Annotated in this window: 210 protein-coding genes, 7 pseudogenes, 4 CRISPR repeat arrays and 1 other annotated feature (2 of these 222 cut by a window edge); of the genes and pseudogenes, 181 read left to right on the forward strand and 36 right to left on the reverse strand. The window is 45.4% G+C overall.

The genetic code is table 11. The features are described 5' to 3' along the window. The 28 genes from ACYCS5_RS24915 to ACYCS5_RS25050 all read left to right on the forward strand — a co-directional run. Window positions 1-149 carry the final stretch of a ClpP family protease gene (locus ACYCS5_RS24915; RefSeq protein ID WP_029517034.1) on the forward strand. It extends 700 nt beyond the left edge of the window, so the window shows 149 of its 849 coding nt (coding positions 701-849); its start codon lies off the left edge, out of view; it ends in the stop codon at window positions 147-149. Further along, window positions 146-358: a YlzJ-like family protein gene (locus ACYCS5_RS24920; protein WP_023988229.1), complete on the forward strand. Its 213-nt coding sequence runs from the start codon at window positions 146-148 to the stop codon at window positions 356-358. The genes ACYCS5_RS24915 and ACYCS5_RS24920 overlap by 4 nt, the downstream gene beginning before the upstream one ends. Window positions 359-461: 103 nt before the next feature. Further along, window positions 462-3,134 carry an FtsK/SpoIIIE family DNA translocase gene (locus ACYCS5_RS24925; protein ID WP_459760262.1) on the forward strand — a complete coding sequence of 891 codons (2,673 nt, stop codon included), beginning with the start codon at window positions 462-464 and terminating at the stop codon, window positions 3,132-3,134. Between the two features lie 225 nt (window positions 3,135-3,359). Further along, complete coding sequence (gene sleB, locus ACYCS5_RS24930) at window positions 3,360-4,211, forward strand: spore cortex-lytic enzyme (protein WP_340955231.1); 852 nt, start codon at window positions 3,360-3,362, stop codon at window positions 4,209-4,211. A gap of 160 nt (window positions 4,212-4,371) precedes the next feature. Beyond that, entirely contained in the window at window positions 4,372-5,652 is a 1,281-nt protein-coding gene (gene yfmF, locus ACYCS5_RS24935) for an EF-P 5-aminopentanol modification-associated protein YfmF (protein WP_029517037.1), read from the forward strand. Between the two features lie 2 nt (window positions 5,653-5,654). Continuing rightward, window positions 5,655-6,935 carry an EF-P 5-aminopentanol modification-associated protein YfmH gene (gene yfmH / locus ACYCS5_RS24940; protein ID WP_039273585.1) on the forward strand — a complete coding sequence of 427 codons (1,281 nt, stop codon included), beginning with the start codon at window positions 5,655-5,657 and terminating at the stop codon, window positions 6,933-6,935. A 20-nt stretch (window positions 6,936-6,955) separates the two neighbouring features. Next, a complete protein-coding gene (gene ymfI / locus ACYCS5_RS24945; RefSeq protein WP_069011413.1) occupies window positions 6,956-7,723 on the forward strand; it encodes an elongation factor P 5-aminopentanone reductase in 768 nt (255 codons plus the stop codon). Window positions 7,724-7,825: 102 nt separating this feature from the next. Next, complete coding sequence (locus ACYCS5_RS24950; RefSeq protein ID WP_013309950.1) at window positions 7,826-8,080, forward strand: DUF3243 domain-containing protein; 255 nt, start codon at window positions 7,826-7,828, stop codon at window positions 8,078-8,080. A gap of 227 nt (window positions 8,081-8,307) precedes the next feature. Next, the gene (locus tag ACYCS5_RS24955) at window positions 8,308-9,081 is read left to right on the forward strand and encodes a DUF3388 domain-containing protein (RefSeq protein WP_013370747.1); all 774 of its coding nucleotides are present in this window, start codon (window positions 8,308-8,310) and stop codon (window positions 9,079-9,081) included. 30 nt (window positions 9,082-9,111) lie between these two features. Continuing rightward, window positions 9,112-10,200, forward strand: a complete 1,089-nt coding sequence (locus ACYCS5_RS24960; protein WP_459760263.1) for a RodZ domain-containing protein — start codon at window positions 9,112-9,114, stop codon at window positions 10,198-10,200. An 84-nt stretch (window positions 10,201-10,284) separates the two neighbouring features. Then, window positions 10,285-10,449, forward strand: coding sequence for a hypothetical protein (locus ACYCS5_RS24965; RefSeq protein ID WP_023988236.1), 165 nt, complete (start codon window positions 10,285-10,287; stop codon window positions 10,447-10,449). 144 nt (window positions 10,450-10,593) lie between these two features. After that, window positions 10,594-11,085 carry a YajQ family cyclic di-GMP-binding protein gene (locus ACYCS5_RS24970; protein ID WP_013309953.1) on the forward strand — a complete coding sequence of 164 codons (492 nt, stop codon included), beginning with the start codon at window positions 10,594-10,596 and terminating at the stop codon, window positions 11,083-11,085. Between the two features lie 209 nt (window positions 11,086-11,294). Further along, a complete protein-coding gene (gene pgsA / locus ACYCS5_RS24975; RefSeq protein ID WP_013309954.1) occupies window positions 11,295-11,882 on the forward strand; it encodes a CDP-diacylglycerol--glycerol-3-phosphate 3-phosphatidyltransferase in 588 nt (195 codons plus the stop codon). A 95-nt stretch (window positions 11,883-11,977) separates the two neighbouring features. Further along, window positions 11,978-13,246 carry a competence/damage-inducible protein A gene (locus ACYCS5_RS24980; protein ID WP_039273576.1) on the forward strand — a complete coding sequence of 423 codons (1,269 nt, stop codon included), beginning with the start codon at window positions 11,978-11,980 and terminating at the stop codon, window positions 13,244-13,246. Between the two features lie 241 nt (window positions 13,247-13,487). Continuing rightward, on the forward strand, window positions 13,488-14,549 hold the full coding sequence (gene recA / locus ACYCS5_RS24985; protein ID WP_023988239.1) for a recombinase RecA: 1,062 nt from the start codon (window positions 13,488-13,490) through the stop codon (window positions 14,547-14,549). 195 nt (window positions 14,550-14,744) lie between these two features. After that, window positions 14,745-15,494 carry a regulatory protein RecX gene (locus ACYCS5_RS24990; RefSeq protein ID WP_459760264.1) on the forward strand — a complete coding sequence of 250 codons (750 nt, stop codon included), beginning with the start codon at window positions 14,745-14,747 and terminating at the stop codon, window positions 15,492-15,494. 374 nt (window positions 15,495-15,868) lie between these two features. Further along, window positions 15,869-17,413 carry a ribonuclease Y gene (gene rny, locus ACYCS5_RS24995; RefSeq protein WP_013309958.1) on the forward strand — a complete coding sequence of 515 codons (1,545 nt, stop codon included), beginning with the start codon at window positions 15,869-15,871 and terminating at the stop codon, window positions 17,411-17,413. A gap of 77 nt (window positions 17,414-17,490) precedes the next feature. After that, the gene (locus ACYCS5_RS25000; RefSeq protein WP_013309959.1) at window positions 17,491-18,285 is read left to right on the forward strand and encodes a TIGR00282 family metallophosphoesterase; all 795 of its coding nucleotides are present in this window, start codon (window positions 17,491-17,493) and stop codon (window positions 18,283-18,285) included. Between the two features lie 129 nt (window positions 18,286-18,414). After that, window positions 18,415-18,675: a stage V sporulation protein S gene (locus tag ACYCS5_RS25005; protein ID WP_007430104.1), complete on the forward strand. Its 261-nt coding sequence runs from the start codon at window positions 18,415-18,417 to the stop codon at window positions 18,673-18,675. A gap of 122 nt (window positions 18,676-18,797) precedes the next feature. Beyond that, window positions 18,798-19,889 carry a dipeptidase gene (locus ACYCS5_RS25010; protein WP_459760265.1) on the forward strand — a complete coding sequence of 364 codons (1,092 nt, stop codon included), beginning with the start codon at window positions 18,798-18,800 and terminating at the stop codon, window positions 19,887-19,889. Window positions 19,890-20,066: 177 nt separating this feature from the next. Further along, window positions 20,067-21,155: a low temperature requirement protein A gene (locus ACYCS5_RS25015; protein WP_459760266.1), complete on the forward strand. Its 1,089-nt coding sequence runs from the start codon at window positions 20,067-20,069 to the stop codon at window positions 21,153-21,155. Between the two features lie 142 nt (window positions 21,156-21,297). After that, complete coding sequence (gene pduL / locus ACYCS5_RS25020) at window positions 21,298-21,870, forward strand: phosphate propanoyltransferase (RefSeq protein ID WP_013309962.1); 573 nt, start codon at window positions 21,298-21,300, stop codon at window positions 21,868-21,870. A 300-nt stretch (window positions 21,871-22,170) separates the two neighbouring features. Next, window positions 22,171-23,724, forward strand: coding sequence for a tRNA (N6-isopentenyl adenosine(37)-C2)-methylthiotransferase MiaB (gene miaB / locus ACYCS5_RS25025; protein ID WP_029517045.1), 1,554 nt, complete (start codon window positions 22,171-22,173; stop codon window positions 23,722-23,724). 80 nt (window positions 23,725-23,804) lie between these two features. After that, complete coding sequence (locus ACYCS5_RS25030) at window positions 23,805-24,257, forward strand: YlbF/YmcA family competence regulator (protein WP_023988245.1); 453 nt, start codon at window positions 23,805-23,807, stop codon at window positions 24,255-24,257. Window positions 24,258-24,379: 122 nt separating this feature from the next. After that, complete coding sequence (locus tag ACYCS5_RS25035; protein WP_029517046.1) at window positions 24,380-24,802, forward strand: PaaI family thioesterase; 423 nt, start codon at window positions 24,380-24,382, stop codon at window positions 24,800-24,802. A gap of 65 nt (window positions 24,803-24,867) precedes the next feature. After that, window positions 24,868-25,656, forward strand: a complete 789-nt coding sequence (locus ACYCS5_RS25040; protein WP_023988247.1) for an NUDIX domain-containing protein — start codon at window positions 24,868-24,870, stop codon at window positions 25,654-25,656. A gap of 66 nt (window positions 25,657-25,722) precedes the next feature. Beyond that, complete coding sequence (locus tag ACYCS5_RS25045; protein ID WP_029517047.1) at window positions 25,723-26,289, forward strand: cysteine hydrolase family protein; 567 nt, start codon at window positions 25,723-25,725, stop codon at window positions 26,287-26,289. Window positions 26,290-26,407: 118 nt separating this feature from the next. Further along, complete coding sequence (locus ACYCS5_RS25050; RefSeq protein ID WP_459760267.1) at window positions 26,408-27,871, forward strand: nicotinate phosphoribosyltransferase; 1,464 nt, start codon at window positions 26,408-26,410, stop codon at window positions 27,869-27,871. A gap of 66 nt (window positions 27,872-27,937) precedes the next feature. Here the strand turns inward: ACYCS5_RS25050 and ACYCS5_RS25055 are convergent, their stop codons facing one another. Further along, complete coding sequence (locus ACYCS5_RS25055) at window positions 27,938-28,453, reverse strand: MogA/MoaB family molybdenum cofactor biosynthesis protein (protein ID WP_029517048.1); 516 nt, start codon at window positions 28,451-28,453, stop codon at window positions 27,938-27,940. Window positions 28,454-28,714: 261 nt separating this feature from the next. Here ACYCS5_RS25055 and ACYCS5_RS25060 point away from each other — a divergent pair, with 261 nt between their 5' ends. The 3 genes from ACYCS5_RS25060 to ACYCS5_RS25070 all read left to right on the forward strand — a co-directional run bounded on the left by ACYCS5_RS25060 (window position 28,715) and on the right by ACYCS5_RS25070 (window position 32,402). Beyond that, complete coding sequence (locus tag ACYCS5_RS25060; RefSeq protein ID WP_165147526.1) at window positions 28,715-29,044, forward strand: four-helix bundle copper-binding protein; 330 nt, start codon at window positions 28,715-28,717, stop codon at window positions 29,042-29,044. Between the two features lie 77 nt (window positions 29,045-29,121). After that, window positions 29,122-29,378: a binding site (T-box leader), on the forward strand. A 62-nt stretch (window positions 29,379-29,440) separates the two neighbouring features. Continuing rightward, on the forward strand, window positions 29,441-31,171 hold the full coding sequence (argS, locus tag ACYCS5_RS25065) for an arginine--tRNA ligase (protein ID WP_165147523.1): 1,731 nt from the start codon (window positions 29,441-29,443) through the stop codon (window positions 31,169-31,171). Window positions 31,172-31,433: 262 nt separating this feature from the next. Continuing rightward, window positions 31,434-32,402, forward strand: coding sequence for an S-layer homology domain-containing protein (locus tag ACYCS5_RS25070; protein WP_459760268.1), 969 nt, complete (start codon window positions 31,434-31,436; stop codon window positions 32,400-32,402). 123 nt (window positions 32,403-32,525) lie between these two features. On the opposite strand, the gene ACYCS5_RS25075 is transcribed toward ACYCS5_RS25070, so the two are convergent. Both ACYCS5_RS25075 and ACYCS5_RS25080 read right to left on the reverse strand, forming a co-directional pair. Continuing rightward, on the reverse strand, window positions 32,526-34,613 hold the full coding sequence (locus ACYCS5_RS25075) for an ABC transporter ATP-binding protein (RefSeq protein WP_459760269.1): 2,088 nt from the start codon (window positions 34,611-34,613) through the stop codon (window positions 32,526-32,528). Next, entirely contained in the window at window positions 34,613-36,370 is a 1,758-nt protein-coding gene (locus tag ACYCS5_RS25080) for an ABC transporter ATP-binding protein (protein ID WP_165147491.1), read from the reverse strand. Before ACYCS5_RS25080 ends, ACYCS5_RS25075 begins: the two co-directional genes overlap by 1 nt. A 583-nt stretch (window positions 36,371-36,953) precedes the next feature. On the opposite strand from ACYCS5_RS25080, the gene ACYCS5_RS25085 reads away from it, so the two are divergent. Beyond that, window positions 36,954-37,256 carry a HesB/YadR/YfhF family protein gene (locus ACYCS5_RS25085; RefSeq protein WP_039273555.1) on the forward strand — a complete coding sequence of 101 codons (303 nt, stop codon included), beginning with the start codon at window positions 36,954-36,956 and terminating at the stop codon, window positions 37,254-37,256. A gap of 133 nt (window positions 37,257-37,389) precedes the next feature. Here ACYCS5_RS25085 and ACYCS5_RS25090 read toward each other — a convergent pair whose 3' ends face one another. The 3 genes from ACYCS5_RS25090 to ACYCS5_RS25100 form a co-directional block, all read right to left on the reverse strand. Beyond that, a complete protein-coding gene (locus tag ACYCS5_RS25090) occupies window positions 37,390-37,902 on the reverse strand; it encodes an ADP-heptose synthase (RefSeq protein ID WP_165147488.1) in 513 nt (170 codons plus the stop codon). 115 nt (window positions 37,903-38,017) lie between these two features. Continuing rightward, window positions 38,018-38,461: a DUF441 domain-containing protein gene (locus ACYCS5_RS25095; protein WP_029517055.1), complete on the reverse strand. Its 444-nt coding sequence runs from the start codon at window positions 38,459-38,461 to the stop codon at window positions 38,018-38,020. Window positions 38,462-38,483: 22 nt separating this feature from the next. Beyond that, a complete protein-coding gene (locus tag ACYCS5_RS25100) occupies window positions 38,484-39,455 on the reverse strand; it encodes a YpdA family putative bacillithiol disulfide reductase (protein ID WP_165147485.1) in 972 nt (323 codons plus the stop codon). A gap of 295 nt (window positions 39,456-39,750) precedes the next feature. Between ACYCS5_RS25100 and ACYCS5_RS25105 the strand changes: the two genes are divergently transcribed. From ACYCS5_RS25105 to ACYCS5_RS25115, 3 genes are all read left to right on the forward strand, one after another. Next, entirely contained in the window at window positions 39,751-40,347 is a 597-nt protein-coding gene (locus ACYCS5_RS25105; protein WP_165147482.1) for a DUF2087 domain-containing protein, read from the forward strand. Between the two features lie 479 nt (window positions 40,348-40,826). Then, the gene (gene rsgA / locus ACYCS5_RS25110) at window positions 40,827-41,924 is read left to right on the forward strand and encodes a ribosome small subunit-dependent GTPase A (RefSeq protein ID WP_029517058.1); all 1,098 of its coding nucleotides are present in this window, start codon (window positions 40,827-40,829) and stop codon (window positions 41,922-41,924) included. 82 nt (window positions 41,925-42,006) lie between these two features. Then, window positions 42,007-42,345 carry a L,D-transpeptidase gene (locus tag ACYCS5_RS25115; RefSeq protein WP_029517059.1) on the forward strand — a complete coding sequence of 113 codons (339 nt, stop codon included), beginning with the start codon at window positions 42,007-42,009 and terminating at the stop codon, window positions 42,343-42,345. A 118-nt stretch (window positions 42,346-42,463) separates the two neighbouring features. Here ACYCS5_RS25115 and ACYCS5_RS25120 read toward each other — a convergent pair whose 3' ends face one another. Then, window positions 42,464-43,483, reverse strand: coding sequence for a hypothetical protein (locus ACYCS5_RS25120; protein WP_029517060.1), 1,020 nt, complete (start codon window positions 43,481-43,483; stop codon window positions 42,464-42,466). A 216-nt stretch (window positions 43,484-43,699) separates the two neighbouring features. Here ACYCS5_RS25120 and ACYCS5_RS25125 point away from each other — a divergent pair, with 216 nt between their 5' ends. Further along, window positions 43,700-43,849: a hypothetical protein gene (locus tag ACYCS5_RS25125; RefSeq protein WP_023988262.1), complete on the forward strand. Its 150-nt coding sequence runs from the start codon at window positions 43,700-43,702 to the stop codon at window positions 43,847-43,849. Window positions 43,850-43,977: 128 nt separating this feature from the next. Here ACYCS5_RS25125 and ACYCS5_RS25130 read toward each other — a convergent pair whose 3' ends face one another. Next, the gene (locus ACYCS5_RS25130; protein ID WP_013370782.1) at window positions 43,978-44,217 is read right to left on the reverse strand and encodes a hypothetical protein; all 240 of its coding nucleotides are present in this window, start codon (window positions 44,215-44,217) and stop codon (window positions 43,978-43,980) included. Window positions 44,218-44,606: 389 nt separating this feature from the next. Between ACYCS5_RS25130 and ACYCS5_RS25135 the strand changes: the two genes are divergently transcribed. The 19 genes and pseudogenes from ACYCS5_RS25135 (at window position 44,607) to cas2 (ending at window position 67,625) form a co-directional block, all read left to right on the forward strand. Further along, the gene (locus tag ACYCS5_RS25135) at window positions 44,607-44,927 is read left to right on the forward strand and encodes a hypothetical protein (protein WP_029517061.1); all 321 of its coding nucleotides are present in this window, start codon (window positions 44,607-44,609) and stop codon (window positions 44,925-44,927) included. A 67-nt stretch (window positions 44,928-44,994) separates the two neighbouring features. Then, a complete protein-coding gene (essC, locus tag ACYCS5_RS25140; protein WP_165147479.1) occupies window positions 44,995-48,990 on the forward strand; it encodes a type VII secretion protein EssC in 3,996 nt (1,331 codons plus the stop codon). Between the two features lie 16 nt (window positions 48,991-49,006). After that, window positions 49,007-49,849, forward strand: coding sequence for a hypothetical protein (locus ACYCS5_RS25145; RefSeq protein WP_029517063.1), 843 nt, complete (start codon window positions 49,007-49,009; stop codon window positions 49,847-49,849). Between the two features lie 5 nt (window positions 49,850-49,854). Beyond that, the gene (locus ACYCS5_RS25150; RefSeq protein WP_029517064.1) at window positions 49,855-50,391 is read left to right on the forward strand and encodes a WXG100 family type VII secretion target; all 537 of its coding nucleotides are present in this window, start codon (window positions 49,855-49,857) and stop codon (window positions 50,389-50,391) included. 247 nt (window positions 50,392-50,638) lie between these two features. Further along, entirely contained in the window at window positions 50,639-50,914 is a 276-nt protein-coding gene (locus ACYCS5_RS25155; RefSeq protein ID WP_013309990.1) for a WXG100 family type VII secretion target, read from the forward strand. Between the two features lie 201 nt (window positions 50,915-51,115). Further along, entirely contained in the window at window positions 51,116-53,161 is a 2,046-nt protein-coding gene (locus tag ACYCS5_RS25160; protein WP_165147476.1) for a serine/threonine-protein kinase, read from the forward strand. Window positions 53,162-53,245: 84 nt separating this feature from the next. Beyond that, complete coding sequence (locus ACYCS5_RS25165; protein ID WP_013309992.1) at window positions 53,246-53,998, forward strand: vWA domain-containing protein; 753 nt, start codon at window positions 53,246-53,248, stop codon at window positions 53,996-53,998. Window positions 53,999-54,010: 12 nt separating this feature from the next. Then, window positions 54,011-54,847 (forward strand): hypothetical protein, encoded by an 837-nt coding sequence (locus ACYCS5_RS25170; protein ID WP_165147473.1) that lies wholly within the window; start codon window positions 54,011-54,013, stop codon window positions 54,845-54,847. Between the two features lie 265 nt (window positions 54,848-55,112). Continuing rightward, complete coding sequence (locus tag ACYCS5_RS25175) at window positions 55,113-55,922, forward strand: SDR family oxidoreductase (protein WP_459760270.1); 810 nt, start codon at window positions 55,113-55,115, stop codon at window positions 55,920-55,922. Window positions 55,923-56,167: 245 nt separating this feature from the next. Continuing rightward, window positions 56,168-57,082: direct repeats of the CRISPR family, unit length 32 nt. 18 nt (window positions 57,083-57,100) lie between these two features. Beyond that, on the forward strand, window positions 57,101-57,232 hold the full coding sequence (locus ACYCS5_RS25180) for a hypothetical protein (protein ID WP_425312600.1): 132 nt from the start codon (window positions 57,101-57,103) through the stop codon (window positions 57,230-57,232). Next, a pseudogene (gene cas1, locus ACYCS5_RS25185) lies at window positions 57,233-57,700 on the forward strand (CRISPR-associated endonuclease Cas1); the annotation flags it as partial. Window positions 57,701-57,916: 216 nt separating this feature from the next. Beyond that, window positions 57,917-58,620: a CRISPR direct-repeat array (repeat unit 32 nt; unit sequence GTCGCACTCCATGTGAGTGCGTGGATTGAAAT). A 532-nt stretch (window positions 58,621-59,152) separates the two neighbouring features. After that, entirely contained in the window at window positions 59,153-59,467 is a 315-nt protein-coding gene (locus ACYCS5_RS25190; RefSeq protein ID WP_165147470.1) for a hypothetical protein, read from the forward strand. 3 nt (window positions 59,468-59,470) lie between these two features. After that, window positions 59,471-61,954, forward strand: coding sequence for a CRISPR-associated helicase Cas3' (cas3, locus tag ACYCS5_RS25195; RefSeq protein WP_459760271.1), 2,484 nt, complete (start codon window positions 59,471-59,473; stop codon window positions 61,952-61,954). A 113-nt stretch (window positions 61,955-62,067) separates the two neighbouring features. Beyond that, entirely contained in the window at window positions 62,068-62,784 is a 717-nt protein-coding gene (gene cas5c / locus ACYCS5_RS25200) for a type I-C CRISPR-associated protein Cas5c (RefSeq protein WP_459760272.1), read from the forward strand. Beyond that, on the forward strand, window positions 62,785-64,731 hold the full coding sequence (cas8c, locus tag ACYCS5_RS25205) for a type I-C CRISPR-associated protein Cas8c/Csd1 (RefSeq protein ID WP_459760273.1): 1,947 nt from the start codon (window positions 62,785-62,787) through the stop codon (window positions 64,729-64,731). It abuts the gene before it with no gap. A gap of 43 nt (window positions 64,732-64,774) precedes the next feature. Then, on the forward strand, window positions 64,775-65,650 hold the full coding sequence (cas7c, locus tag ACYCS5_RS25210; RefSeq protein WP_165147458.1) for a type I-C CRISPR-associated protein Cas7/Csd2: 876 nt from the start codon (window positions 64,775-64,777) through the stop codon (window positions 65,648-65,650). After that, window positions 65,637-66,296 (forward strand): CRISPR-associated protein Cas4, encoded by a 660-nt coding sequence (cas4, locus tag ACYCS5_RS25215; RefSeq protein ID WP_076264226.1) that lies wholly within the window; start codon window positions 65,637-65,639, stop codon window positions 66,294-66,296. The genes cas7c and cas4 overlap by 14 nt, the downstream gene beginning before the upstream one ends. Continuing rightward, window positions 66,293-67,324 (forward strand): type I-C CRISPR-associated endonuclease Cas1c, encoded by a 1,032-nt coding sequence (gene cas1c, locus ACYCS5_RS25220; RefSeq protein WP_165147455.1) that lies wholly within the window; start codon window positions 66,293-66,295, stop codon window positions 67,322-67,324. The genes cas4 and cas1c overlap by 4 nt, the downstream gene beginning before the upstream one ends. 10 nt (window positions 67,325-67,334) lie before the next feature. Then, on the forward strand, window positions 67,335-67,625 hold the full coding sequence (cas2, locus tag ACYCS5_RS25225; RefSeq protein WP_023988276.1) for a CRISPR-associated endonuclease Cas2: 291 nt from the start codon (window positions 67,335-67,337) through the stop codon (window positions 67,623-67,625). Between the two features lie 180 nt (window positions 67,626-67,805). Next, window positions 67,806-68,305: direct repeats of the CRISPR family, unit length 32 nt; unit sequence GTCGCACTCCATGTGAGTGCGTGGATTGAAAT. A 239-nt stretch (window positions 68,306-68,544) separates the two neighbouring features. On the opposite strand, the gene ACYCS5_RS25230 is transcribed toward cas2, so the two are convergent. Then, the gene (locus tag ACYCS5_RS25230; RefSeq protein ID WP_165147452.1) at window positions 68,545-68,796 is read right to left on the reverse strand and encodes a hypothetical protein; all 252 of its coding nucleotides are present in this window, start codon (window positions 68,794-68,796) and stop codon (window positions 68,545-68,547) included. Window positions 68,797-69,016: 220 nt separating this feature from the next. Here ACYCS5_RS25230 and ACYCS5_RS25235 point away from each other — a divergent pair, with 220 nt between their 5' ends. Together ACYCS5_RS25235 and ACYCS5_RS25240 are read left to right on the forward strand one after the other, a co-directional pair. Beyond that, complete coding sequence (locus ACYCS5_RS25235; protein ID WP_165147449.1) at window positions 69,017-69,625, forward strand: hypothetical protein; 609 nt, start codon at window positions 69,017-69,019, stop codon at window positions 69,623-69,625. Window positions 69,626-69,656: 31 nt separating this feature from the next. Further along, window positions 69,657-70,508: a ubiquitin family protein gene (locus ACYCS5_RS25240; protein ID WP_340885128.1), complete on the forward strand. Its 852-nt coding sequence runs from the start codon at window positions 69,657-69,659 to the stop codon at window positions 70,506-70,508. A gap of 318 nt (window positions 70,509-70,826) precedes the next feature. Here the strand turns inward: ACYCS5_RS25240 and ACYCS5_RS25245 are convergent, their stop codons facing one another. Together ACYCS5_RS25245 and ACYCS5_RS25250 are read right to left on the reverse strand one after the other, a co-directional pair. Further along, on the reverse strand, window positions 70,827-71,033 hold the full coding sequence (locus ACYCS5_RS25245; protein ID WP_459760274.1) for an ArpU family phage packaging/lysis transcriptional regulator: 207 nt from the start codon (window positions 71,031-71,033) through the stop codon (window positions 70,827-70,829). Window positions 71,034-71,155: 122 nt separating this feature from the next. Further along, window positions 71,156-71,308 carry a hypothetical protein gene (locus ACYCS5_RS25250; protein WP_459760275.1) on the reverse strand — a complete coding sequence of 51 codons (153 nt, stop codon included), beginning with the start codon at window positions 71,306-71,308 and terminating at the stop codon, window positions 71,156-71,158. Window positions 71,309-71,520: 212 nt separating this feature from the next. On the opposite strand from ACYCS5_RS25250, the gene ACYCS5_RS25255 reads away from it, so the two are divergent. The 3 genes from ACYCS5_RS25255 (at window position 71,521) to ACYCS5_RS25265 (ending at window position 75,230) form a co-directional block, all read left to right on the forward strand. Beyond that, window positions 71,521-73,005: an aminotransferase-like domain-containing protein gene (locus ACYCS5_RS25255; RefSeq protein ID WP_459760276.1), complete on the forward strand. Its 1,485-nt coding sequence runs from the start codon at window positions 71,521-71,523 to the stop codon at window positions 73,003-73,005. 109 nt (window positions 73,006-73,114) lie between these two features. Continuing rightward, window positions 73,115-74,044, forward strand: coding sequence for a D-alanine--D-alanine ligase (locus ACYCS5_RS25260; protein ID WP_340887084.1), 930 nt, complete (start codon window positions 73,115-73,117; stop codon window positions 74,042-74,044). A 1-nt stretch (window position 74,045) separates the two neighbouring features. Then, window positions 74,046-75,230 (forward strand): aminotransferase class I/II-fold pyridoxal phosphate-dependent enzyme, encoded by a 1,185-nt coding sequence (locus ACYCS5_RS25265; RefSeq protein ID WP_459760277.1) that lies wholly within the window; start codon window positions 74,046-74,048, stop codon window positions 75,228-75,230. 484 nt (window positions 75,231-75,714) lie between these two features. Then, window positions 75,715-76,079: direct repeats of the CRISPR family, unit length 32 nt; unit sequence GTCGCACTCTATATGAGTGCGTGGATTGAAAT. Between the two features lie 359 nt (window positions 76,080-76,438). On the opposite strand, the gene ACYCS5_RS25270 is transcribed toward ACYCS5_RS25265, so the two are convergent. After that, a complete protein-coding gene (locus ACYCS5_RS25270) occupies window positions 76,439-77,275 on the reverse strand; it encodes a copper amine oxidase N-terminal domain-containing protein (RefSeq protein ID WP_459760278.1) in 837 nt (278 codons plus the stop codon). A 656-nt stretch (window positions 77,276-77,931) separates the two neighbouring features. Here ACYCS5_RS25270 and ACYCS5_RS25275 point away from each other — a divergent pair. After that, complete coding sequence (locus ACYCS5_RS25275) at window positions 77,932-78,117, forward strand: hypothetical protein (RefSeq protein ID WP_069011426.1); 186 nt, start codon at window positions 77,932-77,934, stop codon at window positions 78,115-78,117. A 452-nt stretch (window positions 78,118-78,569) separates the two neighbouring features. Here the strand turns inward: ACYCS5_RS25275 and ACYCS5_RS25280 are convergent, their stop codons facing one another. Next, entirely contained in the window at window positions 78,570-79,544 is a 975-nt protein-coding gene (locus ACYCS5_RS25280; RefSeq protein ID WP_459760279.1) for a stalk domain-containing protein, read from the reverse strand. A gap of 249 nt (window positions 79,545-79,793) precedes the next feature. Between ACYCS5_RS25280 and ACYCS5_RS25285 the strand changes: the two are divergent. From ACYCS5_RS25285 to ACYCS5_RS25305, 5 genes and pseudogenes are all read left to right on the forward strand, one after another. Beyond that, window positions 79,794-80,235: pseudogene (locus tag ACYCS5_RS25285) on the forward strand (IS110 family transposase); the annotation flags it as partial. Window positions 80,236-80,940: 705 nt separating this feature from the next. Further along, a complete protein-coding gene (locus ACYCS5_RS25290) occupies window positions 80,941-81,762 on the forward strand; it encodes a DUF2785 domain-containing protein (RefSeq protein WP_459760280.1) in 822 nt (273 codons plus the stop codon). A 415-nt stretch (window positions 81,763-82,177) separates the two neighbouring features. Further along, window positions 82,178-82,447, forward strand: a complete 270-nt coding sequence (locus ACYCS5_RS25295; protein WP_459760281.1) for a hypothetical protein — start codon at window positions 82,178-82,180, stop codon at window positions 82,445-82,447. Between the two features lie 166 nt (window positions 82,448-82,613). Then, entirely contained in the window at window positions 82,614-82,808 is a 195-nt protein-coding gene (locus tag ACYCS5_RS25300; RefSeq protein ID WP_307350001.1) for a hypothetical protein, read from the forward strand. Between the two features lie 162 nt (window positions 82,809-82,970). Next, entirely contained in the window at window positions 82,971-83,234 is a 264-nt protein-coding gene (locus tag ACYCS5_RS25305; protein ID WP_459760282.1) for a CPCC family cysteine-rich protein, read from the forward strand. A 342-nt stretch (window positions 83,235-83,576) separates the two neighbouring features. On the opposite strand, the gene ACYCS5_RS25310 is transcribed toward ACYCS5_RS25305, so the two are convergent. Beyond that, window positions 83,577-83,927 carry a DUF4181 domain-containing protein gene (locus ACYCS5_RS25310; RefSeq protein WP_459760283.1) on the reverse strand — a complete coding sequence of 117 codons (351 nt, stop codon included), beginning with the start codon at window positions 83,925-83,927 and terminating at the stop codon, window positions 83,577-83,579. Between the two features lie 406 nt (window positions 83,928-84,333). Here ACYCS5_RS25310 and ACYCS5_RS25315 point away from each other — a divergent pair, with 406 nt between their 5' ends. From ACYCS5_RS25315 to ACYCS5_RS25360, 10 genes are all read left to right on the forward strand, one after another. Further along, the gene (locus ACYCS5_RS25315; protein WP_459760284.1) at window positions 84,334-84,621 is read left to right on the forward strand and encodes a hypothetical protein; all 288 of its coding nucleotides are present in this window, start codon (window positions 84,334-84,336) and stop codon (window positions 84,619-84,621) included. Between the two features lie 793 nt (window positions 84,622-85,414). After that, window positions 85,415-85,729, forward strand: a complete 315-nt coding sequence (locus ACYCS5_RS25320) for a hypothetical protein (RefSeq protein ID WP_340955261.1) — start codon at window positions 85,415-85,417, stop codon at window positions 85,727-85,729. A gap of 319 nt (window positions 85,730-86,048) precedes the next feature. Continuing rightward, a complete protein-coding gene (locus ACYCS5_RS25325; protein WP_029517074.1) occupies window positions 86,049-86,333 on the forward strand; it encodes a hypothetical protein in 285 nt (94 codons plus the stop codon). Window positions 86,334-86,803: 470 nt separating this feature from the next. Next, complete coding sequence (locus ACYCS5_RS25330) at window positions 86,804-87,688, forward strand: copper amine oxidase N-terminal domain-containing protein (RefSeq protein WP_459760285.1); 885 nt, start codon at window positions 86,804-86,806, stop codon at window positions 87,686-87,688. An 86-nt stretch (window positions 87,689-87,774) separates the two neighbouring features. Beyond that, window positions 87,775-88,680, forward strand: coding sequence for a copper amine oxidase N-terminal domain-containing protein (locus ACYCS5_RS25335; RefSeq protein ID WP_459760286.1), 906 nt, complete (start codon window positions 87,775-87,777; stop codon window positions 88,678-88,680). 37 nt (window positions 88,681-88,717) lie between these two features. Next, complete coding sequence (locus tag ACYCS5_RS25340; RefSeq protein ID WP_459760287.1) at window positions 88,718-89,647, forward strand: protein tolB; 930 nt, start codon at window positions 88,718-88,720, stop codon at window positions 89,645-89,647. A gap of 824 nt (window positions 89,648-90,471) precedes the next feature. Then, window positions 90,472-91,884 (forward strand): helix-turn-helix domain-containing protein, encoded by a 1,413-nt coding sequence (locus ACYCS5_RS25345; protein ID WP_459760288.1) that lies wholly within the window; start codon window positions 90,472-90,474, stop codon window positions 91,882-91,884. Between the two features lie 293 nt (window positions 91,885-92,177). After that, the gene (locus ACYCS5_RS25350; protein ID WP_071558834.1) at window positions 92,178-92,345 is read left to right on the forward strand and encodes an aspartyl-phosphate phosphatase Spo0E family protein; all 168 of its coding nucleotides are present in this window, start codon (window positions 92,178-92,180) and stop codon (window positions 92,343-92,345) included. A gap of 109 nt (window positions 92,346-92,454) precedes the next feature. Beyond that, window positions 92,455-92,649: a Rha family transcriptional regulator gene (locus tag ACYCS5_RS25355; RefSeq protein WP_029517081.1), complete on the forward strand. Its 195-nt coding sequence runs from the start codon at window positions 92,455-92,457 to the stop codon at window positions 92,647-92,649. A 124-nt stretch (window positions 92,650-92,773) separates the two neighbouring features. Next, window positions 92,774-93,148, forward strand: coding sequence for a DnaJ family domain-containing protein (locus ACYCS5_RS25360; protein WP_069010246.1), 375 nt, complete (start codon window positions 92,774-92,776; stop codon window positions 93,146-93,148). Window positions 93,149-93,212: 64 nt separating this feature from the next. On the opposite strand, the gene gluQRS is transcribed toward ACYCS5_RS25360, so the two are convergent. Continuing rightward, window positions 93,213-94,208 (reverse strand): tRNA glutamyl-Q(34) synthetase GluQRS, encoded by a 996-nt coding sequence (gene gluQRS, locus ACYCS5_RS25365; RefSeq protein ID WP_459760289.1) that lies wholly within the window; start codon window positions 94,206-94,208, stop codon window positions 93,213-93,215. A 314-nt stretch (window positions 94,209-94,522) separates the two neighbouring features. Here gluQRS and hrpB point away from each other — a divergent pair, with 314 nt between their 5' ends. The 5 genes from hrpB (at window position 94,523) to ACYCS5_RS25390 (ending at window position 100,902) form a co-directional block, all read left to right on the forward strand. Beyond that, window positions 94,523-97,051 (forward strand): ATP-dependent helicase HrpB, encoded by a 2,529-nt coding sequence (gene hrpB, locus ACYCS5_RS25370; protein WP_459760290.1) that lies wholly within the window; start codon window positions 94,523-94,525, stop codon window positions 97,049-97,051. Between the two features lie 118 nt (window positions 97,052-97,169). After that, window positions 97,170-97,757, forward strand: a complete 588-nt coding sequence (locus tag ACYCS5_RS25375; RefSeq protein WP_459760291.1) for a general stress protein — start codon at window positions 97,170-97,172, stop codon at window positions 97,755-97,757. A gap of 270 nt (window positions 97,758-98,027) precedes the next feature. Next, on the forward strand, window positions 98,028-99,200 hold the full coding sequence (locus ACYCS5_RS25380; RefSeq protein WP_459760292.1) for an acyltransferase: 1,173 nt from the start codon (window positions 98,028-98,030) through the stop codon (window positions 99,198-99,200). A gap of 315 nt (window positions 99,201-99,515) precedes the next feature. Then, window positions 99,516-99,878: a helix-turn-helix transcriptional regulator gene (locus tag ACYCS5_RS25385; RefSeq protein WP_013310011.1), complete on the forward strand. Its 363-nt coding sequence runs from the start codon at window positions 99,516-99,518 to the stop codon at window positions 99,876-99,878. 19 nt (window positions 99,879-99,897) lie between these two features. Beyond that, on the forward strand, window positions 99,898-100,902 hold the full coding sequence (locus tag ACYCS5_RS25390; protein WP_459760293.1) for a Gfo/Idh/MocA family protein: 1,005 nt from the start codon (window positions 99,898-99,900) through the stop codon (window positions 100,900-100,902). Between the two features lie 114 nt (window positions 100,903-101,016). On the opposite strand, the gene ACYCS5_RS25395 is transcribed toward ACYCS5_RS25390, so the two are convergent. After that, window positions 101,017-101,586: a TraR/DksA C4-type zinc finger protein gene (locus ACYCS5_RS25395; protein ID WP_459760294.1), complete on the reverse strand. Its 570-nt coding sequence runs from the start codon at window positions 101,584-101,586 to the stop codon at window positions 101,017-101,019. A gap of 144 nt (window positions 101,587-101,730) precedes the next feature. On the opposite strand from ACYCS5_RS25395, the gene ACYCS5_RS25400 reads away from it, so the two are divergent. The 7 genes from ACYCS5_RS25400 to ACYCS5_RS25430 all read left to right on the forward strand — a co-directional run bounded on the left by ACYCS5_RS25400 (window position 101,731) and on the right by ACYCS5_RS25430 (window position 105,804). Beyond that, a complete protein-coding gene (locus ACYCS5_RS25400; protein ID WP_023988297.1) occupies window positions 101,731-102,108 on the forward strand; it encodes a DivIVA domain-containing protein in 378 nt (125 codons plus the stop codon). Window positions 102,109-102,205: 97 nt separating this feature from the next. Further along, window positions 102,206-102,640 (forward strand): Rrf2 family transcriptional regulator, encoded by a 435-nt coding sequence (locus tag ACYCS5_RS25405; RefSeq protein ID WP_013310015.1) that lies wholly within the window; start codon window positions 102,206-102,208, stop codon window positions 102,638-102,640. Window positions 102,641-102,664: 24 nt separating this feature from the next. Next, window positions 102,665-103,165: a metallophosphoesterase family protein gene (locus ACYCS5_RS25410; RefSeq protein ID WP_103047811.1), complete on the forward strand. Its 501-nt coding sequence runs from the start codon at window positions 102,665-102,667 to the stop codon at window positions 103,163-103,165. Window positions 103,166-103,200: 35 nt separating this feature from the next. Next, the gene (locus ACYCS5_RS25415) at window positions 103,201-103,527 is read left to right on the forward strand and encodes a (2Fe-2S) ferredoxin domain-containing protein (protein ID WP_061830316.1); all 327 of its coding nucleotides are present in this window, start codon (window positions 103,201-103,203) and stop codon (window positions 103,525-103,527) included. A gap of 130 nt (window positions 103,528-103,657) precedes the next feature. Then, complete coding sequence (locus tag ACYCS5_RS25420) at window positions 103,658-103,936, forward strand: hypothetical protein (RefSeq protein ID WP_459760295.1); 279 nt, start codon at window positions 103,658-103,660, stop codon at window positions 103,934-103,936. Between the two features lie 106 nt (window positions 103,937-104,042). Continuing rightward, window positions 104,043-104,645 (forward strand): nitroreductase family protein, encoded by a 603-nt coding sequence (locus ACYCS5_RS25425; RefSeq protein WP_459760296.1) that lies wholly within the window; start codon window positions 104,043-104,045, stop codon window positions 104,643-104,645. A gap of 235 nt (window positions 104,646-104,880) precedes the next feature. Next, window positions 104,881-105,804: an NAD(P)/FAD-dependent oxidoreductase gene (locus ACYCS5_RS25430; protein WP_459760297.1), complete on the forward strand. Its 924-nt coding sequence runs from the start codon at window positions 104,881-104,883 to the stop codon at window positions 105,802-105,804. Window positions 105,805-105,814: 10 nt separating this feature from the next. Here the strand turns inward: ACYCS5_RS25430 and ACYCS5_RS25435 are convergent, their stop codons facing one another. After that, window positions 105,815-106,144, reverse strand: a complete 330-nt coding sequence (locus ACYCS5_RS25435; protein WP_069010239.1) for a hypothetical protein — start codon at window positions 106,142-106,144, stop codon at window positions 105,815-105,817. 142 nt (window positions 106,145-106,286) lie between these two features. After that, entirely contained in the window at window positions 106,287-106,607 is a 321-nt protein-coding gene (locus tag ACYCS5_RS25440) for a winged helix-turn-helix transcriptional regulator (RefSeq protein ID WP_007430161.1), read from the reverse strand. A gap of 290 nt (window positions 106,608-106,897) precedes the next feature. Here ACYCS5_RS25440 and zwf point away from each other — a divergent pair, with 290 nt between their 5' ends. The 8 genes from zwf to ACYCS5_RS25480 all read left to right on the forward strand — a co-directional run bounded on the left by zwf (window position 106,898) and on the right by ACYCS5_RS25480 (window position 114,824). Further along, window positions 106,898-108,400 (forward strand): glucose-6-phosphate dehydrogenase, encoded by a 1,503-nt coding sequence (zwf, locus tag ACYCS5_RS25445; RefSeq protein WP_069010238.1) that lies wholly within the window; start codon window positions 106,898-106,900, stop codon window positions 108,398-108,400. A 53-nt stretch (window positions 108,401-108,453) separates the two neighbouring features. Further along, complete coding sequence (gnd, locus tag ACYCS5_RS25450) at window positions 108,454-109,347, forward strand: phosphogluconate dehydrogenase (NAD(+)-dependent, decarboxylating) (protein ID WP_029519049.1); 894 nt, start codon at window positions 108,454-108,456, stop codon at window positions 109,345-109,347. 156 nt (window positions 109,348-109,503) lie between these two features. Further along, a complete protein-coding gene (locus ACYCS5_RS25455; RefSeq protein ID WP_459760298.1) occupies window positions 109,504-110,178 on the forward strand; it encodes an SOS response-associated peptidase in 675 nt (224 codons plus the stop codon). 379 nt (window positions 110,179-110,557) lie between these two features. Beyond that, window positions 110,558-111,766, forward strand: a complete 1,209-nt coding sequence (locus ACYCS5_RS25460; RefSeq protein WP_165147410.1) for an MFS transporter — start codon at window positions 110,558-110,560, stop codon at window positions 111,764-111,766. A gap of 55 nt (window positions 111,767-111,821) precedes the next feature. After that, window positions 111,822-112,268 (forward strand): OsmC family protein, encoded by a 447-nt coding sequence (locus tag ACYCS5_RS25465; protein ID WP_028542408.1) that lies wholly within the window; start codon window positions 111,822-111,824, stop codon window positions 112,266-112,268. A gap of 69 nt (window positions 112,269-112,337) precedes the next feature. Continuing rightward, window positions 112,338-113,423, forward strand: coding sequence for a lactonase family protein (locus ACYCS5_RS25470; RefSeq protein ID WP_459760299.1), 1,086 nt, complete (start codon window positions 112,338-112,340; stop codon window positions 113,421-113,423). Window positions 113,424-113,985: 562 nt separating this feature from the next. Continuing rightward, entirely contained in the window at window positions 113,986-114,141 is a 156-nt protein-coding gene (locus ACYCS5_RS25475; RefSeq protein ID WP_023988309.1) for a hypothetical protein, read from the forward strand. Window positions 114,142-114,314: 173 nt separating this feature from the next. After that, entirely contained in the window at window positions 114,315-114,824 is a 510-nt protein-coding gene (locus ACYCS5_RS25480; RefSeq protein WP_459760300.1) for a hypothetical protein, read from the forward strand. Window positions 114,825-114,964: 140 nt separating this feature from the next. Here ACYCS5_RS25480 and ACYCS5_RS25485 read toward each other — a convergent pair whose 3' ends face one another. Next, window positions 114,965-115,591 (reverse strand): FMN-dependent NADH-azoreductase, encoded by a 627-nt coding sequence (locus ACYCS5_RS25485; protein WP_039273464.1) that lies wholly within the window; start codon window positions 115,589-115,591, stop codon window positions 114,965-114,967. A gap of 291 nt (window positions 115,592-115,882) precedes the next feature. Between ACYCS5_RS25485 and murI the strand changes: the two genes are divergently transcribed. Further along, window positions 115,883-116,686 carry a glutamate racemase gene (gene murI / locus ACYCS5_RS25490; RefSeq protein ID WP_209948066.1) on the forward strand — a complete coding sequence of 268 codons (804 nt, stop codon included), beginning with the start codon at window positions 115,883-115,885 and terminating at the stop codon, window positions 116,684-116,686. A gap of 98 nt (window positions 116,687-116,784) precedes the next feature. Then, the gene (locus tag ACYCS5_RS25495) at window positions 116,785-117,648 is read left to right on the forward strand and encodes an aminoglycoside phosphotransferase family protein (RefSeq protein WP_459760301.1); all 864 of its coding nucleotides are present in this window, start codon (window positions 116,785-116,787) and stop codon (window positions 117,646-117,648) included. 37 nt (window positions 117,649-117,685) lie between these two features. On the opposite strand, the pseudogene ACYCS5_RS25500 reads toward ACYCS5_RS25495, so the two are convergent. Next, a pseudogene (locus tag ACYCS5_RS25500) lies at window positions 117,686-117,963 on the reverse strand (MFS transporter); the annotation flags it as partial. Window positions 117,964-118,075: 112 nt separating this feature from the next. After that, window positions 118,076-119,059: a LacI family DNA-binding transcriptional regulator gene (locus ACYCS5_RS25505; RefSeq protein ID WP_459761341.1), complete on the reverse strand. Its 984-nt coding sequence runs from the start codon at window positions 119,057-119,059 to the stop codon at window positions 118,076-118,078. Between the two features lie 336 nt (window positions 119,060-119,395). On the opposite strand from ACYCS5_RS25505, the gene ACYCS5_RS25510 reads away from it, so the two are divergent. The 5 genes and pseudogenes from ACYCS5_RS25510 to ACYCS5_RS25530 all read left to right on the forward strand — a co-directional run bounded on the left by ACYCS5_RS25510 (window position 119,396) and on the right by ACYCS5_RS25530 (window position 124,508). Then, window positions 119,396-120,784: an MFS transporter gene (locus ACYCS5_RS25510; RefSeq protein ID WP_039273459.1), complete on the forward strand. Its 1,389-nt coding sequence runs from the start codon at window positions 119,396-119,398 to the stop codon at window positions 120,782-120,784. A 433-nt stretch (window positions 120,785-121,217) separates the two neighbouring features. Next, window positions 121,218-121,376: pseudogene (locus ACYCS5_RS25515) on the forward strand (VOC family protein); the annotation flags it as partial. A gap of 77 nt (window positions 121,377-121,453) precedes the next feature. Continuing rightward, complete coding sequence (locus tag ACYCS5_RS25520) at window positions 121,454-122,848, forward strand: MATE family efflux transporter (protein ID WP_340885154.1); 1,395 nt, start codon at window positions 121,454-121,456, stop codon at window positions 122,846-122,848. A gap of 201 nt (window positions 122,849-123,049) precedes the next feature. Then, complete coding sequence (locus tag ACYCS5_RS25525) at window positions 123,050-124,030, forward strand: S8 family peptidase (RefSeq protein WP_459760302.1); 981 nt, start codon at window positions 123,050-123,052, stop codon at window positions 124,028-124,030. 286 nt (window positions 124,031-124,316) lie between these two features. Further along, on the forward strand, window positions 124,317-124,508 hold the full coding sequence (locus tag ACYCS5_RS25530; protein WP_459760303.1) for a hypothetical protein: 192 nt from the start codon (window positions 124,317-124,319) through the stop codon (window positions 124,506-124,508). A gap of 156 nt (window positions 124,509-124,664) precedes the next feature. Here the strand turns inward: ACYCS5_RS25530 and budA are convergent, their stop codons facing one another. Beyond that, entirely contained in the window at window positions 124,665-125,411 is a 747-nt protein-coding gene (gene budA, locus ACYCS5_RS25535; RefSeq protein ID WP_029519072.1) for an acetolactate decarboxylase, read from the reverse strand. A gap of 163 nt (window positions 125,412-125,574) precedes the next feature. Beyond that, the gene (alsS, locus tag ACYCS5_RS25540; protein ID WP_459760304.1) at window positions 125,575-127,284 is read right to left on the reverse strand and encodes an acetolactate synthase AlsS; all 1,710 of its coding nucleotides are present in this window, start codon (window positions 127,282-127,284) and stop codon (window positions 125,575-125,577) included. Between the two features lie 516 nt (window positions 127,285-127,800). Between alsS and uxaC the strand changes: the two genes are divergently transcribed. The 3 genes from uxaC (at window position 127,801) to ACYCS5_RS25555 (ending at window position 131,893) form a co-directional block, all read left to right on the forward strand. Further along, on the forward strand, window positions 127,801-129,225 hold the full coding sequence (gene uxaC, locus ACYCS5_RS25545) for a glucuronate isomerase (protein WP_459760305.1): 1,425 nt from the start codon (window positions 127,801-127,803) through the stop codon (window positions 129,223-129,225). Between the two features lie 175 nt (window positions 129,226-129,400). Beyond that, on the forward strand, window positions 129,401-130,801 hold the full coding sequence (locus ACYCS5_RS25550) for an MFS transporter (protein WP_029519077.1): 1,401 nt from the start codon (window positions 129,401-129,403) through the stop codon (window positions 130,799-130,801). An 87-nt stretch (window positions 130,802-130,888) separates the two neighbouring features. Beyond that, on the forward strand, window positions 130,889-131,893 hold the full coding sequence (locus ACYCS5_RS25555; protein WP_029519078.1) for a LacI family DNA-binding transcriptional regulator: 1,005 nt from the start codon (window positions 130,889-130,891) through the stop codon (window positions 131,891-131,893). Window positions 131,894-131,992: 99 nt separating this feature from the next. On the opposite strand, the gene poxB is transcribed toward ACYCS5_RS25555, so the two are convergent. Further along, window positions 131,993-133,717 (reverse strand): ubiquinone-dependent pyruvate dehydrogenase, encoded by a 1,725-nt coding sequence (gene poxB / locus ACYCS5_RS25560; protein WP_029519080.1) that lies wholly within the window; start codon window positions 133,715-133,717, stop codon window positions 131,993-131,995. 314 nt (window positions 133,718-134,031) lie between these two features. On the opposite strand from poxB, the gene ACYCS5_RS25565 reads away from it, so the two are divergent. The 4 genes from ACYCS5_RS25565 to ACYCS5_RS25580 all read left to right on the forward strand — a co-directional run bounded on the left by ACYCS5_RS25565 (window position 134,032) and on the right by ACYCS5_RS25580 (window position 138,653). Then, window positions 134,032-135,525 carry a tagaturonate reductase gene (locus tag ACYCS5_RS25565; RefSeq protein ID WP_029519081.1) on the forward strand — a complete coding sequence of 498 codons (1,494 nt, stop codon included), beginning with the start codon at window positions 134,032-134,034 and terminating at the stop codon, window positions 135,523-135,525. A 17-nt stretch (window positions 135,526-135,542) separates the two neighbouring features. Next, window positions 135,543-137,042: a UxaA family hydrolase gene (locus tag ACYCS5_RS25570; RefSeq protein ID WP_069010226.1), complete on the forward strand. Its 1,500-nt coding sequence runs from the start codon at window positions 135,543-135,545 to the stop codon at window positions 137,040-137,042. 125 nt (window positions 137,043-137,167) lie between these two features. Next, window positions 137,168-137,614 carry an acetyltransferase gene (locus ACYCS5_RS25575; RefSeq protein ID WP_029519084.1) on the forward strand — a complete coding sequence of 149 codons (447 nt, stop codon included), beginning with the start codon at window positions 137,168-137,170 and terminating at the stop codon, window positions 137,612-137,614. A gap of 181 nt (window positions 137,615-137,795) precedes the next feature. After that, window positions 137,796-138,653 carry a DNA-binding protein gene (locus ACYCS5_RS25580; RefSeq protein WP_165147354.1) on the forward strand — a complete coding sequence of 286 codons (858 nt, stop codon included), beginning with the start codon at window positions 137,796-137,798 and terminating at the stop codon, window positions 138,651-138,653. A 245-nt stretch (window positions 138,654-138,898) separates the two neighbouring features. On the opposite strand, the gene ACYCS5_RS25585 is transcribed toward ACYCS5_RS25580, so the two are convergent. Next, a complete protein-coding gene (locus tag ACYCS5_RS25585; RefSeq protein WP_029519087.1) occupies window positions 138,899-139,789 on the reverse strand; it encodes a hypothetical protein in 891 nt (296 codons plus the stop codon). Window positions 139,790-140,042: 253 nt separating this feature from the next. On the opposite strand from ACYCS5_RS25585, the gene ACYCS5_RS25590 reads away from it, so the two are divergent. The 6 genes from ACYCS5_RS25590 (at window position 140,043) to ACYCS5_RS25615 (ending at window position 147,292) form a co-directional block, all read left to right on the forward strand. Continuing rightward, window positions 140,043-141,005: an ABC transporter permease gene (locus ACYCS5_RS25590; RefSeq protein WP_029519088.1), complete on the forward strand. Its 963-nt coding sequence runs from the start codon at window positions 140,043-140,045 to the stop codon at window positions 141,003-141,005. Window positions 141,006-141,019: 14 nt separating this feature from the next. Next, on the forward strand, window positions 141,020-141,907 hold the full coding sequence (locus ACYCS5_RS25595) for a carbohydrate ABC transporter permease (RefSeq protein ID WP_029519089.1): 888 nt from the start codon (window positions 141,020-141,022) through the stop codon (window positions 141,905-141,907). A 26-nt stretch (window positions 141,908-141,933) separates the two neighbouring features. Continuing rightward, window positions 141,934-143,580: an extracellular solute-binding protein gene (locus tag ACYCS5_RS25600; RefSeq protein WP_340885160.1), complete on the forward strand. Its 1,647-nt coding sequence runs from the start codon at window positions 141,934-141,936 to the stop codon at window positions 143,578-143,580. 46 nt (window positions 143,581-143,626) lie between these two features. Continuing rightward, window positions 143,627-145,588 (forward strand): sensor histidine kinase, encoded by a 1,962-nt coding sequence (locus tag ACYCS5_RS25605; RefSeq protein WP_340885162.1) that lies wholly within the window; start codon window positions 143,627-143,629, stop codon window positions 145,586-145,588. Continuing rightward, window positions 145,560-146,348 (forward strand): response regulator transcription factor, encoded by a 789-nt coding sequence (locus ACYCS5_RS25610; RefSeq protein ID WP_459760306.1) that lies wholly within the window; start codon window positions 145,560-145,562, stop codon window positions 146,346-146,348. Before ACYCS5_RS25605 ends, ACYCS5_RS25610 begins: the two co-directional genes overlap by 29 nt. A 131-nt stretch (window positions 146,349-146,479) precedes the next feature. Continuing rightward, on the forward strand, window positions 146,480-147,292 hold the full coding sequence (locus ACYCS5_RS25615) for a DUF3891 family protein (protein ID WP_029519094.1): 813 nt from the start codon (window positions 146,480-146,482) through the stop codon (window positions 147,290-147,292). A gap of 104 nt (window positions 147,293-147,396) precedes the next feature. Here ACYCS5_RS25615 and ACYCS5_RS25620 read toward each other — a convergent pair whose 3' ends face one another. Next, window positions 147,397-147,534, reverse strand: coding sequence for a hypothetical protein (locus tag ACYCS5_RS25620; protein WP_023988334.1), 138 nt, complete (start codon window positions 147,532-147,534; stop codon window positions 147,397-147,399). Between the two features lie 255 nt (window positions 147,535-147,789). Between ACYCS5_RS25620 and ACYCS5_RS25625 the strand changes: the two genes are divergently transcribed. The 6 genes from ACYCS5_RS25625 (at window position 147,790) to ACYCS5_RS25650 (ending at window position 157,571) form a co-directional block, all read left to right on the forward strand. Beyond that, window positions 147,790-148,935 carry a glucose-1-phosphate adenylyltransferase gene (locus tag ACYCS5_RS25625; protein ID WP_029519096.1) on the forward strand — a complete coding sequence of 382 codons (1,146 nt, stop codon included), beginning with the start codon at window positions 147,790-147,792 and terminating at the stop codon, window positions 148,933-148,935. Window positions 148,936-148,958: 23 nt separating this feature from the next. Further along, entirely contained in the window at window positions 148,959-150,062 is a 1,104-nt protein-coding gene (gene glgD / locus ACYCS5_RS25630; protein WP_029519097.1) for a glucose-1-phosphate adenylyltransferase subunit GlgD, read from the forward strand. A gap of 45 nt (window positions 150,063-150,107) precedes the next feature. Continuing rightward, window positions 150,108-152,561, forward strand: a complete 2,454-nt coding sequence (locus ACYCS5_RS25635; RefSeq protein WP_459760307.1) for a glycogen/starch/alpha-glucan phosphorylase — start codon at window positions 150,108-150,110, stop codon at window positions 152,559-152,561. 190 nt (window positions 152,562-152,751) lie between these two features. Next, on the forward strand, window positions 152,752-153,303 hold the full coding sequence (locus ACYCS5_RS25640; RefSeq protein WP_049817076.1) for a DUF2062 domain-containing protein: 552 nt from the start codon (window positions 152,752-152,754) through the stop codon (window positions 153,301-153,303). Window positions 153,304-153,513: 210 nt separating this feature from the next. Further along, entirely contained in the window at window positions 153,514-156,189 is a 2,676-nt protein-coding gene (locus ACYCS5_RS25645; protein ID WP_459760308.1) for a YhgE/Pip domain-containing protein, read from the forward strand. Window positions 156,190-156,596: 407 nt separating this feature from the next. Continuing rightward, window positions 156,597-157,571 carry an aldo/keto reductase gene (locus ACYCS5_RS25650; RefSeq protein WP_340885174.1) on the forward strand — a complete coding sequence of 325 codons (975 nt, stop codon included), beginning with the start codon at window positions 156,597-156,599 and terminating at the stop codon, window positions 157,569-157,571. Window positions 157,572-157,750: 179 nt separating this feature from the next. On the opposite strand, the gene ACYCS5_RS25655 is transcribed toward ACYCS5_RS25650, so the two are convergent. Beyond that, complete coding sequence (locus ACYCS5_RS25655; protein WP_165147336.1) at window positions 157,751-157,978, reverse strand: hypothetical protein; 228 nt, start codon at window positions 157,976-157,978, stop codon at window positions 157,751-157,753. Window positions 157,979-158,167: 189 nt separating this feature from the next. On the opposite strand from ACYCS5_RS25655, the gene ACYCS5_RS25660 reads away from it, so the two are divergent. The 8 genes from ACYCS5_RS25660 (at window position 158,168) to ACYCS5_RS25695 (ending at window position 165,006) form a co-directional block, all read left to right on the forward strand. Further along, window positions 158,168-158,809, forward strand: coding sequence for a universal stress protein (locus ACYCS5_RS25660; RefSeq protein WP_165147333.1), 642 nt, complete (start codon window positions 158,168-158,170; stop codon window positions 158,807-158,809). Window positions 158,810-158,856: 47 nt separating this feature from the next. Then, window positions 158,857-161,715: a Na+/H+ antiporter subunit A gene (locus ACYCS5_RS25665; RefSeq protein WP_165147330.1), complete on the forward strand. Its 2,859-nt coding sequence runs from the start codon at window positions 158,857-158,859 to the stop codon at window positions 161,713-161,715. Window position 161,716: 1 nt separating this feature from the next. Continuing rightward, the gene (locus ACYCS5_RS25670; protein WP_134902158.1) at window positions 161,717-162,052 is read left to right on the forward strand and encodes a Na(+)/H(+) antiporter subunit C; all 336 of its coding nucleotides are present in this window, start codon (window positions 161,717-161,719) and stop codon (window positions 162,050-162,052) included. Then, window positions 162,049-163,524 carry a Na+/H+ antiporter subunit D gene (locus tag ACYCS5_RS25675; RefSeq protein ID WP_459760309.1) on the forward strand — a complete coding sequence of 492 codons (1,476 nt, stop codon included), beginning with the start codon at window positions 162,049-162,051 and terminating at the stop codon, window positions 163,522-163,524. The genes ACYCS5_RS25670 and ACYCS5_RS25675 overlap by 4 nt, the downstream gene beginning before the upstream one ends. 6 nt (window positions 163,525-163,530) lie before the next feature. After that, the gene (locus ACYCS5_RS25680; RefSeq protein WP_165147321.1) at window positions 163,531-164,007 is read left to right on the forward strand and encodes a Na+/H+ antiporter subunit E; all 477 of its coding nucleotides are present in this window, start codon (window positions 163,531-163,533) and stop codon (window positions 164,005-164,007) included. Next, on the forward strand, window positions 164,007-164,300 hold the full coding sequence (locus ACYCS5_RS25685; protein WP_340887085.1) for a Na(+)/H(+) antiporter subunit F1: 294 nt from the start codon (window positions 164,007-164,009) through the stop codon (window positions 164,298-164,300). The genes ACYCS5_RS25680 and ACYCS5_RS25685 overlap by 1 nt, the downstream gene beginning before the upstream one ends. Further along, the gene (gene mnhG / locus ACYCS5_RS25690; protein ID WP_459760310.1) at window positions 164,284-164,652 is read left to right on the forward strand and encodes a monovalent cation/H(+) antiporter subunit G; all 369 of its coding nucleotides are present in this window, start codon (window positions 164,284-164,286) and stop codon (window positions 164,650-164,652) included. The genes ACYCS5_RS25685 and mnhG overlap by 17 nt, the downstream gene beginning before the upstream one ends. Window positions 164,653-164,718: 66 nt before the next feature. Continuing rightward, on the forward strand, window positions 164,719-165,006 hold the full coding sequence (locus ACYCS5_RS25695) for a hypothetical protein (RefSeq protein WP_238437775.1): 288 nt from the start codon (window positions 164,719-164,721) through the stop codon (window positions 165,004-165,006). 66 nt (window positions 165,007-165,072) lie between these two features. Here ACYCS5_RS25695 and ACYCS5_RS25700 read toward each other — a convergent pair. Beyond that, window positions 165,073-165,514, reverse strand: a pseudogene (locus ACYCS5_RS25700) (multidrug resistance efflux transporter family protein); the annotation flags it as partial. Window positions 165,515-165,654: 140 nt separating this feature from the next. Here ACYCS5_RS25700 and ACYCS5_RS25705 point away from each other — a divergent pair. After that, window positions 165,655-166,842: a GTP-binding protein gene (locus ACYCS5_RS25705; protein WP_459760311.1), complete on the forward strand. Its 1,188-nt coding sequence runs from the start codon at window positions 165,655-165,657 to the stop codon at window positions 166,840-166,842. A 5-nt stretch (window positions 166,843-166,847) separates the two neighbouring features. Here the strand turns inward: ACYCS5_RS25705 and ACYCS5_RS25710 are convergent, their stop codons facing one another. Further along, window positions 166,848-167,753, reverse strand: coding sequence for a LysR family transcriptional regulator (locus ACYCS5_RS25710; RefSeq protein WP_430024091.1), 906 nt, complete (start codon window positions 167,751-167,753; stop codon window positions 166,848-166,850). Window positions 167,754-167,840: 87 nt separating this feature from the next. Between ACYCS5_RS25710 and ACYCS5_RS25715 the strand changes: the two genes are divergently transcribed. The 5 genes from ACYCS5_RS25715 (at window position 167,841) to ACYCS5_RS25735 (ending at window position 171,938) form a co-directional block, all read left to right on the forward strand. Beyond that, window positions 167,841-168,170 carry an antibiotic biosynthesis monooxygenase family protein gene (locus ACYCS5_RS25715; RefSeq protein ID WP_013310063.1) on the forward strand — a complete coding sequence of 110 codons (330 nt, stop codon included), beginning with the start codon at window positions 167,841-167,843 and terminating at the stop codon, window positions 168,168-168,170. Window positions 168,171-168,248: 78 nt separating this feature from the next. Continuing rightward, the gene (locus tag ACYCS5_RS25720; protein WP_430024092.1) at window positions 168,249-169,268 is read left to right on the forward strand and encodes an ATP-binding cassette domain-containing protein; all 1,020 of its coding nucleotides are present in this window, start codon (window positions 168,249-168,251) and stop codon (window positions 169,266-169,268) included. Beyond that, window positions 169,265-170,080 (forward strand): ABC transporter permease, encoded by an 816-nt coding sequence (locus ACYCS5_RS25725; protein ID WP_459760312.1) that lies wholly within the window; start codon window positions 169,265-169,267, stop codon window positions 170,078-170,080. Before ACYCS5_RS25720 ends, ACYCS5_RS25725 begins: the two co-directional genes overlap by 4 nt. 62 nt (window positions 170,081-170,142) lie before the next feature. Continuing rightward, the gene (locus ACYCS5_RS25730) at window positions 170,143-170,817 is read left to right on the forward strand and encodes a response regulator transcription factor (RefSeq protein ID WP_430024094.1); all 675 of its coding nucleotides are present in this window, start codon (window positions 170,143-170,145) and stop codon (window positions 170,815-170,817) included. Next, the gene (locus tag ACYCS5_RS25735) at window positions 170,814-171,938 is read left to right on the forward strand and encodes a sensor histidine kinase (protein ID WP_459760313.1); all 1,125 of its coding nucleotides are present in this window, start codon (window positions 170,814-170,816) and stop codon (window positions 171,936-171,938) included. Before ACYCS5_RS25730 ends, ACYCS5_RS25735 begins: the two co-directional genes overlap by 4 nt. A gap of 87 nt (window positions 171,939-172,025) precedes the next feature. On the opposite strand, the gene ACYCS5_RS25740 is transcribed toward ACYCS5_RS25735, so the two are convergent. Beyond that, the gene (locus ACYCS5_RS25740) at window positions 172,026-172,895 is read right to left on the reverse strand and encodes a DUF421 domain-containing protein (RefSeq protein ID WP_459760314.1); all 870 of its coding nucleotides are present in this window, start codon (window positions 172,893-172,895) and stop codon (window positions 172,026-172,028) included. Between the two features lie 272 nt (window positions 172,896-173,167). Between ACYCS5_RS25740 and ACYCS5_RS25745 the strand changes: the two genes are divergently transcribed. The 27 genes and pseudogenes from ACYCS5_RS25745 (at window position 173,168) to ACYCS5_RS25875 (ending at window position 200,878) form a co-directional block, all read left to right on the forward strand. Then, window positions 173,168-173,437: a glutaredoxin family protein gene (locus ACYCS5_RS25745; protein ID WP_029519113.1), complete on the forward strand. Its 270-nt coding sequence runs from the start codon at window positions 173,168-173,170 to the stop codon at window positions 173,435-173,437. A gap of 29 nt (window positions 173,438-173,466) precedes the next feature. Then, window positions 173,467-174,807 carry an LLM class flavin-dependent oxidoreductase gene (locus ACYCS5_RS25750; protein WP_340885187.1) on the forward strand — a complete coding sequence of 447 codons (1,341 nt, stop codon included), beginning with the start codon at window positions 173,467-173,469 and terminating at the stop codon, window positions 174,805-174,807. Between the two features lie 17 nt (window positions 174,808-174,824). Continuing rightward, window positions 174,825-175,355, forward strand: a complete 531-nt coding sequence (ssuE, locus tag ACYCS5_RS25755) for an NADPH-dependent FMN reductase (RefSeq protein ID WP_340885189.1) — start codon at window positions 174,825-174,827, stop codon at window positions 175,353-175,355. Between the two features lie 111 nt (window positions 175,356-175,466). After that, window positions 175,467-176,357, forward strand: coding sequence for a LysR family transcriptional regulator (locus tag ACYCS5_RS25760; RefSeq protein ID WP_340885192.1), 891 nt, complete (start codon window positions 175,467-175,469; stop codon window positions 176,355-176,357). A gap of 160 nt (window positions 176,358-176,517) precedes the next feature. Continuing rightward, window positions 176,518-177,369 carry a transporter substrate-binding domain-containing protein gene (locus ACYCS5_RS25765; protein WP_029519118.1) on the forward strand — a complete coding sequence of 284 codons (852 nt, stop codon included), beginning with the start codon at window positions 176,518-176,520 and terminating at the stop codon, window positions 177,367-177,369. 76 nt (window positions 177,370-177,445) lie between these two features. Continuing rightward, window positions 177,446-178,225 carry an amino acid ABC transporter permease gene (locus tag ACYCS5_RS25770; RefSeq protein WP_029519119.1) on the forward strand — a complete coding sequence of 260 codons (780 nt, stop codon included), beginning with the start codon at window positions 177,446-177,448 and terminating at the stop codon, window positions 178,223-178,225. Beyond that, on the forward strand, window positions 178,222-178,932 hold the full coding sequence (locus ACYCS5_RS25775) for an amino acid ABC transporter permease (RefSeq protein ID WP_029519120.1): 711 nt from the start codon (window positions 178,222-178,224) through the stop codon (window positions 178,930-178,932). The genes ACYCS5_RS25770 and ACYCS5_RS25775 overlap by 4 nt, the downstream gene beginning before the upstream one ends. Then, complete coding sequence (locus tag ACYCS5_RS25780) at window positions 178,929-179,681, forward strand: amino acid ABC transporter ATP-binding protein (protein ID WP_029519121.1); 753 nt, start codon at window positions 178,929-178,931, stop codon at window positions 179,679-179,681. The genes ACYCS5_RS25775 and ACYCS5_RS25780 overlap by 4 nt, the downstream gene beginning before the upstream one ends. Window positions 179,682-179,696: 15 nt before the next feature. Next, on the forward strand, window positions 179,697-180,713 hold the full coding sequence (locus ACYCS5_RS25785; RefSeq protein ID WP_165147282.1) for an LLM class flavin-dependent oxidoreductase: 1,017 nt from the start codon (window positions 179,697-179,699) through the stop codon (window positions 180,711-180,713). Between the two features lie 56 nt (window positions 180,714-180,769). Further along, on the forward strand, window positions 180,770-181,927 hold the full coding sequence (locus ACYCS5_RS25790; RefSeq protein WP_459760315.1) for an amidohydrolase: 1,158 nt from the start codon (window positions 180,770-180,772) through the stop codon (window positions 181,925-181,927). Continuing rightward, a pseudogene (locus tag ACYCS5_RS25795) lies at window positions 181,927-182,033 on the forward strand (dockerin); the annotation flags it as partial. The gene ACYCS5_RS25790 and the pseudogene ACYCS5_RS25795, both read left to right, overlap by 1 nt. 196 nt (window positions 182,034-182,229) lie before the next feature. Then, window positions 182,230-182,481 (forward strand): annotated as a pseudogene (locus tag ACYCS5_RS25800) (discoidin domain-containing protein); the annotation flags it as partial. A gap of 250 nt (window positions 182,482-182,731) precedes the next feature. Next, on the forward strand, window positions 182,732-183,667 hold the full coding sequence (locus ACYCS5_RS25805) for an ArsR family transcriptional regulator (protein WP_029519125.1): 936 nt from the start codon (window positions 182,732-182,734) through the stop codon (window positions 183,665-183,667). A 198-nt stretch (window positions 183,668-183,865) separates the two neighbouring features. Then, on the forward strand, window positions 183,866-185,590 hold the full coding sequence (locus tag ACYCS5_RS25810; protein WP_342428838.1) for an ABC transporter substrate-binding protein: 1,725 nt from the start codon (window positions 183,866-183,868) through the stop codon (window positions 185,588-185,590). 107 nt (window positions 185,591-185,697) lie between these two features. Next, window positions 185,698-186,651, forward strand: coding sequence for an ABC transporter permease (locus tag ACYCS5_RS25815; RefSeq protein ID WP_165147273.1), 954 nt, complete (start codon window positions 185,698-185,700; stop codon window positions 186,649-186,651). A gap of 15 nt (window positions 186,652-186,666) precedes the next feature. Then, the gene (gene opp4C / locus ACYCS5_RS25820; protein ID WP_459760316.1) at window positions 186,667-187,593 is read left to right on the forward strand and encodes an oligopeptide ABC transporter permease; all 927 of its coding nucleotides are present in this window, start codon (window positions 186,667-186,669) and stop codon (window positions 187,591-187,593) included. Between the two features lie 13 nt (window positions 187,594-187,606). Then, window positions 187,607-188,590, forward strand: a complete 984-nt coding sequence (locus ACYCS5_RS25825; RefSeq protein WP_459760317.1) for an ABC transporter ATP-binding protein — start codon at window positions 187,607-187,609, stop codon at window positions 188,588-188,590. Beyond that, window positions 188,583-189,551, forward strand: coding sequence for an ABC transporter ATP-binding protein (locus ACYCS5_RS25830; protein ID WP_069010207.1), 969 nt, complete (start codon window positions 188,583-188,585; stop codon window positions 189,549-189,551). The genes ACYCS5_RS25825 and ACYCS5_RS25830 overlap by 8 nt, the downstream gene beginning before the upstream one ends. A gap of 265 nt (window positions 189,552-189,816) precedes the next feature. Further along, on the forward strand, window positions 189,817-190,086 hold the full coding sequence (rpsN, locus tag ACYCS5_RS25835; RefSeq protein ID WP_029519131.1) for a 30S ribosomal protein S14: 270 nt from the start codon (window positions 189,817-189,819) through the stop codon (window positions 190,084-190,086). Window positions 190,087-190,335: 249 nt separating this feature from the next. Then, window positions 190,336-191,328, forward strand: a complete 993-nt coding sequence (locus ACYCS5_RS25840; RefSeq protein ID WP_025724173.1) for a cation diffusion facilitator family transporter — start codon at window positions 190,336-190,338, stop codon at window positions 191,326-191,328. A gap of 206 nt (window positions 191,329-191,534) precedes the next feature. Beyond that, window positions 191,535-193,439, forward strand: coding sequence for a heparinase II/III family protein (locus ACYCS5_RS25845; RefSeq protein ID WP_459760318.1), 1,905 nt, complete (start codon window positions 191,535-191,537; stop codon window positions 193,437-193,439). A 28-nt stretch (window positions 193,440-193,467) separates the two neighbouring features. After that, window positions 193,468-195,378: a glycosyl hydrolase gene (locus tag ACYCS5_RS25850; protein WP_340932059.1), complete on the forward strand. Its 1,911-nt coding sequence runs from the start codon at window positions 193,468-193,470 to the stop codon at window positions 195,376-195,378. A gap of 56 nt (window positions 195,379-195,434) precedes the next feature. Further along, window positions 195,435-196,571 (forward strand): glycosyl hydrolase, encoded by a 1,137-nt coding sequence (locus ACYCS5_RS25855; protein ID WP_340885209.1) that lies wholly within the window; start codon window positions 195,435-195,437, stop codon window positions 196,569-196,571. 397 nt (window positions 196,572-196,968) lie between these two features. Then, complete coding sequence (locus ACYCS5_RS25860; RefSeq protein ID WP_029519136.1) at window positions 196,969-197,463, forward strand: RDD family protein; 495 nt, start codon at window positions 196,969-196,971, stop codon at window positions 197,461-197,463. A gap of 76 nt (window positions 197,464-197,539) precedes the next feature. Then, window positions 197,540-198,259 carry a hypothetical protein gene (locus ACYCS5_RS25865; protein WP_165147258.1) on the forward strand — a complete coding sequence of 240 codons (720 nt, stop codon included), beginning with the start codon at window positions 197,540-197,542 and terminating at the stop codon, window positions 198,257-198,259. 358 nt (window positions 198,260-198,617) lie between these two features. After that, complete coding sequence (locus ACYCS5_RS25870) at window positions 198,618-200,585, forward strand: ATP-dependent DNA helicase (protein ID WP_459760319.1); 1,968 nt, start codon at window positions 198,618-198,620, stop codon at window positions 200,583-200,585. Next, window positions 200,579-200,878, forward strand: coding sequence for a DUF6509 family protein (locus ACYCS5_RS25875; protein ID WP_039273380.1), 300 nt, complete (start codon window positions 200,579-200,581; stop codon window positions 200,876-200,878). Before ACYCS5_RS25870 ends, ACYCS5_RS25875 begins: the two co-directional genes overlap by 7 nt. 140 nt (window positions 200,879-201,018) lie before the next feature. Here ACYCS5_RS25875 and ACYCS5_RS25880 read toward each other — a convergent pair whose 3' ends face one another. Continuing rightward, window positions 201,019-201,381 (reverse strand): hypothetical protein, encoded by a 363-nt coding sequence (locus tag ACYCS5_RS25880; protein WP_459760320.1) that lies wholly within the window; start codon window positions 201,379-201,381, stop codon window positions 201,019-201,021. A gap of 256 nt (window positions 201,382-201,637) precedes the next feature. Here ACYCS5_RS25880 and ACYCS5_RS25885 point away from each other — a divergent pair, with 256 nt between their 5' ends. The 3 genes from ACYCS5_RS25885 (at window position 201,638) to ACYCS5_RS25895 (ending at window position 206,645) form a co-directional block, all read left to right on the forward strand. Then, window positions 201,638-202,561, forward strand: a complete 924-nt coding sequence (locus tag ACYCS5_RS25885; protein ID WP_307350223.1) for a PLP-dependent cysteine synthase family protein — start codon at window positions 201,638-201,640, stop codon at window positions 202,559-202,561. A 1-nt stretch (window position 202,562) separates the two neighbouring features. Next, window positions 202,563-203,693 carry a bifunctional cystathionine gamma-lyase/homocysteine desulfhydrase gene (locus ACYCS5_RS25890; RefSeq protein ID WP_025724184.1) on the forward strand — a complete coding sequence of 377 codons (1,131 nt, stop codon included), beginning with the start codon at window positions 202,563-202,565 and terminating at the stop codon, window positions 203,691-203,693. Between the two features lie 195 nt (window positions 203,694-203,888). Next, window positions 203,889-206,645, forward strand: coding sequence for a PHB depolymerase family esterase (locus tag ACYCS5_RS25895; protein WP_459760321.1), 2,757 nt, complete (start codon window positions 203,889-203,891; stop codon window positions 206,643-206,645). A 145-nt stretch (window positions 206,646-206,790) separates the two neighbouring features. On the opposite strand, the gene ACYCS5_RS25900 is transcribed toward ACYCS5_RS25895, so the two are convergent. Together ACYCS5_RS25900 and ACYCS5_RS25905 are read right to left on the reverse strand one after the other, a co-directional pair. Further along, a complete protein-coding gene (locus ACYCS5_RS25900) occupies window positions 206,791-207,708 on the reverse strand; it encodes a hypothetical protein (protein ID WP_340885217.1) in 918 nt (305 codons plus the stop codon). Then, window positions 207,701-207,853, reverse strand: coding sequence for a hypothetical protein (locus ACYCS5_RS25905; protein ID WP_165147246.1), 153 nt, complete (start codon window positions 207,851-207,853; stop codon window positions 207,701-207,703). Before ACYCS5_RS25905 ends, ACYCS5_RS25900 begins: the two co-directional genes overlap by 8 nt. Window positions 207,854-208,153: 300 nt before the next feature. Between ACYCS5_RS25905 and ACYCS5_RS25910 the strand changes: the two genes are divergently transcribed. The 13 genes from ACYCS5_RS25910 (at window position 208,154) to ACYCS5_RS25970 (ending at window position 225,842) form a co-directional block, all read left to right on the forward strand. After that, the gene (locus ACYCS5_RS25910; RefSeq protein ID WP_029519145.1) at window positions 208,154-209,956 is read left to right on the forward strand and encodes a vWA domain-containing protein; all 1,803 of its coding nucleotides are present in this window, start codon (window positions 208,154-208,156) and stop codon (window positions 209,954-209,956) included. Between the two features lie 24 nt (window positions 209,957-209,980). Continuing rightward, on the forward strand, window positions 209,981-213,370 hold the full coding sequence (locus ACYCS5_RS25915; protein ID WP_459760322.1) for a tubulin-like doman-containing protein: 3,390 nt from the start codon (window positions 209,981-209,983) through the stop codon (window positions 213,368-213,370). 3 nt (window positions 213,371-213,373) lie between these two features. Beyond that, window positions 213,374-215,740 (forward strand): transcription initiation factor TFIID, encoded by a 2,367-nt coding sequence (locus tag ACYCS5_RS25920; protein ID WP_069010197.1) that lies wholly within the window; start codon window positions 213,374-213,376, stop codon window positions 215,738-215,740. Window positions 215,741-215,786: 46 nt separating this feature from the next. After that, window positions 215,787-217,076: a vWA domain-containing protein gene (locus tag ACYCS5_RS25925; RefSeq protein ID WP_459760323.1), complete on the forward strand. Its 1,290-nt coding sequence runs from the start codon at window positions 215,787-215,789 to the stop codon at window positions 217,074-217,076. An 18-nt stretch (window positions 217,077-217,094) separates the two neighbouring features. After that, window positions 217,095-217,748 (forward strand): beta-mannanase, encoded by a 654-nt coding sequence (locus tag ACYCS5_RS25930; RefSeq protein WP_069010195.1) that lies wholly within the window; start codon window positions 217,095-217,097, stop codon window positions 217,746-217,748. Window positions 217,749-217,764: 16 nt separating this feature from the next. Next, window positions 217,765-219,030: a TRAFAC clade GTPase domain-containing protein gene (locus ACYCS5_RS25935; protein ID WP_029519150.1), complete on the forward strand. Its 1,266-nt coding sequence runs from the start codon at window positions 217,765-217,767 to the stop codon at window positions 219,028-219,030. Then, a complete protein-coding gene (locus ACYCS5_RS25940) occupies window positions 219,027-222,044 on the forward strand; it encodes a GAP1-N2 domain-containing protein (RefSeq protein ID WP_459760324.1) in 3,018 nt (1,005 codons plus the stop codon). Before ACYCS5_RS25935 ends, ACYCS5_RS25940 begins: the two co-directional genes overlap by 4 nt. Window positions 222,045-222,274: 230 nt before the next feature. Next, complete coding sequence (locus ACYCS5_RS25945) at window positions 222,275-222,742, forward strand: MarR family winged helix-turn-helix transcriptional regulator (protein ID WP_029519152.1); 468 nt, start codon at window positions 222,275-222,277, stop codon at window positions 222,740-222,742. A 93-nt stretch (window positions 222,743-222,835) separates the two neighbouring features. Then, window positions 222,836-224,218: an MFS transporter gene (locus ACYCS5_RS25950; protein ID WP_069010194.1), complete on the forward strand. Its 1,383-nt coding sequence runs from the start codon at window positions 222,836-222,838 to the stop codon at window positions 224,216-224,218. Between the two features lie 80 nt (window positions 224,219-224,298). Then, complete coding sequence (locus ACYCS5_RS25955; RefSeq protein ID WP_029519154.1) at window positions 224,299-224,868, forward strand: hypothetical protein; 570 nt, start codon at window positions 224,299-224,301, stop codon at window positions 224,866-224,868. Window positions 224,869-224,936: 68 nt separating this feature from the next. Next, complete coding sequence (gene rpmG, locus ACYCS5_RS25960; RefSeq protein WP_013310116.1) at window positions 224,937-225,086, forward strand: 50S ribosomal protein L33; 150 nt, start codon at window positions 224,937-224,939, stop codon at window positions 225,084-225,086. A gap of 204 nt (window positions 225,087-225,290) precedes the next feature. Beyond that, window positions 225,291-225,512, forward strand: a complete 222-nt coding sequence (locus tag ACYCS5_RS25965) for a hypothetical protein (protein ID WP_238437774.1) — start codon at window positions 225,291-225,293, stop codon at window positions 225,510-225,512. An 84-nt stretch (window positions 225,513-225,596) separates the two neighbouring features. Continuing rightward, a complete protein-coding gene (locus tag ACYCS5_RS25970; protein WP_013310118.1) occupies window positions 225,597-225,842 on the forward strand; it encodes a type B 50S ribosomal protein L31 in 246 nt (81 codons plus the stop codon). Between the two features lie 111 nt (window positions 225,843-225,953). Here the strand turns inward: ACYCS5_RS25970 and ACYCS5_RS25975 are convergent, their stop codons facing one another. From ACYCS5_RS25975 to ACYCS5_RS25985, 3 genes are read right to left on the reverse strand one after another with little or no spacing between them, the layout of a single operon-like run. Beyond that, window positions 225,954-227,063 (reverse strand): CobW family GTP-binding protein, encoded by a 1,110-nt coding sequence (locus ACYCS5_RS25975; protein ID WP_165147228.1) that lies wholly within the window; start codon window positions 227,061-227,063, stop codon window positions 225,954-225,956. An 18-nt stretch (window positions 227,064-227,081) separates the two neighbouring features. After that, complete coding sequence (locus ACYCS5_RS25980; protein WP_459760325.1) at window positions 227,082-228,059, reverse strand: TIGR03943 family putative permease subunit; 978 nt, start codon at window positions 228,057-228,059, stop codon at window positions 227,082-227,084. Window positions 228,060-228,067: 8 nt separating this feature from the next. Beyond that, the gene (locus ACYCS5_RS25985; protein ID WP_029519157.1) at window positions 228,068-229,069 is read right to left on the reverse strand and encodes a permease; all 1,002 of its coding nucleotides are present in this window, start codon (window positions 229,067-229,069) and stop codon (window positions 228,068-228,070) included. 235 nt (window positions 229,070-229,304) lie between these two features. Here ACYCS5_RS25985 and ACYCS5_RS25990 point away from each other — a divergent pair, with 235 nt between their 5' ends. Then, window positions 229,305-230,375: a CobW family GTP-binding protein gene (locus ACYCS5_RS25990; protein WP_029519158.1), complete on the forward strand. Its 1,071-nt coding sequence runs from the start codon at window positions 229,305-229,307 to the stop codon at window positions 230,373-230,375. Next, window positions 230,372-230,686: the beginning of a FecCD family ABC transporter permease gene (locus ACYCS5_RS25995; protein ID WP_029519159.1), read on the forward strand. Its footprint extends 810 nt past the window's final position; only the first 315 of its 1,125 coding nucleotides appear in the window; its start codon is at window positions 230,372-230,374; the stop codon falls past the right edge of the window. Before ACYCS5_RS25990 ends, ACYCS5_RS25995 begins: the two co-directional genes overlap by 4 nt.

Raw genomic sequence — 230,686 nt, forward strand, 5'->3', positions numbered from 1 at the left:
AGCTGAACACCATTATTGAAACGCGGCGTCAGCAAAACGGGAACGCTGGGATCCAACAGCAGGCTCCGTATGCTCCTTTTATTCCCAGTGCCACAGGAACTCCTACAGAGACACTGTCAGGGGAGCATAGCGGGGAGCTATCTCAATGACATTATATACTGTAATGCCAATGGAAATGGTGTGGCAAGGGATGTGGAAAGAGGCTGAGGAGCTTGCAGAGGTTCGAGTAGACGGTCTACTTATGCAGGTACAGCCGCTTGAAAGTCGTCGGGGGATCATTGTACGGTTGTTGGACTGCCCGCTGGAAGCCTACCTGAATCCGCGTTATGGACCCGGTCAAGTCATCGAATGGTCGTAAAAGGTGTCGAATAGTATAGAAATCGGTCATTTACTGCTGAAAAAGAACATATGTGCGGATACCGGGTGACGTGGTATAATATTCTTCTGGGGGGTGACCTTGTATGTCCAGAAGAAGAAAAAGAAAAAAGAAAGCCGCATTTGGCGGAGTTCTAAAATTTGAAATTTACGGCATTGTGCTGATTACATTAGCGGTCATTTCGTTATCGGGTGAAGCGGCAGTTGGTCGGTCGCTATCCAAGATGTTTGGGCTCGTATTGGGGAAATTCTATTTTGTTATCCCTCTGATTGGCATTTATTATGGTCTGATGGTGATGATTCACCGCAAGTGGCCGAACCAGTGGAACTCGCGTAAAACGGGTTTGCTCCTGTTGGTATTTGCCTTTACACTTATGAGTTCTATTTCATCTATGGAGCAGCGTTTGGGGCCGATCAACGCGCTTCAGCCGGGCGGAGTGATGACCCAGATACATATAGATATGCGCGAGCAGTTGCTGTCGCCTGATCAGCAGGGCCATTCCTCAATGCTGAACAAGGATATCAGCGGGGGTTACGTAGGCGCGTTGCAGCTTACTGTTCTGTTGTGGCTGTTTGGTCTCACGGGAGCTAAACTGATCATGATTGTTATGTTCGTCATTTGTTTCATGCTGATGACTCAACTGTCCTATGTGGATTTGGTGCGGATTGTAAAGACCAAGCTGCTAGCAGCTGGGGGAAGTGTGCGCAAAAAGTGGACTGGTAAAGCTACTCCGCTTTCGGCATCTAGCAAAGGTAATGGAAATAGAAAGATCAAGTCTGAGCCGATTCCTGCCTATGAGGAAGACATGGATGATGACTTTGACGAAATGCAGCCTCCTGCACGCAAACAACCGATTTTCTTTCAGTTGTTTGGTCTTAAGAATTCAGATAAAGCGGACAAGGAAGAGCATTCCGTCGATGAGGATGAGCATGATTTTCCATATGAAGCTGAGGACGCGCAGGCCCAGTGGAGAAATGGCAACCAGAGTGAAGAGCTGTCTGACGTAGTCGAACACGCTGAGCAGGAAGCTGCAATTCCGGTAAAAAGGTCGCCGATTATTAGGGATTTCTTCGAACAAGTAAAGCATGAGGAAAGAAGAACGGAAGCTGAATTTGGAGAGTCCCTGACAGGGGCAGAGCAGACGACTTCCATTATTGACGAACCCCTGGATGATGACTTTATGGGTGCCAATGCGAATAAGGATATGGATGATTCGACTACGATTCAGGGGACATTAGAAGGTGCTCAGGGACAAGCTCAGACGATTGCAACTGGGGTGGCAGGCGAAGAGGTTGAAGGTACCCATACAGCTATCCCGGCTCCGCCGCCGCCTAAACCGTACAAGCTACCATCGTTTCGTTTGCTTGCTAAACCACAAAATGCAGGCAAAGGTATGGGACAAAAGGATTATATGCAAACGGCACGCAAACTGGAAGCAACGCTGGAAAGCTTCGGTGTGCGGGCGAAGGTGCTGGAGGTTGTCCGTGGCCCTGCCGTAACACGTTATGAAATTCAGCCGGACATTGGAGTGAAGGTCAGCCGTATTGTGAGTCTGACGGATGACATTGCGCTTGCGCTTGCTGCCAAAGATATCCGTATGGAGGCTCCAATTCCTGGCAAATCTGCTATCGGAATTGAGGTTCCGAATAATGAAGTTTCCATTGTAACGATGCGTGAGGTAATGGAGACAACCGTTTTCCAGGAGTCAGCTTCCAGCTTGTCTATTGCATTCGGACGTGATATTGCAGGACAGACGATTGTCGGTAATTTGGCCAAGATGCCCCATCTGCTTGTAGCTGGGGCAACAGGTTCGGGTAAATCAGTGTGTATCAATGGGATCATCACGAGTATTTTGTACAAAGCAAAGCCGGATGAGGTCAAATTTTTGATGGTCGATCCTAAAATGGTGGAGTTGAACGTGTACAACGGAATCCCACATTTGTTGGCTCCGGTCGTGACTGATCCAAAGCGTGCCTCACTTGCATTGAAGAAAATTGTAGTTGAAATGGAAAAAAGGTATGAGTTATTTTCCAAATCAGGAACCCGTAATATTGAGGGATACAATAATTTGATGAAAGATAACCCGGATGCATTTCTGCCTTACATCGTCGTTATTGTGGACGAGTTGGCAGATTTAATGATGGTAGCTGCGGGAGATGTGGAGGATGCGATTGCACGACTTGCCCAAATGGCGCGCGCAGCAGGCATCCACCTTATCATTGCAACGCAAAGACCTTCGGTTGACGTAATTACCGGGGTAATTAAAGCCAATATTCCTTCACGTATTGCCTTCGGCGTTTCCTCGCAGGTAGATTCCCGTACTATATTGGATATGGGTGGAGCCGAGAAGCTGCTCGGACGTGGTGATATGCTGTTCATGCCAATGGGTGCTTCTAAACCAGTCCGCGTTCAGGGAGCGTTCATGAGCGATCAAGAAGTCGAAAATATTGTTAACTATGTACGTGAACAGGGTGAAGCGCAGTATGATGAGACGCTAGTGCCGGAGGTGGAAGAGGTATCGGCTGATGCAGATGAAATGCTGGATGAGCTGTACGATCAGGCTGTCAACATCATTTTAGAGGCTAAACAAGCTTCCGTTTCGCTCCTTCAGCGCCGTATGCGGATCGGTTATACACGTGCTGCTCGACTGATTGACTCCATGGAAGCTCGCGGAGTCATCGGCCCTTACGAGGGCAGCAAGCCCCGTGAGGTTCTTATCTCAATGGAGCAATATCAGCAAAATAAAGTTAGTTCCTAAGCATTATCTCTATCCAGCACTACATTAAAACGCTGTTCGTTCGCAAGGTAGTTGTTCTAAAATGACAACTCCAAGTGCACAAACAGCGTTTTTTATGATGTATTTTTGAGGTGTGGCGACTACCTGCTGAAAGAAGATTAAAAGGGTGAATAGCTTTAAGCGGAGCTTGTCATAATAAACGTAGCCATCCTGTTAATCCCACAAAAGAAAGGTAGAGCGCAGCATATGAAAAAGACAATGGTCTGGATTTGCACGGGTATCCTCGCAGCCTCGGCTATTACGTACACAGGACTTTTTAAAAATGACTCTGCACAGCAGCAAGCAGAGTCGCTCAGCACACAGCAGAAAGTACAAGCGGCGCAACCATCCGAGCCGACATTCAGCTCGGGAGCGGTTGATTTTGGATCTTACGGTCAGGATGTATATGAGTTGCAATCACGTTTGAAGTTGCTGGGCTTTTTTGGCGGGAAAGTGGACAGCCATTTTGGCAGCAGTACACTAAAAGCTGTTAAAGGTTTTCAAAAGGAATTTGGTATCCGTCCCGATGGAGTGGTCGGAGCAAAGACGAAATTAAAGCTGGTGAATGCTACCCCTAACTGGAAGCCAACGGAAACTCCTATGCATCGTAACAATCAAGGTTCCGCTCAGGGACACACAGCGGACAATAATGATAAAGCGGATCAAAATGATGAAACAATGGGATCGGCCAACACCATGGGACTATCTGCAAACGATCTTAAGATTTTGGCTAATGCGGTCTACGGTGAATCCCGTGGCGAGCCCTTTGAAGGGCAGGTTGCCGTGGCGGCGGTTATTTTGAACAGGGTTAAATCACCTAGTTTTCCAAATACACCATCTGGGGTGGTTTTCCAGCCGGGGGCCTTTACAGCTGTAGCAGACGGACAAATCTGGCTTACGCCGAATGAAACTGCACAGAAGGCAGTACGACAGGCGCTGAACGGCTGGGACCCAAGCGGAGGATGTCTCTATTATTTTAACCCAAAAACAGCCACCTCCAAATGGATTTGGACCCGTCCGCAGGTGAAAACCATCGGGGAACATATTTTTTGCATGTAAAACGCCGAAGCAGCCGGGAGCTTGTCTCCGGTTGCTTCTTGGCTTTTGCATGGTTAGAATAAAGATTGGTACACTTTACCTCTTTACAGGGGGACGATTTACAGCAGCTAATGCTAATCAAAGGCTAGACGCCAATTGACGTCACAAAGGAGTTTTGGACTTGAACAAAACAGGTTTCGAGCGTGGCACACGCAGACAACTGAGGATTCATGTACTGCCAACCAAGCGCTTTAAGACGTTTGCTATATCATTGTATGTAGGCACTCCGCTACGGGAGGAAACCGTAACTCGAGTGGGGCTGGTACCTTTCGTTCTGCGCCGGGGTACAGAATCGTATCCGCAGACTACACAATTCAGAGAACAGTTAGAGCAATTGTATGGCGCAGGTTTCGGATTCGATGTGTATAAACGTGGAGATTATCAGATCGTGCAATTTCGCATGGATACGATTAATGACAGCTTTGTAAACAGTCCGGATAGTTTGCTGGATCGTTCGTTTGCTTTCCTTGGAGAAGTGCTGACGAAGCCTGCATTGGAAAATGATGCATTTCAAACTGGATACGTTCAGCAGGAACGAGAAAATGTGCGCAAGAAGCTGGAATCTATAGTTAACGATAAAATACGTTATGCTGGTGAGCGCTGCATGGAGGAAATGTGCAAAGATGAGCCTTATCGTCTGCACCCTCTTGGTCAACGATCTGATCTGGACAGTATAGATGCACAGAGCTTGTATGAGGCTTATGGAGAATGGCTGAATCATGCCAGCATGGATTTATACGTTGTGGGAGATACGACGCTAGAAGAAGTTGAGAAGTTTGTTGATCGCTATTTTCAATTGAACCGTTCAGCGGAAGCAGGGTATGTTCCGGAACAGCCCAAGTCGGTAGAGCGTGATGTTCAAACTGTTGTAGAGCGTCTTGATGTGAACCAGGGCAAGCTCAACATGGGATTGCGGACCCCTATTACGTATGGTGACGATCGCTATGCATCCGCTCTGATGTACAATGGCATTCTGGGCGGGTATCCGCATTCAAAGCTGTTCGTTAATGTAAGGGAAAAGGAAAGTTTGGCGTATTACGCTTCATCGCGATATGACGGGCATAAAGGGATTGGTACGATTCAATCTGGTATTGAAATTCCTAATTATGAAAAAGCGGTTACTATTATCCGCAAGCAACTGGAAGATACGCAAAACGGAGCGATTACTGAGCTGGAAATGACCCAAACGCAGGCGATGATTCGCAACTTGCTGAAGGAGATGCAGGATTCCGCTTTTGAGATGATCGCCTATGATTTTAACAGACAGCTTTCCGGTAAAGAGCGGACGGTAGATGAGCTGCTGAGTCAGGTGGAGGCAGTCAAGGTGCAGGATGTTCAGGATGCCGCCCGGACGTTCCGACTGGACACTATTTATTTCTTGAGAGACCAGAAAGGGGAATAACGGTGGAGCATATACCTTATGAGCATTTGCAGGAAACGCTGTACTATGAAGTAATGGATAACGGCTTACACGTTTATGTGTTGCCCAAACCGGGTTTTCAGAAGACGTACGCCACATTTGCGACTAAATACGGCTCGGTTGATAATCATTTCCGCGTAGAAGGTCAACAGCCCGTAAAGGTGCCGGATGGCATAGCCCATTTTTTGGAGCATAAAATGTTTGAAGAGCCTGAAGGAGATATTTTTGCTACCTTTTCCTCTAATGGTGCATCGGCGAACGCATTTACGAGCTTTGATCAAACCGTATATCTGTTTTCGGCAACTGAGCGTATTCAAGAAAATTTGACCACGCTGGTCAATTTTGTTCAACATCCTTACTTTACAGATGAAAATGTAGAGAAGGAAAAAGGCATTATTGGCCAGGAAATCAATATGTATGAAGATAACCCCGATTGGCGGAGTTACTTTGGTCTGATCGAGGCGTTGTACAAGGTCCATCCGGTGCATATTGATATCGCAGGTACGATTCAATCCATCAGTACGATTACAAAGGAAACGCTGTACAGTTGCTATGAAGCTTTCTACCACCCAAGCAATATGATTCTTTTTGTAGTGGGAGGAGTGGATCCAGCTGAAGTAATAGAGCTGGTACGTAACAATCAGGCCAAAAAGGACTATAAGCCGCAGGGAGAGATTGAGCGGATTTTCGACGATGAACCCACTACAGTTGCAGAACCACGTCGTGAGGTGAAGCTGGCCGTTTCTCTGCCAAAGCTACTGTTTGGATTCAAGGAGGCTGAAGTAGGCTTAACGGGTGAAGAATTGCTTCGTCATGATCTGGAAACCAAGCTGATGCTTGATCTCCTATTTGGTTCCAGTACACAACTGTATCAAAAGCTCTACGATGAGGATCTGATTTCGGACAGTTTTGGCCATGAGTACAATAGTACGCAGCAATATGCATTTTCCGCAATCGGTGGAGATACCAAAGACCCGGATCGGCTGTTGGCGAGAATACGTGAAGAGGTGGAGTCCATCCAGAAGCAGGGCTTCGCAGCAGAACATTTTGAACGGGCACGCAAAAAGAAAATCGGTGGTTATCTGCGTACACTCAATTCACCAGAAAATATTGCGCATGAATTTACAAGACATCGCTTCCGGGGCAGTGATTTTTTCCAACTGCTTCCGATTTATGAAAGTATTACGCTTGAGGATGTAAATCGCCGTCTGAAAGACCATATCCAGTGGGATCAACTCGCAATATCACTAGTGGTGAGTCCGTAATGTCCAGGGAGAGGGAAACGATGACCACTGAGGGCGGAGAATTAAAAGCGATTGGCGATACAACTGTGCTGATTACAGGAGCGAGTGGCGGAATTGGTGCGGCTATTGCTGAGCGTTTTGCAGCTGTAGGGATGAATGTGGTCATTCACTACATGAAGTCCCATGAAAAAGCAAATGAAGTTGCCCGTCGTTGCATGGTTTATTCAGGCAAGGTAATGACCGTGTCAGCGGATCTGCGGAGCAAGGAGCAGATCGAACGCATGCGGGAAAAGCTGGATAATCACGGGATGAAGCCGGATATTCTTGTGAACAACGCCGGATTATCTCATTATGGGCTGTTGACAGATGTTTCGGAAGAGGAATGGGACGAAGTGATGGCAGTCAATGTTAAGGGAACCTTTCTGTGTACGCAGGTTTTTATGCCACATATGATTTCCCAACGCTATGGCCGCATTGTGAATGTTTCCTCCGTGTGGGGGATATGTGGGGCTTCGTGCGAGGTGTTGTATTCCACCACGAAGGGAGGCATTAACGCTTTCACTAAAGCGCTGGCTCAAGAAGTAGCACCTTCCGGGGTGACAGTGAATGCAGTAGCTCCAGGTGCAGTGAATACGTCGATGCTGGATCATTTAGATGAAGGCGAAATTACCAGTTTGGAAGAAGAAATTCCTGCCGGACGATTGGCTCGACCTGATGAGATATCATCCCTGGTTTATTTTCTTGCGCTTCCTGAGTCAGGTTATATTAATGGCCAGGTCATAAGTCCTAACGGAGGATGGGTGACTTAAGGGAAATAGCGCTTGGAGGAATCCACCAGTATAGTAAGCGTCTGAGAAGAGCATATTACAACTGTTGATTTTAAATCTGAATCATCTAAGGAGGATTTAAGTATGTCAACAGTTGTTCAGAATTTTGATGTTTGGAAAAAGTTCCTCGGTCAGCGTGTAGAGCAAGCGGAGAAGCTGGGAATCAGCCAAGATACCATTTCAGAGCTTGCTTATGAAATCGGTGATTTTCTGGATGAGAAGGTCGATCCAGCCAACCACTCCAACCGCGCATTGAAAGAACTGTGGGGAGTTGCCGATGAGGACGAGCGTCACACCATCGCCCGGCTAATGGTTAAATTGGCCAAGAGCAACGCATAAGTAAGAACCAACATGAAAAGCTCCCTTTTGGGGGCTTTTCTGTAATGGTTACAGAGCTGTTCTTGTAATTCCATTGTAATTTATATATCATAAACGTGATTGAGGCTTACAACACAATGCAGCCTATCAAATTTCAATAATTGGTTTTGTCGAAAGATGTTATTTTATGATACAATAATGCTTTGATTTGGAGTTGTTGACGGTTTGAATGTGAATGAGGTGCTAACGTGACGGAAGAAACGAAACAGTGGTACATGGAGTACAAGATACATAAAAATCGACCCGGACTGCTGGGAGACATTGCTTCCATGCTTGGTATTCTGGGGGTTAATATACTGACGATCAACGGTGTTGAAGGTGAAAGACGGGGGATGTTGCTTGAAACAGACGATGATGAGAAGATACGTATTCTCGGAGACACGTTAAAAAAAGCGAGCAACATTACAGTCACGGCCTTACGTGCTCCGAGACTGGTTGATATATTGGCAGTAAGACATGGCCGGTACATCGATCGGGATTCGGATGATCGTAAAACATTTCGCTTTACACGCGATGAGCTTGGGTTGCTGGTCGATTTTTTGGGTGAAGTATTAAAGAGGGACGGCAATCAGGTAATCGGTCTTCGCGGGATGCCACGTGTGGGCAAAACGGAATCCATTATTGCCAGTAGTGTATGCGCAATGAAGCGTTGGACTTTTGTATCTTCGACGCTACTACGACAGACGGTACGCAGTCAGCTCTCTGAAGAAGAAATGAACCCAAACAATGTGTTTATTATTGATGGTATTGTGAGTACAATTCGGTCAAATGAAAGACATTATCACCTGCTTCAGGAAATTATGAGCATGCCAAGTACTAAAGTGATTGAGCATCCTGATGTATTTGTACGTGAGTCGGGATACAGCTTTGACGATTTCAATATCATTATTGAACTTCGCAATAATCCGGCTGAGGAAATTATTTATGATACCTTTACAGCCAGTTATACAGAAGATCTTTAAATAAGCGTAATTACACAAGGAGATGATGACATGTCAGAACTGGGTCAGCAATTAAAGGAGGCCCGGCTGCAAAAAGGATTGAGCCTTGACGATGTTCAGGAAATGACGAAGATACGCAAACGTTATCTGGAAGCCATTGAGACGGGCGATTACAAAGTGCTGCCGGGAAGCTTTTATGTCAGAGCTTTTATTAAAACATACGCTGAAACGGTCGGGTTGAATCCTGATGAGATTCTGGAAGGGCATCAAAGCAATGTGCCTGAACCTGAACCGGAAGCAGTCATGGAGCCTGTTACACAGAAACGCTCCAGCCGTCCCGCCACGATTGGTAATCTTAAATGGTTGCCTACAGCGTTAATGTGGCTTTTTCTAGTTCTCATTGTTGGGGTTATTTATGCTTATTGGGTGAGCAACAACCATTCAACTCCAAAAACAGCAGAAAACACAACACCGATTACTACACCAAGTACAACACCAAGTACAACACCAAGTACAACACCAAACACGTCTACTCCTGATACCACTACGACACAGCCGAACAATGGTCAAACGACGGCTCCAAATGGTGCTGGTGGGCAGACTCCTGGTGCGGGGCAAACCGGGCAAACTCAGCCAAATGGTACGGGGAATACGGATGCTACTACTCCAAATACTGGACAACAGCCGGATACGACTACTCCACAACAAGGTGTAACTGTGGCACAGGACGGCAAGCAAGGCAAGACGACGATTTTTAAAGTTTCCAGTGCAACGGGAGCCACAGCCAAGGTTGATATTAAAGCTACGGGTGAAAGCTGGCTTGAAGTGTACAAGGGAGAAAATTCCCGTGGAGAAAAGCTGAGTTATGGTATGACTAAAAGTGGAGATGCCATGTCTTTCGATATTGGTCCAGAAGGTTTATATATCAAATCAGGGCGGTCTTCTGCCACAGATATTTCCGTAGCAGGTCAACCGATAACAGATAATAAATCGACTACTCGTGTACTGATACAGCAAGGAGAAGCCTCTTCGACCGGAACGAATGCAGGGGTGACGGGTTTACCTGCAGATTCTACGACAGGTAGCAGTACGGATTCAGCACAAAGTGGTACAGATTCTACAACTACTAATGGTGAATAAACGCCTTGGTGCGAGGAAATACTAATGACTGTAATTCCTGGAAAGGCAGTCATTTCATTTTCCGCAAAGTGAGGTGTATACGTTATGACCGTCAGCTGGATTGTGACTGGGCTCGGTATAATTGTCAGTTTACTGGGCTATTATCTGACACCGAATGCATGGGGCTATGGCATACTGGGCTTTGGTCTTGCTCACATTGTGCTTGGACTTTTGGATATGTTCCGAACTCCAACACGAAGCCATAATTAGATATTTTGACCGTAAATGAAATAAAGGCGTTTTTGTCAGGAAAACTGGCAAGAACGCCTTTTTAGTCAACCGATTATTGGATTTTTGTAAATGACTAGCCTATAATTAGATATTGAACTTTGTTGTGGAAAGGAAAGTGAAACGATGGCTTCAGAAAATTCATTTGATATCGTCTCCAAAATGGATATGCAGGAGTTAACAAATGCGGTTCATCAGACGGAGCGTGAAATTGAAACACGATTTGATTTCAAGGATAGCAAAAGTAGCCTCAAGCTTGAGAAAGAAGCTCTTACGATTGCATCGGAAGACGAATACAAGCTGAATGCGGTGATTGATATTTTGCAGTCTAAAATGGCTAAACGAGGTCTGTCCCTCAAAAATGTGGAGTATGGCAAATTGGAACCCGCTTCTCTAGGTTCAGTGCGTCAGCGTCTTTCGCTGAAGCAGGGAATTGATCAGGATAATGCCAAGAAAATTAACATTCTTATTCGGGACTCCAAGCTAAAAGTTAAAAGTCAGATTCAAGGTGATCAAATCCGGGTGACCGGGAAAAACAGGGATGATTTACAGGCGATCATTCAATTGCTACGTAAAGCTGATTTGCCATTGGAGCTTCAATTTACAAACATGAAATAAAGACGTTTTCCCTCATATATTTTGCAGGAAAAACGTTGCTTGATGTGCGGCAGGTTATTTTGACATGCGTTTTGCGCCATATTATACTTGTAACGAAAATGCAGACAATTCAGGTGTATAGCGCTCGCCGAAAGCGATTTACATAGGGTTGAATTTAATCCGAAAACTGCCATTTGTAATCAAGTACGATAATCAGGGGAGAGTGTGTTGTGAATTTACCCAACAGAATTACAATAACGCGGATTTGCCTTATCCCGGTGATGATGCTGGCTTTGCTGGTGGACTTTGATTTTTATCCGCCACCGATTGAGATCGGAGCTTTCAAGCTGCCGTATAATCAGCTGATTGCGGCTATCATTTTCCTTGTAGCAGCCAGCACGGACGGTCTTGACGGGTATTTGGCACGTAAAAATAATATGGTCACCAATTTGGGCAAGCTGTTGGACCCCCTTGCTGATAAGCTTTTGGTAACCGCCATTTTGGTTTCCTTGGTAGAAATGGGGAAAATTGATTCGTGGATTGTTGTTGTGATTGTTAGCCGTGAGTTTGCGGTTACGGGGCTGCGTCAGATTGCCTTGCTGGATGGGTCTGTGGTTGCTGCAAGCAATTGGGGCAAATTAAAGACGATCATTCAGATTGTTGCTATAGTAGCGCTGCTCATTAATAATTTCCCGTTTGTTTTTCTTGGTATACCGTTTGATTTAATAGCGATATGGGCAGCGGTGTTGATCACCATTTATTCGGGTATTGATTATTTCGTGAAAAATATCCATTTGCTGAGCTCCTCCAAGGTTTAACAGTATAAATTTTATGGAAACAGCAATAGGGACTAAACTTATTGCTGTTTCTTTATATAATTCCCATCATATTCGCAGTACAGGAGGAAGAATTGATGAAAGCTGAAATAATTGCGGTAGGAACAGAGTTATTGCTTGGACAAATAGTGAATACAAATGCTCAATATTTGTCACAAGAGTTGGCTACAATTGGAATCGATGTATATTTTCAGACTGTGGTTGGCGATAACATAGATCGGCTTCAGGAAGCCATAAGAATTGCTCAGAAGCGTGCGGATATTATTTTATTTTCTGGCGGTCTGGGACCGACCCAGGATGATTTGACGAAAGATGCGATAGCGTCTGTATTGGGGCGAAAATTGCACATAGATCGTCTTGCAATGGACAAGCTAGATCAATTTTTTCGTAACCGTGGGGTAGAAATGACCGAAAATAACCGCCGGCAGGCGCTTTCTATTGAAGGTGCTACTCCGCTTGAAAATGAGACAGGGCTAGCTGTGGGCGACGCAATTGCACAGGATGGTAAATTTTATGTAGTTTTGCCTGGACCTCCTAAGGAACTCAAACCGATGTTTGCAAACCAGGCCAAACCTTGGTTGCTTCAGCAGGCATTGAGCGGTGAGGAAATGCCAATTTATTCAAAAATGCTAAAATTTGCAGGGATTGGTGAGTCAGCTCTTGAAACCCGTTTGTTAGATCTGATCCAATCCCAGACAGACCCCACGATTGCTCCTTATGCCAAGGAAGGGGAAGTCACGATCCGTATATCCACCAAGGCGGCCAGCGAAAGTGAAGCATTGATTAAGCTGACGGCTACGGAAGTAGAAATTCAGCAGCGTCTTTCGGAATTTATGTATGCAAGCGAAGATGTTACGCTGGAGAAGGTTATCGTAGATCTAATGGCCAATCGCGGACTCACTGTGAGTGCGGCAGAAAGCTGTACAGGTGGAATGCTGATGGAACACCTCACTTCTATACCTGGCAGTGCTACTATGTTTCAAGGTGGCATCGTGTGCTATTCCAATGAAATGAAGATGAAATTACTCAACGTGCCTTGTGATTATTTGGAAGGGGATCAAGCGCCAGGTGCAGTGAGTAAGGAAGTGGCCCTTGTGCTTGCAGAGCAGGCGAGAATGATCATGGACAGCGATTTTGGACTTTCAGTTACTGGTGTAGCCGGGCCTGGGTATTCCGAACGGAAGCCAGTCGGTCTAGTGTATATTGGCATTGCTGAACGCGACAAGGAAACGGAAGTACATGAACTGAGATTGAGTGGTAACCGCGAAACAATCCGACTGCGATCAGTCAAAGCGATTCTGTACAGATTGTGGCGCAGGCTGGTAGAGAACGAGAAACTCTCTTAATCATTTATGTACAGTGTGGGTCGTAGAGTTGTTTTAGATAGATATTCATGATATAATCACCTTATCGGAAGAACCGTTGCAAAGCCTTTTGCCAGCGGTTCTTTTTTTGTTTTAAGAGACAGGTGTAATTACAGAAGAGAGCTGTGTGAATAAAAAAACGAATGTATGTTCGAAAAAATGCTTGGCAAGCGTGTCAAAACAAGGTATTATTAAAGTACAAACAATGAAGGATGTGAGTTTATTGTCAGATCGTCGTGCTGCGCTGGATATGGCGCTCCGTCAAATAGAAAAGCAATTTGGTAAAGGTTCCATTATGAAGTTGGGTGAGTCTACCCACATGCAAGTGGAAACGATCCCCAGTGGTTCGATTGCTTTGGATATTGCGTTAGGAACGGGCGGCTTTCCAAGAGGCCGGGTTATTGAAATATACGGACCGGAATCATCCGGTAAAACGACAGTAGCTCTTCACGCTATCGCAGAGGTGCAAAAAACAGGCGGACAAGCCGCCTTTATCGACGCCGAGCATGCGCTTGATCCGTCGTATGCAAGCAAGCTGGGTGTCAATATTGATGAGTTGTTACTATCGCAACCAGATACAGGAGAGCAGGCGCTTGAGATTGCCGAAGCCCTTGTACGTAGTGGAGCAGTAGACATTGTAGTTGTTGACTCCGTAGCGGCACTTGTGCCGAAGGCAGAGATTGAAGGCGAAATGGGAGATTCCCATGTCGGTCTTCAAGCACGTCTGATGTCGCAGGCATTGCGTAAGCTGTCTGGAGCCATTAACAAATCGAAAACTATTGCTATTTTTATTAACCAGCTACGTGAAAAAGTAGGTGTTATGTTCGGTAACCCTGAAACAACACCAGGTGGACGTGCCTTGAAGTTTTACTCTACGGTACGTTTGGATGTTCGTCGTATTGAAAGTTTAAAAATGGGTAACGACATTGTGGGTAACCGCACACGTATTAAAGTCGTGAAGAATAAAGTTGCCCCTCCATTCCGTCAGGCTGAAGTGGACATTATGTACGGTGAGGGCATTTCCAAAGAAGGTAGCTTGATCGATATCGGTACGGAGCATGACATTGTCGACAAGAGCGGAGCTTGGTATTCCTACGAAGGTGAGCGCCTTGGTCAGGGACGTGAGAATGCGAAGCAATTTTTGAAGGAAAATCCGAACATTGCTAGTACGATCGAGCAAAAAATTCGGGTGGCCAGCAATTTGATTACGACGGTTGCTCCGCCTACAGAAGAAGAGTTGGCACAGCAAGCCAAGGAAGAACAGGAATTGTTGGAGCTTGAATAAAGCTTGGTGAATCCTGATTTGTGAACTGGAGCCAGGGTTATGGCCAATCCGGTTGAATAGCATGATTCTGATGCCCTGCACAGTTGTGCAGGGCATTTTTGCATCAATTAAAGCTACTTTGTCAGCGGAATCTAACTTTTGCGTTGCAGTTGTCCAAAAGGCTGCTTTCGTGAATTTTAAAGTGAGGGAAATATATTGCAGTTGGACGATGAAGATGAATATTCTGCGGAAGCTAATAAGCAACAAGAGATTTCTCTTTTTCCAGATCATGAGGAATTGATGATTACTAGGGTAGAGCAGGGACAGGGACGCAAACGTGGACGCTATATCATTCATTTTGGCCCGTATTCACTGTCTGTATTAGAAGATGTAATGATCAAGTATAATATGTTCAAAGGAACGTCATTCGTCAAAAAGGAACTGGAAGATATTGTTCTGGCAGATGAAAAGCAACAGGCCTATGTACTCGCGCTTCGATATTTGGGGCGAAAGCCTCGCACACGTCAGGAAATTGCCCAGCGTTTGGTGCAAAAAGAACTGGATCAGTCTGTTATTGACGAAGTAATGGTCCGACTGGAAAGGGAGCAACTCGTGGATGATGATTTGTACGCCCGCCAATGGGCAAGGCAGCGTATAACTAGCCAACGTAAGGGGAAGATGTGGGTTAGGCAAGAACTCCGTCAGAAAGGCATCTCTAAAGCCTCTATTGGGGAAGCGTTAGGTGAAATCACCGATAATGAGGAGTGGGAGAGTGCTTTGACGGTCGGACGTAAGAAATGGAATCAGGTACGTGGTGATATAACGGAGAAAAAAAGGAAAACCTACCCTTTTCTCATGAGACGCGGATATTCGGGGGATATGACACGCCGAGTGGTCAATCATCTCACTGCGGCCGAGCATGACGCTGCTTCAGATGACGAGGAATTGTTGCAGTGGGAGGAATAATTGCCAAACGGCTGCTGAACCTTGGGCTAGTATGAACGGATAGGATGAGCTAGTTATTACATGGAAAGCTGCATGGTACTCTACTAATGTTTGCATTCCCTTGACAATGCCATTTGTCAAATAATAAAATATATATGAAACGATACTTGTGGAACGCCCTTTTTCCTTCCAAAAAAGCGGAATCCACCGGTGAGTTCTCATCGCCAAATAACAAGTGATGCCGCTATGCCAGGCGGAATTGTACATGTGAAAGCATGTGCATATGAAATGAAACGACCTTGTGTCGTTATCTTAGTTTGACGATCAAAGTAAATGTGACAATTGCAAAAAGTCCCAAGGAATGCCTTGGAGGAACCAACGGGGAGGTGAACAGTATGATGACTGCGATCTGGTTCGTTCTCGTTGCTGTAGCCGCGTTATTCTTTGGGTTCGGGATTGGTTATTTTATTCGCAAATCTATTGCAGAAGCTAAGATCTCCAGTGCGGAAGAAGCTGCCGCGCAAATCGTGGAGAACGCGAAAAAAGAGGCAGAAGCGCTGAAGAAGGAAACGGTATTGGAAGCGAAAGATGAAATTCACCGCATCCGTGCCGAAGCTGAAAAAGAAACTCGTGAACGTCGCAATGAAATTCAACGACAGGAACGAAGATTGCTGCAAAAAGAAGAATCGCTGGATAAAAAATTGGAATCGCTGGAACGCAAAGAAGAACAGGTGGCCAACAAAGAGAAACGAATCGATGAAACCCAGCAGCAAATTGATTTGATTTACAAGAGTCAGGTAACTGAGTTGGAGCGTATTTCCAATCTGACGATGGAGGATGCAAGAAGTATTATTCTGACCAACGTAGAGCAGGAAGTTCGTCATGAAACAGCTCAGATGATTAAAGAAATTGAACAGCAGGCCAAAGAAGAAGCGGACAAAAAGTCTCGTGAAATCATCACACTGGCCATCCAACGCTGTGCGGCAGATCATGTAGCAGAAACGACGGTTTCTGTTGTCACATTGCCGAACGAAGAAATGAAAGGCCGGATTATCGGGCGCGAAGGCCGTAATATCCGTGCACTTGAAACCCTTACAGGAATTGACCTCATTATTGATGATACGCCGGAAGCTGTTATATTGTCCGGATTTGATCCGATTCGTAGAGAGATTGCGCGTACTGCGCTTGAAAAGCTCGTAGCGGACGGACGGATACATCCGGCTCGTATTGAAGAGATGGTGGAAAAATCCCGTAAAGAGGTGGACGAACGAATCCGTGAATATGGTGAGCAGGCCACCTTTGAGGTGGGCGTGCATAGCTTGCATCCGGATTTGATCAAGATCTTGGGACGTCTTAAGTTCCGTACGAGTTACGGACAGAACGTATTAAAGCACTCGATGGAAGTTGCATACTTGACAGGTCTAATGGCCGGGGAACTGGGCGAAGACGTTGTACTGGCAAGACGGGCAGGATTGCTGCATGACATCGGGAAGGCGCTGGATCACGAAGTGGAAGGATCGCACGTTGAAATTGGCGTGGAACTGGCGAAGAAGTACAAGGAACACCCGGTCGTCATCAACAGCATTGCTTCACATCACGGCGACTGCGAAGCGACTTCAGTGATCGCCATGCTGGTTGGGGCGGCAGATGCTCTATCAGCAGCAAGACCGGGAGCGCGGCGTGAAACGCTAGAGACGTACATCCGTCGTCTTGAGAAGCTGGAACGCATCTCCGAATCTTTTGAAGGCGTTGAAAAATCATACGCAATTCAAGCCGGACGCGAAGTTCGTGTCATGGTACAGCCAGAGAAAATTGATGATGCGGAAGCATTCCGACTGGCCCGCGATATTACGAAAACGATTGAGAATGAACTGGACTATCCGGGACATATCAAAGTTACTGTTATTCGCGAGACCCGTGCGGTAGAATACGCAAAATAAAAGCATTTCAATGAAAAGTGGCCGCTGTTTGTAGGGCCACTTTTCATTTATGTAAGGCAGACTAGGGAGGGCTTTCTATCAACGTATTATTTATTGGAGACATCGTCGGCAGTGTAGGCAGAAAGGCACTGAGGGAAAATCTTCCTTCGCTCAAATCAAAATACAATCCGCATGTTATTATCGTGAACGGAGAAAATGCAGCTTCGGGAAGAGGAATAACTCCTGCTATCGCCAGAGAGTTTTTTGATTGGGGCGTTCATGGGATTACGATGGGAAATCATACTTGGGACAATAAGGAAATATTTGATTTTATAGATGATGAGCCACGGATCATTCGCCCGGCTAACTTTCCACCAGGAACACCGGGTCGGGGTTATACTGTTGTAAAGGGTGGAGGTAAGGAGCTGGCTATTGTTAATCTGCAAGGTAGAACCTTTTTGCCAGCTATTGACGATCCATTCCGTGCAGCAGATGAAATTGTCGATGAGTTGCGCAAAAAACATAAACATATCCTAGTTGATTTTCACGCCGAAGCAACCTCGGAAAAAATCGCTATGGGTTGGCATTTGGATGGACGTGCTTCAATCGTGGTAGGTACGCACACACATGTACAGAGCAATGACGATACAATTTTGCCACAAGGAACTGCGTATCAGACAGATGCGGGAATGGTAGGTCCTTATGAGGGAGTGCTTGGAATGCAGAAAGAGGCTGTGTTACAGAAATTCCAGACCCAGCTTCCGGTGCGTTTTCAAGTGGACATGGGCAAATGGCATTTCCATGCCATCAGCGTAGAGCTGAATGATAACGATGGAAAAGCCCGCAAAATTCAGAAAATCAGACTCAAAGAGGATGAATGGCGGATGGATTAACTTTTTTGTAAGCTGCTTAAGGAAAGAATAAGGAAAACTGTCACCAAAAAGCAGGAATTTTTTGCTGACCCTCGAATAACATCTAATAGTGGAATCAAACCATCATCATTCCCAGGGGAGGTACTTACTATGGATGTATTAAAAGTATCAGCAAAATCCAATCCTAATTCAGTTGCAGGCGCACTCGCAGGAGTACTGCGTGAACGCGGAAATGCAGAATTACAGGCGATTGGAGCGGGTGCACTAAACCAAGCCATTAAAGCGGTAGCCATTGCCCGGGGATTTGTCGCACCAAGCGGAGTGGATTTGATTTGTATTCCTGCTTTTACAGACATTGTTATTGATGGAGAAGATCGGACTGCGATCAAATTGATTGTAGAGCCAAGATAATAAATGTAAGTTGCCTGAGCCTGTTTACGATTTGTAAACGGGCTTTTTTGCATTGTGAGTCTGTTACTATGATTTTTAAAATAAATTTGTGGTGCTTCAATCTATAAATGGAGGTAAGATGCATGAATGATAAGCTAAAAGTGAATTGGCCAGTTGTTGACTTTCATTGTGATGTGTTATGTAAAATGCAGCTCGATGCGCAGATCGATTTCAGTCATCCATCGCTTGATGTCACAAAAGAACGTTTGCTAGAAGGTAACGTGCAGTTGCAAACGTTTGCTATATATATTTCACAGGTATTAGGCACACCAAGATTTGAGCATGTGGTACGTCAAATTGAGCTGTTCAGGCAGCATGTTACCTCTATCTCCGGTGGGTTGAGACCATTGCTGTGGAAGGAAGACTTGGCAATGTGGAAAAATGCGTCCGCAGTGCATCAGGAGGAGCAAGTAAAGCAGGCAGGAGAAGAGAAGCGCACGGAAAAGATAACGTATTTGGATGGTAATGGGACGGATCATACATGGGCACCTTGGGCATTGCTCTCACTGGAGGGGGTAGATGCGCTGGAAGGGAACCCTTTTTATGCAGAATTGTGCTATGCCATGGGAATACGATTGATTGGGCTGACATGGAATTATGCGAACTGGGCAGCTGACGGCATTATGGAACATAGAGGTGGCGGGCTGACTAGCAAGGGGAGCGATTTGGTCAATCGCTGTAATGACCTGGGACTGCTGTTAGATGTGTCACATCTGTCCGTACAGGGCTTCTGGGAGGTGCTGGAGGAGGCTACTCTACCGCCCATCGCCTCGCATTCGAATGTCTTTGCGAGATGTGCTCATCCTCGTAATCTGCGGGATGAACAGATTCGTGCACTGATCGCCCGTAACGGACGGATTGGTTTGACCTTCGTCACCATGTTTCTCAAAGAGCAGGGTACAGTAACTGCTGAGGATATGCTACCGCATATTGAGCATATTTGTTCATTAGGGGGCGAAAGGCATTTGATGTTTGGCTCTGATTTTGACGGTATCGAGCACCATGTGCAAGGCTTGGAACACTCGGGGAAATATCCGGCTTTTGCAGAACTGCTGCTGAAGCATTACCCTGAGGAGCTAGTCAAAGGATGGCTGGGAGCTCATGCCCTGGAATACCTGCAAACGAATCTGCCTTCTAAAATGTCTTCTAAAATGTCTTCTAAAATGTCTTCTTAAATAGCTATTTAAGGAGATGTTTTGGCTGCGAACACTCTTGACAAAGCGAGAACGATTACGAAATAATGAGAAGTATCTTATATTTTAAGTAATATTTGCAGAAATACGGCAGACAATGGAGCGAGACTGATGGTGCACCATGCTGCACCGCTATACCAGAGGGGGCTCCATTACACAATGTTAATAAAAAAGGTTACCTGGCTTGAACTCTTTTATGACTTACTATTCGTAGCTGCTGTCTCTAAGGCCACTCATGTTTTACTACATGTTGAGCATGGTAGTATCTCGTGGGAACATATGGAGAAGTTCATTATGATTTTTATCCCGATATGGTGGGCTTGGGTGGGGCAAACTGTCTACAACAACCGTTTTGGTCAAGACAGTATAACGCATCGAATCTTTATGATCCTGCAATTGTTTTTCGTGTTAATCATGACTGCCAGTTTGAATATAGATTTTGATGCGTATTATGTATCTTTTTTTGTTGGCTATATTGGGTTAAGAGGTTTAACTGTCGTTCAATATTTACTTTCGGCGCCCAAAGAAACGGCTCATAAACAGGAAACAACTCGTTTTTTCGGAACCTATTTTTGGATTGGAATAGTCATCTCTAGTTTCTCCCTTTTCTTTGACTCTTGGGTTCGATATTTGATTTTATATACCGGTATAGCTGTTGATATCCTCGTTCCTTTGATTGGTCGTAAAAAGTTGGTGATCACACCAATCCATACGGAGCATCTTTTAGAACGATTTGCACAGTTCACCTTAATTCTGCTTGGCGAATCTGTGATAAGTATGCTTTCTGTTTTACAATCCGATCATTTTACGGTTTCTTCCGTTGTATTTGCCGCTTTGGCTTTTATATTAGTCATCGCAATCTGGTGGCAATATTTTGAGAATATGGAGAAGCGCGTAGATAAATCAAAACAATCAGCAGGACAGACTATTATTTATGGTCATTTGTTTATTTATCTTTCCCTTAGCATGCTAGCTGCTTCGATTCAGCTCTTGTTTTTGGGACAAGTAGACTATATCTTTGTGCTTTGCTTTACCTTTGCTTCTGTTTTTATTTACTTTTTGTCGGTTTTACTGGTATTTCATCAGTACAGATTAAGTCATCTTAAACCCCGTCTCAGAGTCATTTTTTTCTTAACTGGAATACTCTGTGTCCTGTTTATCCTTAATATATTTATTGTCGTCCCCCCTCATCTCATTGTAGCTGAAATCATGCTTTTCTTTCTCCTGTTCGCTAAAACGACGATTTGATCTGATTTATAGGGATGATATTTAACGATGATTGGGGCGAAAAAGGGAACTTTATACGCTCTTCTTTTCTTTCTTGGCAAAATAGGAGTATAATAGCATGGATGTGTAAAGTATTGTATAGAGAAAAAGGAGTGACCACACGATGAGTAAAATCGTACCTGTCGGCGTTTCCGCCCGTCATATTCACCTGACTCAAGAGCATATTGAAATTTTGTTCGGAGCAGGCTATCAATTAACCGAATTTAAACCTTTGTCCCAACCAGGACAATTTGCCGCAAATGAAACGGTAGCTGTAATTGGTTCTAAGGGCCAATTTGATAAGGTTCGCATTTTGGGACCTGCTCGTCCCGCTTCCCAGTTGGAAATTTCTCGCACTGATTCCTTTGCTATTGGTGTAAAAGCACCTGTACGCGAATCGGGTAGCATTGATGGTACACCAGGAATCACAGTAAAAGGACCAGCTGGTGAAGTGGAACTGCAAGAAGGCGTGATTGTAGCAGCCCGCCATATTCATTTCCATACATCTGATGCAGCTAAATGGGACATTAAGGACAAGCAGTTGCTGAAAGTACGTGTTGGCGGCGAACGTGGTCTTGTATTTGAAAATGTTCTTGCACGTGTGTCCGATTCTTTTGCTTTGGATATGCACATTGATACAGATGAAGCGAACGGTGCCGGTGTGAAAAACGGTGACAACGCTGAAATCGTAGACTAATATACACGATTTAAATGCCGGAAGGCTTAAAGAGTCCGATTCTTGCAAAAGAATCGGGCTTTTTACATACTATATAATTCACAAATACTTCACTTATGTACAAAAAGAACATGAGTTCACTTTGCACTCAATGGTATCTGCGGTTGATCTATGGCGATGGCCTATAAATCATGCTATAATTTAGTGTAATGCCTTTTTTAAAGGTTTTTTTAGAACTTAAAATAAATTTACCCATGCCTAAAGATACAGTAAAATCACAAATTAGCTCGTGAAATAGATGGTGTAAGGAGTGACTAAGGAATGGAAAAGAAAACAAAAGATTACTCCAAATATTTTGATTTCTCGGATGCGAAGATTATTTCTGAAGATGAGCATAGCAAAAAGATCCGTATTCGCGGACGTGAAATCAACATTATGGCGGAGCCGAACCATAGAAAAGAAAAGCAACGCGGTAAAGAGGATGTACAGGTATTATATGATAACGCAGTCCCGGATGAGCTAAAGCATATCGGTGAGGGAAAGCATTACATCGTATACACATTTGGTTGCCAAATGAACGAGCATGATTCCGAAACCATAAAAGGTTTGCTGGAGCAAATGGGCTACCAATCAACCGAGGATCGGAAGGAAGCAGACATCATTTTACTAAACACTTGTGCTATCCGTGAAAATGCGGAGGATAAAGTGTTTGGCGAGCTGGGTCACCTCAAGCATCTCAAAACAGAAAAGCCAGGACTGCTGCTCGGCGTGTGTGGCTGCATGTCACAGGAAGAGAACGTCGTTAACCGGATTATGCAAAAACACGGTTTTGTCGATATGATTTTTGGTACCCATAATATTCATCGTCTGCCTCAGCTCGTCAAGGAAGCACTCTTTAGCAAAGAAATGGTGGTCGAAGTGTGGTCTAAGGAAGGCGACATTATCGAAAACTTGCCGAAGAAGCGCGAGGGTATGCGGGCTTGGGTGAACATTATGTACGGCTGTGATAAATTTTGCACCTATTGCATTGTTCCCTTTACACGTGGTAAGGAAAGAAGCCGTCGTCCAGAGGATGTTATCGCTGAAGTACGGGATTTGGCACGTCAAGGTTTTAAAGAAATCACCTTACTGGGGCAGAATGTTAACGCTTATGGTAAGGATTTGAAAGATTTGAATTACAGATTCGGGGATCTGATGGATGATATGCGCAAAATCAATATCCCGCGTGTACGTTTTACAACATCACATCCACGTGATTTTGATGACCATTTGGTAGAAGTGCTCGGTAAGGGTGGTAATTTGGTGGAGCATATCCATCTGCCTGTTCAATCCGGTAATACGGATATATTGAAGAAAATGAACCGAAAATATACCCGTGAGCGTGTTCTGGAACTGGCAGCGAAGATTAAAGCAGCTGTTCCGCATGTTTCTCTGACAACGGATATCATTGTAGGTTTCCCGGGCGAAACAGACGAGCAGTTTGAAGATACTCTATCTTTGGTGCGCGAGGTCGGCTATGACTTTGCCTACACATTCATTTATTCACCACGTGAAGGTACGCCAGCTGCTTCGATGGAAGATAATGTGCCTATGTCGGTCAAAAAAGAGCGTCTCCGGCGTCTGAACATTGCGGTGAACCAAAACAGCCTTCGCTTTAATAGTCGATTGCGTGGCGAAGTGGTTGAAGTGTTGGTGGAAGGCGAGAGCAAAAATGACAGCAAAGTGCTTGCCGGTCGGACCCGTTCCAATAAGCTTGTACATTTTGAGGGTTCTCAGGACCTGATTGGTTCCTTTGTTCAAGTGAAAATTACGGAACCTATGACCTTTTACATCAAAGGTGATCTGGTTGAAACGGCTGTAGCAGTTAACGGATAAAAGAATATTCTAGCGGGTTGCATGCGGTCTGAGTAAGGTTGTGTGCAGGGCCGTCTAAGTGAGAAAAGGAGCGATGGACAATGACAGAGGAGCGGTTGCAACAAACAGAACTTCAATCGGCGGCGCGCCAGCATGATCATTTGGTCAATCGCGAAATGATATTGGCAAAAGCCAAAGAATTAGCAGGTATTTTGGGTAGCAGTGAGGAAGTACAGGTATTCCGGAAAGCAGAAGAAAAGATTCAGGATCATGGGCGCATTCAGCAACTGATTGCAACGATGAAAAAGAAGCAAAAGGAAATTGTTGCATTTGAATCCTTAAAAAATCAAAAAATGATTGCCAAAATAGAGGCCGAGCTACAGGAGCTACAGGAAGAACTTGATGGTATTCCAATTGTAACGGAGTTTCAGCAGAGTCAGGTGGAAATTAATGAGCTACTGCAAATGGTGATCATGGCGATTCGTGATACCGTTGCTGAGAAGGTGAACGTTGAAGAGGGAAAAAGTACTTCCTCGTCGAATTGCAGTGATTAGAATGAAATTTATGGTGTGGAGGCGTAGCTTCCACGCCTTTTTTTCGAAAGCAATTTGCCATCGTATATATTTATAAGACATCAAGAGAAATGGGACAACATAGAAGGGATGGAAGCAAGGGAATGGATAAGTTCGGTAAGATGCTAGAGGGCGAAAATAATACTTTTTGGGAGTATTTAGGGTGTGAGCTGATTGCAGCTGATGCAAACGAGGTACAGATCGCTTTGGAAGCCAAACAAGAGCATACCAATGTGATGGGTATTGTCCATGGGGGTGTGCTTACTTCATTGATGGATCAGGCGATGGGGATGGTCAGTATGGCTTCACGAAATATGGATCCATGTGTAACGACGAACCTGAATGTTCATTTCTTGTCAGCCATGAGGCAAGGCCGACTGGAGGTTAGGGCGCGGATTCTTCATCAGGGAGGTCGGACTATAACCACTGAGGCGGAAGTAAGGGATAGTGAAGGCACACTTGGGTCTACATCTACAGCAACCTTCCGAGTATTACGTACACAAGCAAGTGATTCAGGTAAGGCCTGACGCTTGACAAAAATTTTTATTATGTCATAATGAATTTATCAAAACGATATAATATGGTGATGCCAATGGATAGCAATCGTATAAACGAAGAGGCGCAAAAGGCGTCGTATAACATTAAGAAATACCGCACTCCAGATGGAGCTCCGGCGGATATCGTTATGTTTACCTTAACGAAGCGGGAGCGCAAGACGGTAACAAAGACATTGCCGATTCGGGAGCTGAAAGTGATGCTCATCAAGCGCCGCAGTTGGCCGTTTGCAGGACGCTGGGCGTTGCCTGGAGGGTTTTGTCAGGAAGATGAATCCATGTATGGAGCTGCCAAGCGGGAACTGTTAGAGGAAACGGGTGTGGACGGCGGGCATCTGGAGTATTTGGGTGTATATAGTGGACCGGGACGTGATCCGCGCGGCTGGATCATATCGCATGCATTTTTTGCGCTGGTAGAAGAATGGATGTTGGAACAGCGTCAGGCGGCCGATGATGCTTCCGAGGTGGGGCTATTCACAATCCGCGAAGCGTTGGAGGAATTGGAGCTGGCATTTGATCACCGGGATATCATAGTAGATGCTTATCGCAAAATTCAGTTGCAGATGCTTCAGACGACGATCGCCAAGCAGTTTTTACCGCTACATTTTACACTGGGTGAATTATATCAGGTGATACAGAGTGTCGTACCGGACTTCGAAGAGCCAAACTTTATTCGCAAAATAACATCGACTCGTAGCAGACAGGGAATTCTGGAAGAGGTGCGTGATGAGAACGGCAAACCGCTCAGTTCCAACCAGTATTCACAAAGACCGGCACAGTTGTACCGTTTTAGTGACAGAGTACCGCGTTTATCTATCTACACGTAACGTCTAATGTAATAGGTACGCATAGAACGTACAATTTCACTTTGAGGATAAGGAGCTGACCGTACGATGCAGGCACTAATTGTGATTGATTACACGAAAGATTTTGTGGATGGTAGTTTGCCTGTAGGACAACCTGCGATTGAGTTGGATGAACGGATCGCAGCAATTACGCAGGCATATGTAGATCAAGGGGACTTTGTCGTCATGGCTGTGGATTTGCATGAGGAGAACGACCTTTATCACCCAGAGAGCAAGCTGTTTCCTCCGCATAATATACGTGGAACCAACGGACGACATTTGTATGGCAAGCTTCATAGCCTCTATGAGCAACAAAGTGATCTTATCTACTGGTTGGATAAAACACGGTATAGTGCTTTTGCGGGCACAGATCTGGAACTCAGGCTGCGTGAACGTGGTATTGTGGAAGTTCATCTGATTGGTGTATGTACGGATATATGTGTACTGCATACGGCTGTAGATGCTTATAACAAAGGTTTTGCTATTACTGTATACAAGGACGCTGTGGCGAGCTTTAATCAAGCTGGACATGATTGGGCTTTGGGTCATTTTGAGGGAAGTCTTGGAGCCGCGGTACGATCGGCTGAGGATACGGTTTTACGCCAGAAGAAGTAAAATAACTTAACGATTGTGCACCAATGTCCGATAACAAAATGGAGCCGGATATTGCTGAATCTGGACAGATGAGGCGGTAGCGCCACAAACCTGGAGACAGTCAGAGAGGATGATTACAATGCAGTCAACGAGCCTCGCATTACATACAGATAAATATCAGATTAATATGATGTACGCCCACTGGGTGAACGGAAGTCACCAGCGTAAAGCTGTGTTCGAGGCGTATTTTCGTAAACTCCCTTTTGGTAATGGATATGCCGTGTTCGCGGGTCTGGAACGCATTGTGAATTATATTTCAAATTTGCGGTTTACAGAAGAGGACATTCGCTACCTGTCTGAACAGGAGGAGAAGTACGATCCCATGTTCATGGAGGCGCTTCGCCAGTTTGAGTTTGGTGGAACGGTCCATTCGATGAAAGAAGGGGCCCTTGTTTTTCCCAACGAGCCTCTGGTACGTGTTGAAGGAACGATTATGGAAACGCAGCTTGTCGAAACGGCATTGCTGAATTTTATGAACTATCAGACACTCATTGCGACAAAGGCATCGCGCATCAAGCAGGTGGCAAGTGATGATACACTGCTCGAATTTGGAACACGGCGTGCGCAGGAAGCAGATGCAGCGATTTGGGGAGCACGAGCAGCTTATGTGGCTGGTTTTGACGCGACTTCTAATATGCTGGCAGGCGAACATTTTGGAATCCCGACGAAGGGGACACATGCCCATTCATGGGTGCAGACCTTTATGACGGAGCAGGAGGCGTTTGACGTGTATGCGAAAGTATTGCCAGATCAGGTTACACTGCTGGTAGACACCTTTGACACGCTGGAAAGCGGTGTTCCTCATGCGATTCGGACAGCAAAAATGCTGGAGAGTCAGGGTAAGCGTATGAATGCAATTCGTCTGGATAGCGGTGACTTGGCTTATCTATCCATTCAGGCGCGGGAAATGCTCGATGCTGAAGGTTTGGATTACGTACAAATTGTAGCTTCCAATGATTTGGATGAAAATACGATTTTTAACCTGAAAGCCCAAGGGGCACGTATTGATGTATGGGGTGTAGGAACACAGCTTATTACGGCTTCAGATCAACCATCGCTTGGCGGGGTATACAAGCTAGTTGAACGTGAAGTGGATGGCGAAATGTTGCCGACGATCAAGATCTCGGGGAATCCAGAAAAAGTATCCACACCAGGCAAAAAGGATGTATATCGCATTGTGGATAAGAAGAAAGGGAGAGCTGTAGCCGATTATATTTCTTTTCCGGATGAAGAGCGTCCGCGTAATGGTAAGCGCCTGAAGCTGTTTAACCCTTTGCATCCGTATATGAAGAAGTATGTAGAAAATTACGAAGCCGTGCCGATGCTTGAGCCTATTTTTATAGATGGACAGAAGGTATATGAGCTTCCCGAGCTGGATGAAATTCGAGCCTACCATACTTCACAGTTAAAACTGTTCTGGCCAGAATATTTGCGGAAGCTGAACCCTGAAATTTATCGTGTAAATCTGAGCGAGAAGGTATGGGAGCTAAAGCAAAAGCTGATCGACAGTTATATGCAGCCCGAAGTTGAAGAAAAAGAATAGTTGGAAGAGGCACCTCATGAATGCATGGGGTGCCTCTTTGTGTTGGAGCATGTAGGAAATAGGAGCTTATTTATAAATTTCTCTCATCACATGTCGTAGCTCAGGGACAATAATGCGTTCCATTGCCAAACGAACGGCTCCGCGTGAACCAGGCATAGAAAATACAGCTGTCTGGCCCACAGTGCCAGCTACAGCCCGGCTTAAGATAGCTGCTGAACCAATGTCCTCAGCAAAGCTTAAATAACGGAAGATTTCCCCAAAGCCAGGTAGTTCCTTATCCAGTAGAGAAGAGACAGCTTCATATGTAGTATCACGTGGAGAAATACCGGTACCACCTGTCAAAAGAACAGCCTCGATGTCATCCTGTGCCGCTGCTTCGGATACTAACTGCTGAATACCTTCGTAGTCATCCTTGACGATGACATATCGAACAACTGTATATCCATTGGTTTCTAGTAGATCCATGAGCAGTCGTCCCCCAGTATCTGTTTCCACGGTGCGTGTGTCCGAGACAGTCACGACCATGCAATTCACTTGTTGGGGGGATTCCTGACGGTGTTCCTCTACAGAAGACATATTCATTAAAATGTTCACTCCTTGATCGGCGGTTAGACATACACTTTTTACAATAGAGCAATGACTGAGCGTATGCAAGTCAGAAACAGGGGCTAAAAATCTATGTGATTAATATCCTTGCATTTGCACACTGGAATATAGTACACTTCCTTACATAAGTCGGGATTATATTGTTTTGTTTTATTGAAAGCGCGCACATCAAATGGTTAACCTCAAGGGACAGCGGGTAATAGTACAGCAGGGTCAACAACTGGGAGGTAATGTAATATGAATCATTCATACCAACAATGCGTGGATGCTTGCCTGGAATGTATGAACGCTTGCAATGTATGTTACGTAGCGAGTTTGAAGGAATATGATTTAGCTATGCTGCGTGAATGTATTCGAGTGAGTAGGGAATGTGCAGAAATATGCGGATTTGCTGCCCAAATGCTGCAGCGTGGAACGGATTTTGCCGAGCAAATCTGTGAGCTGTGCGCCAACGCCTGTGAGGTATGTGCTGCTGAATGCAGCAAGCATTCCCATGATCATTGTAAACATTGTGCAGAAGCCTGCCGTCGTTGCGTTCAGGCATGCCGCCAATTGGTGGCAGTGTAATTACATATATGGAACTAGTGCCTGAAGAGGAAATAATAGGTTGCTTTCTACTGAATAGGTTTGTATAATGAATGGAATTAACGTCACGGAACGGGAGAGTAGCAGCTGAGCCGTATCATTACAGCGAGCCGGAAGAGGTGGAAGCCGGTATGAGGTCCGATGTGAAGCGCACCCGGGAGACGGTTGATCCAACGAGCAGAACTTCTAGTAGATCAGCCCGGCAGACACCGTTATTAGTCATTGGAGTGAAATCGCGATTTGTGTAGTTAGCTTTAGCTGCACAACCGATTTACGAAGAGTGGTACCGCGGGATATTGAAGTTCTCGTCTCTTGAATGATTTCAAGAGGCGGGGGCTTTTTTTGTTAGATTCTATAAAAAGAAGGAGAGAGATCATCATGTTAATGAGGATTGCTGCTCAAGCGATATTAGCCCATACGGGCTTGGAGGAGAAAGAAATTTTATCTTTATTTGAGGTGCCTCCGCAGCCTGAATGGGGAGATGTGGCGTTTCCCTGTTTTATGCTGGCTAAAAAGTTTCGAAAGTCTCCGCAGCACATTGCACTGGAATTGGCGGAACTAGTAGGCCATAAAGAAGGTTTAACCGCTTCAGCATCGGGTGCCTATGTAAACATAACCTTGGATCGATCGGTTCATATTCCGCTTATGCTTGCTGAATTGAGCAAGGCTGATTTCCTCAGGCCTAATATCGGGAACGGGCAGCGGGTAGTTATTGATATGTCCTCGCCTAATATTGCCAAACCGTTTGGTATCGGTCATCTTCGCTCTACGGTTATCGGTGCTGCCTTGTATCGCATACTTGGTGAAACAGGTTATGTACCTATTAGTGTGAATCATCTTGGGGATTGGGGAACACAGTTTGGTAAGCAAATTGCGGCCTATAAAAGATGGGGAAATGAGGAGCAGTTACAACATGATCCGATTGGTGAATCGCTAAAGCTATATGTGCGTTTTCATCAGGAGGCCGATCATGATCCGACTTTGGAGGATGAAGGGCGCGAGTGGTTCCGACGTTTGGAACATGGGGATGCGGAGGCTCGACAACTATGGGAGTTTTTTGTTGAAATCAGTCTGGGTGAATTTGATCGTATGTACCAGCGTCTAAACATTACATTTGACCATGTGCTGGGAGAAAGTTTTTACAATGATAAGATGCAGGCAGTTATTGATCATTTAAGAGCAAAAGGATTGTTGGAGGAAAGTGATGGGGCGCTCGTAGTTCGCCTGGAAGACGAGGAACTGCCTCCGTGTCTTATTCTGAAAAAGGATGGAACCACCATTTATCCGACACGTGATCTGGCAACAGCGATTTATCGTCATGAAGTGATGAAGGCTGATCGGTTGCTGTACGTCGTTGGTGGAGAACAGAAGTTGCATTTCCAGCAGGTGTTTGCGGTGCTGAAGCATGCAGGGGAGGCATGGGCGGAGCAATGTGAGCATGTGCCGTTTGGATTAATGCGGTTTGCGGGTAAGAAAATGTCCACAAGACGTGGCAAGGTTGTGAAGCTGGAGGAGGTGCTGGATGAAGCTGTAGCGCGTGCTCAAGGCATCATTACTCAGAAGAACCCTGGTTTACAGGAACAACAGGCAATAGCGGAGGACGTTGGCATCGGGGCGATTATTTTTGGTGATTTAAAAAACAACCGACTGAATGAAGTGGACTTTTCGTTGGAGGAGGCGCTGACCTTTGAAGGCGAGACCGGGCCTTATGTGCAGTATACTCATGCGCGCATACGCAGCCTTCTGGAGAAAGCTCACGCTCGCGCCGATGTTGATGTTAATACTAACCCTAGCGACAATGACCTTTTCCAAGATAGCCATTCTCATGATTTGAATGACGTATCGGATGAAATATTGGGTGACGCAGGTTGGGCGCTGCTTAAGCAATTGGGTCGCTATCACGGTCAACTGATACGAGCGGCTCGCCAACTAGAGCCTTCGGTAATTGCGAGATTTGCATTGGATACGGCCCAGGCGTTTAACCGGTTTTACGCCAAGGAAAGGATTGTCGATGGTGGACAATGGCGTATTCAGTTGGCGGAACAAACTGCCGATATTCTGGCATGCGCGCTGCAACTTCTTGGTCTGAAAGCACCGAATCGGATGTAAGCAAAGCGAACGAAGGGAGCGAGTTTTTGCTGGCGGGATGACTGCTACCCATACCTGGCTCTTCCAAAGGAATACTGTAAAAGATTAATCTGTTGCAGCCACTTTTGGGTATGCATAAATGTTGTGAGCAGAAAAGAGTTAGACGGGTACACTAATCGCAGGAATTCCACTGTTTTGCAACCAATTTGTGTATATTTGAAACATTTGATGATTCTATTGCGTCGGTAAGTATAGAAGCAAAGTAAACATGGAGGTGTATCTCATGAAAAAGAACAAAAGTGTGACAGCTGCCCTGCTTGTCGTCTGCTCATTGGCAGTGGCTACGTCGGCTTCTGCTTTTCTGGATATAAAGGGAGCTGAACAGGAGAAGATCGTAAACTCACTTCAGGACAAAGGAATTATTCAAGGAATAACCAAGGATAAATTTGCACCGAATCAAACGCTCACGTATGCACAAGGAGTACACTTGGTTGTTCGTGCAATGGATCTTCAGGTAATGCCTGATTTCACAACGGGTTCCTTTGCAAACATTCCGGCTTCCGCATGGTATGCCCAGTCCTATCGGATTGCAGCCCAACACCAAATCCCTTTGTCACCAGATATTGATCCAAGCACCCGTATGACAAGAGAACAATTTGCGAATATTTTGTATAAAGCAGTGAGTGCAACGGGTGAATATCCAACTGTTCGTATGTACATTAATGTAGCGGATGGCAAAAAACTAGACCAGGAATCTAACGCAGCAGTTCAATTCTTGCTATTGACCAAAATTGCAAAATTGGACGAACAGAGCAACTTTAACCCGGATCGTAAAGTAACGCGGATGGAGGCAGCAGAAATGGTCTATAACGCATCCGAATTTGTGCAAAATCATAAACCAGTTGAATCCACTCCTGAAAATCCGGTTGAGCCTGCAGATCCGGTTCAACAAAATAACATTAGTATGAGTATAGAGAAGGCGAATGACCAGCAGAACAAAGTGACAATTACTCGTTTGCAGGCACCTAATCCAGGTTACGGCATTGAAGTGGATCACATCGACTACGTAGATGATACAAATGCAGTAATTTACTACAAGTTGACTAGTCCAAAGCCAGGGGAAATGAACATTCAGGTCATTACGGATACCCATACAAGTACATTGGTAGACAGCAAGTATAAGGTTACGCTCAAAGCGATAGATGGAACAGTGCTTCCGCCCACAGGAACAGGCACATCTGTAGCTAAATAAAATTACAAGCCATATGTTATAGATATAAATAAAACCAGCGAGCCTCCAATGTGTAGGGAGACTTGCTGGTTTTTTTCATGCCAAATGTTCATCGTTAGCCCTAAGCAATAGGGCATTCAAGCTTTAAATGCTGACTTTGCCAGTAAGTAAGTCATTTTGCGCAGGAGGCGTAGCAGAGATTGAATCTGATTCTGTTGCAACTGTTCCCGACTGGAGCTGATACATTTGGAAGTAACGCCCGCCTTGTGCCATAAGCTCGTCATGGCTACCCCGTTCAACAATTTCACCCCGATGCAGCACCAAAATTTGGTCCGCACTGCGAATGGTGGACAAACGGTGAGCAATGATAAAGGTCGTACGTCCCTTCTTGAGTACCTCAAGAGCGGATTGGATGAGCGCTTCTGTTTCGGTGTCAATATTGGCAGTAGCTTCATCCAGAATTAAAATTGCGGGATCAAAGGCTAGTGCACGAGCGAAGGAAATAAGCTGGCGTTGCCCGGCTGATAAGGTGCTGCCTTTCTCAATAACGGGCTCATCGAATCCTTGCGGCAAATGGGCCAACAGTTTGTCGGCTCCAACATCATGCAGCGCTTTATTCACCTGTTCTCTCGTGATTCGGCTGTCTCCGAGACTGACATTGGAGGCTACCGTACCTGTGAACAAATATGGATCTTGAAGAACAATACCCATATGATGACGAAGCCATTGCTTAGGGATGTCTTTGACAGACGTTCCGTCAATGGTGATCGTTCCTTTTTGCGGATCATAGAACCGGAATAGCAGGTTGATAATCGAACTTTTGCCTGATCCGGTATGTCCGACAAGGGCAACCGTTTGGCCGGGCTGTGCTGTAAAGGAAATATGTTTAAGTACATCATCCTTTTTGTAGGCAAAGGAAACGTCGTTAAACTCTACCTGGCCTTTGTAGCGCGGCATCATGCCGTCGGTCACCGGCTCTCCAGTTTCGTCCATCAACTCAAATACGCGTCCTGAGGATACGATGGAAGTATCCAGTACAGCGAGTTGGTTGACCATACCCGTCATAGGTTGGAACAGTCGACCCAGCACATCGACGAAGGCATACAATACGCCTAGTGAAACAGCACTACCTGTAGTGCCAAGCGCCTCAGATCCGAAATACCACAACACGACGGCAAAGGCGAGATTTCTCAACACGTTGACTAAATTGTGCGAAGTGAAGGCGTTCAAATTCAACATTTTATTCTGATGCTTCATGTAGTCATCATTCAATTCTTCAAACTCTTGCTGCGTTTGTTTCTGGTGCCGGAATACGCGAATAATGGACATCCCTTGAATCGATTCATTGATAATCGCATTAATCTCACTGAGTCTGGACCGAATGATCGTATTATAGCGGGTGGCGACCTTGCGGTACAATACAATCCACAAGATCAGTAACGGTACAATAAACAGTGAGATAAGACCCAGTCTGAAGTCCAGCAGAAAGAGTGCAACATATACCCCTGCCATCGTTACAATCCCTGAAGTGAAATTTGACAGCACAGCCACAAACAAATCTTTGACTGCCTCAGTGTCATTCGTAACACGGGATACGACCTTGCCTGCAGGCAAGTTATCAAAAAAGTAAACTGGCAACCGCTGGATGTGCGCGTAGAGATCAAGCCGAAGCTTTTGAATGACCTTGTTCGCCGAGGATTGCAGCCAGTATGTTTTGCCGAATTCAGCAAAAATGGAAATAACCAGGAAGAAGCAATACCAACCAATCAGTTGAAAGATACCGGGCATTTCCGGTTTGTAAAAGCTATACAGTTCATCAGCTGTCAGAGCCTTGGCTTCATAGCGAAAGGTGTCGGAGCCACGTGTCACAGTCAGCGTTCCGTTCGTAAAGGAGCGATTACCGTCAGCCACTTGAACCGAGCCATCCACAAATACGAAAGATTTTCCAACTTGTAAAATTCTCGCTTCGCGACCTTTAGTCTCCCCGGACTCAAAGCGATCTTCACGCTTAAAGTGGGTTCCCGCATAGCTTACAGTGCCGTCGTCCACACGAGTTGTTTCATAAAATGGTTTTTCAATAGCGAGCATATGGTCGTCGATCATCGTTTTGGCGATGAAGGGACCAGCCAGCTCGGCGGCTACTCCGATAGCCAAAGCGATGAGAGCGGCGATAAAGCCTGCTTTGCTCGTCAGTGCGTACTGGAATAGCCTTTTGCCGATATTGGGTTTCATTAGGATACCTCCCCTGAGGTCAGATCAGATTCCACTTGTTGCCGTTCATACTGTTGTCGGTACCATCCGTCAGTATGAAGCAGCTCGCTGTGGGTTCCTTCCTCAATAATGCGTCCTTGCTCCAACACGACGATCCGGTCTGCATGTTCTACAGCGGAGAGGCGGTGGGTAGAGATCAGAGTCGTTTTACCTGAGCGCTTGCGTCGGATATTGTCAATAATTCTAGCTTCCGTCCGGGCATCTACTGCAGACAGTGCATCGTCGAGCAATAGAATATCCGGGTCACCGATAAAGGCGCGTGCCAGCGAAACGCGCTGCTTCTGGCCGCCAGACAGGGCGATACCTTTTTCTCCGACCAGTGTATCCAGCCCGTCAGACAGGGTACCTAAATCCTGATCGAAGGCAGCAGTACGGATTGCTTCCATAATGTCGTCATCATCTGCATGAGGTTTCCCGAATTGAATGTTCTCGCGCACTGATTTGGAAAACAAAATTTGCTCTTGCGGCACGTAGCCGATCCAGCTGTGTAGTTGTTCTACTGCAATGTCCTCCAAACGTATGTCGGAGATTAAAATATCACCGCTACCTGTTGGATATTCATGCAGTAGCTGTTTGAGTAGAGTGGATTTACCGCTGCCGGTTCTACCGACGACACCTAGCGTTTCTCCGCGTTTGAGCTCCAGACTCACATGTGACAGATTGTCAATAGTAGAGGTTGGGTAACGGAAGGTAACGTCTTTCATCCTGATGGATTCGAGGCGGTCCACTGGAACAGGTTGAGCGGCATCCTGAACGTCTGGCTGGACATCGAGAGTTTCATTGACCCGGTCCAGTGAAGCGCTACCGCGCTGCATAATGTTAATCAGCTCTCCAATGGCAAACATCGGCCAAATCATCATTCCTAGATACATATTAAAGGAGACCAATTCGCCTAGCGTGATATCGTTATGAAATACCAGATAAATACCATACCCGAGTCCAATGACGTAGCTAAGTCCTACACATAAACGGATTGTTGGTTCAAAGAGGGCATCCATCCGGGCGACAGCCAGATTTTTACGAAATACATCGTCAGTAATATCAGCGAAACGCTTTTCGTCCATTCGCTCTTGCACATAGGCGCGAATGACCCGGATACCAGCCACGGATTCCAACACCTGATCGTTCATATCACCAAATGCATCTTGTGCCAGTGTGTAACGCTCATGAACGGCTTTACCGTAAATGCTCATAGCCAGTGCAATAAAAGGTAGGGGCAGGATAGCTGCCAGTGTCAGCTTCCAACTGATTAGGGTGCCCATGGCAACTAATACCACGCTCAGATAGACCGTAGAGTCTGTCAGTGTCAGCATGCCGAAGCCCGCTGTACTTGCTACGGAGCGAAGGTCGTTCGTAGCACGAGCCATCAGATCGCCAGTGCGATTACGTTCAAAAAATGGAGGGGTCATCCGCAGCAGATGATTCATAAAGCGTGTGCGCAGTAAGCGCTCCACCAGATTGGCACCACCAAACAGCTTGTGCATCCATATGTACGTAATGTAGTAAATGACGGCTAGAATGCCTATGATGTACAAAATATAATGCCAAAGTGAGGACCAGGAAATCGAACCGCGCACAATTTCATCAATGGCACTACCTAGCAGCCGAGGTGGAGCAAGCTCCAGTACACCAACAGCTATCAGCAAAAACAGTCCAATGGAGTATCGGCTTCGTTCTCTTTTAAAAAACCAGCTTAAATTTTTAAGTACTGAAAACAAGAGGAATCCCATCCTTTCATGACAAGTTCATTCGAGAGTTGTGTACCATTTTGAAGAAACAACAGGGCTTGCTGCCACAAGTATGATCCGACAACAGGCGCAAAAAAGGCATACCGTCCGCAGACGATATGCCTTAAATCTCAATATCATATGGCGCGCAGGTATTTTCAGCACACTCACCACTGAAAAACTGCTCAAACGCAGGCAGCCACTCGTATTAAACCATACAACATGAATGGCCCAATTCTGAAGGATGCGACAGGGGAGATGCTCCGGTATGAAGTTGTTGTGTTTGTAGATGTGGGTAAAATGCAATAGGAAATTTTAGCACCGGTAACACTCCTTTCTTCCTCAAAATGGGTTCATTCTAACATGAGTAATCGTTCAAATTGGTAATAAATTTCAAAATGGATCTCGTATGGTTGAATCTTAACACCCTTTTTTGCGAATTGTCAAACCTTTTTCAAAAAAATGTATATGGCTTGTCCAAAAAACTGGCTGGGTTAGGACGGTTGGTGGTCATTCTAAAAAATGCTATGATATAGTTAGCAGACGTCATTGTATAAGGAGATGAGAATAGCGCATGAGCATACAGGTAACTGAACCTGCGGCACAGTGGTATATTAAGGAGCTTGGTTTGAAACGTGGAGATTCGATCCGTTTTTTTGTTCGCTATAGCTCTGGCGGTGGGTTGCATCCAGGCTTTTCTCTGGGAATTGCCGTAGAGCCTCCGCAGCACCCCGTATTACAGCATGAAGCGGCTGGCATTACGTTTTATATGGAGGACCAGGATTACTGGTATCTAAAGGGCCATCATCTGGAAGTTAAGTATTTGGAGGAACATGATGACATTATTTATACCTATGTTGAGGATGGACAAGCTTAGTGCTCCACTGTCAATCATAGCGTGCAAATAATTGTTCTTGGACATGAAAAGCGGCGGAGTATCGTGTTACAGGAGATGAACCTGTACATGATGCTCTGCCGCTTTTTTGTGGTTAAGGCAGGTATGTCGTATGTTAAGGGTTGTTAAGCATAGGACCATCGAGTGCAAAATCAAAATCATCAATGTCGTACACATGTACAGGTACGGAAGCTTCGATAATGCGGTGAATCCAGTCCAATTGATCCGTCAGAATGGGTAATGATTCACGCTGAGCTGTCAACACCAGTTCAGTCTCAATTGGATCAAAATATTCTCCGTAATGTGCTGTATCAACAGCATTAATGATAATAAGTGATGTATTGGCATCGAATAGAATAGGCAAGCTCTTGGCCCAAGGCATCTGAAGGGCACGCCGAATTTTTTTCTGATTCAACGGTTCTTCAAAATAACTGATTAACTCGCTTACCTTCCGCTTCACATGTTGATCGTCCATAGGATTATCCATAAGCGGCTCTGTGCTGTCCTGGAATTCGTATAGCTCTAGCAGTGATGTGTAAGGCACTATATATTCCACAGGGGCGGGAGATGTAAGTAGTTGGCCGTATATAGCCACCATTACAGCTTCCGTTACAAATTGTCGAGACATCGGTCAAGCCTCCTGCATTTACCAAATTATGCGATATGAGTATACCACAAAGCGGGACTGAATTCAGCCCGACATGCAGATTGCTATCATGTATTCCTATACTTGTTGTACGAATTTAGCTGCGGCCGATTAACAAGGAAAGCAATCCGGCAGCAATTAGAGGTCCAACAGGAACTCCTTTAAAGAAGGCAACGCCAATGACGGTCCCGATCAGTAGACCTGTCACAATAATGGGCTGTCCAGACATTAAAGTTACTCCGCGGCCGCCAAGATAGGCTACCAGAATTCCGATACCAATCGCGAGCAGAGATTTCCAGTGCAGGAAAGACTCCATCACCTGATTGATACTGATTTTACCGCTGGCTAGCGGGGTCATGACCCCGATCGTCAAAATAATAATTCCGATCGTCAGGCCATACTTTTCAAGCCAGGGGAAAGCAGTGTGAAAGCTGGTTACCCGCAGTAGCAGTAATACAACCATGGCAATAGTCACGGTAGAGTTGCCACTAACAATCCCAAGACCAGCCAATACCAGTAAGATAAGTGAGCTGTAATCCATACAGATGTTCTCCTTCGTTTATTTAGCTTTGGATATGCTCCGCGATTTGACGCCCGTGCCAGCGGCCTGTTTCAATAAACACTTCATTGGCATTGCTGCCTGAAGCGATGACCCCCGCGACATATATACCTGGGATGTTCGTTTCCATCGTGGCAGGATTAAATTCTGGTTTGTCCAGATCTTCAGCCATATGAACGCCGACAGACTCCAGTAGTTTTCGTTCCGGGTGAAATCCAGTCAGTGCCAGTACAAAATCATTTTCGAGTCGGAATGCTTCAGTGTCCAGCGGAGTGACTACGACATGGTCTGGATGAATTTCGGTAATGCGTGCGCCTAAATGCAGCGTGATCTTCCCTTTTTGTACCATACTGTCAAACAGTGGACGAACCCACGGCTTGATGTATTGGGACAACTCGCTTCGACGATATACCATATCAATCGTAGCTCCGACCCGCACCAATTCCATCGCAGCATCTACCGCAGAGTTACTGCCACCGATAACTGCGACCCGGGTTCCTGTATAGGGATGGGCTTCGCTGAAATAGTGAGTGACTTTATCCAATTGTTCCCCGGGAATGCCCAAATAGTTCGGATGATCAAAATATCCTGTAGCCACAACGACATAGCGTGACGAACACGTTTTGGTTATTTCTCCTTTGCTCAGGGTATGTACAGTAAATGTACCGTCATCCTGGCGATGAATAGACTGGGCCTCCTCATAATGCTGAATGTTCAAGTTATAATGTGTAGCTACTTTACGATAGTACGCCAGTGCTTCATGACGAAAAGGTTTGTCATTAGGGGTGCTGAACGGTACATCACCGATTTCCAGTAGTTCGGCGGTGCTAAAAAACTGCATGTTCGTCGGATACAGAAAAATGGAGTGAACGATGTTGCTTTTTTCAATAATGACAGTTTGCAAACCTCTGCGGGTGCATTCGATTGCAGCAGATAGTCCACAGGGTCCGCCACCGATAATGATTACGTCGTGCATTTGGATGAACCTCCAGTTGTATTGGTTTATTACGCCAGTTTTGTAGGGTTAACATTATTTTGACGATTAAAAACGGATCTCAGGATTGAAGCAAATCGCTCAGTATGTGAGAAGTTTTCAAATAATAATCCTACCGCAATGCGAACACAATATCCAGCCGTTTTCAGAAAAGATGACAGACGGTGAAGATTGACAGCCACATTTAGTGAACATATAATTAGATATATATCTAATTATATGTGATTGAATTCGTTTGCATAGCAAGTATGTACTAGTGAAAAGAGGTGCAATAACGATGCAACTGGATAAAATGGTCAATTATCATAAAGCACTTGCTGATCCAATGCGAATGCGGATATTACTTCTTTTGTCCCGTGGGGAGATGCATGGCCAAGCTTTGGCGAAAAAGCTGAATTTGTCCCAACCGACTGTTACGCATCATGCTTCCAAACTTCGTGAGACTGGGTTGATTAAGGAACGACGTGATAAAAACACGGTGTATTTTACACTGAATCCAGAATTGATCCGGCAGCATGCCGAGGCGACGGTGCGATTTATTTTCGAAAAAGGAGAGGGGGAGGAAGAGATGTCAGAGTTGAATGAAACGCTGGAGGCATCGGTCTTACGCAATTTTTTTTCCAAGGACGGCAAGTTGCGCCAAATCCCTGCGCAGTATAAGAAAAAATTGATCGTACTTCAGATGCTGGCAGAAAAGCTGGAGCCAGGCCGCATGTATCCTGAACGTGAATTAAACGAGTGGATCAAGCAATACCATGAGGATTTTGCAACGATTCGGCGTGAGCTGATTATGCATCAGTTTATGTACAGGGAACGGGAAATGTACGAATTGAACCCGCGTGAGATGTGGACGCGCTGGGATCAGGTACGCTAAACGAAACTTGACAAAGATTTCAAAAAAGTTTCGTAGCTGCCTTGACAGACAATTGATGGACTTGTATGATAAAGGAAATTTTAGGAGGAGGCGATGTTATATGCGTACGAACATGAATGGATGGGTTCAGCAGCAGAATGACTTGTCTCCCGCACGGACAATGCACAGTTAAAGACTGTATAGATCTATAGTCTTGGCTTAGCAGTTGGTTGGACAGTAGAACCAACAAAATCCGCAGGGAGTGATTCCCTGCGGATTTTTTATGGTTAGGCGTCTTGTTATCCAGTTGTTGGTTCTGGGGAGTGGTCTGTGAGAGACTGCTTGCTTAAGTGAACGAACGGATCGCATCGACCTGAATCGTATACCCTCCGCAGGGAAACCCCTGCGGATTTTTCGCGTTGTTCGCATGCGGGGAGAAAATGTACACCTATCAAATAACATTACGATCAAAAATGAACAATGAATTCAGGAGGAAAACAATGAGTATACATGAATACGGTTGGTCTGATTACTGGAACGTTTTTTGGGACCAATGGAAGCAAGGCTTTGAGGAACGCACAGGAAATACACAGGTACGTCCTGCTCGCTTGATTGCCGATTACGGACAAAAGGTGAAGCTTATCACAATGGATGGAGAACGCTGGGGAGTGTCTTCAGGTAAGCTACGACATGCTGTTGTCGATCCGGCGGAAATGCCTGCTGTAGGGGACTGGCTAGCAATCACTACGCCAGATGAAGTGTCGGATGCAGTAATTCATGCCGTCTTGCCGCGGAAAAGTCGAATATCTAGACAGGCAGCGGGCTTTGAGACGAGGGAGCAGCTGATCGCTACCAATGTGGATACGCTGTTCCTTGTTAATGCGCTGAATCATGATTTTAATATGCGCAGACTGGAACGGTATTTAATTATGGCTTGGAACAGCGGGGTAAACCCGGTTGTCGTTTTGAGTAAGAGTGACCTTTGTGAAGATGTCGAACAACGGGTTGCTGAAGCGGAGGGAGTTGCCCCTGGTGTACCTGTTATCGTTATTTCTGCTTTGCAGAATGAAGGCAGAGAGCAACTGGAGACGTTTCTTCAGCCTGGCTCTACAGTTGCTTTGACAGGCTCTTCCGGTAGTGGCAAATCCACGATAGTAAACTGGCTCTCCGAGTCTGAGGTTCAACTGACACAGGATGTGAGGGAGGAAGACAGTCGGGGCAGGCACACAACCACTCACCGACAGCTTTTTCCTATCGCAAAGCAAGCCGTTTTGCTGGATACACCTGGTATGCGCGAGCTTAATCTATGGGATGATTCCATGGGTGTCGCTCATACCTTCACGGATATTATGGAAACGGCGCAGCAGTGCCGTTTTGCAGATTGCAAGCATAAGGGCGAAGCTGGATGTGCAGTGGAGGAAGCTATAGAGAGAGGGGAATTGTCGGAATCCAGAGTGAACAATTATCGCAAAATGCAGCGGGAACTGGAATATCAGGCGCGTAAGGAAGCAGACCGGCGCAGGAAAGATAGTCGTTCAAGCACAACCCCGGGGCGTAGGGATCAGCGAAGTGGCTGGCGACGTGATGTGGAGTGGTGAGCCGAACTGCAGTGAAGTATCAAATGTAAAAATATACGAAAATCTATGTTGTAGTCGGCATATGGTATAAAGGGGTGAATATATGCCGAACTACAGCATTGTGGTGGATTTATCGGATCGTCGTTTATATTTGAAGGATGGAGATCAGATTGTTCTTAATTATCCAGTCGGTATTGGCAAGCTGGCTACACAGACACCGCATGGGCAATTTACGATTATTAACAAACAACCTAATCCGGGCGGACCTTTCGGAGCGTTCTGGATGGGGCTGTCCAAGCCGCATTATGGCATTCACGGCACCAATGAGCCATGGTCCATTGGCAAGATGGTGTCACATGGCTGCATTCGAATGCAGAATAAGGATGTGCTTGAGCTTCAGGAGAGGGTAAGTATAGGCACGCCAGTCACGATACAGCCGTAGCGGCTAGACGACATGAGACTCTGTATCTACTCATACGTGGAAACCGCGTCATAGACTGTATCTGTGAAGCGTATTTCATGGCGAACGGCCGTAACTTTAAGTTAGATGCTGCGTTTAGTTACGATTTGGGTTGGATAGGGATACGGGCTTCAATCTGTTTGGAGCCCTCTTTTTCGTCTGCAGATTTGACTAACGGTCCCGAAAGACGTTCTCCTTGTGTACCATACGCCTGTTTGGCGTTGGTCCACATATCTTCGTTTGGTTCGAAACTTATGATTATGATGTAGCGGTTGGCAAGGCTCGGCTTTTTGACCCTCATGCTGAAGGAGCCGTCAGGCATAACTTTGGTTTGATCATCGTAGCCAAACTGCCATCGTCCCGGAAAATCAATCTTGAGTTTGACGTCCGACCCTTCCAGCAAATTGCTGCGCGCATATACATGATAATAGTTACCCTCTTGCTTCACATCAGGCTTAATCCACACTTGAGGGCTGCCGTAGTCCTTAGGTTTGTTCCAGACGGGCTTAACTAAAGGGGTATTGCGTTCTTGTTCAGGATCAAATTCAGCCCCAATCCGAACTTCATGCAGAAGCTGTTTGTTTTCTTCGTATTGATATACATAAGGACCTTCCAATTTGTTGCCACCGCTGCCATACAGATTTCGTATTTCATTGTCTTGGTCATCTGGACGGAACAGAACAGTCAGATCCATACTGCCCTGTATTCCGGGGCGTTGTACCTGGAGTACAAAACTTCCGTCCTTTTGAACGGTTGTCTCATCCGTGTACCCAGTTAACAGGGAGTTTTTGACCGCAAGATTCCCTTTGATCCGTGCTCCGGCCGGGAGGTTGGAATGTCCTGTAACCTTCACGGTATTTTTATCAATGCTGACGCCACCTGATATTTCGACATAGCTGCTGCCTTGCTGATGGACAGGTGTATGATTGGCAGCTCGTTCATCAAGGGATGATGCACCTTGGTTGGGATTACCCGTTACGGTGTAGGCACGTGCTTCAGCTTCATGTTGGGCTATACTCCGGGTTGAAGCTTTTTCCCTGCTGCATGCAGCCAGCATCGTTAGAATTAAGAATGCGAATAAAAGGTTGCAGACTATTTTGGTAATCATGTGTTTACTCATGGTTTTTGTTCGCTCCTTGTCCATAGCTTCCAGGCTTAACGTGATAAAATTATCGAAACTTTATGTATTTACCCTTATTAAAGGGTATGTAATCCCGCCTGCTTTATCCTATAAGGAACGTACCTGTTTAAACAACAGGCAGAATGGTTAAAAATGGATAGCCTGATCATCCCCTTGAAAAGCAGGGGCAGCTTGCTGTAAAGGAGCCTGAGTCATATGTCCATTGACCGTTTTATCTTAAAAAAGCTGGACAACTGCCGGGAAGAGCATACACGCGCTAATTTACTAGAACTGTTTAGAATACGGATTGAGAAGGCGCAGAATAAGGAACGAGGCGGTAAAAAAGGTTATCGCAGAATACTTTAAATAAAGTCTGATCAATCCATAAGCTGCGGTAAGTCACATGTATCATGTTTTAAAGCTGCTGATATGGAGAGGGTGCTGAAATGTCCCTCTCTTTTTTGTGTGTCTAAAGTGGACAAAAAAAGTCCCTCTTAATAGAGGGACAATGCCAATGAATCATTTTCACTAACACTATGCAGGATGGCTTCACAACCGACAATCTCTATACTGATCAAAGAGTTAAGGCATTTTTGAAGGGCACGCTTGCCGCTGGAGATTTTATTCTCCAAAGTGTTACTTAGAAGTTTTAATGTTTTTTGTACTGGTTGCTTATTTTCTTGATTGAAGTATACGGGAATACGTTTGTTTTGAAATGTAATTAATGTTCTCACAAAAATCACCTCGCCTGAGTTATTTCATGGCTTAATTGTAGTGCCCGTTTCTTAAAATTACCTTAAAAACACCTTATAAAAACATAAAGGTCTGAAAAATTTACAAAGTGTTCACAACAATCTAGGTAACAATCGAATTTAGTTCTAACTAATCGACAAAATGACGTATATACCCATATTAGAACCGATCCAATACATATTATTGATACCAATGACTCTACTAATATGAGAAACTATGACCAAAGTCACTATTTTATTTTTGGAGTGGGTATTTTGTAACAAATTGACAGTCTAATAGTCGGATGCTACAGTTACGATAGCCATATTTCCGTGGAAATAGGCTTTTTGCGTGAACTTTGCTATATATTAAGGATCGGGAGGGATGACAGATGATCCTGACCGTGCTTTCAGGACGACAGGAAACAGAGTGGTTTGACATCGAGGTAGCTGATGAATACTCGGTGGAACATTTAAAGCTGATGCTGGGTGTGCGCATTTTCGGCGAGCCTCCGGCGGAAGGCATGCAATATATTATGGAAGCAAAGTTCCCGGAAGGGCTCTGGTTCAGGGTGGGAGATAACCAGCTACTTACAGGATCCGGCTTGCGGGAAGGCTGTACTGTGCGTATTCAGCGCGCTTTTTCGACAACTCAGGACGAAGCGCCTGTGTATGGAAGGCGTTCTCTGTTTCAAAATGAAAAAAATGGGTAAATACACACATGAAATTATATGAAACCTTGGTAAAATGAAATAGTAAGCGAAAAGGGGGACTTTTGTCTTGAATGCATTATACCAGCGATCCCCGAGATTAAGGCCGGCGCTCCGAGAGGAGAAGCTGGAGATTTTACGGCCTCCGGCTGAGCCGAGCAAGCCGTCTTTTTCTATTATATCTATACTTATTCCGTTAATGATGACGTTGGTGACTATAGGCTTTTACGTATATATGAGCAAAACAGGCAAGATGGGCAACAGTAACTATTTGATGTTCCAAATGGTCACTGTGGTCATGATGCTTACATCTTATACGATTCCTTTTTTTGTCTATCTAAATAATAAGAAGGAATACAAGCGCAAGCTAGAGGAACGGGACCGCATGTACCGGGAACAGCTCCAAAAGCATCGTGAAGAACTTGAAATGAAACGCGAGGAGCAAATTCGCACACTATATGAAATTCACGGTGACCCGCAAATATGCACTCAAATTGTCAAAAACCGCAACAGTTCACTTTGGGAACGATCACCGGAGGATGAGGACTTTTTGCAGGTGCGTATTGGAACTGGACAAGTTCCCTTTCATATAAAATTGCAAATTCCACGCCCAGACGGTTATGACCGAGATCCTTTGTTGGGAGCTGCGGATGAACTGGAAGAAGAATTTCGTCTGGTAGACGCTGCTTCCATTGCATTACCGCTGTTTCAATCCAAAGTGGTTGGATTGGTCGGCGATCGGGAACATACCCTTGCTGCGTTAAGAGTCATTTTGGCACAAGTGACGGTTCGTCACTCGCCAGATGAAGTGAAAATTGCTTCCTTCTATGACGAGCGAGAGGAAAGTGAATGGACCTGGATGCGCTGGCTTCCACATGTGTGGGATGATGACCGAATCCAGAGAATGATGTCAGACCGCAGTAGTAGTGCACATCAATTAGCAGATTTTCTGTTTGCCAGACTGAACCGCCGTAAAAATAATCGTAATGATCGTCAAGGCAAAGGGATGGAAGTCCCTTGTTATGTCGTTGTTTTATCTGACACCCAGCTGATTGAGGAAGAACCGTTGCTGCCGTTGTTATTGGAAGACGGCCGGGCCATTGATGCGTGTACGATTGTGCTGGCTTCTCGTAAAGAGGCTTTGCCGATGCAGTGTCAGCTGATTGTGGAGGCTACCAAAGAGCAGGGCGTATATGCCCGTAAATCAGAGTCGGCGGAGGTTGAACAGCAAAGTTTTAAACCGGATCGTTTGTCAAAAGAGGAAGCCGATGCATTAGCGCGGTACATGGCTCCTATTCGCTTGAAGCGTTCCTCAGCTTCTGATATTCCCGCTGTGCTGCCTCTGTTTGATATGATGAGCGTAGCAAGTGTGGAAGAACTGGATGTGACAGATCGGTGGCGTCGTAACCGCCATCCTGATACCTTACCTGTGCCAATGGGCGTGCGAGCAGGCGGCAAGAAGATTATGATTAACCTGCATGATAAGATAGAGCGTCAAGGGCATGGTCCCCATGGCTTGATCGCCGGTACAACGGGTTCAGGAAAGAGTGAGGTTATCCAGTCCATCGTAGCCTCGCTTGCTGCCGAGTTTCATCCGCATGATCTTGCTTTTATGCTGATCGATTACAAGGGTGGAGGCATGTCCAACACGTTCGTTAACTTGCCGCATGTTGTGGGTACGATCACGAACTTGGACAATAATTTGATTGAACGTGCCAAAATATCTCTTAAAGCAGAACTGGTTCGTCGGCAGAAGATATTGAACGATGCAGGCAATTTACAGCATATTGATGAATATTACAGACTACTCCGGCAGCGGCAGGAACAACCGCTGCCTCATCTGGTTATTATTATTGATGAATTTGCACAATTAAAGCGGGATCAGCCAGAGTTTATGGACGAGCTAATCAGTATTGCTGCGATTGGGCGGACACTAGGTGTCCATTTGATTTTGGCGACGCAAAAGCCTGCAGGTGTCGTGGATGACAAGATTTGGAGTAACTCCAGATTCCGCATCTGCTTACGGGTGCAAAGCGAAGGCGATAGCCGTGACATGTTGAAAATACCGAATGCCGCGTGGATTACGAAGCCGGGACGAGGATATTTCCAAGTGGGTAGTGACGAAGTATTTGAAGAGATGCAGTTTGCTTGGAGCGGTGCGCCGTATATAGGCAACAGCGATATTTCTTCTGCACTACCTGTACATGAGGTGAGACTGAACGGAAAACGTGAAGCGCTACTGACGGGCGGCGAACGGGCAAGCTCAGGCTTAAAAGGAGAAGAAGCCCCTAAACAGCTTCAAGTATTTATTGATTATATTGCGAATGAGGCTGCTAAGGCAGGGATCGAACGACTTCAGGGACCGTGGCTTCCGCCGCTGCCTGAATTGCTGGATTTAACAAATTTGCCGGTATGCACCGAAATAGATAGTACATCATCACCTTTGGATCTGAAGGCTCTTATTGGTCTAGTAGATGATTTGCCGAATCAGCGACAGGAGCCAATTTATGCATCGCTAGATCATGGTCATTGGGCTGTGTATGGCATGCCCGGCATGGGGAAAACAACCTTTTTGCATACGTTGCTGATGTCCACGGCTCAGCGTTTTGCTGCGAATCATTGGAATGGTTATATCATTGACATGGGTCGAACGATGCGCGACTTTGGGGAACTTCCCCAAATCGGGGCTGTTATGATGGCTGAGGAGGATGACCGGATCAAGCGATTGTTCCGTTATCTGTTCAAGATGGTGGCCGTACGCAAGGAAATGCTTTCCGAGGCTGGAGTCAAAACAATAAGCTCTTATCGACGTTCTGCTGTCGAGGATATCCCGCAAATTGTCGTAGTTATTGATGGATATCTTAATTTCCGTAATGCTTATCCAGATGAAAATGAACTGTTGGAATCTCTTTTGCGAGAAGGAGGTAGTCTAGGCATCACGTTTATCATTACAGCGAACCGGATTACCGATGTGTTTGAGAAATTCCGCAGTAACATACCGAATGCAGTTTCTTTTGAAATGTCCGACCCGAGTGACTATTACTATGCGGTAGGGCGACCAGCCAAAACGCCAGGACCGTTAATTCCAGGTCGCGCTCTGGTTAAAGGGCATGTTCCTCCGCTGGAGTTCCAGACGGCACTGCCCTCACCAGGAGAAGATGAGGCGGAGCGATCAGCACGGCTACGCCGCAATATTGCTGGCATTGTGCAGGAATGGAAAGGCAAGCACGCACCAGCTATCCTACCATTACCTGAGCGGATTCCACTATCGGAACTGCTTCAGCAGTGGGATCGGACAAGTGGACCATCGGGCGCACTACCTTACGAAGTACCTGTAGGCCTACAGAGTGACGATCTTGAGCCTTTTCTCCTGAATCTGAAAGAAGGGCCCAATTTTATTGTGGGTAGTCCAATGGAGGGTGGAAAAACCTCCTTTCTAATGAGCTGGATTATATCGCTGGCTTATTATACATCACCCGATCAATTGGAAGTCTATACGATCGATACACGCTATGGAGGCGGGGGACTATCTAGATTACGACATCTTCCTCATGTTAAGGCTGCTGCTGAAAGTGAGGAAGAAATGGGACCTCTGGTACAGCAAGTGTATGATATTGTTCAACAACGGAACAAGGAGGGGAATGATCCCGAATTGCTCCTGGTCATTGATGATGCGGATATGTTAAGCAAGCAACTGAATGATTTTATGATAAAGGATCAGCTCTCCGCCATTGTACGGTTGGGACGTGATCGCAATGTGCATGTCGTGCTCTCGGGTGTGCCATCTGATTTTCCTACCTTTGGTGTGGACTGGTTTAATGATGTCAAGGCAAGCCAAAGCGGTATGCTATTTGGAACACTAGATTCGAATGATCTATCGTTCTTTCGTATCCCTTATTCGGAGGCGAACGCCGCTACTGGTGGACTAAAAGTCCTGCCACCTGGGCAGGGGTACTACGTACGGCGCAAATTTACCAGGATAAAAGCGGCAATTCCCTTCTCAGAGCAAGTGAGCTGTGAGGATTGGATAACGAAAATTCGTGACCGATGGCATGTTGTAGTTTGAAGGGAGGTGGCTCATAATGTTAACGTTTCAAGCTTCCAAGCAGAAGTTAATAACCCTCAAGGCGAAGGAACTGTTTTTTCTGGCAGGCGTATTGGGTTCTGACCGACTGCTTGGGGTGGAAGATCCGTTTAAGGGCTATCTAGCAGAGGAGTTGGCGGAAGAGTGGGAGCAAGTAAAAGCTACTCTTTTGGAAAAGGGTTATCTAAAGCGGGTAGATAAGGGCAAAGAGCTAGCAATGCCTCCTACTGTTTTTTCAAGAGTCGCTATCGCGGGATTATCCAACAGGGCTTGCCGTATACGCTATGTGCGGGGAGGTAAGCAATTTGAAGGCTATCTCCATTGCACGAACGAGCGTGTAGTGGAACTCGTGAAATCCGCTGATGAACCCGATGAGTATCGATTGTACGATCTGGGTAATGTGGAAAAGGCTTGCGAGACATTGATTGATAAAATGGGTTGGGTAGATCGACTTGTGCCTGAATCCCCCGCACTAATGTTCTCCAAGCAGGCGTTTAATAAAATTTACGAGCAATCGGCAGGGGAAAGTGTGTCTTTGATCAGCAGTAAACTGACCGAGGCTAGCGGAGATGCAGAGGGGTCTGCAAGACTGGCTCAGTCTTTGAGTTCCCGTGTAGCTGAGGGAGAACTGCAATTGCTGGTTTGGAACGGCAGGGAGTGGGAATCACAACGGGCAGCCTTTGTCCTGTGTCCTGCAATGAACTGGATATTTCGGATGAGCTCTAGTGGTAACGGGGACTGGCTGATTGCAGCTATGGCTTCAAGAGATCAGTTTGTGGATTTATTATTAAATTGGTTGAAACAGTCGGCAGTGAATGAAGAAGTGACAGAAGAAGGGTGATGAATATGCGCATTCGAGTTGAACCGGATGTGCTTCGGGGGCTTAGCGGGCAGCTACAGCATGCGGCGGAGCAAATTCAACAGTTAACAGCAGGTTTGGAGCAGGCGTTACAATCGCTGGATTGGGATGTATCTGCACGCGAGGCGATCTTGAATCATTGGATGCAGGCCAAGCGGATGTCAGAACAGATCCATGCTTACCTCCATACATCAGGTACACAACTGAACCGAAAGGCAGAGCAGTTTCAGTCTGTTGACCACAACTATCAAACGATACTGTCATTTGCCAGCCAACCATTGGGACGACCCGTCACGATGCTCGATTGGTCGAATCAGCAATCACCGTCTATTCTGCCTGGGCAAGCTTCGGAAGGAAGCAGCCTGATTTCTAACCCGCAGTCTGTCGTACATGCCATTTCTGGTGTACAGTCTTCGGATGTAGAAACGTTGCATCAGGATATTCTGATGCAGGCGTCTTCTAGCAGTCCGCAGGATTGGTATTTTACTGATCCGTCTACAGTAAGAGATCAGCCTGTCGCTTAGTTGGGATCGCGTTCCGGGACAATCTGGATCGATTGCAAAATTACTTGAGCTCGTTCCACAATTCCCGGCTTTATGGGACTTATTAGGTGTTTTTTTGTTAATATTATACTGTTAGGTGCTGTTTTATAGTTAAAAAGTGGGATTGTTACAATTAGGTCCTTTGCCTTTTGTAGGGAATTAAATAGCCATAGTACAATTTGAACCAGATAAACAAAAACATTATTTATCATCAAGGAGGACTCAAAAAATGGCAGGACGCATTTTAATTACCCCAGAACAGGTTGATCAGGTGGCTAACCAATTTAAACAAAGTGGTGAGCAAAGCCAGCAGATCGTTTCCAGTTTGACACAGTCCATCTCAGGTATGGAAGGTCAATGGGAAGGTATGACTAAACAACGCTTCTTCCAAGAGTTTCAGGAAGCTAGCAAACAAATGCAAGCTTTCGTAACGACTTTGAACAGCATCAGTCAAGAATTGACAGCTATCGCTAACAAATTCCGCACGGTTGACCAAACGAAATAAGTTGTCTTGCCTGATAGGCATTAACTTATCATATACCACTCTATTAAGAAGCAATATGTGAGCCATTCCTCACGGTTTGGCACAGGATGTTCAGGAAAAACCGGGCGATCTTCGGATACCCGGTTTTCTTGCCATCCATAGATGTATATAATAAGGTGAGGAAAACTAGCATACTGAATGATGTAAGGAGAGGGATGTTTCATGTCTTTTCAACCGAATCCGGGAGACGAATTGATCATAAACGGCACAGCTTATGTGGTTGGACGACATCCCGCTGCACCCGGTTTAGCCTATGCTCAAGCAGGGCGTCAGGGAATTGTATACCAGCTAAATGCCAAAAACGGAGCGCCACATGAGGCAAAAGCCCTTAAGGTGTTTTTTCCGAAGTTCCGCATCCCGGCTATGGTTTATCAATCTGAGCATATGGAAGCATACGGGGATATTCCCGGTTTGCAGGTATGCAAGCGTGATGTGCTCACTCCAGAAAGAAACGGAAGTCTGATTGCCGAGCAGCCTGATTTGCTGTATGCGGTACTGATGCCATGGGTTCACGGTATGACATGGTTCGATTGTCTCACAGATCAGCGTCAGCTTGAGGCTTCCGATAGTCTGGCTTTAGCCAGAGCATTGGCAGGGATCGGTTCAGCTATGGAGCAAAAAGGATTGGCGCACTGTGATTTATCGGCGCCGAATGTGATGCTTCCGTTTTTTTCTGAAGTGGAACTGCCTGAAGGCACGTCAGCTGTGGAATTGGTGGACGTGGAACAAATGTATAGTACTAAAATGGATCGTCCAGACGCTCTATTGGCAGGTTCGCCAGGGTATGCCGCCCATCGTACCGTCCACAGCGGGTTGTGGAGTGCGTATGCAGACCGTTTTGCAGGGGCAATCATTATAGGAGAAATGTTAGGCTGGTCTGACCGTGTAGTAGTCGACAAAGCGTGGGGCGAAAGTTATTTTGATCAGCATGAAATGCAGACGCCTTGCGAACGTTATTTTATTTTACGAAAATCGCTGGAATCTCGTTGGGGCAGCAAGGTGGTAGAATTGTTCAGCCGTGCTTGGGATAGTCAGGATTTAAGCAGTTGCCCTACTTTTGGCGAATGGCTGGTTGTACTTAATGCGGTTACTGAGCAGGAAATTTCAGTTGAGGCTATAGAACCGGAACCTGCTGCGACAGAAACAATAGAATCGGCAGCGGTGGGTGGCCTTTCCAGTGAAGCTGCATCCTCTTTGTCAGCGCCTGCACCGCTCAAGACTGAACAGGCTGCACTGCTAAATCAGGTCGCCCTGGAGCAAGGAGAGCGTGGGGTAACGGACAAGCTGTTCCGACAGGCACGTGATTTGGAGCAGCAAAACAAACCTGCTGCAGCGCTGGAAGTATACCGGTCGTTGTATCATTTTGTAGAAGACGGCAGTCCTTTGCATGTGGAGGTGTCAGCTGCGATCACAGGACTAGAGGAGCAGTTGAATCCCATGACGCCAGAGCAACCTGAAAAAACAAAGGCCTGGTATCGCTCCAAAGCGTTTATCGTGACAACTGCGGCCGCAGTCGTTCTATTGGCAGCTGGAATCCCAGCCGTGAATATTCTTGCAGATCAGTCCAATCAGCGGCAAATCGAGGCAGCCAAGCAGGAAGAGGCAGCGAAGGCTGCAAAGGCGGCCGAGGAAAAGCTGGCAGCCGAGCAGGAAGCTGCTCAAAAATTGCTGACGGAGAAACAAAGCCAGGAAGCGGAACAGCAGGCCAAACAACAGGCACTTGCTGTTCAAAAGCAACAGGAAGAGCAGAAGAAACAGCAAGCCCTTATCGCTCAACAGGTTAAATATGAAGCTTATCTCGCTCAAAAGGAACAAAATAAGCAGGCGGCTGCCAAGTTGGCGAAGCAAAAAGCGTATGATCAACAGGCAAAGTATGAAAAATACTTGGCTTTGAAAAAAGAGCAGGAAGCCCGCGCCGCCCAGGAAGAGGCAGCTCGTAAGGCAGCAGCCGAGGCGGAACAAAAGCAAAAAGAGTCCATGCATGCACGAAACAAGGAGAACGTTCTTCAGCTTATTTCCCTGTACAACAAGGCGTATGCCTCTCAGGAAGGTGGCAGCGCTGCGAAGGCAAAGAGCTTTGCGAAGCGTTTTAGAACACTATATGATAGTAATCCTTCTTATTATCGTTCGGTAGGTGAAGTGGGATATCGGGCCTCCTCTATTTATAACTTTTTAGGAGACACGAATTTTAGACTGCCTAAAATTTAATATTTCATATGTCTATATATGGACGGAATGATAGATACGAAACAGATGGAGATAGAAGGTAACTGAGGGGAGCATGTACAAATCATGAATTATACAATACAGGCTTCACAACGCACTCCCGCCCTGATCATTTACCTGATTGACATCAGCGCGTCGATGAACATGCTGATGGAGGGGCGGCGGCGTATTGACGTTGTATATGAAGCTATATCGTTGGCGATCCGGCAGATGGTTTTTCGGTCAACCAAAGGAAATCGGCTGACAGCGCGCTATCGGATTGCGATTTTGGCTTATAGTGACGATGTGTATGACCTGCTGAATGGTGTCAAGGGAATTGATGAAATCGCGGCCATTGGTTCGTTGCCCGATTTGACACCCAAACGGTTTTCAGATTCAGCAAAGGCCTTCTTGCAAGCTGAGCGTATTTTGCAAGCGGAATTACCAGGGATGCAGGACTGTCCTGCACCTTTGGTCTGTCATATGACAGATGGAGTTTCCACAGGTGATGATCCGGAACCGATTGCGAAGCGTATTATGAGCATGAGCGTACCGGACGGTAATGTACTGGTGGAAAATATATTTTTATCCGACAGGTTGCTGGAAACGCCTATTCAGGACCCCCGTCGCTGGAAAGGTCTAACACATAATACGCCGTTGCAGGATGAACATGCTGTGAAATTGCGTGATATGTCTTCTGTGCTGCCTGAAAGCTATCGGGAAATGCTATTTGAGGCAGATTATCAGTTAGGTGAAGGAGCCATTATGATGCTACCCGGAACCTGTGCGGAACTGGTGTCCATTGGGTTCCAAATGTCGGCCGCAACGCCTGTACGGTAAGGAGGTAAAAGCATGAATCCACTGCTGTCCCTGCTCCTCGTGAGCAAAAAAAAGGGAATGAATGCAAGGCTGACTCAGCAATTTGCTTACATAAGCTCTCAGACAGGCGATCAGCCTTTATCATCTCATCACAGTCGTTTTATGTGTCGTTATGGCTATGGAAGGTCTGCCGAATCTGCCAGTATGGGAGAAAGCGGACAGGATTTCGCCGCAGTACGTATTCATAAATCCGTCTGTTGTTTTGTCTTGTGTGATGGTGTCGGGCTCAGTTACCGAGGAGATTTTGCGGCCCGCTATCTGGGTTCTTCTTTACTGGATTGGATGGAACGGGGACAAGATCTGTCTGCTGATCAATTGAGAGTGTACCTTGAACGTTTGGCAGGTACAGCGGCAGAGGAACTGGATCGGCAACCTTTGGATCACGAATCAGGCTTAATGCGTTCGGTATTGGAAGATAAACGTCGTCAAGGTAGCCAGTCCATGTATATTTGCGGTAAAATCGAACTGCCGAAGCGTGGTAGCCGTGGTCGTCTCCGACTTGCCTGGCAAGGGGACTCACGTTTGCGACTATGGAATGGTGCCGAGGAAATCAGCGAGCTATTCGATCATACCTTCTCTACAGCGGAGCGCTGGTCTACAAGCCGTGGGCCGATTGGAGGGAAGCCTCATTGGTACGAAAGAAGCATATCCGCAGATATGCCGATGAGATTACAGGTATATACGGACGGTTTATCCGATTTGGACCCCATTCGCGAGCCTGTCCCTGATGAGCAGATACAGGTATTGCTGGATGCATCCCACACCGGGGGACTTGATGATGATGCTGCATTTATTGAGCTGCAGTGGTAAATGAATAAGCAAAAGGACGTTATACAACCATGGATATGGATGTATACGTCCTTTTTTTGATGAATACATAGAACATTACGATTCGTTAAGATATTTATAGAATGTAACGAGGAGGAGAAGGAAAGACGCGCTAATGCGCGTAATATTCGTACTTTTCTTAAATATCGCAAAAGAATAGCAAAAAATGCGCAAAAATGGTGATTATAAAGTATATCCTTTTGGGTAATCTTGTGATTATACAGATTACTGAAAGGGAGCGATACATATGAGCTACACATATGCAGGAGGCGCACGCTTTGAAGGCAAAACGGCTCTAATCACGGGAGCTGGTTCTGGCATTGGCAAGGCAACAGCCATTCAAATGGCTAGAGAAGGAGCAAATGTCGCTCTTTTTGACATAAGTAGCGATCGTATTTTGGAGACGGAAAGAGAAATTAATGCTATACGTGAAGGATCAGCGAGGGCTTTTGACGTGGACATTGCCGATCCGGTGCGTGTGGAAAAAGCAGTCCTGGAAGCGGTTGAATTATTTGGCGGACTGCATATCATTTTTGCTAATGCGGGGATTAACGGGGTCGTCGGACCGATTGAGGATCTGAGCATTGAGGATTGGCGCCAAACGTTGTCTACGAATCTGGACGGCACCTTCCTAACGGTGAAGTATACAATACCACATTTGAAAAAGAACGGTGGCGGCAGCATTATTATTACCAGCTCCATTAATGGAAATCAGCGCTTTACCAGCTTTGGGATGTCAGCCTACAGCACATCGAAAGCGGGTCAAACCGGTTTTGCTAAAATGGCTGCGCTGGAGCTGGCCAAGTTCCGTATTCGTGTGAATGTCATCTATCCAGGTGCCATTTCGACAAATATTGATGAAACCACGGAGAAATCGGAAGGGTTAAAGCAAATTACCATCCCCGTCAAGTTTCCCGAAGGAGGACAACCGTTGGCTGATGGACCGGGTCAACCCGAGCAGGTAGCTGATTTGGTAACATTTTTGGCCTCAGATCATTCGCGTCACATTACTGGCGCACAAATTGTCATTGACGGGGCAGAGTCGTTATTGTTTTAGAAAATAGAGCATTCTCTGGGACAGAGAAATGTTTTGTGGTATCCTGAGTGTATTGTCTTGGTTACGGTGCGAATGTGAAGCTCACATAAAAAAACTGGATCCTTCGCACCTCGAAATTTGTCGAAATGGATTCGAATTATTTTTTTTGATAGAAGTCAATAGTGGATTCAAGCTTGTTTGGCATCGTTTTTTTCGAAAATGCATGGAATTGATATCATTAGGGTATTAATTCCTTCATTTTCGCTGTCGCACTCTATGTGAGTGCGTGGATTGAAATTTCTTGTTTTTTGAACCCCATAACTTGAACCCTGTCGCACTCTATGTGAGTGCGTGGATTGAAATCATCGGGTAAATCGTTTTTGTGTAACTGGCAAGTTGAGTCGCACTCTATGTGAGTGCGTGGATTGAAATATCTGTGCTGTCTACGTCTTCATAAGGATGGTCTAGTCGCACTCTATGTGAGTGCGTGGATTGAAATTACTCAGGTATTGCATTCGCTGCCTACGCTACAAAGTCGCACTCTATGTGAGTGCGTGGATTGAAATCGCGTAGGACTGACACCTCAAGAATCGCTATTAGTCGCACTCTATGTGAGTGCGTGGATTGAAATTACAAAACGGATATATGGACGTTGGAAATATCTTTGGGTCGCACTCTATGTGAGTGCGTGGATTGAAATCTCCTAATGTATGTTATGATATTATTTATACAGTAAAAGTCGCACTCTATGTGAGTGCGTGGATTGAAATAACACCGGGTTACCACCGCAAGTGTACTTAATTTGTCGTCGCACTCTATGTGAGTGCGTGGATTGAAATTATTAGACATAGTCTTTCGAACTAGGAACTGTAAAAGTCGCACTCTATGTGAGTGCGTGGATTGAAATTGACTGGTGTGACTTTAATGATTTATATATTTTGTCGCACTCTATGTGAGTGCGTGGATTGAAATAAGCCACGCCTGCCAGTAATCAGCGGTGATGTGGCCTGAAGTCGCACTCTATGTGAGTGCGTAGATTGAAATCTTGCGGATGTTATTATATCTTTTGCCGCTACGAAACGTCGCACTCTATGTGAGTGCGTGGATTGAAATAAGCCAAAGTTTGATCTTGCCGCGTGGGAAACGTAGTCGCACTCTATGTGAGTGCGTGGATTGAAATATATTGGGAGTTGCCATTAGTGCCTATGCCACTAGTCGCACTCTATGTGAGTACGTGGATCATGACGGAGCAGTCGCCACTTGGTCGTATAAGTGGAGAGCGCCTCTTTATCCGAAAACATGAAGAGGTCCGTGAAGTAGAGGAACTGTAGATTTTACGTGGCTTGGAAGGGACGGTGGCAGTTCAGTACAATTCCGTTCTCGATGAGCTGATCTTGCAGCATGGACGCCATAAACGCCCTCCGTTAGATAATGTGAGTGCCCTATTATCTTTTGCCTATAGACTGCTGTCCAACGATATGAAATCGGCACTGGAAGCTGTGGGCTTGGATGCTTATGTAGGTTTTCTGCATAGAGATCGTCTAGGACGAGCCTCATTAGCACTGGATGCGATGGAAGAGCTTCGAGGAGTATATGTCGACCGTTTCGTTTTGTCCTTACATTGATTAACAAAAAATTGATTAATGGCAAAGGATTTAAAAAAAGAAAACGGGGCCGTCATGATGGACGATGATACGAGGAAAATCGTATTGAAGGCATGGCAGGAACGGAAACAGGAAAAAATTATTTATTCTTATTTGAATGAGAAAATGTCTTGGGGGCTGGTGTCCTATTCCCAGAAGTATACGATATGGAAAGCCCACTGATTTTGTAAGGTGCGAATGTGAAGCTCACATAAAAAACCAGGGTCCTTCGCACCTCAAAATTTGTCGAAAAGTAATTGAATGAGTTACCTTCAGTAAAAGTCAATGGTTGATACAAGCCTTTTTGGCATCAGTTTTTGCGACAATGCGTGGAATTGATATCATTAGGGTATGAATTACTGCATTTTCGCGGTCGCACTCCATGTGAGTGCGTGGATTGAAATAGGAGCAGCCAAGCCAGGCATTGACCCCTGAACAGTCGCACTCCATGTGAGTGCGTGGATTGAAATACTCTGTTGCCCTCATTAATTGTGGCGATACTCCGTCGCACTCCATGTGAGTGCGTGGATTGAAATTGTGAAGTGTAAGGACAGTAGTCACATCTAAGATTACAGTCGCACTCCATGTGAGTGCGTGGATTGAAATCACGGCCTATGCATGTAGATGGCAAAACCTATGAGTCGCACTCCATGTGAGTGCGTGGATTGAAATGCACAAAAACCACCAGCAGCTTAGAAGATTGGGAGTCGCACTCCATGTGAGTGCGTGGATTGAAATTGTTCAGAGTCAGTATCTGTTTCAGAAGTGGCAGGTCGCACTCCATGTGAGTGCGTGGATTGAAATCACTTAAATCTATGACGGTTAGGGCACCGGATGATAGTCGCACTCCATGTGAGTGCGTGGATTGAAATCTCAGCTTCCCGGCTGCCGACTACACCAGGCGCATGTCGCACTCCATGTGAGTGCGTGGATTGAAATCATAGGTCGTATTCCCTCCCTGTATACATATCCCTGGGTCGCACTCCATGTGAGTGCGTGGATTGAAATTTCCATCAATTATAGAATGTTGAACTGGATTTGCACGTCGCACTCCATGTGAGTGCGTGGATTGAAATCACAAATGTCCAACAGTGCCGCAGGCGGTCATTGGTCGTACTCTATACGAGTATGTGGTTGAAGTATCTATAGTGTTCGTAACCTTGCATAATAACTCCCAGGAGGCTTTACATGTTTGGAGTCAATATATAATTTGTTTTATGAACTTTAAGATTATTAGTTTAGTTCTCTCTAAAATACTATTTCCACATGACTATAAATAATATTTGTTTACATAACGAGAATAGATCTAATATGATTAGTAAGTGGAAGAGAGTCTAGTATTTTTAAGCGAAATACAAGTCTCTTCACAATAAACACCCAAAAGTCATAAAATGAATATTGCGCTATGGGTGTGAAACCGAAATCCTTAAATTAAGTAGATAAGAGAGGAAAGGAAGAGAAATTACAACGCTAGGACAATTATATTATCATTATCTATGGATTCACTTAACAACGAGGAATGTCCAAGTGGGGATTGTAGATGCTATCGATATTGTACCTTATGACACGATTACACATTTTAAGTATTTGCTCAAAGGGGGAAAATAGTTGAATTTATTATCTATTCCTGGTCTATATTTTTATATCTATCTAGGTATAGGCCTTATCGTGGGATATTGGTTTGTATCTAAGGAATTAACTGAACGTGCACAGGAAATGCAGCAAGAGAACCCAGAGGAAAACGATGAGGAACTGTCAACAGCTAGAGAGGGTCTTTATCAATCTCTACATGATCTTTATCATTTAATAGGTCAGAAAGGTGTTATTGCTGCGATCTATATTTTATTTATGCTTTTTTGGCTTCCGATGTGGTTAGTCATTACTTGGAAGAGGTTATTCACGAAGAAAATTAAAGGAGATTAAAAAATGCAATATATCGCCCACATACGGGAAAGCGACCAAGAGATTCAAACGGTTGCCGAACATCTATTGGAAACCCGACAATTAGCAGAAACCTATGGAGACAAAATAGGTATTCGACATATCACCGGACTCGCTGGCATGCTTCATGACTTGGGGAAGTACACGGAAAAGTTTCAAAATTACATACGTTTGGCGGTACAAAATCCTGACAATCCACCGAAGCGAGGAAGTGTAGATCATTCTAGTGCGGGTGGAAAGTTATTATTTAATCTTTTTCACATTCAACCTCAAGGCACATTCGATAAACAGGATTTATTTATCAAATATATATTGACTGAAGTTGTAGCAAACGCTATTATTTCTCACCATTCTTATTTGCAGGATTTTCTAAACCCACAGCTTGAATCAAAATTTTTGTATCGGGTGCGTGACCTAGAGATAGCGGGATTTGAAGATGCAGTAGCGCTTTTCTATAAGCAGGTCATGGAGAAATCTACATTTTTTGATTATGTGAATCAAGCAAAGGCTGAGTTGGATCAATATATGAACCGAGATGATGGGGCAGATTTTGAACTCAAATTGATGTATTTATCCAAGTTTGTGTTTAGCGCTTTGATAGATGCAGATCGAACCAATACTCGCTGCTTTGAAGAAAATAAGAACACAGGCGATAAGATCGCAGTTGAAGCCATGAATCATCAAAAGTTGTTTCATGGGTATTACGAAAAATTAATGATGCACATCAAATCCCTACAAGCAGCCAAGGATGCCAATACACCTATTAATCTACTTCGAAAAGAAATGTCCGAACAATGCGAACAGTTTGCAGAAAGGCCCTCTGGAATACATACGCTCTCGATCCCCACAGGCGGTGGAAAGACGCTCGCCAGCTTTCGTTATGCCTTAAAACATGCTGTAACATATAAGAAGAAACATATTATTTATGTCGTTCCATTTACGACCATTATTGAACAAAATGCCCGAGAGGTTCGCAAAATAATAGTGGACGATGCGAATGTTCTGGAACATCACTCTAATGTAGCCATGGACGATGTAGAAGAGGGAGAGAGTAATGAGCTTGAAGATGTAGTTGTGAGTACGCGTCAAAAATTAAAGCTGGCTAAGGACAATTGGGATTCGCCGATCATTTTCACCACAATGGTGCAATTTTTAAATGTTTTTTATGCTGGTGGCAGTAGAAATATTCGTAGACTTCACAATTTAAGCGAGTCTGTCATTATTTTTGACGAAGTACAAAAAGTCCCTACTCACTGTATTTCATTATTTAATCAAGCAGTAAATTTTTTGAAAACATATGCTCATTCAAGTATTGTTCTCTGCACGGCTACACAACCCGAATTAGATTTTGTACATAACAAGCTAGAAATTGAACCAGATGCAGAAATGGTGCATGACCTGAACCATGTTATAGAAGCGTTTAAGCGGGTTGAAATTGTGGATAAAGCAACGGATATGAAATTTAATACGGAGAAACTTACCGACTTTGTTGAGGAAAGACTTGCTGATGAACAAAGCGTGCTCGTTATTTTAAATACAAAAACGGTGGTGAAAAACCTATATCACAGATTAAAAGAAGGAAGTGGTACAGCCCCGATCTACCATTTAAGTACATCCATGTGTCCAGCTCATCGCAATTCCATATTGGAGGAAGTTAAAAATCACCTGCAACATAAAGAGCCTGTCGTTTGCATCAGTACACAATTAATTGAAGCGGGAGTGGATATCAGTTTTAAGTGTGTCATTCGGTCCTTGGCTGGTTTGGATTCCATTGCTCAGGCGGCGGGCAGATGTAATCGCCACGGAGAAGATAGAATGAAGCAAGTATATGTCATTGATCATGAAGAAGAAGATCTCAAGCGATTAAAAGAAATCAGAATAGGTAAAGAGATTTCCAGAAAAATGTTCATTGACTTAAAACGTAATAAAACTTGCTTAGGCGGAAACGTATTATCAGCTCAGTCCATGGAAATATATTTTCAAAAATATTATTCCGAGTTAAAGACCGACTTAAATTATTTTATTCCTAAATTGAGAAAAAATATGACTGAGCTATTATATGGCAATCGTATAGAAAATACTTATTTTCAATCTTATTGCAAAGAAAATGAGACGATTCTTCCCTTATTCTTAGCGAATAGCTATAGGACGGCAGCGGACCATTTTCAAGTCATTGAGGATCATACTACCGCGGTAATTGTTCCTTATGGGGATGGAGAAAAAGAAGGAAAGGAGATCATCGCGGACCTAAATGGACAGCAAAGCATAGAAGACCTTACCGATTTGTTACGCAGGGCACAACAATTCACTATTAATATATTTAAGTATGAGAAAGACCGATTAGATCAAAATAAGGGGTTAGTTTCTTTTTTGGATGGAAAAATATATGCACTAACCGATGGAGCTTACGATGACTGTTATGGCCTCAATCTTGAAAATGACAGTCTGCTTAGTGGATTTATCCTTTAAAAACTCTTTGATTGGGACTAGGGACTTATATTCTACATTGACTGACCCTGCCAAAAGTAATATTCTGGTACTGTGTTTAGAAAAAATAGTCATAGAAAGGAGGTAAATGCTAGTTGAGAAATGCGATCGAATTTAAAGTTTATGGAGATTATGCACTGTTCACAGATCCACTAACCAAACTTGGTGGTGAGAAATTAACTTATAGTGTTCCAACATATCAGGCGTTAAAAGGTATTGTCGAAAGTATTTATTGGAAGCCTACGATTATGATGGTAGTAGACAAAGTTCGTGTTCTTCATGCTATTCGGATGGAATCCAAAGGCGTTCGCCCCATCGAATATGGCGGTGGTAATACCCTTGCTAATTATACTTACTTGAAAGATCCCTGTTATGAGGTTCAGGCTCATTTTGAATTTAATCCGCATCGCCCCGAGATGGAATATGACCGTAATGAGAATAAGCATCATAACATTCTCAAGCGATCATTACTTGCTGGTGGGCGTAGAGATATTTTCCTAGGTACACGAGAATGCCAAGCTTATGTAGAGCCTTGTGAATTTGGTATAGAAGCAGGTTTTTACGATAACTATGGTGACATTCATTTAGGTAATATGGTACATGGAATTAACTATCCAGATGAGACAGGCAGGGATCATATGGAAGTCCGTTTGTGGAATCCAGTAATGAAGGACGGAGTCATTGATTTTATTCGACCGGAGGAATGCACACAAGTTCGCACAATAGCGAATATGCAACCTAAACGGTTTGATGAAAATAACGTTCAATCCGCTGATGAGTTGCTTGCGCAATGGGAAGGGTGGGTGAATTAAATGAGCTGGTTGCTAAATTTATATGAAACGTATGAATCTAATCTTGACCGTGTTGGTGTGATTGAGAAGAAATATAATGATCGTGAATATACATTGTTGCCTATTTCCCACACGACCCAAAATGCGCAGATCGAAGTCGAAGTTACAGAACAAGGTGATTTTCATTCAGCCAGGATATTGGATAAAAATGAGTTTAGTACATTGATTCCTTCTACTGAAAAGTCCGCCAGTAGAGCCGGCTCTGTCATATCACCTTATCCGCTGCATGATAAATTAAGCTATGTTGCCGGAGATTTTGTAGCATATGGTGGAAAAATAAAAAAAGAAGAACCATTTTCTGCTTATATTCAGCAGTTAGAAGGCTGGGCTACTTCAGATTATGCCACTTCAAAGGTGAAAAGCATATATCGTTACTTAAGCAAGCGCCGCCTGATTAAAGACTTAGTAGACGAGGCAATTTTATATCTTGATGTGGATCAGAAATTAATAAGTACATGGGACAAGAAGTACGAACCTATACATGGGGAAAAACCACCTATATTTAAAGCGGTTCCTGGTGAACAAGAGAGCGTATTCATTCGTTTTAATGTGTACTCTCCAGATAAAGTTTTAGCTAAAGTTTGGGAAGATAAAGAAATGTATGATTCATTTGTTGGTTACTATAGCCAGTTGCTGGGAGAAGAAGACATTTGCTATGTTACTGGAAAGCAGCTCCCTAGCACAGACAAGCATGCCAATAAAATCAGAAATTCCGGGGATAAGGCGAAGTTGATTTCCGCCAATGATACGAGTGGATTCACGTTCAGAGGACGATTTGCCCACAGTCATGAAGCTGCAAGTATCAGTTATGAAGTATCTCAAAAGGCTCATAATGCCTTAAAATGGCTCATTAATCGTCAAGGTAAAGTCATGGAGCAACGTGTTTTCCTAGTGTGGGGAAATGATGAACCGAGTATTCTGAATTTTACCGAAAATGATAATATCTTTGCAATGGGCTTGCCATCCAAGGCTAAAGAAATAAAAAGTCATACAAACGAAGAGTTTGCTTTTGAATTAGCCAAAGCGTTAACGGGTTATGCCAATACACTAGCTGTCAAATCTAATTCCAAAGCAAAAGTCAATATTCTTGTACTTGACTCAGCAACAACAGGGCGGATGGCTGTGATCTATTATCGTAATTTGGATAAAAAATTGTATTTTGAAAAGCTTATTCACTGGCATTCCACCTGTGTATGGCTTCATCGCTATCAGAAGGATGAGCAGGGTGAATATTTACAATTTTGGGGTGCTCCAGCAACGAAAGATATTGCTTTTGCAGCATACGGTTCAAAGGCTAATGATAAACTCGTTAAGGGTTTGATGGAACGAATGCTCCCCTGTATAGTAGATGGTCAAAACATTCCTCAGGATATTGTGAGGAGTGCTATTAACCGCGCCTCTAACCCGGTATCCATGGACAAGTGGGAATGGGAGAAAACACTGAGCGTGACATGTGCTTTGGTTAACCAACGGGAGGGATACAATGTGGCATTAGATAAAGAAAATATGGATCGCAGTTATTTATTTGGCAGACTGTTGGCGATAGCAGATGTGATGGAACGAAGCGCATTAGACAAGGATGAGAAACGATCTACAAATGCAATCCGATATATGAATGCATTCTCACAACATCCAGAAAGAACCTGGAGGACCATTCAGAATGCCTTGCAGCCACATCAGGCCAGACTTGGTAAACGCTTAAGCTATTATTCCAATATGATTGATGAAGTGCTTCACAAAATCCCCTTCAACGAATTCAACAATAAACCATTGACCGGGAAATACTTGTTAGGACTCAGTAGCCAACGCTATGAAATCTACCATAATAATCATAAAAAAGATCTTGAGAGCAATAACGACAACAAAGAGAACAACACCTTAGACATGAATGAACAGCAGGAATCCTAAGTAACTTTAAAAATATGTAGGTACATTAAAGGAGAGTAATCATATGTCCGTGTTGGATCACAAAATTGATTTTGCAGTTGTTTTGTCGGTTACTAGAGCAAATCCCAATGGCGATCCCCTGAATGGCAATCGTCCGCGGCAAAATTACGATGGTTATGGTGAGATTTCAGATGTGGCTCTGAAACGGAAATTGAGAAATCGTCTGCAAGATATAGGAGAGTCTATTTTTGTTCAATCGAATGATCGGAAATCGGATGCTTTTAATAGTTTAAGAGAACGTGCAGATGCCAATCCTGAATTGGAAAAATTCTTCAAGGGCAAGGAAGGTTCAAGTGATGAATTTGCTAAAATTGCCTGTCAGGAATGGATAGATGTTCGTAGCTTCGGTCAAGTATTTGCGTTCAAGGCGGCGAGTAAGGGAGCAGGAGTGTCCGTTGGAGTAAGAGGTCCTGTATCTATACATACGGCAACCAGTATAGATCCTATTGATATTACAAGTATGCAAATTACAAAAAGTGTAAACTCCGAACCAGGGAAAGAAAGAGGTTCCGATACGATGGGGATGAAGCATCGGGTGGATTTCGGCGTGTACCTTTTCAAAGGAAGCATCAATACACAACTAGCAGAAAAAACAGGATTTACCAACGAAGATGCTGGAAAGATCAAGGATGCGCTGATTTCGTTGTTTGAAAATGATGTTTCATCCGCCCGTCCTGACGGTAGTATGGAGGTTCATAAAGTCTATTGGTGGGAGCACAAGTCCAAACTTGGAAAATACTCATCTGCTAAAGTACACCGATCTTTGGAAGTGAAACCGAAAGAAAATGTAAGTGCAATCGACAAATCTTTTGATACACATTATGAATGTATATTAACACCGCTCGAAGGCTTAGAGGTCCAAGAGTATGCAGGGCTATAACGAAGAAGATTATTTGCTGCTATCTGGTTTACAGCATTTTAATTTTTGTAGAAGACAGTGGGCGCTTATTCATATTGAGCAGCAATGGGAAGAAAACGTGCGGACGATTGAGGGCAATCATTTGCATAGGAAAGCAGATCAGCCCATGATTCGTGAAAAAAGAGGGGATAAGCTCATCGTACGCGCGTTACCTGTACATTCCAGAGAGCTTGGAATTACAGGAATCTGTGACGTGGTAGAGTTCATATGTGATCCCCTTGGTGTTCCGCTTGCGGGGGAGGAAGGTACCTACCTTCCTTTTCCTGTTGAATACAAGCGTGGCAAACCGAAACGAAATGACTCGGATCATGCACAATTGGTCGCACAAGTGATGTGTCTTGAAGAAATGCTCGTGTGTGAGATTTCAAAAGGCTACTTTTATTACGATGAGATCAAACACCGTGTAGAGGTCATCATCACGGCGGCTGACCGAGAGCGTGTGCGTACAAGCTTGCAGGAAATGCGGCATTATTTTGAGCGAAATCATACACCTAAAGCCAAAGCGGGACCACACTGCCTGAGCTGCTCACTACATAACATATGTGTTCCCGAAATACTGAATAAAAAATCAGTTTCAAGCTTTATTGAAAGCAGGATAGCTGAATGAAAAAATTACTAAACACATTATTTGTGACCATGCCAGATACGTACTTGTCACTAGATGGGGAAAATATCGTGATCAAACAAGAAGAGTCCATTCTTGCACGGTATCCTTTGCACAATTTGGAGGCGGTTTGCACTTTTGGCTATTCAGGGGCCAGTCCAGGCCTCATGGGAGCTTGTGCAACACGCAATATAGACCTAACCTTTATGACACGAAGCGGACGCTTCTTGGCGAGAGTTACCGGGGAAAGCCGGGGAAATGTGGTACTGAGAAAAGAACAGTACCGGATTTCCGATGATGATAGAAGAAGTGCTCTTGTAGCCAGAAATATGATTATAGGCAAAATATATAACCATAAATGGATTTTGGAACGGGCAACGAGGGATTATCCACTTCGTATTGATACGGAACGCATGAAGAAGGTGACCGCTTCTTTGACAAAGATCATGAAGCAAGTCCGAGAAGTGGAGGAACTGGACATATTACGCGGTTTGGAGGGGACGGCGGCAGTTCAGTACAATTCCGTGTGGGATGATCTGATCTTGCAGCAAAAAGATGATTTTTACTTCCATGGGCGCCATAAGCGCCCGCCGCTAGATAATGTGAATGCCCTATTATCTTTTGCCTATACACTGCTGTCCAACGATATGAAATCTGCACTGGAAGCTGTCGGTCTGGATGCTTATGTAGGTTTTCTGCATCGAGATCGTCCAGGGCGAGCCTCCTTGGCACTGGATGTGATGGAAGAGCTTCGAGGAGTATATGCCGACCGTTTTGTCCTTACATTGATTAACAAAAAATTGATTCATGGGAAAGGATTTTACAAAAAAGAAAACGGGGCTGTGATGATGGACGATGATACGAGGAAAATCGTATTGAAGGCATGGCAAGAACGAAAACAGGAAAAAATGATTCATCCTTATTTGAATGAGAAAATGTCTTGGGGACTGGTGCCCTATTCACAGGCTTTGCTCTTGGCTAGATATATTCGGGGAGATTTGGACGAGTACCCTCCATTTTTGTGGAAGTAGGTGTGAACATTTGCTCATTTTGATCACGTATGATGTAAGCACAGTAGACAGAGAAGGTAGAAAAAGACTGGCAAAGGTTGCGAAAAAGTGCGTAGATCACGGACAAAGGGTGCAAAATTCTGTGTTTGAATGTATTTTGGACTCGACCCAGTTCCGCAGCTTAAAGTATGAACTTGAAGAATTAATAGACCCAAAAGAAGACAGCTTGCGCTTCTACAACTTAGGAGATAACTACAAAAAGAAAGTAGAGCATATAGGGGCAAAGGAAGCTTATGATATGGAAAGCCCACTCATTTTGTAAGGTGCGAATGTGAAGCTCACATAAAAATCCCGGGTCCTTCGCACCTCGAATTTGTCGAAAATCAATTGAATCAGTTGCCATCAGTAAAAGTCAATGGTTGATTAAAGCCTTTTTGGCATCAGTTTTTGCGACAATGTGTAGAATTGATATCATTAGGGTATCAATTACTGCATTTTCGCTGTCGCACTCCATGTGAGTGCGTGGATTGAAATAACTGGCTGAGCACACCAATATAACGTTGGATGTAACGTCGCACTCCATGTGAGTGCGTGGATTGAAATGGTAGTCGAATTGTCTAGCACAGAATCAACTTAGTCGCACTCCATGTGAGTGCGTGGATTGAAATAGCAAAGTATATTGCATTGATGAATATGACCTCGAAGTCGCACTCCATGTGAGTGCGTGGATTGAAATGAAAAACCTGTCCATGCAGAAAGAGCCACATTGTAGTCGCACTCCATGTGAGTGCGTGGATTGAAATTCTAAGCCAGTTGTAAGAGTAATGGTCAAGATTGGTCGCACTCCATGTGAGTGCGTGGATTGAAATCATTGCGAATTGGATCGGCATTAGGTGAATTAGAGTCGCACTCCATGTGAGTGCGTGGATTGAAATCTTTTGGAATCAGTATCTAAATCATTTCTTACATAGTCGCACTCCATGTGAGTGCGTGGATTGAAATATGCCTAACTGGTGGTCTATAAGTATTGTTTCAGTCGCACTCTATGTGAGTGAGTGCGTGGATTGAAATTTCACAAGTACAGCTCCCATCGAAATGAATAGAAGACACGTTGCGGAATTGAACTGCGCAAGGGTTCTGACCAGGCTGTTATTGTTTCCGCTGGTTAACTGGTTCCTTGCCGCCTGAACGTGCCGTAAAGCCCCGGAATAACTCGGGAAGTGACTCTGGATATTGCTGAATTACAGGAGCTCTGCTGCGATCTGTTTGAGCACTGGCGGTGTTGGGATGAGTTGGCCGTCACCTTTGTTGCCCTTGATGTAGGTTTTATCCTCGTAGGCATAATATACATCGCCTTGGCCCTCAACGACCGGGTAGCCGCTCTCATCATCAGTTAAAGATGTTTGCACGTGATTGCCATGTTGTGCGGCATGCTCCTCATTTGATTTTCCGTGATACAAATTTACCACATGAAAAGTCCAGGGACGGGCCACTTAGAGGCCACTTTAAGGACAAATATAGGACACGAAAAAAATTTTCTGTGAAAAGTGTTTTTTCTCCGCAACTTTTTCCATCTATGATCAGTCTATTATCTAAGAAGGCTTTTTTTTCCAAATCTAATTAAGATTGAAAGGAAGTGCAAATTTATTCAAACTCCTGTATGTAGATGAGGGGAAGCCTATCGCTATATCATGAGAGGATGAGGGAAAGATTATGACGAAAAAGTGGGTATCTTTATTTTCTGTTATTTGCACAGTTTTCTTCCTTTTTGGCTCTAGTTCAACTTATGCAGAGAGTTATTACGCTGGAGTCACGAAGCCCGGAAGTCAGTATTTGGGTATGACTGCTACCATTACAACTCCGAGTAAATTGCCTACACTTGGTACTAGCGGTGAGTCAGCTTGGGTAACAAATGTCACTCCAAGTCGAGATTGGATTCAAACAGGTATCCGATTTTATTCAGGATATCCGGGATTTGCAACTTACGTTGAACATACTGTTAATGGAGCTTATGGCATGCAGGAAATAGGGACTCACCTTTTATCTTCATCTGTAAAATATATGGTTCAATATGGTTCTGACAGTAAATGGCATGCATATATTGGAGGTTATGATAAGGGGAGCTGGAGCTTAGGAACAAATAATAATGTACAAGCGAATGCAGAAACCCATTCTACAAATACCCAAATGGGACCATTCCAATTTACAGGTGTGCAATACAAAAATACAAATGGTGTGTGGAAAGCAAATGATACGGCCCCACGTGCCGATAGTCCATATCATGTCAGCAAAACGGATAATTCAAATTACAAAGTCTATTAACCAATAATTTTAAAGGAGGTCGAAAGTAATAATGAAACATAAAAAGTTGCTGATCGTTGGGGCTGCACTGGGCATTTTTAGTGGGGCTTTTTATATAAATTCCATTTCTGCCGAGAGTCCTACTGAGCTTATCCAAACCAAGCTTTCTCAGCAAGGAGTATCCATTTCAAGCATTAGTGCTCAACAGGAGGACTTAAAAGTAGAAACAAAATCAGTTTCTAGTTCTGGGAAAGCTACAATTGATGACATTAAAGCGATTCGCGCGGTTCGAAATGAAGTACGGAGTGGAGTCAACGGAACCAATGAAATCAAAAATATTGATTTAGCTATTAAAGGTGCAAATGGAAAAACGATTTATGATGAAGTTTCTAATGATGTTACTCATATCCCAGACTTTTCGAAAAAAATCCAAGGTTCCCTGGAGTCGACAAAGGTCCTGGAAGCTGTATATGGTGAACTTCAAGGAAACGGTATGGATGTAAAATCGGTAGATATTACAGATAGCGTTATTGGTGGAAAGCTGGCAAAGATTGTGATTAAAGCGGATGTCTCCGAGATCAATAGTCTGGTTCCTAAAATTGAACAGTGGATAATGGCGTTAAATGATGCTAAAGACAGCAATGGTATTTCTCAATACGATCTGACTATCAATGGTAAAGATAATGAAGTATTATTCTATTTGACAGCAGATTTAGTATATCGTGATTTTTATTGGTGGCAATCAGATGCTTTAGGCGGTGAAACTTGGACGAACTCTGGACCTGAAAGTGAGAAGGCTGCTAACAGTAAAGACAAAGTAGAGGCGACACTTGAAAAAGGGATTACTGCTGAACCACCCGGAGTAGACAATAACGGTTTAGAAGAGCCCCAAATTAAAAAATAAAGATTATAAAGTATTTTGAAAAGGTGTTTCTCATTAAAACGGGGAACGCCTTTCTTACTAAAATAATTCACAAAAGAATAAGGTGCTGGATAATTTCCACCCAGTACCTTTAAATAAGTTGGAGGTAATAAACATGGTCTATTTATACATGTTTATCAGTCTCATAGTGTTTTATGTCGTGGTTTTCATTCTCTCTCTGTTTACTATCCATGTGATTAAAGGTGATGAGACTACCTATATTTTACTGGTTCTCATAATCGGAATCCTTCTTCACAATTCTGAAACCAAAAAAAGATAAGTAGTCGTACACCAATAAATTCAGCTATATAACCTCTCTACATACCCCACCTCATATACTTCGACTCTCAAGGCAGCGGCAAGAATATTAAGGGCTTCCGACTTTATACGGCGGAATGTCCTGTCGCCCAAGCCTAAATCTCCACAAACTATGAAATCAAACTCACCTTCATCATCCAAGTAACTCCGCATAATAACCTCACGCTGCACACTAGACAATCTACTCATTGCCGCTCCAGCAGCTTATCCTTCGCCTCCAGTTCTGCCTCCTTGTCCACGTTGTATGTGGCGATTTCCTCCGTCTGCTTGCTGATAGCATTTGTAGATTGATGTTCTCTATATGAATACGCCTAAGTGGTTGCTGCTTCCCGACGAACAGAACCGATCTGACGATACTGCCGAACTGTCTCCAAATATTCCTCCACCGCAAGGCGGGTGGCTTTTTCGTCGACCGGCAGAATATTGAACATTAATTGTAAGTTGTTTTTTCTTCTTTTCCCCAATGCAATCCCCTCACCGTGTTATAATTTGGTGAAGGTTTGAAACTACTGACCCTCGCGGGCCCGGCCAAGGAATGCAGGGGAATGAGGCAACAATATGAGGGCGTACAGGGGATAAAATGCGGAAGAACCACCGAAGGATGAAAAATCCAGTGCGGTGGTTCTTTTTTTTCACTCGTCTTGTATGTCATCATTATAGGGGGAGGCGATGAAGGATGTTCCAGGATTTCAAGCTCGTCAGTGACCGCCCGGTCTCGATACAAGTAAAAGAATACGTCAATCGTTTAATTATAAAAGGGGCGCTTCAGGCAAATCAGAAGCTGCCTTCCACACGAGAAATGAGCGTTCTGCTTAAGGTGAGCCGCAATACAGTCATTGCAGCATATGAAGGCTTGGAGGATGACGGGTTTACGTATGCGATTCCCGGAAAGGGTAGTTATGTGGCCGCCATGGTGGGCCGGTCGAATGTAGATAACGGAGGGTCTGACAGCTCTGCCACCTGGGAGATCGACTGGAAGGCAAGAATGAACGAGTATGCTGTATCGGCTGTTGATCTGGATATGATGAAGCAGGGCATTCGTGCCCAAAAGGGAACTATCTCGTTCACAAGCATCGCTCCCGATGAGCAGCTGTTTGATCTGGGGGATGTAAGGCGAGCTTTTATGGATCGGATGGCAATCGAAGGACAGGTGCTGCTCAACTACGGCTATGCCAAGGGCTACAAGCCTCTGATTGATTACCTTATGCATTATATGGAGAACAAGGGCGTCGATATAATTGGAAAGGATATGCTGATTACAGGCGGGTTTACAGAAGGCTTTGACATTGTGCTGTCGGCTTTACGCCCTTCTGCACGCCGCGGAGCAGCAATTTGTGAAAATCCGACCCATCACACAGCGATCAAAAATTTGAAGTTGCAAGGATTTGAGATTACTGGCATTCCGATGGAGCGTGACGGTATTGATGTGGAGCGGCTAGAGGAGGTACTGCAGACCAATAGCTTCGATTTGTCCTATTTGACTCCTTCCTATCATAATCCGACAGGCATCGTCATGTCGCCAGCAAAGCGCAGCGCTGTTATGAAATTAATGATGCGCTATCAGATTCCGGTGATCGAGGATGGATTCAATGAGGAGCTGCGCTACTCGGGAGCGCATGTTGCGCCCTTAATAGCGACAGCAGGGCAAGGGAACGGAGTAATCTATATTGGTAGCTTCTCCAAAGTGCTGTTCCCTGGCTTGCGAGTAGGCTGGGTGCTTGGAGACCGAGCACTGATTGACACTCTGGAAAGCATTAAGCGTGCGCGCACCATTCATACCTCAACAATCGATCAATCGATTTTATACCAATATATGCTTAACGGAAATTTCGATAAACATGTAAAGAAAGCACGGACAGAGTATAAGCGCAAATATGAGCTGACAAAGGCATGCTGTGAAGCACATCTTCCTGAGGCGCAGGTTTCTGGTGACGGGGGCTTGCATTTGTTCCTTACCTTCCCGGCAGGTGTGAATACACGCCAGCTGCTAGAAGCTTGCACAGAACAGGGCGTCATTTTTACACCGGGAGACAGGTTTTTTATTCAAGAAGGCGAAGGGATGAATACATTGCGGCTTGGGTTTTCACGAGTAACGGATGAAAATATCGAACGGGGTATTCAAATAATCGGCAAACAGGCGCGTAACTTTCCTAAGGCATAAGGATTAAGAAAAGAGCTATAGAGATGAAATGTTGTTCTGGAGAAGCACCAGCGATCGGAAGAACAATCCGTAGCCACATAATAATTTTGAAGAAAAATGAGGTGTCATGATGAAAATTGGCGTTATTATGGGCGGTATTTCCTCTGAGCGTGAGATTTCTCTGCAGACAGGTCAAGAGATGATCAATCATTTGGATCGCAGCCGTTATGAAGTGGTTCCAATGGTGATCGAGCAGCGAGCGGATTTAATCACGCAGGTTCAGCAGGCCGGCATCGATATCGCGCTGCTGGCACTGCATGGTCAGTATGGCGAGGACGGCACGGTGCAGGGAGCGCTGGAGACGCTGGGCATTCCCTACACAGGCAGTGGTGTCCTGGCAAGCAGCTTATGCATGAATAAGCAGTTGTCCAAGATGCTGTTGAAGGCAGCGGGTGTGCATACGCCTTCAGGCCTTTACTGGCAGGGGATGGACGATTATGATCCGCAGGTAGTGGAGCGTCTGGGCTACCCGGTTATTGTGAAGCCGAATACGGGGGGATCAAGCATCGGCATCCAGCTTGTACAGAATGAGAAGGAGCTGCTACCGGCTGTTCAGGAGGCTTGCAGCTTGGATCAAGCGATTTTGATTGAGCCCTATTATAAAGGGACCGAGATTACCTGCTCGATCGTGGACGGCGAGGTATTGCCGATTATTGGTATTAGCTCCGCTCGTTCGAAGTGGTTCGACTACAAAGCTAAATATGAGGTCGGTGGTGCTAAGGAGGAGGTGATCGAGCTTCCTCCCGTTATTGAGCATCGTGTGCGCGAGGCGGCACTGGCCAGCTACCGACTGCTGCAATGCAAGGTCTATGCAAGGGTCGATATGATTTTGTGTCAGGATAGGCCTTACGTGCTGGAAGTGAACACATTACCGGGAATGACCGCCAATAGCCTGCTTCCGAAAAGTGCGGCAGCTGCGGGTATAACTTTTACACAGCTGCTGGACCATATTATTGCCAGTTCGCTCCATGAGCGGAAACAGGAATGGGGGGTGGCGTAATATGTTTATTGAAAAGGGTGCAGGGCGGTTTCTATCCTCGCGTGTACGGGATATTCGGCCATCGGGAATTCGCGCTTTTTTTGATCTGAATGCAGCAGGAGGAGATACAATCGCCCTTGGGGTCGGAGAGCCTGATTTCGTTACACCGGAAAAGGTGCGTGAAGCTTGCATTCAGGCATTGCGTGAAGGACAGACGAAATATACTTCGAATGCCGGCTTGATGGAGCTGCGGGAGGAGATCTCTGCTTATTTTTCCGGCAGCTTCGCGCTTTCCTATGATCCTGAGCACGAAATGATCGTGACGGTGGGGAGCAGTGAAGCCGTCGACCTGGCGCTACGAGCAGTGATCGATCCAGGTGACGAGGTGCTGATTCCAGCCCCAAGCTATATTGCCTATGAACCCATTACCCATCTGCATGGTGGTAAAATTATAGAGGTAGTGGCTACGGCAGAGGAGCAATTCAAGCTGACCCCGCAAGCGCTGCAAGTGGCAATTACACCTTATTCAAAGGTTTTAATGATCAATTACCCCTGTAATCCGACAGGAACAGTTATGACGGAGCAGGATTGGCTACCGATTACAGAGCTCATTATCAAACATAATCTGGTCGTCGTTTCGGATGAAGTGTATGCCGAACTGACTTACGGGAGAAAGCATGTCAGTATCGCCTCTTTGCCGGGCATGAAGGAGCGTACGATTGTTATCAGCGGTTTTTCCAAAGCATTTGCGATGACAGGCTGGCGGGTAGGCTATGCGTGCGGTCCGCGTGAGCTGATCGCCAGCATGCTGAAAATCCACCAGTACACAGCCATGTGTGCGCCCACCATTGCACAGATAGCCGCGCTGGAATCATTGCGTCATGGCTTGGATGCCAAGGATGAGATGATGGCGAGCTACAACGAACGTCGCAAGCTGTTTGTGGCCGGCTTGAATGCAATCGGGCTTGCTTGTCATGAGCCTGAAGGGGCTTTCTATGCCTTTCCTTCAATTACTTCTACTGGCATGTCATCTGAGCAGTTTGCACTTCGTATGCTGAAGGAAGCGAAGGTGGCGGTCGTACCGGGACATGTATTCGGATCAGGCGGAGAGGGCTTTATTCGCTGCTCATATGCAGCCTCGCTCGTCGATTTGGAGAAGGCACTGGAACGGATGGGAAGGTTTATGAGGGTAATGCAGCCGGTATGATGAACAGGGTTAATAACTCAACTTTTGCTGAACGTTTTCATAAAATATTTTACAAATACCTTTATGATTTTCGAAAACATAAAGGTATTTTTCTGATCAATGTAGTGGATATTTTCGGATGTATTTACCCAAAGCCCGAACGTTCAGCTTTGGAGTTAACTGGTGGAACCCTGCTTTTAAATGCGCTATCGATGAATTAAATATATTCGAATGTGCGCTTCCTCCTTCACAGGTGGCAGAACTGGCAGAGGTGAAATAAGTCCAGGCAGGTATTTGTTGCTAAGCCAAAAAGCGAGTCTGTTCAGGTGCGAATGTGAAGCTCACATGAATTCTCTGAGAGATTCGCACCTCAGATTTTGTCGAATTATATCGAATGTGAACAAATTTTAAACGATTGCAAGAGGATGAGGTAATATTAGATGCGTTTTTGCCAAAATAACGCTAGAATGTTACTTAAATAGGGGGCATTTGACCCATTTTCGCTGTCGCACTCTATATGAGTGCGTGGATTGAAATATTTTCGTGCTTCCGTCTTACGCAAACATTGACGTCGCACTCTATATGAGTGCGTGGATTGAAATTGGATCGTAGCCATAAAGATAGATGTTGATAATCGTAGTCGCACTCTATATGAGTGCGTGGATTGAAATAGTAGTCGAATTATCTAGTACAGAATCAACATAGTCGCACTCTATATGAGTGCGTGGATTGAAATTTTTACATCGTCCGTTGTCGCATCCCTAGCCAATTGAGTCGCACTCTATATGAGTGCGTGGATTGAAATGTCTATGTCTGCACGGGATGGGTCGCGCACCCAGTCGCACTCTATATGAGTGCGTGGATTGCGAATTTGTTGGCTGGTAAAAAGTTTGGTTTAGAACAAGTCGTGGTTCAGTACAGTCAGCATTTTTATTTTATAAACGAAGATTTGCACGAGGAGGATTATATGAATAAAAATGATGATCGTCATGATAACACCCCAGAATAAAGAAGGCAGTCGAAAATATAGACATACTCTTGATAAACTTTCTAATACATAAATAATCAGTCAAGTAAAACGCCGTTCGGAACGGAGAAAGCAATCACTATTTATCAAGTTTGTCCCTAATTGACAATGGAGTAGGTTGGGGTATTTTTATGAACGTAAGGAATTTGAAATTCACAAATCTACTATTTACCCATTCCACTCTACAAGTAAAAGTACTTTTTTACTTGTGAGTCTTTAGCGTTCTGCCCTTAAAGAGAATATACGACAGCTCATGTTTGATAATTTTATTATTCTCTATTGTTTTCACATAATCTATGTCATCTTCGCGAGTTACAATTTCATCCTTATCTATACTGGGTCTTTTATGATTTCTATTTTCCCCGGCCGTGCTATTGTCAGAAAAAATAAAAGTGGTATTTAAATCTTCAATGCCCTCACTAATCTTTTTCCCTGTCATATTCTTAGCTGTAATGGCCAGATGAATTTTTTCTCCCATGGTCAATTTGTACGATAACAACTGGAATGCATTTTCATTATCCACTTGTTCTCTAAAATGATCCAAATCTTCTACATTCTCCATCATAGGTGTCTTCATTAATTCTTTCCCAGAGAGGGAATACAGTTTATTTTGCTGATCCCATTCCTGGTGTATGTCTAAGTGCTTAGTAAGTACCCCTAAAGGGACAAACATCGCATTTTTATAAAGCACAGAGACGGTATCCATCACGGACGAGCTCGAGTCGGTAACAATCTCAGTGGAGTTCATTTTAAACTCAACCTTGTGTGTTCCAAACTTAATTGTAGCCGTATTAGAAGTTGGGTTAAACGTAGTCTGTCCTCCCAACAAATCATTTATGGATCTCAAAGGTACCATATAGCGATTATTCTGATCAATATAAGGTGCCTTAGGAGCTGTGAACAAGACATAGTAATTGTTAATCTTCAAAAATGGAGAACTTGGAGCTATACTCTGAGCTGACATTTTTCCTGTATAGGGTTGAGAAAAGCAAAGAAACAATGCGCCTATAAGAATGACTCTGAACAACATCTTTCCCATAAAATATCCTCCTTAAAAGAGAGAGGCTACCACAGCCCCTCACGGAATTTCAATCTAAAAATATACTGTCTATTTCCTCTCCTCCATGCACGTAATCCACTTCAACTTTACTCCGTGGCATACTACAATAATCATAGGTTTGACTGTTTCGCCAAGGGTTATTATCTTCAGAATCTTTACCAATATAGGATGTAGCTCAACGAACTCTTCTGATGTAAGAACCATCGTTATAGTCTTGTCGATCTTGTAGTCAGAAGGGACATAAAATTTCATTTGTACTTCTTGATCAGGCTCAAAGCGTGGCTTAAAAGTATAAGGCTCTTTTACACTTTCAATGAGCATGAAAGGAGCCCAGTCATTATATTCTGTACTATGCTGCAAACCAACATCAACCGCCAGCCTGGAAGAAATAAGGGACGTTATTGATCTCTATTTCATTGACCCTAGTGGAGTACAACCTAAGCAGAAAGTCCTCTCTATCCTGCGGTAGCATCTCGCAGAGGCTGACCAGAAGATCGGTGGGTTACAGCAATTCCGCGCTGATTTACAGGCCAACATCGAACGCTTCGAGCGCTGGTTCGAGGAAAGAGAGTAGCATTAATTTTTTCCTAGTTGCTCAGGGCGCACAGCTGGCGTCCCGCCCGGTTGAGACAGTAATGAGCAGGGGAATTGTTGCAACCATTTTATGGGATGATGCATCTGTCGAAAGCGTCGTCATGAACGAAGGCTTCTTAGAGAAGCTTGGAACAGGTGGTGTTCACATCTCGATGACAAGTGGACTCGCCCGTTCCTATGTCAAGTCTATTGTCGACCTTTTGAGCATTGAGCAGAGACAAGACTAACATCAAAATCCGGTGCGCGTTCACGAGATAATACCCGCTTTATTAAGCAATTCCAGTCTACAGATGTTAAGAAATTCATAGTACGGGGACAACCTGTTCAAAACCTGAGAAAAGACTAAGCTAACGGAGAACGTTAGTTTAACTTCGAAGAGGCTGCGCCACACGGTAGCCCCAACTTATTTTTTATCCGAAATAATCATGTTAAACGCCAAGACTCACTGGTCTATTCAGTTAATTCTCCGATGCTCCTGACGGATGTGTTGGAGGAAAAGAACATATTACGTATCGGGTTCGCGGATTTCGCGGATTTTTGTTTTTTTCGTGATACATGTTCTTTCCCAAGACATGTATCGGTATCCGAAAAGGACAAGAACTTATAATCTTATCCCATCCCTTTTTGCCTATCGGCGCCTCCTGATAGAAGCAATAGACTTGAACATCCGTTGAGGCTGTTAATTTTGCGGGATGGGAACGACCTCCTTGCGCACCTCGTCCGGCTGCGTCACGGTTAGCTTTCCAGACGAGTCGGTCACGGAACCGCCGACTGTATGCTCGAAGCCGATCCGGGTGACCTTCCCGTCCAGTCCGATCAGGCCGCTTTCCTCCGTGCTGGAATCTCCGGCAATGCCTCTGCTATAGAATACCAGCGGCTTGTCGATTTTCGGCGTCGGACCCGTACGGTCCTTCAGCTTTTCCTCCAGCAGCAGTTGAAAGCTATCTCCAATGCTTCCGTCAAAATGGGCCTGCCATGTCGCGACAAGGAAATCGTCCTTGTATTCGTAATAGGTCGCCGTCTCATTGCCCTCGATGGTGAAGAAGCGGAGTGCCTCTCCTTCGGGAAAGAGGAAGGCGGTGCTGTAGTCCTCGGATTCGTGGAGCGTCCGCAGTGGCGTATGCTCGTAATGGGTTCCAGAGAACATCGCTTCCATGACCAGATTCCTGCTTGCGGCCAGATCGCCGGTATAGAGCGCGTCCCGCTGCTTATCGGAGAGTGGCGACTCGATGGCGACAGTGTTATTTTTCCATTCCACCTTGTAGCCGTACTGCTCGGAGACGAAGCGCAGAGGCACATAGACGCGATTATGGACCGCCTTCGCTGGCACGTCGAGCGAAATCGGACCCGACGAGGACGAGTTATTCCCAAACGTCTCGGTCGCGGCCGTCTTCTTCCCGACGGTCAGCTTAACCGTCTGCGACCATTTTCGGACGACCACGGTGTCCGTTTTCGCATCCCAATCGACAGCGGCGCCCAGTGCTTCGGAGACAGCTCGGATCGGCACGAGCACCCGTCCCTGATCGTAGATGGGGGGACTGTCGGTCGCGATCGGCTTGCTCCTCACCGTAATGCCAATATCCACGGTGGCGAACGCGGTTGTACCGACGGATAATGCACCGATGACGGCGAATGTGCATAGAAGCTTTTTCATAGTATCCACTCCTGTTCTCATGATGGCAACGTTCTTTCCGAATGCATACCAGCAATCTCTATTTGTATGTTAGACGCGGGTGAACTTGAAAAAGTTTCCATCCATAGATTGGCTGACCACAGACTCATGGATCAGCTGTCTTGTTGCGCTAAACATTCCTGTAGAGCTTAAGAAATGAGCTTTTTTAAAAAAAGGGAGCGCCTCGGTATGATGGGTTTGTCCATAAAACATCAAGGAGGAGCTCTTACTATGAAGTTTAAGCAATCAGACGCACAAAATCAACGGATCGAACGAATTACCACCTCGCATCTCGTCGTAGGAATCGACATAGCCAAAGAGACACATGTGGCACAGGCCACGAATTTTCGAGGCATTGTCATTTCAAAACGGAATCTCTCCTTTTCGAATGCAATCGAAGGTTTTGAAAAACTAAACCGGTGAATGACCGAGTTACAGGAGAAACATCGATTAAAAAGCTGATCATCGCTGGAGCCAACTGGTCATCAGATAAGGGATTACCGTGGTCATGGTGAACCCCGCTACGACGAAGCGTAATAAAGAAAATCGAGATAACATTCCATCAAAGAATGACCCCGAAGATGCGCTTGTCATCGCAGATTCCGTAAGTCGGGGCTTCTACTATGAGTACACGCGTCAATCGCAAGTGTTTCAACGGTTGCGGACCATGATGCGTTCGGTGCGAATAGTTTGTCCTGCAAGTGTAGAGCAGGTTTTGTACTGCACATTAACTAGGGATCGCTGGTTACTTACTACTCAATTAACAAGACGTAAGAATCAAGTCTAGCAATTATTTTCTGTAACCAATCCTGAACTTAAACGAGCTTTTAAGAAGACAGGGCGTTAAGTGTCCTCAATTTGGCTCTGAAGTATCACTCATGCCCAACTGGTTGCATAAAAATATTTGTCTAACTTTAAGGGGTCACTTCACGTGATCGGCTGTCTTTGTTCAACTAAGGGGCAGTATACTACCAAACTCTGTATCAATACATTATTGTTCATTTAGTCACTGAGTGGTAAACTAACCTTAATTGGTTCGTATGACTTAGAGTTGGGTCCTCAGTTGCATTCGTATTGCCTATTTTGATCGTTTATTTTTAATCTATGAATTGTTCATTGATGAAGATCGATTCTGGAACCAAGCTTCAATTTAAGAATATTCAAACTAAGAGAGCCATAAATATAAGATTATTATGTCACTTTAAAGGAAGATAAGTTTAAGCGCGTACATATATCTTTGAATGCGAATGTGACTTTAATAATGAAGAGTACAAAGGTGCTCAAAAGTATGAACTTCAGTTAATACATGAACTAGCTTGAATTGTTACTAAAATAGAGATGAATAAAAATTAATAGCAATATAGTAGGAGTGTGTAAAATGAATCTAAAAGAAAAGTTGATATTGATAAAAGCAAGTGACTATCAAGCACCTTCCGATACATTCCAATTGATACAAGAGATGATGAATAACATCGGTTCTTTAGATGCCCAATTACGTGATGAGCTAATTTATACAACCTTATCCAATTGGATTCCTGGTAATGCTCTAACTGTAAACGAACTGGAACAACTCCTACCCGTTGTTTTGGATAAAAACCATTTGCTTTTCAGGCTCGATGAAATAAATACTGACTCTGTCTTCACTAGATCTTTCTCTATGCTAGTTATACCGCTTCTCCTTATGAGGCATAGGGAATCACCATTTCTCTCAAGTGGGCATATTCATCAGATCAAAGAGAAAGTATTTTATAATATACATAAGGAGCGAGATTACCGTGGGTATGATGAAGAAAAAGGATGGGCTCATGCCATAGCTCATGCAGCAGATGCTTTGGACGATCTGGCCCAATGTTCCGAACTGGACAAAAAAGACCTCTTAACCATCCTCGATTTGGTTTATGAAAAGATGACCATATCAGATCGAGTTTACTCCGATGGTGAAGATGAAAGAATGGTGAAATCCGTAATTAGTGTTTTAAATAGAAAAATACTTAGTCAGACCTATGTAGAGAAATGGATCCAAAGTTTTGGTGACGTGGAGAAAAATACAGAATTTCTTCATGCCTTTAAGCAAAAAAATAATATAAAGAACTTCTTGAAAAGTTTATACTTTCGAGTTAAATTTCATAAAGTAGATGCCGAACTTTGTCCAACTATCGAGCATACACTATATAAAGTAGAACAAGTATACTATTCCTAGTTAAGAATAAGGTGAGGGGAACGCCCCCTCACTTGTTCGTCTCACTTCAAGTGCAGTAAAAACAATAGCCCACAGAGGACACTTCATCTCCATATTTTTCACAGTTGATTTGCTTGGTGGTTCAGATAATCTCCATTGTTAAAGGCGTGAAGTTATTCTGTCATCGAAGAACTCATTTTTATATGCGGCAATTATTAGACTATTGGGACGCATTATTTTAAATTTAAACGGAGCAGTTTGCTGTCAGCAGCAGCTCCGTTTTACATTAAGCTAACGGGCAGAATAGTTATAAATAATTTAAAATAAGGGTGAATATAATCAGAGGTGATTTAATGTTCAATCCGAAGATCTTCTTCTATTAGTTGTGTCTAAGGCCATGGCTTCAAATGCCAAAATCTAACCCGGCACAACGGGGATGAAGATGTTTACACGGGAAGAGATTCAATCCTGGGAAGATGAGAAACAGTGTAGTCTGGAGATCAATAATAAGCCCAAAGATCCAAGAAGAGAGAAGCTTAAGGATTTCCGTAAAGGAATCAAGAGTGTTCATTACAATAAAGAATGTAAAGTAGCAAGAAAAGATGATTATCGTCTGTATAGAACAAAAATGAAACGACTGATGCGTAGTGAGAAATACGAGCTCCTACACAGTTACAAACGAACAAGTGGTTGGATTACTTGGTAAATGAGGTAGCCCTTGGATGAACTCCTATTGTTGCAGTGACTAGCAGTAGGGCAGTTCATGAGGGGCTGCTTTTTTTCATTGAAGTAACGCAGGATAGAGCCAATATGTGGTATTATTTAGAAGGAATCGATTCGAGAACAATTGCTGGGACAAGGAGCGTTGTAACATGAAGCTGATCAAAAATTTCGCGTTAGTCGTTGTGAGTCTTATTAGCGATTTGTGGCTTGGGTTAGGAGTCAAGCCAGAGGTTTATGATAAACGAAGCAGTGTGAAAACTAAAGGCGGTTATATTTTATTTGTTTTGATGGCCGCATCAATTGCAATAACAACTGTTGCATGGGTAAGTTCTGGGATTTATTAAATCAGTTGGTCTTTATACTAACGGGATACGATAGCTCATTACAACTAATAAAGCAGCTGACCAATGTGATCGCTGCTGCTTTTGTTCAACTAACGTGCAGGCTAGGTTAATCATATAGCGAACACATCAAAGTGCTGATTATTTATGTAGAGGTGACTATATATGAAATATGCATGTCCATGCTGTGGTTATAAAACACTGGATTATGAACCACCAGGTACTTATGACATTTGTGATATTTGTTTTTGGGAGGATGATGTTGTTCAATATCACGATCCCGATTATGAAGGGGGAGCAAATATTGAATCGCTAAGGCAATATCAAGAAGCTTATTTAAACGGACGTGTTAATCGTAGGCCAACGATTAACGATGAGCGTAATCAGAATTGGAAACCACTTTCGAAAAAAGTGACATCATTACGCTAACGGGGAACGTTAGTTTAATGGGAACAGCGATAGTCTAGGACTTTATTTCGTATTATTAGGTCAACCAGAGATTTCTGGTTGGTCTTTTTTCTTAGGCGTCATATGATGGCGGTAGCCGAGAGGACGTGGAATTTATTGGGGTCAACCCCGTCTACTCATATGTTCTTCGTTTACCAACCGGACTGCCTCCATCTTCACATCTAAGGAGTACTGTCGGAATGGTTTGTCCCTTTTTAGCCATGAAAAATCCCCTCCGTTCAACAAGATTAAGTCCATCTTATCAGATGTCTTTTTTCTCTTGTCTACTAGAAGGGGATAATACCAAATTGTGCGGTTCTTTTGTTAAATTAAAACATAAACAATTGTACCAACTACAGATATGGCCATCATCAATAGTGAAATAATATGTTTTTGTGAACTTCGAATATATTTCCATTGGAAGATAGATCGAACACCGAACACTAGAATAAGTAATACGCTAATCCAAACATATTTATAAGGTTCTTTAACAAAAAGAACTGACAAAATTACCACAATACCCCCAATCACAATGAACCACCTGTATGGGATAAAACCATCCGTGTCTGGTGTCTTCTCATTTGTTTTGCTGATAATTTTATCCAGAACAAATTGAATCACAGCTGCAATAAATAATACAAGAGCAAAACTCATTGGTATCACCTTTTTTTTCATATGTATCAAATGCTGGGTTTTATACATATGCCAACTAAAACAATATGCGATAACGCTGTAGTGTGTGAATGAAAATGAGTCCATGAGATCCGGACTCATTTTAGAGTGTGTTCATTTTTTACGCACTTTTTTATTAAATGTACAGCCAAGAAGCCTAGTGCTACTATACCTGCGCTTAAAAAGCAAACTAATAAACCATTTAGTTCTACCTTTCCATTAAGTATATATAGTCAATATTCCAGTAAAAAATCCAACGACCAAGATTGTTGCGATATTCTTCAAAATTGAAAACTCCTTCAAAAAAAATGTGCCAAAAGTGGTATATATGTATTCTATGTATCGTTATTACAATTATATCATATTATTAGGATTTATGTGGTGAAATGAGGAATTTGTATCAGCCTGGATGGCATCCATTATGCTAATGCTTGTTATCAGCAGTACAGTAGCAACGCCAAATGAAGTACAGGGAGAATTCGCAATATCCGGAGGAACTCTTACCGGTATTTTCTCGTTTTTGGGTGTGCCAGGTTGGGTAGTAAGCATTGTAAAAGGTGCTACTATTGTTTATGCGGATAATAGCAGAGGGGGTTACTTTGATGTATTTTGGGCTGTAGACCCTGCTAGCCAGGCAGTAAACTTCGTCACAGCTAAAGTGTATGGGGGCTTGATACTGTTAAGTAAAACGCGATAAACGAAACATGGGTGCGAAATATCCCCTCATTATCACATGATCAGTTAAAAATGTTGATATACCAAGGGGAGCTGGTACATAACTTTTCTGATGAGATCAGGGAGCGACGGACAGGAAAATCAACTGAATACATATAAATGAATGTTAAAGAGCGATAAAAATCGCTCTTTTTTACGTGATTATGTATTCTACTATGTTACTGATTGATTATCTTCTTTTGAAAAATCTATCGTATATCACTAAAGCGACGACTATGGTAAAAACCTGGATTAGAAACTGTGGTACGAAGATCAAAAAGCCCATGTAAATTCCTCCCTGAAAAAAATATACGAGATTATAATTGTTGAAAAATCAAGTTGTCATGGGGAATGTGAAACTTCCTAAATTACGCATTTAACAAAAAAAGTGCTATATACTCAATTCCGGTATATTCGCTATTGATTAATTGAATACGTTGGAAAAACTATCAAGTTACCTGTATAATTAACATGAATATTCCAAAAACCATAAAAAATTAGTTGTAAATTACAAAAAAAGATTAGTAACTATTTGCATACAAAAATTATACATTAATAGAATAAAAATTAAAGGATGGATGGAATTGGAAATTAAGAAAACATGGTTTACAATGCTTGCTACACTTGGTTGCTGCTTTAGGTGCTTCTGTATCCGCCGCTTCGGTTCCTGCCGCTAGCAAATAACTAAAGATCAGGCGACTCCTTCTCTCGAAGTTCTGCCAGTAGGAACTGGAAGTAACGAAAAAGCGGTAGATAAAATTGGTATTGTAGATAATATGAATAAACCAGTTATAGAAACAACGAGTGATGCTAAAGTCGAAATATTAGATCCAGCAACAGATAAGACGTCTGCTCTTGATCCTAAGAAAATAAGCACTTCAAGCAGCTTAGGGTTATTCAGCATTACGTACCCAACCTCGTTCTGGAACATTAACAGCCAAGGTACTTATATTGCTGAATTTTCAGGTGTAAGAGACACTATTTATACTCACTACTATTTCCCTACAAACAGCTCAGGAGAAATAAAAATTAGAGGAGCTGTGAATGGAGGATTACCCACATTCGGGAAGCTATACCATTACTGCATATGAATTAGGCAGTAATAACGCTGTGTCCAGTTCCACTTTTAAAACAGGTGAGCGCATTTTTGTACGCATTTACAATTTAAATAAAAATAAAAATTATTTCTTTGGTGTTCATATAACAGTGCTAATACCATAAGCGGGGCCTTATCCATCGACCACAGCTAATTGTATAAACGATAAAACACGGGTCCAACAAAAAGGAACCTGTGTTTTTCTTTATGTTACGCAGGCAATGTGTAAGGTTGGATAATAGAAAACTTCGGAAAATGGTGCTGTACATTTTCCAAATCTTTTCTACATAAATGAATTATTATGGAGGTGCTAAATGGCTTTTCTAGAAGATAGTTCTAAAAAAGAAGAAATTCAAGAACGCTATGAGCAATTATGGAGTGAACTTTTAGTTAGAGATGAGGAAGAAGCAGAACATGTTATAAAGAAATTAGAATATGAGTTGTTGCCTACCCGTCAGAGAATCCTAAGACGATGCGGGGAAATCCTGTCTCCATTAAAAAAACGTTTTATCTGGATTATCCTTTTTAGTGTGATTGGGTTCTTCCTTTTAGCTTACGTATTATTTATATATGTATCTTTGTGGGTTGAAGATTATTAAGGACGTTTCTGTGAAACCGGAAGAGTCTTTTTTTATGAGCCTGTTGAAACCCTAAATGCTGGTTTTAACCAGCCGGGATATCTGTAAAAAATAGACTCGCTGATCGGCAAGTAAGGGAGCGAGCAGGACAAGAGTGGGGGAAACAGGCTCATGCTACTGGCTCTAAGGGGGCAAGAGCGGCCACCTAAGAGCCAGTACGCACCGCTGGGCCGCTACTCACGCCGATAACTAGAGCGCCTACGCCGGGAGAAAGCGTCCGGCCAAGGCGCTCTACTTTCCTGGCGCTCGCTTAACGCAACCCACGGAGCGAAGGACCTTGAAAAGGGATTAGGGAGGGCAAAAAACACCATGAACGCTACATTTCGCTCATCATCTCAAAACATATGAATTTTTTGGTATAGATTAGAAACTTTCGAATTATTTCATACGTCTTATGTAAGGGTGCTTATTGAAAAAGGAGGTAATTTATCTTGAAAAAGGTTATTGTGTTTTTCTTCGTACTTATGTTTCAATCCTGGGCGATTGCTGATGCTGCCAATCCGATATCCGTTAACGCGGTGAATGTGAATGGGAAGTTTATAGCAACCGATGTTTCACCTATTATTAAGGACGGGCGTGTTTTGGTCCCTATACGCACGCTTGCTTCACTGGGGGTAACCTATCAATGGGATAGTAAAAGTCAATCTGCTTTCATCACAAAAGGCACAGATCAAATTAAGTTGACGGCCAACAAAAAGGAAGCATTTAAAAATAATAGAACAGTCCAGGTTGATGTCCCTGTCCAAATGACTCAGGGAAGGATATTGGTACCTATTCGTTTTGTGTCGGAGAACTTTGGCTACAAGGCAAGCTATGAGAAGCTTCGGTCCATACTATTTATTCAAGACGGTAATTATAAGGTCGATCAAGAGAGCTTACAGGCAGAAGATTTACAAGCAGCGCGTGAGGCAGCTATATCGTTGCCGATTCAATTTTCCTTCAAATCAATTTCTGCTTTGGAAAAACCGTGGGCTAATCAAGGCTATTTTTATGCTTTCCCGAGAGGGGATTCGTCCAGATACATGTATTTTAACAATGTTGGTAATACGGTAGTTGAGATTAAAGATGGAGTAGCTAAGGCGGTTTGGCAATTTACCTCAGGAAATGGTATGGATGATATTGTATCCAGTGCTGGCCAAAGACCAAGTTATAATTACGTCGGATGGGTAACAGACATTACAATGGGTAATGATAGAGATGGAAATTTCAAGATTATATACAAAGATGATAAAGGTCAACAGAAAGATTTCACTGTAAAAGCTGAATCCTATAAAGATGTTATCCAACCTATTCCTAATGAGACGAGAAAACACTAGCTAATACTGAATCGATGTATTAATACTACTAAGCTCAATTTAGTTTGAAATGATGACAAGAAGACACTATTGAGGTGAATATAATTATGAATACATTTTTCAAAGCGGCTTTTGCATCAACAATATCTTTTAGTATGCTTGCTAGCGGTGTTTCTGGAGCAGCCTCCAAGTCCATTATTGTGCAAGTGAATAACGTACCCATGCCAGGGGATGTAGACCCCTATGTTCAGAATGGTTCCACATTAGTAGCATTGAATATGATAAGATCGATTCCTGGTGTAACGATCAACTGGAACAATACTTCTAAAACGGTAACTGTAGATAATAACGGAACAAAATCAACACTGGTGGCTGGTAAAAAAGAGACAATGGTAGGTGATAAAAAAGTAACGCTGTCTACCTCTTCTGCAATGAAAAATGGTCGTGTTATGGTACCGCTGCGTTTCATTGCAGATGCGTCCGGTTCTCAAGTGTACTGGGATGCCCCAGATCGTACAGTTTACGTAGCTAAGCCGACAGAAGAGATGCTGAAAGAAATCCAATCTAGCGATATTTCTGTAGCTCGTCATGGTGCATACAGTCTTCCACGTATTGCCAAAGTTAATGTACTGTCAGGTAAAGAAGGGGATAGTATGGCTTATATTCGCTACTTCCAAAAAAACCAATCCAGTGAATTTTTTGAACAACACATGGACATTATGAATTACTATCGTATCATTGACACACATGTAGAACTGCTCTGGTCTGCAAGGCTGAACCTGCAACAGGAAGCTAAAAATGCAAGCCTGCCGTTCCTCACCAACAAAATTGTTGAACAAAGCGGCAAAATGCCAACGATCCAAAAGGGCGTAGTTTATTATAATTATAGCGTTCCGGGTGGCACCACGTTCGGGACTATTGATAAAGCTGGCAAAAAAACTCGTCTGGGGGAAGCGACTGAAGATCAGGCGAAGCAAATGTTTTTCTCTATTCCAGAAGAAGAACAGCTATAAAAGGGAACTTAGGGAACCGACTCTTAAGGAGGAAACTATGAAATTCGTGCAGATTATGTCTGTAGGTGCGATAGTGGTGTTAGTGATTTCAGGGTGTAGTGGTAAGGCAAACTCAAATCATCAACTACCTCAGACCAAAGTGAATAATACCGGGGTAAACAGCACAAAGGAAGGTGTAAAAAAGGTAGACGAAAAAGCAGCTGTAGAAACATCTAGAGCAACTGTTAAAAAGGTGAACACCTTAGATTATTCTCAGTATGATAATAACCAAGACAAATCTAAGGTTGTAGTTTCGGGAAAACAGATTGTATGGAAAAATAAAGACGTTACTTTTACCGCAAAATTAACTAACGCTAAGGGGGAAGAAGCCGCCGAAGCCAATGAAGTTGTGGATTCTATGAAAATAAAAGGTAAGCGTGGAGAGCAACTCGTTAAGCTCAACCCACGACCTTTGAGAGTTAACTCACTTTCCTTATCTACAAGCAACCAGGTAGCTCTTCATGTAAGCGATCACGAGGGGAGTAGACTTATTTTAATTAATTTATCCGATGGGACTCAAACTATTGTAAACATGTTTGAGATGAATAGTAACGGAGCCGGGAGCGAAAAGATTGATGCCTATAACTGGTCGCCTGATGGAAAAAAGATTGCGTTTGGAATCGGTGATCTAGGTTCAAGTTATATCGGACTATACAATGTTGAGCGTAAGAGCTATATGCATGTGTCCGATAAGGACTTTACATTGATCTCATCTATAGTTTGGCATAAAGATGGGAAAAGTTTTGACTTTGTGAGTAAAGGTGACGATTCTCCACAAGCAGTACTCTATACTTACTCAGAAACAAAAAAATTAATTTTAAAGGAGGGTTCTTTATCTAAGAACGAAGAACAGAAGATATCTCAATTAACACCAAAACCGTATCATCTAAATAGTCATAATTTTAAACTCCACTTTTTTCAACTTTAATGCACTCTATCAACATTATAGATTTACTTTTGAATATTTAATGATTACTTGGGTCAACAAAGGACTGAAAAAAGCATATGTGATGGGAATTGGCCGCGCTGATCATGGGACGAAAGTATGTGTGGTTCGCAATGACGCACAAATACTTAATATCAGCAATGCAATCTGTCTAGAATGAAGAGGCACAAAGTTAGAGAATGCGGTCGGAAGGATATTCACAGCTAGGAGAAACAATTACGGAATTTGTGTTGATAATTGATACCAGACTTTTACAATGATTGAAGTATAAAAATAACCGGGGAGTTGCTTATGAGAATTTCCATGAGTAAGTTTCTAAAGCGTTATGCAGCGATTTTGTTGGGCTACGCAATATGTATAGGGTTATTTTACGCTTTGGGATATAAGATGAGCGCTATGGGAATCTATGCAATTTTGACAGGAATTGTGATTGGAGAAATAATCAACTTCGCATTATCAAAGCGAGAGAAATGAACCTATGTATCCCTTGATTACATCAAAATCAGGGGATTTTTCATTTGATTAAAAGGTTCAACAGAGTTTCTACCTGGGAACTCTATATCATTTACTAATAGTAAAGAATATGGAGAAATGAAATAGTCATGTCAACTTTGTGAAACCTTTTATTTCGGCAATCCAATTTCACTTTTGTTATTCGTTTTCACAATCTTCCCTTGTGTGTGAGTTATGCTGAATTTTCGTTATAAACATTAGTTGCATAATATATTGACAGATGGTTAATTATGGAGAAGAATAGAGGGTGATTTTTAAAATAATGGAATTTTTATGTGAAGGGTGGTTATGACTTGAAGCATACACCTACGATTTCAGCGGAGTTTGAGTATTATCTAAAACAAAATGATATGACGTTGAGTCAATTTGCCGAATATTCAGGGGTACATCAAAGAACGCTTAGTAATTGGATTACTCAGCATCGTCCTGTTTCCGTACAGCAGCTGGACCGAATTACTGTGGCTATGGATTTGCCAGAAGGCTATTTTTATGACCTATACATAGAAAATTACATCATTGATCTTTCCCCGAATTTTAGGCGAATCGAGCCATTATTGTATCGTTGTGCAGAACTGGACAAGCTGGATGCAATCCGTCGAATGGTAGGGCATATCATGGATAATCCGCTGTATGCGTCCAGGCTATTTGATGTTGCAGAAGCATTATTTGAACAGGGACGACATGCTGCTGCGCTGCCTCTCTATGAGAATGTCGCAGAAGTGGAGAAATATCAGCATTCTGAACGCTTGGCCACCTGCCAATATCGTATATTCACGATTCAAGTTGGAGCTGATCAAAGCCGAAATCTCAAGGCAGCCATACTATTTGAACCTTATGTCGAGCGTCTGGATGAAATAGTTCAGCTTGATGCATTAAAGGATTTGGCGAATGTGTATAGGTCTTTACGTAAATGGGACAAGCTTGATGCAACAGCTTGTAAAATGAGGGATAAAGCGAAAATTCAATACACTATGAAGCATAAGCAGGAAAAGCGAAAGGATTATGGCAAGAAAACAAGGAGTCCATTATTCGGTTACATCGCTTATGCTGACCTGTTGTGTGCATGTGTCTGTGAAGCTCAAGGCGATTATAAACAAGCTCTGCAATATACATACGCCTACGCTAATTTAGATTGGGTCATAGAGACAGACGAGGATACTCAGCACTGGGTCAATTTGTACAAACATTGGTCCGAAGGTAATACTTACGTTAATAAACTCTTATCTGGAGATACAGGTGTGCTTGCGGATTATGTTGAATACATTGCATCAACAAATAAAACAAATAAAGAAATGGTCACCAAACTGCTAAATGTTTTGATGGCTGCTAACCGATATCAGATTGATGTAGATAAAATACTTCGGCGTTTTGAAACTGAAGTTAGTTCTCTCACTCAGCCGGAAACGTTGTTTGATGATATGTATACTAATCAAGTAATACCAGAGCAATGTGCACGTTTTGGATATGAATTGGCTTATTATTATTTATATCAAGGTATATATAGTGATGGTTTTAAATATTTGATGTATGCAATGGTAAGTTATCATACACTAAATAATGAGACTTATTTTATAAATTGTATGGGGCTGTTTTTACATTTTCGGGATTATGCGGTTCTTGAAACCAAAGCAGATTTTTTAAATCTTATTGAAAAGGTGTGGTTAGAGAATGTTGAAAAAGATGGTACTGCTGATCATCGCGACTAGTTTTTTGTTTATTGCTACTGTGCCAGTTCAATCGCATAGTCACATTCAACTTAATGATCAAATTGGAGGTATGTAACAGAGGAGAAACACAAACAATGCTCTGCTAACTTTACAACTGACGATTATAAGGGTTCCAAAGTTTAACTTTGAACAACTTGAAACCAACTGAAAATAAACATATACCAAAAAAAAGTGCCTCTGGAATTCCAGAAGCGCTTTTTTTTGGTAAGCGTATTTTAAAAAAATCCAAAAATTTACGTTTTGCATTAAGATATGACACAGAAGGGGGAATCATGCTGATGAATCCAGGTGTGACTTTACTTCGTGTCGAACGGGCCAGAAAAAGACTGTACCAAGTCCAGAAGAAATACGGATTTTTAACGCATCCCAAAGTGATTGAACAATCCATGAAACTGGATGAACTATTGAATCAATACCAAATATACAAAATGAAATCCTAACAAATGAGTTCATGCCATATTGCTAAAGGAAGAGCGTGAAATCCAATCTCCAAACCCCAATCAAAATCCTAAATCCTAAATCTTATACTATGAAGAGGTGATAACGTTGTTGAACAAACGAAATCCTGTAACCCCTTTTGGCTGGAAAATCAAAGAAAAGCTAGTCGAGAGGCAAATGGATCAGAGAACATTTTGTGATACCTACCATATTCCTGCTAGCCGCTTGTCTAATCTCATTCATGGAACACGTAAGGCCAAAAAATATAGAGTACAAGTATCTCAATTGCTGGGGATCGAAGAATAACTCCCTTTCTCTTTTATGGATACAAGACATCCTAATGATATGTAAGCTACAGTGGCAAAGAACTCCGGGTTTATTTAATATAGATTATACATAGGATGCTTAATACAAGGAGTGGAAAGGGTCGATGGGAATGTTCTCCAGAATGGCAGAGCAGAAGATTGCGGAGGCGATGGCCAAAGGGGAATTTGATCATTTACCGGGAGAGGGCAAGCCACTGGTGATCGAGGATTTGTCACATGTTCCAGAGGAGCTGCGGATGTCGTACAAGCTGTTGAAGAATGCAGGCATTTTACCGGAAGAGCTTCAGCTGCAAAAGGAATGTGTCCAGCTACGTGATTTGCTTCACGCTTGTCATGAGGCGGGAGAGCAAGAGCGGATCAGTCGCAGGCTGACTGAAAAATCACTTCGTCTCCGTATGCTGCTGGAGGAAAGAGGGCTGAATACGTCGTCTGTATTTTATGAATATGAGTCCGCTATGCGTAAGCGACTGGAGGAATAGAAGCGAGAGGAGCGAAGGGCGGAAGGCCCTTGCCCGTACACTTTAATTTCTACGCTTTACCTCATTACTGTTGCAGTGCAGATAATCTCGTGAGGCATTGCTTCGTCAGGATGACGGATTCTTTGGGCAGTTTGTCTAAATGAAAGTCATCGATTAAATCTACTGCCTTCACAGGCTCGGGTGAATCCAGCAGCCCTGAAAAATAGGCGAGCCAGCCAATGACTGCTTCCGGTGAGACCCCTTGTCGACGCATGGCTCGGAGTGCTACGCCACCATGTCGTTTTGCCAGCCTTCGTCCATCAGGGCCTAGGACAAGGGGAACGTGTGCGAAACGTGTCGGCTGCAAGCCCAAAGCTTGGTACAGCAATAGCTGACGGGGCGTTGAATCGAGAAGATCATACCCGCGGAGTACGTCGGTCATATGCATATCCGCATCATCGACAACGACAGCCAGCTGATAGGAAAACATGCCGTCCGCTCGTTTGACGATAAAATCGCCGCCTTCTGCCGCACCGAAGGTCACATGACCTGCTACCTGATCATGAAACGAAATAACGGCATCTGGACTTTGCGGTACTTTAAAGCGAAGTGAAGGGAGTTTATGCTGTGCTTTGGCTACGGCATCTTGAGAGCTAAGGTTACGACATGCCCCTGAATATGCGGGTCCTTCACCAGACAGTCCATGTGGAGCATGAGCGGCAGCCAGAATGTCAGCCCGACTGCAAAAACAAGGATATAGCAAATCATGCCCCTGTAGCTTCTCCAATGCAGATTGGAAGCGATCCAGCCGCTGGCTTTGAGTGTAGGGACCGTAGGAACCGCCTACGTCGGGTCCTTCGTCCCAGTTCAGACCGATCCAGCGCAAATCTTCCATTATTCCTTGCGCTAACTGGCTGCGAGCTCGCGTCATATCAATATCTTCTATGCGCAAAATATAGGTTCCGCCCAGGGAACGAACGTGCAGCCAGGATAATAAGGCAGTACGAGCATTTCCTAAGTGTATCCATCCCGATGGTGTTGGGGCAAATCGCCCTCTGATGGGTTGGGCCTGTAATTCCATACGAAAGTGACCTCGATTCTATGTTCCGTCCTTCAGCAATCCATATCAACTATATTATAAAATGATCTTGCCGTGAGTGCATCCCGATAGGTATAGAAGCTAAAGACGAAGCATACATAGCCGCGATGGTCAGACGGGAAATTTAAATATCTGTATAATAGATTTAGAAGAATTATGTATGACAGACCGAGGAGAAGTTCCAGAGGGCAGCTTAACCTTTTCTATTCAATAATTACAGGTAATGAAAAATTCACAATAATAAAAGAATTAAAACTTAGATTCTACGCATCAAGCGTATCATTGGAGAGATTTCATTGACAGATAAACAACTGCCTATTATGCAAGTGATCCCCGAGCTTAAACATACACTGCAATCTCATTCGGCGGCGGTACTGATTGCACAGCCGGGAGCGGGGAAAACGACGGTAACACCGCTGGAGCTACTGAATGAGCCGTGGCTGGCAGGGCAAAAGTTAATTATGCTGGAGCCGAGGCGTTTAGCAGCACGTGCAGCAGCAGCGCAAATGGCGAAAGCGCTGGGAGAGCCCACCGGAAAGACGGTGGGCTACCGGGTTCGCATGGATACAAAAGTAGGGCCAAATACGCGGATTGAGGTGGTTACGGAAGGCGTACTCACCCGGATGTTGCAACATGATCAGGCGTTGGAGGGAGTCGGGCTGATTATGTTTGATGAGTTTCATGAGCGCAGCCTGCATGCAGACTTGGGATTGGCACTTGCCCTGCAAAGCCAGGCGCTGCTGCGACCGGATTTGAAGATATTGATCATGTCTGCCACCTTGGAGGCAGAGCCTGTATGTAGACTATTAGGGGATGCGCCATTACTGGAATGCCCAGGCACCGTATTTCCGGTAGAAACCTTCCATATGTCCAAGCCTTCGTCAACCTCATTAGAGTCCTTTACGGCTGAGACAGTAGAAAAGGCGCTTCATGCTCATGAAGGCGATCTATTGGTGTTTTTACCAGGGGCCAGAGAAATTCATAGAACGGAACGAGAATTGGCTTCAAAGCATTTACCAGCACACGTCAAGATCATTCCGCTGTACGGCAGCATGAAGCTGGAGCAGCAGGATGAGGCAATACGCCCGTCGGCTTCGGGCAGTCGAAAAGTGGTATTGGCCACCTCGATTGCCGAGTCCAGTTTGACCATCGCCGGGATCACGGTGGTGATCGATAGCGGACTGTCGCGGGAATCGGTGTTTTCCGCGCGAACTGGCATGAGCCGTTTGACCACCGTCAAGGTGTCCAAGGCCTCCGCCGACCAGCGGCGCGGACGGGCGGGGCGCCTCCAGCCGGGCGTATGCTACCGGCTGTGGAGCGCGCAGGAGCATGCCGCGCTCCCCGATGCCAGCCGCCCGGAAATCGCGGCAGCGGATCTGGCCCCGCTCGCGCTGGAGCTGGCGGCCTGGGGCGTGCGCGAGCCCGCAGAGCTGGCCTGGCTGGATGCCCCGCCTGAGGCCGCGTACCGCCAGGCCACAGACCTGCTGCGCCAGCTCGGCTGCCTAGATGAAGCAGCCGATGGCACTACAGGCGGCATCACCGCGCATGGGCGCGAGGTGTCCGCCCTGGGCACGCACCCGCGCCTTGGGCACATGCTGTTGCGTGCTGCGGCACTCGGCCTGGCACCAACCGCCAGCCGTCTGGCTGCGCTGCTGCAAGAGCGGGACCCGTTCCGCGCACATGGCGGAACGGATTTGCGCCCGCGGCTGGATGCCCTGCGCGAGGCGGCCCATGCCCGCAGTACGCACAGCCTGCTGCGGGCAGCAGACGATACGGTGATTCGCCGTATCGTGCAAGAGAGCCGGCAGCTGCTAGCCACGCTGCCGACAGCAGCCGCAGCGCAGGACGAGCCTGACGGCTCCGCGGCTTGCGGGCTGCTGTTGGCCTTTGCGTATCCGGATCGGATCGCGCAGGGCCGGGGGGATGGCCGCTTTTTGCTTAGCGGCGGCCGAGGGACGCGACTCCGACAAGTGGAGTGGATGTCGCGTTCATCCTATCTCGTCGCCGCCGAAGTGGACGACGAGGGAGCAGATGGTGCCATTCAGTTGGCGGCACCGGTTGAACTGCAAGAGCTGGTCCAGCATTGCAGCAATTTGTTGCTGGAACAAGCCAGCGTATACTGGGATAGCTCCGCCTCAGCAGTGAGAGCCCGCAAGGTACTGCGACTGGGCTCACTCGTCTTAAAGGAAACGTCCTATGAGCGACCTCCGGCAGAGGAAGTTGCTGCCGCCTTGATGCAGGGTGTCCGTGAACGCGGTCTGAAGCTGTTGTCATGGAATCGGCAAACCCTCCAGTTGCAGGCTCGTTTGATTTTTATGCACTTCTCAGCGCCTGAAGACTGGCCGGACTGCACGGAATTGGCATTGCTGGATTCACTGGAATCGTGGCTGTTGCCTTTTGCTCTAGGAGCCAAAAACGTATCCGATCTGCAACGGCTGGACAGTGCTGCATTGCTGCTTGGCAGGCTGGACTGGGAACAGCGGCAGCAGCTTGATCAGGAAGCGCCGACGCATATCCGTGTACCCAGCGGTTCCCGCATTCCTGTCGATTATTCGAATCCTGAGGCACCAGCGCTGGCCGTACGACTACAAGAATTGTTCGGTATGAGGGATACGCCTCGTATTGGACGCGGACGTGTGCCCATTGTATTGCATTTACTGTCACCTGCCCAGCGACCTGTCCAAGTGACATCCGACTTGTCCAGCTTCTGGAGCGAGGCTTATTTTGAAGTCAAAAAGGACCTGAAAGGCAGATATCCCAAGCATTATTGGCCGGATGATCCACTGGAAGCTGTGGCGACCAACAGAGCAAAGCCAAAGCGTTAAATAGAAGCTGTTTTATGCTAATCGACTTTTTGAATTTTCGTAAAATCGTTTAAACGTCATAATAGCGGGGTAATGAAAGACGAACCACTCAACACCAAAATATTGGGAGGTAACTATCATGACTAATAACTTAAACGATTATAATGAAAAGAAAATTGTTGGTGTTTTTGATACAGAGCAGGAAGCATCTCGTGCGATAGGACAATTGCAGAGCAAAGGAATCCCAAGCAGTGAAATTTCTGTGATCACCCGTGACCGTGACGAGTTGAGGACGATTAGTGAAGAGACAGGCACCAAAGCACCGGAGGGTGTAGCGACCGGTGCGGCTACCGGCGGCGTTGTAGGCGGCGTTGCTGGGTTGCTGGCGGGCATCGGGGCCTTGGCTATTCCAGGTATCGGACCAATCCTTGCTGCTGGACCTATCGCGGCTACCCTTACCGGAGCAGCTGTCGGAGCGGGAGCAGGTGGCTTGGTCGGTGGACTGGTCGGGCTGGGTATTCCGGAAGATGATGCACGTCAATACGAGACTTACGTCGATCAGGGCAAGATTTTAGTGCTGGTGGACTCCGCTGACCATAACAGGGATGTTTATGATATTTTCCGCACCAACCGTTCGCTGAATGCGGATCGTTACAGAACGTATGATGATACGTTGGCAGACACGCCGCGTACAGATGCATACACAGATACGAGAAGGAACCTGTAAAAACCTAACGGCTAGTTGAGAACGTGATTTAACAGGCTTTCCTATCTCCTTTGTATATGGGTTGTTTCTACAGCAGCAGTCTCCCCGAGAGGGAGGACTGCTGCTTTTACATATTTGTGGATCATAGAATAAATCTGAGATAAATGATGCTAAGCTTGCCGTTGGCACGTTTAACCTTCTATATATTTTTACAGAATTGTCGTTATAATAGATTGAGGATTTTGAAAAAATCCTGGATTTATAAATTGCTAGATGTAACAGGAGAGTGGCATGAGTCAAAAAGAGAGAATTTCCGAAGTCGCTTTGCTGAGAGGGCTGGCTTTTGCGGCCGTTGTTCTTCAGCATTCCGTCGCACACTATGCGGTTGCGCAGGGGGCGCGCATCCAGGACGGGGTATTGATGACACTTTTACTGCTATGTTCCAAATTTGCAGTTCCTGTGTTTGTATTTATCACTGGAATGGTGTTATTTTACAATTATGATGGAGCCTTAAAGTACGGAACGTTTTTACGTAAAAGATTCATGGACATCATCGTTCCTTATATCATATGGTCTCTTTTATACGAATTGGGAAATCAGCTTGCCCAAAGTGGTGGATATATTCACCCACTTGATTTTTTCCAGAAGTTGTTGAACGGGAAAAGCAGCTATCATCTATGGTACATCGTTATGATTATCCAGTGTTATGTGTTATTTCCCGTGTTTCGTTATGCGGTCCGTCATTTGTCTGCGCTGCTGCCGTCAAAATGGCGACCCGCTGCATTGGCTGGATTCGGCGTGCTATATATTTTGCTCATGTTCGCCGTTGGACCCGTATACCAAGCAATGGATAAGCTCCAGCTTCCGGTCATCACCTCTTGGTTTACCCTGTACGCTGACCGGAATGTGATCTACTTTTTCTTTTATTTTGTGCTAGGAGCGGCAGCCGGGATGAACGTCAAGCGTTGGAATGCTTGGGTAACCAAAGCACAGATGATATACTGGCCGTTGTTTATCGTGATTACAGGCTACTTACTGTATGAGATGATCGGTCAGTTCCAGACGCCGCGAGGTACAGTTATTTCCTTTAACTATTTATCTCTGCTGCGTCCGATCATGGCTGTATATTGCGTTGCGTCTATTTTTGTAGCTTACCGGGTAGCGACGTGGATCGCTCATAAGGGGGGACGTGCGGCGAGTATGCTGACGGCCATCGGAACGTTGTCTTATGGAGCGTATCTCATGCATGCCTTTATGCTGCGTGTGACCTATTATTTTGACGAGACGTTGTTTGCAGACTGGAGCCACGTTCTTCGTATGCTGGCTTCATTCGTTCTCTGTATGATCTTTTCCGTTGCCGGAACATGGCTGCTGGCACGTTTGCCTCTGGGCAAATGGATCGTGGGGCTTCGGGTTCGTCCTCGCCCGACTGGGAGTCCGCCAGCCGTACAAAAGCAAGCTTGATTTGATAATCCAATCACATATGTTCACAAGAGTATCCCAAAGTCAAGAAATAAGGCCAAGGGATACTTTTTTAACTGATATTATATTATTTCAACATATGAAAAGTTCATAATAGTAAACCATAAACTCATTTCTCAGCACTTCGCACACTACTCTATATCGCCTCATTCTACATCTCTCGCCATCTTAAAACAGGTCACAAGGGATGGAGAGTTCTCATAAGCTCTCATATCATCAAAGGAAATAGTCTATGGACGCAGAGTGGTTTATAATGGAAGGTAAGGTGTATGAATAAGGTGTGGAGGAGGCTGTGAAATGGCGTTTATGATATCCCAGCGGGCTTTTATCAAAATTTATCTGATCACAATGGTGGAGAGGCATCGCGGTTATGGATATCAGATGCTCGAATCGATGAAGGATGAGTTTAGTGGCTTTGGATATGTTCCGCCTCAGAGCGAAGTTTACCGGGCGCTGCATGAGCTGGTACAGGAAGGCGTTTTTTACCGTACCAAGCGATTGAAAGGAACAGACCCGCGCGTGGATTTTCAGGAGATTGTACTCTATCACTTTACAGATGATGGGGAGGAGAAAGCCCGACTGTACAAGAAGCAGGTCAAAGCTGATTTGGACCGTTGCTTAGGTATGCTGCATAAAGCGGAACAAGACAACTATTCCTAACCACGAAAGGATGAGAATGATGGGTAGAAAGCTGAAATGGGGAATTTTAGGCACTGCGGAGATCGCCCAAATCGCTGTAATTCCTGCGATTCAGCAATCTGAACGCGGAGAAGTGCTTGGGATTGCTAGCCGTAATGCGGATAAAGCTGCTGAGGCCGCCCGGGAGTTCGATATTCCGAAAAGTTATGGAAGCTATGATCAACTGTTGGCTGATCCCGAAATCGGAGCGGTGTACATTCCGTTGCCAAACCATCTGCATGAAGAGTGGACCATTCGGGCAGCAGAGGCCGGGAAGCACGTTTTGTGTGAAAAACCATCTTCTCTGAGCTCGGCCGGAACAAGCCGCATGATTGAAGCGTGCCAACGTGCAGGAGTGATCTTTGCAGAGGCTTTTATGTATCGCTATCATCCCAAACATCGAAGAATTAAGGAAATTATCAATAGTGGGGAAATTGGTGACATTCGCGGCATCCATTGCACGTTTACGTTTAACAATACCGATCAGGCAGATAATGTGCGCTTTAATAAAAACATGGGTGGTGGCTCGCTATATGATGTGGGCGTCTATCCGATATCAGCCGCTCGTATGTATTTGGATCGGGAGCCAGAGGCAGTGACGGTACATGCCTTATTTTCCCCGGAGCATGACAACGTCGATATGATGGCTTCCGGCTTGTTGGAATTTCCGGGTGGAATCAATCTTACTTTCGATTGTGGCATGTGGGCAGCCAATCGTTCCAACATGGAAATTCTCGGTAGCAAGGGTACGATTGCGATGCCCAAAATGTTCGGTTGGGAAAGAACGTCTGTGGTACCGCAAATTTTCGTCCACGTCGGTTCGGTTACCCGTGAGGAACGTCTGAAAGGTTTTAATTCCTTTGAACTGCAAGCGGATGCTTTTGCTAAAGCAGTGCTTGACGGTGTCCCGTTGCCGTATGAGCCAGAAGATGCGGTGAGCAATATGAAGGTGATCGATGCTTGTATTGAGTCAGCTCGCAGTCGGAAACGGATAGAAATTGGATAAGCGGTGTACCGTATTCCTAGAAGATCTAAAAAAGCAGCCTTGTCAAAAGGACAAGCTGCTTTTTTAGATGACAAATACATAGGTATTTTCAATGAGTCTTTGGACATTCGAGCATCACATATTTTCATCATAATCTGTGACATCACGCTTGGCGGCAGCTGCAGGCGAATTCGATGTACCGTATTTTTCCACCGCGTCCCATGCGCCCGCATCGTCAAATCGTCCTGCATTTCGTTGGCGAACCTCACCTGCACCCTTGGGTGGCGGAGTCATGACCTGTTCCTCTACCGGGCGGTCATTCGATAATTCTCGAGTTGGCGTGTGCTCGACGGTATAGGCTGTATATGGAATGGCTTGCAACCGTTCAAAAGGAATTTCTTCCCCGCTCTCCACACAAATTCCATACGTCCCATCCTTTATCCGCTGAAGGGCTGCATTGACTTGCTCCAGCTCGTCTTGCAGCGAATCATTAATCGCCAGATCACGGGACCGTTCAAAGGTTTCTGTCCCTATATCAGCGGGGTGATTGTCATAGGACGAGAGCTCACCTGTGGAATCTGTCAGTGTTTCTCCCAATTGAGCGTTTGCCTGACCGTTTTGTTCAAAATGCTTTTCTAAATCCTTTTTCTGCTCCAACAACATATGTTTCAGCTCTGCAAGCTGCGAATCGTTCAAGTGGTTCATGATCATCTCTCCCCTTCGTGGTCTGGATAAGTGACACGTATGCTCTTTTATACCCGTTCATAGGCCTGGGCAATCAGCAGAGACTTTTATTCCCAGCCTAGAATGTGATATAAAAAGAATAGTGTGTTAAGGAGGGAATAACCGATGGATGAACATATGAAGCGTCGTCTGGATAAGCAAAAGCAGTTGTTTAAACAACTGGGCATTCAGCTGGACGCGCTCTCCATTCATGAGAAACAGTTTAAGAATAAAATGCGCGGCTATGATCCGGACGAGGTGGATGCCTTTCTGGATGAAGTGATCAAGGATTACGAACGCTTTTATGCGAATATAGCCGACCTGATGGACAAGTGGCAGGAGCAGCAGGCAACCATACGTGATTTGAAAAATGCACCCAAGCCAGCGGCCGACCTTAATGGACTTGACCGTCGTCAACTGGAGGATATCGTAAAACAGTTGGAATATAGTGTGCGCCAATTAAAGGTGCGAGTACGTCCTGAAAATGACTATTTTCCGGAGTAAGGTGCAGTAAGCACTGTGTTGGTGCCTCTATTGTGGTATGATGGAAACATGCATTTTATAAAACATTTAATGAGGCACACACATAAAGGTGGTTAACATGAGTACCCATTTTTCCGTTAGTATCCATTGTCTGCTTCTTCTGGCTGAAGGGGCACCAGAGCGAATGACATCGTCACTTATTGCTTCCAGCATCAATACAAACCCGGTAGTTGTGAGAAGGATTATGAGCCGACTCAAGCAAGCGGGTTTGGTGGATTCGTCGCCTGGAGCACGCGGCTTTCGTCTAAGCATGTCCAGTTCAAACATCAATCTGAAAATGATCTATGAGGCGACCAAGGATGAAGGTCCGTTGTTCGCCATCCATACCGATAGCAATCATAATTGTGAGGTAGGCAGGAACATAGACGCATTGTTGGATGGTTTATATACCGTGGCAGAGCAGAAAATACAGGCGTTTTTCGAGACCGTTACGCTGCGAGATCTGGAGCAGGCACTTCAGCAGCGCGTGGGGCAACAAAGTTCATCTGTGTAAAGACGCTGGTAAGGAGCAATTGATATGAAAATCATCGTACTTTCAGACACTCATATGCCGCATAGAAGCAAAACGTTGCCTAGTCGGCTTGTACAGGAGTTAAAAGGCAGTGACCTTATTCTCCATGCCGGAGACTGGACGGATTGGTTCGTATATGAACGTCTAGCTGAGTTTGCGCCTGTGCAAGGCATTGCCGGAAACAATGATGGAATGGACATCGTGGAGCGTTTAGGCTATCAGCGAATCGTTGAAGCCCAAGGCAAGCGGATCGGTATGGTTCACGGTCACGGCTGGCGAGGAACGACAGAAAATATCGCATTGAATACGTTTAAGGGAGAAACGCTGGATTGTCTGATTTATGGACATTCGCATATTCCGGTGGTCAAAACGATTGACGGTCAGCTTGTCCTTAATCCCGGGTCTCCGACGGACAAACGTGGCGAAGACGAATATTCATTTATCGTGCTGACGATTGAAGCTGATCAGATGGAAGCACAGCTTGTTCTTTATCCAGATAAACATTGATTTAAAACCAACAACTGTTGATTAAAGGGGAAGCTATGGCTATTTTTGAATTAGAACCAATGAAGCATCATGTGTTGATCTGCAATGGAGGCACATGTATGCGACATGAGGGTGAAGAAGTTACACAGGCAATTCGGGATGAAATTCGTAAACAAAATGCAGAAGCATATATTCACACGACCAGAACTCGCTGTAATGGGCGTTGTCATGATGCTGCGGTTGTGATCGTATATCCTCAAGGGGACTGGTATGGTCAAATGACCCCCGACTCGGGGACTCAACTGGTGCAGAAGCTCGTAACGGGAGAGAAGCTGGAACCTCATCTTTTTCATGAGTGTACAGGTCAATCCAGTTCGGAATAATTCAATCAACCATCTATAAGTACATGAGTAGAGAAAATCTTTGCAGAGATTTTCTCTTTTTTGCGTTTAATCCCCGATGTGAAAGGTAAAAGTATACTGTGGACACCAATCCGATAGGGAGGGAAGTAAAATGGCCCCATTTGAAGATAACCTGCACGATCAGAATCAGCAGAAAGGACAGACGGGGAAAGGAACAACGGAGTCTCAACATCAGGAACAGTCGATCAATCGAGATCATGCAGAGCAGTATCCGACAGAGCAGGAAAGCTTGTTCGACCGTTTTGAGATCGAGCAGACGGTAGACGCCATTCCTGTAGAGGATTTGAAGATGGAAAGACAGGAGGAGAGAGACAAGGATGCAACCAAGCACACCTCTTCCAGTGAGAAAAAATATAATGGTGGCGTATAATTATCAACTAGCTGGTAATATTTAAAAAGAAATCTCTTGACTTTAAGATATATGCAATGTATATTAAGTTACGAAAAGTAATTAATTTTTCTCAGGAGGTAACAAAATGGCTAAAGACTTCTTCACAGCTCTGAAAGACAGACGCTCCTATTATGGTATTAGCAAAGAACAGGTCATTTCTGACCAACGGATTCAAGAGATTGTAGAGGAAGCTGTTAAGTACACACCTACCTCTTTCAACTCCCAAACTTCACGCGCTGTAGTGTTGCTCGGAGAGCATCATGACAAACTGTGGAATATTACAGAAGGTATTTTGCGGGAAGTGGTAGGCAATGAAGAACAATTCAAATCTACTGCTGAGAAAATGAACGGTTTCCGCAGCGGCTACGGAACAGTCTTGTTCTTTGAAGACAACAACGTGATAGCTGGTCTGCAACAACAATTCGAAGCCTATGCGGACAATTTCCCAATCTGGGCTAACCAATCTAATGGTATGCTGCAATTGGTTGTATGGACGGCTCTGGAACAAGAAGGACTGGGCGCATCCCTTCAGCATTACAACCCATTGATTGATGAAAAAGTGAAAAACGAATGGAACATTCCTGAGCATTGGAAACTGATTGCCGAAATGCCGTTCGGTAAACCGACATTCCAACCAGGGGATAAAGAATTCCAACCTATTGAAGAACGCGTAAAAACATTTAAATAATTTTCACGATAAAATGACGTTTCAAGTTCAGCCTGATTAGAGCACTGTGGGTATCTACAGTGCTCTTTGCCATTCCATTTTTAAGGCATATAAGCTTTGATATGTACGGACACAGGGGTTAATTCATCCGTTAGTGGGTGATATTATGTTTAAAATTGGATGAGAAGTTTACATAGGTGTTATTGCGATTTTATGCAGATGTCTAGGATAACGCGCATTCAAAGGAGGAAAAGTTATGAACTATGATTGCATTATTGTTGGTGGGGGAATTGCCGGATTGCAAGCAGCGATTCAATTGGGGAGATACAGCAGTCATCGAGTTCTAGTGATAGATTCGGGCTATGGTCGATCTACGCTATGCCACCAGTATCATAATATTTTGGGCTTTCCTGACGGAATTTCTGGTGAAGAGCTGCGACGGCTTGGACGTAATGAAGCCACAAAACTAGGTACTGAGTTTATTGTAGGGAAGGCGGTAAAAGCCGCCAAAAGGGATGAGCTTTTTGACATTCAAGTGGAGGAAGGCTCCGTGTATTCGTCAAAGACGCTGCTGTTGGCGACAGGGCTAACGGACCGTTTTCCAAAACTGGATGGGTTACAAGCCTGCTTGGGCAACGGTGTATATGTGTGCCCGGATTGTGACGGTTATGAGGTTCAGGATCGCAGTACGGTCGTCATGGGGGCAGGCAAAGCAGGAGCTTCCATGGCTCTGATTTTATCAGCGCGCACCGATCAACTTGTATATGTCAATCATGAGCGTTCAGAGGTGCCGGACGAGCTGAGCGAAAAGCTGCGGGAAAAAGGGATTGGCTATAAGGAAGCCGCTATTTCTGAGATTATAACCGGAGAACCGGGCTGTTTTGAAGGAGTGCGGCTGGCCGATGGACAAGTAGTTCGAGCAGAGCGGGGCTTTTTAGCTTTTGGCAGCAATCATGTTCATTCAGAGCTGGCAGAGCAACTGGGTGTACATCTGCTGCATAATAAGCACATTGAAACTCATCCTCGCAGCAAAATGACAAATGTGGAAAATGTGTGGGTAGCCGGGGACTTAGGAGTTCATGCCGAGCAAGCGACTGTGGCGATGGGAGAAGGAGCTATGTCAGCGATTTGGATACACAAGGTATTAATGGGTATGAAAACAAAAGTACCGCAGCTCTGAGAGCTGCGGTTTAGAACGATGGGCGTGTACTCGTTGGGAGATGAAGTTCAAAGCGTTTTAATTGATCGCTCATGCCGTACTTACGTAAAATTTCTGTCTGTTTGTTGCCGATAAGATCAAAATGCGGATAGGCCTGACGTTGATGAATATATTGGGGGTCCAATCCGTTATGGTTGCACCATAAGCGCAGCTTGTCCAAATCAGAACATCCCACCTTGGTGACGGTTGTAATGCCTGGAAAGCGATCATCCAGCCAGTAATGTGTCAGAAAAGCAATTTCACCACGACTGACCTCTCTTTTCCAGGCCATAAGCTCCTGCCGGGTAATGCCAAATGCCATCGTTCTCTTCCTTCCTTGGCTCAGACTGAAATCATGAGCTGCTGCGTGGTTGTTCCATTATTTTCGTACTGTAGTCTGTATTATGATCCACATGGGGTAACACAATAACAGGAGACCATGTGTGACGATCTCCTGTTAGAAGTTAAAGCCATCTCTCGGCCCAGCTCTCCACACCATTCAATGCATCACCTAGCTCTTTACCCTTGCGTGTCAGCGAATACTCGGTACGCACAGGCCGCTCTGTGATGACATTGCGAAGGATCAGGCCGGAAAGCTCTAGTTCCTTGATGCGTTCGTTCAGCATGCGTTTGCTAAGATCGGGTATGGAGACGTGAATTTCACTAAATCGTTTGGGATGTTCCATCAAAGTATGAATGATGAGAGCGGTCCATTTTTTGCTGATGATCTGAAAGGACTGTTCCACCTTACCGCACAAAAGCTTAGGCTGCCTGTCGTCGCTCATCTGAATCCCCTCAATTTCATTGTTGTTTTAAACAGTATACTAAAAGTAACTCTGTATACCAATAGTAACTATAACGCTTTGTGTCAACTGTGACATATTTAACATTTTTTTCTCTTTCCTTTCGTCAATCATACCACAGAAAACGTTATCATTACAGGATATATCGAATGTTCACGATTTCGCTAAAATTTGATTGACTTGCCCCTTATTTTGGGTGTATTATGGGTTACGTTAATTCCTCAGGTAACTTTTAATAACCTCATCTTTATAATGGGAAGAAGGAATAATTCATGGATTCAATGACATTTGTCTTATTTGGAGCGACAGGGGATTTGGCTAAACGTAAAATTTACCCTGCCTTGTATAATTTGTTTGTAGAAGGTAAAATTCCGGCTTCCTTTTCTGTAATTGGGATGGGGCGTCGTGAAGTGGCAGACGAGCAATTTCAAAGTAATGTAGAGCAATCCATTAAGGATTTTTCCAGACACGTGAATGAAGACCGTGCACAGATGGATCAGTTCTTAAGTGCTTTCCGTTACAGCGCATTGAACGTCAACCACCCGGAAGATTATAAAAAGCTGCTACAGCTTGCTGAGCAACGTGAAAATGACTTGGGAATTCCGGGGAACCGCATGTTTTACTTATCGGTGGCACCGGAATTTTTTGATGTGATTGCCCTCAATATTCGGGAGAGTGGTTTAGCTGAAACAAAGGGTTGGAAACGGCTCATTATCGAAAAACCATTTGGTCACGATCTGGAATCCGCACGTGAGTTGAATGATCGTCTGAGCAGAACCTTTGCTGAGGATGAGATTTATCGTATTGACCATTACTTAGGCAAGCCCATGGTTCAAAACCTTGAAGCCTTAAAATTCGCTAATCCGTTGCTTCAAGGAATATGGAACAATCAGTACATCGCCAATGTGCAAATTACCGCTTCTGAGACTGTAGGAGTAGAGGAGCGAGCAGGATACTATGATCACTCCGGCGCTATTCGTGATATGGTACAAAATCACATGCTGCAGGTATTGATGATGGCGGCTATGAACAAGCCGGGACATGTCACGGCTGACCAGGTGCGTGACGAAAAAAGCAAGGTTATGGACGCGCTTCGTGCACTTGATCCTTCTGATATTGCTTCCAGCGTGGTTAGAGGCCAATATACCAACGGTGAGATCAACGGAAAAGCAGTTCCTTCCTATAAAGAAGAGCCGGATATCGGACCTGATTCGCAAAATGATACTTTCATTTCAGCTCGCCTATGGATTGACAACGAACAATGGTCGGGTGTGCCGTTCTATATTCGTACCGGCAAACGCATGAAAGAAAAATCTACTCGTATCGTCGTGGAATTCAAAAAGGACAGCACAGATCCTTATGCCGCTCAAGGGCAACCGACTGACCCGAACCTGCTGATCATCCATGTTAACCCGGATGAAAAGGTAACGCTGCGTCTGAACAGTAGAGACCCGCTGAACAATGGTCAACTGGAGACGGTTCTGATGAATTATCATTCCGAGGCCAAGGATGTACCAGAAGCCTATGAGCGCCTCATCTTTGATGCGCTACGCGGCGATTCCACCTTTTTTGCTCATTGGAACGAAGTTGAGCTTTCGTGGGTGTGGGTTCAACCTGTACTGGAAGCTTTTGCTCGTGGTGAGGTTCCACTTCACACGTATGCAGCAGGCTCTTACGGTCCAGAAGCTTCAGATCAATTGTTAGAGGAGCAAGGCTTTACATGGTGGTTGGATGAAAAGTCCGAAAGCTCTGAGAAAGCAGTCGTTCGTTCTTAACACTTTAAGAAAGTATATACAAAATATGTTTGCTATGGCAGGAGGCCTTTACTATGCAAGTAGGATTAATTGGTTTGGGAAAAATGGGCTTGAATCTCGGAAAAAATTTGATCGATCATAAGCATGAACTTGTCGCTTACGACGTCAACGCAGCCGCAATCCAAGAAATGAAGGATTATGGAGCTAAAGGTGCTTCTACATTGGAAGAGCTTGTACAGGCAACTCAATCCCCTAGAGTATTATGGATTATGGTTCCTCACCAAATTGTTGATTCTGTGCTGGATCAGCTTCAACCGATGTTGTCCAAAGGGGACATCATTATTGAAGGTGGTAATTCTCATTACAAAGAGTCTATTGCTCGTCATGCCCGCTTAAAAGAACATGGTATCAGCTTCATGGATGCTGGAACTTCAGGCGGGATGGAAGGCGCACGCAATGGCGCTTGTTATATGATCGGTGGCGATCCGGAAGCTTGGGCGGTTGTTGAGCCTGTTTTCCGCGACACAGCAGTGGAAAATGGATATTTGTACGCAGGTAAATCCGGAAGCGGACATTTTCTGAAAATGGTTCATAACGGTGTGGAATACGGCATGATGGCTTCCATCGGTGAAGGATTTGAAGTGCTGGAAAAAAGCAACTTTGACTTTGATTATGAACAAGTAGCGCGTGTGTGGAACAACGGTTCTGTTATCCGCTCTTGGTTGATGGGCTTAACTGAACGTGCATTCTCCAAAGATGCAAACCTGGACGAAATCCGTGGGGTTATGCACTCTTCTGGTGAAGGAAAATGGACGGTTGAAGAAGCGTTGGACATTCAGGCTGCTACACCAGTTATTGCCTTGTCCCTGCTGATGCGCTACCGGTCTCTTGATGCGGACACGTTCAACGGGAAAGTGGTTGCTGCACTGCGCAATGAATTTGGCGGTCACGCGGTAGAAAAGAAGTAATAACAATATAAGCTAGTATCTATCCCCGTAGCTTTACAACTGCGGGGATATTGCTATATGTTTTGGCGTTTATTGGATTTTTGCATAACCTGCATATGCATATTTTTCCTTGTATATCCGCACAATAGGTGAAAAAGGCGGAAGGGTGAATAGCATATGTGCAAAAGGTTTTCGTTATCGGCTGATTTAGATGAGGTGAGGGATCACTTTGGTATACAACGGGTGATGTATTATTACAAAACACGCTATAACATGAGTCCTACTCAGCATGTTCCAATTGTGTTGCATCAGGATGGAGAGCGGGTACTTGATGAATTTCGTTGGGGATTTATTCCCTACTGGGGCAAGGATTGTGTCAATGCAGACTTAAATACGGTTCGGGTAAATCCGAGTTATCGCAAGATGGCGGAAACCCGACGCTGTATCATTCCATGCAATGGATTTTATTATTGGCGAAAATTAGGCAAACGCATGTGTGCTGTAAGGGTGGTACTGCCGGAACAGAAGATGTTTGCGGTCGCGGGGCTATATGAAGTATGGCATGATAGTCGTAAGGAGCCTTTACGCACCTGTACGATGATGACAGTTCATGCTAATACGGATATACGTGAATTCGATACCCGCATGCCAGCTATTTTGGAAGCTGATCATATAGATTCATGGCTGGATTCGTCTGTCCAGAACATAGATGAGCTGCTGCCTCTATTGCGCACGTATGAGCAAGGCGACATGAACATCTATCCAGTGACCCCGCTGGTGGCCAATGATGAACATGATAACCGTGAATGTATTCAGGAAATGGATTTGCAGTGGTCCTGGATTAAACCTTAAACGTATGGAGATTTTCATCCATTATTGATCATAAGCTTTCCGCCACCTGCATAGGTATGTATTGGGAACAAGCGTCATGATCCGGGGAGAGGGGAAACGGCCGAAGGAGTATCTCATATGGGATGGAGGCGATTGGAATGAGTAACGATACACTCATCCAGCTGCTGGTGCTCATGGTGACGATCATCGGTCTGGTCCAAAACCGGTAAGTGGCAGGTTCCAGAAGGCGGGAGAATTGCCGTAGGCAATCTTCCGTTTTTTTCTGTGTTAAAAAGCTCGCAGATTAAGGAAGCTTACGGTACAATAGATGCTAGGCTACAGGTGACAAGACACCTGAATATACGTCTACATACGATATATTTTTAAGGGAGAGCGAATCATGAGTGACTTAACTTCATTACCACCAGCCAAAAAAAGAAAATTGCTGTTCAGTGCAGGGCTTAGCTGGCTGTTTGATGCTATGGATGTAGGGCTGCTTTCATTTATAGTCGCAGCGTTGGCAAAGGAGTGGCATCTGGGATCTGAGCAAATTGGACTGCTGACTGCAATGAATTCGATAGGAATGGTGTTCGGAGCCGCTTTGGCGGGGATTTTGGCTGATCGTTACGGCAGACGCGCCATATTAGTGTGGACATTGTTGATCTTTTCTATTGCCAGCGGCTTATCAGCTTTGGCGACAGGCCTCGGAATGCTGCTGGTGCTGCGTTTTATTGCTGGTGCAGGCTTGGGCGGGGAATTGCCGGTTGCTTCGACGCTGGTGTCAGAATCAGTGCCTGTGAAAGAACGAGGGAGAGCGGTTGTGCTGCTGGAAAGCTTCTGGGCGGCAGGCTGGATCCTTTCGGCTCTTATTGCTTATTTTGTTATTCCAAAGTATGGTTGGCAAATGGCATTTATTCTCGGCGCAGTACCTGCGCTGTACGCTCTTTATCTGCGTAGAGCTATTGATGATTCACCGCGTTACAAGCTGCAAAGCGTTAAACTTCCGCTGCGTGCACGATTGGCTTCGATTTGGTCGGGACCTAATCGCAAGTCTACGCTGATGCTGTGGATTTTATGGTTCACAGTTGTATTTTCATACTACGGCATGTTCCTGTGGCTACCGAGCATTATGTTTATGAAAGGTTTCGAACTGGTTAAAAGCTTTGAGTATGTGCTGATCATGACGCTTGCCCAACTCCCAGGTTACTTTACCGCCGCCTATCTAATTGAAAAGCTGGGCCGCAAATTCGTACTGATCATCTACTTGCTGCTCACAGCCGTGTCTGCCATTTGGTTTGGCACCTCGGAAACGGCGGGAATGCTGCTAGCTGCTGGTATCTGCTTGTCCTTTTTTAATCTCGGTGCATGGGGAGCCATGTACGCCTATACACCAGAATTGTACCCGACATCCGTCCGTTCAACCGGTGTGGGTATGGCGGCTGCGTTTGGTCGTATTGGAGGCGTTATCGGGCCTTTTGCAGTCGGTATACTCGTAGGACAGGGCGTAGCGTTACCATCTATCTTTGTGATTTTCTTCGTAGCTATCTTGATCGGAGCAGCGGCTGTATGGTTGCTGGGTACGGAAACCAAAAATCAGGAGATTGACTAACCTTTACATTCACCTGTGTGAAGATTCATAATATAAGAGAGAGGAGTGACCTGAAATGGAGCATACCTTTCTGCTCAAGGCAGACTGGAACGGGGGGCGCAACAGTGACGGTCGTATTGAGGCTGGACAGTTGCGGACTGCAATTTCGATCCCGGCCGAGATGGGAGGCCCTGGTGTGGGCACCAATCCAGATGAAATGCTGCTCGGTGCCGCCGCTACCTGCTATTTGATTACTTTGGCGGCGATGATGGAACGCGCGAGTCTCCCGGTGGCGTCACTGGCGCTGGAATCCGAAGGGATTGTCGATGTAACGAACAATATTTTTACATATCGCCGAATTGTGCATCGTCCGCAGGTTCAATTGGCCGCCGATGCGACAGAATCGCAGATCGAACAAGCATTGCGACTGGCAGAGCAGGCAGAAACCTCATGCATGATCTCGCGTGCTGTAGCGGGAAATGTGACGTTGTCCACAGAGCCCGTGGTGGAGCGCGCCTCTTAAAGCGATATCTGTAACAGGAGCAATCATTCTAATTGCCCATCATTTTTTTAATCCAAGGAGGACACAACCATGACAGCGCAACAAAAATTGCTCGTATTCGCAGGCTCTTACGCCGAATTGGAAGGTAACGGAGTTTATTCGTATACTTTTAATGAACAGACAGGAGCACTTACACTACAGGATGAGTTCTCCGGCTTGAAAAATCCTACATTCCTGAATGTGGACGTCAAAAATCGGAAGCTGTATTCCATTGGGGAGACGACTTCTGCTGCAGGAGCAAAAGTAGGCGAAGCTTCTGCTTTCGAAATTGATCCAGTTAAAGGAACATTTACATTGCTGAATCGTGCGGAAAACGTGGGTGCAACAACTTGCCACATTCAGCGTGATCCATCTGATCGTTACCTTATTGTAGTCAGCTACCACGGAGGTATGGTGGGACTGGTGTCTCTGACTGAGGACGGACGTATTGGTGAGTTGCTGGATGTTAAACAGCACGAGGGCAAAGGAGCGCACCCTGAACGTCAGGATCGTCCACATCCACATTCCAGTTTCTTTAGTCCAGATGGTCGCTTCCTGTTCGTACAAGATCTCGGTCTGGATCTGATCCGTGTTTATACCATTGATGACAGCAAAGGACAACTGGTGCTCCATGGTGAAACGAAAACCCATGCAGGTGCAGGTCCACGTCATTTGACGTTCCACCCAAATGGTAAATTTGCTTTTGTCATTAACGAAGTGGATTCTTCCATTACTTCTTTTGCATATGATGCAGAGGCTGGTAAGCTCACTGAGCTTGAGAGCGTACCGACATTGCCGTCTGACTTTACAGGTGAAAACACAACTGCTGAAGTTGCAATTTCGGAGGATGGAGCTTATCTGTACGGTTCCAACCGTGGGCATGACAGCATTGTGGTATACGCTGTAGACGGAGCATCTGGCAAGCTGAGCTTGGTGGAGCATGTATCTGCCGAAGGAGAGCATCCACGCCATTTTGCTTTGACTCCAAATGGTAACCATATGCTCGTGGCCAACCGCGACACCAATAACATCGTTACGTTCAAAGTGGACAAGGCAAGTGGACGCTTGACCTACACCGGGCAACAAGTAACCGTGTCCAAGCCAGTATGCGTACAGCCTTTTTACTTTTCTGTATAAAAATTAGGAAAACATTAGGGGGAACTAAGTAACGGTATGCGACTTGTGACCACTACGAGAACGGATCATTTTTCCGATCGCTGTTGCCCCCAGATTTCTTGTTTGTATGTTCAAGGGTAGAAATCCAGGGGCAAAGGCGAACGCTCCGCTGCTTTAATGCTTTGACAGCCATTGAATATGTATATGTTGATGGTACTAATAGATTAACCAAGCATAGAAAAATTGTTAGTGAAAACGGCTCGTAGGATAACCTACAGCCGTTTTTATTTTAGGGCTTAGTCATTTCTAAAGAAGTCACTAACTACGAAAATAAACTAAAATTTTAAGGTTACAAATAAGATACGAATAATATCGGTAGGAAAAGGGTACATATGTTATAAGCGGGACAAGAAGCCCTCAAGCACTCCGATAATGTAAATCTAGGACAAGCATTGTGAGTTCCATATAAGAGGTAGAGACTTTAAATAAAAGTATTATATTTGACCTACCATCTGTTCGCGTAGTGGGCCACACAAATCGACAGCGTTGGATTGCATGTATTTCTACAGGAGGAGGAATTCTCATGAAAATTATCATTACACAAAAGGAAGCCGTCGACAAAGGAATATGGACAGAGATCATGGGGATGTTTGCTGTAACCAAAGAGGACGAAGTATGGCAAAATGAGGAGTTTATTCTCACCGAAGAACAGGCACGTCAGGTCGGGTTGTTAAGATAGCAAAGATAAATAGGACATGTTATCAAGTTTTAAGACCAAGTCTTAAAAAATCGTAACTTCTTTTTTATGTATCTGATACACTTTTTAACCGTGCAACGTTTATGATAAGTACACAAGGGTAATGAAGCTTATAGACACCGTGTACATACCCAAACGGCAAGGAGAGATCAGACATGATGAAACTAGCTTCGAAATGGACCGTATTGGCTTTAATGATGATGCTGATTACGACGGCAGGAGCAACAGCGCAAGGCTACACGCCTGTCGCAGCTGCTGAAAATCAGGAGACCGTATATATAAACCAAATGGAGATTCGTGACGGACAAATTTATTTGTCGGCAGACCCGATTGAATGGTATGAAGGCGCGGCGGCAGACAAAGCATTTGGGGAGCATGAAGGAAATACAGGATTGGATGGAGCGCCGGATGGCTACTACATCGTAAACAATTCCGTGCAAAATGACGTGTATCAGGTTGCACCAGATGCTTCGGTAGAGGTGCAGATTTATGATCACACGGGTAACATAGAAGATACAGACGTGCAATGGAACGAATCGATTCCGCTGGCACAGTTTGAGAAAGATTTTGCAAAAAAGGACGTTCTGGACCTCAGTCAATTTCCATACCATGTTACGCTTCGTGACGGTAAAGTTGTAAAAATCGTGCAGCAATTTATTCCTTAAAATAGAAGTAATATTATCACAAACACGTGCTTTCACTTGATTATAGATCAGGGGAGCACGTGTTTTTATATTTTGTAACAAAGAAGAGGGTATCCAGCCCATATAGGGCGCGGATATCCTCTTCTCTTCATAATATATGATTAGAACGATTTTGCTGTATCTACTGCACGTTGTACAGCAGAAGCAACGATTTCTTGTGCTTGATCTGGAGCTTGGTTATGTCCTTCCAGAACAACCTTCACGATGTCCTTTACTCCGAAGAAGGATAAGATGTTGCTCATGTAGTTCAAAGACATTTCAGCTGCAGCAGCTGGTCCTTCGGAATAAACGCCGCCTCTTGCATTCAACAGGGCTACTTTAGTTTCAGTTACAAGACCCACAGGACCCTCAGCAGTGTATTTGAATGTTTTACCAGCTTGGTTCAGGTAGTCAATGTACGTATGCAGTACAGCTGGAATCGTCATGTTCCAGAGCGGGAAAGCAAATACGACTTTGTCTGCTGCCAGGAATTGATCCAGGTAGCCATTAGCGATGTTTGCCAGGCGAGCTTCTTCTGCGTTCAGCTCCATGCCTCTAGCGGATTTGAACGTGCCGTTGATCATGTTAGCATTCAAATAAGGAAGCTCGACGGAGAATAGGTCCAGCTCAGTGATTTCATCAGATGGGTGGGAAGATTTGTAGCTTTCCACGAATGCGTTATACAATTTAACTGTTGCAGATTCTTCAGCTGTACGATCATTAGCTTTGACAAATAATACTTTAGACATAATTTATTTCCCCCTAAGTAAGTTGAATAAGTAAGTTAAGTTAGTAAGTTACCATGTAATATTACAATATAAAGATAATATCTGTCAACGCTTTTATATTAAATTTACTTTGAAAAGCTACTTTATTTTTTACACTGTAAAATTCAAGTGTTTCTTTTGCAAAATATCAGTTTTGCGGTAAAATTTAAATGTAAAGTCTAATGAAGAGAATAGTTTAAGTAGGCGAAGAAGGAAATGAACATGGTGCCAGCAAGATTTGGCACCATAGTTGAATGAAAAAAGGTGAGTAGCTTGAAGATAGGTTTTTTTGATTCAGGATTGGGTGGAATTACAGTATTGTCCGAGGCACTAAGACGTTTGCCAAACGAAAATTTTGTATACATGGCGGATACCCTTCATGTGCCTTACGGGACGAAAACTCCCCAAGAGGTGCTTGGTTATGTCAAGGCTTCAGTGCAAACGATTCTAAACGAAGATGTTAAGGCACTGGTGATTGCCTGCAATACGGCTACAAGTATCGCGGTTGCGGAGCTAAGGAAGGAATATCCTATTCCGATTATTGGTATGGAGCCAGCTGTGAAGCCAGCGGTCGAGATGAACCGGGCTAATGGTAAAAGAGTTCTGGTGTTAGCCACACCATTGACGTTGAAACAATCTTGTTATGCAGCACTCGTATCCAGAGTTGACGATCATGGGAGCGTGGACTCACTACCTCTGCCGGAGCTAGTACATTATTGTGAACAGTTGAATTTTGACCGGGCAGAAATGTCCGCATATTTTAACCGTGAGTTGTCTTCGTTCAATCTCGACATATATGGTACGGTGGTATTGGGATGTACTCATTATCCTTTTTATAAGGAAATTCTAAGGGAACTACTGCCTTCTCATATTCAGTTAATTGACGGGAGCCAGGGAACAGTTAGACGGTTGAAACAGGTGTTGTCTGAGCGTAATTTGCTGGAACCTTCGCCAAAATCCAGTCCATCGCAGGCGGGACACATTACATTTCTATGTTCTAGTCAGGATGAGGCCTATGTGCGTAAGATGGAGCGGGCGCTTGAAATCTATACGGAGCATGAAAAGATTTATTTTTAAAAGAAGAGCGGCTGGCGAACGTGTGGGATTATCTTAATGAAATTATCCAAAAAATCGCCAGCCGCATTGTGGATCAGACGCACGGAGGGAGGCGTGAAATGGACGTTCAACTAATCCTGAATGAGCTTTATGCAGCAGGCGTGCTTGAAGGCCATATGCAAAATCTCAAACCGCTGACCGGCGGTACTTCGAGCGAAGTGGTTGTTGTCATGGATGGTACCAGGCCTCGATATGTGATTAAGCAAAATGATCATGCGATTGTAAAAGCTGAGGCGGAGTTTTTACATACCTATGTACAGATTGAGAAACTATCGCGTTTGGTTTATGTAGATCCGTTGCACCGTTATTTGGTATACACGTTCAGGTCAGGGCTCACACAGTATCATGGACGAAACAAAAGCAATTTGTTGCTTCATCTGGCGACGGAGGTGATCTCGCACTATAAGCCTTTTGGTGAGGAACGTCATTATGGTTATCCGGACCACCCGTTTGTGGAATGGAAAGATTTTCTGCTGCACAGAACGAAGGAATCTGGAAAGATCATACAAGACATTTTATCCCGTGAGGATCATCGTTTCGTTCATACCCTTGTGGCTGGATCGCCGCAACGGAATATTAAATATTTGCTTCATGGCGACTGTGGAGTACATAATTTTGTGTTTAACGAAAATGGCACATTGACGGGTATTATTGATCCTGATCCCGTGGTGGGAGAACCCCTATATGATCTGATATACGCCTTTTGTTCTTCACCGGATAGGCTGACCATCGATACCATTTTGCCTTCCTTAGAGAAGCTTGAGCCGGAGATGACAGGGGAATACGAGCTAAACAGGGAAGTGTTACTGGGACTATATTTTCGTATAGCCACCTGCATTCGTCATCATCCGGAAGATCTCGATCAATATACAGAAGCGTGGGCCTATTGGCTGAACAGGATTCGCTGTAAGGAAGAGGGATAAAAGCATACAAGGAAGGATCATATTTTCTTTTCGGTACATCAAAAAACTTGATTTTTAACCCAATGCAGATAGATGCAAGCACAGAAATAATACTCCACTCCAGGTAATCAGGTGTGTTCCCATCTGTGATAGAAACCATCCGCCTAAGGTGGTGCCAATCGTGACACCTAAATTTGCAAAGGAGACAAACAAGCTATTAGCAAATTCAGGTGCTTCTGAGGCCTCCGAAGTTAACCAAGTTTGACTTACAATCAGGCCGCCGGTAAAAAAAGCCCCCCATATAATTATTATTATAATCATGGGAATGTAGTAAGCTCTTTTGGGAAAAACTTTGCAAGATAACGTTTCCATTATTCAGCGTCGGAGCTGACAAAATCCATCCTAGCCGGTGAAGCACTTCCAGCAACCGCGTAGGAACATGCAAAGATTAGGATACCCCATGTTTTACACTGCTGTCCCGAATTTCTAACTGATGCGATATGGACCAGTGGACAGCCGCCAATTCCTCTCCTTTAATAAGCTTAATGAGATTGCGGGCGGCGACCATGCCCAGTTCGGATGCTGAATATCGGACAGTTGACAATTTAGGCCGGATTATTGTAGCCATATCAATGTCGTCAAATCCCAAGAAAGAGACCTGTTCAGGTATTTTCACCCCATTCTCGGTCAGAAAGTTCATAGCGCCTATGGCAATTCGGTCCGTCGCGCAGAACACCGCACTGGGCAATGGGCCTGAATGATAAAGTTTTCTCATAGAGGTTACGCCGTCTTCAACTGAAAAGCCGCTTTCCAACACACGTTCAGGACGTACTGGCAGGTGAGCGGCCTTCAATGCCTGTTCATAGCCCAAAAAACGCTGACTGCCCACTGAAATATCTCCCGCAGCTCCCCGCAGCATCGCGATATCCTGATGTCCCTGTTGAATTAGATAAGTTACCGCTTCAAAAGCAGCCGTTATGTTGTCAACATGTACGGAAGGAATGGATTTGTCTCGAAAATCCCGTCCGACAAGGATGCAGGGAATTCCCGCCGCTTCAATGAGCGCGTATAGCGCATCCCGGATTCCGTCTACCGATATGATAATTCCGCTCGCCTGCATTTCACGGAACATATTGTAATAGTGTATTTCAGAGTCCGCGTCCCCCCCTGACAAGGCGATTATGACATCGAAGCCGTATAGATGCGCTACTTGATTGATGCCTTCAACCATGTTATCAAAGACATTGTTTTTAATCTCGGGCAGAAGTACTCCAATCAGAGATGTATTATTCTTTACCAGTGTCCGCGCTATGGCATTTGGACGGAATTGAGTGGCTTCAAGGACATCTAGAACTCGTTTGCGTATTTCACTGTTCACCGTCTGGCTGTTATTGATCACTCTGGAAACCGTTGAAATGGAGACGTTGGCCATTCGAGCCACATCTTTTATAGTCATTTTCATTGTACACACCGGCTTTCAAGCAAGTATTTATTTAGAAAAAGGTTCTCAAAGTCAATTGAATTTATTATATCAGTTTATTGAGTTTAACAAAGATTCCAGAGCAAAGAAAGCGCTTGACCTTGGTTTATAGGGGGAGTATAATCAACTCCGGAAAACGTTTTCTAGTATTTTCTGGAGATAAATGATTGTTTTTACCAAATAACTAGCTGAATTCAAGGTATTTCGGCTTGTTTTTTTGATTATCAAGAAAACGTTTTCCTTATGGCTTGGGATTGTAGAGAATAACAAGGGAAAAGGAGCATGAGCATGAGAAGTTCGAGCGATATTGTTGTAATGGGAAATGAGGCTTCAAAGCAAACCGATTCAAATATTACGCTGAAAGAAAAGATGGGTTATGGATTCGGTGATTTTGCCAGCCAGTTGCTGTTTGCCGCCGCAATGACTTTTCTGTCCTACTTTTACACAGATGTAATCGGGATCAGCGCCGGGGTCATTGGTACTTTAATGCTAGTTGCGCGTGTACTGGATGCGTTTATTGATGTCGCGATTGGGGCTTTGATCGATAAAACGAAGAGCAGACACGGGAAAGCCCGTCCTTGGTTACTGTGGATGTCCGGGCCATTTGCGTTGTCTGGAATTCTCTTGTTCACGGTTCCAAGTGGAAATATGACGATCACTATTCTATACATTTACGTTACCTATCTGCTGATGAACATTATCTATTCCAGCATTAATGTCCCTTATGGTGTGCTTAATTCCATGATAACGCAGGATTCTTACCAGCGCTCTCTTCTTAATATTTTTCGTATGTCTCTGGCGAATATTGGTGCCTTGTTAATTAATTATTTCACCCTTCCGTTAGTGAAGTCGTTCGGCGGCGGTCAAAAGGGGTGGATTTTCACCTTTATTCTGTTTGGTTTGCTCGGAACCTTCTTATTTCTCGTTACCTTCTTCAGTACCAAAGAAAGGGTTACTCCATCTGTTGTACAGAAGCCAATTCCGTTTGGACGTGCTTTTGGAGCGCTGATGCGTAATAAGTATTGGAAATTGATTCTTGGGTTTGCTGTGGTCTATTTCATAAATAACTCACTGGGCACAGGTATGAATATTTACTACGCACGTTATGTGTTAAAAGACGCCAATCTGATTGGGGTGCTCGGCATATCCTTACTCCTTCCTTCCCTGCTTGGTTATCTGTTATTGCCACCCGTCGTCAAGCGGATCGGGAAACGAAATTCATCCATTATCGGAAGTATCCTCCTGATTGTGGGATCGCTTGTTATTGCCGTCAGTCCCGCAAGTCTTATGGCGGTCTGCCTGGGACTCGTTATTAAAGCGCTTGGACATGCCGCTATTCTCGGAACCTTCTTTGCCATGTTGTCAGATACCATTGAGTATGGCGAATGGAAGACAGGGATGCGCACCGAAGGACTGGTGTACAGTGCGGGTAGTTTCGGCACAAAAGCGGGAGGCGGTTTCGGAGCGGCACTCATCGGTTGGGGACTGGCATTGGGAGGATATGCTGGTGGACAAGCTACAATCAGTGCCACAGCGCTAGCGTCTATTCATTTCATGTTTATCTACGTTCCAATTATCTTGGCTGCCCTGCAAATTGTATTGCTGGCATTTTACAACCTAGATAAATTATTTCCCGGTATTGTCAAAGAGCTTGAATTCTTAAAAAACGCTAAATAAGGAGAGGAAAGGAAAATGGAGAAGAAATGGTGGAAAGAAGCCGTATTCAAACCATTATCCACTAAAATTTTTCCTTAATTCTTTGCTTCCTTTTCAGTTTCTATTCTTTGAATCTCATATTTATCAGAACTACAAGGTAGGTCAACTAAGTTTATGAAGGTCAGTGTCTGAGAAGCCATACTTTAGGCTTAGGAAACGTTAGCTGAATTAAAGAGCGGTAGTCTAGAATTTTAACTATGAAAACCAAGATGTTTTTTTCTTGACCAGTTTTAAAAAAAGGACTATAACATCAATCTTGATGATGTTATAGTCTTTTTTTGATAAGAAATTATTATTTTAACGAGGTCTACCTGAACGAAAACCACAAGAAGGATGTTCTGCAATGGACAATCGAATCATGTTGAATACCACGCTTATCAAGCTGAGAACTTTTAATGTCATCATTTTGTCCGGACGAGAACGGAATGAACAGGACAAAAGGCCAGTCTATTTTACAGATCCAGACGGACATAAGTATGAATTCCACACAGGACAATTGCGGGACCGCCTGGAATATTATAAAATGAAAAAGCATATGACTTTTTTTGAATGAGTAATTGTTATCGATATAAATGATATAAGTAATAAGTAAGTAATGATTGGGTTCGCATTTAGGAGGAATACGAAAGGATGTCACTGTCTCAGGAAAACGCTTCCAAGCAAGCGCAAGTCGTTAAAACGATGACGGTTTTTGCAATCACTTGGCCGATCTTTATAGAGATGTTGTTTCACATTTTGATGGGTAGCGTGGATACGTTCATGCTAAGCCATGTTTCTGATGAGGTTGTATCGGCTGTGGGTGTGTCCAGACAGTTGATTGAATTTACGATTATACTTTTCAATCTGCTTGGTCTTGGTGTAGGTGTGATCATTGCTCAGCTATTGGGGGCGCAAAAGCATGTGGATGCAAGCCGTGTTACGGCTTCGGCACTAACCTTTAATCTGGTGTTTGGTCTGGCATTGAGCTTGATGTTTATTGTCAGTCGGGATTTTTTGCTATCCTTTTACCATATTACTCCGACGATTAAGGAAAATGCAGAGATTTATATGATGCTGGCAGGGGGTTCGCTGTTTCTGGAAGCGCTCATGCTAACCGCAGGTCCGGTTATTCGATCGCATGGTTTTACTAAAGATACGATGATCGTGGGCATTGGTATGAATATTTTACATATTGCAGGAAATGCATTGCTCATTTATGGCTGGTTTGGTCTGCCGCAGATGGGAGTGGCGGGAGCAGCGATTTCAACGGTTATTAGCCGTGTTGTAGCATGTGTCTGGATTTTTCTACTGCTGTACAAGCGTGTAAGTGCGCCGATTCGCATCCGGTATTATGTACAGCTACAATGGAGTAAGCTGGTAGCCATTCTGAAGATTGGTATTCCTGCCGGGCTGGAATGGTTGTCTTATCAGCTTAGCCAAATGATGGTGACCCGGTTTGTCAGCTTTATGGGTACAACGGCAATCGCAACCCATTTTTATTCGAATACAATTGTGTACTTTTTTATGGTATTTGGAATGGCTGTAGGGGAGGGGACGGAAATTATTGTTGCCCGCCTGATTGGAGCAGGAGACAAGGAAAAGGCCTATCATCAACTTTTACGGAGCCTGAAATGGTCTTTGATCATTACGATTGCTGTAATCGTGGTAGTATCCTTTTTCCGATATGAAGTGATGGCGATCTTTACAGATGAGCCGGCGATCATTCAATTAGGGGCAGCGATTTTGCTTTTCTGTATATTGCTGGAGCCGGGCCGAGTGTTTAATCATGTTGTCATTAACTCCTTGCGAGCAGCGGGAGATGTTCAGTTCCCGTTAATGATGGCCATAATTTCAATGTGGGGGATTAAAATCCCGTTAGCATATGTGCTGGGCATTCATATGGGATATGGAGTGCTGGGTGTGTGGATTGCACATGCCTGCGATGAGTGGGTACGAGGCATTTTCCACTATTTACGCTGGAAGGGCCGGAAATGGCAGCACAAATCGCTGTTATCCAAGGCTGAACTTCAGGCGGAATCCGTCTAAGGCTGATAGAGAACCTACAACAGACATTCTCCAAGCGAATTGGGGGATGTCTGTTTTTTTACAAAAATAAGCAAAATGGGGATGTTCAAAGTTTTCAAAAATTGCTAGAATATAGTAACCTCGAATGTAGTAGAGGTTTTCAAAGTTTCATAGTTTCAAAGACGGGTGGTTTCCGATTGAATCCATGAAGGAGGGAATAGGATGGAACGTAAAGTGCATATCATTCCTTACCAAGTGATCAAGCAGGAGCAACAAGTGAATGAAATACCGCGAGGTGTAGAGCTGATTCAGGCTCCTGCGGTATGGAACCAGACTCGAGGCCAAGGCGTGAAGGTGGCGGTGCTGGACACGGGCTGTGATTCGGACCATCCTGATTTGAAGGCGCGCATTATTGGCGGACGGAATTTCACGGATGATGATCAAGGTGATCCGGAAATTTTCAAGGATTATAACGGTCATGGCACGCATGTGGCAGGAACCATTGCGGCAGCAGAAAATGCGGATGGTGTCGTGGGTGTTGCTCCAGAGGCAGACCTGCTCATCATCAAAGTGCTAAACAAGCAGGGCTCCGGTCAATATGACTGGATTATTCAAGGCATCTATTATGCGATTGAGCAAAAGGCAGATATCATATCGATGTCACTTGGCGGTCCTGAAGATGTGCCAGAGCTGCATGAAGCAGTAAAAAAGGCTGTAGCTAGCCAAATCTTGGTCATCTGTGCAGCTGGAAATGAGGGAGACGGTGACGACAGAACGGACGAGCTCGGCTACCCCGGCTGCTATAATGAAGTGATTAGCGTAGGCGCTATCAATTTTGACAGGCACTCCTCAGAATTCAGTAATTCTAATAATGAGGTGGATTTAGTTGCACCCGGAGAAGATATTTTGTCCACCGTTCCGGGCGGCAAATATGCGACTTTTAGCGGAACTTCGATGGCTACTCCGCACGTAGCAGGTGCATTGGCGTTGATTAAGCAGCTGGTAAGTGCGAGCTTTGAGCGTGATCTCACCGAACCGGAATTATATGCACAACTCATCAAACGCACGATTCCACTTGGCAATTCTCCTAAGCTGGAAGGCAACGGTCTATTGTACTTGACGGCAGTAGAGGAGCTCTCGCGTATTTTCGACGCACAGCGTGTAGCAGGAATACTAACTGCAGGATCATTGAAGGTTAAATAAACCGTAACTTCGGATATATAGCGGCTCTCCTGTAAGGAGAGTCGTTTTTTTGGATTTTAAATCTTAGGAAAAACTCCATTTACATTGCATTCAAATGTCGGGTAACATATATCTCAAAGATAGGCATGAGTCAGAAGTGGAGGATTAATATGAACGATATCATGGCGCAAGCTGGCGAGCTTAGACGAGCAGGGCAAGCAGAGGAAGCACGAAAGCTTCTTTTGAAGGCATTAGAACAGCAGCAAAATGATGCAGAATTGTGGTATCAGACCGCTTGGACACATGAATGGACGAATTTCCGGATTACAGACCGTTTCGGGTATTTTACGCGATGGTATTATATAATCTGGGGGAATTCGGGAAAGCCATGCAGGAGCTGCTAATGGAGGTGGCTGAGACGACCTCGGATTTATCTACACAGGAGTACTCACGTGCCATTCAATATTATGCAGATAAACTGGATCAGATCGAGACATAGGTGGACCGGAGTGAGAGCATAAGCAGTAACGTATATATACGCTCGTACATAAAAAGATCACAGTCAGAGAGCAGTAATTCTCTTTCCTGACTGTGATCTTTTGCTGTTTATTGTTTGGCTATAGGGTCTGTAAATTGATGAGTTAAATAGCTGCGATTACTGCGCACCTTCAGTAACGGCGATTTCCTTCTCCAGGTTTTCTCTGGACAGGTTGGCCTTCAAGTAATCCGGGGTATCGGGCAGGACCAGGTGCAGATTGGATTTTTGACAAATGCGGATGGTGCACTTTTCGACGATAAAATCAAAGACATGCCCACCCCCAGTGCGTTCATCGTTAATAAAATGCAGATGAAATCCGGCTACCCCAATACCTTGAGCATAGGCAGGTGTCCAAAAACCTGTAATCACCCCAGAAGCGTCGTTAAAAGAGAACGTAGGCTGAGATTTGGTCGCTTCGATAAAAGGTTTGTAAGGCTTCACCTGGTGAGGGACGGTACGTGTCTTTACTTCACGAAAAGTGCCATCCATACGGAAGGCATAGAACAGATTACGGCTTGGAAACAACTTTAACAGCAGAGCTTCCAGCTCTTCACGATGCATGGGGCGGTCAATAGTATATGTGAAATCTTCATGGAAAAAGGTGACGGTGGAAAAAGGTGTGGTTTCTTCCGGTTTTACGCGATGGGCCGTACCGTCTGGAAGCAAGTGATAGAATTCACCATCGAACGCGATCATCTCGCCATTCAGTTGATCAAAGGTACCAATCCCAAAATCCCCGTGCTTTTGCAACTCCTCAAAGGCAACAACTCCGTCATAAAGACCATCTAATAGAGCGAGCATAGTGGACGTTTGGTAAATATCATGGTCAGTTTCTTGCTTGGTTTCCAGTCCTGCAACGGTCATGGTAATACACTTCCTTTTGTAATTGTATGCATTTATTTTCTTTCTTTTTCAATAATAAACGTAAATTTTCAGTAAATAACGAGAACAACTCAAAAAAATCATAAAAAATAACGTTTTGCTCCATAATTGTCACGAAAACGTCACGAGTAAGTCTTGGTAAAGGTTAGTTTAATTGATTTGGCAGCAGTTTACGTCCCAACTGGATATTATCTTGATAATTAATCGGGATATCAACAACCACAGGACCATCCGTATGAAGTGCCTGCTGCAATACACTTTCCAGTTCTTCAGGAGAGTGCACGCGTAATCCGGTGGCCCCGAAGCTTTCAGCATATTTCACTACATCAACATCTCCAAATTTTACACCGGAAGTTCTGCCATATTTAATCTGTTGTTGAAATGCGACCATGTCATAGGTACCATCTCTCCATACGATATGCACTAGCGGAGAGTTAAGACGTACAGCGGTTTCGAGCTCCATGGATGAAAACAGAAATCCTCCGTCTCCAGAAATAGAAACGACTTTTTGACCGGGGTTGACGAGTGTGGCAGCAATCCCCCAAGGCAGTGCTACGCCCAACGTCTGCATTCCGTTGCTGAATAGAAGGCGCCGCGGTTCATACGAACGGAAATATCGTGCCATCCAAATGTAGTGTGAACCAACATCACAGGTGACAGTGACATTATCGTCGATCAGGCTGCGCAGTGTACGAATAAATTGTAATGGATGAATCAGATAATCGTGACTGTGTACAGGAACAGCTTCTTGCTCGTTTAGATCATGACGAAGACGATTTAATTGGTCGCAGGAGGCTTTAGGTAGCTTTAAGGTAGGCAATTCTTCTGCAAGGCCACTCACAATCAGGGCTATATTCCCGATAAGCTCGTGATCAGGTTGATAATCATGATCAATATCTGCTTGATGATCATCCAGATGAATAAGGGTTCGGTTCGCAGGAATATTCCAGTTTTTTGGATCATATTCAATAGGATCATAGCCAATCGTCAGTACCAGATCTGCCGCTCCAAGAAGCATGTCACCCGGCTGATTATGGAACAGACCGACTCTCCCAAAATAGTGGCTTTCCAGCTCCCGGGAAATGGCTCCAGCGGCCTGAAAGGTTTCAACCACAGGCAAATCCGTGTTTCGAATCAGTCCACGGATGGCTGCTGTAGCTTCGGGTGTGCTGGCTTTCATACCGAGAAGGAGTACGGGCAGCTTGGCTTTTTTGATTTGGCCTGCAACTTGTTTGATGAGCTCGGCGGGTGCGGTTCCAAGCTGGGGAAGGGAAACCTTCTCAATGGCGGTTACTTCGGATGACGAAGTCAACACGTCCTGCGGCAGACTGACAAATGTGGCTCCAGGCTGGGCTGAGGTCGCAATCCGAAATGCATTAGTAATTGCTTCCGGTACACTATCAGGATGTTCTACTTCTACACTGTACTTGGTGATGGGTTCGAAAAGTCCGGCGTTATCCATAGATTGATGCGTGCGTTTCAGGCGTTCTGATCTTGGGACTGCACCAGCAATGGCGACGACAGGATCACTCTCTGCATTAGCGGTGACAAGTCCTGTCGCCAAGTTAGACGCGCCTGGACCGGAAGTAACAATGCATACGCCCGGTTTACCTGTTAAACGACCGACCGCTGCTGCCATAAAGGCGGCATTTTGTTCATGACGGCATATGATCAATTCTGGACCCCGATCTTGAAGAACATCAAAAACAGAATCGATCTTGGCACCTGGAATGCCAAAAATATGCGTAACCCCTTGCTTGATCAAACAATCGACAACAAGGTCGGCTCCTTTTGTATCGGATTTGGTTTTAGTTTTAGTTTGAACAGCTTGAACTTTAGTACTCAATGCTACCACCTCTTCTTTTCATCTTTGAAATAAACCAATGAAATACTTTCAATGTAAAACAATGGATGTATATTACAATTATAATGCAATAACTGGTATTTTCAAGAAAGAAATTTTCTGAAAAGAAGAGAAAAAACATAAAACGTTTTCAAAGTTTGATTTATCGGGGAAAATTAAAAATTGTAGAATTTTCTTTTGGTATCAGCTATCGGGAAAATATAGAACAGATCTGCTCCAAATGGCAGTAGGCCATTTTTTTATTCGCTCACATGATAAAAATCACTTTCGTCTACAAAGGATAGCGGTTACAATGTAATTGTTGTTAACGTAAACATTAAATTTAAAGTGAAGTAATCCGGCTTGAAATGATGTACAGGTATCGTATTACAGCTATATCATCTTGTCTAATCACGAGATCTGCTATGTGGTGGAGAATGCTATTATTGAAAACGAGTACAGTACAAGCATTTTTGTTAACGTTAACAATTTGTTGAGAAACACGATTATAGAAGGGATGAGAAAGTAATGACTAAAGCGTTTTTAGACGAAAACTTTTTGTTGAGCAATCCAACGGCTGAAATCTTGTATCATCAGTACGCCAAGGATATGCCGATTATTGACTATCATTGTCATTTAAGTCCACAAGAAATTTATGAAAATAAAGCGTTCAAGAATATTACGGAAGCTTGGTTGTACGGAGACCATTACAAGTGGAGACTTATGCGGGCCAATGGGGTTGAGGAACGCCTGATTACGGGGGATGGCGAAGATTATGACAAGTTTATGGCTTGGGCCAAAACCGTACCTACACTAATCGGCAATCCGCTGTACCATTGGACGCATTTGGAGCTTCAACGCTTTTTTGGTGTCTTTGAGCTGCTGAATGAACAGAACGCACCAGTGATCTGGGAAAAGGTAAACCAAAAGCTGCAGGGAAAAGGCTTTGGCGCACGTGATCTGATTGTGAACTCGAAGGTAACTGTGGTGTGCACCACGGATGATCCGACAGACCATCTCGAATACCACAAACAAATCAGCAAGCTGACCGATTTCCCAGTCGCAGTGTTGCCAAGCTTTCGTCCCGACAAGGCTTTGGAGATAAATCGCGAAACTTTCCGGCCTTGGGTGGCTCGGTTGGGTGAAGTCAGCGGACTGGATGTTTCTGGCCTGGAAGGATTTTTGAATGCGCTGGCGAGCCGGGTGCGCCATTTCCATGCTGCCGGAGGCCGAGTATCTGATCATGCGCTGGATACTGTAGTCTATGAAGAAACGACACGGGAGGAAGCTGCAGCCATATTCAATAAGGCGCTGGAGGAAGGCCATGTGACTCCTTTAGAGGAGGCGAAATATAAATCGTACGTTCTGGTTTTCCTTGGCAAACAGTATGCAGAACATGGCTGGGCTATGCAATACCATATCCACGCACTGCGTAATAACAACACTACTATGTTCCGTCAATTGGGACCGGATACAGGCTACGATGCCGTAAATGATGGCTCTATCGCTCGTCCATTGGCGGCATTGCTGGACGCACAGGAGCTGGGAGGAGGATTACCTAGAACCATTTTGTATTCGCTTAATTCGGTTGATTATCCAGTACTGGCAAGTCTCGCGGGTTGTTTCCAATCCGGTGGAAATGTGGGGAAAATCCAGTTTGGCACGGCATGGTGGTATAACGACCATATCGAAGGTATGCAGGAGCAGATGAAGGTGCTGGCTAACTACGGGGTGCTGTCCCGCTTTATTGGTATGCTGACGGATTCCCGCAGCTTCCTCTCCTACACACGCCATGAATATTTCCGCCGTATACTCTGTGACTTAATTGGAACGTGGGTTCAGGAGGGTAAGGCGCCTGAGGATCTGGAGCTGCTCGGAGCCATGGTACAAAACATTTGCTACAACAACGCCGAGCAATATTTTAATTTCCCAACGGTTGTTCATAGTAAGTGAAACTACGCCCTAAGGCGAGGACTCACTAACTTCATAAGAAAGGGCTCTTACCGGGAGCTTGTTTCAAAACTCCCGGTAAGAGCAATTAAAAATAAAATAGTTATCAACTGAGGATTTTGCAAAATCCAGAACTAATTTTGTGAAATTAATTACAAACAAAGAGGAGTGTGTAGGTATGGGAGTGCCTATCGTGCAGGAGAACGTCCAAACTGACAACAAGACAGGCGAGCATATTAGCCTGAAAGAAAAGATTTCGTATGGTATGGGTGACTTTGGAAACGGATTCATGTTTGATTTGGGGCAGTTGTATTTGCTGAAATTTTTTACAGATGTAGCAGGGGTTTCTGCAGGAGCCGCCGCAGGCATTTTCTTGGTCAGCAAGCTATTTGCCGCCGTCTGTGATCCCATTGTCGGGTCCTTTGTTGATTATCGCAAACATATCGGTACACGTGGAAAATTTAGACCTTTTCTTATTGTTGGAAGCGTTATCCTTGCAATTCTTACGGTTCTAACCTTTATATCGCCGAATATTTCACCCACAGGAAAACTCATTTACGCCTATGCGTCCTATATGATCTGGGGGATCGGCTACTCTATTGTAAACATTCCATACGGCTCGCTAGGTGCCGCTATTACACAGGATACTCATCAGCGTGCTTCATTGTCATCTTTCCGTCAGGCGGGATCGCTGGGCGCATTATTCGTCACCAGTGTCGTTGTCATGCCGCTTATTTTACTATTTCCTAACCACCATGTTGGCTATCCGGTTGTGATGGGGATTATGTCACTCATTGGTGTGATCGCTTTCATCATATGTTACCGAGGAACGAAAGAACGTATTATTAGCCAGTCCGGGCCAAAAGAGAAGCTATCTATAGGCGTTATTGTGCATACTTTTACGAATAACAAGCCTTTGCTGGTGCTCGTTTTGATGACGATTTTCACTATATCCGCGTACAATATTAAGTCCGCTCTGCTGATCTATTTTGCCGAATATAACTTGGGGCATGTAGAGTTAATGGCTTATATGAATTTTATTATTATCGGTTCGTCGCTACTGGGTGTATTGTTCCTGCCCAAGCTGGTACGGCGTTTCGGTAAACGAAAAACAGCCATACTGGGGATGCTGGTTAGTGTCATTGCCGACTCCATTAACTTTTTTATGCCTTCAAATGTATACATTTTCACAATCCTGGCCAGTATTTCGTTCATTGGTATTAGTATTCCTAACGGGGTGACCTGGGCATTCGTGTCCGATATTATTGATTATGGCGAATGGTCATCCGGGGAGCGTAAGGAAGGGATTACTTACTCGTTATTTAACTTTTCACGTAAGTTGGCTCAATCCTTGTCTGGCTTTCTATCGGGTATTGGACTAGCGCTCATCGGGTATGTTCCGAATGTGGTTCAGTCCTCTGGAACCCTGCTTGGGATCAAAGCATTACTTTGTCTCTATCCGGCTGTTGCCCTGGCTTTGGCCATGCTGGTCATCGGTAAAATGTACAAGCTGACGGACAGCAGACATGCAGAAATGGTTCAAGAATTACAGCGTCGACATGCGGACAACCGCGTATAATTTGTGAAAGTCTTCTTTTCCGGGCGGCTCCTGTGGTATGGTGGGTATATAATTTTTTTAGAGCCTCACTAAGGAAAGGATACGTATATGGCAGCTACCATTAAAGACATTGCCAAATTGGCTAATGTTTCCCATACAACCGTCTCCCGGGCGCTCAATAACAGCCCGCTGATTAAAGAAGATACGAAACGCAAAATTATGGAGTTGGCAGAGCAACTCAATTACATTCCAAATTTTAATGCCAAAAGCCTAGTTCTCCAGCGCTCGCATACGATTGGCCTGTTTTTCACCAGTATTTCAGAAGGCACAAGCTCCAGTTTTTTTGCCGATACCATCCGCGGTGTTAATCATGTCATTGGGGTAGATTACAATCTGTTTGTGCGAGGAATTGACGATTACGCTGATTTTTCGGCCATACACCGCAAACGTTTTGATGGTATCATTCTGATGAGCCAGAGCGAGGCGGACAACCCTTTTATTTATCATGTGCTCGGTCAAGGCATTCCGCTTGTTGTTCTGAATCGGCAGGTGTCCGGGGCGGGGATTGTAAACGTGATTTCTAATGATAAAGAAGGGTCCTATGAAGCGGTCTCCTTTCTCGTTGAAAGTGGGCATGAACGCATTGCGATCATCGAAGGGGTAGAAGGCTTCAAGTCTACCCAGCAACGCCGCGAGGGTTTTATGAATGCGTTGATTGATAGTGGTAAGCCCATTCGACATGAATATATCGTGCAAGGTCATTATGATACTGAAAGTGGTAGCCAGGCAATGAAGCAATTGCTTTCCTTGCAGGAGCCGCCGACAGCGGTATTTTGCTCTAACGATGATATGGCTATTGGGGCAATGAATGCGGTATTCGAAAACGGCTTGAAGGTACCAGAGGATATCTCTGTCATTGGTTTTGACGATATCGGGTTCTCAATGTATACGACTCCACCGTTAACAACAGTCAAAAGACCGATTGAGCAGATTAGCGAGCGCGGAGCCGCCTGCATTCTGGAACGAATTCAGTCACCGTCCAATGAGGGCGAGCTTATATTTATGGAGACCGCGCTCATGAAGCGGAAATCAACGGCAGGCAGACCACACTAAGTTTCGTTTGATTAACAGGTAGGCCAAAGGGGCAGAAACCATGCGAGACTTATGGTTTCTGCCCCTTTTAGGCTGAAATGCGTTCTGCTTCGTCTATATTTAACGAAAGAGATTGGTTTTAGCCAGTTCTACAATCTCGTCACCACGTCCGTTTAGCATCGCTTTCATCATCCACAGTGTAAATCCTTCTGCTTGTTTAAGATTAATTTTGGGTGGCATGGATAGCTCCTGACGGTTCACCACCACGTCTACCACAACAGGGCCATCATGAGCCAATGCTTGCTGAATGGCATCTTCCAGCATGGTCGGATCTTCAACCCGGATGCCCTTGAGTCCCATGGCTTGCGCTACAGCACCAAAATCAGGATTCACCAGTTCAGTACCGTTTTCCAGAAATCCGGCCGCTTTCATTTCCAGCTCGACAAAACCGAGAGCGCCATTATTGAAAACAATGACTTTGATAGGCAGATGATGCTGCTTCAGGGTGAGCAGGTCGCCCATCAGCATCGTGAGTCCGCCATCGCCTGAGAGGGCAATCACTTGTCGGTCAGGCTCAGTGGCCTGTGCTCCAATCGCTTGTGGTAACGCATTTGCCATCGTACCATGGTTGAACGATCCGAGAAGCCGGCGCTGACCGTTCATCTGCAAATAACGCGCCGCCCATACAGTGGGAGTACCGACATCACAGGTGAAAATAGCATTTTCCTGCGCGGCGTCACTGATGACCTTGGCGAGATATTGCGGATGGATCGGCGTATGACCTGGTTTACCGACAGCAAGGTCATCCAACTCCTGGCGTACCTTGGTATAGTGGGAGACGGTTTTCTCTAGATGCTTGGAATCATGCTCTGATGTTAAATGCGGTAGCAGCATTTCCAACGTGGCTTTTACATCCCCACATAAACCATACGTTAACGGAGTACGTCTGCCAAGATGGGCTGGCTCTATATCTACCTGTAGGACAATCGCATCTTCAGGGTAAAATTGTCTGTAAGGGAAGTCTGTTCCGAGCATAAGTAGGACGTCACAATCCATCATCGCATGGTACCCGGAAGAATACCCGATCAGTCCCGTTAATCCAGCATAATAAGGGTTGTCATACTCCAGATATTCCTTGCCTCGCAGAGCGGATACCATGGGGGATTTTAACTTGTCACATAGCTGCATGAGCAATTCATGAGATTGTGAACAGCCGGCGCCGCATAGTAGCGTAATTCGTTTGCCTTGATTCAAATATTCGGCCAGTCGGGAAATTTCGGAAGCTGACGGATGCACTACAGGTGTAGTGGGATGGTAGACATGTTCAGGGACGGGTACCTTTTCCGCCCCCAATGCTGCTACATCACCGGGAAGAACAATGACGGAGACACCTGAACGTGAAACTGCCTGTTGAATGGCCATGGTCACCGTTCTGGGAATTTGACGCGGTGTCGTAATAACTTCACAGAAGTGACTGCATTCTCCGAAAAGATGTTCAGGATGCGTCGCTTGAAAATATTCGCTTCCGATTTCGTCGCTTGGAATGTGAGCGGCAATAGCCAGTACAGGCACACGATTGCGGTGACAATCATATAAACCATTAATCAGATGCAAATTTCCGGGACCACTGCTTCCGGCACATACAGCAATGCTGCCACTAAGGTCAGCATCCGCTCCGGCTGCAAAGGCAGCCACTTCTTCGTGCCTTACATGAATCCATTCGATTTGACCATTGCTGCGAATGGAATCCACCATATTATTTAAAGAATCTCCAACAATGCCATAAATCCGCTTGACCCCTGCATTGACCAAAACTTGTACAATAGTATCTGCAATTGTCTTCATAGATGTTCCTCCTGCCTAGTAAGTAGTGTTATCCTGCCCGTGCTTTCTTGCGTCTATTCTCCTGAAAAGTATATAAGGACAAGGTCTCGGATAGGGTGATAGTTAGCCTTAACCGTCTTGGCTCAGCAGCGAAACAACAGAAAGAGGTCCATATACTTGCTGGTTGTTATGCAAAACTATTATGTTAACGTGTTCATATTATTGTCATTATTATTTTTATAAAGTAAAAATGTTGAGAAAACTATTTTGTTAACGTGTGCATTATGCTAAAATAACGTTGAAATCATTATGGTAATAGTGGGAGGATACTCCGGATGAAAAAAGTAGATGCATTAGATCAATTAAACAGAAAAAGCTTTATCGTTACAGACCCGCATCCTGTGAGGGTGATGCAATTCGGGGAAGGGAACTTTCTGCGTGCTTTTGTAGACTGGCAATTTGACAAAATGAATAAGCTGGCAGAATGGAATACGGGAGTTGTGATTGTACAACCGCAGCCAGGAGGCCTCGTGGAGAAGCTTAACGAGCAGGATGACCTGTATACGGTTATTCTTGAAGGGATTAAGGATGGGAAGGCCATGAAGGAGCATACCGTTGTGGAGTGCGTCTCTCGTGGGATTAATCCGTACGGCTCGGACTTTTTGGAGTATGAAGCACTATCCCAAAAGCCGGAGCTGCGTTTTGTTGTGTCGAATACGACGGAAGCGGGGATCGCTTATGCCCCAGACGATCAGCTAGAAGATCGTCCGCAAAAGAGCTTCCCGGGCAAACTGGCTGCCTTTCTGTATAAGCGCTTTCAATTTTTTGGGGGCGATCAGAGCAAGGGATTGGTCATCATTCCATGCGAGCTCATCGACCGTAATGGAGACGCTCTCAAGGAAATCGTACTGAAATATGCGGACCAATGGAAGCTTGGAGCTGAGTTTATTGCATGGATAGAGGAAGCAAATACGTTCTGCAACAGTTTGGTGGATCGAATTGTACCTGGTTATCCCAAAGACCGAATTCATGAAATCCAAGCGGAATTGGGTTACAAGGACGATTTGGTTGTTGTGGGCGAACAGTATCATTTATGGGTTATTGAAGGGCCACAGTGGCTTAAAGAGGAATTACCTGCTCATTTGGCCGGATTGAATGTCCTGATTGTCGACGATATGGCGCCATATCGTACACGGAAAGTGCGTATTTTGAATGGAGCACATACGGCGCTTACACCTGTAGCTTATTTATATGGCCTGGACACAGTGGGGCAGGCGGTTGAGCATGATATTATGGGCAGTTTTATCCAGTCGCTGATTCGAGAAGAAATTATTCCGACGCTGGACTCACCAGAAGCGGAATTGAATGTATATGCCGACGATGTTATTGAGCGGTTCCGTAATCCATATGTAAGTCATTATGTTATGAGTATTGCGTTGAATTCGGTGTCAAAGTTCAAGACACGGAACTTGCCATCCTTGCTCCAGTATGTAGAACAACGTAAGGAGCTGCCTGCCAAAATCGTGTTTTCACTGGCGTCCTTACTCGTATTTTACCGGGGTGATAGAAATGGCGAGTCGATTGCGTTGGCAGACGAAGCTGAAGTGTTGAGCACGTTTGGTGAACTGTGGAGTAAATATGACGGTACTCTCGCCGGGGCGAAGCAATTGACTGAGCGGGTACTCGGCAAGCAAACATGGTGGGGTCAAGATTTGAACCAGATCGAAGGGCTGGCTGAACAAACGGCACAGCACGTGTATGAAATTACAAGCAGAGGAATGAAGGAGACGCTCGATTCTCTAACCGGGAACAGCGTGCCCAGAGCATAAGCAAGGAGGAAACCGGAATGCTGGAATTCATTCAAATTCATAATCAAGATAACGTGGCTGTCGCCTTGCGTGATTACAAGCAGGGAGAAACACTGGCATGGGGAGCACAAGAAGAACAACGGGTGGAGCTAGCCGAGGATGTAGCACGTGGGCATAAAATCGCCTTGCAGGATATACCTGTAGGTGGGCATGTTCTGAAATACGGATATCCCATCGGTCATGCCATTCAGCCCATTCAGGCAGGTCAGCATGTGCATACGCATAATACGAAGACGAACCTGACAGGCGTAGAAGAGTACACTTATAAGCCTAAGCCAGCTCCTCATTTATATGAACAGGAGAGTCGTACGTTTCAAGGGTTTCGGCGAAAGGACGGTCGTGTGGGGATTCGCAATGAGTTGTGGATTGTGCCGACGGTCGGCTGTGTGAACGGGATCGCTGAACTTATTTTAAACCGTTTCAAGCAGGAAGTGGGAGATATTTCACCTTTTGAAAATGCACTTGTGCTCAAGCATAACTATGGTTGTTCTCAGTTGGGTGACGATCATGCACATACGCGCACGATTTTGATCGATGCCGTGAAACATGCGAACGCAGGTGGCGTACTTGTACTGGGTTTGGGCTGTGAAAACAATGAAATGAAAGAATTTAAGGAAGCCATCGGGGAATATGATTCGGAGCGGGTAAAGTTTTTGCTTTCCCAAGATGTGTCGGATGAAGTAGAGGAAGGGGTAAGGTTGCTTCATGAAATTTTTGCGGCCGTGCAAGAAGATCGGCGGGAACCTGTACCATTGTCTGAGCTGAACATCGGCTTGAAATGCGGTGGATCTGATGGCTTATCGGGTATTACTGCCAACCCACTACTCGGACGATTGTCGGATTATATGGCAGCGCAAGGTGGAACAACGGTATTGACAGAAGTACCTGAAATGTTCGGCGCGGAAACGATTTTAATGGAGCGCGCTGCCGATGAGCAAGTATTTGGTAAGATCGTACATCTGATTAACGATTTCAAACAATATTTTCTGGATTACAAGCAGCCAGTATACGAAAATCCGTCACCGGGCAATAAAGCAGGGGGCATTACGACGCTGGAGGATAAATCACTGGGCTGTACGCAAAAATCCGGGTCTTCCACGGTCACTGATGTCATTCAGTACGGGGAACGTCTCAAGACCAAGGGACTCAACCTGCTCAGCGCGCCGGGCAACGATCTAGTGGCATCTTCAGCTCTCGCCGCAGCGGGCTGCCAACTCGTCATTTTCACAACTGGACGCGGTACGCCGTTTGGCTCCTTTGTTCCGACGATGAAGGTATCAACCAACTCGCCGTTATATAAGGCTAAACCTCATTGGATCGACTATAACGCCGGTTCATTGGTGGAGGATGTCAGTATGGAAGATGCGCTCCGCAACTTTGTCGATTACATCGTCGATGTAGCCAGCGGAACATGGGTGAACAATGAGAAAAACAATTTCAGGGAGCTCGCTATTTTTAAAAACGGTGTTACGTTGTAAAAGGCTGTAGTCTAAGGGAGGCGGAATTACTCCGCTTCCTTTTTTGTGTTTGTATGCTTCTAAATAGGCATGTTAGACTTACTGCAAAACATGCAATATCGATATTTAAATAAGGGGGAAGTACCGTGCAAAATGAAATTGTTGCTTATCGGGAAGAAAATCATGATCAACTCGTTGATATTTGGCAGCGGGCTGTACGCCGGACGCACACATTTTTGGCGGAAGAGGACATTCAATTTTATCATCATATCGTACGCAATGGTGTTTTAAGAGAACTTGAAGTTTGGATGGAATGGAATACAAGTCAAGAACCAACAGGTTTTATCGGGCTGGACGGATTAAAAATAGAGATGCTGTTTGTGGACCCTGAACACCATGGGCAGGGCATAGGCAGCCGACTCATCCAGCATGCTGAAAAAATAAAAGGGAAACACCTCAAAGTGGACGTGAATGAGCAGAACGAGAAAGCGTATGCCTTCTACAGACATTACGGCTTTGTACAAACGGCGCGTTCTGCACTGGATGGATCAGGTAGGGCATTTCCTTTGCTTCACATGGAATTGAACAAGTGAACGATCTACTTTCGTTGGTATTTTAAAAATGGAATATATTATCATAATGCACTTGTCATATGTTTGAATTCATGGTATAACTTAATTACGCAATAAATACGTAATTAAGTTATTTTTAGTTAGGGTTTAGAGCTTGCTTTTGTTTGGTGAATATAAAAAGTCAGACAAGGAGGCGGGAATAGTGGATGATCTTGTTCACTCCGACATCACAGATCTAGACACACTTGTCAACATGATTAAGCTGTCTTTTTCATTTGCGGACGGTGCCAATATGATTGCTTTATGCGACCGGCTGTATAGCCATGTCAACCAAAAGTATCAGGAATTGCAGCTCTACAAAGCGCGCAAGAAACCTATACAACCCATACATACCAAACGGCCGCTAGTCTACTACTACGGCTACAGTCATCTCATGAAAGGCATGGCTTTCCAAAAACAGGGCAAGTATGAGGCCGCTCGCGATTGCATCGAAAAATATGCAGAATTGGGCTGGTTTAATGGTCTTGATCAATATGGGGAAGCAGAGGTGGAATATTACCGCTATGCTGCCAGAGCTAATTTGTATGCCCTTGATATTTTGTCAGGCCATGCCGAAGTGTTGCAGGAATATATCCAATTTCTTCGTAACAATCCGGAAGAGCTGTTACCGGGGCTTCTTTCCATCGTTGAGGGAGCGTCGAGATACGACTATTCTTTAGAGGCTGTGCTGGAATCATTTGCCGAACAAATTGAAGGTTTTAAATATTTTGAAGAGCCTGTGAATGTATCTTATTATTTTCGCTTCTGCTATCAACTGGCTCTTTACTATATCAAGCAACAACAGTTTACGGTTGCGTTGGGCTATATCCTGCAATCTCTCATGCTGTCCGATACCCTGGGTATGGAACATGAACATGAGTTTAGGAAATGTACCGCTGTATTTGAAATTTTCAGATCCCAAGCTACAGCAACACAGCAAGACCAATATATAACTATTTTAAAAGGAGTGTTAAAGGATGAAAAAATTGATTTCACGCCCTCTGTCGCTCAGTCTGTTTAGTTTGCTAGTGTTTGTTACAAGTCATGATCTCATCACGGTGTTTTATCATGGAGCCAATCATTAAGAAGGCAGAAGTACAGTAGAAAATTAGTTGTTTTAGCAGGTAGGCAGTTGATTGGAAAATATGATGTGGAAGTACACCCAATAGCAAGTAAGCTCATTTAGGTCAGGGCTTACTTGCTATTGGGCGTATGATGAAGACCGATCATACCGTATATATAACGCGGTACATGTCCCAACAATATTTAAGCTGTCGTAGGTTTATGCAGCAAACCCTGTTCTGACGGATGCAATGAAATCCTTGTCTGTTGGTAAACCGGGAATGGTTCTTCCGTACTGTATGATCTGCTTTTTAACGCTGCATCCAGTGCCCGTAGCAAGGAACCTATAAATTGCTCTGGAGAAAAGAAAATGCTTTTTCCGACCATATGAATGTGAAGCTCGTTATGGTCACGGTTGCTTACGGACAGCAATATACCTTGACCTTGAAAACCCGTACCGATGGCGCGTATTTTGTTTATACCCGAGAGTAACATTTCCGTCTTCACCGCACGCCCCTGTTCCTCCACAAATACAGAAATCAGGCGTTTGTCTGTAACGATAACAATTTGGTTACCCCGAAATGTATGACTCAGGTGTAGAAAATCTTTATATACACCAATAGTCTGCTCATGCGGAGAAACAATCCCCATCCGTACAAACTCCTCCAGCTCAGTGACATCGGGTTCCTGATGATTTTTAATTCGTTTTTTGATACTGAACTGAATAGTCAGGATACCCAAGATAGCAATGAGAAAAGCACTAAGTCGGACGTTAAATATAAAGAACATCAGGACAATAAGGCCGCCTACTAACCACTGTCCCCAAGTTAGATAGCGCAGCTTTTGTTGTACCGTACGGCGATAATAACCGTAGCCCTTTCCCGGTTGATACTCTTTAGTAAACTTCGTCATACCACGCATCATGGTTAACCCATAGATTGATAAGACTGTCATCCCGAGTGACAGGAGCGTCATAAGCCATTCCTGAGCTGCAATGCCAACTAAAGTACACAGACCAAACATGATGAGCCCCGCCCAGCAAGCAAACTTTTTAATTCGAACCTGTTTCTGAATCGAACGAACCAATTCTTCCATTCTTAATCCTCCTGATCTAGGTATATAGGTAATGATTGGAATCACATATAGTCTTATCGTACCATCTGATAGTCTTTTTCGTAAATTAATAGATATGAAAATCCAAAGTATGGAAGAAAATTCTCGCCTATAGTCAGATCCCCACCTGAACTTTAGATACCAAAATCAAAAAATCCAGTACTACTCATACGAAGCAGAAGCCTTTAAAATAATAAATGTAAGTGCTTACATTACAAAGAAAGGAGGTCTTCGTATGAGTACAGGAGGGAAGAATCCGCAGCCACAGCCGCCGGTTCGATCGGGAAGAGGAGCATCACTAGCGCGCAAATGGGTTCAACAAAGACATTTGCAGACTATGGCGCTGCTTGGGGTGGTATGGATGATTATTTTCCATTACATTCCGATGTACGGTATTTTAATTGCGTTCAAACATTTTGACATCATTGGAACCATATCAAGCGCACCTTGGGCGGGATTAGAGCATTTTCGGGCCTTTTTGGAGGATGATAACTTTTGGTACATTGTCAAAAACACACTGGGTATTAGCCTGCTCAAGCTGGCGATCGGGTTTCCGTTACCTATTGTATTTGCTCTGTTTCTGAATGAGATTCGGTCTACACGGTTCAAAAAATCTATACAGACCATTTCGTACCTTCCGCACTTTTTATCTTGGGTCATTCTTGGCGGGATCTTAACGACGTGGCTGGCAGATACCGGGATGATCAATCAACTGTTGCTAGCCTGGGGGTGGATTGACCAGCCGATCAGTTATTTGGCAGAGCCGAGCTATTTTTGGGCTATCGTCGTTAGCTCGGATATCTGGAAAGAGCTTGGATGGTCAGCTATTATCTATTTGGCAGCCATGGCGGGGGTATCTACGGACATGTACGAAGCGGCCACAATTGACGGGGCCGGACGGTTTCAGAAAATGTGGTACGTCACACTTCCCGCTATCAAGGGGACCATATCCATTTTGTTTATTTTGGCGGTCAGCGGCATATTGAACTCCAACTTCGATCAAATTCTCGTCCTGCGTAACTCGCTGAATGAAAGTGCAAGTAATGTAGTTGATATTTATGTATATCAGGTGGGCATTCAGCAGGGCCGTTTCTCGTATTCTACCGCGGTGGGTTTGCTGAAATCGGTTCTTGCTCTCATTTTGCTGCTAATTGCCAATTCGGTGACCAAACGGGTGAATAATACATCCCTATTTTGAAGGAGGACGGGTGCATGCAGCTATTGCAACGTAGAACAGCAGGCGAAGCGATATTCGATTTCATGAACAACGTCTTCATGCTGATTATTTGTTTTGTGACATTGTATCCCGTGTGGTATGTGCTGGTGAACTCCTTTAACGAAGGAGCAGACGCTATGCGGGGTGGCATTTACTGGTGGCCGAGAGTCTTCAGTCTGGGCAGCTATCAGGCCGTATTTGCTAACAACGGTATTATGACTGCGATGGGAGTGACTATTGCCAAGACGCTTATCGGCACGATTGTTCATGTGTTTTTTACCGCTATGATTGCATATGCATATTCCCGTAAGGAGCTGATCGGGCGCAAACTGTATATGCTGATTGGTACCATTACCCTGTTTTTCGGTGGGGGATTGATTCCAACGTATTTGCTGATTCGTGATCTCGGACTGCTGGACAGCTTTTGGGTGTACATCATTCCTGCGATGTTCAGCTTTTTTGATCTTATTATTTTTATGGCTTTTTTCCGAGAACTGCCGGATGCACTGGAAGAGGCGGCGAAAATAGACGGTGCGAATGATTTCGGTATCTTCTGCCGAATCGTGCTCCCTGTATCCATGCCGGTAGTAGCGACGATTGCGTTGTTTCATGGGGTATACCAGTGGAACGATTATTTTACCGGAATGATCTATATTAATAATACGGATCTTCAGCCGATTCAGACGTATTTGTACCGGGTTGTTGCCCAATCCAGCTCTAATCAAATGATGGCTGCTGCACCGGGGGGCGTTGCCCAGTCCGTCACTTCGCAATCGATCAAGCTGGCGACGATGGTCGTGACGACACTGCCCATTGTACTGGTATATCCTTTTCTGCAGAAGTATTTTGTCAAGGGTCTGATGATCGGATCGATCAAGGGTTAGCACATCATCCAAGGGGGAGATTTATGATGAACATTCGCAAATGGCAGAAAGGGCTGTTGGCCGTCGTGCTGCTGATAGGACCGCTCGCGGGGTGTACGTCCGGTGGAAGTGGCGCTGTCACGGAATTGAAGGACGAGAAAACTAAGGCTTCGGCAGATACGCCAGGCTGGAAGGCGGATACAGAGCCGATTACGTTTGACTGGTATTTGAATTTTTCCTGGTTCCCGAACAAGTGGGGAACGGATATGACCTCGAAGTATGTGACGCAAAAGACTGGGGTCAGCGTTAATTTTATCGTACCCGCAGGGAATGAAAATGAAAAACTGAATACCATGCTCGCCTCGGGCAAACTGCCTGATTTTGTCACGCTCAGTTGGGGGGAAGATGCGATCAAAAAAATGATCGAGGGCAAGATGGTGCTCCCACTTAACAAGTTGGCTGAGAAATATGATCCATATCTGATTAAAGTGGCAGACCCAGCTAAAATGTCATGGTATCGTCAAACGGACGGGAATGTATATGGGTATCCTAACGCGTCCTCTTCACCACAGGATTACCAAAAATACGGCCAAAATTTTGTCTCCAATCAAACGTTTATGGTTCGGAAGGATATGTACGAGGCGATTGGCAAGCCGGATATGAGAACACCAGAGGGATTCCTGAAAGCGCTTCAAAAAGCAAAGGAGAAATTCCCGGAGATAAACGGTCAACCGCTGATCCCGATAGGGTTCCACGAATTTACGGATAACGGAAATTATTCTTTTGAAGACTATTTACTTAATTTTTTAGCCGTTCCACATGAGAAGGACGGAAAGCTGTACGACCGTCGATCGGACGAAGAGTACATTCGCTGGCTCAAAACATTCCGTCAAGCCAATGAGCAGGGTCTGATCGCCAAGGACGTATTTATCGACAAACGTCCGCAAATGGAGGAGAAGGTGGCACAGGGACGGTATTTTGCCATGCTATATCAGCGCTCTGATTTTGCTACACAACAGGTGACGTTGCATGCGAAAGATCCCAACTCCGTCTACATTGCGGTGGATGGACCTTCCAACAGTAAGCTGGACCCGCCGACGCTGGCCGGGCCGGGCATTTCCGGGTGGACGGTGACGCTTATTTCGAAGGATGTCAAAGACAAGGAGCGGGCTATTGAATTTCTGACTTATCTGATTAGCGAGGAAGGGAATCGTGATCTGTATCTGGGGGAGCAGGGAAAGCTGTGGGACACAGTTAACGGTAAGCCAGCCTTCAAGCCGGAGGTACTGGAGCTGCTGAACAAGGATCGGTCTGCATTTGACAAAAAGTATGGCGCCTCCTTCACTTTCTGGATGCTGATGGATACAAATATGAATTTGCAGTGGGCGCCGCCCAGTGTCGAGCCGTATAAGCAGCCTGAAGATTGGACGAAAGGCAAGACCCACAGCTTCTCTCAATATGAGAATATCAAACCGACCGGAACCTCGGCAGAAGGCATTGCGTCAGGCCAGATAGACAAAATTTGGGGCAAGGCATTACCGAAACTGCTGCTGGCTTCCTCGGATGAGGAGTTCGATCAGCTGTTTGCCCGCTTTTTGGAAGACCGCAGAAAAGCAGGCTATGACAAGGTATTGGCTTATCAGCAAAAAGCCTATGAGGAAAACCTTAAGAAAATTGAACAGTTCACCAAATGATTTAATTCAATAACTTAATCTATTGAACCCCTAAGGATGTGATTACATGCCAGGCCGTGCACGTTCACAGATGAAGAGCCTGCTGCGCCGCACGATATGGCAGTGGATGACGGGAACGACCGATCGGCTTGGCGGTTGTTCCCTTCAAGTTAAGCTCATTGTCGCGTATATCGGCGTCATTTTAATCCCGGTGGTATTGTTCTCGCTATATACCTTTCACCAACTGTACGAGAATACAATGAAAGACATTACCGTACAAAATCAGTATGTGTTGGATACAGAGCTGGCCCATATTCATAGCAATATGGAAATTATGGAGCGAACCGCACAGCTTGCGATCTCAGATCGCAACGTGCTTCATTATCTAACCGAGGAACGTGAAATAAGCAGCGATGAGCTAGTCCAATTCAACTTGAATGTGTTTCCAAATTTACAGCACTTGCTGTACAGTAATCCCAATGTAGAGAACATTCGACTGTATACCAATAATCCCCAGACGCATGAAATATGGCCGATGATTTTCAAAGAATCACGATTGCCTAAGGCTTCCTGGCTGAAAGCGGCTCAACTCCGACAAGGGAAAATATGGTGGGATATGTACAAGGGGCCGAAAAGCTTACTTGGGGGACAATCCCGCCAGGAAAGTGAGACAGTGCAGTATATGGCACTGCTGCGTGAAATTCAGTCTACTGGAGGAAGACACGCGGGGTTGGTAGAAACAAATATGAGGCTGGAGCTATTTTCACCTAGGGTATTTGGAATCCCGCAACGTAATCGCGCATGGCAAATGTTCATTCTGAACGGCGGGGATTCCATCTCAAACGGTGGAAAATTAGTGTCTTCTACCGATATAGCTACAGCTTCCTTTCAACCTGATCCCATTCCGATCCCTCTGTCCCATGTGCACCATCTGTTACAGTCCCGCGTTCAGGGACAGGGTGGTGTTTTTGACTTTACCTATGGGAATAAGCCTTATCTTGGTTTGTATCGTTATATAGAAGGGTTGGACGCCTACCTGCTAAATGTGGTGGCGCTGGACGGTCCGCTGGGTGATCTCCGTCAGAAACGCAATGCCATGCTGCTCATTATTAGTATGCTGATTTTGTTTATGTCCGTCATTTCCTATACCTTGCATGCCTTCATTCTCAAGCAGCTACATACCCTGCGTGAATCCATGAAAAAAGTAGAGCAGGAGGGTGACTTTCAGCTTAAGATTCCAGTATATGGACGGGGAGAAGTGGCTGAGCTGGCTTTATATTTTCGCAGTCTGCTGAGTCGAATTAACGGGCTCATTGCCGAGGCAGTACACAAGCAGGCCACTGCTCAAGAAGCTGAACTGCTAGCGCTCAAGCATCAGATTGATTCCCACTTTCTCTATAATACATTGGAAAATTTAAAAATGATGGCGGAGATAGAACGGCAGTATCCGCTGTCGGATGCCCTTACCTCCCTTGGCTCGATGATGCGTTATAATCTCCAATGGTCCGGGTCGTGTGTTGCGTTGCGGGATGAAATCCGACATATCCAGCATTACGTGGCCATCATGAACATTCGCCACGATAACCAAATTGGATTGGAAATTCATCTATCGTCGGCGTTTATGGAACTGGAGATGCTGAAAATGTCGCTGCAGCCTGTAGTCGAAAATGCTATCAAGCACGGGTGGAGTACATTGCAAAGCCCATTCAGCATCACGATTGAAGCCTGCTCTAAGCAGGATATCATAGAATTGCGTATACAGGATAACGGAGTGGGGATATCTGAAGAAAGAAGAAACGCCATCATGGCTGGTCTAGCGCGAACGAATATGGATTTCCACGAGCCCGGGATGAATGGGGGAATCGGTTTGTATAATGTGCATCGCCGTTTAAGTATGCAGTATGGCGAAGAGTATGGCATAAGACTGGACAGCATCCACGGACAATCGACGACAGTGACCCTGATTTTGCCTAGACGTTACATGATGAGGGGGACGGACCATGACGACCAAGCTGTTGATTGCGGATGACGAGAAAAATATTCGAATGGGACTTCAAGCTATGATCGAACGGGAATTTTCCGGTCTCTATGAATGTGTACTGGTCAAGGACGGAAGGGAAGCCTGGCAGCATGTGAAGCAGTTTTTGCCCGAGTTGGTGATAACGGATATCCGTATGCCTATTATGGATGGCATTATGCTGATGCAGCATATTCGTGAGCTGGAGCCGGAACGCAGGCCTTCGGTGATCATTCTCAGTGGATATGACGAGTTCCAGTATGCGCGCGAAGCGATTCGCTGTGGGGCACGGGAGTATTTACTCAAGCCGATCGTAAGGGAGGAACTGTTCGGTGCACTGGCAGTTTTGAATGAGGAATTGAAGGAGAGGAACCCCCTCACATACGATAGTGTTGTCGGCGTAGAGAAAGATAGACTAGCTGGCGCGAGTGCCAACGTCGATAGAAGTGGTAGTATGACACGTGCTATCCAATATATCCACGCTCATTACAGCGAGGATTTGAATATGGCAGTAGTATCCAACTCAGTATCCTTGAATTATACGTATTTTAGTCAGGCGTTCAAAGCTTATACAGGCCTCAGCTTTGTTCAATATGTAAAAAGGCTGCGCATTTCAGAAGCCAAAAAGCTGCTGGAGTGTCAAGGGGGCAGGATCTATGAAATTGCGGCTAACGTGGGCTTTGACAATGCAAAGCACTTTAACAAAGTGTTTCGTGAGCTGGAGGGGATGAGCCCGCAGCAGTTTCGAGTGCAGAATCAAAGGGGTAATTAGATATAAAGAGGGGGAAAACTCCACTGCCTTTTTACCCTTATCCTGATATAATAAACGTATGCATAACCATGACCTTCAATCAGAGAGTTTGTACACAATCACACGAATCGCCGAACGGAAGGGGAGAGCATATGGTTATTTATGAAACGGACCAAGCTTATATCATGACGACGCAGCATGACCATGCCCATATTTCAGGTGAGTTGGCTTTACAATGGGAAGAGAGTGCCTTCAAGAATAGACGTCATAAGCAGGATTTTGTATATGCAGCAAGGGAGCATGATCGGGGTTGGATACAGTTAGACGCTGCTCCTTTCTGGAATGATCATATGTCAGTACCTTATACATTTATTGATTTTCCGCTCAGTCCACGTTTTGTTTTCTATCGTCTTGGGATTGATGAAGTCGAACAAGGAAACACGTATGCTGCGTTGCTGTGTAGCTTGATGTACAAGGAGCTAGTCGGGCGGACCGAGCATCAAAATGCTCAGGACAAGCAGATTACGCATGCTTATCAGGAAGCGGAGGAACAGCGTCGTCTGAGGCTCAAACAGGAGCTGGCATGTGGCGTAACCTTCGACCATCAAGTGCGGACGGATGTACGGAGAATGTTGTTTTGCGACGAATTGAGTCTGTTTTTGTGCAGTCGAGAGCCGGGTACGCCTACAGTAGAATATGAATGGTTTGCTGAAGGTTTGAGCTTCCCGGCTGTTCGTCATGAAAGCGGGCGAGTTTGGGCCGAGTGGCTATCGGATCAGACTGTAGGTCTCTCCTTTTTTCCTTTCAAGGGCAAGGTAGGGATTACTCATACCTTTAAAAAGGTGGACAAGGAGAAAATTCGTACCTTCGGTCTCCTAGAGGCTTACCGTTCTTCCGAATGGACGCATCGAACCTTTACCGTTGAACATATCATGGAAGTAGAAGAACATAAGGAGAATGCCTGACCGTCTACGAATACAGCCTCGAACAATAATTTGTTTGTAGACGCAGAGAAAAGCCTCCCTGAACCATGATTCAGAGAGGCTCGCTTTTTTCTAGCTTTAACATTTTACGATTTTGCAGAGGTTTTCGCACGATTGACAATAGTCTGTACCTTATTCAATACCTTATCGCGTGCCCCTTTATTTTTCATCAGATACGTCACACCCATTCCCAATGCTGCTACCACCCATTTCTTATTCTTCATAAAGTACGCCTCCTTATGATCATGTTGTCATACCCAAATGCTTAAAAGCATCCAAAATGTGAAAAGATGAACGGGATTTTACGATTTAGTGATTCCTTGCACTCGTTCCGCATAACTATGATTTACCCTTCTCCATCACATCTTACCCGTTCCTTCGCCAATGAAACGATTACGACTGTCTTTTCATGTTTAATGGATATTATCAAATATCCCGCCACAATGGCTTCAGACGCACATGACAGGGAGGTCTTTGTTATGAGAAAGAAGGAAGTGGTTGCCATGCTGCTCGCCGGCGGACAAGGCAAAAGACTCAAAGGACTTACTCGTACACTAGCCAAACCGGCAGTATTTTTTGGAGGAACTTACCGCATTATTGATTTCCCTCTCAGCAATTGCACTCATTCTGGTATAGACACTGTAGGTGTATTGACCCAATACGAGCCGTTGGTGCTCCATTCCTATATCGGCGTAGGCAGCGACTGGGATTTGGATCGTCTGGATGGAGGAGTGTTCGTTTTACCTCCGCACGAGAAAGAAGATGGAAACAACTGGTATAGGGGCACGGCGGATGCAATATATCGAAACCTGCATTTCTTGGACCAGTATGACCCGGAGCATGTACTCATTCTGTCAGGGGATCACATTTATAAAATGGACTACAGTCGAATGCTCCACTATCACAAGGAGAAGGAAGCAGACTGCACCATTTCTGTTATCAATGTCACGATTCAGGAAGCTAAACGATTTGGAATCCTGAACGCTGACGATGATCTGAAAATATATGACTTTGAGGAGAAGCCTGAACAGCCGAAAAGTACATTGGCCTCCATGGGTATTTATTTGTTCAAATGGGAGGTGTTGCGTCGCTATTTACTGGAAAGCGCAAGCGATTCTGAATCCTCACATGATTTTGGCAAGGATATCATTCCATTGTTGCTTCAGCATGGCCGGTCGCTGTATGCGTACCCGTTTGCTGGGTACTGGAAGGATGTAGGTACCATTCAGAGCTTGTGGGAGTCCAACATGGATCTTCTGGTTCAGGATCCGCCTTTGGATCTGAATGATCCTTTCTGGCGCATCTATACTCGCAGCCCCAATCAACCGGCCCAGTATATAACCCAACGGGCGATTCTCAAAAACAGCATTGTAAATGAAGGTTGCATGGTGGATGGAGAAGTAAGGCATTCTGTACTATTTTATGGGGTCGAAGTAGGTGAAGGGAGCGTCATTACCGATTCTGTCATCATGCCGAACGTAAAAATTGGGCGCAATGTACGTATTCACCGGGCTATCGTGAATGAGAACATCGTTATTGAAGACAACGCGTTTATTGGACCTGAAGATAGTTCTGATGAGATTATTTTGTTCGATCAGGAAAGCCAGCTTCATGCACGAATTTAACCTGGATAAGGACGGTGTCTGCAATGAGTCGACTCATTGGAGTTATCAACCTGGATCACGAACTGGATCAGTTGAAGGAGTTGACCTATTTCCGGTGCGGGGCCGCAGTCCCCTTTGCTAGTCGATATCGGCTCATTGATTTTACCTTATCCAATATGATGCATGCAGGGGTGCATGATATTGCATTGTTTATCCGCCGCAAATACCGTTCGCTGCTGGATCATCTGGGCGAAGGTCGGCCTTGGGATTTAGACCGCAGACGGGGCGGGTTGTTTATTTTGCCACCGGACTGGAATGATCCGACGGATGCATCGCGTGGAGATTTGCAGCATGTGCACAACAATCTGGACTTTTTCCATCGCTCATCGGGGCAAACCATTATTCACGCAGGAACTCAGCATGTCAATAAGGTGGATATCGAGGATGTATATCGTTATCATCAGGAGAAAAATGCAGATGTTACCCTTGTATATAAACCCATAGACCAGCTAGAATCTGAGCATGATCCTTGTGCACGACTGGAGATTGATGAGAACGGACGAGTGACGGGTATTCATCAGGAGCAGGATCATCATAACATTTATCTGGAGATGTTTGTGATGGACAAAGACTTGTATCTGGATCAGGTGAAGCATTGCATTGCCCATCAGGATAATCATTTCTTTCGTGATGCCATCCAGAAAAACCCAAGTGGACTGCGTATTTATGCGTATCGTTATGAAGGTTATCATGCGGTTATTAATTCTATTGAGAGCTACTATAAAAATAGCATGAAGCTGTTGGATCAGCAGCAGTATCAAGCCCTGTTTCAGAATCAGCCGGTGCACACCAAAATCAAGTATGAAGCCCCGACCCGCTATACGCACAGCGCCGAGGTGGATCATTCACTTGTTGCCAATGGCTGCACCATTGGAGGCAAGGTCGAGAATAGTATTCTTTTCCGTGGAGTGCGGGTGGAGGAGGGTGCGCGGGTAAGCAACTCGATTATTATGCAAAAATGTGTCATCCGTAAAGGGGCAGTTGTGGAGAATGTGGTTTTAGATAAAGATGTACAGCTTTCACCAGATCGAACTCTGATTGGAGACATTAGAGTTCCCTATGTCATTGCCAAGAATAGCGTAATTTAAAGGATATACTTAGCCATTAAAACGGAAATAACAGGAGGTACAACTTTGTTCAGCAATAAAGAAGCATTTAAGCAGGCTTTTCGAGAGCAACTGGTCGGAAGGCTGGGCAAACCGCTGCAGGAGGCTCAGTCGGAAGACGTATATAAGGTTTTGGGTGGCATGATTCGTGAACAAGTCGGCAAGAATTGGGCAGAAACGAACCAAGCCTATAAAGAAGGACAAGAGAAGCAGATTTATTATTTTTCCCTGGAATTTTTGATAGGTCGTCTACTGGGCAGTAATCTGCTGAATTTGGGCGTACTGGATATGGTTCGGCAGGCATTGGGTGAACTGGGCTGGGATCTGGAGGAAATTGAAGAACAGGAGGCGGACGCGGGGCTAGGCAATGGGGGTCTCGGCCGTCTGGCGGCTTGCTTCATGGACTCGCTGGCATCCCTTGGCTATGCAGGACATGGCTGCGGCATCCGGTATAAATATGGTCTGTTTGAACAGCGTATTGTGGACGGCAATCAGGTTGAACTGCCGGATTACTGGCTACAGAAAGGGAATGTCTGGGAGGAACGTCGTCCTGATAAAAAGGTCGAGGTTCATTTTTGGGGAAGAGTGGAAACCCACGAACAGGAGGGACGTCTTGTATTCGAGACAAAGGATGCCGAAACGGTTTGGGCTGTCCCTTACGATATTCCGCTGGTAGGCTATGGTCATACACAGGTGAATACGCTGCGGATTTGGAGTGCGGAATCAGCGCTTGATCCCGTTCGAGGACCGATTCGAGGCGAAGGCGGTTATTACCGCTTTCTCGACTACAATCGATCGGTGGAATCTATCTCCGCATTTCTATATCCGGACGACTCCAATTATGAGGGAAAGCTGCTTCGCTTGAAGCAGCAGTATTTCCTGTGCTCGGCCGGATTACAAAGTATTTTGCGTACGTTTGAGAAGCTTCGTTTACCTTACAGCCATTTGCCCGATAAAATAGCACTGCACATTAACGATACACATCCGACCCTAGTTATTCCGGAACTGATGCGTATTCTGATGGACGTGAAGGGCTTGGGCTGGGACGAAGCATGGGATATTACGACGCGAACCGTTTCATATACGAATCATACGATATTAAGTGAGGCGTTGGAACAATGGCCTGTTAATATGGTACGGGAGCTGCTTCCTCGTATTTCTTTAATCATTGAAGAAATTAACAAACGTTATTGCGCTATGCTACTGGAGCTTTACCCAGGCCAGGACATCAAAATTGGTGAAATGGCGATTATTCACGGTGAACAAATCCGTATGGTCCACTTGGCAATCGTCGGCAGCTACAGCGTTAATGGGGTGGCTGCGCTGCATACGCAAATATTAAAGGAACGAGAGATGAAGTCGTTTCACGAGCTGTACCCTGACCGTTTTAACAATAAAACAAACGGGATTGCCCATCGCCGCTGGCTGATGCACGCCAACCCGGAGCTGGCAAGCTTGTACGATGAGACGATCGGCACACGCTGGAGGACCCGTCCAAGGGAGCTCATCGACCTGCTTCGTTACAGTGGGGACGAGACGTTCAAAGAACGGATACAGGCGATTAAGCGAAATAATAAAGTCAGGCTTGCTGAGTATGTTTTTGCAAAACAGGGCGTGCGATTGGATACGTCCTCCATTTTTGATGTACAGGTCAAACGGTTGCATGGTTATAAGCGACAGCTGCTCAATATTTTGCATGTGATGCATCTATACAACCAGCTTAAAAGTAATCCGGGCCTGGATGTGACGCCACGCACATTTATTTTTGGAGCCAAAGCCGCACCCGGTTATTTTCTCGCCAAACAGACGATCAAGCTCATTAATAACGTGGCGGACACGATCAATCGAGATGTGGAAGTCAAGGACAAGCTGAAAGTCGTTTTCCTTGAAAATTATTCGGTCTCACTGGCGGAGCTGATTATTCCTGCGGCGGATGTCAGTGAGCAGATTTCCACGGCAGGCAAAGAAGCTTCAGGCACAGGCAATATGAAATTTATGATGAACGGTGCGCTCACAATAGGTACATTGGACGGAGCCAATGTTGAAATGCATGAAATGGTAGGCGATGCCAACATGTTCATTTTTGGATTGAAGGTGGATCAGATCGAGGCATATTACCGGGACGGCCAGTATTCGGCGCGCAAAACAGCCAACAGTGACGAAAGACTGCGTGAAGTGCTGGATCAACTCGTGAACGATGCTCCTTTTACGCGGCATGAACGGGAATTTGAGGCCATTTATCAATCCCTGATTGATCATAATGATGAATACTTTGTGCTCAAGGACTTCGCAGCCTATGTGGATACGCAGGTTCATATTGAACAGGTGTATCGGAATCCCTCGGAGTGGGCTCGGCGTGCTATTGTCAATATGGCACACTCCGGTAAATTTTCTAGTGATTGTACGATTCAGCAATACGCGGCTGAGATTTGGGACATTGTACCTCTCCAGAACGATGTCTACAAGCGAATTCTGTCCTAAAACGGCGAAACAGGCGGAATAGCATTGCTTTTCGAACGCTGAGGGTTATAATGACAGTATAGACATAAGTAAGGATGGGAGCTGTAAATACTCATTCCTGAACTTGAATTGTACTGTTGAAGGAGTCCTCCTATTGATAAAGCTCAATCCGAAAAGGCTCAAACCTCATAAATCGAAGAAGAACTATAATATGTTTCAAAATATAGGGCGTGCGATTCGGCTGAATTTCATCAAGCTGTTGCGCGCCCCTGGAGGAGTTAAAAAGATCTCCTTGGGCTTCGCCATTGGCTTTGCGCTGGAGATGATTGTGATTTCCACGGCTTCTCTGGTATACCTTGTTTTTTATCCGATTGTTCGTCTCTCTGGCGGATCGCTGCCTGCGGCCATTGTGGGTAACGTTGTAGGTAAGCTAACCTTTTTACCAATTGTACTGATGCCATTCGCCAAGCAAGTGGGGGCTTGGATTTATCCATCTCATTATCCGGTACATGTTAGGGGTGGACGACTTCACGAGCATTCTTTTATGGAGCTGTTTCACGGCAACTGGTCTGTATTCAGAGACTTGTTGCACGGAGGCTTGCACATCCTGATCGGCATGTCGATTTTCGGTGTGGTGCTGGGCATTATCTCGTATTTTGTCATTCAGGTTCTGTATAATCGTTCGCTGCACAAACGGTTGGAGAAGCGGAAGTTGCGTCATGGCGCAGCATTTTCGGCGGCCAGACTGCTGAAGAATGGATAACTATGTATAAGAAAGAAGCTCTTCGAGCCTATTTATTAGGTCCGAAGGGCTTCTTTGAGTTGGGGCAAGAAAAAGCCTTTGATCTCTATAAGACCCATACGCTTTTGGCATATATTGTAACAGGGTTGGCTTCATTCGCTCGAATCGTTTACAATACGTGTGCATACAACAATGGACGACAGGTTAATGTACATACAAGGAGTGATGAAGTTGCGGAAGATATGGCAAATCTACTTAACAGACTGGAGAAATGTATTCAAAGTATCGACCGGGACTTTATTAGTTATTGGCATCATTCTTTTGCCTTCCGTCTATGCATGGGTGAATTTGAAAGCGATGTGGGATCCATATGCGAATACATCTGGAATTAAAATTGCAGTAACCAGCCAAGATCAGGGTGCAGAAGTGAATGGTAAGAAGATTAATATCGGCGATGAGGTTTTGCATAACCTTAAAAATAACAAGAAGCTGGGTTGGACTTTTGTCAATGAAGCGGAAGCACGGAAAGGTGTGTTGGATGGTGATTATTATGCCAGCCTGCTGATCCCGAAAGACTTTTCAGAGAAAATTACGAGTGTGCTGACGGAAAATCCGCAAAAGCCGGAAATTGATTACGCCGTAAATGAAAAAATTAATGCAGTAGCTCCGAAAATTACATCTTCGGGGGCAACTTCTCTGACGAACCAGATTAGCCAAAACTTTATTGAAACTGCCAGCCAGGCGGTATTGACGAAGTTGAAGGAAGCTGGAGTAAAGTTGGAGGAGGAACTCCCGACAATTCGTAATATTGAAAACCGGGTGTTGGAGCTAAATAATCGACTACCGGATATCGATAGGTTGGGCAAACAGGCCTTGAAGCTGGAGCAAAATTTGCCGAAAATTAAGGCGCAGGGACAAAAGATTATCGCATTGAAGGAGAAAATTCCTGAAATTAACCGCGCCGGTGACCTGGTGCTCAAAATTGACAAAAACATGCCTGAGCTGGACAAGGTAGCCGCTGTTATTTTAGATATCCAAAAAAGACTACCTGATATTCAAAAGGCTGGTGATCGAATTGTTGAACTGGATCAAAATTTTAGCAAGGTAGAAAGCGCACTGACCACCGCCCTAGAGGACATGCAAACGGCTCTTAAAGTTATTAATGCTGCCCAGAAGGCACTGCCAGAAGTACAGCAGATAGCGGACACAGGCAAGGACTTTACAAACGGTTTACTTGAATTTCTGGACAAAAATGAGGGTGCGCTTGATTCGATAGGTACAGTAGTTAAAGAAGATTTACAACTGGTACAACAAATTGCGAATGAGGTTTCTCAGATTACAGACATCATTCGTGGTGTGGATTTTGATCCTAAAGCAGCACAAGCTGCGGTGAATCGTGTCAGCGGTAGGCTGACAACTGCCGTGGGGGTGCTGGATCATATATCTCAATTGCTGAACCGTGTGAACGGATATTTGCCAAGTCAACCTCTGGATTCACTTATTTCCCGTGTGAGCGGGGTGGAGGATCGTTTCCGCCGTCTGAATAGCACAGTAACTAGTATCGGGAATGTCATCCAGCGCGGTGAAAAGCCTGCGCAAAATCTGCTGGATGACACTGATCGCCTTGCTGGAGAAATCAGTAGCGGAATTGACAGCATTTTGGGCAATTATGATACGGAGTATGCACCCGCCATTCAAAAGGCGCTAGATCAGATCAAATCCGTAGCCCGCAATTCTGCCAATGTGCTGACTACAACTCAAGAGCAGCTACCGAATATTGAAAAGCTATTAAATGACGCACAGGCTGCAGCAGAATTCGGCCAGCAAGAGCTAACACGTCTCCAGCAGGATCTGCCACAATACCGTCAGAAACTGCATGAAGCGGCGACAACGATTCAGGGACGTATGGGCGAGTTTACGAATGCTGTGAACAAAGCAGCAGACTTCGTAAATAACGATTTGCCGACGGTTAAAAGTAAAATTCATCAGGCGGCAGATTTTGTGCGTAATGATTTGCCCAAAGCGGAACAACAGTTTGTCAAAATGGCTGACTTAATTGAAAATAAATTTCCTGAAGCGGAAAAAGCGGTGCACCAAGTAGCCAATTTTGTAAGGAGCGATCTTCCAGCTGCCGAGGATTCCATACGTCAGGCTGCAGATACCATTCGCAAGCTTAAGGGCGAAAATGCACTCGGACGCGCTATTGCATTGCTCAAGGGGGATGTGAAAAAGGAAAGTGAGTTTCTCGGCAGTCCGGTATCGTTGAAGCAGGAACGGATATATCCAATCCCTAACTATGGTTCTGCGATGTCACCTTTTTACACTACATTGTCGATTTGGGTAGGTGCGATGCTACTGGTATCAATGTTCAGGGTAGATGTGGATGACCCGGAAGGACAATTTAAAAGCTACCAAGTGTATTTCGGACGGCTGATGACATTCTCCACAATTGGTATTTTTCAGGCGCTGAGCGTATCTCTCGGTGACTTGTTCCTGCTCGGGGCGTATGTGGATGCCAAAGTAGCCTTTGTACTGTCCTCTATGCTGATCAGTCTGGTGTTTACGGCGATGACCTATACACTAGTTTCTGTGTTCGGCAATATCGGCAAGGGACTGGCGGTCATCCTGCTGGTGCTTCAATTCTCCAGTTCAGGAGGGACGTTTCCGATTGCGACGAGTACACCATTCTTTCAGGCGCTGAATCCATTTGTACCATTTACCTATGCGGTTAGTCTGTTACGAGAGACAGTAGGAGGGATGTTGGCTTCAACGGTGATACGGGATGTGGTGATGCTGTTTGTATTTATCGGTGTTTGCTTCCTGTTTGGATTGGTGTTGAAGAAGCCGCTCAGCAAGCATACGAAAAAAATGGCTGAGCGAGCGAAAGAAACGAAATTAATTCCTTGATTGTTAAAAAAAGAATGAGTTACGGGGGCTGAAGTGAGCCGCTCCGCGAAGGATTTGATCTTACGATCGCTGTTGCCACGGGATTCTTTGGATTAGATAGACATGAAAAGGTAAGAATCCCGTGGCAAAGGCGAACGCTCCGCTTCTCCAGATTCAAATCCTCCGCTCTGCTGGCATCCGCCGTAAAGTCACTTTCTTTAACATTCGGCGGGTAGTACGGGGAGGTGGCCTCCGCATGTTATGCTTCGGCATGGTGCGGAGGCTTTTTTGCATGCGCTATCCAATCTTTAAATTGCATTTGGGGGTGTTTCAATGCGGTTTGTTCTGGTGAATAAACGGAGTATGGTCTTTTTTTGGCATGTAATTTTGCGGAATTTTAAAATCCTTAGGCAAAGGCGGGAGGTAGTATGGAGTATTCATACTTAGGAAAGTCAGGCTTAAAGGTTAGTCGGTTATGTCTGGGGACGATGAATTTCGGACCAGAAACCGAAGAAAAGGATGCGTTTAAAATTATGGATGCCGCGCTGGATGCGGGCATTAACTTTTTTGATACGGCTAATGTATATGGCCATGACCGTAAAGGTTGGACAGAGGAAATTATCGGACGTTGGTTCCAGCAGGGCGGCGGAAGACGCGAGAAGGTCGTGTTGGCAACGAAGGTATACGGAGATATGAAAAATGAACATGACGGACCCAATACAGGATCAGGCTTATCTGCTTACAAAATTCGCCGCCATTTGGATGCGTCTCTGAAACGTCTGCAGACCGACCATGTAGAGCTATACCAAATGCATCACATTGACCGAAACGTGTCATGGGATGAGCTGTGGGGCGTATTTGAGTCCGTGGTGGATCGGGGACAAGTTGGTTATATCGGTTCTAGTAATTTTGCGGGCTGGCATATTGCGGTGGCGCAGGCCGAAGCGAAGGCACGACGTTTTCTGGGGCTTGTATCCGAGCAGCATTTGTACAACTTGAACGAACGTTCCGCCGAGCTTGAAGTATTACCGGCAGCTCAAGAGCTGGGGCTGGGTGTGATTCCATGGAGCCCGCTGGCGGGCGGACTGCTGGGACGGAATGCGTTAGCAGGTACTGGTTCTCGCAGCGCACGCGCCAAGGAAAAGGTGGAGCAGAATCGTGCGAAGCTGGAGCAATTTGCAGCATTGTCCCGCGAGCTGGGTGAAAAGGAAGACGTGATTGCACTGGCTTGGGTACTGTCCCATCCGGCTGTAACGGCTCCAATTATCGGACCACGGACCTTAGAACAGTTAGAGGATGCTCTACGGGTACCTGAGGTCAAATTGAGCGAAGATGTGCTTGCCAAGCTGAATGAGATTTTCCCGGGTCCGGGAAAACCTGCGCCAGAAGCCTACGCTTGGTAATAATACTTTGTACTCGTCATAAAGCATCATTCTTTGTTAGAAATCATCGGCAAAAAGCAGCAGATCGGGAATAGTCTCCTTGATCTGCTGTTTTTATACTAGTGTCCTATCCTAAATCGTGGTTGGCAAAACGGCTATAGTCAAGGGTTCATATTAAAGATAATCGAAAAAGCTAACAACTATTCACCAATCTTTCGTACTATTCGTACATACTCCCGGGGGAGAAAGGGAATGCTTATTAGAACAGGTTCAGCAAAATTGGCTGATCGGAATTTGTAACTTTCATTTGCTGATAACTTTTGGTTGCTCTTAACTGCTTTTTCATGAATATTATATTCAAGTCTCCAGCCCACGACAAGCAACAGGATAAAGAGACTGGTGCAGATCATCACTTTGCGCATCAACATGTGAACCACTCCTTTGTATGAATATTCTCCATTTATACTAGGTGCTATACGCAAAAGGATTTACCTTTACAATCTCCCCGGTAAACTATATAATTAAAGCTAATTGTATATTGGTTTACCCGGAGGAGCCTGCCAACAGCGGGCTCTTTTTGTGTTTTTTTCGTAAATTGGAAACAGGAGGCAGAGAAAATGATGGCGGAGATGAACAATGAGAGCATTATGGTGTGTGTCCATTATGGTCCGCACGGACAGCGGTTAATTCAAAGAGGCAGCGAGTTGTCCCGGTTACTCGGGGCTCCTTTATATGTGCTTACAGTGGATGCAACCACAGATCATGAATACAACCAAAACAAGGAACAATACCTCTCGGGATGGGAAGAGCAGACTAAAGATGCTGGAGGAGCGTTTCTGATTCGTAAATGCAATGGGAAAAAGACAGCTGAGGTGATTGTGGAGACAGCCCAGGAAAAAAAGGTTACTCAAATCATCATCGGCCAGTCCAGTCAAACGCTATGGCAAGAGATTACCCGTGGTAATTTTGTCAACGATTTGATTGAACAACTGGGTCCTATTGATCTTCATATTGTGGCTGTACAGCGTTATCCCGAGCTTTTAGAGCACTCACATGAGAAGGGATTTTCCGCTTATTTGGTGAAGCAGGATGGAAGTTATGTACTGAGTGAAGAGCCTGGTGGAGAAGATACGATCAAAGGGATATTTTTTCGTGAGCTGGATACTGATTTCAACAGCGGTCTATTCAAAATCGTTAGAAATGGCGAAGCCCAGTATTTGAGAATTCTACAAAGTGAATGGGTAAAGCCGCATTCCTAGAAGTTCATATACAAAAAAATAAGTTTATATAGGGGGAGTGCTCGACTGTGTTGCATGCTGCAATTTTGATTCCATTTCTGCTGGCTGTTCTAATCCCGTTGACCAAGGGCATTTCGCGCTTTCATACAGGTTGGACAGTCTTGCCCGTACCCACAGCTCTTTTCCTGTATTTCCTGACAAGGATATCGAATATTCAGGCTGGAAATGATACGATGTCAACTATATCTTGGATGCCTTCGCTTGGGATTGATATTACGTTGCATCTGGATGGACTCAGCCTGCTGTTTGCTCTGTTGATTACGGGGATGGGTGCGCTGGTGATCTTGTATTCCATTTATTATCTTAATAAGCGGACGGAAGCGATTCGCCATTTCTACATCTATTTGCTCATGTTTATGGGAGCAATGCTTGGTGTCGTTTTGTCCGACAATTTGATGGTTCTATATGGATTCTGGGAGTTAACCAGTATTACTTCATTCCTGCTGATCGCCTTTTGGCACCGACGGGAAAGATCCCGTTATGGAGCGCTGAAGTCGATGCTAATCACTGTCTTTGGCGGGCTGGCGATGTTCGCGGGGTTCAATCTGCTCTACGTAATGAGTGGAACGTACAGCATTCGGGAGATTATAGCCCAAGTCGGCTTATTGACCGAGTCCCCGTTGTTTATTCCGGCGATGCTGCTGATTCTACTGGGGGCATTCACTAAGTCCGCACAATTTCCTTTTCACATCTGGCTGCCCGATGCCATGGAGGCACCGACACCTGTCAGTGCTTATCTGCATTCAGCTACAATGGTTAAGGCGGGGTTATACCTTGTGGCGCGTCTTAGCCCCGTATTCGCTGGTCAGTCCGAATGGTTCTGGTTGGTCTCACTTTCCGGTCTGGTCACGCTTTTTTATGGATCGTTTAAAGCGATTAAACAAACAGATCTTAAAGCTCTGCTTGCCTATTCCACCATTAGTCAGCTCGGTCTGATTATGTGTTTGCTCGGGCTGGGATCGGCTTCTGCCTTTTTTTCTGGTACAGAGGAGTCGTTATTCTATACGACGGCTACTGCGGCGGCCATCTTTCATCTGATCAACCATGCCGTCTTTAAAGGCTCTCTATTTATGGTGGTTGGTATTGTCGACCACGAGGTGAACACTCGGGATCTGCGCAAACTCGGCGGTTTAATATCCTTAATGCCGGTCACCTTTTCTGTGGCGTTGATGGGGGCTTTCTCCATGGCAGGGTTACCACCATTCAGCGGTTTTCTGAGTAAAGAAATGTTCTTTACCGCTGTGTTGAATATTCGGGAGTTGGATGTTCTGAATACACAGTCGTGGATGATTCTAATTCCGGTGATTGCATGGATTGCCAGTGTATTCACTTTTGTTTACAGTATGATTCTGGTCTTTAAGACTTTTACGGGTAAGCTTCAGCCGGAGAAGCTCGATAAAATACCGCATGAAGCACCGCTGGGTCTGTTGATTTCCCCAGTCCTGCTGGTTTCACTCGCTGTGGTATTCGGCTTATTTCCTGATCTCTTGTCTTATTCTCTGATTGAGCCGGCTATGGGCTCGATCTATAATGAGCTATTGTCGCCAGTGGAAACCTTCGGTGTCTCCATACATTTCTGGCATGGTTGGACACCTGAGATATTCATGACACTGGGTGTTATCGCTGCCGGGACACTTCTCTATAGAAGATACACCCGACTGCGGATTCTGGATCGGGAATGGAACGGTAGCAATTTTCTTAATCTCTTGTATGATGGATCTCTTCAAGTGCTGGAGCGTGGATCGAACCGCTTCACAAATCTCTATATGACGGGATCAAACAGACACTATTTGCTTTATATATTTGGCTTTTTCGTCATTGCCTTGGGAAGTGTGATGCTTGGGACGCAAGGGATATCGCTGGGTATGGGCCACTATGCTCCGTTGGCCTTTTATGAGGCTGTCATTGTTGTTGTAATGCTTCTAGCAGCGTTTGCCGTACCCTTTGCCAAGTCGCGGGTCAACGCGATTTTGTTCACCGGTGCAGTCGGGTACATGGTGACCCTGCTGTTTGTTATCTTCCGCGCACCGGATCTTGCGTTAACACAAATGATCGTGGAGACAGTATCCGTCATTCTGTTCCTTCTGTGCTTTAAGTATCTTCCAAAGTTAAAGAAGGATAAGGAGCGTCTGAGCTTTAGATTGCCGAATTTGATTATCGCTGTAGGTGTAGGAATTACGATGACACTCATTGCGCTGGCAGCCATGGGCAGTAGTCCATTCGCTCCCATTTCGGAGTTTTTCCTTAAAGAAAGCTATTCCTTGGCCGGAGGGAAAAACGTAGTCAATGTCATTCTCGTTGACTTCCGGGGATTCGATACTTTATTCGAAATTATGGTTCTCGCTATTGCATCCCTCGGCATTTATGCCTTGATTAACTTGAAAATGGAGCCTGGTATTTCACCCGCCAACAAAAATAAGAAGGGGGGGGGAATTGCCTTTCCGCTCCGGAGTAATGATGTGATCCTGCGAACCCTGTCCAAGGTTATCATAATCGTGATTCTCACCTTCTCAATGTATTTGTTCTTTGCCGGACACAATAATCCGGGAGGTGGCTTCATCGGAGCGCTGATGACTTCAGCTGCGCTTATTTTGATGGCGATCTCCTTCGGAATGGACACGGTTCGTAAAGTCCTTCCGGTGAATTACCGCATGATCACGGCGGTGGGGCTGCTCATTGCAATTCTGACTGCGGCTGGCTCGTTTGTTTTCGGAGCCCCTTTTCTCAGCCATGCCTTTGGCCATTTCGATCTGCCTATTATGGGTGATACCGAGCTGGCTACAGCAGTCCTCTTTGATCTGGGGGTATACCTGGCTGTAGTAGGTGTGACCATGAGTATTATTTTTACCATAGGGGGGGATGAGTGAAATGGAACTGATTATGGCTGTAGCAGTCGGTATTTTATTTACAATTGGAGTGTACCTGATTCTATCTAAGAGTCTTCTGCGTATTGTTTTGGGTACTTCCTTGCTAACACATGGCGTCCATCTGCTGCTACTGACGATGGCCGGGCTAAAGACGGGAGCTGCTCCAGTATTAGGAGGTAAAGCGGAAACTTATGTGGACCCTTTACCGCAGGCGTTAATTCTGACCTCTATCGTTATCAGTTTTGGAGTCACTGCCTTTTTCTTCGTGCTTGCTTACCGCTCATACCAGACGTTGGGCACCGATGAAATCGACAGTGTTAAGGGGGAAGAACAATGACCAATCTCTTGGCACTACCGATTTTAATTCCCTTGTGTACCGCCGTTATATTGATTTTTCTGAAGGAGAAGATTCTGCTTCAGCGGCTCATTAGTACAGTTAGCGCCATTTTGAATATTATAAGTGCTCTTGTGCTGATTTACCGCATTCATAGCGGGGGTATACAAACTTTGCAAATGGGGGGATGGGTGCCGCCGTATGGCATTGTGTTCGTGGGGGACATGTTTGCGGCTCTGCTTGTGCTGACCGCTTCAGTGGTAAGCTTGGGTATTCTCCTCTACTCCTTCCGCAGTATAGGGGCAGAACGGGAGCGTTTTTATTACTATACCTTTTTTCACTTCCTGCTTGTAGGTGTCTATGGATCATTTCTTACAGGAGATATGTTCAATTTGTTCGTTTTCTTCGAGGTTATGCTGATTTCCTCCTATGCCTTAATTTCACTGGGGGGAACGAAGCTCCAGCTTCGGGAAACATCCAAATATTTGCTTATTAACATTGTGTCTTCCACACTCTTTGTGGCGGCAGTTGCTTATCTATATGCGGCTGTAGGCACCCTGAATATGGCTCATTTGTCTCAGCGGGTTGCTGAAGCGGGGCAGGGCGGCGTACTCAATGTGATCGCTGTTCTGTTCCTGATTGTGTTCGCATTGAAGGCGGGGTTATTCCTCTTTTTCTGGCTGCCGGGTTCTTACAGTTCGCCGCCGTCTGCTATAAGGGCCTTGTTCGGTGCGTTACTGACAAAAGTGGGACTGTATGCAATCATTCGGACCTTTACTCTTATTTTTGTGAATGATCCCGGACTCACGCATACGTGGATCGCCTGGATGGCGGCGGCTACGATGATTCTGGGAGGACTGGGAGCGGTAGCTTATAATGATATTCCCCGTATTTTTAATTACAACGTCATTATCAGTGTAGGTTTTGTGGCCTTCGGTCTGGCTGCAGCGACACCAGATGCATTGAATGGGGCGGTTTTCTATTTGCTGCACGATATGTTGGCGAAAGGATTAATGTTTATTCTTGGGGGCATCATTATCACTGCAGCGGGAACGGACCAATTAAAAGATATGGGGGGCCTCATCAAACGCTATCCCTTAATCGGCTGGATGTTCTTTACACTGGCCCTTGCACTTGTAGGTATTCCACCGCTCAGCGGGTTTGCCGGTAAAGTGTTGATCACTCGGGGCGGACTGGATGCCGGAATGCTGACATTATCCTTGATTGGGCTAGGCTCGAGTTTCCTTGTGCTGTATTCGCTGATCAAAGTATTCAGGCTTGCATTTTGGGGGAATGAACCCGAAGGCGACTTGCCGAGGATAGGGCTAAAAAGTGTGAATGCTGTGGCGGCCGGTTTGCTCGTTCTGGTTATATTGATGGGCATCGGGGCGGATTGGGTCTATTCCTATGTTGCACAAGCCGGGGATGTGCTGGCTCATCCCGCGCTATACATCAAAGCTGTAATAAAGGAGTAGATGAAGATGGTCTTTCAAATATTATTAAATCTGATGATTGCGTTGCTCTGGATGCTACTTAACAACGACTGGTCAGGGTCGCGGTTCACCATGGGCATTCTGCTAGGGATAGCCATATTGCTTGTTTTGCGTAAATTCCGTCCAGAACCTTTCTACCTGAAGCGTATATGGGCCATCCTAAAGCTGCTACTTCTGTTTATGCGGGAACTGATCGTTTCCAGCTTTGCGGTTATCCATCATATTCTCCGCCCGAAGCTGACGATCCGCCCAGGCATTTTTGCCTATGAGACCGCCCTAAAGTCAGATTGGGAGATCACTATTTTATCGTGCCTCATTTGTCTGACACCAGGAACGCTCACTCTAGAAGTATCTGGAGAAGGTCAAATGCTGTATATTCATGCCATGGACATACAGGACGCGACACTGCTTTCTGAGCAAATTAGAGGGACATTTGAAAAAGCGATCATGGAGGTGACACAGTGATAGTTTCGGCACTTTTGACTGCATCACTGGCTATTCTCTCCTTAGCCATATTAGGTTGCTTGTACCGTTTGATTAAAGGACCGACACGTCCGGATAGGGTAGCAGCGCTGGACACGATAGGTATAAATCTGCTAGCTATGATTGCTGTGATCTGCATGCAGCTGAGGACACAGGATTTTATTGAGATTGTTCTTGTTATAGGAATACTGACGTTCATAGGAACAACGGCATTGGCGAGATATATAGAAAGAGACGCCGTCATAGATACTGGGGGTGATGAACTTGATCGGTGAGTTGCTTATTGCGATCCTTGTTTTACTCGGTGCTCTGTTCTGTGGATTGAGCGCGTTTGGATTGATGCGGCTGCCAGATGTTTATTTACGTTCTCACGGCGCAACCAAAAGTGCAACGCTTGGCGTGCTTTGCGTATTAACAGGAGCCTTTCTTTATTTTTTGTTTTATGTAGACGTGGTCAGTATCAAATTACTGCTTGCCATTGTATTTGTCTTTATCACTTCTCCCGTAGCCGGACATCTAAATGGAAGAGCTGCCTACCGTTCGGGAGTCCCTCTATGGGAAAACAGTGTTCAGGATGAGTTGGCGCCGGTATTGGAACAAAATACGTCTTCAAAACAACCAAAATGAAAGCAGCCCATAGTGCAGGATTTGCGTCATGTCCGTCTGGATTGATAATAAATGTGGAGGGATCGTGTGCACAATATTGTTTCAGTCCAGCCGTATTACAAAGCGGAAAGGATCGTAACTCCGTTAAAACAGGAAACAGTCATTCATCGTCGAGTTTTACACTTGTATACAACTAAAATTGTATCAGCGTACCGGGAGTTTTCTCTCAATGAGGTATATGATATATCGTTTAAAAGTATCGGGCAGGGCCATGGTGTTCTTTATTTGCATACGAAACAAGGTGTATTCCCTTATACTGTAGAATCAGATCCTAAAGACTTTATGATCGAATTCAAAAAAAATGTAGAAAAGTAAGATCGTTCGATATAAGAAATTTAAAAAGACCGCATCTATTTTGCGGTCTTTTTCTAATGCTTGAAGTTACATAAAGCTTTTAGCATGTGTTACATAACTGCGCAGAATCATGCCGAGGATGACGATGAACATACCCATCCATGATAAAGGAGACGGCATGGGGATATACAAAAAAATAATTCTCCCATTAATGCAAAAAGCACTCCATCATTTTGCGATTACCTAATGGATAGGCGAATGAGGCGAGTATGACAGGCAGAATTCCGAAAATAAAGGGACAAGCAAAGAACCAGAAATAATGGTAATTTGCCGGGTTCCCGCAATCAACCAACCCGGTGAATAAGCCGATGCGAAGCATAGCGGAGCATAAAATAAGCCAAATCCGATGAAGCTCCACCACAATCACGTTCCTGGTTGTTTCGTCATGACTTTCCAAAGAGGCTAGCTTTTGTTGGGTTATCACAATGACAACTAGAATAGGAACCATAAACAGATATCGCAACGAAGCAACCTTAGATTATTCATTTCAAGAGTTTCTTCACAGTTGACAAGGCAAAAGGGATGCTGTATATTACTGAAAGTTGATGTTTAATAGTAATCATTACGATTTAAAGAATGAAAAACTAATATTCAAGGGAGGGTACCAGCATGAATAAGAAACCAATACCGGTAACCGTGTTGAGCGGATATTTGGGTGCAGGAAAAACAACGATTTTGAATCATGTATTAAACAATCGGGACGGAATGAAAGTAGCAGTCATCGTCAATGACATGAGTGAAGTGAATATAGATGCCGAGCTGGTTAAAAAAGAGGGCGGCTTGTCCAGAACAGAAGAAAAACTGGTCGAGTTGTCTAATGGTTGTATTTGCTGCACATTGCGTGAAGATTTATTACTGGAGGTCAAGAAGCTGACGGAGCAAGGCGAGTTTGATTATATTTTAATCGAGTCTACAGGCATCAGTGAGCCCGTGCCAATCGCTCAAACCTTTACGTACGCCGATGAAGGAACTGGCATTGATTTGGCATCGCTGGCAAAACTGGATTGCATGGTGACCGTAGTCGATGCGAACCGTTTCTGGCATGATTTTGAATCAGGAGAAACGTTACTGGATCGCAGGCAGGCTACTGGTGAAGACGACACGCGTGATATCTCGGACTTGCTCATAGACCAGATTGAAACCTGTGATGTATTGATTCTGAATAAGTGCGATCTGGTTCAGTCTGCTGAGCTGGATAAGCTGGAGGGTGTGCTGCGGAGATTACAGCCTGAAGCCCGAATCATTCGTACTTCCAAGGGAAAGGTCGCTCCTTCGGACATTTTGAATACAGGGCTGTTCAATTTTGACAAGGCTAGTCAATCCGCTGGATGGATTCGGGAGCTGGAGCTTGAAAGCCATACACCGGAAACGGACGAATATGGGATTCATTCCTTTGTATATCGCCGTAGAAGACCATTTCATCCTGCGAGATTGGCTGAATTTATGAACTACTGGCCGCAGGAAGTCGTTCGCGCCAAAGGTTTGGCCTGGATTGCAACCCCGCAGGATTGGGCAGCGAGTATTAGTCAGGCAGGACCATCTATTCAATTTGGCCCTGCGGGAAGCTGGCTTGCTGCATTATCCGAAGAAGAACGGCAGGAGATCGTTGCAGCTGACCCTGAGGCTCTGGACCAATGGGATGAACAATGGGGCGATCGCATGAACGAAATCGTCATGATCGGTATCGGAATGAATCGACCGGACTTGGAAGAAGAGCTAGATGAATGTCTGCTGAACGATAATGAAATGGATATGGACTGGTCCAGTTTTGAGAATCCGCTTCCTTGGCCGACATGATGAAGCTAGTTGATCCATTCAGTAATAAAGTCCATGCATTTTTTAGCTGCTGGAGAAACACTTTTTAAGGAAGCGGTAGCGATACCGATAGTACGGGAATGCCTTTCATCCAAAGGTCGAATAGAGATGTCGTAAGGAATGTGAGACAGGATCATTTCAGGAAGAATACTCACGCCTAGGCCATTCTGCACCATAGCCATAATCGCATGGTCATCTTCTAATTCATATTTGATTTTAGGTGACATATTATGCTGTGAAAAAATATTCCTTACATCGGTGTCACAGCCTGCAACAGGCATAATAAAAGGCTCATCTCTGAGCTGTTCTACTCGAATGGAGGCTTGCTTTCCTAGAATATGATCGGAAGGGAGTAGACAAAGCATGCTTTCTTCTTTTAAAGGCAACGCCTCTAATGCGTCTAACGTGGGTAGGTTCACAAAGCCGAAATCAGCCTCTCCACTGACTATCCAGCTCTCAATTTCATGGTAGTTCCCATCGAGCAGTTTTATTTCAATAAGAGGAAACTGCTCATTGAATTTTTTTAGAATACGGGGCAGCCAATGAATAGAGACGCTTGAAAATGTGCCGATCTTTACGGTTCCGATTTCCAATCCTTTAATTAGAGCTACCTCTTGGTAGAGCTTTTCGTCCATTTGTACGATCTCTCTAAATTGCTTCATCAATCTTTCTCCGTTATTGGTCAATCTGATGCCTGAACGACCTCGGATCAGAAGAGTCAACCCTAGCTCATGTTCCAATCCAGAGATCGCATGGCTGATTGCTGATTGTGTAAGATTTAAAACTTCCCCGGCCTTTGTGAAACTTCCCATTTCAACTACACAAAGAAAAATCTTATATTTAAACAAATTCGTGTTCACTCCTATTTTTAATGAAATATATTCATGTATCATATCAGATATATTCATTTTTTTTATTTAATATTTATGATTATAATCAAATGAAAGAAAGGTTATATATTTTTGTTTTAGGAGGAACATATGAACTCAATTGCTAAAACTCCTCGGCCACCCTATTATGCGGCTATCTTTACTTCTGAACGTACGGAAGGAGATGGCGGATACGGAGTGATGGGAGACAAAATGGTGGAACTGGCTGCCGAGCAGCCTGGTTTTCTAGGTGTGGAAAGTGTTCGTGATCACAATGGAGTAGGCATCACAGTTTCCTATTGGGAGTCTCTAGACGCTATAAAAAATTGGAAACATAACGAGCTGCACAAGGTAGCGCAGGAAAAAGGGAAATCCGAGTGGTATAAAACATTTGGTTTAAGAGTGAGCAAGGTAGAACGAGATTATTTTTTTACAGTGTAAATAGGTTCAATATCTTTCTATTCATATTCAGTTCATAAACGTGGGTTATCCTCGCTATAGAAACCTTATAGGGAGGATATGAATGTGGATTATACAGACAAAAAAGAGACCTTGGCCATTGAAGCAAGGGGACTCGTTAAAACTTTTGGTGATAAGCATGCGGTTGACGGTGTCGATTTGAATGTCCGTGCTGGCACGATCTACGGTGTGCTCGGCCCTAATGGAGCAGGTAAGACGACTACCATCCGAATGCTGTCAACGTTATTGCGACCTGATGGTGGATCAGCGCGTATCTTCGGACACGATGTAGTAAAGGAGCCGCAGGTTGTGCGTCAATTGATCGGGGTAACAGGCCAATACGCATCGGTCGATGAGTCGCTTAGCGCTACTGAGAACCTGATCATCTTCTCTAGACTGCTTGGACTGGGACGTGCCGAGGCGCGTCATAAGGCAGCGGAGCTGTTGGAGGAATTTGGCTTGGCCGAAGCAGCCAAGCGACCGTTAAAAAATTTTTCGGGAGGCATGCGCCGCCGACTGGACTTGGCCGCCAGTCTCATTGCTAAGCCGCCGCTGATCTTCCTGGATGAGCCGACTACCGGACTAGACCCGCGCACGCGTGTCCAGATGTGGGACACGATCCGGCGTCTGGTCAAGACCGGTTCCACCGTACTGCTCACTACTCAGTACCTCGACGAGGCGGATCAACTTGCTGACCGAATCGCGGTGATCGATCATGGCCGGGTAGTCGCTGAGGGTACGGTGGATGAACTGAAAGCGGCAGTGGGGGCGTCGACTCTGCAACTCAAAGTGCAAAATCAACAGGACATTGAGAGAGCTGTTCAGATCGTTGAACAGGTGCTTTCAGTCAAGTCCAGCGTGTCAGTGGAAGTTGGAAAGATTATTTCTCCGATGGCCAATGCAGATCGGGTAACGGACCTGCTGATTGCCCTCCGTACTGGAGAGATTCGTCTAGCAGAAATGAGTGTGCAAAAGCCGACGCTTGACGAGGTGTTTTTGTCCATCACTGGTCATGGGGCACAAGTGAACGAGCAGCAGACGTCCCAAGGAGCGCATGCTGGGGAGGGGGCGAGAGCATGAAGAGCACTACGGTTATGACAGGTTTTGATCGCACATTGAAGAAGTCTGTGAGTTTCAGACAGGCGTTCTTCAATTCCATGACGATGGCCTACCGGGGCATTCTAAAGATCCGGCATACTCCCGAGCAATTGTTTGATGTCACGCTCCAGCCGATCATTTTCACACTTATGTTTACCTATATCTTTGGTGGCGCCATCTCAGGAGACGTGCAGCATTATTTGCCGGTTATTATTCCAGGCATCCTCGTGCAGACTGTGATCTCGACCTCCGTCGTTACCGGCGTCCAACTACGTGAGGATATGGACAAAGGAGTGTTCGACAGGTTCAAGTCACTCCCAATCGCACGTATTGCGCCTTTGGCTGGAGCTCTGCTAGCTGACAGTATCCGGTATACTATTGCGACTGTACTTACCTTCGCCATGGGGTATATTTTGGGGTATCGGCCAGAGGGAGGACTGCTGAGTGTTGCTATCGCCGCGCTTTTGGTCATCGTATGTTCCTGGGCAGTCAGCTGGATTTTCGCCTTCTTTGGCGTGATTGCCCGCACTGCTTCCAGTGTACAGGGCATCTCCATGATTGTTCTGTTTCCGCTCACTTTTGTTTCCAACGCATTTGTGCCTGTGGACACAATGCCTGGTTGGCTACAGTGGTTTGTGAACGTCAACCCGATTTCACATCTTGTGAACGCAGTCAGGGAGCTTGCGAATACGGGAATGATTGGCGGGGAACTGGCGATCTCCCTGCTTGGCGCTACAGTCATTGTGGCGATCTTCGCGCCGCTTACGGTGCGTGCATATATGCGTAAAGCATAAGATGGCAGTCTTCTTGACGAGGATGAGAGATTTAAGGCAGAACTAGTTAGGGGGAGATTGAAATGGCGCGTGTATTGGTCGTTGATGATGATCCGCATATTCGCGAACTGGTCGGACACTTTTTGAGGATGGAAGGTCTGGAGGTAGTCGAGGCGGTGGATGGGTTGGACGCGATGCGCATTTTTGATCAAATCAAGGTCGATTTACTTGTTCTTGATATCATGATGCCGGGAATGGATGGTTGGGAGTTGTGTCGTAAGCTGAGAGAGCAAACCGACCTGCCGCTGCTTATGCTTACAGCTAAAGGCGAGACGACACAGATCGTGAAAGGTTTCGCGCTCGGAACGGACGACTATCTTGTCAAGCCATTCGACCCCATGGTGCTTGTTGCACGTGTGAAGGCTTTATTAAAACGCTATCGTATCATGGTTTCCAAATCAGTGACTGTCGGAGATCTTGTCCTGCGGAGTGATACATTTGAATGCCGGGCTGGGCAAGAGGAGATTACCCTGCCGCGCAAGGAATTTGAGCTGCTCTTCAAGCTGGCCAGCTATCCTGGCAAAACCTTTACCCGCGACCAGTTGATCGAACAGATCTGGGGTTACGATTACGAGGGAGACGAAAGAACGGTTGATGTCCATATCAAACGCCTTCGGGAACGGTTTCCGGAGGCAAGCCACTCCTTCCGGATCAGTACGATCCGAGGATTGGGTTATCGGCTGGAGGTAAGGCAATGAAACGAGAACCGGGATTCCTCCATATCCTTGCGAGACTCATGCTGGTGTTATTGGTGCTGTATCTCAGCTGGACTGCCGCGTTCTTTATTATGGAGGCGATCTATTCGCACATGTCATGGGCTCCCCATGGTTTGTTCGTCTTTCTTATGAATACGACGCTTGGCTTTTTCTTCTTCGTTATTATCAGTATGACGGTAAGGCGCTTCTTCCAGCCTAGAGAACAGCACGCTTTTACCGAAATGATCGATGCTTTAAAACGTATTTCGCAAGGAGACTTTCACATTAATCTGAATTGGGATCTCGGCGGGAGGAACGGAAAACATCGGAGGCCGCATCCTTATGTACAGTTGGTGGACAGTATCAATGATATGGCTGCAAATCTGAAGGCTATGGAAAAGCTGCGGGAGGAGTTCATTTCAAACGTATCCCATGAAATTGGCTCACCGCTGACCTCGATAATCGGATTCGCCAAGGCGCTCAAGGACGAGAATCTGGATCGTGAACAGCGAGACCGGTATTTGACGATCATCGAGACGGAGTGTATTCGTCTATCCAAGCTAAGCGATAATCTCATGAAGCTGGCGATTCTGGATTCGGAGCGGCATCCGTTTCGTCCGTCCCTTTATCGGCTGGACAAGCAGCTAATTTCGCTTATTCTCGCCTGCGAACCGCAATGGGAGGCTAAAAAAATCGAGATGACTGTTGAGGTGGATATCGTTGAGATTAACGCGGACGAGGATCTGATGGGCCAGGTTTGGGTAAATCTCCTTCACAATGCCATTAAATTTACACCACAGGGTGGAAGCATATCTGTTTCTCTTTCAAGTAACGGTGAACAGGCGGTTATCCGCATTGCGGATACGGGGCAGGGCATCAACGAACAGGATCAGCAGCGGATTTTTGAACGATTTTATAAAGCAGACCAGTCACGGGCTCGATCCGCAGGTGGCAGCGGCTTGGGACTGTCCATTGCCTATAAAATAACAGAGATGCATACCGGCTCTATCTCTGTATCCAGCAAGGTGGGAGAAGGAACGGTATTTACGGTTATGCTGCCGCTGCGCCGGCAAGGAATGAAAGGCAGCAACAACTGTGAAATGTACACCGGCACAGTAATATAAAAAGGAGCGCCTTCAAAGCCATAAACGGCTGAAGGACGCTCCTTTTTAGTTCCCATACTTATACTCTTATGGCATATGCGTATGCGCTCAGGACTTAGATGTATTTACCGGCTGCATCTCCTGTATAGCTTCTTTCAAGCTTTGTGAGCATTGCTCATACAGCTGTTTTCTTTGTTGCTCACTGGAACCAGATGCGAGTTTTTGCAATTCCGTTGTGCATTGTTCCAGCAAAGTCAGCACGGCTTGATTCGAATCCTGCACCTTGCTTAGCTGTACATTATCGCTGTATGGGTCAATATATAGCTCCCCTTGCGTGCCCACCTGCGCGAAAAACACATCTTTGACCGTCAGGCTCTTTTCCTTTAGCTTGGCATCCAGCCATTGTTGAGTAATCCCCATATATGCCATTTGTTGCTCCATAAGTTGTCCATCCATAATGACTGCTGTGGGTTCCTTCTCCGGTAGCTGAAACATATTCAAATCTTTAAGCGTCACAGGCTGCTTGTCTTTGGTTAACAGCACATTGACTTCGCCACTGGTTTCCATGAGAGCAAATTCTACATCAGATACTTTGAATACATTCTTGCTTCGTAGCTGCTCCATGAGTTCATCCAGGGTGAGCCGTTCCTTTCTCAGACTATCCTCTAAAATTTTGCCGTCTTTGATCAGGATTGTTGTCCTTCCATCTGTTATATCTCTGATTTTCTTGCTTTTAATTTGCAAATATTCAATGCCAAGTGTTGTCAGTACCCATACTGACAAGGCTATGAGGCCTAGATACCAGGTGGATTCACGCTCCATAGGAATGGTAGCAGCCAGGTTACCTATCGTGATTCCTGTTATATATTCGAACAAGGAAAGCTGGGATACCTGACGTTTTCCAAGAATTTTGGTGATTAAAAATAATATAGCGACAGCCATTAATGTGCGTATAGCAACCTCGGCCCAATCCTGCATTTACTCAACCCCATTTCATTTCGCCACAAGGGCGCTACTATTCCAAGGATATCCGCGTCAAGGCACATTTAAACTCCAATTCCCCTAAATTTAAATAACTGAGCTACCAATAAACCGATTAAATACGATATAAGATTAAAATTTTCTATCGTTGAATTAGCAATGTCTATTACACAAGCGATTGACGGAAAAGGGTCGGCAGGATACATTATAAATATAATCCTTATTTAATTCATCGGAATTATAAACATTAAGCTCACGGAGGTATGTATATGTCGTCCAAACCTAAAGTTGTATTGTGGAGCAAAACCGGCTGTCATTTTTGTGGAGAGATCAAATCGTACCTGGAATCCCAAAATCAGCCGTATGAAAATATCCAAGTGGACGGAAATGATGCGCTGCGTGACGTGCTGGAAACCAAATATGGTGTTCGTTATGTTCCTGTCGTCGAAGTAGGCGGGGATAACAAATATGAAGCCCTGCTCAACCCGGATCTGGAAGAGTTGGGTAAAGTGCTGGAAAGTTACAATCAAGTGGTATAACAATCATGTTCAAGAGAGGTGGAAGAGTTATGGCTAAGAATAAACAAATTAAATTTGGTGCGATTATTCACGGCGTTGGGGGAAGCATGACGACTTGGCGTCACCCTGAAGTACCTGCGGACGCGAGTGTTAACTTTGAATTTTATAAAACGCAGGCGCAAAAGGCAGAGGAAGGAAAGTTCGACCTCGTATTTATCGCAGATGGCCTGTTCATTAACGAAAAATCCATTCCTCACTTTCTGAACCGTTTTGAGCCAATTACGATTTTGTCTGCTTTGGCTGGAGTGACGAAGCATATCGGACTGGTTGGCACATTGTCGACTTCCTATAGCGAACCGTTCACGGTAGCACGCCAGTTTTCTTCCATTGATCATATTAGCGGAGGTCGTGCAGGCTGGAATGTGGTGACTTCCCCGCTGGAAGGCTCTGCCCTTAACTTTAGCAAAGGCGAGCACCCGTCGCATCCGCAGCGCTATAAAATTGCAGAGGAATATTTACAGGTTACGAAAGGATTGTGGGACTCGTGGGAAGCGGATGCGTTTGTTCGTGATAAGGAAGCTGGAGTATTTTTTGATCCTGAAAAGCTGCATACATTGAACCACAAAGGTGAGTTTTTCTCTGTGCAGGGTCCGCTGAACATTGGACGATCCAAGCAGGGACAGCCGGTTATTTTCCAGGCAGGTTCCTCGGAGGATGGCAAAAACCTGGCCGCCAAGGAAGCGGATGCTGTATTTACAGGACATGAAACGTTAGAGGAAGCGCAGCAGTTTTATCATGATGTGAAAGAACGTGCGGTACGCTATGGTAGATCCGAAGCGGATATTGTCATTTTGCCAGGCATATCGCCGATTATTGGCAATACAACGGAGGAAGCGGAACGTAAGTATGAAGAGATCACTAATCTGGTGACGATTGAGGCTGCGCTAAAATATTTGGGACGTTTCTTCGATCATCATGATTTCTCACAATATCCGCTGGATGAGCCATTCCCTGAGCTTGATGGTATTGGCAGCAATGCGTTCCGCAGCGGTACAGATAAAATCAAACGAGTAGCCAAGGAACAAAACTTGACCTTACGCGAGGTTGCGTTGCGTTCAGCTACGCCGAAAACCTCTTTTATCGGAACCGCTGAGCAGGTGGCGGATCGAGTGCAGGAGTGGTTTGATAGAAAAGGAGCAGACGGATTCATTATTGGTTCTGATGTACCATCGGGTCTGCATGACTTCGTAAATCTGGTTGTGCCTATTTTGCAGGAACGCGGTGTGTACCGTCAGGATTATGAATTTAGCACACTGCGTGAAAACTTGGGCGTGCCTATACCTGAGAACCGCTACACAGCGGCCAGATCTAAAGTGAAGGTTGACGCATAACAGAAGGAGGAAAAAATATGTCCAAGGTTGTCATCCTATCAGGCAGTCCGTCTACACAATCCCGTTTATACGGCTTGATTCACTATACAACGGAGCAGTTGCAGCAGGCTGGAGCGGAGGTCAAACTGCTGAATGTGGTCGACTTGCCAGCGGAGGATCTAGTCACAGCTAACTTTAACAGCCCTGATATCACAGCATCACTTGCGCTGATTGCAGCAGCGGATGCCGTCATTGTGGCTTCTCCAGTCTATAAGGCGTCCTATTCAGGACTATTGAAAATCTTTCTGGATTTGGTTCCGCAGGAGGGACTAAGAGGGAAACCTGTCTTGCCTTTATTTATCGGAGGCACACTGGCTCACCTGCTGGTCATTGACTATGCATTGAAGCCGGTTATCAATGCACTGGGCGGAAGACATATTCTTGGCGGGGTGTATGCAGTGGATCAGTGGGTCGAACGTCTGCCGGATGGACTATACGGGTTGTCCGAAGAATTGGTTGCACGGTTGGAACGTTCTGTTAAAGAATTAAATGAGCTATTAAAATTATAGATATTTTTTTCAATATGTCCATTGACAGGTCGTTCAGTGAGTTTTATGATACAAAAAAACCGAGTTAATATATTGGATAAGTGTATATAAAACTTACTGGGGGACTTGCGTATGAATATCGAGAATATGGAAGCCTTTGTATACGTGAATCATTATGGGAGCTTTAATAAGGCGGCAGAAGCCTTGTTCTTGTCCCAGCCCTCTGTTACAGCCCGGATTCAGACGCTAGAGCGCGAGCTAGAATGCAAGCTGTTCGACCGTCAAAGCAAGCAAACGGTTCTGACGGAGGATGGACGAAAGTTTCTTCCTTATGCGGAGCAGATGCTTCAGGTGCTGCAAAAAGGGAAGCAAAAGCTCCAACAGCGTAAGAAAGCCCCTCAACAAATTCGAATTGGCTGCACGATATCGGTGTCGAACTACATTATTCCAGAGATATTAAAGCAGCTTGGTGCCCGTTATCCAGAGGTTAACTACAAAATTGTGACGGCAACGACGGATCAACTGCTACATAAACTGTTGAACCGTGAGGTAGACATTAGTTTTGTCCGTAAAGTGATGCATCCGGCTATCCGTACGCTTGCTTTTTATGAAGATCCGATTTCCCTGTATGTATACGACGGCCATCCGTTTATGAAGACAGGAAAGGCCAGCATACAGGATATTCAACGTGAAACACTGGTGTTTTTTGAATGCGGATCACTAGATTGGATGAGAATTCATCACGCTTTTGAATCACTGGAGCAGCCACCAGACATTGCTTTTCAGGTAGACAATGTGGTCACGGCCAAAAAGCTGGTATTGGAAGAAGCGGGTATTGCCTTCTTGCCGGATGTCTGTGTAAACCGTGAAGTGAAAGATCAGAAACTGTTCCGTATCCATGTTCCAGAGGTAGCTGGGGTGTCGATGCAGATTAGCATAATTGCGACCAAAGAAGACTGTGCAGTGACCTCGGATTTTGCAGATGCACTGACAGAGGGCTTCCGGGGTGCTGTTTTGTTATAGAAAAGTTCTATAGCTTGGTGGATTGACATATAGATTTCCAGGTGTTAAATTAATCACATCCTAAAACCAATTAAGTTTATAGGAATTATTGATTATTATATACTGTAGCTACTATGTATGTCGCAAACTGCTGATATACAAAGAGATGAGGGGGATTCATATGAAAAAGTGGTTTGCAATATTGTCTGTTATGGCAATCATCCTGGTGTTGGCAGGCTGCGGTTCCTCAGATAACGCGTCTAGCGCGTCAGGTTCAAGCGGAGACGTGAAGAAAATTATCGTAGGCACAGGTACTCAATTCAAAAATGTATGTTTTATTGACGAAAACGGAAATTTAACAGGTTTTGATGTGGAGCTGATTAAGGAGCTGGACAAGCGCCTGCCTCAATACGAGTTTGAATTCAAAACGATGGACTTTGGAAATTTGCTGCTAAGTCTCGATGCCGGCAAGATTGATCTGGTATCGCATCAAATGGAAAAAAACCCGGAGCGCGAAGCCAAGTATCTGTTCAACAAAAATCCATATAGCATTTTTCTGAACAGAGTCGCTGTAGCGAAGGATAACAATACCATTCATTCCATTGATGATTTGAAAGGGAAAAAGGTACTTACCAGCCCAACCAGTAATGCGGCGTATGTGCTAAAAGAATATAACAAAAACCATGGAGATGCCCTGAATATCGTTTATACGAGTGGTGCGGCCAATGATACGGTGCAACAAATTACGAGTGGCCGTATAGATGCTACCGTTACGACAGACTTTGCGAACCGTTTTAACACCGATGAAAAAGGAGAAGTAGCTCTGAAAACCGTTGGTGATCCTTTGACTCAATCGGATGTACTGTATGTACTGAATAAAAATGAGCAAGGATTGGCGGATGACCTGGACAAAGCCATTCAGGAAGTGAAGGACGACGGTACGCTGTCGAAGCTGAGCATTAAATGGCTTGGAGAGGATTTCACGAAGTCTCTGGAAGATGTGAAAAAGGAAGGTAACAGCAGTAAAAAGTAAGGATAGACTTGGACATTTCAGCGGTCAGGGTACTCTATGTATTCTGACCGCTGATGTATAGAAAGGAGGCAGGCATATGAGCAGAGAGTTCAATATTGACTATGTTTTTAGCTTTATCCCGAAAATGCTGTCTTACTTACACATCACCTTGTTTATTGTAGCAAGCTCGCTTGTATTGGGGCTTATCATTGGTCTGTTGGTTGCGCTGCCTCGCATGTATAACATTCCATTTCTCAAACGTGTTTCTCAGGTGTATGTTTCCTTTTTTCGCGGAACACCTATTCTAATCCAATTGTTTCTGGTGTATTACGGCCTGCCAGAGCTACTAAAGCTGGTAGATATCAATTCCTCCAGATGGGATGTGCTGTGGTTTGCTGTAGCGACCTACGCACTCAATAGTGGAGCCTTTATTTCCGAAATTATCAGGTCAGGAGTAGAGGCAGTAGACCGAGGACAAATCGAGGCTGCACAGTCCGTCGGCATGTCAGGCTATCAGACCTTTACACGTATCATAATGCCGCAAGCGCTGGCTGTGGTGATTCCGATATTTTCCAATCTGGTGATTGGCAATCTGAAGGATACCTCGCTGGCATTTACAATCGGAGCGATGGAGATGACAGGGAAATCACAGACATTAGGGTCGGCTACCCAGCATTTTGTTGAAACCTACATCGCGTTATCCCTTATTTATCTGGTCATCAGTCTGATTTTACAAAAATTGTTCAGGGTGCTGGAAAATACGCTTCTCCGGCATGAGCATCGGGATGAAGTGCAGAAAGAACCCGAAAAACGAAAAAGTTTTGTGGTGCGCTACCTGAGAAGTCCTCGTCTGAGTAAAGGAGGTAAAGGCATATGAGTCTGGATTTTGGATTTATATATACTGCCTTTTTAGGGTTGTTCTCCGCGTTGCCCAACACCTTAATGATTACGGTGGTTTCTGTACTGGCAGGGTTGGTCATCGGTATGATAACGGCGCTGGCGCGAATCTATAAGGTTCCTGTGTTGTCCCAGGTTTCCCACGGTTACGTTACCTTTATCCGTGGCACACCGATGCTGATGCATTTGCTGCTTATTTATTTCAGTTTGCCTTTGTTAATTGATGCGGGAGCGAAGCATTTCGGCTGGCCGCTGCAATCCAAAGATGTTCCTTATATGGTATTTGCACTCATTTCGTTTTCCATTACCAGTGGCGCGTATATGTCTGAGGTCGTCCGTTCTGGAATTCAATCGGTCAACAAGGGGCAGATCGAGGCGGCTTATGCTGTCGGGATGACGACGTGGCAAGTGCTGAGACGGATTGTATTTCCGCAGGCATTCGTGGTGAGTTTGCCAAATCTGACGAATTCCGTTATTGGGATGCTTCATGGCTCTACCTTGGCTTTCACGGTTTCTGTCACAGAAATCCAGGCACAGGCTGAAATTCTGGCATCTACCAACTGGAAATATTTGGAGGTATATATCGCAGCTGCACTGCTATTTTGGGGCTTGACGGTATTGATCGAGCGAATATCTGGGTTGGTGGAGAAAAAAATCAATGTGTTTAATGGAGGTCGAGCATCATGATCCGTCTGCAAAATATTACGAAGTCGTTCGGCAAACATGAAGTGCTTAAAGGCATTGATTTGACCGTGAACAAAGGCGAGGTCGTCGTTATTTTAGGCCCGAGCGGTTCAGGAAAAACGACTCTGCTACGCTGCATTAATTATCTGGAAAAGCCGAATGATGGGGAAGTCAGCATTGGAGATTTTACAGTGAACTGCAAGCGACCTGCGAAGAAGGATGTTTTGGCTCTACGCCAAAAGACGGCTATGGTTTTCCAGCAATACAATTTGTTCAAGCATAAAACAGCACTGGAAAATGTCATGGAAGGACTTGTCGTTGTCCGCAAGGTCAAGCAGGAGGAAGCGAAAAAAATTAGCATTGAAGTGCTGGAAAAGGTCGGTCTGGGTGAAAAGCTAAATCATTATCCAAGCCAGCTATCCGGCGGGCAGCAGCAGCGTGTCGGCATAGCGCGTGCTTTGGCGCTGAACCCGGAAGTGATTTTGTTCGATGAGCCGACTTCGGCGCTGGACCCTGAACTGGTGGGTGAGGTGTTGTCGGTGATCCGCAAGATTGCGAAGGAAGGCATTACGATGATTGTCGTTACACATGAAATGGGCTTTGCGCGCGATGTTTCAAATCATGTGGTATTTATGGATGGCGGTCATATTATCGAGGAAGGCACACCGGACGACATTTTTAACCACCCCAAAGAGGAACGTACCCAACAATTCCTGAAACGGATTACACCGGAATATAACTATTCAATTTAGACGGGAGAGGGAGACATGAGTATTAAAATCGGAGTATTGGATCAAAGCCCTATACACGAGGGGGAAACGGCAGCGCAGGCCCTTCGTAATACGATTAAGCTAGCACAGCGTGTAGAGGAATTGGGTTTTACGCGCTTCTGGGTATCAGAGCATCACGATTCCGAGCAGGTTGCGGGCTCTTCGCCAGAGGTACTCATTTCCCACTTGCTGGCACGCACTGAGCGTATTAAAGTCGGTTCTGGTGGAGTGATGCTTCAGCATTACAGCCCTTATAAAGTAGCCGAAAACTTTAATGTGCTGTCCTCTCTTGCACCGGGTCGCGTAGATTTGGGAATCGGACGCGCACCGGGCGGGTTGCCGAAATCCACACAGGCGTTACAACGAAACGTTCATGATGCGCCTTCTCTCGAAGAAAAAATTGATGAAGTAAGTCGCTATATTCATAATATTCCGTCTGAAGAAGGACCGTTAGCCGGGTTACAGGCGAATCCGATTCCAGAAACACCGGCAGATATTTACGTTTTGGGTACAAGTACAGACAGTGCTGGAATTGCTGCGCGTTTGGGGTTGCCCTACGTTTTCTCGCAATTTATCAATAGTAATGAGCAGGTTGCATTGGACTCATTCCGTACGTATCGGGCGTCTTTCGATTATAGTTATGGACGTGAGCCGAAAGCTCTTTTTGCGCTTTCAGTCATCGTAGCGGACACTTCCGAGGAAGCTGCAGAGTTAGCAGGGGAGCACAAGCTGTACAAAATTCATCTGGCCAGTGGCAAGACGGCTACGGTGGGCACGTTGGAAAGTGCAGAAAAGTTTGGCAAGCAATCGGGTGAAGAATATACAATTGAAGCTACACAAGCGCAAATTAACAAAGGGAATAAAGACGAAATTTATGCTGTCCTGACGGAAATTCAAGCGAAGTATCAGGTCGATGAGCTGATCGTTACGACAGGAATAAGAGATATACACAAGCGCGTGCGCTCGTTCGAGTTGTTGCATGAAGCTTTTGCCGGATTGCCTGTGCAGTCCTAGAAATTGTTGGTCTGAGAGAATTGTAACTATTTTGGGTTCACGAAGGAGGAATAGGGATGAGTGGATCAACCGGAACGAAGGAGCAGGTTTTGGAGCAGCAACTGGTGGATATTCGCCGCCATCTGCATCGAAATCCCGAGCTATCTAACGAGGAGTTTGAAACTACCGCCTTTATCCGACGTCTGTTGGAAGAACAGAACATAACGATTCTGGATGTGCCGCTGCGTACCGGATTAGTAGCGGAAATTGGCGGACGGCAGGAGGGACCAACTGTCGCGCTTCGTGCAGACATTGATGCGTTGCCTATTCAGGAGGAGACGGGATTGCCTTATGCTTCGGTGCATCCGGGCAAGATGCATGCTTGTGGGCATGATTTTCATACCGCGTCCTTGTTAGGAGCAGCCATACTCCTGAAGCAGCGGGAGCAGGAGCTGAAAGGCACGGTTCGGCTGGTGTTCCAGCCAGCTGAGGAAAAGGCCAAAGGCGCTGCCCAAGTGCTGGACAGCGGTGCGTTGGCAGGGGTGCAGGCCATATTTGGCCTGCATAACAAGCCAGACCTGCCCGTAGGCACGGTCGGCATCAAAGAAGGTCCTCTAATGGCAGCGGCGGATGGTTTTTACATCGAGGTGGAGGGTCTGAGCACACATGCGGCAGTGCCGCATGCAGGGATTGACCCTATCGTGGTATCGTCACATATCATTACGGCGCTGCAATCCATTGTGAGTCGCAGCGTTAATCCGCTGGATAGTGCGGTCATTAGCGTCACCAAGCTGCACAGTGGCAATGCTTGGAACATCATTCCTGACCGCGCCCATTTGGACGGAACAATTCGCACATTTGACGAGAACGTTCGCGCCCAGGTGACTGAGCGCTTCGAGCAGGTCGTAAAAGGCGTTGCCGATGCTTTCAGCACGAAAGCAACCATCCGCTGGATCGAGGGTCCGCCACCTGTTCTGAATGACGGTAAGTTGGCCGCTATCGCGGAAGAGGCGGCGGAAGCGGTCGGTCTGGATGTCGTTCGTCCCATACCATCCTCGGCGAGCGAAGATTTTGGGTTTTATCAGAAGAACATCCCAGGTGTATTTGTCTTTGTCGGCACTGAGGGAAGCCAGGAATGGCATCATCCTGCCTTTGATTTGGACGAACGTGCGTTGCCGGGAACAGCGAAGCTACTGGCTTCACTGGCTGAATCAGCATTGATATCCATAGAGTAGAGCATGAGCCTAGCGGTGGTTTTCCTGTGCCAACTATTATGTGGGCCGGGAAATCTCCCAAAATAACAGAGTGGATACCTGGATGTTGCGTTATACCTGGAGCTAGGTTAAGAAGGATACCTCTCGTTTTCCTACCCGCTAAAAAATTACTAGAGTAGTGTGAAAAAGCTTATAAATAGAGCCGTTTATTCCAAAATCAAATTCTGCGATGGAATTGATTCAGTGAATAAACGGTTTTTTCATTTTGGCCTGAGACAGGTACACAATGGGTCGAATATGATTTTGATCAAGAATATACGGTATCCCAAACGGATGTCTATTGGTTTAAAGATGGCGGTGGCATTGATGTTCTTAAGTCTTACAAGATTAAGTATTGGAATGGTCGCAGCTGGTCCAATGTCAAGCAGGCTAATGGATTGGGTGCTTCGGCAGACCAGTATAATACAACTACTTTTACGCCTGTAAAAACAACGAAATTAAGAATTGAAATGGTATCCAAAGGTTCAGCATCCACAGGAATTTTAGAGTGGAAAGTAGCAGCTAACAAACTTTAAACATTATACTATTTGACCCAAGGTTGTCTCCTGCGATATTTGTGGGAGACAACCTTTTTGAATTCATAGCTGAACAGTTAAAGTCTGGTGAGATCAGGCTTTTTTTGCGCTTTGATTATAGCGCTTGTTTCCTTCATATTTGTGTCTGTGTTTTGCTAAATTCTCGTACGAATGGCTCACTAAGAATGAATGGGTGTACGATAGTATGTATAATGGACATCAGATATGATAGAAAAGAGGACAGAAAGCGATGAGTCACGACGTGAATGCTCCTTACGATGTACATGTAGCATATGGACCGGTGTTTGAGCTGCTCAGCAGCTTACACACCTTTATTTGCCGCAAGGCTTACAAGAAGACCGACTTATCAGCCGGATGGGCGGAGCAAGTGAGTGGAACGCTGTCTCCAGGTTTGTCCGAATTGCTGGAGTCCATGGAAATCAATGCAGATTGGAAGGTTATTTATGGACTTGTCTATATGCTTTCTGATCAGGGGGGCGTTGAAGAGGTCGTAGACCGTTTGGAAAGCCAGACTTTACAGGAATTAAAACAACAGGCATCAGCCTATGGGATTCCGCTGCCTGACGACATGGAGAAGCTTCGCAAACTTGCTTTGCAACTGCTATCTGGCTGGGACGAAGAGTATTTTCGCCATGTGGATATAAGTATTCTAAGCGGTCTGGAACAGGAAGCTGAACGAAGAAATAAGGAGAAGGGCGTTTATAGCTCTATGGAGTGGGTGGATCGTACCACTAATGGCTTCCGGTTCGAGCCTTCCGAGGGACTGACGCGCGTGTTGCTGGTGCCTCAATACCATTTTCAGCCGATAAATATTATTTATCGATTTGGGTCGCTCCTGTTATGCCATTACTCGGCAGGAATTTATGTTCAGGAGGAAGATTTTTTATCCCCACAGGAATATCGAATGATCCGAAGCTTGGGGGAGAAGAGCAGGCTTAGGATTTTAAAATATTTGTATCAAAGCCAGTCTCCACGAACCTTTATTGAGATTGTCCGTCATCTCAAGCTGTCCAAGGGAATCACGCACGACCATATTTTTAAGCTCCGGGCCTCCGGCTTCATTCATGCACATTTTGATGGAGAAACATTACTCGGATATAGCGCACGGCTTTCGGCTGTGGATGAAATGCATCGGAGCATTTTTGGCTATATGGAGCGAAATTAGGCTGCACGCACCCGTCAGACTTTAACACTTTAAACAAATAGACGTCGATCATTTGGAATCCAGATGAGTTGACGTCTTTTTTTTACATAAAAAATGTAGTTCTCCCTTTACAGAACCCCAATAAATTCCTATAATGAGGTTTATCTTCTTAATCACAACTTGTTCTATCGGAATTTAATAATTTAACTCGGGGGGATTATGTTGAAAAAGAGTATTATTTTACTTAGCAGTCTACTTCTGGCGAGCTCTATTTTGCTGGCGGCTTGCTCTAACGGTGGACCGGACAGCTCCAACAATGCTACTGCCCAAAATAATGGGGACACACAGACAGCTACTACAACGCAGCCATTAACAAGTTTGGTAAAGGCCTCTGATATGTCCAAATTGCCGGAAGTGTCCAAAAAGAGAAGCGACACGATTATTGTGGGTCTGACTGACCCAGCCGGGGTGTTTACTCCGTATTTTAACCAAAGCGGCTATGACGGCAACGTGATTTCGCAATTGTGGACTCCGCTGGTCACAGTAGACGAGAAGGGGCTTCCGCTGCCCAATCTGGCTAAGAGCTGGGATATTTCTAAAGATAATCTAACGTATACATTTCATCTGGTTCCCGGTACTAAATTCAGTGATGGCTCCCCTTTGACAGCAGAAGATGTCGCTTTTACTTGGACGTTGATCTATGACAAAGCCTATCCTGGCGACAGTCAAATCCGAAAGCTGAACATTAAAGGCGGCAACGCCTATACGGAAGGCAAGGCAAAACAAATTGCAGGAATCAAGGTAATTGATGCGCAGACCATTTCTGCGACGTTGGAAAAACCTAACGCGTTGGCTCTGCCGATTCTGGGTGAATATGTACTGTCCAAAGCCTACTACGGCAAGGATTATAAGTTTGGACAGCTGGATTATTTTAAGAATCTACATAGTAGTCCTCTGGGGAATGGGGCTTATAAGCTGGAAAAATTTATTCCGGGGCAAGAAGTTCGTCTGGAGGCGAATGATCACTTTTTCAAAGGCAAGCCGAAAACACAGCATTTCATTTACAAAACAGCAGAAGGCGATGCTTGGCAGTTTATTGAAACGGGCGATACCGACTTTGCATCCTTCACCGCAACTCAGGAAAATATTGACAAACTGAAAGGGCTTGGCTTTTTAAACATTTTGCCGTATACCCCTAGCACTTACGGATATTTGCAAGTAAATCTAGAAAATGAAAAGCTTAAGGATAAAAAGGTTCGTCAAGCATTGACCTATGGACTAGATCGGAAAAGTATTTATGTCGACGCAGCTCAGGGAGCAGGGGCGGTCGCAAACATTCCAGCTTCCCCAATATTCTGGTCTTACACGACCGATGGAATCAATCCATACAACTACGACCCGGAGCAAGCGAAAAAGCTGCTGGATGAAGCGGGTTGGGTGGAAGGTAGTGACGGTATCCGTGAGAAAAACGGTCAGAAGCTGACCATTCACCTGCTGACCTCTAAACGTCCAGAAACAGACACCTTTATTGCGCTTGCGGCTGAAAATTACAAAGCGATTGGTGTTGACCTTCAGCCGGAAATCTTTGCAGACTTTAATGCAATGGTAGCCAAAGTAGAAGGTAAAGATTATGATCTCGCCGCCTTCTCGACAGGCATGCTGACAGATCCATCGGATGGAATCGAGCAATTCGTCAATGGAGAAGTCAAGGGATATAACAATCCAAAGGTAAAAGAGCTATATGAAAAAGGCTTGTCTACGACGAATATGGAAGAACGCAAGAAAATATATAAAGAATTATATGTGCTGCTAAACGATGAACTGCCCGTTATTTTTACCAACTATAAGAAGACGGTGTATGCCTACAATGGTCGGATGGAACATGTAAAGGTCAGTCCGTTCATTGGCTTGTCTGGTAATTTGTTCGAATGGTCCCTTAAATAAGCCACATTTGCGGGCCCCTTGTGAAGAACATCAGGTTCGGATCAAGGGGCCTCCCAAATGGGGGAAACGTAATGAGTAGCCTGACCTTGAATTGAAAGGAGTCTGTCATGAGCTCGTTTTTAACGAAAAGACTGACGTATATGGTTATTATTTTGTTGGCCGCATCGATGATGATTTTTTTCCTGTATGCCATGACACCGGGAGATTTCATTAGCGGCAATCTGAAGCTGTCGCCAGAGAGAAAGGCGGAGCTGAGGGAAATTTACGGCCTCAATAAGCCTATTCTTGAACGCTATGGAAATTGGCTAGGCAATGCGCTGCATGGCAATTTTGGCTATTCGCTTGCCCAGCAGAAGCCGGTGCTGACCTTATTTAATGAATATATCTGGAACTCGTTTTTGCTGGCCGTTATATCGACCTTCCTGACCTGGTTTATCGCGGTCATTATTGGTGTGGTTGCTGCTTATAAGCAGTATTCATGGTTTGATACTTTGGTAATGATAGTGATTTTCGCTGCCATGTCTGTGCCCTCTTTTTTTATTGGGCTGTATCTGATTAAAATCGCAGCGGTTGACCTGAAGTGGTTGCCACCCGGTGGCATGCTCAATACGGGCAGTAACGCTACAGGTATGGAGTATGTGAAGGAGGTTCTCCAGCATATGACCTTGCCAGTGATCGTTATGACGCTGCTGGGACTGGGGTCGTTGACCCGCTACTTCCGTAGCAATATGATCGACGTGATCCAGCAGGATTATATACGCACAGCCCGTGCAAAGGGCTTAAAGGAAAGAAAGGTACTTTTTACGCACGCATTGAGAAATGCATTACTGCCTGCCATTACGCTCGTTGGCTTCGAATTACCTGCGCTGTTTGGCGGGTCCCTGATTATTGAAAAGATTTTTAATTGGCCGGGAATCGGTCAGTTGTACATGCAATCCTTTTCGCTCCGGGATTATCCGCTACTTATGGGCTTTACGATGCTAATTGCCATATTGAGCGTGATCGGGACACTGTTGTCCGATATTTTATATCGCATCGCGGACCCGCGTGTGAAAGTGTAAGAAGGGGGCTAAGGAATGTCATCCGTGAGCAGTAATTTGAGCAAGAGCAACGGCAGACTGCAAGCAACTGTTAAATCTTCAATGTGGCAGCAAGCGCTCCGGCAGCTGTTCAGAAACAAGCTTGCTATGGCTGGTCTGCTCGTCGTGGTATTTATGTTTTTGCTCTGTTTTATCGGCCCGTTATTTTCTCCTTATTCCGATAATAAAACAAATATATTAATGATGAACAAGGCGCCAAATATCCATCACTGGTTAGGAACAGACAAGCTGGGACGGGATGTGCTGACACGTGTGATGCAGGCAGGTCAAATTTCTCTTACCGTGGGTTTGGCTTCCATGGTATTGTCAGTCTTTTTGGGGGCTACGCTGGGGGTCATATCCGCATATTTTCGCGGGATTGCAGATCAGATTATTATGCGCGTTGCTGATTTGCTGCTGACAATTCCCAGTTTGCCCCTGCTATTTATTATGGGCGCGCTGCTATCTGACTGGAAGGTTCAACCCGATCAACGGATGTATATTGTCATGCTGATGCTTAGTCTGGTCAACTGGCCGGGGATTGCACGGATGGTGAGGGGCCAGATGCTTAGTTTGCGGGAACGTGAATTTATGCAAGCCGCGACGGTACTGGGACTCTCGAATCGTCGAAAGCTGTTCAAGCATCTGCTGCCGAATATTTTACCGTTGTTGATCGTTATCGCTACATTGAATATTGGCGGAGCTATCTTGAGTGAATCTGTACTCAGCTTCTTTGGTCTTGGCGTGCTACCCACGACACCAACTTGGGGCAATATGATTGATGCCGCTAACAATGTGCTGGATTTTCAGCAACGACCGTGGTTGTGGATACCGCCAGGACTGTCTATTTTTGCTACAGTCATCGCTATTAATATTTTTGGTGACGGGCTGCGGGATGTACTTGACCCGAAACATAAGAGGTAGGTGATCATACACCATGGACAATTTACTTTCCATTGAACATTTAAGCACTCATTTTTATACAGAAGAAGGAACGGTTAAAGCGGTGGATGATATCAGCTTCCGTGTGAAGCCGGGGGAAACGGTATGCATTGTCGGTGAATCGGGCTGCGGCAAAAGTATTACCGCGATGTCGATCATGGGTCTCATCCAGAGTCCTGGTGGTAAGGTGACAGGCGGAAGCATCCGTTTTGAGGAAACCGATCTGCTAGGGCTTAGCAGAAATGAGATGCGCACGATTCGTGGGCATGAAATATCCATGATCTTTCAGGAGCCGATGTCTTCATTGAATCCAGTCATGACCATTGGTGAACAGCTATCCGAACCACTGATTGAGCATTTGAAAATGGGCCGTAAGGAAGCTCGTAAGCGAGCACTGGAGCTGATCGAACAGGTCGGTATATCCCGGCCGGAGCAGATTTTAAAAAGCTATCCGCATGAGCTGAGCGGGGGGATGCTGCAGCGCATTATGATTGCCATTGCTGTTTCTTGCAGTCCCAAGCTGCTTATCGCGGATGAGCCAACGACGGCGCTGGATGTAACGATTCAGGCGCAGATTCTCGATATGCTGCGTGAATTCAAAGCCCAATCCAATATGTCGCTCATGCTAATCACCCATGATCTGGGTGTTGTCGCCGAAATGGCTGATTACGTCATAGTGATGTATGCGGGCAAGATCGTCGAGGAAGGCGAAGTGGTACAGCTGTTCAATCATCCCAAGCATCCTTATACACAGGGGTTACTAAAATCCAAACCGGTGCTTAATCAGCGCCAAGAGGAACTGTATTCCATCCCCGGGCAGGTCCCTAATCCGCTGGAGCTGACGACTTCCTGTTATTTTCACGATCGCTGTGGGCATTGCATGGATATTTGCCGTATAAAAGAGCCTACATTAAAAGAAGTTTCAGCTCAGCAGAAAGCATCCTGCTGGCTATATGAGGAGGCGGTTGTTCATGGCTGAGCCATTGTTGGAAATAGACCGCTTAAAAACATACTTTCCCGTGAAGTCCGGGTTTATGAACCGTACTTCAGGACATGTGCGGGCGGTAGACGATATCAGCTTTACAATCCGTCAGGGTGAAACCTTCGGGTTGGTAGGGGAATCGGGGAGCGGTAAAAGCACGGTGGGCCGCACGATTGTTAGATTGACGGATAAAACGGACGGTACCGTAAAATACAAAGGGGTGGATCTGCACAGCTTGTCTGCCAAAGCGATGCAGGAGCTTCGTCCTAAAATTCAGCTGATCTTTCAAGACCCGTATAGCTCGCTGAATCCCCGTGTACGGATTGGTGATGCCATTGGTGAGGCGCTACTGGATCACGGTATAGCTACCAAAGAGGAGGTCCGGCAGATTGTGCTGGACGTGCTCAAGCTATGTGGATTGTCCGAATATCATATCGACCGTTTCCCCCATGAATTTTCGGGAGGTCAACGTCAACGGATCGGCATTGCCCGAGCGTTGGCGCTTCAGCCGGATCTAATTATCGCTGATGAGCCGGTATCAGCGCTGGATGTGTCCATACAGGCGCAGATTATTAACCTATTCGCCAAATTGCAGGCCGAACGGGGTTTGACATATTTGTTCATCTCGCATGATTTGAGCGTGGTGGAACATTTGTGTTCCCGTATTGGCGTGATGTATCTAGGCTCTATGGTCGAAACGGCTTCGCGTGACGAGTTATTCGGCAATCCGCTGCATCCGTATACGAAGGCGTTGCTGTCGGCTGTGCCTATTCCGGTGCCGAAGTTGAAAAGAGAACGAATTTTGCTCAAGGGGGATATTCCTAGTCCGGTTAATCCGCCTTCGGGCTGCAAATTCCATACTCGCTGCCCCTTTGCCATCGGGCGTTGTTCTAAAGAGATTCCACTCTATCGTGAGGCACGTCCAGATCACTGGGTAGCTTGCCATTTGGCTGAATGAACAGAGCTAGTCAACAAATTTTAAAGCCGTTGAAACGGCAGACCGATCACAAGAGTGAAGGGGGCTACTGTTTCAACGGCTTTTTAATGTTGTTGTGATTCAAACCGCTTGGGTTGACAACACGCTTGGAGCAGCGTTATATTAAATAGTAATCGTAATTATTACTATTTATGGTGTGAAATCATGTTCATATCCGTGTTCATCAATCTCGTGGTAGTGATGGTGAACCTTCATGATTGGCATATAACACAAGGAGGAGCTTTACATGGCCAAGAAGTCAAAAGTCGTAAAAGAGAAGAAACGCCAGGAAATTGTAGCTAAATATGCGGACCTGAGACGTGAATTGAAAGCAAAAGGGGACTACGAAGCTTTGCAAAAGCTTCCGCGTGACTCATCTCCAACACGCCTGAAAAGCCGTTGTGAGCTGACAGGAAGACCCAGAGGATACTTGCGCAAATTCAAGCTGTCTCGTATAGCGTTCCGCGAGTTGGCACATCAAGGCCAAATTCCAGGCATTACGAAATCAAGCTGGTAAACAGGCACTTATGTTGATCGCCAGCGCATGTAGATTATCTGTGTTGTTAACTTGAGGGTATGTCTGATAGAAGGCTGTAACGGGAATGCTTCATGTCGTAGGGTGACATGGGGCATTCCTTTTCCATGGAAAATATTATCGTTTGTATTGATTCTCCTCAGCTGGTTAGGTAGAATATGGACGGGTTAAAAATAATACATAACAAACGATGATATAACAGATTATGTATACCTCAGGAGGAGCTACAAGATGGAAGTGAAACAGAAAGAGGACTCCTTTTGGAGTATGGTCAAAAAAGGAAACAAATCTTCGGGCTCGGCGGCGTTAGGTAATACTGGCATTGCCTTGATTAAGGGGATTGCTTTTGCCTTGACAGGTAGTGGTTCTATGTTTGCTACGATGATGCATTCCATTGCGGATGCAGTGAATCAAATGTTTGTGTTCGCGGGCAGTGTACTAGCAGAGAAAAAACCGACAAAACGCTTTCCTACCGGCTTTGGACGGGTGATTAACCTGTTCTGTATGGTTGCTGTTATTGTCGTAACGATCATGGCCTATGAAACCGCATTGGAAGGCATTCATTTGCTTCAGCATCCGGCTGAATCTACACATGGATTTTGGATTAATGTAGTAGTGCTGATTTTGTCACTAGTGGTGGACGGATTTGTATGGAGCAAAGCGATGAAAGAAGTGCTGCATGAATCCAGAGTAGAAGCGAAGGGGCTAAGCATTTTCACCACTGCGTTCCGCCACGTGGGGCGTGCTGCACCGCCAACCCGTCTGGTATTTTATGAAGATTTGGTAGCAACAACGGGGGGAGTACTCGCCCTGCTAGCAGTGGTGGTCACATCGCTGACCGATTTTAAACTGTTGGACGGTATTTCAAGTATTCTCATCGGTTGTCTGATGGTCGGTGTTGCTTTCCGGGTCGGTTACGACAACATGGTAGGTTTGATCGGTGTATCTGCTCCTCCTGATATCGAAGAACGTGTGGCTTCCATTATTCTCGCAGATACACATGTTACGGATATTTATCAAATGCGTATTCTACAGGAAGGACGTTACTATCACGTGGAAGGGTTGATTGAGCTTACACCGGGCATGACGCTGGCAGATGCTGACGATATTAAATTTAGAGTCGAGGACGCTTTGCTACGTGATCCTAATATCTCAGATGCAGCACTGGGTATTCTGGAGGATGACGGGATTAGAAAGTGGAAACAAGAGAAACCTACAGTTTAGAAAACATGATCAAAGCTAATCTGGACGTAGATTGGCAATAGCGTAATAAAAGAACTTCCATGACCACGGCAACGGGGCTTGGAGGTTCTTTTATTTTTCTCCATTGTTTTACTACCCCTTTGAATTTAGGATGATTGTTAGATACAATGAAAGCGTTAACAAAAAAAGAGGGTGAAACGAATGCTTCTCATGGGGAGGAAAGGCAAATGAGTCTTCTGAGGGAGGCTTGGCCTGCTTCGCGGCTCGTTAAGGCGCTAGCTGGTAGTATGCAGGATTCAGCAAGGCAACGGTTAAGGAGTAATTGGACAAAAAGGCTGCGGACGACTGTCTCTGAGCCGATATACGCCGAGTTTTGGAAGGATATTGAGCGTGCCTGTAAAGATAATCGGGAAACATCATGGCCTGAACTGCCGTTGTCTCTGTTTCGGGAATTTGCTAATACAGGGGAGCGCAAACCGTATGAGGATGTATACTTTGGACGGCGTGGACGACTGGTTGCTATAGTGCTGGAAGCGGTTGTCAAGCCGGAGCCTCGAAAGATAAAAGCGGTGGAAAGCGGTCTGCTGGACATATGCAGCGAGTACACCTGGGCGCTTCCTGCACATGTCAATGAAGAGGACACAGTAACACCGCCTTGGCAGCAGGTGGATTTATTCGCGTCCGAAACAGCACAAATACTGGTTGAAATTTTATTGCTGCTAGGAGAACAACTGGCTAGCCATGTGGTTGCTCAGGTGCACGAAGAGATCGAACGTCGTGTGCTGGAACCCGTTTTTTGGCAGCCTCGTCATTTTGGATGGGAAACCGCAGATCATAACTGGTCGGCAGTATGTGCTTCGGGTTGTGGAATTGCAGCATTGCTGCTGGTAGAAGATGACTTTTCCAGAGCGGTAGCCATCGAGAGTATGCTGGGCGCACTGGATTGTTTTTTGGCAGGCTACAGTGAGGACGGGGGATGCCCCGAAGGCGTAGGATACTGGGTGTACGGCTTTGGTTATTTCATTTATTTTGCCGATATGCTGCGTGAGTTTACCGAAGGAGCAGTGGATATTCTGAACTCGGAAAAGGTTAGGCAAATCGCAGCCTTTGCAGAGCGGGTTCATCTGTCGGATGGCATTTTTGCTAATTATTCGGACAGTAGTGAAACGGAACGTTTGCCTTCCGGACTCATCTCTCATTTGAATTCATTGCAAGAACGACCATCTACACTCCCTTTCCGCGTACCTGGTCTGTTGGAAGACCCCTGTCGCCGCTGGGCTCATGTATTGCGTAATCTGGTCTGGACGAATCCTTTGGCATTTGGGAGCGGTGAGACCGTTGCCAATTATTTGCCGCAACTTGGTTGGCTGATGTGCCGCAGCCGCAGTTCCAGCCATAGTGGATTTGGAAGCCAAAAGGGTGAATCAGGTATCATGCTTGCATTTTCAGCGAAGGCTGGGCATAACAATGAACCGCACAATCATAACGATCTTGGACACTTCATCCTTCATGGTGGTGGCGAAAATCTATTGTGTGATCTGGGAGCAGGCTTATACACGAAGGCCTATTTTTCACCGGGAAGAGAGTCGATTATCAATATCTCCTCCGGAGGTCACTCCGTGCCTGTCATCAATGGGACTATGCAGCAATCGGGCGCAAAGGCAAAGGCGGTTGTACTGGATATTGCTTTGGATGAGCAGGAGGAGGTACAGCCAGGCACAAGACTTAAGCTTGATTTGACATCTGCTTATCCCGTAGAAGAATTGGCAGTCTTCACCCGCTCCTTCACATGGACTGTGCTGGAGGGAAGCAAGGGAGCAAGGCTTACCGTCACAGATCATTTTGAGTTTGAAACGTCTGGCGTGAGCATGAAGTCATGGGATGTGGAGGAGCTTTTCATCAGCCGCATTCAGCCTAATCTGGGAGCAAACTTCGTGGAATGGAAGGGAACGAGCGCGGTCGTCAGGCTAGATTATGATGCCAGCGTGCTGTGGGCAGGGTTAGAGGCTGTGAAGCACATAGATCATGACGGAATTTCCTTTGTGTTTTATAAAACATCGCTGCAGCTGGGCTCCAATCACTGGAACGGTTCTGCAAGCGTAGATTGCAATCTGTTTTTTACCATACATTAATTTTCATTTTGAATGGGAGGCAGACAGGATGAATAAGCTGCAGACAGGCAGCGCGTACCCTTGGCAGACGGAACTGGAGAGATTTATAGAACAGGTGGAAAGCGCACCGAACCAAGTGAATGACGGATGGACTCACCAACATAAGCTGGCCGTGCTGGAAAAGCTGGTTCGCGCATATGCCCTGCATCAGGATGAAACTGGAGCTATCATTGACCCCCATTCTGAAAGTGAACGGTACTACTCCACCCCGTCCTATGCGTTCGCTGCGGCGGTATTGGTCAAAGAAGGCCGGCATGATTTACTGGAATCTGCTGCTGCGGCCTTGACGCATAGCATAGCTTGTGTAGTGGAGGAAAAAGCGCCCGATCACCACCCAGACTTTTTTCCAATTATGATGATGGGAGCGTATCGGCTCCTTAAAAATTTGCTGCCAGAACAAGCCACGGCATGGAAGCAACAACTGAGCAGAATTCAGCCGGAGCAGACCTACATTTTTACGATGAGCAAAATGAAAAATCCGAACCGGATGATCAACTGGAATGCGATTATGATTTCCGGCGAGTTTTTGCGTGCAGCGGAAGGAATTGCAGCCGATTCGGAATGGATGGAGAAGTATATCCGAAGCTACCATTTGCCTCGTTTTACCGGTTTGGGCCTGTATCAGGATGGACCGCTGGATCGGCCCAATAGCCCATTTGCCTACGATATTGTTACACGTTTTCATTTGGGCGTGATGCTGGAGAATGGATATGATGGCAGCTGCGCACTCGAACTGCGTGACCACCTTCGCAGGGGGGCGCTCAGCACATTACTGGCGCTATCCCCGCACGGGGAAATTCCGCCGCGTGGAAGAAGCGCGCAGCATCAGTGGAACGAAGCGGCTGCTGCCTTTGTCTTTACAACACATGCTCAGCAGGCTATTACGGCAGGAGAGCATGGGCTTGCAGGTGCGTTCCGACGGGCAGCAGATTTATGCTGGCAAGCGATTAGCCGTTGGCAGACCGATGACGGCAAGCTGCACATCGTCCGCAACCATTATTCGTCCGAGGCACGGCATGGCTTTGAGGTGTACTCGAATCATACCTGCTACAGTCTGTGGACGGCGGCTGTGCTGGCCCACACCCTTCTATATGGGGAGGAGATGGATCGCATTTCTCCAACCTTCGTCCCGGCGGAAATCGGCAGCCGGGTGTTGGCAACGGATGGCTGGTTCCAGACTGTCATTGCAGCCGTAGAGGGGCAGCAAATGCTTGTGCAAACATCGGTCAACGACCCGTATAATGTTCCGGGCATCGTGCGTATTCAGCAGTCTGCGCTGCCGTCGCTGATCGGTCCGTCCTCAGCAGGTCATGCAGACCGTGGCTTTACAGGCTTCGCGGAGGGAGATATTTTCCCGCTGAGCTATACCCCGGCCTGGCAAACGGAGGACGGAAAGTGGCACAGCTTGTCGGAAGGCATTCCCGGTACGCTGGAGTTCGATCGGGATGGAGGGATTGACCCGCAGGATGGCGGAGGAACCGTGCAGCTGGAACAAAGCTCAGCGTCTGACGGAGCAACGGATTTTACTCTTCTGTGGGAAGGTCCCTTCCCGGGAGTGAGGGAAATCCGAACGCATTATCGTCAGGTACCTGGCAAAATTGAAGTGGCGTATGAGATTCAAGGCAATATTCAGAATGTAGGGGCACTTATTCCCTTAATGGCGTATGACGGTCGGGAACGCAGCGTAATTCATCATGTCATGTCAGCCGGGAAAGAAACGGAAAGCATTCGAGTAGAATACGCAGGCGCAAGCCTCGAAGTTATCCCGACGACGGAAGGAACGAACGTGGTATGGCCGGAAGAATTAGCTTCAGTAGCCTGTCGGAATGGTTTACTTAAGGGAGCGCGTCTGGAATATGAAGGCAACCGCATTTCCTTTATCATTCGGTTACCTGAATAGTTAGAGCTGGAGCCATGAATATGGTTTAACATGTGGAAAAAGGAGAGGGAAAAGAAATGACGAAAGCAGAAGCGTGGCTGGAACAATCGTGGGAGCTGGCTTTGGATAAGACCCTTGCCTTAGCGGCAAGACTGGGGGACGCTTTTCCACATGTTGCTGAGGGTGGACGTTATGATAATCGTGAAGAAGCGTGGTGGACAGCAGGCTTTTATCCGGGGCTACTGTGGCTGACCAATCGGGCGCGTCCTGACAGTGTGGCTGCCGGGATTGCACAGCGGTGCGAGGGTCGTTTGGAAAAAATACTCTATAATAGCGAAGCTGTAGACCATGATCTTGGCTTTATTTGGCTGCTCAGCGGTGTAGCCGCCCATCGGCTGACCGGAGATTTAGAGTCCAGAAGACGCGGGGTGTTGGCTGCCAATCTGCTGGCTGCTCGTTTTAACGTGAATGGCCGTTTTATTCGCGCATGGAACTTCCCCTCGAAGGACATGGATACACGGGGCGTTGCGATTATAGATAGTATGATGAATCTACCCTTGCTTTATTGGGCTTCGGAGGAAAGCGGAGATCCGCGTTTTGCCGCTCTCGCTATGCAGCATGCAGATACCGTAGCACGTGAATTTGTCCGCTCGGACGGTTCTATCGCACATGTGGTCGAATTCGATCCGGAGATTGGAAAAAAGGTCGCCGAGCATGGTGGACAGGGATTTGCTCCCGGTTCTGCCTGGGCACGTGGCACGGCTTGGGCATTGTATGGTTTTACGCTTTCGTATGGGTACACGCGCGATTCGCGTTATTTGAAGGTGGCCGAGAACACGGCTGATTTTTTCCTATCCCAGTTGGGTGATGCTTGCCTGCCTGTGTGGGATTTTAGAGCAGAAGAAGGGCACCGCGAAGCATGGGATTCGTCGGCTGCGGCAATTGCAGCCAGTGGTTTGCTGGAGCTGGCAAAATATTCGACACGTGCGGAGCATTTTACAGAAGCTGCAGAATCTATTCTCAAGGGCTTGCATCATACGTGTACGGCGTGGGGCGAGGAGCATGAGGGATTGCTGATGAATGGGACCGTACATTATCCTGAGCAAAAATACATCAACGTTCCCATTATCTATGGCGATTATTTCTTTGTCGAGGCATTGGCAAAGCTGCGCGGTGAAGAAGGTTTGTTTAGTGTTGAATGCAAAAAAATATAGTGAGTAAGATGGTCGGGAACAAGCTCATTCGAGCTGAGCTGTTGCTTGTCAAATCCACAGAGTAATAGTGAGGCAGCGTGTATGTAATCTCATTTACATATACGCTGTTTTTTTATGCACAAAAAAAGACTTTATTTAATTCGATGCCAAAGTACTACTTATAGAGGGGGAAGAGATTGTAGCTGCGCTTATTTTGTACCCAATCAAAGAAAAATCATTGTATATAAGATCTTAATTCCTAAAAATTTTCATTTTAATGCATGGAAATAGGTCCTTTTACTTGTTTAAGAGTATTTATTCGTAAATTGACAATATAGGTAGGTAACCGTATGATATCATCTTGTGTAAAGGAATAAACTGGATTTTAAATATCGTTTCAAAAGGAGTTATACATATCATGACAGGAACAAGTGATACTGAAAGACGGATGTACGGAGGATTCTGGATAAGAACAGCCGCGTTTTTGATTGATTTGATCATCCTTACTGGCATAGTCCTTTTAGTAGGGGGAGCAATTAACATTATCCCAGATCTTCTGGGTATAAAGGAGACGGGTTTCATACAAGTGCTGCTTATGGTTTGGCCGCTGATCTTATGGCTCGTAGTACCATGGCTTTACTGTGTGTTATGGGAATCATCGAAGGTAAGAGCAACACCGGGTAAGCTTGTGTTCTCTTTAATTGTTGTAGACAAGGAAGGAAAGCGTCTTGGATTCTTGCATGCCTCAGGACGTTATTGGATTAAAGCCGTTTCTTTTGTGATTTTACGTCTTATATATATTGTGGTCGCTTTTACTGCGAAGAAACAGGGAGTCCACGATCTTTGTACCAATACCTTTGTTGTACATAAAAAAGAGTTGCAGCGATACAATCAGCAATCGTCTTTTCTGTAAGTACGGAGGAGATCACCGATTATTAAGGAAAGCTTAGTAGTCTTTGATTTTCAAAATAATGGGGGAACATGAATTCATGCGACAACGAAAATGGATATTTTGTTCAGTTGTAGTCCTGCTGCTGTTCGTAGTGGTTGCGGGTTGTACGAATAAAGGACATTCTGGAGAGATCAGCTCTGAAGATGCTAGAAAAGAGCAGCCTGGAAGCACTTATTTGGAGAACTTGCAGGCAGATCTGCCACAACCCACTGAGGCGCAATTTTCCACGCCCGAATTGGTGGTAGAAGCCTTTTTTGAAGCTGTAAATGATCATAACTTCGACAGTGCGTTAAAATGTTTTCCTATTGTGGAAAAGTATCGTGCGAATACAGTAGATAATCATTTCAATTTGCTCCATACCTATGAGCTTCAAGCAGGTGCTCCCATTCCTTCCTTTGAAAGCCATAACTTTTTAAAAAGCTTTATCGAATATGAACAGTATTGGGAGAAATTTTATATGTTACTGTTCCTAAACTCAAATCCGGATATGGTGGGCAAACGTATCGTTATGGGAGAAGCGAATGCTGCTAGGGACCTAAAGAAAATCAAGGAAATGAAGGTGAGTAGCACGTACTCTAAGCCTCAAATAATATCGAGTCATAGTGAAAAGAACAAAAATGTTATAGAGCAGACTATGAATATACAAGAAATAAGGGTGCTTGAAGTTAAGCTTTATATAGATGGAGAAGAACAAAACCATGTATTAATAAGCGTGGGGAAAATTGGATCTAATTGGCGAATCTTAAACATGAGTTAAGGAGAACGAGCTTCTGCTTAATGCATATTCATCAATCAACAAGAAACCAGCTAATGCTTGTAATACATTAGCTAGTTTCTTTTATTTTGTCATGATAATTTTCTTCATTTACTATTACGGAAAAAACAGACATTTCTCAAAAAATTTCCATCGTAGATGTCTATGTAGCTTTCTTTATGAAATATTAATATAACGTAGCATCTCACTGAGACGAAAGTATGCCCCTTTATTTTAAAGGGAATCTTATACCGACATAAAAAAAATATAAGCTGCTCTTACAGTTTTCATGTTCTTTTTAGCTTGTTTTGCGTTATAATGAAAGGATGCACATTATGAACGAATTGGAGGCACAGCCCGATTGACTACTTACCCTTTTGCCTTTGATCCGTCCAAGCCGTTTATTGAGCAGGCAAGTGACTGGATTGCGGATGTATTTTATGAAGTTTTGCCTGAAGTCGGCTTTGAGGTTCGGGATGAACAAATTTATATGGCATTCCAGCTAGAACGTGCCTATAAGGAAAAAAAGACCATTTTTGCAGAAGCAGGTGTGGGTACTGGTAAAACGCTGGTATACCTGCTGTACGCTATTGCATATGCCCGATACATGAGAAAACCGGCGATTATCGCCTGTGCAGATGAATCGTTAATTGAACAATTGGTAAAGCCGGAAGGGGATATCGCCAAGCTGGCACAGCATTTGAGTCTGACGATTGATGCCAGATTGGGGAAGTCGCCAGATCAGTATATTTGCCTGAATAAGCTGGATGAGGTGCGAAGCGGACTGGATGAGGACGCAGATGTTTTCCGTGATATCTATCAGGTTCTACCGGATTTTGTTCATTTTCCAGATACGTTACAGTCCTTCACTCCTTACGGGAACCGAAAGGAATATCCTGAGCTAACAGATGGACAATGGAGCAGACTCGGATGGGATGTATTTCAAGACTGTCTCGTTTGCCATCAGCGGCATCGTTGTGGTCAGACGTTGTCTCGTGATCATTATCGCAAAGCGGCAGATCTGGTCATCTGCTCTCATGATTTTTATATGGAGCATGTATGGACCTACGAAGCGAGAAAGCGCGAGGGGCAGCTGCCGTTGCTGCCGGAGCACAGCTCTGTTGTTTTTGACGAAGGGCATTTGCTGGAGACAGCGGCACAAAATGCGCTTACCTACAAGCTTAAGCACGCTCAGTTTGAGTCTATAATTACCCGACTGCTGGAGGGAGAAGTGCGAGAATCTCTGGCAATGACGATTGAAGATGCAATCTCCCAAAGTGAGGCTTTGTTCGCTGCACTAGATAAGAACAGTCAGCCTGTCCAGGGTTCTAATCGCAAGGAGTTCATCCTGAATGAGTCACTGACTCGAGAGGTAAACCGCTTTGGAGAACTGATCGGCATGATCGAGGAAGAGCTTGTATTTGAAAGCGGACTATTCTCTTTGGATGAGTATCAAGTCAAAATTGTGGAAGAACATTTGGAAATGATTCAAACCGCGTTGGCTTTGTTTAAGCGTCCTGAACTTCTCATTTCGTGGGTGATGGAGGATCAGGATGGATTAACGCTTGTGGTTATGCCGAAGATGGTAAAAGAGATTCTCAAAGAGCGAGTATTTGCGCAGCATATACCGATCGTATTCTCTTCAGCTACGCTTTCCGTAGAAAGCTCTTTTGACTATATGGCGCAGAGTCTCGGTATTGAAAATCCGCTAACGTTCTCTGTTGCTTCACCTTATGACTACAGCGATCAGATGCAAGCTGCACTGTACCCGTTGCAAGCGGGGGATGATCCAATCCAGAGAGCGCTGGCACTGCTGGAGAAATCGCAGGGAAGAGCGCTTATCCTGTTTCCTTCACAGGAGGAATTGGCTGCATTCCAGACGGGTCTCGTTGCTTACCCGGAGGCGTCTGCCTATCGTTTTCTGTACGAAGGTTCGGCTGAAATCAGCCATCTGATCTCAGCTTTTCAGAATGATGAGGAAAGTGTGTTGTGCGCTGTTACATTATGGGAAGGATTGGATATTCCTGGACCTTCTCTGTCGCACGTCATTATCTGGTCACTGCCATTTCCTCCGAATGATCCGGTTTTTACGGCTCTGCGCAAGGATGCAGCAGATCCGTTTATTCAGATAGATATGCCTCACATGGCACTTAGACTTAGACAAGGCATAGGGCGTTTAATTCGCTCGCGTAATGATCGGGGCTGGATATCTATCATGGGCCAGGATTTAAGTCGTCAAGAAGTACGTACACAAGTTGAACAACTACTGCCTGCGGGCGTAGAATGCACCGTAATTGAAGGAAACCCGGAGGGAATAAAAACATGTTGAACTTTACAGCGTACACCGTAGATCAGATTAAAGATGCTTTTGGTATTTTGACTGGACAGCGTTATGAATTTATCATTGATGTAGAGGTAGAGGAGGACGACGAGCTATACACTGAAAACGGACTGTATATCCGTTGTCTTTATTTAGTAGACGAAGAAAAGACAGGACTGCTGAAGTATGAATTAATTGAAAAAGTAACGAATCGTTACATTGATCTTGAACTTGAAGAGGATGAGCTGCAAGCTGTTGAGAACTTCTGTAAAGAACATGTACAGGATGAAGCAGTGAAGTAACAGTGAAGTAACAGTGAAGTAACAGTAAGACACTTAGCTAGTACAGCTGGTATATAGCTAACATATGATGAAGATATCAAGGAGTCCTGACATGATCAGGCTCCTTTTTTTTATGGTCAAATGAAGAGAACTTATCTGCTCTAGCGCAGTCTGTCCCACACATTCACCATAAACAGCATAGTCCCCCCTGCGAGTAACACCCACCCTGTGACGATCCAAACTTCAGTCTCTGGAACCTTGTAATTTTGACCTGTAAGCGCCAATATCAACACGGGCAGACCGATATTATGCATCCAAAAATGGGTATGTGCCAGAATAGTAACTGAAAGTGCGGGAAAGGCCACATAGATCAGACCTATGATTCCAAGCGCTGTCCAACCCAATAAATGGATATGAGACTGAACATTGGACAGACTGTAATCACCCGACACGCCAATAATGGCACTAAGCAGCACACTGAGGGCAAAATATACGGCAGCTATCTTTAGAAATTGCTTTCCCATATATGAACTCCTCCTTATGTTGCACGGGAAATATTTTGTGACATCTTCTCTATCCTATCGAGCAAGCAGGCAGGGGGTGTGGGTATTGTGACTGGTCCATTTGACAAAAGCTTCAAATACACATAAAATCTTATTGCATCAATACTTACCGCATTACTATGTTTTCTTGGAGATGATAGCGAACTTCTCCGACAGTAGGCGTTAATTTTTGACCATTGGTTTATTTTGGATTCGCCATTAAAAGGAGCTTGAAATTATGAATGTATATCAAAATACCCTTGAACTCATCGGACGTACGCCATTAGTGGAGCTGAACAGCTATTCTCTACCGAGAGGAATTCGCCTGTTTGCGAAGCTGGAGTTTATGAATCCCGGCGGCAGCGTAAAGGATCGGGTGGGTAAGGCTCTTATTGAAAAAGCATTAAAAACAGGTCAGCTGAAGCCAGGTGGGACATTAATTGAAGCAACAGCAGGCAACGCAGGTATTGGTCTTGCGATGGCAGCACTTCATTATAATATCTCGGTTATTTTTGCTGTGCCTGAGAAGTTCAGCCAAGAGAAACAGGACCTGATGAAGGCATTGGGAGCACGCATCGTTCATACCCCGACGAGTAAGGGGATGAAAGGAGCTATCGAAAAAACAAAAGAATTGGCTGCTGAAATAAAAGATGCATACTTGCCGCGGCAATTCAGTAATCCGGATAATCCCGAGGCATACTATACGACAATGGGACCTGAAATATGGAACGATCTGGACGGCAAAGTGGACGTATTTGTGGCAGGTGCAGGCTCGGGGGGAACGTTTATGGGAACCTCGCGTTATCTTAAGGAACAAAATGCAGCTCTTAAAACGGTCATCGTGGAGCCGGAAGGGTCCATTTTGAATGGCGGCGAGTCAGGCCCACATAAAACGGAAGGAATCGGCATGGAATTAATCCCTGAATTTGTGGATAAAGGATATTTTAATGCCATCCATACCATTAGCGATGTCGATGCTTTTGACCGTGTCAAGGAACTGGCTGCACGTGAAGGTCTTCTCGTTGGCAGTTCTTCTGGGTCTGCTTTACATGCCGCTTTACTGGAAGCAGAAAATGCACCGGATGGTGCACATATTGTTACCATTTTCCCGGATAGCAGCGAACGTTATCTGAGCAAAAAAATATATGAAGGCGGGATATAAAATGAAACGCAAAACAAAACTGATTCACGGCGGGCTTCCTACCGATCCCCATACAGGCGCGGTTAACGTTCCTATTTATCAGGTAAGCACTTATGAGCAAGAGGAAATTGGCGTCCATAAGGGATACGAGTATTCGCGTACAGGCAATCCGACCCGGTTTGCTCTAGAGGAGCTAATCAAAGATCTGGAGGAAGGAAAGCGTGGTTTTGCTTTCGGTTCAGGTATGGCAGCAATTCATGCGGTATTTTCACTGTTTAACGCAGGGGATCATATTTTGCTGACCGATGATGTATACGGAGGTACCTACCGCATTGTAAGCAAAGTGCTCAGCCGGATCGGAATTGAGTCCACATTTGTGGATACGACTGACCTGGAAGCCATCTCCAAAGCAATTCGTCCGAATACGAAGGCATTGTATGTCGAAACGCCAACGAACCCGCTTTTGAAGGTTACGGATATCCGCGCTGTTTCGGAGCTTGTAAAAAAACATGATCTTTTACTGATCGTCGACAACACATTTGCTACCCCTTATTGGCAGACGCCAATTACACTTGGAGCCGATATTGTCATTCACTCTGCTACCAAATATTTGGGCGGACACAGCGATGTTGTAGCTGGTCTGGCTGTTGTGAACAGCGACGAGCTAGGAGAACAACTTCATTTTCTGCAAAACGCCATTGGTGCTATTCTCGGCCCGCAGGATTCTTGGTTATTGATCCGCGGTATTAAAACATTAGGTCTGCGTATGGAAGCGATTGAGCAAAATGCGAAGGAAATTGCAGCCTTTTTGGAAAAACATCCGAAGGTTAGCAAAGTGTATTATCCTGGACTGGAAAGCCATGCACAGCACGAACTGTCCAAAATCCAGGCTGAAGGCTTTGGCGGCATCATTTCCTTTGATGTAGGTAGTGACGCTAACGCGGTTGCACTTCTGAAAAAGGTGAAATATTTTACACTGGCTGAAAGCTTGGGAGCGGTTGAAAGTCTGATTAGCGTTCCTGCACGTATGACGCACGCTTCTATTCCGGTAGAACGTCGTGCAGAGTTAGGCATTACCGAAGGTTTGGTGCGGATTTCGGTTGGGATTGAAGATCTGGAAGATTTGATTGAAGACTTGCAGGCAGCATTGTAAGAAAATAAGTGTAATGTTCAAGAGAGGTGGCAGAAGCTGCCTCTTTTTTTGTTGTGAGAATAGCTTCTTTTTTGAAAAGCACAGAGGAGTACGTAGAGGTAATAACGAATAGTTTTATATAGTTCAATTGAATGTTAAACGGAATATAACCGCGACTACGTCTCTGAGGAAACAAAAACCTGGAGGGGGAATGTTATGAGGTTCACACATCTGGAAAAAGCAACTACTGTGCTGTCGGATCATCCGGTACGTCTGGCGTCTGCTTATGCAGTCGGTCCAGTCGAGCTTCCGGAAAATTGCGGTGTGGGCAGGGAATGGTCAAGTTATTTTGCCCATGAGGATTGGAATTTGGAAAAGGCTTGTGGTGAAGAAGGAGTAGAGCTTTCAGCCGGAGGAAAGGCAGCGTGCCGATTATTGACCGAGCTGGACCCTCGGACTGCGGAACTGAATCTAGGTGTTTTTCCGCCTTTGGCCGAACAAGAAAGGCTTTTGCTGGTTTCAAATCTTCGTTGTATGGCTGCACAGGAAGTGATTTTCAGACCCTTTGAAGGAACGGGACAAATATGGATAGATGGCACACTGGTATATGCGGAATCCGGTCCTTTTCGCTTGTATCTGGAGGAAGGCGATCACACGGTAGTTATCATTGCTGCGTTTATTCCCGAGGAGGCCCGCTCTATTCGTATCAGTGGAAATCAGGTATGCGACGAATCAGATGTGACAGAACTGCATCGAGAATTTGTAGAGCGTAATATACGTTTTCATATGGCATGGCTAGAGGTTGAAGAAAGTGCTGGCAGGGAGGGCGAAGACAGCCCGATCTTATTTTATTTACTGCGTAAGGATCGGATAGATCTTCCCTTAGATCAAACGTTATGGGTCGAGGTAACGGATGATGAGGGCATGAAGCTGGATCGCTTTCCAGCACATTGGGAGCAGGAGCAAAGCTATGACTGGGATGAGGAAAAGGCCAGGAATACGGGAATGCTGCACTTCACTGTTACATATCGGGATCATGAGGCTGTGGAGCATCATTTTGTGTATTCGGCACTTGTGCGGCCTTTGTCAGTCGTCGTGGAGGGATTGCAGGAAGAGTATGACCGGTACATTCAATCCCGCGCTATAGATATTCTTCACTTTGCGCAGAAAATACAAATAGAGGGCCTGCTTGAAGAATTAAAAAGGTTAACGGATTCTCCAGAAGATCCTTTTGAAATCTGGGATTACCGGGTTGTACGTGAATATATCAAGCTATTAAAACAAATTTTCACATATGGACATACCGAGCAGTCACATTCCCCATCCTTACTTCAAGAAGAACACATCTTTTTGTGTAATGACGGAATTGGGGAAGGATTTTTTGTCTCCCGTTTGGACAATAGTTTGCAACGCTATACCATTCAGCTTCCTAGAAGCTATTCGGCTGACCGACAGTATCCTCTGATAGTTCTGATGCCAGGCAAGCGATATGAGCTGGGTTTGCCGGATTTTCAGAATCGAGGTTTTGGGCAAGGCTGGGAAGAGGAAGCTATATTCGTTACTTTTTCGTGCCGTGGTGTAACGTTGGGCAGTTATATTGGAGAAGCTGCTTTTTTGGAGGGGCTGGATGTCATACTGCAAGCGTATCGAGTGGACGAAGATCGGGTCTATCTGACGGGTTATTCGAACGGTGCATACGCTGCTTGGGCGATGGCACAGGCTTATCCTTCTCGTTTTGCGGCTATTGCGGTTATCTCTGGAGCGCCACATCCCAAGCATCTGATAAATCTGTTGAATATGCCAATATTGAATGTATGTGGAGATCAGGATTACTTATTTGCACAAGCATTTACAGCCCCTGTAACAGCGCTTCCATCTGATCATTTTAAAGGTGTCGTAGAACGTCATTCTAATCACTGGGACACGCATGAGCTGAGACTTCTGGACGGTGTACTAGGCTGGCTTATGCAATGGAAAAGAGATGTCGTACCTCAGCGTATTGCCTACCGGACGGAACGGGGCAGACATAACCGGGCTTACTGGCTGGAACTGACGCGAATGGATGTAAATGAGGAATATGCCGAGTTGTACGGTGAAATGAGTGCCACAGGTGAGTTAGATATCGAGGCAGTTCACGCCGAAGAATTTATCATTCATCTTTCTCAAGAGGTCATGCCCTTGGAATTGGCTCAAGTTCGTATCGGAGCCCGTATTTTCGTGTTGGATTTGCGGGAATACAGTCGCTTTCGCTTTGTTAAGACACAGTCACATAAACGTCCCTCCCCTGAATACCGTTTGATTGCCGAACGGGAGGAAGAAAGCAGTGGATGCTTTACAAAAGAATCGGATGCCAAAAAGAAAATTGTGGATTCGAAAAGCGTGGGAAGAAACGTTTTGAGCCATGGTATGGGTGTGCTTGATGTTTATATGGATCGTCTTCACATTGTCCTTCCGTCCAGCTACGCTACACCGGAGGAAGAGCAGGCGGTGAGACGGACGGCGAACGCCTTGGCTAGTCCACGAACAGCGACTTGGAATCCGTATATCGGTGTTCATTATCCGGTGGTGTCTTCCACTGATATTACGGAGGAAGCACTGGCTGATAGCAACGTGATTTGTGTCACTTCGGGCTTGTCCAGACATGAGCTGCTTCACAAGCACCAAGCCGATCTGCAAATTACATGTACGGAGGAAGGTTATACATTGGGCGGCGATTTTACGGCAGGCGAGTATTGTCTGTCATATATTCAACCTAGCCCATGGTCTGCAACCCAGCAAATGCTTGTCGTAGCGACCAATTCTCCCCGTATGCTGGGTAAAAACCTATTTATGCGCAGACTGATTATGCCCGGATACTTTAATGGTCTACACCCGTATTTGAATAAAGAGATTATTGTGTATGATAGCCAGGGAGTGCGTGCTTTTAACTTTACTTCCATTAGACATACGCAGCAAAAACTGCAAGGCCAATAGCCAATAAAAAAGTAACAATGTTATAATAATCCATAATTTAAAAAACCGTCTGGAGGCACATTGGCGATCCTGACGGTTTTTTGCTGGTTCATTGCAGTGATTTGTGATCGGGATGACGTCATATAAAGAAGGGCATTATGGCAGCTTAGCTTTTATATTGCTCCATCAGGTACATAATCTTTACTTCATCGGCCAAATCTCCAAAGGGTTCTAACGGATTCTCTTGAATGATATGATATAAACGCTGGACTCGTTCCTTTGGCAGTTTGCGTACATATCTGGAAATGAAAGCAGAATGGGTGACTACGTAGCGCTTTTTACGGACAGCTGCACTGGCTACGCGGACGAGAATATCTTCGCCCCCTGCTAATTCCAGAATACGGCGCTCATAAAAGATTACGTATCGGAATGTCCGGTCCTTGATCAGCTCACGATTGAGTCTGGCAATCTCTCCGATATATCTGACCATAAGCGGCTCAAAGCTCTTGATCAGGAGAGGATCGAGCGTTAATTCCATGTCTTTGCGGAGAACAAAAGATTGCAGCAGAGCGACCTGCTGGAGCCTTATCCGATCATTGTGAAGGAGTACAGCCATCTCACGTAGCATTTCATAGGAGACACGCTCACTAAGCTGCCGCAGGGCAACTGCGTTTTTATGATTAACGTTTAGTCCTTCCTGGATCTGCCCTATACGGCCTCTGAACAGACGTATAAGCTGCCTACGCTGTTCATAAGGATAAATACCCTGCTGTAGAAGCACCAAGGGCAGCAGAAGAAGCGCACCGACGATACCGCACAGAAGCATTTGTTGCGGCGAGTGGCCGAAAAAGACAGTAGCAGCCAGCAATATGACACTAACGGCAAGGTCTTTACGAAAATAACGTTTGGCTCTGAGTCTGGCATATTGCTCTACAGGGACTAGTGTATCCCGACCACATGATGTGCACTCTTCTTCCCAAAGGGCGGTAAATTGTCCACAACGCTTACAGACTCTTAGCTTTTGGAAGGCGTACTCTGTGCGGGTAAATGGGCGAAATTGTACAGCTTGTTTGGAACTATTCATTGTGCTCACTTCTCCGGTTCAGCAGCGCTAGAAGCTCGGTGTCGATTTGTGTAATCGACGGGGCGCGTTTTTTATGTATATAGTAAATTAGTGATTTGATGGCGACAAAAAGAAACATAATCGCCAGACATCCGTATGAGATCATAGTGTATTTCCTCTTTCTACTTGGATTTTTACTTCAATATTTTACATGGGCGGGTTTCGCTATTGTTATTTTTGTCGTATAAAGGAGAAGGCTGGTGCCCGATTGCCCTTGTTGGGGTATAATTATATCATTACTGCAGGATATTGGTAAAATCTCGCGGTATAACAGGCTTTTGGGTTGGATTCAGACCATTCGGGCAGTATTTTCAGCTGGCGCTCATGTAAAACTCATTATAATTTAATAGTAGGGGAGTACAACTGTAATTTAGAATGAGAATTAACCGGCAAAGGGGTACAAGCGATGTTTAGTAGAGACAGAAAATGGTTTTTGGTCATCGGAATCATATGTACAATGATCATGACCTCGATTTTGGCATGGCAGCCACAGATGGCGAATGCCGCTTCACCCTCTGCTTCTAAGGTGGATGCGGTGCTGGTCGTCGATGTAAGTAATTCAATGAACACCAGTGATCCTGGGAAAATTGGCAATGAAGCTATGAAAATGTTCATTGATATGCTGTCGACGCAAAATGACAAGGTCGGGATTGTAGCGTATACGGATGTCGTACAGCGTGAGAAAGCCTTGCTTAATATTACATCCGAAGCGGATAAGCAGGAACTGAAGACGTTTATTGACGGACTGAACCGGGGGGCGTATACTGACACCTCCGTGGGTGTCAAGGAAGCAATCCGCATTTTGCAAGATGGTAAAACAGCTGGACATGCGCCTATGATCGTCATGCTGGCCGACGGTAACAACGATTTTAATAAGACGACAGGTAGAACCGAAAGCCAATCCGATCAGGATATGGCACAGGCTGTAGCCGAGGCTAAAAATAGCGGCGTTCCGATCTACACCATCGGCTTGAATGCAGATGGGAAGCTGAATAAAAACAAGCTCGCCGACATAGCGCAGCAAACGGGCGGCAAGTCCTTTATTACAAGCTCAGCGGATGACCTGCCGAACATTCTGAGTGAAATTTTCGCCAGCAATTTGAAGTTGAAAGTGGTGCCTTTGCAGTCCATTACGGCAAACGGCGACTATCAGGACGTAACGGTAACCGTACCGAACGATAGTGTGCTGGAGGCTAACATTTCGATCATGTCCTCGAAACCGGTGGATGCGAGACTGATAGACCCGTCGGGCAACAGCAAGCCGATTCCTTCGAGCGATGTGCTGCTGTCCAAGTCCAAAAGCTACTCACTGATTAAACTGCTCAAGCCTGCGGCTGGTGACTGGAAGCTCCAAGTCAAGGGAGTCCAGCAGGATCAGATTGATATTAATCTGGTATTTAACTATGATCTGGAGCTGAAAATGGACGCACCGCCCGCCAAATCATACAAAAAAGGCGATGCAGTTCAAATTCGTTCTTACCTGACGAGCAATAGCCAGCATCTTCAGGATCAGGAATTGTATGCGAATATGAATGCTGTTCTGAAGGTCAAGGATCTGGATTCCGGTACAACGAATGAGGTGCCGTTAACCAACGCAGGGGATTCTTTTACCGGTTCCTATACGATTCCAGATGAGCATGACTACGAACTAACCGTTAGAGCAGAGGAGAAGAGCTTCTACCGTGAAACACAGCCTGTAACCATTAGTGCTAAAGCAGGGGCGACGAGCGGTACAAATACGGGCACGACTCAGCCAACAACACCTGCTGAAAAGTCCAAGCTAATGCCACTCATTCTTTTAGGGCTGGGACTGCTCGTTCTGCTGGTTGCCGCATATTTCATCTGGAAGGCTATGAAAAAGGCCAACCGTGGTTTTGTCGGTCAAATCGTACTGGAAATCCGGGATGAGAACACTGGCGAAAAAACGTATCCGCAGTACAAGAAGCTGAACACCTTCCGGGGCAAATTTAATCTGCACCAGTTGCTGCAACTGGCACCGGAATTTGCTGGAACCGACAAGGTTGTGTTCACACCAGCCAATCAGGATCGTATCATTGTGCGCAGTACCTCCGAGATTACGATTGAAAAATCCGGGCGGGCTGTAGACACAGGCAACGGTCTTGAACTCAAAAACGGTGATCGTCTGACCATCCCGTTAGCCAGTGTGGACAAAACCATTTTGCTGGAATTTATTTCAGTAAACAGCTAAACGAACCCTTAGGAGGTCATATCTATGAAACCAGTAGTTAGAGAGCATATCCAACAATTAGACGTATCACTCGGCGGGGGAATCGTAAGCGATAAGATCAGAGTGGATACTATTGATAATCCTATTTTAATTATCGGACTCGGAGGTACGGGAATTGATGCCCTTCTCCGCTTGAAATATCAAATTAACCGCAGATTCAAGCTTCCAGCAGATCCGATCTCCAAGAAAAAGAGCGATAAACCGGACAATGTGGAATTTCTCGCTTTTGAAACGAATGAACAAGACCGCAACAAAAAATACAAGGGGATTGGTTTGGACCCCATCAATGAGTTTGTATTGCTGTCCAATGCGGAAATCGGCGGATTGCTGCAAAACCGTAGCATTCTAGAGCCGTACATTACCGATTGGCTGTCTCCAGAGCTGAGCATTACCGATGGTATGAACGGGGCGGCAGGGGTACGTCAGGCAGGACGATTACTGCTGTTCACCAAAATTAATCAGGTCGTTCAAAGCATTGACAAAAAAATCAAAACCTTGTCTGAGGGCACCAATAAGAAGCTTATGGTGTTCCTGCTGTCCGGTTTGTCCGGCGGTACAGGAAGCGGTACTTTCCTCGATATCTCATATATCGTCCGAGGAATTATTGAGCGCGATTATGGCTCTGCAGGTGTAGACCGTGTAAATACATTAGGGTATCTGTTTACACCGGATATCAATTTGGCGAACAAAAGCCTGAGCGAGCATACCCGTGAATATATTAAAAAGAACGGCTATGCTGCACTGAAAGAGCTGGACTACTGGATGAATGTAGACAGCCGTGGTGAACGCTTTAAGCAGCAGTACGGAAATATTTTGACCGTGAACTCGCCGCTTCCGCCGTTTAATCTGTGCCATCTCATTTCGGCCACGAATACGGAAGGCAAGCTATTGGAAAATGCTTATGATTACTGCATGAATGTCACCGCCGAAAACATCACCAACTTTATGGCGAGTGAGGAAAAACAATCCGGCGAAGAATTTGCCATTCATGACTATATCAGCAATATCCGTACCAACATCGCACAAATGAATAAGGCGCATCCAGCAAACTACGATTACAATATTATCGGGGCTTCCTCGGCGGTGCTGCCAATGGAGGAAATGACGACATATCTGGCTTATCGAATGTTTGGCAAAATGTCCAAAATGTTCGAGCAATCGCCAAATCAAGAGGATGTAGAGAAGTTTGCCCGCAAGCTGGGCGTGGATCTGGATAGCATGATCAAAAACTTTGAATCCCGTGTACCTGAGCCGCTTCCGGGCTTTGAAAACAGTGAACGGTTAAGTTATAGCAATGTCGTTAAAATGCAAGTTGTCAATATGGACACCGAGCTGGAGCAAACGTTCCTGACGCGTGCCCGCGAAGAGTATATCAAAGCGAAGAAGCAGCTTCCTGGTGAAATTACAGGACAGTTTACGGATCAAATTCGCCGGATGTTTCTGCATCCTGAGCAAGGACCGTTTTATGTATCCCGCATGATTTATACTGAAAAAGGATTTAGCTTGCTGAAAATGCTGCTTTCATATGTGGAGACGTTGCGTGAATCACTGCACCGTATTCCGACGGACATTGAATGGGCGCGTGAGCAGGCGAACGAAAAGTTGGGCGATGCCAAGAGCGCGTTTGTATCCAAGGATAAAAAGAAAAATGCGTACATTGAAGCGAAAATTAATGAATATTGGCTGCGTGCTGATGTGGAACGTACAGAGCAGCTCATTGAATTTTATGAAGACCTGTATGACCTGTTGAATAAGGAAAATAGCCGCATTTATAATGTATTTACTGAAATTTTGAACGCATTGAGCGCAATATTCGAGAAGAATGGTGATCTGCTGATTAACGGCGAGGAACAGTCCGATCACAAAGGTAACAAAACGTACTATTGGAATCTGGTAAGTGTACCGGATATTTCTGAAGTTGTGACCAAGCTGCTGGATAACCGCAACGGTGACGATTTGATTCGTGATTTTGCCCAAGAATTGCTCGAAAATTCAGATCAATGGGTGAAGGATCAGGATATGGACATCATCAGCTCAATCTCCAATTTCTTGACTGATAAGTTCGGTGATCTCATTACCCGTTCCATGGAGGATTTCCTCGTCATGAAATACGGGCAAGATGAAGCTATTGAAAAATTTGTGGAGCGCTACATTGCGAGCAAACTGGATGAGGAAGCTGTACCTGTGTTCCATCTGAGCAATAGCTCTGGCAACTTGTACTTCCCGTCTTGGGGATTCGTTTCGGTACCTGTACAGTCGCCTAATATCCTAAAAGGCGTTCGCAATTATCAAAATAATGCAATTGGAAAATCACACTTTACTATTAAAGAAAGTGAAGTTCGTAACCGGATTTTCTGGCTCAATACGCGTAATGGTGTTCCTCTGTTTGTATATACGCCGCTCAAAGTGTATGAAGAAAGCTATGAAAAAACGATTCTTGACCGCGAAGGTATTGGCCGCCATCTGGTGCAAACAGGCCAGAACAACTGGACTAATCTGCCGTCGCCGATTCCTGAAAAGTCATGGGGCGAAACTTACGTCAATTCGCGTGTGCAAGCATACAATGCACGCATTCGTAATGATTTTGACCGTGCCAAGTCACTTGGCGTGATTCGGGAAAAGGATGTCGATCAGAATACGAGCAGCCGCTTCACTGTAATCCGTTCACATGCGCTAGATCTGAATGCGATGCTGGCAGGCTACGATATGCGCTTGCAGGAATCCAAGCCGAATTTGGGTGAGGTAAAAAGAGCATGGTCTGAGTTGAAACGTGTACTGGCTGAAGGGCTGGAGCAGGCCGGAAGCAAGGACATCTTTGGCAGCATCAATGAAGAGATGGCGAAGGAAAACCTGATCCGTTCACCAGAGTTAACACAGGTGGTTCGTGAAGAACTGGTGAAATATACACAAATTGAAGCGAAAGCCGCTGAACTGGAAGCTTTGCTGGGTAAATATCAGGATGAAGAAAAATGGCTGGATCAGTTCATTCAGGCTCTCTATACGGACACGATTACGAAAAAAGGCGCTTTGTATGTCTATGATCGTGACGAAGAGGAAGAGGCTTGGGAGCCGTTTGCGAACGTCATGAAGAGCCGCAATTATGTGGAGTTTGAAGTGTTTACAAACTTCCGTGGTTTGGAAGAAAAGAAATTTGCAACTCTAATGCGCAAGGCGGATCGCCGTGATGCTGTATTGACTTCATCTGAGGATATTACACCATTGCTGGCAAAGCTGGATGAACTGGCTGCGACTTATACAGAGGCCCGTAATCAATTGGAATATGAAAAGGTGGAGCTGGCTAACGGAGCGGAACTTTATGCATTCTATGCTCAAATGGCTGGAAAATTAAACGACATCCGCAGAAAGTTGAAATAAAGTATGAGAGAGCAGCTGTTACGTTATGCGGCTGACTATGCAGCCGCAGAGGACCAATTAATCGGAAGCGGGGATGGACGCAGTAGCATCCATTTCCCGTCCGTGTTTCTTTTTATCGGGGATCGCATGAACCCGGTGATGAACACCATTGCAGATATCAACCGAACCAAGTGGGATAACAGCACGGGAGTAACATATATTCAGATTCGCTCGCAGGAAGAACATGCGGCTGTAGATCGTTCGGTGGATGCTATTGTTCATACGATAGCGGTACCGGAGGAAAGTGGCCACCAAACGATACGCCGTGACTTACACCAAGCCTTTTATACACATGAATCGCAGCTAATTGAGCTTAACACCGCGTTGCGCCGGGCTAGTGGACATCTGGCAGATTACGGTCGGTTGTATTCTTCGTTCGAGCGTGTCCATTTGTCGATCTTGACAACAGCGGATGACCCCATGAACGTATTAATCCCTGAAGTTACGCTGTTGGCGGAGTATATTTTTGCGCAGTCTTTTAAATCGGTACAAATGGATCTGTATGTGTTGGTGAATGAAAGCGATCAGACTGCCCAATTTGGCTACAGTAGTGCAACGTCCGTTGCTTTCATGCGAGAGCTGGACTATATCCAGAGTCCGGAGTATACGTTTACGGCACCGCTTCATATGACCGAGGACAAATTGACCATTCCGGTATCCCATGCTCCATCGCCGTTGTTCGATCTCGTCTATGTGCTGTCCGACAAGAACGAACGCGGCGTAACGGTGCCGAATAGTCTGCGAGAAAGCTGTGACATCATTTGCCACATTCAGCTTCTTAAAAACCGTTATCAGGCAGGAGATTCCTATCGGTCACAGGATGGGGGATACAACAATACATCGTTTAAAAACAACATCATGACGGAATCCGGGCGGCAGGGTTATGTGTCGGCTGGATTTTCCCGAGTCAACCGCCCTAACCAGTCAATCGCACTTACGGTGCTGTATCACTTTTATGTGAAGCTGTTAGAGCGTATGAGAACAGAGCAGGAGTGGGACATACGCGATAAGCTGAATTATTTTGGTTTAGATGCTGCTGAGCGCGGTCGCACGCGAAATGATCTAGTTCCTGGTAATGAAGCGATCACGGACATGAGTGCACTGATGACCAGCGGAGCCAGCTACGGCTCGTTGAAGCGAATGACATTACGTGAGGCGGAGGAAGCCTTGTTTGGTCAGGGCTGCGAAGCCTTTTTCCGTGATAATTGTGAACGGATTGTGCACAAACGGTTGGGAGATTTTCAGGCGGAATCAGGTCTGCAGTTGGCTGTGAATGCAGCTGCCAAGGAATATCCTGAAATCGGATTTTTCGAGCTGACAGACTGGACGGATGAAAATAAAACAGGGAATGTGCTTACGGCTGTTCGGGGGCTGATTCGGGATACGTCCAATGACTTGCAGATTAGTGCCGCTGAACTGGATACCCTGTATAACGGGCGGGTGGAGGACCAGCCTTTTCAACGACTACCACTCATGGATAAGCATAATGTGCGCAGCTTGATCCGTTACCTGACCGAGACAGTTTACGGGCACAAGCTGCACATGCTGCGGATTCAAGCGGATTTGGAGTTACTTCGCCGCTATGAACTGGCACTAGAGAAATGGCATGCACAAGCGAAGCATATTACAGTACAGCTTGCCAGCCTGGAGCGTGAACTGCATCAAGCTGCAACGGACAGTATTCGGCAGGCCGACAGTTACACAGGTCAAAACCTGTTCGAGTATTACGAGCGTGTGACAGAGGATGTCATGCGCGAGCTGGAAAGCAAGCGGGGAAAATCTATATTCTTTGATACCCGGCATATGGGGCCTGTATCCGGATTGCTGGACGGGGGTCTGTCCGCATTGGTGGATCGACTTACGCAGACCTGTCGTACCTTGATTCTCAGTTCACAGCCGTTTAATCAGACCTTCGAAGAAGAATTATTGCGGCGTGCGAATGTAGCTGCTGCATATGAAAATCGGCTGGTCGTTCCGAAGGATGAGCTGTTTAGAAAACTGTATCAAACGTTAGAGGAACATGGCGGAATTAACGTACGTTTGCTCGACTATACCCATGAGCATCGGTATGAAGAAAAGTACTTCTTTGGTGACTACGAAGGCGAATTTCTTCCTTATGCGATGGATGTGGACATTACTTCGCGTATTTACAAACTGGGTTTTGTGCATGAGCGTCGCAGTAGCGGGGTGGAAAAACTGCATTTGATGGGCGGCTTCCATCTGGAGGATCTGATGGTTTACCGCAACGGCAAAACGTATTATGAGACATATACTGCGAATGGTTTCGTGTTTCACGGAATCGACGTGGACCGGTTGCCGGAATTGCGGTAGCCACATATTCATCCTACTTTATTGATGGAAGGAAGCAACGATTCTTATGAAGCAGCGTAAATTTAACGTTCTCCTATTACTGTTCGGCTTGCTGGGCGCTGTAGTAGGCTTCATCTTGGGAGAGCTTATTCTTCACAAATTGATAGGGCACTGGCCGCATATCGTCGTGATCGGGCTGTATTTTGGCATCATGGCCCTGTGCATTGGCCTAGGCTGTCTGATTGGCGAACTGATTTCGCCACAGTTAAATGGACATTCATGGCGGCAGCGCTACTCCGGGTTATCCTGGAAGTTACTGGTGCCTGCTACGTTGGTGATGTTGTTCGTGGCAGGTCTGCTATTGGAGTTGGGCTATCAGGTTAACCCTGAAGGGCGCAAGAGCGTACAGGACCTCGTACTTGTGATTGATAATTCCGGAAGTATGCAACAAACAGATCCTGATAATGAACGCCTAACGGCTGCCAAGAGTCTGATTGCCCAAATGGATGGAGACAAGCGGGTAGCCATTGTTTCATTTGAATCTGCTGCGCAGTTGGTTCAGCCATTTACTCCCATTGGCACAGATGCAGAGAAGCAAGCGGTATATTCTAAAATCGATAGTATGCAAACTATAATGTCAGGCGGTACAGAGATCGGGCTTGCTTTGGACGAGACGATCAAGGAGATTGAAACCCAAGGCAATGCGGAAAAAGGTTCTCTCGTTATTATGCTCTCTGATGGTTTTAGCGATCTGGATACCCAGACAGCATTGGCTCCTTATATCGCCCGCCAGATTCCGATTAATACGATCGGGCTGAAACTGGCAGAGTCGGATGGTATAGCCTTATTGCAAAATATTGCTAACCTGACAGGTGGAACTTATTCTAATGTAGCCAATGCCCAAGGACTTACTCAGGCGTTCGGTAAAATATATAACAAAATCGGTGATCGCACACTGGTAACGGAGCGGACAGGTGAATATGCCGACAGTCTGTATTTTGCCATTTATCGTGTAACGGCTCTGGTCATTATCGGCGCTCTATTGGGATTAGCTCTTGGGCTGATGTTCGATAACCGTTTTCTTGCACGGAATTTCGCCATTGGTGGAGTCCCGGCAGGCTTGCTCGCTGGCTTTATTTTGGAAAAAGGATTATCTGGATCGCCTATAGGCGACTTGATGATTCGTTTGTTGGCAGCGCTCGTACTGGCAGCCCTTATTGCTGTCTTTTCGCTTGTTCTGCCGATTGCGGAAAATACTCGCCGATCTTCCGGTGGAGGAAGTCAGGGTGAGTCGTCAGGACGCCGAAGAGGGGCACCGGAAGCCCCGACGCGCAATCGACGCAGCAGTGGATTTTAGAACGGGAGGCTGGAACTTATGCAGTATAGGGAAGCACAGCCCGGTGATCCTATTATTTCGGAGCTGAGCCACAAAATTGATGACAACCGGGTTGTGTTACGCTGGCAGTGGCCTGAGGGCGCAGCCGTGGTATATATTGCGAAGCAATCAGCCGATGCAGGTGTGAATGGGCAAAATAAAGGTGAAGTTTTACCGCCTTTTTCAAGCCTAAAACTTTTTACACGCGAGGAGTATAAGGCTGCTGGCAGCTATCGTGACCGAATTGAAGGCATTGGACGCGTGCGGTATACCGTGTATCCGGCTGTTCGGGAGGATGGAGACACTTACGTGATCCGTCAGCAAGACGGAGCCAACCAACTGGAGTTGAGCACCGGAAGGGCTAAAATCAGATATGCGGTTCACCATAAAAAAGGCTGGTTTCGCAGCCGCAAAACCGTCCAAATTCAGGTGACAGCCGAAGTTCCTGTCCCGCAGGAGGCGCTTTGCTACGTGAAGAAGCGTGGGGGCTATCCCGCAGATCGGGACGATGGAACCTTGTATCCGTTCACAGCACCTTTTGTTGCGGGACGGAATGTTTTACCCGCTGTTGAAGTGGGGGGAGATGAATATGTGCGGCTGTTTTTTACGGACGGCCAGAAATATGGCACGGTATATGAATTAGTTCCTGAATGAAAGGAGGCCGCAACCGATGAGTTTTCTTAGCAATTTATTCAGAAGAAAGCCACAGGCAGCGCCAAGGCCGTTATTTTATGATATTGTGTGCCCTTATTGCTTTAGTAAATTCTCCCCGGAGGAAGTAGTATTCCGTGCTTCTCATCACCGTGAAGATGACGAGGACTACGCTTTGGGTGAAGATGAGCTGTTGAACAAATATCGGGAGCGTTTTGGCTTGGACAGTGTGCATGATATGGAGGCGATTTTACATCCCCTTGATGTTCCTGAGGAACATCGATTGTATTCTGATCATGTACTGACAGGACTGACCGACCGTTATGGCGAGCTGACGCGTCACCGACTGTGCCCGCACTGCCATAACGAGTTGCCCGTGACTGCGGGTAAGGTGCCTAGCAATATCATTTCGATTATTGGAGCTTCGCAGGCAGGGAAATCTGTTTATATGACCTCCCTGATTCACACGCTGCAACATGTTACGGCCGATCATTTTGACGCGGCTTGCATGCCACTCAATGCAGAGATCAGCCGAAAGTTCCGCACTATGTATGAGGAACCCTTATTTGAAAGAGGCGATCTGCTTACATCGACACAAAAAGAAAAGATGCAGGAGCCTTTTATCTTCCAGTTCGTATTTAAGGATGAGGAAAAGCCGCCACTGACGCTAGTGTTTTTTGATGTCGCCGGTGAGGGAATGGTAGATCAGGACTATCTGGGACTGCATGGACAGCATATTAAGAATTCTGCAGGTATTCTCTTTATGGTCGATCCACTACAAATCCGCTCTATTCGGGAGCGCATTAAGATTAACCTTGGCGATAAGCCGGGTGAGTGGGTCTCACAATATGATGAACCGCGTGACGTTGTACTTACGATGTTCGGTGATTTTATCGCCTATCAGGAAAAAGGGAAAACGGACATTCCGACCGCTGTCGTCCTGACCAAAAGTGATATGCTTACTGCGTTGGCAGATGAAGAAGGCACATACATCAAGACGAACAGCAATATTTTTAATCCGATGGAGCATCGCAAATATATGGATTTGGATGAGTTTGCGAACATTGATGGCGAAGTTCGGCGCTTCATCGAAAAGGTGGATAAACCGTTCAAGGGCACGATGGATGTATATTTTACGGATACGGCCTATTTCGCGGTTTCCGCGCTGGGTAGCAATCCGGTGGAGCAAAAGCTGCAAGGGTTGGTTAGTCCGATCCGTGTGGATGAGCCATTTATTTGGCTGCTTTATAAGTTGAAGTACATTGAGGGGAGAGAATCACAGTGAGTTATGCTACCTCTCATTTGATACAACAGCAGATGTACACACGGGAACGGCGTGGTATTTTCCGTTCTACGGAAGGCTTCGATACAGTGGCTAATTCCAAAGGATTGGATGCTTCTTTTATTAAAAAGGTGCTGCATCCCTTATGTGTATATGATGCGCCTGCTGCTTTGACGGCGCGCGGCGAGAAACAGGAAAGTGTCTATCCGGAAGCCATACATCTGGTACGGACGGAGTCCGGGGATGTAGTACTTGGCCGCAGTATTTATAAGGCTGCGGATTTTACTGGGCTACGAAGCGCCCTTTTCACGCACAACTATGTGATTCCAGCCGGACATGGTGAATCTCCGTCTGATTATAAGCAGTGGCTGAACACCTCCTTTGTTGATACTTATGATATTGAGCAGGGAACGGATTTGCCGGAATTGGAGCGTCTACCAGGTGGAAGTGTATTTCCGGCTGTTGACCCGTCTACAGTGCTGGCTCAATTGCAGCTGAGCGAAGAAGTGTTCAAACAGCTTTTATACGCAGTCATGATGTCCGCAGCGGGTCGCAAAAAGGTATACGTAGCGCTGAATGTTCCTGTAGAAGCGGTCGGATCTTCAGCCAAGCAACTGCTGGGTGTGTTATATGCAGCACTGCCTTATGCATTTCGCAACAGACTCGGATTTCTTACATATGCACAGGAACCAAACAGCAGAAAAGGCATTCACTTGATGTTTGTTGAGCCTTTTAGTTTGCGTCCCGGTGATCGGAATGTAGAAAAGGACTTTGTATTTGACCTGTCTAATCATAGTCGAATACTTAATGTGGATGCAGAGCAGGTGAGACAGCCGTATTTTGACTGGATCGTCCGTACGTTGTTGAATGGTGAGACGCCGGACGATTTCTTCAAATTTGCCGAGCAAATGCTGACAGGTATGGAGGCCGGGCGTGATTTGACGCCATCCAGCTATCATGAGCTAATTACGTTGTACAGAATTGAGCAGGGAGAGCGGGCATTATACAACGAACAACGAATCACTGTGTTACGAAGCCAGACTGATTATTTATCGCCACCCGATGCGCTGCCACGTAAAATGAGGCTGAATGATCTGTTTCTGTCGTTCTTTGATCATGAATTTGATCGGGTGAAGGATGGATATATTCCGGATGTAGGCCTGGTAGATAGTTTCAAGGACTATTATAAAGTTCATGCACGCAGCAGCGAAAATCGGTTGGTGGAATATTTAATCCGTTCGCTAAACAATGCTTATACTGCCAGAAATACGGAAGCAGTCACGTATATTTATCATACAATTGAAGAGAATCCATCATTAGGCAAGGCATATTTTACGAAAGTGTTGGGTAATCCGGCACTGACAAAAATGCTGTTCATTCCCTACATGGACAGTCAGATGAAAAGAACACCGGATGCCAAGGGGCTGCTGGCTGTTGTGCACGAATGGGGCAGTAGGTATATCGAAGTGTCGGCGAATGCCGATTTTCAGCTTTTGGCAGAATCTGCACTGATGGGCCGACTGCGTGCGGAAAGAAAACCAGTAGAGGCTGTGGCTGCCATTCACCAACGCTTGTGTCAATGGGACAGCAACTCTGCCGTAGGCAAACTGTCCCCGCTGGAGCAATCTGGATTGACAGAACGCTTGCAGGAAGCGTCGGATCGGTATTTACTTACCGAAGTAGAGCTAAAGGAAATATCACCCGATCAGGTCGTACAGATTCCTTTTTTCACACGGCCCGATTTGGTGCAGTGGGTTGGAAAGCTGCCTGCTCCTCTTAAGGGACAAGCTGTGCGATTAGTTGCGGCTTATGATTGGTTTAACACGGAGGACCCGGAACCGTCGGTGCTGGACGGTCTGGAGCCCGGCGAAGTAGAAAAGGTACAGGATTGGGCTTACAGCTGGCTGCCCCAGCAGCTTGCGGAAGGCCATTTTGCCCGTCTGTTGCCTGCCTTTTATCGTTCTGACGGGCCGGGAGAGGGAATATTGGATTTCGCTCGCCTGGTCAGTTCGATTCGCAAATGGGCAAAGGATAACGATACGATGTACCGCTTTATCCGATGGTCGGAGGAACACCCTGAGTTTGCTACTCCACGCGGCGGTTTTGAACCATCCTACAGACGTGCGCTACTTCTATTCTTCCAAAAGGAAGGACGAGAGGGACTGCATAAAAAAACGCTGTGGCGTCAATATTTTGAACCTGCAAAGCCTGTCTTTAAAAATTTCTATCTGGCAGCAAAGCGTGAGACGGACACGCCTCTGGTCAAAACGCTTCGTCGTTTCCGTAAAGGTGGGGTGATTTCCGGGATCGTGCTGATTGTCATTGCAGGTACGCTAGGCGGCCTGAAAGCAACCGGGGTGATCGGATCTGCTGACACACCTGCGCCTGTTGCCACTCCGAAGCCTGTACAACAACAGCCTGTAGAGCCTACAGTGCCCGTAAAAAAGGAGCCTACGGCGATAGTGACACATGTGCCTAATACCAAGTCCACTACGAAAATGGTCAAGCTGTTGTTTGCGTTTCAGACATCGACAGAGCAGGCAGAATTTAAGCCGAAGAAGCTCGTCATTGTCGGTGCGGATCAGCAGGAGCACTTATACGAAAATTTTACACTTGCTGAACAGAACGACAAGGAAGCAGCCAGTAAGGCGAACAATGATCCATCCGGTGATGTAAACACTGGGAGCGCCACTACAAAAAGCACGACAGCAGATGGACAATCCACGGACAATGGTTCCACAGCTCGTGGGGGTACATCCAGTGGAAAAAGTGGTGATCAATCTGGAGCAGTGACTGGCAACACGGACGGAGGCTTGACTTCGGAGATTACTACTGAGGGTAGTGGCAATGGAGCAAATACAGACACAGACACTGACACACCATCGGAGTATGATCTGAAGAAGTATCCTTATCGTACGCTATTGACCCTTTGGCAGCGGTTGGAACTGAATGATGCTAGCACGGTTACCGTTGATGGAGAAGAATATCCGCTAGTTCAAGTGAAAACTGCGGACTAAGCAACTATAAAACAGAAATGAATGATGACTGAAGTAAAAGACGGGTTTCCTTCAAAGGACTCGTCTTTTATTGTGCCTATATTTCCATAAAGGATGAATTTGTAATTCAAAATTAACCCTATCTAATAAAGCATCATGTTACGAAAGTATTGACACTAAGTAGACAGCTGATTAAAATTAGTTGGAATTCAAACTATTAAAATTAGATAGATATGGAGGTTCGTAGTGAGATGGGAAGCGAGGTGTATCCCGTTTGTCTTCCTTGGGAGGAAGAGAGCACGATGTATTTAATTAAATGGATTTTCACTACCGTCCGGCGCGAAATTGAAATAGCACTGCGCCCTTTGGGGCTCACCTCCCCACAATCGCAGACGCTCTATATACTGGCGATGTCGCCTGGAGTCACCAATACGGATTTGGAAAAGCTATTGCTTATTGATAAATCAAGCGTTACTAGCCTGGTTAACGGGATCGTTAAGAAAAACTGGGCAGTACGCAAAAGTCACCCGGAAGATGCACGCATGAAGCAAATCTATTTGACTGAGGAAGGCTTGAAGATTCACAAGGTAGCTGAACGTACTATTGAGGCAATTAAAAGCTCGGTAGGGGAAACGTTATCTGTCGGAGAATCGGAGACGCTGCGCGGCCTGCTTAAAAAAATTCTCCGCGACTACCACCCTGCGGACGCCCGTGCATGAGCGAATATATAGAGATTTTACCCGGATAGGGGTATTCAAAAGCAGTGAATTACGATCTTAGATAAGAGGTTTACAGGAGAGGGAGACAACCAAATGATAAATGAACAAACTTATCCGAATGCGGATAAGCTTATGCGTGTGCTAGCTTTCACACTTGTTTTTTCAGTGATGAACGCTTTTATGTTTAATGTCGTTATGCCTGTGATTCGAGAGGAGTTTCATATTAGTGCTTCCGATGTAAGTTGGTTGCTGACTGGCTATATGATCGTGTATGCGGTTGGCTCGGTGACCTACGGCAAATTGGCAGATAAATATCGTCTTAAGGATTTGCTGACGTTTGGGATTATCTTTTTTGCACTGGGTTCGCTTATTGGACTGTTGGCCAATCAATTTTGGATGCTCATTGTAGCTCGTTTGCTTCAGGCTGCAGGGGCTGCTGTTATTCCGGCCACTGCTATGATCGTCCCAGTCCGTTATTTCTCGGCTGAAAAAAGAGGACGTGCTTTGGGCGTCACAGCAATCGGCTTGGCGTTAGGTACTGCACTGGCTCCGATTATTTCCGGTTTGATCACAGGCTTTGCAAGCTGGCGTTTTTTGTTCGTCATTTCCATGCTGCCACTGATCGCATTGCCGTTCTTTCGTAAATATTTGGACGATCAGCGTGGAGAGGATCAGAAGTTCGATTTTCTTGGTGGATTATTGCTGGGTGGAACAGTAGCCTTCTTATTACTTTCGATTTCGCAAACCAATATGATGTTTTTTCTGGTCGGTATGGTGCTGTTTGCACTGTTTATATGGCGCATTAACACTGCACATGACCCATTCATCCAGCCGAAGCTGTTCCGTAACAAACAATATTCATACGGGCTCCTTATCGCTTTTTTAGGGACGGGGATTAGCTTTGGATTGCCGTACTTGGCACCGCAGTTTCTGAACAGTCTCAATCAGCTTACGCCCGCAATAATTGGACTGGTTATGTTTCCGGCTGCTATTGCTTCGGCTCTATTGGGTAAAAGAGGGGGGCGTTTGGCGGATAGCAAAGGAAATTCGTTTCTCGTCTATACAGCTGTATCGCTTTTGTTTATTTGTTTTATCAGCTTGTCTACGTTTGTGGGTGCGTCTCCGTATCTGATTTTGTTTTTGCTTATTTTCGGAAACGTAGGTCAGACCTTCATGCAAATTGCCATGTCCAACACGATTTCTCGTACCTTGTCGAAAGACCAGATTGGTGTTGGAATGGGGCTGCTATCTCTGCTGAATTTCATTGCCGGAGCGATTACGACAAGTATCTTGGGCAAAACGCTAGATAGTTCGTCGTCCTTTCATCTGAATCCTGTCGTATCTAATGTGCAGGTGTTCAACTTTAGCAATATTTTTACGGTGCTTGCACTGATTGCGCTTGTGACGATGGGACTTTATGCGTTGCAATTCCGAAGGGGTCCACGCGGTAATACGCCTGCTGTTGAACAAGGATAAACATTTGATGTAACCTCATGCCAAAACAAGGGTATAATATAGAAGGAAAAGTTCATCTATGGAAGGACGGAGTGTCCGGCATGACAAGAAACCTTCAATATGTACCCTATGGTTATGAGCCTCCGATCGAGACGCATAAAGGGACCATGGTCTACTATGATACGTTCGAGCAGATTACAGCCAGAGAGCTGGAGCTTTTTGCCGAAACGGGGGCTGCATTATCTTTTACAAAGCTGGTGCTGTATCCGCTGCATGAAGAAACCGTCAGAAGAATGTGGAAGCAGCCGGTACGTTCGTATTACAAGCGGGTGGACGAGCTGGGAGAGTGGCAGCGGGAGCAGGCTTTGAGTGCTGTTGTCATTGAGAGCTGGGAAGGTAAGCGTAAAAAGTATACGCCGATTGAAGCAGCTATTCGTTTTTTGGCGGAAAAGTATACGACCCCACTTTTTTTGTACATGAGTCCTGAAATGGCAAATTTGTGCGCTTCCTATGCATCGTTTGGAGAATGGATTAGAAATGTCAGATTGGTGCTTTCGAGCGAACCACTACAACTTCATCCGAAGCTTGCACAGTACCGTAATCGCTGGAACACGGTAGAAGAAGCGATAAACCGTGACTCTAAGGTTGACAAAGCGGAGCATGAATTATAGAATAAAAATAATCGTAAAAATTACTATTGTAATTGTATACCATGTATTCCAATTAAGGAGGAAGAGAAATGCGCGTAATTGTTACCTTGGCATGCACCGAATCCGGTGACCGCAACTATACAACAACTAAGAACAAAAGAAATCATCCGGACCGTCTTGAAATGAAAAAATACTCTCCGCGTCTGAAAAAGTACACGATCCATCGTGAAACTAGATAATTTGAGGCCTGCTGTATAGCAACCTGAATTATCCTGCTTCCTGAGCGAAGCCTGTTAAGTTTGCAAAAGCCTGCGTTATGGAACCGGCGAAAACTTGAATTAGTCCAGTGGACAGAGCGTCTAAAGTTAAAGCTTGCATCTAAGAGAACGGCTTTTTTTCACGGCTGTATGATAGATGCTGAGCTACATGGCACGCTTTGCCTTTTGAATCGAAAGCACGTGGCTACCGACTTCTCCTGTGCTGGTGTCAGCATTTGGGACGAGCCGGAGGACCATTCACTATATGCTTATATAACGATGAAGGCTGACGAAAGATCCGGAGCGTTCGTGCAATGGGCGATGCGATATATGCGGCATCGTTTGCTTGTCGTTTACGAGCTTGAGCGCCAACCGTTAAGGTCTGTCGTCTTTTTTTCTGGGACATAACCGTTCCTTTTGCCAACTGATGGAGTATTGCGCCAGTACGTTTGAGGTTGAAACTAAAACTACATGAAAGATTAGGTGAAACTAATGAAAAAAGATATTCATCCAACATTGAACAAAGTTATCTTTTTGGACCCTAGCTGTGGATTTACTTTCCTGAGTGCTTCCACTAAATATTCGCAAGAAACGATGGAATGGGAAGATGGTAACACATACCCAGTTATCCGTGTAGATACTAGCTCCGCTTCCCACCCGTTCTTCACTGGTAAACAAAGAAACGTGGATATCGGTGGCCGTGTGGATCGCTTTAACAAAAAATATAACCTTAAGTAAGAACAGTCGAGCGTTGTGTTCATGGATTATGCTTATAATCCGTGAACATCGCTTTTTAAAAAACCTCCTGCATCTGCAGGAGGTTTTTTTGTCTTAATTTAGACCTGTTATTTATAGCGAAATGAAGCACTGTTCCCATTGGTCGGTAATGGATGCTTTGTCGAGCTGCTCCCCAATGAGCGTGACATATCCCTGACTCACGGGAAGTGCAGTAGGCTGCCACTCCAAGTGATTTCCTGAAAATTGCAAAAGCATTGTCCCTTCCTGAGGAAGCACGCAATAACCTTTCGCTCGAAGCAGAGAGGAGCCTAGCCCTGTCAGAAAGCGCTCCAATCGTTGTTTTTCGAGTGGCTGAGGAGAATATTGATGCAGCGTTAAGCTCTCCAAATGGGAAAACGAGTGGGTCTGGTTGGGATCGTGGCTGTGGCTATGACTGTGTGCAGAAATAACTTTGAACGGCGTACTTATAGAGGTAATACTGGGTCGTCCGGAACTTTTGACGGGAATGGGGACAGACAGTGCATCTGCATCAGTGGGCTGGACCTGTGCAGGTGCTGGTTGAGGTGTCTGTACAGGTTTCGCGGCAACGGATGTGGAGGCCAGAACAGGCTCTAGCAGTGGTTCAAGGTCAACCCGGCTATATTCAGTAGTTTGCAGCTTGGCCGTATCGTTGAGCTTGCGGATGCTTTTGACGACCCTCGTCACTTCACGGCTGCTTGCTGCATCCGTCTTGTTCACCACAATGAAGTTTGCGGTGCGCAGTTGTCCGTGCAGGGTGCGAACCAGTTCTTTATCAGCCGTAAAACGGCTATTGTATTCATGGAACAGCTCAGCATCCACAACACTGATGCTGTGAACCAGATAAAGCTGATCTGCCAGTAGAGGGGAGCGAAGCTCCTCCAGTACTTGTTCGGGGTTGGCTACCCCGGTGGTCTCCATGAAGATCAGATCTGGCTCCTGGCTGAGCAGGGTATGCAAAGCCCCTGCCAGTTCATTTCTTTTGCTGCAACAAATGCAGCCTTCTAGCAATCCTTCTACTGTTACGTCAGGCATTTCCTCTGAAATTATAGCGCTGTCTACATTATATTCACCCATTTCGTTCATTAAAACAACAGCACGAAGGGGAATTTGGCGGGTATGGGCTAACAGGCGCAAAAGCAGTGTTGTTTTGCCGCTTCCAAGAAAACCACTGATTAAAATAACAGGAACTTTGTTCATCATTTTTCCTCCTTGGCGGGGTTAGTGTGTTGTGTTCAAGCGATCAAAGGTAGCTACCGAGTCTGCTTGGGTATAGACATAAGGGGATTCTGGCTGCTCGACAGCGGTTATTTTTTCGGATCGAATTTCAAGTACGGGAGCGTTTCCCTTTTGTGCGGTATGCAGTGTTCCTTCAATGGTCACCCAGGTATCCTTGTCAAAGGACGGGGCTTTCTGGGATTGGACGATGATCCCGAAGGGCATGGCATCGGCAGTACAGCACTTGACGAGGAATCTTCCTACTGCAAAAAGCCCTTTACCCGGCAGATTGTCGTCTTTATACACAAAGCCAGTCACCTGTACTTTTTTTCCTTCAAAAGCTTGTTTATATAATTCAATGGCTCCAATAGTTTCGGAAAAAATCTCTGGCTTGATCTGTATGATAGGTTGCTGATACAGGCGTTTCGCCAGTTCGGCGAATTCCACATTGTACTTATCAGGCGGAACGAACAGCTTATCCAGCGTTTCCTGACTCCATTTCCCCTCTGGAGGGGGCGAAGTGGGGACAGAAGATGCAGTTGATAAAAGGGAGGAGGTGGATGCTTTCGTGGTCTGTGTATCTGTTTTCCGTCGGATGTCCGGGTTGGGATACGTGAAGGACATGCCTTTTTTGGCGGCCATATCACTACCAAGTGCCTGATTGGGCAGCAAAGAACCGAATAGGAGCGGAATGAGCAGCATTCCATATACGAGTGTTTTTTTGAACCAGCTTTGCGGCAACGGGTGCTCACAATCACATACATCCTCACCGTCCCGCCCCCCAACGATTCCGTGCCATGCCATCGCCAATGCGATGAACAAGAGGGGTACAGGACAGAGTAGGAGTAGCTTTTGCATATGGGGAGCTAGGTAGTAATGAAGTGCATTCGTGCGGCTTAATGAGATGATGTATACAGCCAATCCGATCATGAGCAAGGAGCGAATGCCATATTGCCAGCGGATGCTAAAGGTTGAATTCACGTTTGTATTCACCTCCCCAATAACCATTCAGCAGCTATAGAACCCACTAGAACAAGTGAAACAATGAGCAAGGCCAGGATGGCGACAAATTTGGTGCGGAAGGTGCTTAGTAGCATGAGCGTGCCTTTGAAATCTAGCATCGGACCAAGTACAAGAAAGGCCGCCAGTGGACCCAGTGTAAAGGTATGTGAAAAAGCAGTGGCTACAAAGGCATCAGAGGTGGAACACAGCGACAGTATGTAGGCAAAACCCATCATAAAGGCGTACGATCCGACCGTTCCTTCACTTAACGAAAGCATCTCATTACGTGGGATGAAGGTTTGGATGCAGGCTGTCAATAATGCGCCGATAATGAGATATTTACTCATGTCCAAAAACTCGTCCCCAGCATGTACAAAAAATCCCCGCCATGTGCGATTATGCCGATGAGTCTGATTGTTCTGCTTTTGCTGGTTAAAAGAGAGTAACGACCGTTTGAGCGGATGTACTCGCACAAAGGCATACACGATAAGTCCGATGATCGCGGAAACGGTAAAAGCCAAACCCGTTCGAACGGCAGTGACCTCGGGATGGGAAGGGAAAGCCATCATCGTCGCAGCCAGTACCACGGGATTGATAATGGGCCCGCTTAAAATAAAAGTGATACCCATATAGGCAGGCATTCCCTTGAGCATTAATTGGCGAACGACAGGGATCATGCCGCATTCACAGATGGGAAACAGTATACCTAGTAAGGAGGCCAGCAGGACACCCGGTACAGGATGTGCAGGCGCTATTTTGCGAATCCATGTCTCCGGTACAAGCCACTGCAAAAGGGATGAGACGAGCACACCGATAAGGAGAAACGGAACAGCTTCCAGAAAAATACCCATAAATACCGTTTTTAATGGCTGCAGCTGCCCCACATCTAACAAACGAAGCCACTGGGGAGATAGCGTGACAAGCACAGGGATGAGAAAGGCAAACGGAATCATAAAAGGCAGCATCTTCAACAGCGTACTGTTTTTCATTCCACGTCTCCTTGGGAATAAGGGTTCTTATCTACAGCCTATGCCTGTAAGGGGACAATCATGCCCGCCGGATTGTGTGTGAATCACCTCCCTATATTGACAAATCTGAGCATGCTCATATATATTTATACTCATTAATAGTAATTATTACGATTAAAATCCGATAAATGATTGCAAGAAGGAAATTTTTAAGGTACGATCCATATTAAATGTTGCAAAGACAAGGAGGGGTTATATGATACCGATTGTTGTTTTATCCGGTTTTTTGGGTAGCGGTAAAACCACTCTTCTTCAGCATGCGCTGGCTTACTACAAGGAAAAGGGTCTCAAGCCAGCCATTTTGATGAATGAGTTGGGTGATGTTAATCTGGACGGTAGTTTGGTGAATGGACAAGCACCCATGAAGGAAATGCTCAGTGGCTGTATATGCTGTACCATTCGCGGGGACTTGGGCGTCGAGCTCATGAATCTTGCTGAGGAATATAAGCCGGACGTGATTATTGTAGAATGTACCGGAGTGGCTAACCCGATGGAGATTGTAGATGCAGTGACAGACGCCTCAATTTATTCTACTATGATATTACAATCCGTTATCACGGTCATAGACGCGCGTCAATTTTTGGATTTTGCCTCGGGGAACGAGAGAAGCAAATCGCTTCGTTTGATGCAGGATCAGCTTCGATGCGCTTCCAAACTGATTATTAACAAGACCGATTTATTGGCTGCGGGCGAGTTACAGAAAGTACAGGCCCTCGTAAAAGAGTTAAATCCATATGTTTTGACTGTGAGCACGCAACGAAGTGACGTGGACGCTGGAATTTTTTTCTCCACTCAAGGAGAGGAGCGTATGGATGTTTCGCGACATAAGGAATCCGCAGTTGATATTGAGAGTGAACATCCTCATTTGGAAAATCATCTGCACACGTATGACCATGATGACCATACAGATCATCAGTCTCATGACCATGACCACGAACACGAACATGGGGAGCATTATCATTCCTACGACCATGTAGTTGTTCACACGCATTTTTTTGGACAACCTGTGCCACGCTACGAGTTTGAACAGTTGTTCCGCAGTTTGCCAGCTGAAATTTATCGGGCCAAAGGAATTGTGCGGTTTCTGGAATCAGAGGGTCAGATGATGTTTCAATTTGCCTATCGGGAGCTGGAAATCATTCCGATCCGCCCGCAAAAGCCAGTGAACGATGTAGCGGTTGTCATGGGTGAGAATTTCTCTGCTTCCGAGATCGAGGAACAATTGAGAAAGCTGGAAGCGGCCGAAAAGCCATTGAGTAATTCATGACTTCGAGAACGAGTCACCTTAATCCATCAAGACCTAATCCATCACAACATCATTCTCGTGCACACCTAGCGGGCAAGCCTACTTGGGGATTTACAACAATTCTGCTGCTGACTGCTGGGCTGTTGCTTTCGGTCACACTCGCGGTCATGCTGGGCCCTGTAGCTGTCGCACCGGGGACGATATGGCGAATTGCACTGTCCCATCTTCCCTGGCTGGACCAGTGGATACCCGTGACATGGACCAAGCCTGAGCAATATATCGTTTGGGAAATCCGCTTTCCACGCGTGTTGTTAGGTGTCATCGTAGGAGCA

This window comes from Paenibacillus sp. SEL3, assembly GCF_054602585.1.

What these genes read in the sequence shown, in the direction of transcription:
- ACYCS5_RS24920 (WP_023988229.1), top strand. Translation starts at nt 146, where the DNA reads ATGACATTATATACTGTAATGCCAATGGAAATGGTGTGGCAAGGGATG.
- ACYCS5_RS24925 (WP_459760262.1), top strand. Translation starts at nt 462, where the DNA reads ATGTCCAGAAGAAGAAAAAGAAAAAAGAAAGCCGCATTTGGCGGAGTT.
- sleB (WP_340955231.1), top strand. Translation starts at nt 3,360, where the DNA reads ATGAAAAAGACAATGGTCTGGATTTGCACGGGTATCCTCGCAGCCTCG.
- ymfI (WP_069011413.1), top strand. Translation starts at nt 6,956, where the DNA reads ATGACCACTGAGGGCGGAGAATTAAAAGCGATTGGCGATACAACTGTG.
- ACYCS5_RS24950 (WP_013309950.1), top strand. Translation starts at nt 7,826, where the DNA reads ATGTCAACAGTTGTTCAGAATTTTGATGTTTGGAAAAAGTTCCTCGGT.
- ACYCS5_RS24960 (WP_459760263.1), top strand. Translation starts at nt 9,112, where the DNA reads ATGTCAGAACTGGGTCAGCAATTAAAGGAGGCCCGGCTGCAAAAAGGA.
- ACYCS5_RS24965 (WP_023988236.1), top strand. Translation starts at nt 10,285, where the DNA reads ATGACCGTCAGCTGGATTGTGACTGGGCTCGGTATAATTGTCAGTTTA.
- ACYCS5_RS24970 (WP_013309953.1), top strand. Translation starts at nt 10,594, where the DNA reads ATGGCTTCAGAAAATTCATTTGATATCGTCTCCAAAATGGATATGCAG.
- ACYCS5_RS24980 (WP_039273576.1), top strand. Translation starts at nt 11,978, where the DNA reads ATGAAAGCTGAAATAATTGCGGTAGGAACAGAGTTATTGCTTGGACAA.
- rny (WP_013309958.1), top strand. Translation starts at nt 15,869, where the DNA reads ATGATGACTGCGATCTGGTTCGTTCTCGTTGCTGTAGCCGCGTTATTC.
- ACYCS5_RS25005 (WP_007430104.1), top strand. Translation starts at nt 18,415, where the DNA reads ATGGATGTATTAAAAGTATCAGCAAAATCCAATCCTAATTCAGTTGCA.
- ACYCS5_RS25010 (WP_459760265.1), top strand. Translation starts at nt 18,798, where the DNA reads ATGAATGATAAGCTAAAAGTGAATTGGCCAGTTGTTGACTTTCATTGT.
- ACYCS5_RS25015 (WP_459760266.1), top strand. Translation starts at nt 20,067, where the DNA reads ATGTTAATAAAAAAGGTTACCTGGCTTGAACTCTTTTATGACTTACTA.
- pduL (WP_013309962.1), top strand. Translation starts at nt 21,298, where the DNA reads ATGAGTAAAATCGTACCTGTCGGCGTTTCCGCCCGTCATATTCACCTG.
- miaB (WP_029517045.1), top strand. Translation starts at nt 22,171, where the DNA reads ATGGAAAAGAAAACAAAAGATTACTCCAAATATTTTGATTTCTCGGAT.
- ACYCS5_RS25030 (WP_023988245.1), top strand. Translation starts at nt 23,805, where the DNA reads ATGACAGAGGAGCGGTTGCAACAAACAGAACTTCAATCGGCGGCGCGC.
- ACYCS5_RS25035 (WP_029517046.1), top strand. Translation starts at nt 24,380, where the DNA reads ATGGATAAGTTCGGTAAGATGCTAGAGGGCGAAAATAATACTTTTTGG.
- ACYCS5_RS25040 (WP_023988247.1), top strand. Translation starts at nt 24,868, where the DNA reads ATGGATAGCAATCGTATAAACGAAGAGGCGCAAAAGGCGTCGTATAAC.
- ACYCS5_RS25045 (WP_029517047.1), top strand. Translation starts at nt 25,723, where the DNA reads ATGCAGGCACTAATTGTGATTGATTACACGAAAGATTTTGTGGATGGT.
- ACYCS5_RS25050 (WP_459760267.1), top strand. Translation starts at nt 26,408, where the DNA reads ATGCAGTCAACGAGCCTCGCATTACATACAGATAAATATCAGATTAAT.
- ACYCS5_RS25055 (WP_029517048.1), bottom strand. Translation starts at nt 28,453, where the DNA reads ATGAATATGTCTTCTGTAGAGGAACACCGTCAGGAATCCCCCCAACAA.
- ACYCS5_RS25060 (WP_165147526.1), top strand. Translation starts at nt 28,715, where the DNA reads ATGAATCATTCATACCAACAATGCGTGGATGCTTGCCTGGAATGTATG.
- argS (WP_165147523.1), top strand. Translation starts at nt 29,441, where the DNA reads ATGTTAATGAGGATTGCTGCTCAAGCGATATTAGCCCATACGGGCTTG.
- ACYCS5_RS25070 (WP_459760268.1), top strand. Translation starts at nt 31,434, where the DNA reads ATGAAAAAGAACAAAAGTGTGACAGCTGCCCTGCTTGTCGTCTGCTCA.
- ACYCS5_RS25075 (WP_459760269.1), bottom strand. Translation starts at nt 34,613, where the DNA reads ATGAAACCCAATATCGGCAAAAGGCTATTCCAGTACGCACTGACGAGC.
- ACYCS5_RS25085 (WP_039273555.1), top strand. Translation starts at nt 36,954, where the DNA reads ATGAGCATACAGGTAACTGAACCTGCGGCACAGTGGTATATTAAGGAG.
- ACYCS5_RS25090 (WP_165147488.1), bottom strand. Translation starts at nt 37,902, where the DNA reads ATGTCTCGACAATTTGTAACGGAAGCTGTAATGGTGGCTATATACGGC.
- ACYCS5_RS25095 (WP_029517055.1), bottom strand. Translation starts at nt 38,461, where the DNA reads ATGGATTACAGCTCACTTATCTTACTGGTATTGGCTGGTCTTGGGATT.
- ACYCS5_RS25100 (WP_165147485.1), bottom strand. Translation starts at nt 39,455, where the DNA reads ATGCACGACGTAATCATTATCGGTGGCGGACCCTGTGGACTATCTGCT.
- ACYCS5_RS25105 (WP_165147482.1), top strand. Translation starts at nt 39,751, where the DNA reads ATGCAACTGGATAAAATGGTCAATTATCATAAAGCACTTGCTGATCCA.
- rsgA (WP_029517058.1), top strand. Translation starts at nt 40,827, where the DNA reads ATGAGTATACATGAATACGGTTGGTCTGATTACTGGAACGTTTTTTGG.
- ACYCS5_RS25115 (WP_029517059.1), top strand. Translation starts at nt 42,007, where the DNA reads ATGCCGAACTACAGCATTGTGGTGGATTTATCGGATCGTCGTTTATAT.
- ACYCS5_RS25120 (WP_029517060.1), bottom strand. Translation starts at nt 43,483, where the DNA reads ATGAGTAAACACATGATTACCAAAATAGTCTGCAACCTTTTATTCGCA.
- ACYCS5_RS25125 (WP_023988262.1), top strand. Translation starts at nt 43,700, where the DNA reads ATGTCCATTGACCGTTTTATCTTAAAAAAGCTGGACAACTGCCGGGAA.
- ACYCS5_RS25135 (WP_029517061.1), top strand. Translation starts at nt 44,607, where the DNA reads ATGATCCTGACCGTGCTTTCAGGACGACAGGAAACAGAGTGGTTTGAC.
- ACYCS5_RS25145 (WP_029517063.1), top strand. Translation starts at nt 49,007, where the DNA reads ATGTTAACGTTTCAAGCTTCCAAGCAGAAGTTAATAACCCTCAAGGCG.
- ACYCS5_RS25150 (WP_029517064.1), top strand. Translation starts at nt 49,855, where the DNA reads ATGCGCATTCGAGTTGAACCGGATGTGCTTCGGGGGCTTAGCGGGCAG.
- ACYCS5_RS25155 (WP_013309990.1), top strand. Translation starts at nt 50,639, where the DNA reads ATGGCAGGACGCATTTTAATTACCCCAGAACAGGTTGATCAGGTGGCT.
- ACYCS5_RS25160 (WP_165147476.1), top strand. Translation starts at nt 51,116, where the DNA reads ATGTCTTTTCAACCGAATCCGGGAGACGAATTGATCATAAACGGCACA.
- ACYCS5_RS25165 (WP_013309992.1), top strand. Translation starts at nt 53,246, where the DNA reads ATGAATTATACAATACAGGCTTCACAACGCACTCCCGCCCTGATCATT.
- ACYCS5_RS25170 (WP_165147473.1), top strand. Translation starts at nt 54,011, where the DNA reads ATGAATCCACTGCTGTCCCTGCTCCTCGTGAGCAAAAAAAAGGGAATG.
- ACYCS5_RS25175 (WP_459760270.1), top strand. Translation starts at nt 55,113, where the DNA reads ATGAGCTACACATATGCAGGAGGCGCACGCTTTGAAGGCAAAACGGCT.
- cas3 (WP_459760271.1), top strand. Translation starts at nt 59,471, where the DNA reads ATGCAATATATCGCCCACATACGGGAAAGCGACCAAGAGATTCAAACG.
- cas8c (WP_459760273.1), top strand. Translation starts at nt 62,785, where the DNA reads ATGAGCTGGTTGCTAAATTTATATGAAACGTATGAATCTAATCTTGAC.
- cas7c (WP_165147458.1), top strand. Translation starts at nt 64,775, where the DNA reads ATGTCCGTGTTGGATCACAAAATTGATTTTGCAGTTGTTTTGTCGGTT.
- cas4 (WP_076264226.1), top strand. Translation starts at nt 65,637, where the DNA reads ATGCAGGGCTATAACGAAGAAGATTATTTGCTGCTATCTGGTTTACAG.
- cas1c (WP_165147455.1), top strand. Translation starts at nt 66,293, where the DNA reads ATGAAAAAATTACTAAACACATTATTTGTGACCATGCCAGATACGTAC.
- ACYCS5_RS25235 (WP_165147449.1), top strand. Translation starts at nt 69,017, where the DNA reads ATGACGAAAAAGTGGGTATCTTTATTTTCTGTTATTTGCACAGTTTTC.
- ACYCS5_RS25240 (WP_340885128.1), top strand. Translation starts at nt 69,657, where the DNA reads ATGAAACATAAAAAGTTGCTGATCGTTGGGGCTGCACTGGGCATTTTT.
- ACYCS5_RS25245 (WP_459760274.1), bottom strand. Translation starts at nt 71,033, where the DNA reads ATGAGTAGATTGTCTAGTGTGCAGCGTGAGGTTATTATGCGGAGTTAC.
- ACYCS5_RS25255 (WP_459760276.1), top strand. Translation starts at nt 71,521, where the DNA reads ATGTTCCAGGATTTCAAGCTCGTCAGTGACCGCCCGGTCTCGATACAA.
- ACYCS5_RS25260 (WP_340887084.1), top strand. Translation starts at nt 73,115, where the DNA reads ATGAAAATTGGCGTTATTATGGGCGGTATTTCCTCTGAGCGTGAGATT.
- ACYCS5_RS25265 (WP_459760277.1), top strand. Translation starts at nt 74,046, where the DNA reads ATGTTTATTGAAAAGGGTGCAGGGCGGTTTCTATCCTCGCGTGTACGG.
- ACYCS5_RS25270 (WP_459760278.1), bottom strand. Translation starts at nt 77,275, where the DNA reads ATGGGAAAGATGTTGTTCAGAGTCATTCTTATAGGCGCATTGTTTCTT.
- ACYCS5_RS25275 (WP_069011426.1), top strand. Translation starts at nt 77,932, where the DNA reads ATGAGCAGGGGAATTGTTGCAACCATTTTATGGGATGATGCATCTGTC.
- ACYCS5_RS25280 (WP_459760279.1), bottom strand. Translation starts at nt 79,544, where the DNA reads ATGAAAAAGCTTCTATGCACATTCGCCGTCATCGGTGCATTATCCGTC.
- ACYCS5_RS25290 (WP_459760280.1), top strand. Translation starts at nt 80,941, where the DNA reads ATGAATCTAAAAGAAAAGTTGATATTGATAAAAGCAAGTGACTATCAA.
- ACYCS5_RS25295 (WP_459760281.1), top strand. Translation starts at nt 82,178, where the DNA reads ATGAAGATGTTTACACGGGAAGAGATTCAATCCTGGGAAGATGAGAAA.
- ACYCS5_RS25300 (WP_307350001.1), top strand. Translation starts at nt 82,614, where the DNA reads ATGAAGCTGATCAAAAATTTCGCGTTAGTCGTTGTGAGTCTTATTAGC.
- ACYCS5_RS25305 (WP_459760282.1), top strand. Translation starts at nt 82,971, where the DNA reads ATGAAATATGCATGTCCATGCTGTGGTTATAAAACACTGGATTATGAA.
- ACYCS5_RS25310 (WP_459760283.1), bottom strand. Translation starts at nt 83,927, where the DNA reads ATGAAAAAAAAGGTGATACCAATGAGTTTTGCTCTTGTATTATTTATT.
- ACYCS5_RS25315 (WP_459760284.1), top strand. Translation starts at nt 84,334, where the DNA reads ATGGCATCCATTATGCTAATGCTTGTTATCAGCAGTACAGTAGCAACG.
- ACYCS5_RS25320 (WP_340955261.1), top strand. Translation starts at nt 85,415, where the DNA reads ATGAATAAACCAGTTATAGAAACAACGAGTGATGCTAAAGTCGAAATA.
- ACYCS5_RS25325 (WP_029517074.1), top strand. Translation starts at nt 86,049, where the DNA reads ATGGCTTTTCTAGAAGATAGTTCTAAAAAAGAAGAAATTCAAGAACGC.
- ACYCS5_RS25335 (WP_459760286.1), top strand. Translation starts at nt 87,775, where the DNA reads ATGAATACATTTTTCAAAGCGGCTTTTGCATCAACAATATCTTTTAGT.
- ACYCS5_RS25340 (WP_459760287.1), top strand. Translation starts at nt 88,718, where the DNA reads ATGAAATTCGTGCAGATTATGTCTGTAGGTGCGATAGTGGTGTTAGTG.
- ACYCS5_RS25350 (WP_071558834.1), top strand. Translation starts at nt 92,178, where the DNA reads ATGCTGATGAATCCAGGTGTGACTTTACTTCGTGTCGAACGGGCCAGA.
- ACYCS5_RS25360 (WP_069010246.1), top strand. Translation starts at nt 92,774, where the DNA reads ATGGGAATGTTCTCCAGAATGGCAGAGCAGAAGATTGCGGAGGCGATG.
- gluQRS (WP_459760289.1), bottom strand. Translation starts at nt 94,208, where the DNA reads ATGGAATTACAGGCCCAACCCATCAGAGGGCGATTTGCCCCAACACCA.
- ACYCS5_RS25375 (WP_459760291.1), top strand. Translation starts at nt 97,170, where the DNA reads ATGACTAATAACTTAAACGATTATAATGAAAAGAAAATTGTTGGTGTT.
- ACYCS5_RS25380 (WP_459760292.1), top strand. Translation starts at nt 98,028, where the DNA reads ATGAGTCAAAAAGAGAGAATTTCCGAAGTCGCTTTGCTGAGAGGGCTG.
- ACYCS5_RS25385 (WP_013310011.1), top strand. Translation starts at nt 99,516, where the DNA reads ATGGCGTTTATGATATCCCAGCGGGCTTTTATCAAAATTTATCTGATC.
- ACYCS5_RS25390 (WP_459760293.1), top strand. Translation starts at nt 99,898, where the DNA reads ATGGGTAGAAAGCTGAAATGGGGAATTTTAGGCACTGCGGAGATCGCC.
- ACYCS5_RS25395 (WP_459760294.1), bottom strand. Translation starts at nt 101,586, where the DNA reads ATGAACCACTTGAACGATTCGCAGCTTGCAGAGCTGAAACATATGTTG.
- ACYCS5_RS25400 (WP_023988297.1), top strand. Translation starts at nt 101,731, where the DNA reads ATGGATGAACATATGAAGCGTCGTCTGGATAAGCAAAAGCAGTTGTTT.
- ACYCS5_RS25405 (WP_013310015.1), top strand. Translation starts at nt 102,206, where the DNA reads ATGAGTACCCATTTTTCCGTTAGTATCCATTGTCTGCTTCTTCTGGCT.
- ACYCS5_RS25410 (WP_103047811.1), top strand. Translation starts at nt 102,665, where the DNA reads ATGAAAATCATCGTACTTTCAGACACTCATATGCCGCATAGAAGCAAA.
- ACYCS5_RS25415 (WP_061830316.1), top strand. Translation starts at nt 103,201, where the DNA reads ATGGCTATTTTTGAATTAGAACCAATGAAGCATCATGTGTTGATCTGC.
- ACYCS5_RS25420 (WP_459760295.1), top strand. Translation starts at nt 103,658, where the DNA reads ATGGCCCCATTTGAAGATAACCTGCACGATCAGAATCAGCAGAAAGGA.
- ACYCS5_RS25425 (WP_459760296.1), top strand. Translation starts at nt 104,043, where the DNA reads ATGGCTAAAGACTTCTTCACAGCTCTGAAAGACAGACGCTCCTATTAT.
- ACYCS5_RS25430 (WP_459760297.1), top strand. Translation starts at nt 104,881, where the DNA reads ATGAACTATGATTGCATTATTGTTGGTGGGGGAATTGCCGGATTGCAA.
- ACYCS5_RS25435 (WP_069010239.1), bottom strand. Translation starts at nt 106,144, where the DNA reads ATGGCATTTGGCATTACCCGGCAGGAGCTTATGGCCTGGAAAAGAGAG.
- ACYCS5_RS25440 (WP_007430161.1), bottom strand. Translation starts at nt 106,607, where the DNA reads ATGAGCGACGACAGGCAGCCTAAGCTTTTGTGCGGTAAGGTGGAACAG.
- zwf (WP_069010238.1), top strand. Translation starts at nt 106,898, where the DNA reads ATGGATTCAATGACATTTGTCTTATTTGGAGCGACAGGGGATTTGGCT.
- gnd (WP_029519049.1), top strand. Translation starts at nt 108,454, where the DNA reads ATGCAAGTAGGATTAATTGGTTTGGGAAAAATGGGCTTGAATCTCGGA.
- ACYCS5_RS25455 (WP_459760298.1), top strand. Translation starts at nt 109,504, where the DNA reads ATGTGCAAAAGGTTTTCGTTATCGGCTGATTTAGATGAGGTGAGGGAT.
- ACYCS5_RS25460 (WP_165147410.1), top strand. Translation starts at nt 110,558, where the DNA reads ATGAGTGACTTAACTTCATTACCACCAGCCAAAAAAAGAAAATTGCTG.
- ACYCS5_RS25465 (WP_028542408.1), top strand. Translation starts at nt 111,822, where the DNA reads ATGGAGCATACCTTTCTGCTCAAGGCAGACTGGAACGGGGGGCGCAAC.
- ACYCS5_RS25470 (WP_459760299.1), top strand. Translation starts at nt 112,338, where the DNA reads ATGACAGCGCAACAAAAATTGCTCGTATTCGCAGGCTCTTACGCCGAA.
- ACYCS5_RS25475 (WP_023988309.1), top strand. Translation starts at nt 113,986, where the DNA reads ATGAAAATTATCATTACACAAAAGGAAGCCGTCGACAAAGGAATATGG.
- ACYCS5_RS25480 (WP_459760300.1), top strand. Translation starts at nt 114,315, where the DNA reads ATGATGAAACTAGCTTCGAAATGGACCGTATTGGCTTTAATGATGATG.
- ACYCS5_RS25485 (WP_039273464.1), bottom strand. Translation starts at nt 115,591, where the DNA reads ATGTCTAAAGTATTATTTGTCAAAGCTAATGATCGTACAGCTGAAGAA.
- ACYCS5_RS25495 (WP_459760301.1), top strand. Translation starts at nt 116,785, where the DNA reads ATGGACGTTCAACTAATCCTGAATGAGCTTTATGCAGCAGGCGTGCTT.
- ACYCS5_RS25505 (WP_459761341.1), bottom strand. Translation starts at nt 119,059, where the DNA reads ATGGCCAACGTCTCCATTTCAACGGTTTCCAGAGTGATCAATAACAGC.
- ACYCS5_RS25510 (WP_039273459.1), top strand. Translation starts at nt 119,396, where the DNA reads ATGAGAAGTTCGAGCGATATTGTTGTAATGGGAAATGAGGCTTCAAAG.
- ACYCS5_RS25520 (WP_340885154.1), top strand. Translation starts at nt 121,454, where the DNA reads ATGTCACTGTCTCAGGAAAACGCTTCCAAGCAAGCGCAAGTCGTTAAA.
- ACYCS5_RS25525 (WP_459760302.1), top strand. Translation starts at nt 123,050, where the DNA reads ATGGAACGTAAAGTGCATATCATTCCTTACCAAGTGATCAAGCAGGAG.
- ACYCS5_RS25530 (WP_459760303.1), top strand. Translation starts at nt 124,317, where the DNA reads ATGGACGAATTTCCGGATTACAGACCGTTTCGGGTATTTTACGCGATG.
- budA (WP_029519072.1), bottom strand. Translation starts at nt 125,411, where the DNA reads ATGACCGTTGCAGGACTGGAAACCAAGCAAGAAACTGACCATGATATT.
- uxaC (WP_459760305.1), top strand. Translation starts at nt 127,801, where the DNA reads ATGACTAAAGCGTTTTTAGACGAAAACTTTTTGTTGAGCAATCCAACG.
- ACYCS5_RS25550 (WP_029519077.1), top strand. Translation starts at nt 129,401, where the DNA reads ATGGGAGTGCCTATCGTGCAGGAGAACGTCCAAACTGACAACAAGACA.
- ACYCS5_RS25555 (WP_029519078.1), top strand. Translation starts at nt 130,889, where the DNA reads ATGGCAGCTACCATTAAAGACATTGCCAAATTGGCTAATGTTTCCCAT.
- poxB (WP_029519080.1), bottom strand. Translation starts at nt 133,717, where the DNA reads ATGAAGACAATTGCAGATACTATTGTACAAGTTTTGGTCAATGCAGGG.
- ACYCS5_RS25565 (WP_029519081.1), top strand. Translation starts at nt 134,032, where the DNA reads ATGAAAAAAGTAGATGCATTAGATCAATTAAACAGAAAAAGCTTTATC.
- ACYCS5_RS25570 (WP_069010226.1), top strand. Translation starts at nt 135,543, where the DNA reads ATGCTGGAATTCATTCAAATTCATAATCAAGATAACGTGGCTGTCGCC.
- ACYCS5_RS25585 (WP_029519087.1), bottom strand. Translation starts at nt 139,789, where the DNA reads ATGGAAGAATTGGTTCGTTCGATTCAGAAACAGGTTCGAATTAAAAAG.
- ACYCS5_RS25590 (WP_029519088.1), top strand. Translation starts at nt 140,043, where the DNA reads ATGAGTACAGGAGGGAAGAATCCGCAGCCACAGCCGCCGGTTCGATCG.
- ACYCS5_RS25595 (WP_029519089.1), top strand. Translation starts at nt 141,020, where the DNA reads ATGCAGCTATTGCAACGTAGAACAGCAGGCGAAGCGATATTCGATTTC.
- ACYCS5_RS25600 (WP_340885160.1), top strand. Translation starts at nt 141,934, where the DNA reads ATGAACATTCGCAAATGGCAGAAAGGGCTGTTGGCCGTCGTGCTGCTG.
- ACYCS5_RS25605 (WP_340885162.1), top strand. Translation starts at nt 143,627, where the DNA reads ATGCCAGGCCGTGCACGTTCACAGATGAAGAGCCTGCTGCGCCGCACG.
- ACYCS5_RS25610 (WP_459760306.1), top strand. Translation starts at nt 145,560, where the DNA reads ATGACGACCAAGCTGTTGATTGCGGATGACGAGAAAAATATTCGAATG.
- ACYCS5_RS25615 (WP_029519094.1), top strand. Translation starts at nt 146,480, where the DNA reads ATGGTTATTTATGAAACGGACCAAGCTTATATCATGACGACGCAGCAT.
- ACYCS5_RS25620 (WP_023988334.1), bottom strand. Translation starts at nt 147,534, where the DNA reads ATGAAGAATAAGAAATGGGTGGTAGCAGCATTGGGAATGGGTGTGACG.
- ACYCS5_RS25625 (WP_029519096.1), top strand. Translation starts at nt 147,790, where the DNA reads ATGAGAAAGAAGGAAGTGGTTGCCATGCTGCTCGCCGGCGGACAAGGC.
- glgD (WP_029519097.1), top strand. Translation starts at nt 148,959, where the DNA reads ATGAGTCGACTCATTGGAGTTATCAACCTGGATCACGAACTGGATCAG.
- ACYCS5_RS25640 (WP_049817076.1), top strand. Translation starts at nt 152,752, where the DNA reads ATGTTTCAAAATATAGGGCGTGCGATTCGGCTGAATTTCATCAAGCTG.
- ACYCS5_RS25650 (WP_340885174.1), top strand. Translation starts at nt 156,597, where the DNA reads ATGGAGTATTCATACTTAGGAAAGTCAGGCTTAAAGGTTAGTCGGTTA.
- ACYCS5_RS25655 (WP_165147336.1), bottom strand. Translation starts at nt 157,978, where the DNA reads ATGTTGATGCGCAAAGTGATGATCTGCACCAGTCTCTTTATCCTGTTG.
- ACYCS5_RS25660 (WP_165147333.1), top strand. Translation starts at nt 158,168, where the DNA reads ATGATGGCGGAGATGAACAATGAGAGCATTATGGTGTGTGTCCATTAT.
- ACYCS5_RS25670 (WP_134902158.1), top strand. Translation starts at nt 161,717, where the DNA reads ATGGAACTGATTATGGCTGTAGCAGTCGGTATTTTATTTACAATTGGA.
- ACYCS5_RS25675 (WP_459760309.1), top strand. Translation starts at nt 162,049, where the DNA reads ATGACCAATCTCTTGGCACTACCGATTTTAATTCCCTTGTGTACCGCC.
- ACYCS5_RS25680 (WP_165147321.1), top strand. Translation starts at nt 163,531, where the DNA reads ATGGTCTTTCAAATATTATTAAATCTGATGATTGCGTTGCTCTGGATG.
- mnhG (WP_459760310.1), top strand. Translation starts at nt 164,284, where the DNA reads ATGAACTTGATCGGTGAGTTGCTTATTGCGATCCTTGTTTTACTCGGT.
- ACYCS5_RS25705 (WP_459760311.1), top strand. Translation starts at nt 165,655, where the DNA reads ATGAATAAGAAACCAATACCGGTAACCGTGTTGAGCGGATATTTGGGT.
- ACYCS5_RS25710 (WP_430024091.1), bottom strand. Translation starts at nt 167,753, where the DNA reads ATGATACATGAATATATTTCATTAAAAATAGGAGTGAACACGAATTTG.
- ACYCS5_RS25715 (WP_013310063.1), top strand. Translation starts at nt 167,841, where the DNA reads ATGAACTCAATTGCTAAAACTCCTCGGCCACCCTATTATGCGGCTATC.
- ACYCS5_RS25720 (WP_430024092.1), top strand. Translation starts at nt 168,249, where the DNA reads ATGAATGTGGATTATACAGACAAAAAAGAGACCTTGGCCATTGAAGCA.
- ACYCS5_RS25725 (WP_459760312.1), top strand. Translation starts at nt 169,265, where the DNA reads ATGAAGAGCACTACGGTTATGACAGGTTTTGATCGCACATTGAAGAAG.
- ACYCS5_RS25730 (WP_430024094.1), top strand. Translation starts at nt 170,143, where the DNA reads ATGGCGCGTGTATTGGTCGTTGATGATGATCCGCATATTCGCGAACTG.
- ACYCS5_RS25735 (WP_459760313.1), top strand. Translation starts at nt 170,814, where the DNA reads ATGAAACGAGAACCGGGATTCCTCCATATCCTTGCGAGACTCATGCTG.
- ACYCS5_RS25740 (WP_459760314.1), bottom strand. Translation starts at nt 172,895, where the DNA reads ATGCAGGATTGGGCCGAGGTTGCTATACGCACATTAATGGCTGTCGCT.
- ACYCS5_RS25745 (WP_029519113.1), top strand. Translation starts at nt 173,168, where the DNA reads ATGTCGTCCAAACCTAAAGTTGTATTGTGGAGCAAAACCGGCTGTCAT.
- ACYCS5_RS25750 (WP_340885187.1), top strand. Translation starts at nt 173,467, where the DNA reads ATGGCTAAGAATAAACAAATTAAATTTGGTGCGATTATTCACGGCGTT.
- ssuE (WP_340885189.1), top strand. Translation starts at nt 174,825, where the DNA reads ATGTCCAAGGTTGTCATCCTATCAGGCAGTCCGTCTACACAATCCCGT.
- ACYCS5_RS25760 (WP_340885192.1), top strand. Translation starts at nt 175,467, where the DNA reads ATGAATATCGAGAATATGGAAGCCTTTGTATACGTGAATCATTATGGG.
- ACYCS5_RS25765 (WP_029519118.1), top strand. Translation starts at nt 176,518, where the DNA reads ATGAAAAAGTGGTTTGCAATATTGTCTGTTATGGCAATCATCCTGGTG.
- ACYCS5_RS25770 (WP_029519119.1), top strand. Translation starts at nt 177,446, where the DNA reads ATGAGCAGAGAGTTCAATATTGACTATGTTTTTAGCTTTATCCCGAAA.
- ACYCS5_RS25775 (WP_029519120.1), top strand. Translation starts at nt 178,222, where the DNA reads ATGAGTCTGGATTTTGGATTTATATATACTGCCTTTTTAGGGTTGTTC.
- ACYCS5_RS25780 (WP_029519121.1), top strand. Translation starts at nt 178,929, where the DNA reads ATGATCCGTCTGCAAAATATTACGAAGTCGTTCGGCAAACATGAAGTG.
- ACYCS5_RS25785 (WP_165147282.1), top strand. Translation starts at nt 179,697, where the DNA reads ATGAGTATTAAAATCGGAGTATTGGATCAAAGCCCTATACACGAGGGG.
- ACYCS5_RS25790 (WP_459760315.1), top strand. Translation starts at nt 180,770, where the DNA reads ATGAGTGGATCAACCGGAACGAAGGAGCAGGTTTTGGAGCAGCAACTG.
- ACYCS5_RS25805 (WP_029519125.1), top strand. Translation starts at nt 182,732, where the DNA reads ATGAGTCACGACGTGAATGCTCCTTACGATGTACATGTAGCATATGGA.
- ACYCS5_RS25810 (WP_342428838.1), top strand. Translation starts at nt 183,866, where the DNA reads ATGTTGAAAAAGAGTATTATTTTACTTAGCAGTCTACTTCTGGCGAGC.
- ACYCS5_RS25815 (WP_165147273.1), top strand. Translation starts at nt 185,698, where the DNA reads ATGAGCTCGTTTTTAACGAAAAGACTGACGTATATGGTTATTATTTTG.
- opp4C (WP_459760316.1), top strand. Translation starts at nt 186,667, where the DNA reads ATGTCATCCGTGAGCAGTAATTTGAGCAAGAGCAACGGCAGACTGCAA.
- ACYCS5_RS25825 (WP_459760317.1), top strand. Translation starts at nt 187,607, where the DNA reads ATGGACAATTTACTTTCCATTGAACATTTAAGCACTCATTTTTATACA.
- ACYCS5_RS25830 (WP_069010207.1), top strand. Translation starts at nt 188,583, where the DNA reads ATGGCTGAGCCATTGTTGGAAATAGACCGCTTAAAAACATACTTTCCC.
- rpsN (WP_029519131.1), top strand. Translation starts at nt 189,817, where the DNA reads ATGGCCAAGAAGTCAAAAGTCGTAAAAGAGAAGAAACGCCAGGAAATT.
- ACYCS5_RS25840 (WP_025724173.1), top strand. Translation starts at nt 190,336, where the DNA reads ATGGAAGTGAAACAGAAAGAGGACTCCTTTTGGAGTATGGTCAAAAAA.
- ACYCS5_RS25845 (WP_459760318.1), top strand. Translation starts at nt 191,535, where the DNA reads ATGAGTCTTCTGAGGGAGGCTTGGCCTGCTTCGCGGCTCGTTAAGGCG.
- ACYCS5_RS25850 (WP_340932059.1), top strand. Translation starts at nt 193,468, where the DNA reads ATGAATAAGCTGCAGACAGGCAGCGCGTACCCTTGGCAGACGGAACTG.
- ACYCS5_RS25855 (WP_340885209.1), top strand. Translation starts at nt 195,435, where the DNA reads ATGACGAAAGCAGAAGCGTGGCTGGAACAATCGTGGGAGCTGGCTTTG.
- ACYCS5_RS25860 (WP_029519136.1), top strand. Translation starts at nt 196,969, where the DNA reads ATGACAGGAACAAGTGATACTGAAAGACGGATGTACGGAGGATTCTGG.
- ACYCS5_RS25865 (WP_165147258.1), top strand. Translation starts at nt 197,540, where the DNA reads ATGCGACAACGAAAATGGATATTTTGTTCAGTTGTAGTCCTGCTGCTG.
- ACYCS5_RS25875 (WP_039273380.1), top strand. Translation starts at nt 200,579, where the DNA reads ATGTTGAACTTTACAGCGTACACCGTAGATCAGATTAAAGATGCTTTT.
- ACYCS5_RS25880 (WP_459760320.1), bottom strand. Translation starts at nt 201,381, where the DNA reads ATGGGAAAGCAATTTCTAAAGATAGCTGCCGTATATTTTGCCCTCAGT.
- ACYCS5_RS25885 (WP_307350223.1), top strand. Translation starts at nt 201,638, where the DNA reads ATGAATGTATATCAAAATACCCTTGAACTCATCGGACGTACGCCATTA.
- ACYCS5_RS25890 (WP_025724184.1), top strand. Translation starts at nt 202,563, where the DNA reads ATGAAACGCAAAACAAAACTGATTCACGGCGGGCTTCCTACCGATCCC.
- ACYCS5_RS25895 (WP_459760321.1), top strand. Translation starts at nt 203,889, where the DNA reads ATGAGGTTCACACATCTGGAAAAAGCAACTACTGTGCTGTCGGATCAT.
- ACYCS5_RS25900 (WP_340885217.1), bottom strand. Translation starts at nt 207,708, where the DNA reads ATGAATAGTTCCAAACAAGCTGTACAATTTCGCCCATTTACCCGCACA.
- ACYCS5_RS25905 (WP_165147246.1), bottom strand. Translation starts at nt 207,853, where the DNA reads ATGATCTCATACGGATGTCTGGCGATTATGTTTCTTTTTGTCGCCATC.
- ACYCS5_RS25910 (WP_029519145.1), top strand. Translation starts at nt 208,154, where the DNA reads ATGTTTAGTAGAGACAGAAAATGGTTTTTGGTCATCGGAATCATATGT.
- ACYCS5_RS25915 (WP_459760322.1), top strand. Translation starts at nt 209,981, where the DNA reads ATGAAACCAGTAGTTAGAGAGCATATCCAACAATTAGACGTATCACTC.
- ACYCS5_RS25920 (WP_069010197.1), top strand. Translation starts at nt 213,374, where the DNA reads ATGAGAGAGCAGCTGTTACGTTATGCGGCTGACTATGCAGCCGCAGAG.
- ACYCS5_RS25925 (WP_459760323.1), top strand. Translation starts at nt 215,787, where the DNA reads ATGAAGCAGCGTAAATTTAACGTTCTCCTATTACTGTTCGGCTTGCTG.
- ACYCS5_RS25930 (WP_069010195.1), top strand. Translation starts at nt 217,095, where the DNA reads ATGCAGTATAGGGAAGCACAGCCCGGTGATCCTATTATTTCGGAGCTG.
- ACYCS5_RS25935 (WP_029519150.1), top strand. Translation starts at nt 217,765, where the DNA reads ATGAGTTTTCTTAGCAATTTATTCAGAAGAAAGCCACAGGCAGCGCCA.
- ACYCS5_RS25945 (WP_029519152.1), top strand. Translation starts at nt 222,275, where the DNA reads ATGGGAAGCGAGGTGTATCCCGTTTGTCTTCCTTGGGAGGAAGAGAGC.
- ACYCS5_RS25950 (WP_069010194.1), top strand. Translation starts at nt 222,836, where the DNA reads ATGATAAATGAACAAACTTATCCGAATGCGGATAAGCTTATGCGTGTG.
- ACYCS5_RS25955 (WP_029519154.1), top strand. Translation starts at nt 224,299, where the DNA reads ATGACAAGAAACCTTCAATATGTACCCTATGGTTATGAGCCTCCGATC.
- rpmG (WP_013310116.1), top strand. Translation starts at nt 224,937, where the DNA reads ATGCGCGTAATTGTTACCTTGGCATGCACCGAATCCGGTGACCGCAAC.
- ACYCS5_RS25970 (WP_013310118.1), top strand. Translation starts at nt 225,597, where the DNA reads ATGAAAAAAGATATTCATCCAACATTGAACAAAGTTATCTTTTTGGAC.
- ACYCS5_RS25975 (WP_165147228.1), bottom strand. Translation starts at nt 227,063, where the DNA reads ATGATGAACAAAGTTCCTGTTATTTTAATCAGTGGTTTTCTTGGAAGC.
- ACYCS5_RS25985 (WP_029519157.1), bottom strand. Translation starts at nt 229,069, where the DNA reads ATGAAAAACAGTACGCTGTTGAAGATGCTGCCTTTTATGATTCCGTTT.
- ACYCS5_RS25990 (WP_029519158.1), top strand. Translation starts at nt 229,305, where the DNA reads ATGATACCGATTGTTGTTTTATCCGGTTTTTTGGGTAGCGGTAAAACC.